The following is a 224,355-nucleotide window of genomic DNA, read 5'->3' on the forward strand; positions in this document are numbered from 1 at the left end:
TGCGGTGAGGCGGGTTTCTAAAGGCCCCGCCCCCTCCTGTCAAGCACCTGTTTCACACCAATATCAAAGAAGCCCTTTCGCCCGGAGCCCCCGATGAGCCGATGGACATGACGCACCGGACCGCGCTTCCCTCCAGACTTCTCTCTGCCGCCCTCGTCGCCGGGCTGTGCGCGGCGCTCGCCGGGCTGTTCCCCCTGCCCGCCCAGGCGCAGCGCTGGCAATTGGATTACCGCGTCCATGTCGGCGGCGTGGCCGTGCTCGACGCGCGGGCGGAGCTGACCCTGACCGAGGGCCGATACAGCGTCCAGGTCAACGCCGCGACGGACGGCTTTCTGGGGCGTCTGTTCCCCTGGGAAACGCAATCGCTCAGCGTCGGCACGGTCCGTCCCGATGGCGTCGCCCCGGTCCGCCACACCCAGTCCGGCGTCCTGCGCGGTTCTCCGCGGACCGTCACGTTGGACTACGCCCCGGACGGCAGCGTCCGCACTCAGGTCTCCCCACCCCCGGAGGAGGAGGACCGCGACCCTGTTCCCGAGGACCTCACCCGGCGGACCCGCGATCCGCTGAGCGGGGTTCTGGAGATGCTGCTGGCCGGCCTGCACGGCGAGGGATGCCAGCGCACGGTGCCCATCTATGACGGGCGGCGCCGTTACGACATGATCTTCACGGATCGGGGAATGACCATGGTCGGGGCGTCGCGCCATTCGGTCTTCTCGGGCACGGCGCGGCAATGCCGGGTGTCGCACAAGCCGATCGCCGGTTACGAGCGCACGCCGCGCCAAGCCTTCTGGCAGCGCGGCGGGGGTCGGGAGGAACGTCCGCCCGTCGATTTGTGGATCGCCCCCGTGGAGGGCGCCGGCCCGCCCCTGCCCGTCCGGCTGGAGACCGACAGCGGATTCGGCGGGGTGGTCATCCATCTCACCGCCGCCCGCAAGACCGACCGGACGGCGGAGCGTCCCGTCGAGCCGGCGCCGTCACCGTTTCGTTAAAGGATCAGGCCCGCCCGACGCTGCCGCTGCCGGCGGTGGGATGGTACAGCAGTTCGGCCATCGGCCGCTCGGCCAGCGCCTGCTCGCACAGGCGGTTGAATTCGGCCATCTTGCGCTGAAGGTCGCTGTGGTGGGCCATCATGCGGTCGAAGTCGGCGGTGGCCGAATCGATCTGGCTGTTGGCCGGAGTGCGGGCCGCGTTGTGGCCCTCGATGGACAGAGCGTCGGCGGAGAGGGTGTTGCCGGTCTGGGTCTTACCGGGGAAGGCAAGGATCTGGGCCATCGGGTGTCTCCTTCGCTCACCACCATTCGATGCACCCATCCAACAACATTTACCTTTCGTTAGCCACCGTTAATCTCTCGTTAACCATGACAAGAAGGAGACCTACGGCGAAGCCCTCGCCGGAGCCGGCAGCGCGGCCGGCCGCTCAGGCGCCCAGCCGCCGCAGGGCGTCCGGCAGGTCGGCGAAGCGGTCGAGCAGGATGTCGGCGCCCAGCTCCTGTACCGGCATGCGGGGATAACCGTAGGTCATCGCCACCACCGGCACCCCGGCGGCGCGGGCGGCCGTCACGTCGTTGCGGTTGTCCCCCACCATCGCGGCGCTGCCGCCGCCCAGCGCCTCGACCACCCAGGACAGATGGCGCCCGTCCGGCTTCTTCACCGGCAGCGTGTCGCCGCCGGCCAGCGCGCCGAACAGGGCCGACAGGCCCAGCCCATCCAGCAGCTTCCGGGTGATCCGCTCCGGCTTGTTGGTGCACAGCCCCAGCCTGACGCCGCCGTCCGCCAGCGCCGCCAGGGTTTCCGGCACGCCGGGATAGAGCACCGGGGGTTCGTCGTCCTGGAAATAGGCGTCGAGATAGTCGGCCAGGGCCGCCTTCAGAGCATCCTCGGTCAGGGCGTCGCCGGTCGCCGCGAAGGCCTGCCGGACGAGGGCGGCCGACCCGTCACCCACCATGCCGCGCACCTGCTCCTCCGTCAGGGAGGGGCGCGCGAAACGGGACAGGGTGCGGTTCAGGACCCGGGTCATGTCCCGCGCGCTGTCGATCAGCGTGCCGTCCAGGTCGAAGACGACCGCGGAGAAGGGAATGGCGGCGGACATGGCAGACATCGGCGGGTGTCCCATGGTGAAGCGAAGACGGGCGGATACCCCTTTCGATAGCACGGCCTTCCCCTGGCGGCGAGCCCCTGTTCCGGCAATCCACCCCCGCATAGGCCTTTCGGTGCCGCTGGCGCGGGATGCGTACACCCTCGGGCCGCGTTTTGTGTATGTCAGATTGACACAAAAGTTGACTTGGGGTCTTGGCGCCGGATGTGGCACTCAATGCTTGAGGACAGACCGATTGCCCGGATTTTGATGCGCACGTTTTTCCACCCGTTTGCCATAACCCGTTTCCAATACTGCAGGGATATCCGATGACTCCGCACCGCCCGCTCGCCTGCGTCATTCTCGCCGCCGGCAAAGGCACCCGCATGAAGTCGGACCTGCCGAAGGTCCTGCACCGCGTCGCCGGCCAGCCGATGGTCGGCCATGTGCTGTCCGCGGTGAGGGCGCTCGACCCCGACCATGTCGTCGTGGTGGTCGGCCCCGGCATGGACAATGTGGCCGACGCCGTCGCCCCCTACCCCACCGCCGTCCAGCACGAGCAGCGCGGCACCGCCGACGCCGTGCGCGCCGCCTTCGGCCTGCTGGAGGGCTTCGACGGCGATGTGGTGGTGCTCTACGGCGACACGCCGCTGGTCACGCCCGACACGCTGCGCGCCATGGTCGCCGCGCGGCGCCAGCCAAGCGACCCGGCGGTCGTCGTGCTGGGCATGCGCCCCGACGATCCCGGCGCCTACGGCCGCCTGATCCTGAACGCCCGCGGCGGTCTTGAGAAGATCGTCGAGTATCTGGACGCCTCGGAGGAGGAACGGCAGGTCACCCTGTGCAACGCCGGGCTGATGGCCTTCGACGGCGCGCGGATGTTCGACCTGATCAGCCGCATCGGCAACAGCAACGCCAAGAGCGAATACTACCTCACCGACGTGGTGCAGATCGCCCGCAGCAACGGCATGGCCTGCGCGGTGGTCGAGGCCGCCCCGGCGGAGGTCGTCGGCGTCAACTCCCGCGCCGAGCTGTCGGAGGTGGAGAAGCTGATCCAGCGCCGCCTGCGCAAGGCCGCCATGGACAACGGCGCCACCCTGACCGACCCGGACAGCGTCACCTTCTGCGTGGACACCCGCCTCGGCCGCGACGTGATCGTCGGCCCGCATGTGGTGTTCGGCCCCGGCGTGGTCGTCGCCGACCGGGTGGAGATCAAGGCCTTCAGCCATCTGGAGCAGGTGCGGGTGGACAGCGGCGCCCAGGTCGGCCCCTATGCCCGCCTGCGCCCGGGGGCGGAGATCGGCCCGGACGCCCACATCGGCAACTTCGTCGAGATCAAGAACGCGAAGATCGAGGCCGGCGCCAAGGTCAACCACCTGACCTACATCGGCGACGCGCGGGTGGGGGCGAAGGCCAACATCGGCGCCGGGACCATCACCTGCAACTACGACGGCTACGCCAAGAGCCACACCGACATCGGCGCCGGGGCCTTCATCGGCTCCAACACCGCGCTGGTGGCTCCGGTCAGGGTGGGCGACGGCGCGATCGTCGGGGCGGGCAGCGTGGTCACCACCGACGTGGAGGGCGACGCGCTGGTCGTGGCGCGCGGGCGCCAGCAGGCTTACACCGGCTGGGCCAAGCGTTTCCGCGAACGGAAGCAAAACGAGAAAGCGAAAAAGGCGTAAGATTGCCCCGGTTGACCGTTCACCCGGCCCCGGCCATCATTCAGGAGTTGCAGGTTCATGTGTGGCATCATCGGCATCATCGGCACGCATGACGCGGCCCCCCGTCTCGTCGAGGGTCTCCGCCGCCTCGAATACCGTGGTTACGACAGCGCCGGCGTCGCCACGCTGGTCAAGGGCGGCATCGAGCGCCGCCGCGCCGAGGGCAAGCTGATCAACCTCGACGCCAAGCTGCGCGAGGCGCCGCTGCCGGGCGTGATCGGCATCGGCCACACCCGCTGGGCCACCCACGGCGGCCCGACCGAGAACAACGCCCACCCGCACGCCACCCACCGGGTGGCCGTGGTGCACAACGGCATCATCGAGAACTACCAGGAGCTGAAGACCGAGCTGATCGAGCACGGCTACGTCTTCGAAAGCGCCACCGACACCGAGGTGATCGCCCACCTCGTCACCTATTACATGGAGAAGGAAGGGCTGGGGCCGGTCGAGGCCGCCTCGGCCTCCTTCAAGCGCTTCACCGGCGCCTTCTCGCTGGTGCTGCTGTTCTCCGGCCAGGAGGACATGCTGATCGGCGCCCGCCACGGCACGCCGCTGGCCGTCGGCTACGGCGAGGGGGAGATGTATTTCGCCTCCGACGCCTTCGCGCTGGCGCCGCTGACCAACCGCATCTGCTATCTGGAGGACGGCGACTGGGTGGAACTGACCCGCAGCGCCGCCGTGATCCACGACGCCACCGACGCGGTGGTGGAGCGTCCGGTCAAGACCACCGCCCTGTCCGGCGCGCTGATCGGCAAGGACGGCTACCGGCACTACATGCTCAAGGAGATCTATGAGCAGCCGCAGGTCATCGGCGACACGCTGAACGCCTACATCAACCCGGAGACCGGCCGCGTCACCCTGCCGGAGACCAGCTTCGACATCGCCAAGGCGACGAAGCTGACCATCGTCGCCTGCGGCACCGCCTATTACGCTGGCGTGGTGGCGAAGTACTGGTTCGAGACGCTGGCCCGCCTGCCGGTCGAGGTCGACATCGCCTCGGAGTTCCGCTACCGCGAGGCGCCGATGCCCGAGGGCGGCGTGGCGCTGTTCATCAGCCAGTCGGGCGAGACGCTGGATACGCTGGAGGCGCTGCGCTACTGCAAGCGCCAGGGCCAGAAGATCCTGTCCATCGTCAACGTGCCGGAAAGCACCATCGCGCGCGAATCCGACGCGGTGCTCTACACCATGGCCGGCCCGGAGATCGGCGTCGCCTCGACCAAGGCCTTCACGACCCAGCTGACCACGCTGGCCTGTCTGGCGGTCACGGTCGGCCACGCCCGCGGCGTGATCCCGGCGGAGCGGATGCAGCAGATCGCCCAGGCCCTGCGCGAGGTGCCGGCCCGCGCCGCCGACGTGCTGGCCCACGACGAGCGCCTGCACGAGCTGGCGCAGGAGGTCGCGGAAGCCCGCGACGTGCTGTATCTGGGCCGCGGCGCGATGTACCCGCTGGCTCTGGAAGGCGCGCTGAAACTGAAGGAAATCAGCTACATCCACGCCGAAGGTTACGCGGCGGGTGAACTGAAGCACGGCCCCATCGCGCTGATCGACGAGAGCGTGCCGGTGATCGTCCTGGTGCCGTCGGACAACCTGTTCGAAAAGACCGTGTCCAACGTCCAGGAGGTCTGCGCGCGGTCGGGCAAGGTGCTGTTGATCGCCGACAAGAAGGGCATCGACAAGCTGTCCGACAAGGTCCGTTGGTCGCTGGAGCTTCCGGCCTGCGACCCGCTGGTCGCCCCGCTGCTCTACGCCATCCCGGTCCAGCTGCTGGCCTATCACGTCGCCGTGCTCAAGGGCACCGACGTCGACCAGCCGCGCAACCTCGCCAAGTCGGTCACCGTCGAGTAAGGCGGTCCGGTCAAGGAAGGTCCCGCCAAAGAAAAAGCCCCCGTCCGACCGGCGGGGGCTTTTTCGTTTCCTCACGGGAGGCCGGTCAGGATGCCCACTGGCGCTTCGGACCGACGTCCACATGGACGAAATTGCTCTCTGGGTAATAGCCCACCCCGCCCCCGCGCAGGCTGAGCGCCGCGCGTTGCAGGGTGCGCAACGGCAGGCCGGGCACCCGCAGGTCGATGGCCTTGCCCTGCATGTGGAAGCTGTTCTGAGCGACGCCGCTGCCGTCCTGCTCGCGCAGCCAGGCGTTGGATTCGGGCGACCGGTAGCCGGAGATGATGTGAACCGGCGTCTTGCTGCCGACCTTGCGGGTCAGGGCGTGCAGCAGATCCAGCAGCTTCGGATCGATGGGATGCACCGCACCGGTGCGGTGGTCGCGCAGGAGGTGGTTGATCTCGCGCAAGCCGTCGCGCTGGTAGCGGCCCTTGGACCAATACTCCGCCCGCACCCGCTCGCCGGTGTGAAGGTTGAGGAGGACCAATTGCCGCGGCGGCGCGCGCAACGCCGCCTCCGACACCTCCGGGGCCATCACCATCCCGGCGGCGGCAGTCGCCAGACCGATGCGCAACAGTTCCCTCCGGCCGAGCTTGGCTGCTGGGGTCGGTTGGAATTTCGCCTCGGTCATCATGCCTCCATGGGGTCCCGAACGGGGCTGCGCGCAGAGCACCCCCTTTTTGTCCGATGACTTTTGGCGGCAGAGCCCCCGCTTCTGTCAAGAAACCAATGGTTAATGTGTTTAAAAGGCCCGTGTTTCCTGGGCTTGCCAGGGCGGCCGTGCGATGGCCGGCAAGGCGACGGGTGCGTTACAGCGCTGAAACACAGCGGACCGCGCTTCCGATTCGCCCGAGTCCCACGCCGGAGCCGATCGTGACAAGGTCAGGGCAAAAAACGGCAACCATAAGGGGTACTGCCGAGACCTTTACCGTTTAGCCTTCGGTAAGGAATCTACCCCCATAGTTTGGATAGCGAAAACAACCCCCGTCAGATTCCTGCCCGTGCCCTCCGTCGCCACAGCCCCCGCGCCGGCTCCCTCTTATCTTCGGCCCGATCAACTGGCCGAGGTTCTGGACCGGCACGCCCGCTGGATCAAGGGCCAGCCGGGCGGCGCGCGCGCCAATCTGGCGCTGGCGGACCTGGAGGGCGCCGATCTGTCGCAGCGCGACCTGCGCGGCGCGCGGCTGGTCGGGGCGAAGCTGGCGCGCTGCCGGCTCAGCGGCACCAACCTCGCCGGCGCCGACCTCTTCGGCGTGGACCTGCGCGACGCGGACATCACCCGCGCCAACCTGATGCAGACGGATCTGCGCGGCGCCCGGCTGCGCTCCGCCGACTTCTCCAACGCCAACCTGCGCGACGCCGACCTGCGCGCCGGCACGTTGGAACCGGGGGGGTCCGCCCGCCGCGGCTCCGGCCCGGACGCCCAGGACGCCGAGACCACCCGGCAGACCCACCGGACCGCCCTGGCCCGCCTTCAGGGCGGCGTCACGGCGGAGGGTGGAATCCCGACCGATCTGACCGGCGCCGTGCTGGCCGGCGCCAATCTGACCGAAGCCGACCTCTGCGGGGCGGTGCTTCAGAACGCCGACCTGACCGGCGCGGTGCTGACCGACGCGAACCTGTCCGGGGCACGGCTGAACGGGGCCAACCTGACCGGCGCCCTGCTGGATGGTGCCACCTTCGACAACGCCGATCTGGTGGGCACGCGGATGGTCGATTGCGACCTTTCGCAGGCCAAGCTCGGCTCCGCCTGCCTGACCCGGCCGATCGACAGCATGGGGTCGGAAATCCAGCGGGCGATCTTCGACCACGAGCGCTGGATCGACAGCGTCGGCCAGCGCGGGGAGCGCGCCGACCTGGACGGCACCGACCTCAGCCGCGCCGACCTGCGCGGCGTCAACCTCAGCGCGGCCTCGCTGCGCGGCGCCAATCTGGCCGACGCGGCACTGACCGGCGCCCGGCTGATGATGGCCGACCTGTCCGGCGCCAATCTGGAGCGCGCCAACCTGATGGGCGCCGACCTGTCCGGTGCCAACCTCAGCTTCGCCCGGCTGGCCGGTGCCGATCTGACGCGGGTCAACCTCGGGCCGGCGGAGATCAAGGACCCCAGCGGACGGCCCACCGGCCGCTCCTGGGCCGCCAATCTGATGGGCGCCGACCTGCGGCAGGCCATGCTGACCGATTCCCGCATGGTTCAGGCGAACCTGACCGACGCCGATCTGGAGAACGCCGACCTGGACGGAGCGGATCTGGCCGGCGCGAAGCTCCAGCGCGCGCATCTCAAGGGCAAGGCGCCGCGGCGGCGCTGACCCGACCCTCCTTTCGCTCCACCACCGTCATCATCCCGCAAAGATACGCGGCGCATAGTGCGGCACCTCCATCCGCCGGACGCTTCGCCATGCCCACCCTTCCCCGCCGCGGCACCCTGCGCCTCGTCCTCGCTCTCCTCATCGCGCCGTTCGTCCGCCCCGCCCGGGCCGAGGACCCGCGCCTGTCCGAAATCTGGCGGTGCGGCGGGGGCGACTGCCCCGGCTACGAGTACCACCCCCGCGACGGCGACCCGGAACACGGCGCGCCGGCGGGCACCGCCTTCCAGGACTTGCCGGCGGATTGGTTCTGCCCGCGCTGCGGCGCCGGCAAGCCGGATTTCCGCCGGATGGGTGACTGACCAGGAAATCATCTTGTCATTCGCTGCATAATCGGCAATTATTGCTGTCATGGACGACACAGACCGTAAGATCATCGCGCACATCCAACATGACGGACGCGCTTCCTACGCCGACATCGGGGCGGCGGCCGGACTCTCGGTGTCCGCCGTGAACGAGCGGCTGAAGAAGCTGCAGGCCAACGGCGTGATCCAGGGTTGGGGCGCGCGATTGTCGCCCAAGGCCGCCGGGCTGGACGTTCTGGCCTTCGTCGAGGTGCTGCTCGACCGTCCGGAGCATGACGCGCCCTTTCGCGACGCCATGCGCGCCACGCCGGCGGTTCAGGAATGCCACCACGTCACCGGGGACTGGTCCTATCTGCTCAAGGTGCGCGTGGCGAACACGGAGGCCTTGGAACGCTTCCTCTCCGATCAGCTCAAGGCCCTGCCCGGCGTCGTGCGCTCCCACACCGTGATCGCGCTGTCCTCGGTCAAGGAAACGCCGATCCTTCCCATCGGGTCAGACTGACCCAGCCGGAGCATCCGTCATGGACGCACTGCCCGCCCTGCTGAAGGGCCTGATCATCGGATTCAGCATTGCCGCCCCGGTCGGGCCGATCGGGCTTCTGTGCATCCGGCGCACCCTGGCCAACGGGCCGGCCCACGGCTTCGTCAGCGGGCTGGGTGCTGCCAGCGCGGACGCGGTCTATGGCGCCATCGCCGGCTTCGGGGTGGCCCTGGTCACCGACGCGCTGCTGGGCGCGCAGGTGGCGCTGAAGCTGGTCGGCGGGCTGATGCTGCTGTGGCTGGGCTGGAGCACGCTGCGCGCCCGCCCGGCGGAGCGCGCCGCGGACGCCCGCGGCGGCGGCGGTCTGGCCGGGGCCTACGCCTCCACCTTCGCGCTGACGCTGGCCAACCCGGCGACGATCCTCAGCTTCGCCGCGGTGTTCGGCGGGCTGGGCGTGTCGGCGGGGGATGGGGGCAGCACCGGCGTGGCCGCCCTGCTGGTGGCGGGCGTCTTCACCGGGTCGGCGATGTGGTGGTTGGGGCTCAGCGCCTCGGTCGGGGCGTTCCGGCGCCGGGTCACGCCCGCCGCCATGCTGTGGATCAACCGCGCCTCGGGCGCTGTGCTGGGAGGGTTCGGGATCGCGGCCCTCGCCTCCTTGCTATGAGGAGACGGGATGCGCCGGTCACCCGGGCGGTATCAGAACAGAATGGTCACCGGACCGCCCAGCGCGACCGCGGCGACGATCAGGATGGCCACCGCCGTCAGCTTCTCCGCCGCCGACCAGCGCTGCCAATCCTTCTTGAAACTCTTGAGATCCTGGGCCATGGCAACCTCCGCCATCCCTGACTGTCCGTGTTGAGAGCGACAATGGACGTTTCCAGTTGATGTTTGGTTAACGTCGCCCGGAAACTCTTTCATCCATCGCAATGCCACAGGTAATCGGAAGAAAAACTGATACAAGTCAAATAGAGGGCAAAAGCGGGTACAATTTTCGGCATCCCCCATGCGGAGGCCCCCGGGCGCGTCCCGCGTCCCCCGGATGGAAGGGTTTCCGCCGAGGGTCCGATGCCCCAAATCCCTTTGGACACCCATCGACGCGTCGGCGCCGGACAAGCCTGACCAAGCCCACAAGACACGAGGTGCTGGCGGTGAGCGGACTGAAGATCGGACTGGCCCTGGGCAGCGGGGCGGCGCGCGGCTGGGCGCACATCGGCGTCCTGCGCGCGCTGGAGGAGATCGGGGTCGAGCCCGACGTGATCTGCGGAACCTCCATCGGCGCCGTCGTCGGCGCGGCCTACCTGACGGACCAGCTCGACGAGTTGCAGGCCTGGGCGCAGAGCATGGGCTGGCTCGGCATGCTGGGCATCATCGACCTGACCTTCCGCCGCGGCGGGCTGCTGGCCGCCGACCGCACCTTCGACCGCTTCCGCAACCATCGCACCGAAGTCACCATCGATCAGCTGCGCAAGCCCTTCGCCGCGGTCGCCACCGACCTCAGCACCGGGCGGGAGATCTGGCTGCGCGAGGGGCCGATGCTCAGCGCCGTGCAGGCCTCGGCCGCCATGCCCGGCCTGTTCCCGGCGGTGCGGCGCGACGACCATTGGCTGGTGGACGGCGCGCTGGTCAACCCGGTGCCGGTGTCGCTCTGCCGCGCGCTGGGCGCGGATGTGGTGATCGCGGTCAACCTGAACAGCGAATTGTCGCCGCTGAGCCGCCCATCGGGTCGCGGCGCCGCCAAGCTGCGCAAGGCGGCGGAGGCCAAGCCGGCCCAGATGCAGGCGTCCCAGATGCAGCAGGCCCGGATGCAGGAGACCCAGCCCGTGCCGGAGGTGGCGATGGCCCCGGCGGGGGACGCAACCTCGCCGGTCTTCTCCACCCTGACGTCGCAGATCGCCTCCTGGATGGGGCGGCGGCCGGCGGCGCGCACGCGCTTCCTCGCCGACCAGCTGACGCGCGCGCCGGCCTCCGACGTCCCGCCCAACGTGATGGACGTGATGGCCGGGTCCATCGACATCATGCAGGACCGCATCACCCGCTCCCGCCTCGCCGGCGAGCCGCCGGACGTGCTGATCGCCCCCCGCCTCGCCCACATCGGCATCCTGGAGTTCGACCGCGCGGAGGAGGTGGTGGAGATCGGCTACGGCGCCGCCTCGATCCTCAAGCCGGCGCTGGAGCTGGCCCTGCGCCGGGCGTAACGAGGCTCAGACGGGAGCCGCCGGCCACATCCAGGTCAGTTCGTGCTTGTTGTGGTGGAGGTGCAGCACCCGCCCGCCGGGGATCGCGGCAAAGGCGCGGGCCGTCTCGTGGTCGGTCTCGGCCTGGAACTTCAGCGTGCAGATGAAGCGCTTGGCCAGCCCGCTCTCCATCCACTGGTTCACCAGACGCAGCAGGCGCGTGGGGTAGCAGATCACGTCGCAGCACAGCCAATCCACCGGCCCGACGTCCTGCGGCTTCAGACCGAAGGCGCTCTCCTGGCGGAACTCGATGCGCGGGAGGGCGGCGATGGCCGGATCGAGCGGCGCCTTGTCGACGCTGACCACGCTGGCGCCCAACTCATGCAGCACCCAGCTCCAGCCGCCGGGGCAGGCGCCGAGGTCGATGCAGCGGTCGCCCGGCCCCGGCTGCTCGCCGAACAGGGTCAGCGCTTCCCACAGCTTCAGATAGGCGCGGTTGGGCGGCACCGTCCGGTTCTCGACGAAGGCGACCTCGCCGTGGCGGTAGGGGCTGGAACAGCGCGCCGCCGCGACGATGGTGGTCTCGTCCAGCAGCGTCCAGGAGCCCAGCGGCGCCGTCGGCAGCGGCGACGGGAAGACCACCGGCTTGGCCGAGACATGCGGCAGGTTCTCCTGGATCAGGCTGGCCCGCCGGTGGTGGCGCAGCGTCCAGAGCGCCCAGTTGCGCTGGATGGAGCGCAGAGCCCGTGCGCCCTCCTTGATCGAGGCGAATTCGATCCGCACCGGGTCGTGCCAGATGTTCTGCGCCCAGGCGGCCGGACGCGCCGGTCCGTCGGCGAAGACCAGCCGGTCCTCCACCGCCGCCACGTCGCCCAGCTCGGCCACGAGATCCTGCACGAAGCCTTCGGGCGCCAGATAGATGGTCTGGCCCAGGGGGGTGTACGCCGGGGCCGGACGGGCGGACGAAGTGTCGGATGTGTCGCTCATGCCGAGGGGCTAGCGCCCCTGACGCCCGATTGCAAGAGCGCGGTCGAAGAAATCGGCGATCTCCGTGTTGAGCCGCTCATGAAAGGCCGCACGGTCGAAGCCCGGCGGGTCCTGAGCGGGTGGCCCGACCTCCGCCGCGATGGCGGCCGGCACCGGCATCAGGAAGGAAAAGTGACCGGCATCGCGCACCACCTCATACTCGGGCGGCGTCGGCAGACGGTCGCGCACCCCTTCGACCTGGGTGGCGGCGATCTGCTCGTCCCGCTCCGCCCGGTAGAGGCGGATGGGGATCGTCACCCCGGCGAGGCCATCCTTGGAAAAAGGGACGCCGACCGGCGCCGTCAGGACGGCGGCACGGATGCGCGGGTCGCGGGTCGCGACGCGGGCCTGCGTCTCCTCGTTCCCGAGATGGCAGAAGCGCTCGCCGGCCGGCGGGGTCCGGCAATGGTCGGCGATGCGCCCCAGCTCCGCCACGCCGCCGGCGGCCACCAGAACCGTGTAACCGCCGGCCGAGAAGCCAAGCGCGCCGATGCGGTCGCCGTCGACCCGGCCGGCCAGATCCGGGTCCGCCAGAACGTGATCGAGCGCTGCGGAAAGCTGGGCCGGGCGCTTCCGCCACATCCGTTCCGTACCGGCGTCCCGGTCGTCGTCGAAGGCGTTGCCGCGGTGATGGACCGCCGCGACCACATAGCCCCGCCGGGCCAGCGCCATGGCGGTGTCCGCGTGGCCGAAGGCGCTTCCCCCGGACCCGTGGGACAGGATCACCAGCGCGTGGCGCCCCTCGGCCACCGGCGCGCCCTCCGCCACCTGGAACGTGAAGGGGCCGCGCCGCACCGGCGTTTCCGGCGCGTCCGTGGGATACCAGACCACCGCGCGTGCGGTGCCGCCATCCGCCGGATCGGTGAAGGCCAGCGCGCGCATGCCCACCTCCGCCGCCGCCGCACCAGCCCAAAGGACCGTGACCCCGCCGATCAACAGCCACCCCGTTCGCAGCACCGCATCCTCCCAACGCTCGAAGAAAGGCGTCGACCACGGAGGTAGCCGCATCCCCCATTCGCTGGGGCTGTGACATTCCGCCGCAATCCGCTCAAATTTGGCCGTCATGATTCAGATCAATTGACAATCATTCTCAGTCGCAGCACATTGGCCCCAGCACGACCGCACAACACGCACCGCTGCCGGGGGCCCATGTACGTCTGCATCTGCCACGCGCTGAACGACAAGCAGGTTACCAAGGCGCTGGAGAACGGCGCCCGCACCCCGGCCTCCGTCTTCCGGCATTATGAGCGTCAGGTCCAGTGCGGCAAATGCGTGCCGATGATGCGGGACATGGTGCAAAGCCACTGCGCCAACCAGTGCCAAGCCTGCCCCGGCCAAGCCGCCGCCAACCATGGCGCTGCGCATCGCCCCGTTCCGCTGCCGGAACCGGCCAACGCCGACAGCTTCCCCTACGGCGTCGCGGCGGAGTGACGAGCCGCACCCTTCCCGTTTCCATCAAGTTCCTGCTGAAAAGCCGCACAGTCCCGCACGGCGTAAAAACAGCAACTGTCGCCCGGTTACCGTCAAGCGCCGTTTTAATCCCGAAAGCGCGCGCGTTAATTTGGAAATGAGCCGCCTTTTCGCGCCGCTTTCCTTCACTTTCCGCCAAACGAACCATCCCTTTCGGCTGCGACAAATCGCCATAGACTTATCCCCCTGACCAGCTTGACGGGGGAGAGCCGATCGTGCAGAAAGAGTCCAACCGGATTCAAGAAATCCGAAGCATTCAGAGCGGCGCGGAACGCTCCTGTCTGAACGGGACACACAAAAAATCAAGTCCACAGGAACTGGAATTGCTTTTCATGTGTCTATGAAAGGCAACCAGGTGGCTGTCTTATTTTGGCGATGCAGCAATGAATTTTTGCAACGCACATGCATTTGAAAACAGGACTCCGGTGCGCGGAGCCAATCTGGAACGCCGGCCGTACAGCCGGCCGAAGAACGCCGGGCGATCCAAAGGGAGGAGCAAGAGATGAGCCGCCGCAACCGGCACGCCCATGACGCAAAATGCCGTACCATACTCCAGGCGACCGCCGACCGGCTGGACCGGTTGCGGTCGCAGGTGGAGCGGTTCGGCCTTGAGGGTCACGAAGGCATGAGTCGGGACGTGTTGGAGCGCACGCTGGATGCCCTGCGCGGCCAGCACAACCGTCTGTCCGCCCGCGTCGAGGCGGCGCGCATCGCGACGGATGACGCCTGGCCCTTCGCCCGGGCGATCGCCGACCAGACGGCGGCGGAGTTGATCGACGGCCTCGACGGCATGGAAGCCCGCCTGAAGCGCGTGGCGGCCTGACCGACGGCCGCCGCCCCGGGCCGGGTTACTCCGCCTTCAGCAACGAAGCGGCACTTGGCTCGGTCGCCGGGGCGGCCGGCGGCGCACCGGGAAGGATGATGCGTACCACCGTGCCTTCCCCAGGGGCGCTGCACAGATCCAGCCGCCCGCCATGGGCCTCCACGAACCGCTTGGCGAGCGGCAGACCCAGCCCGGTGCCGGAATGGGCCTTGGTCATGTAGCCGTTCACCTGACGGAAAGGCTCCAACGCGATCTGGATGTCCTCCGGCGACATGCCGATGCCGGAATCGGCGACGGTCATCACCACACAGCCCGACTCGTCGCGCGCCGCGTCCGCTCGCACGCGTCCCCCCGCCGGCGTGAACTTGATGGCGTTGGACAGCAGATTCAGAACGGCCTGCCTCAACCGGAGGGCGTCGGCCATCACCGTGAGACCGGGCTCGACGGGCGCCGTCTCGACCAGCACCCCCTTCTGATCGGCCAGCGCCTCCATCAGCTCCAGGCATTCCCCGAGCAGAACAGCGACCGACACCGGTTCCGGATAGAGTTCCAGCCGCCCCGCCTCGACCTTCGCCATGTCCAGCACATCGTTGACCAGCGTCAGCAGATGCTGGCCGGAGGCGTGGATGCTGGCGATGTAATCCTGGTGCTTCGGCGGGCTTGGGCCGAACAGGCCGGACAGCAGAGCCTCACTGAAGCCGATGATCGCGTTCAGCGGGGTGCGCAGTTCGTGACTCATGTTGGCCAGGAAATCGGATTTGGCCAGGTTGGCCGCCTCGGCGTGCTCCTTCTCGGCCTCAAGCCGGCGGCGCTGCTCCGCCAGCATGGCCTCGCGGGCGATGCGGGCCTCGCGTTCCGCGTGGCGGCGGCGGCGGACATGGCGCGTCACCACCAGCGACAGCACCAGCGTGGCCAGACCGGCGCCCGCCGCGCCGGCCAGAATCGTGGTGCGCGTCCGGTTCAACTGGCTGCTGATCTGTTCGAACGGGACGGCCACGATGATCGACCAGCCGGTCTGCTGCGACCGGTGAACGAGAACCAGCGCCGCGTGCCCCTCGCGCGTCGTTCCCGAGAACAACCCCGGATTCTGCCCCGTCAGCCGGGGCACCATCGAATCCCTGACCCTTTGGCCGACATGCCGGTCCGGGTCGTGGGACCGCGCGGCGATGACCATGGCGGGGTCGACGACCGACACCGTCCAGGCTGCGGGGATTCCGGACCCGCGCAGCACGGCGTCGAGCCCGTCCAGCCCGACCGCCAGTGACAGCACATGGCGGATCGGCGTTCCCTCCGGGTCATCCGGGTCCAGGACCGGCGCGCGGACGATCAGCGCCGGGCGCCCCGGCGGCCCGCCGGGAGGGAGGACACCGCCGACCACCGTCCTCCGTGTGGCGGCCACCTGCCGGGTGACGTCGTCCAGGCGCGGCGGCGGCAGGGATGCGCCCAGCGTGTACTGCGTGTGGAACAGGAAGGACATGTCCTCCACCGTCACCAGCCCCATCGCCAGCCAGCCCGGCTGGCTGCGCACGGCCTCCGCCGCCTCGGACTTCAACAAAGCGAGGTCGTTCACCGTTTTGCGGCTCAAGGAGGCGAGCAGCTCCAGAGGCCGGGCCTTGCTTTCCAGTTCCCGGTCGATGGCGACCATGACGGTGCGTGCCTGCGCCGCCAGTTCAGCCGCCAGCACGTCCTGCTGCCGGAGGTCCAGAATCCAGACCACCACCGCCAGGAACAGCAGCAGAGGGGCGATGGCGGCGAGCCCAAGACCAAGCGTCGATGAGGGCAGTCGCAAGGCACTCTCCGACCGTTTGCGGAAACGGTATGGCGTCGGGACTGGAACGGGAAAGGCGGCGCGCCTCCCACCCCAATGGGTCGCGCGCATCCGCCCTCCTGTCAAGCCCTGCGGTTGTCCGTCCCCCTGCGCTCAGCCCACCGCCGCGAGAATGCGGGCGAGTTCCACCGCCGTCTTGACCCCCATCTTCTCGAAGACATGGGCGCGGTGAACCTCGACGGTCCGCATGCTGATACCCAGCTCGTCGGCGATGACCTTGTTCAGTTTGCCGGCCACCACCAGCCCCATCACCTGCCGTTCGCGCTGGGTCAGGGTCGCCAGCCGGGCGGCCACCCCGGCCTGCCCGGCCTGCCGCGCCCGCTCCCCGGCGTCGAAGGCCAGCGCCTCGATCACCCGGTCGACGAGGTCGTTGTCGTTGAAGGGCTTCTCCACGAAGTCGCGGGCGCCCTTCTTCAAGGCCGACACCGCGATGGGCACGTCGCCATGGCCGGTCAGGAACAGCACGGGCATCCGGCAGCCCATGGCGGTCAGGCGGTCGAACAGCTCCAGCCCGCTCATCCCCTCCATGCGGATGTCCAGCAGAAGGCACCCGGCCATGGCGGGGTCATAGTCGGCGAGGAACGCCTCCGCCGACGGCCAGGAGGCCACCGGCACGTTGCGCGACTGGAAGAGCCAGCCCATGGCGTCGCGGATCGCCTCGTCGTCGTCGACGATGTGCAGCTTCGGCTCACACATCTTGCGGTCTCTCGTCCTGGGACACCACCGCGCCGGTCAAGGACGGGGCGGACAGGACCGGCAGGGAGAAGAGGAACACGGTGCCGCCGTCCGGCGCGGGCTCGAACCACAGGCGTCCCTGGTGGTGCTCGATGATGGACCGGCAGATGTTCAGGCCCATGCCCATGCCCTCGGTCTTGGTGGTGAAGAAGGGAGAAAACAGTTTTTCCGCATTTTCGGGCGAAATGCCACAACCGCGGTCCTGGATGCGCGTCAGGACGGCCCCGTCCTGCGCCTGCACCGTCACGCTCAGCCGGCGGCGGTCGCGCCGCGTCGCCGCCATCGCCTCGATGCCGTTGCGCATGAGGTTCACCACCACCTGCTGCAGCAGGATGCGGTCGGCCATCACCGCCGGCAGGCCGTTCCCCACCTCCAGCACCAGCTTCACCCCCTGCTGGCGGGCATCGGCCTCCATCAGCGCCACGCAATCCTCCAGCATCTCCGACAGGCAGCAGGGGGCGACGTTCGGTTCGCTCTTGCGCACGAAGTCGTGGATCCGGCGGATGATCTGGCCGGCCCGCTTGGCCTGCCCGGACAGCTTCTCCAGCGCCGTCGCCAGCTCGTCCGGCCGGATGCTGCCGGCCTGAAGGCGGTTGAGACAGCCCGTGCAGTAGCTGGCGATGGCCGACAGCGGCTGGTTCAGCTCATGCGCCAGGGTCGAGGCCATCTTGCCCATGGTGATGAGCCGCGCCGTCTGCTGCAGCCGCTCCTGCTGCTGGCGGGCCAGCTCCTCCGCCCGCTTGCGCTCGGTGATGTCGAGGACGGACCCCATCCAGCCGGTGTGCCGCCCCTTGGCGTCGATCAGCGGGGCCTCGTAGATCAGCGCGTCGAACCGCTCGCCGTTGGCCCGGCGGAAGCGCAGCTCGAAGCCGTTGGCCGGCGCGTTGCCGGCCAGGACGGCGCGGAAGACCTCCTCGGTGTGGGCGAGATCCTCGGGCAGCCAATAGGGCATGATCGGCCCGGCCCCCACCAGCTCCTCCGCCGACCAGCCGACCATGCGGCAGAAGGCCGGATTCACATAGATGATGCGCCCGTCCAGGTCGCGGGCGCGCATGCCCACCGTCAGGCTGTCCTCCATCGCCTTGCGGAAGGCGTGCTCGGCGCGCAGGGCCTCCTCCGCCCGGATGCGCCGCGCGATGTGGCGGCGCACCGCCCACAGGCTCCACAGGGCCGAAACGGTCAGCGCGAAGATGGCGGCGATCAGGATGTTGCGCCCGAGGTTGCCGGACAGCTGGTGCAGCGTGGCAACCAGGGTCAACCCATGCCCCGGCGGATCGAAGGGGACGACGTGGCTGCGCCGCGGCTCCGGCATGGCGATGCGCGACTTGGTCCCCAGCACCGCGCCGTAGGGGTCGAGAACCTCCAGCTGGTAGCGCTGGGCGAACCACCAGGGCACGTGATGGGTCAGCAGGGCGTCGATCGACAGCACGCCAGCGAGCGCGCCGGCGAACTGGTCCCCGCGGAAGATGGGGATGACGATCTCGAAAGCGGTGTCCGCGGCCCCCAGCCGGTAGGGCGCCGAATAGGCCCGGCGGCCCGAGGAGCGGGCGATCAGGAAGGCGTCGGCGCGCGGGCTGGGGCCGAAGGCGTCGTCCAGCGCCGGCCCATCGTCCACCGGCGGTTCCGACCGCATAGGGCGGCCCTGCGCGTCCAGCCGCACCACCCGCTGGATCGCCGGATTCACCGTCACGATGTGGCGCGCCATCACCGGGTAGTTCACCGGTGTGGTGTCCTCGCGCCCCAGCGATTCGGCGAGATACTGCAGCTTCTCCTCGTCGGAGGTGAGCTGGAAATGCAGGTTCTGCTCCACCCACAGCACGTCCTTGATGAGGGTGAGAGTCTCCTCCTCCCGCTCGCTGCGGTGGAGCACCCATAGGAAGACGCCGAACAGAAGAACGACCAGCGCCATCGCCACGATGGGCATGGCCTGAACCGGACCGCGCTGGCCGAGGCCATGGGCGGCGCTGGCCGCACCGCCGGTCATGGGGGGGAGAGGTGTTGGCACGGCAACCAATATGTCACGTTCACAGCTACGGATTTCCACAATAGCGTTGAGGGGGAAATTATCGAACAATGAAAGAATATCAAAGGCCGGACCATCAGTCCGACCAACAACAAGTGGAGGATGACCCCTATGAAGTTCGTTTCGCTGCTGTGCGCCACCGTCGCCGCCGGCTGCCTGATGGCCGCCACCGCCGCCACCGCGCAGGAGCCGATCGTCATCAAGTTCAGCCACGTCGTCGCTCCGGAGACCCCGAAGGGCAAGGGCGCCGAGAAGTTCAAGCAGCTGGCCGAGCAGCGCACCGGCGGCAAGGTGAAGGTCGAGGTCTATCCGAACAGCCAGCTCTACAAGGATAAGGAGGAGCTGGAGGCCCTGCAGCTCGGCGCTGTGCAGATGCTGGCCCCGTCGCTGGCCAAGTTCGGGCCGCTGGGCGCCAAGGAATTCGAGATCTTCGACCTGCCCTACATCTTCCCCTGCAAGACCGCCCTGGTGAAGGTCACCACCGGCCCGATCGGCAAGCAGCTGTTCCAGAAGCTGGAGAACAAGGGCATCACCGGTCTGGCCTATTGGGACAACGGCTTCAAGATCATGAGCGCCAACAAGCCGCTGCACGCCACGGCGGACTTCAAGGGCCTCAAGATGCGCATCCAGTCGTCGAAGGTGCTGGACGCGCAGATGCGCGCGCTCGGCGCCCTGCCGCAGGTGATGGCCTTCTCCGAGGTCTATCAGGCCCTGCAGACCGGCGTCGTCGACGGCACCGAGAACCCGCCGTCCAACATGTACACCCAGAAGATGCACGAGGTGCAGAGCCACGCCACGCTCTCCGACCACGGCTATCTGGGTTACGCGGTCATCGTGAACAAGAAGTTCTGGGACGGGCTGCCGGGCGACGTCCGCACCCAGCTCGACGGCGCGATGAAGGAGGCGACCGAGTACGCCAACAACATCGCCCAGGAAGAGAATGACAAGGCGCTGGAGGCGATGAAGGCCGCCGGCAAGACCAAGTTCTACGAGCTGACCAAGGAAGAGCGCGCGTCGTGGCGCCAGGCCATGCTGCCGGTCCACGAGGACATGGCGTCGCGCGTCGGCAAGGAACTGCTGGCGAGCATCAAGACCGAGACCGACGCCGCCAAGTGCGAGTGATCACGAGCGTCTGACCGGGCGGCACTGCCGCCCGGTCCAATCAAGCAAGACCAACGCACAGCCTTCGGCAAGCGCCCGCTCACTCGACGCGGGCGCTTCCTCCTGCGCGCGGAGCCACCATGCCCATGAAAATCCTAGACCATCTGGAGGAGATTCTTATCGCCTTCCTGATGGCCGCGGCAACGACGATCATCTTCGTTGCCGTCGTCCACCGTTATGCGTCCGGCATCCCCGTCATCCAGGACTACATCCTGCATTGGAATCTGGCCTGGGCGCAGGAGCTGTGCATCTACATGTTCGTCTGGATGGCGAAGTTCGGCGCCGCCTACGGCGTCCGCACGGGCATCCATGTGGGTGTGGACGTGCTCATCAACAAGCTGTCCGTCCCGATGCGGTCGAAATTCATCGTGTTCGGCCTGCTGGCGGGCGCCCTGTTCACCGGCGTGGTCGGCACGATGGGCTCCACCTTCGTCTGGCACATGTCGGACACCGAGCAGGTGTCGGCCGACTTGGAATGGCCGATGTGGATCATCTATCTGGCGATCCCGATCGGCTCCTACCTGATGTGCTTCCGCTTCCTTCAGGTGATGGTCAACTTCCTGCGCACCGGCGAGCTGCCGCACCACGACCACGGCCATGTCGAGGGTCTGGAAGAGGACACCACCGACCCGCAACGCGCCGCGCAGGACGTCAACTGGTACGAGATGGACGACAACCTGCACCCGCACGACATCGCCCATCACGAGGGCCGCCAGCCCGGCAACGGCCCGGCTGGCCCGGCTGCCGGTAAGGGACCGAAGGAGAACGACCGATGAACGCCGCCATCATCTTCGGCCTTCTGCTGGTTCTGATGCTCACCGGCATGCCGATCTCGATCTCGCTCGGCCTGACTGTTCTGACCTTCCTCTTCACCATGACCAACGTGCCGATCGAGGCCGTGGCGCTGAAGCTGTTCACCGGCATCGAGAAGTTCGAGATCATGGCGATCCCGTTCTTCATCCTGGCCGGCAACTTCCTGACGCACGGCGGCGTGGCCCGGCGCATGATCAACTTCGCCACCGCGATGGTCGGCCACTGGCACGGCGGCCTCGGCCTCGCCGGCGTGATGGGCTGCGCCCTGTTCGCGGCAGTGTCCGGCTCCAGCCCGGCGACGGTGGTGGCCATCGGCTCCATCGTGCTTCCGGCGATGGTCGCCCAGGGCTTCCCGAAGCAGTTCGGCGCCGGCGTCATCACCACCTCGGGCGCGCTGGGCATCCTGATCCCGCCGTCCATCGTGATGGTGATGTACTCGGTCGCCACCAGCGGCAGCCCGCACGCCGCGTCGGTCGGCCAGCTCTTCATGGCGGGGGTCATCCCCGGCCTGATGCTGGCCTTCGTGCTGGGCGGCGTCACCTGGTACCGCGCCCGCAAGTTCGGCTATCCACGCCTGCCGAAGGCCAGCCTCGCCCAGCGGCTCAAGGCTCTGCGTGAAGCGATCTGGGGCCTTCTGCTGATCGTCATCGTCATCGGCGGCATCTATTCCGGCATCTTCACGCCGACCGAGGCCGCGGCGATGAGCGCCGTCTACGCCTTCATCATCGCCGTCTTCGTCTACAAGGACATGCCGTTGCGCGGCGTGCCGAAGGTGCTGCTGTCCTCGGCCAGCATGTCGGCCATGCTGCTCTACATCATCACGAACGCGGTGCTGTTCTCGTTCGTGCTGACCTCGGAGAACATCCCGCAGGCCATCGCCGACTGGATCGTCGGCCAGGGACTGGGCGTGATCGCCTTCCTGCTGGTGACGAACATCCTTCTGCTGATGGCCGGCAACTTCATGGAGCCGTCTTCCATCGTGCTGATCATGGCGCCGATCCTGTTCCCGGTCGCCATCAAGCTGGGCATCGATCCCGTGCATTTCGGCATCATGATGGTCGTGAACATGGAGGTCGGCATGTGCCACCCCCCGGTGGGCCTGAACCTCTACGTCGCGTCGGGCATCACCAAGATGGGCATCACCGAGCTGACCGTGGCCGTCTGGCCGTGGCTGCTGGCGATGCTGGGCTTCCTGGTGCTGATCACCTACGTGCCGATCATCTCCACCTGGCTGCCGCGCGCGCTGGGGATGATGTAATCCTCTGCCCGCGGGCGAAGGCCCATAAGGAAAACCCCTCGCCGGATCGCTCCGGCGAGGGGTTTTCTCTTTTCGGGGACGCCGGATGGCATCACGCCTTCTTGACGAATTCCGACTTCAGGTTCATCGCGCCGATGCCGTCGATCTTGCAGGCGATGTTGTGGCCGTCGGCCCCGTCGACCAAGCGGATGTTCTTCACCTTGGTGCCGCCCTTGACGACCAGGGACGAGCCTTTGACCTTCAGATCCTTGATGACCGTCACCGCGTCGCCGTCGCTCAGCGCGTTCCCGTTGGCGTCCCGCACTCCCTGATCCGCCGCCTCCGTGCCCGCGCCACCTTCGGCCTGCGGGTTCCATTCATGGGCGCATTCGGGGCAGATCCACAGCATGCCGTCCTGATAGACATGCTCGGAGTTGCATTTCGGGCACTTCAATCCGTCGTCCATATCATCCTCGCCGTTCGGGAGCGGCATCCTAGTGCGGTGACGCGAAATCCGGAAACGCAACGTGCCCGCGGCGGGCATTTCCTCCCGCCGCAGGCACGTTGCGTGTCATCGCAAGGCCGTTTATGCCGCCTTGATCGAGGCCAGGAACTTCTGCACCTCGTCGCGCAGATCGACGAAGCGCGCCTGGAGGGTCTGGGCGACCTCCACCGACTCGCGGGCCGCCGTCGCCACCTCCGACGAGGCGCCGGAGGCGACCGCGATGCTGCGGGTCACCGTGTCGGCCTCGCCGGCCACGGTGCGGACCTTCTCGGCGATCTCGCCGGTCGCCGCCAGTTGCTCCTGGACCGAGGCGGCGATCTCCGCGGAGCGCTGGCTGAGCTGGCCGATGGTCTCGGTGATGGCGCCGATGGCGGACACCGTCTCCTGGGTGACCGACTGGATGGCGCCGATCTGGGTGGCGATCTCCTCCGTCGCCTTGGCGGTCTGGCTGGCCAGATTCTTCACCTCACTCGCCACCACGGCGAAGCCCTTGCCGGCCTCCCCGGCCCGCGCCGCCTCGATGGTCGCGTTGAGCGCCAGCAGGTTCGTCTGGCCGGCGATGGAGGTGATGAGGCTGGTGATCTCGCCGATCTTGGCGGCGCCGGCGGCCAGAGCCTCCACCGTCTTGCGGCTGGCGTCGGCACGGTCGATGGCCTGGGCCGACATGGCGACCGACTGCTTCACGCTTTCGGCGATGCTGCGGATCGACTGGGTGAGCTGCTCCGCCGCCGCGCTGGCGGTCTGGACGGTGCGGCTGGTCTCGTCGGCGGCGCCGGCCACCGAGGCGTTGCACTGGTCGGCGCGCAGCGCGCTCTCCAGCATGCTGCCGGCGCTGCCCTTCATCTGCGAGGCGGCGGTGGAGGCCTCGCCGACCGTCGCCTGGACCGAGCGGTCGAAGGCGGCGGCGAGGCGGGTCAGACGCTCGCCCCGCTGCGCCTCCTCGGCCTGCCGGGCCAGCTTCTCGGCTTCGAGCTGCTGGCGGTGCTGGGCGTTCTGGCGGAGCATGTCGATGGTGCGGGCCATCGCCCCCATCTCGTCGCGGCGGTCCAGCGCCGGCACGGCGACCGCGTAGTCGCCCTGGGCCAGCCGCCCGACCATCGCGGTGATCTGCATCAGCGGGCGCGTGATGGCCGAGACGACGAGGTAGAGCGCCGCCATGATGGCGAGGAAGGCGACCGCCCCCACGGCGATCTGGGTCGCCGCGTCGGCGGTCACCCGCGCCTCCACCCGGTCCGTGCGCAGACGCAGGACGAACTCGCCGATGGTCTTGCGCTGCCCGGCCTGCCCGCCGACGATCGGCTTCACCACCTCGATGAAGCCCTTCGCGGCCTTGGTGTCGCCGACCTCGGCGACCACCTTGGCCTTGTCGTCACGCACCTGGGCGCCGAGGAAGTCGGGGTCGGAAGACGGCGCCTTGGCGACCTCGCGCACCTGCTCGGTGTCGAAGTCGAAGAGCGGAATCGCCGCCGCGCGGGCCTGCAGCGAGGCCACCATGTCGGCGCGCGCCGCCAGCGTCTCCTTGGCCTGGTTGGCCGAGCTGTGCACGCCCCAGGCGATGGCCAGCACCTGATAGACCAGCAGCACGCCGCCGATCAGCAACAGCGCCCGCAGGCGCAGCCCCAAACCACCGCCTTGATCTCCGCGGTCCTGAAACCCGCCTACCGCGCCGCTGACCGTCATGATCCGCCCTTTTCTCTTGCTGAACAATCGGTTGCCGAACGGTCGGCGCCCGCCTCGGCGCTATTGGGTCGCCTTGAACCCGGCTTCGAGCTTCGCCAGAACCGCCGCGGCGTCCGGGGTCTTCTTCGACACGACGATGTAGACGTCCAGGCTCTGGACCGGCGTCGCCTTCAGCTCGGCAAGCGTCTTCCCGCCCAGCGCCTGCTGCATCGGCAACGAATATTGCAGCAGCGTCGGCGCCCGCCCGGCCTGGAGGAGCTGAAGCGCCTGATCGGCGGTGCGCGCGTCGACCATCTGCACCTTGTTGGCCGGGTCCTCCATCCAGGCGCGCCAGCCGCCGTAGGAATAGCCGTTCAACGCGATGACCGCCTTGCCCGACAGATCCTCCTTCGCCTTGACCGCCGGGGCTTCGCCGATGCCGTAGGCGTTCAGCTCGATCCGGGCGATCGGGGCGGCGCTGATCAGCGTGGTGCCGTCGAACTCCTTGACCGTGCGGATGCCCAGGAAGATGTTGAAATCGCCGTCCGCGACGCCCGAGAAGAGACGGCGGGCCGGGGCCGATTCGGCGGTGTAGGCGATTCCGGCCGCCTTGGCCGCCTTGTCGAACGCCTCGATCAGGCTGCCCTTCGCCGCTCCGCCGTCGGTCTGGGTGTAGGGCGGGAATTCCACATAGCCGAGCTTGACGCCATCCGCCCGCGCCGTGGCGATTCCCGGAGCGGCCATGCCGGCGATGGCGCCGACCATGGCTCCGATCAGGCTGGCGAACACCCCGGCCCGCAGCGTCCGCCGGGCGCCTCCGGCAACATTCGCGATCATACGGATTCCCCTTGCTGTGTCGCTCCGCGCTCACCGCGGCCCTTTTGCCGCCTTATGCGCGTATTTTTCGGAAAACATACATCTTTCCGCGACGCGTCTCCACAAGGATAGGGCTGCAATATTGAAATCTGATGGCAGTCCTTAAACAATCCTGACCGGTTGCGGAATGCCGGACACCGGACATAAGCTGACCACCGCTTTTTCCCCGCCGAGGCGTCCTTCCGTGAACTCCGTCTTCCTGCCGACCGCCTGCCCGCACGATTGCCCCAGCACCTGCGCCCTCGAAGTGGAACGGGTCGCGCCGGACCGCATCGGCAAGGTCCGTGGGGCCGCCGCCAACAGCTACACGGCGGGCGTGATCTGCGCGAAGGTCAGCCGCTACGCGGAGCGCGTCCATTCCCCCGACCGGCTGAAGACCCCCTTGCGGCGCACCGGCCCCAAGGGCTCCGGCCAGTGGGCGGAAATCGGCTGGGACGAGGCGCTGGATCGCATCGCCGACGCTTTCCTGGACGCCGAGCAGCGCCTGGGTGCGGAAGCGGTCTGGCCCTATTTCTACGCCGGCACCATGGGGCTGGTGCAGCGCGGCGGCATCCAGCGGCTGCGCCACGCCAAGGGCTATTCCCGGCAGATCAGCACGGTGTGCGACACGCCGGCCAACATGGGCTGGCTGGCCGGCCACGGCGACATCCGCGGCGCCGACCCGCGCGAGATGGCCGACAGCGACCTGATCGTGAACTGGGGCGGCAACCCGGTGGCGACCCAGGTCAACGTGATGACCCACGTCAGCCGCGCCCGCAAGGGCCGCGGGGCGAAGCTGGTCACCATCGACCCCTACCGCACCGGCACGGCGGAGGTGTCGGACCTGCACCTGATGCTGCGCCCCGGCACCGACGGCGCGCTGGCCTGCGCGGTGATGCATGTGCTGTTCCGCGAAGGGCTGGCCGACCGCGCCTATCTCGACCGCTACGCCGCCGGGGCGGACCGGCTCGAGGCCCATCTCGCCACCCGCACGCCCGAATGGGCGGCGGCGATCACCGGACTGACGGCGGAGGAGATCGTCGGCTTCGCCCGCCTCTACGGCACGACCAAGCGCAGCTACCTGCGGCTGGGCTACGGGCTGACGCGCGCCCACAACGGGGCGGCGCAGATGCACGCGGTGTCCTGCCTGCCGGTGGTCACCGGCGCCTGGGCGCACAAGGGCGGTGGGGCGCTTTACTGTTCCTCGGGCATCTACAGCATCGACCGCACCCTGTCGGAGGGGCTGGACCGGTTGGACACCTCGGTGCGCGGCTTCGACCAGTCGCGCATCGGCGCGGTGCTGACCGGCGAGGACATCGCCGGCGGTCCGCCCGTCACCGCCATGCTGATCCAGAACACCAACCCGGCGGCGATCTGTCCCGACAGCGCCCGCGTGCGCCGCGGCTTCCTGCGCGACGACCTGTTCGTGGCGGTGCACGAGCAGTTCATGACCGACACGGCGCAGCTGGCCGACATCGTCATCCCCGCCACCACCTTCCTGGAGCATGACGACCTCTACCGCGGCGGCGGGCAGATGCACATCCTGATCGGCCGCAAGGTGATCGAACCGCAGTTCGAGGCGCGCGAAAACCACTGGGTGATTTCCGAGCTGGCCCGCCGCGTCGGCGCCGAGCATCCCGGCTTCGGCATGAGCGCGCTGGAGATCATCGACTCCATGCTGAAGACCTCCGGCCTGACCGACGCCGCCACCCTGACGGAACAGCGCTGGATCGACGCCCAGCCGGATTTCGAGACCTCGCATTTCCTGAACGGCTTCGCCTTCCCGGACGGGCGCTTCCGCTTCGCGCCGGACTGGGCGGCGCTCGGCCCCTACGGCGCCGGCCAGTTGCCGGACCTGCCGGACCACATGACGCCGGGCCGCCCGGCCGACGCGGAGCACCCCTTCCGCCTCGTCACCGCCCCGGCGCGGCAGTTCCTGAACTCCAGCTTCACCGAGACGGTGACCGCCCAGCGCCGCGAAGGCCGCCCCACCGCGCTGATCCATCCGGAGGACGCGGCTGACCTCACCCTGGCCGACGGCGACGCCGTGCGGCTCGGCAACGGGCTGGGCAGCGTCGTCGTCCACGCCAAGCCCTTCGCCGGGGTGCCGCGCGGGGTGGTGATCGTGGAGGGCATCTGGCCGAACAGCGCCTTCCTGGAGGGGATCGGGATCAACACACTGACCTCGCCCGAGCCGATCCCGCCGGCCGGCGGTGCGGCTTTCCACGACACGGCGGTGTGGCTGCGCGCCGCCTGAACGGATCCCGCAACCCATCACCGGACGTGATCCGTCCCATCTGAACAATTCGTTTTTCACGATGACCGGACTGCCCTAGCCTCCCTCCGCGGATCACCGAAAGCGGAGGGCGGCACGATGCCGGTTCACACCACACTGACCCAGCGCCTGGGCCTGTCCCACCCCATCGTCCAGGCCCCGATGGCCGGGGGCGCCGACACGGCGGACCTCGTCGCCGCGGTGGGCGAGGCGGGCGGCATCGGCTTCATCGGGGCGGCCTATCTGTCCCCCGACCAGATCGCCGAACGGGCGCGGGCAATCCGCGCCCGGACTTCCCGCCCCTTCGGGATCAATCTGTTCGCCCCCCTGCCCGCGCCCGACGCGCCGGACGCCGGCCGGATCGACGCGGCGGTCGCGGCCATCGCGCGCTACCACGCCGACCTCGGCCTGCCCGCTCCTGGCAGGCCGGCCTTGGCGGCGGACGGCTTCGCCGCCCAACTGGCCGCCGCGCTGGACTGCGGGGCGTCGGCCTTCAGCTTCACCTTCGGCATCCCGCCCGCCGACGCGCTGGCCGCCATCAAGGCGCGGGGCATGCTCCTGATGGGCACGGCGACCAGCGTCGAGGAGGCGGTGGCGCTGGAGCGGGCCGGCATGGATGCCGTGATCGCCCAGGGGGCGGAGGCCGGCGGACACCGCGGCAGCTTCGCCACCGGTCCCGGGGAGGTGGATTTCGCCGCCGGACTGGTCGGCACCATGGCGCTGGTTCCGCAGGTGGTGGACGCGGTGACCCTACCGGTGCTGGCCTCCGGCGGCATCATGGACGGGCGCGGCATTGCGGCGGCTCTGGCTCTGGGCGCCGCCGGCGCTCAGATGGGCACCGCCTTCCTGACCTGCGCGGAAGCCGGCATCCCCGAGGCGCACAAGCAAGCGATCCTCGACGCCCGCGAGACCGAGACGCGGGTGACCCGCGCCTTCTCGGGCCGCCCGGCGCGCGGGATCGTCAACCGGGTCATGGAGGACATCGCGGACGGCGACGCCCTGCCCTTCCCCCTTCAGAACGCGCTGACCCGCCCGATGCGCACCGCCGCCGCCCAGCAGGGCCGGGCGGAGTTCCTGTCGCTGTGGGCCGGACAGGGCGTTCGCCTCGCGCGGCGGCGGACGGCGGCGGAATTGATGGCGCGGCTGGTGGACGAAACCGACGCCGCGGTCCGGCGCCTGACGGGAGCCACCTGACGGGCGGCGCTCAGCCCTCCACCGTGGCCTCGGCGCAGACGCGGTTGCGCCCGCCGCGCTTGGCGGTGTAGAGCGCCTCGTCGGCGCGGCGGAGAAGGGCCAGCAGATCCTCGCCGGGCCGGTATTCCGCCGCGCCGACCGACAGGGACACCGATCCGTAATTGGCGTTGCGCGTCCGGTTGATGATCTGCCGCGACCCCACGGAGGCGCGGAGTTGCTCGGCCACCTTGATCGCGTTGGCAAGCGCGGTGTGGGGCAGGATGACGCTGAACTCCTCCCCGCCGTAGCGGGCGACGGTGTCGCGGCCCTTCACCCCCTCGGTCAGCACCTTGGCGACCAGCTTCAGCACATGGTCGCCGACGAGATGGCCATGGACGTCGTTGAAGCGCTTGAAATGGTCGATGTCCACCATCAGCAGGGTCATCGGCATGCCGGTCTGCATCGCCTCCTCCGCGGCGGAGGCCAGAGCCACATCGAAGCCCCGCCGGTTGACGATGCCGGTCAACCCATCGGTCATCGCCTCGCGGCGCGCCGAATCCAGAACCACGCGCAACTCGGCCAATTGCTGGCTGGATTCCATGAGCTGGCTTTGCAGGCGGGTCTGGCGATCCACGATGGCGGTCGTCTCCGCCGCGATGGCCGCCACCATCGCACGCAGTTCGGCCAGGCTCATCGGCTGGTCCAGCTCCCCGCGGAAGCCGGCCAGCGTCTGCCCATAGCGATCGGTTTCCGACCCGACGCTGCCCAACTGGTCGAGGATGCGTCCCAAGGCGACGCGCGCCCGCTCCGACGTTTCGCGGATGGCCTGGGCCTCGGCGTCGAGCGTGAAGAAGCGTTTGTACAGCTCGTCGCAATGGCCTTGCGACAAGGTGGCGCCATCGCGCTGGGCCAACTCGATGGCGCGCGTCAGGTCGGGATTCTGCCCGCCGAAATAGGCGTACCAGAGGGTGAAGTTCTCTGGATTCGGCAACAGCCCATGGACGGCGATCCGATCCATGGCGCGGCTCGCGAGAATCCGCGCCGTCTCGAAATCCTGATCGCCCGCCATCCTGTCCGCCTTTCCACTGCGCTTTGAAAAAAGGCTACCGCAGCGGGAAAGAGGCGGGCAAGCGACTTTCCCCAATGGTCATTATATTACACTTGAAAGGAAATTTACTGGCGAATTCCTCAGTTGCACTGACCCACGGATTTCTCGGCGCAGACGGTCGTACCGTCGATCCAGGTGGCGCCCGACAGATCGGCGTGCCGCAGGTCGGCCCCGCCCAGCCGCGCCCCGGTGAAGTCGGCCTTTTGAAGAATGGCGTTCACCAGCTTCGCGTTGCGCAGGTCGGTTTCCTTCAGGGAAGCCCCCGTCAGGTCGGCCCGTGTGAAGTCGGCTTCGATCAGGCGGGCGCCGTCCAGCTTCACCCCCGGCATGGTGGCGCTGAAAAATTTCGCGCGGTAACCGTCAGTCTCCGACAGGTCGGCGTCCTTCAGCGTGGCCCTCTGGAAGGTGGCGTCGCGCAGCATCGCCCCCGCCAGTTTCGCAGACGACAGATCGCGCCCGTCAAAATAACAGCGGCGCCAATTCACCTTCGGCTGCGCCGGGTCGGTGCATTCGGCCAGTGCGGCGGAGGGGACCAGGGCCGTGCCCAGGAAGGTGGAAAGTACCGCGAAGGCGGCGAAAATTGTCGTCTTCATGCGCCAACAGATAGTGTCGCAGCGGCCGAATGACAAAGGGTCCGGCGCAACAAAAGGCGGTGGCGGGCAGCGACTTACCGTCACGCCCCCTTGGGCTTCCGCAGCCCGACCGAGCGCCCGGCCTGCGGCGGAACCGGCAGCGCGGCGTGCTCCGCGGCGGTGCGGGCCAGCCGTTCCGCGGCGTCCGGAGCCAGCGGCACCGACCGGCGCTCCGCCAGATCGACGTGGAGCAGCATGAATTCGGCCGTGGCGGCGAGGAAGCCGTCCTCCTCATGGCGCATTTCGTGGAACAGATGCAGCCGCTTGGCGTCCGCGCCCAGGACAAACGAGGTGAAGGTCAAACCGTCCCCCTCCGTCACCTCGCGGGCGTAGGTCAGGTGCGCCTCCACCGCGAACATCGACCGTCCCTCGCCCTCCGCGTACGCCTTGCCGATCTCGAAATGGTCGAGCACGGCGTCGGTCGCGTGGTCGAAGGCGAGCAGATAGTAGGCCACGTTCATATGGCCGTTGTAGTCGATCCACTCCGGGCGGACGGTTTCCCGGTGCAGGTGAAGCGGGGTGGGCGAATGGTTCATGCCCTCAAGGATAAGCGATGCCGCCGCGCTTTGGGAACCGGCTTGCGGCCTTGCGGACCCTCGAAACACGGCCTGCGCACTAGCCGTTTTCGGCCCCGCCATCCCCGGAAGCCCCCTCCGTACCCCCGCCGGCTGTCCCTTTTCCCGCGGCCCCATCACCCTCCCCCGGTGAGGCGAAGGTGAAGGCGGTCGGCAACCGGCAGTAACCGCGGACGCTGCCGCCACGGTCGGCGAGCATGAAAAGGACTTCAAATTCCGCGCGTCCCTCGCGACCGACCCGACCAGACCAGAAGAATTGATTCACTTTCTGGAATTCCGGCTTTTCCAGAGCTTGCGGATCGGGCAGCGGCGAATGAACGGACAGGTTCTTCACCTTGCGGAAGGCCAGCGCCTTCTGCTTCTTGCCCAGCGGATTGATGGCATAGGGAAGAACATACTCCTGCCCATAACCACCCAGGCCGACCATGCGAAGCCGCAGTTCGGCACCGGCCTCGCACGTCAGGCGCAACCCAGCGGTGGAGCGCGTCGGGTCGCCGTGACGTTTCCGGACGATGGTGAAGGTCAGGCCGGGCTCGACCACCATGGGGTTCTCCAGGGTGGTGTCCTGCTTCGACACCCGCTCCAGCAAAGCATCCGTATCCACCACGAGGAGGACGTCGATGGGTGAAGGCAATGCGGTCATGGCCGTTTTCTTCGTTTGGGGCATGGCGCGTCCGGCGTCCAACCTCTCCGGGCTCCCGCAGGAACCCGGAGAGACGCGTCAGACGCTCAGTTGGAAATGGTGATGTACGGGTCCCACTTGCAGTAGCCCTTCACCTGCCCGTAACGGTCGGTGATCATGAAATGGAAATGATAGGTGACCCGGCCGGTGTCGAGAGCGATCGAGTTCCAGAAGAAGTCCTTGATGGTCTCGAAGTTCGGCGTGGTCAGATTGCTGGGGTTGGGCACCGGCACCGTCACGGTGGACAGCAGCGCCTGAGGCGGGGAAATCAGGTTCGCCCCGCCGGTCGGCACGAAGGCGTACATCAGCGCCGAGTCATCCGAACTCAGCGTCAGCGTCGCCTCGCGCCAGCGGATGACGTCGTTCACCGAGGCCTTCAGATTCAGCTCGCCGCCGGCCTGGCCGGAAATGGCGTTGGCGCCGTTGGTGACCATGTAAATGTATTTCGCCGAAATCGGCGTCGGGTTCTTCGGATCACGGGAAAGATTCTTATAATCATTCAGAATGCTTTCCGTATCGAAGGTGATAAGAACATTGGTAATCCGCGCGCCCATGTGATTCTCCAAATCTTTGATTTTTGCGATGGCGATAATCACTGAATGCACACATCTGCATTACCCTTTGTATTTTCTATTGATTATCGCTGAAAAAGATATGCCACTTATAACCAAATTGAGTCTAGAGGGAATCTTGTTTCAAGACTCTGTTTTTTGATTTCATATTCATAATTCATACGCCTGAATTCTTATATGATTCATTGATAGTGCACCAAAGAAAAAGCCCGCCCCAACGAGGGACGGGCTTGTCTTTGCCGCATCAACAGCTCCACCAGGGTGGTGGAGGAAGCTGGACTCACACCGAGAAGTATTTGGCGCGCGGGTGGTGCAGGACGATGGCCGACGTGCTCTGCTCCGGGTGGAGCTGGTGCTCGTCGGACATCTCCACGCCGATCCGCCCGGCGTCGAGGAGCGTCAGAAGCTGCTCCTGGTCGGCGAGGTTCGGGCAGGCCGGATAGCCGAAGCTGTAGCGGCTGCCGCGGTAGGCCTGCTGCAACAGCTTCTCCTTGTCGCGGCTGTCCTCGGCGCCGTAGCCCAGCTCGGCGCGGATGCGGGCGTGGACATACTCCGCCATCGCCTCGGTCATCTCCACCGACAGGCCGTGCAGGTAGAGGTAGTCCTGGTAGCGGTTCTCGGCGAACCACTCCCGCGCCACCTCGGCGCAATGCTGGCCCATGGTGACGATCTGGAGGCCCAGAACGTCGCGTTCACCGTCGTTCACGTCACGCAGGAAGTCGGCGATGCACTCGCCGTCCTCCTTGGCCTGACGCGGCAGGGTGAAGCGGGCGACCTCGCTGGTCCCATCCTCGGCGAACAGGATGACGTCGTTGCCGTCGGCCGCCGCCTTCCAGTAGCCGTAGACCGCCTGGGGCCGCAGAATCTCCTCCTTCGCAGCGATCCGGAGGATGCGGTCGAGCACCGGGCGAAGCTCCTTCTTCGCCCACTCCTTGAACTCCTCGAAGGACTTGCCATCCTTCCGGTAGCCCCACTGGAGCTGGTAGAGCATGCGCTCGTTCAGGTAGGTCACCAGCGTCTTCAGCGGCACATGCTCGATGACCTTCGCCCCCCAGAAGGGCGGCGTCGGCACCGGCACGCCCTCCGCCAGACGGGCACGGCGGGCGCGGGCGGCGTCCTTGTCCACCGGACCGACGGTGGCGCTGGTCGCCTGACCGAGCACCCGGCGGCGGTTGACCGCCCGGCCCGCCCGCTTGGCCTGCTGGATGGCGAGCTGCTGGTCGAAGCTGCCGCCCACCACCTGATCCATCAGGGTCAACCCGTCGAAGGCGTCGCCGGCGTAGGCCACGCGGCCCGAGCCATAGGAGGCCACGCAGTCGGTCTCGACATAGGCGCGGGTCAGGGCGGCGCCGCCGAGCAGGACGGGAACCTCCAGCCCCTCGCGGGTCATCTCCTCCAGATTCTCGCGCATGACGACGGTGGACTTCACCAGCAGGCCGGACATGCCGACGGCGTCGGCCTTGTGCTCCTTCGCCGCCTGGATGATCGCGCCGACCGGCTGCTTGATGCCGAGGTTGACGACCTTGTAGCCGTTGTTGGTCAGGATGATGTCGACGAGGTTCTTGCCGATGTCGTGGACGTCGCCCTTCACGGTGGCCAGCACCATGGTGCCCTTCTGCTGGCCGTCCAGCTTCTCCATGTGCGGCTCCAGCCACGCCACGGCGGCCTTCATGGTCTCCGCGGACTGGAGCACGAAGGGAAGCTGCATCTTGCCGGCGCCGAACAGCTCGCCCACCACCTTCATGCCGTCGAGCAGATAGGTGTTGATGATCTCCAGCGGCGGGTGGGTCTTCATCGCCTCGGCGAGATCATCCTCCAGCCCGGTGCGGTCGCCATCGACGATGCGCTCCTTCAGCCGCTCCTCGACCGTCTCGGCGCGGGCCTTCTTCTTGGCGTCCGCCGCCTTGCGGCCCTCGAACAGGGCGATGAAGGCCTGGAGCGGGTCATACCCCTCCGCGCGGCGGTCGAAGATCAGGTCCTCGGCGGTCTTGACCTCCGTCTCGGGGATCTGGTGCAGCGGCATGATCTTCGACACATGCACGATGGCGCCGGTCATGCCGCGCTTCACCGCATGGTCGAGGAAGACCGAGTTCAGGACGTGGCGGGCCGCCGCGTTCAGGCCGAAGGAGACGTTGGACAGGCCGAGGATGATCTGGCAGCCGGGCATCTCGCGGCTGATCGCCTCGATGCCCTCCAGCGTCCAGATGGCCAGCTTGCGGTCGTCCTCGTTGCCGGTGGCGATGGTGAAGGTCAGCGGGTCGAACAGCAGGTCGTGGGCCGGCAGGCCGAACTCGTTGACCGCGAGGTCATAGAGGCGCTTGGCGACGGCGAGCTTGCGCTCCGGCGTCTTCGCCATGCCCTCCTCGTCGATGGTCAGCGCGATCACCGCCGCGCCGAACTTCTTGGCGAGCGCGAGGCGCTTGCGGGCCGGCTCCTCGCCGTCCTCGAAGTTGATGGAGTTGATGATCGCCTTGCCGCCGTAGAGCGCCAGCGCCTTCTCCAGCACGATGTATTCGGTGGAGTCGATGACCAGCGGGGCGGTGACCGAGCCGGCGAAGCGCTGCACGACGGCCTGCATCTCCGCCACCTCGTCGCGGCCTACGAAGGCGGTGCAGACGTCGAGCGTGTGCGAGCCTTCCTTCACCTGCTCGCGCGCCATCTCGACGCAGCCGTCCCAGTCGTTCTTCTCCTGAAGCTCGCGCCACTTCTTGGAGCCGTTGGCGTTGCAGCGCTCGCCGATGGCGAAGAAGGCGTTCTCCTGGCGCAGCGTGACCTGGGAGTAGAGCGAGGCGACCGCGGGCACCCAATGGACCGTGCGGCCCTTCGGGTTCGGGCGGTGGGAGCCGGCCGGGGCCAGCTTGCGCAGCATCTGGTTCGCCGCCGCGATGTGCGGGACGTTGGTGCCGCAGCAGCCGCCGACGAGGTTCACCCCGTCCTCGGTCACGAAGCGCTCCAGCCAATGGGCGAAGTCGTCGGCGCGCAGCGGGTAGTGCGTCTTGCCGTCAACCAGCTCCGGCAGGCCGGCGTTCGGCTGCACGGAGACGAGGCCCGGCCAGTTCTGGGTCAGCCACTTCACATGCTCGCTCATCTCCAGCGGGCCGGTGGCGCAGTTCAGCCCCATCAGCGGCACGTCGAGCGCCTGGATGACCGTGGCCGCCGCGGCGATGTCGGTGCCGACCAGCAGCGTGCCCGTGGTCTCCACCGTCACCTGGACGAAGACCGGCGTGTCGGTCCCGGCCTCGGCGCGGGCGCGCTTGATGCCGTTGACGGCGGCCTTGATCTGCAGCGGGTCCTGGCAGGTCTCGACCAGGATGGCGTCGGCGCCGCCGGCGATCAGGCCGGCCGCCTGGACGAAGAAGCTGTCCTCAAGCTCCTGATAGGGGATGTGGCCCAGGCTGGGCAGCTTGGTGCCCGGCCCGACCGAGCCGATGACGAAACGCGGCTGCCCGTCCGTGAAGGTCTCCGCCGCCTCGCGCGCCAGTTCGACCGCGCGCTGGTTGATCTCGAACGCCTTCTCGGAGATGCCGAACTCGCCTAGCGTCACCGGGGAGGCGCCGAAGGTGTCCGTCTCCACCATGTCCGCGCCGGCCTCGAAATAGCCGCGGTGGATCTCCCGCACGATGTCCGGGCGCGAGAGCGGCAGGATGTCGGTGCAGTTCTCGTGCCCCCAGTAGTCCTTCTCCACGTCGAGGTCGAGCGCCTGGATGCGGCTGCCGAACCCGCCGTCGCAGAGCAGGACGCGGTCGCGGAGAGTGTCGAGAATGTGCGGCATGGGAAGGGTCTGGTCCGTTTCGGAAGGAAGGTCGGGCGGAAAGTCAGGGAATCGGCGTCTCAGTCGAGATCGTGGCGGTTCACCGGCCACCAGTCTTCGTCAAGAAGCTGTTCAAGTCCGTAAGGGCATTCGGAAGGAAGGGCATGTTCATCGATGCGATCCTGTCCAAGCCCGTCGGTGGCAAAGCCGCGTCCACGGCGGAACGCGGACGGAAGATCGACATGCCCCTTCAGGCTGGGACTGTCGGCCAGCGCATCGACGGCCGCCGCACGCTGTTCGCGTACGGACTTCCGCCAACCGCTGCGCGGGTCGGAAGCCGGAGAGAACTCCAGTTTCAGAAGATGCTCGATGATACGGGCAAGATGGCTGTTGATCGCGCGCCGGTCGTTCCTGCCCATGTCCTCGATTTCCTCCGCCACATGCTCCCAATCGATGGGCGTGTTCAGGCGTTCGCGGGCGGCTTCGCGGAGAAGGCGGGCCTGTTCCTGGGTCCAGGCGTAGAAGTCGTCCTCATAACCGATCCGGCTGTCCATGGCCCTTTCTCCGCGACCGCGATCATCCGCGACACCCTAGCACAGGGGGGCGGTCACGACACCGCCGGCTGCTTCGCCTTGACGCCCAGCATGCGGCAGATGGCCACCGTCAGGTCGGAGCGGTTCAGCGTGTAGAAATGGAAGTCCTTGATGCCCTGTGCCTGGAGGGCCTGGCACTGCTCCGCCGCCATGGTCGCGGCGACGAGCTGCCGGGTCTCCGGATCGGCGTCCAGCCCTTCGAAGGTCTCGGCGAAGCGCTGGGGCATCGCCGCCCCGCATTTGCCGGCGAACTCGACCGCGCGGGCGAAGTTGGTGATCGGCAGGATGCCGGGCACGATCGGCACGGTGATGCCGGCGGCCGCACAGCGGTCGAGGAAGCGGAAATAGGCGTCGTTGTCGAAGAAGAACTGGGTGATCGCCCGCGTCGCCCCGGCGTCCACCTTGCGCTTCAGGTTGTCCAGGTCGAACTGCGCGCTCGGCGCCTCCGGGTGGGACTCCGGATAGGCGGCGACGGAGATCTCGAAGTCGGCGACCTTCTTCATCCCGGCCACCAGATCGGCGGCGTAGGCGTAGCCGCCGGGGTGCGGCACGTAGCGGCCGCCCACCCCGCCCTCGGTCTCCGGCGGATCGCCGCGCAGGGCCACGAGATGGCGGATGCCGGCGTCCCAGTAGGTCCGGGCGATGGCGTCGATCTCCTCGCGCGTCGCGCCCACGCAGGTGAAGTGGGCGGCGGCGGGGATGCCCGTCTCCTTCTGGATGCGCGTCACCGTGTTGTGCGTGCGCTCGCGCGTCGAGCCGCCGGCCCCGTAGGTCACCGAGACGAAGGAGGGGCTGAGCGGGGCAAGGCGCTGGATCGCCTGCCACAGGCTCTGTTCCATCTTCTCCGTCTTGGGCGGGAAGAATTCGAAGCTGACCGACGGGATGCCGGACGTCATGACTGGGCTCCGCTGATGGAGAGGATGGAGGGGTCGGCCTGGGATGCGCCCTTCGCGGCGCGCACCGCCGGCCAGATGGATACGGTAAGCGGTTCGCCCGGCAGATGCACCACGGCACCGCAGTCCAGACCACAATGGCGGCACCAGGCGGCGACCTCGGCGTCGGAGAAGCCCAGCCGTCGGTGCGCGTGCTCCGCCCGCAGGGATTCCAACGCGTGGGGAGCGAAGTCGACCACCAGCAGCAGGCCGCCGGGCCGCAGCACGCGCGCCGCCTCGGCGAGCAGATCGGCCGGCGCCTCCGCGAAATGCAGCACCTGATGGACGACTGCCGCGTCGAAGGACCCCGATGGGAAGGGAAGCTGGTACATGTCCGCCTGCCGCACGTGGCAATGGCGGAGCGCCGTGTCCTCCAGCTTGGTGCGGGCGATCGACAGCATCTCGCGCGACTGATCGACGCCCACGGCGCGCCGGGCGCGCGGCCCCAGCACCTCCAGCATGCGGCCCGTGCCGGTGCCGATGTCCAGGAGATCCCCGATCCCGTCGGCGGGGATCAGGCGCAGCAGCGCCTCCTCCACCTCGCGTTCCGGGACGTGGAGGGAGCGGATCTCGTGCCAGCGGGCGGCGTTCTCGCGGAAGTAGCTGGCTGCCGCCTCGGAGCGGGCGCGCTTGATCGCCTCCAGCCGCTCCAGGTCCAGCGTCAGCGTCGGGTCGTCGGACGGGATCGCGTCCACCAGCACGCGCGCCAGTTCCGCCGAGGCGCCGCGCTCCGTCAGCCGGTAGAAGGCGAAGGTGCCCTCCCGGAAACGATCCAGAAGACCGGCGTCGCACAGCAGCTTCAGATGGCGGGACACCCGCGGCTGGCTCTGCCCAAGGATCTGGGTCAGCTCGGTCACCGTCAGCTCGCCATGAGCGCACAGCGCCAGCAGCCGAAGCCGCGTGGTCTCCGCCGCCGCCTTCAATGTCGCAAGCAGTTCGTCCATGACCGCCGGCACCGTCCCGAATCGCCCCGAAGGGCCGGCCGGCCACCGCGGCCCGCCATGCGGGATACAGATATAAAGATATCTTTATGCAGCGTAAACACGTTTTCGCCGCCACCCCTTTCAATCGGGCGGGGGCGGCGGACGGGACGACCGGTCGGCGCGCGAAGGGCGCGGCAATCCTACCACATAGGGCGGTATCCGTATGGTGACCTCGCGTGGCACGCTGGTCAAAAGGCGGCGCCTGTGTTAGGCACGGAACAAAGGGATCGCACGGATTTTCCGGGCGATGTCCTGTCCGGCAGCGCCTGTTGCCGCCCGGCGAGGGGTCGACACCTTCCGACGTGGCGCGACGGGGCCGCGGAATCGGATGCCCCGCCCAAAGTCGTGTCCCAGAAAGAGCCGTCGCCGATGAAGCTGGCCAACCTCTCCCGCTCCCTTCTTCGCTCGGCCGCCGTGGCCGTCGTCGCCCTCGGCATGGCGGGCTGCGCTACCGCGCCCGGCAGCAACGAAGCCGACGTCACGGTCAGCGATCCGCTGGAGATTCCCAACCGATTCGTCTTCGCCGTCAACGAGACCGCGGACATCCTGCTGATCCGTCCGGCGACGGAGGTCTATGTGGGAGTCGTCCCCGACCCGCTGCGCCAGGCGGTGCACAACTTCGTCCAGAACCTGCTCGGCCCGCTCTACATCGCCAACAACCTGCTGCAGGGTGATTTCGAAGGCGCCCAGGTCGCCACCGGCCGGTTCATGACCAACACCATCCTCGGCCTCGGCGGTCTCGCCGACGTGGCGACGGAAGCCGGAATCGGCGACCGTCCGGAGGATTTCGGCCAGACGCTGGGCGTCTGGGGCGTCGGCCCCGGCCCCTATGTGGTGCTGCCGTTCCTCGGCCCGTCGAACGTCCGCGACACGCTCGGCTACGGCGTCGACACGCTGGCCGACCCGTTCCGCATCGGCACCAACGCCGCCGGGGCGGACAACGCGATGTACGGGCGGACCGCCGCCGCCGGTCTGGACCGGCGCTCCCAGCTCCTGCGCGAGATCGACGACCTGCGCAAGAACTCGCTGGATTTCTACGCGACGGCCCGCAGCCTCTACGCGCAGCAGCGCCGCGCCGCGATCGCCAACGACATCGCACCGGCGACGCCGGAGTTCCCCGATTTCGACGAACCCGCCAAGAAATAAGGAGGAGGCCTGCCGCGATGCGACCGTCCGCGCCCGGTCCTTTAACCGATTGAGTGTTGACAAAGCCCCCGCGGCAGCCACTTTTGCCTTGCCATGCTGACACGTCGCCTGTTTCTCGTGTGCGCGGCCCTGCTCGCGGTGAGCAGCTGGGCCGCCCGTCCCGCCGCCGCGCAATCGGCCGATCCGGGCGCGACCGCGTTCATCCAGTCCCTGGGGAACGAGGCCGTCGCCACCTTCTCGAACAAGAGCCTGTCGCGCGATCAGGCGGTGCAGCGCTTCCGCACCCTGCTCTATCAGGGCTTCGACGTGGCCTACATCGGTCGCTGGGTCCTGGGGCGCTACTGGAATTCCGCCACGCCGCAGCAGCACGACGAATACCAGAAGCTGTTCGAGCGGCTGATCGTCAACACCTACGCCGACCGCTTCGTCGAGTATTCGGGCGAGACCTTCCGGATCACCGGGTCCCGCGTGGAAGGCGAAGCGGACACCATGGTCTCCACCCAGATCGTCCGTCCCAACGGCCCGCCGGTGAATGTGGACTGGCGCGTGCGCAAGCGCGACACCTCCTACAAGATCATCGACGTGGTGGTCGAGGGCGTCAGCATGGGTGTGACGCAGCGCCAGGAATTCGCCTCGGTCATCGGCCAGAACGGCGGACGGGTCGAAGGGCTGCTCCAGGCGCTCCGCCAGAAGGTGGGCAGCGCCGGCTGATCCTTCGCTCCGCACGCCCGGAACGACCGGACCATCTAAAGGGCCGCCTTCGGGCGGCCCTTTTTCATGGCCTCTTTTTCATGGCCCCTTTTTTCATGAAGGTCCGAACGGCGATTCCGTGACGAACCCCGTCGGAAGGGGTATGGTCGCGCCCGAAGCCTCTCTTGTGTGTTGCAGCAGCGGGCGCCCTATCCGATGGCCGACCGGACTCCGAACGAGATCGACGAGATCAAGGCGATCATCCTCGCCCATCAGACGTGGCTGACGCGCCGCGGCGGGCGGCGGGCCGACCTCAGCTTCCGCGATCTTTCGAATCTCAACCTGGACCGGGTGAACCTGAACGGGGCGAAACTGGCCGGGGCCAATCTGGTCGGCGCCCGCCTCGTCCGGGCCGACCTCTCGCAGGCGGACCTGTTCGGCGCCGACATGGAAGGGGCGAACCTGACCGCCTCGACGCTGATCGGGGCGGATCTGCGCGGCGCCAACCTGCACCGGGCCATCCTGACCGACGCCAACCTGCGCGGCGCCGACTTCCGCGCCGGGTCGCTGATGAACGGAACCGACGACAAGCCGCGCAGCGATGGCGTCACCCGCCTGACCGAGGCGAAGATGGAGCGCTCCATCCTGGCCGGCGCGAACTTCACGGGCTGCGACCTCAGCGGCGCCGACCTGAACGACGCCGACCTGACGGGCGCCGACATGACCGCGGCCGTCCTGGTCGGCGCCGATTTCTGGGGCGCCACGCTGGACGGCGTGACCTTCGACGGCACCACCATCGACGAGGCGACGCTCGACCGCAACTACCTGCCCGCCTCCCTTCCCCAGAACGCCATCGTCAGGCCGGCCTACAAGCCGATGCCGTCGGGCGCGTTCCTGGAGGCCGTCGCCGAGCATGAGCGGTGGGTGAACAGCCACGGCGCGGAGGGCCGCCATCTCGATCTCGACCTCGTGTCGGTGATCGGGGCCGACCTGACCGGGCGCGTGCTCGCCGCCGCCCGGCTGCGCCGCTGCCGTCTGATGGGGGTGCGGCTGCGCAAGGCCAGCCTGGAGATGGCCGACCTCTCCTACACCGAGATGATCGGGGCCGACCTGACGGAGGCCTGCCTGAACGGCACCAACCTCCGCCGCGCCGGGCTGTCCCGTGCCGTGCTGGCGCGCGCCGACGCCCGCCCCGCCCGTCTGTCCGGCGACCGTCCCTGGCCCGCCAACTTCGACGGCGCGAACCTGACCGGCGCCGACCTGCGCGACGCCCGGATGGAGGACGCGGTGCTGCGTTCCGCCAAGCTGGGCGGGGCGAAGCTCGACGGCACGGGGATCACGGTGGCGGTGCATACCGCGCCGCCGCCGCCCCCGGCACCGGTGGAGCGGCGATCACAGAAACGCTACGCCCAGCCCTGTCTGGTGATCCGGACCGAGCGCGGCGCCCATTCCTCCCGCAACTGGTCGATCGGCGGGGTGTGCCTCTACGCGCCGGACAATCTGTTCGAGGAGGGCGAGACGATCGAGGGCCGCCTGTCCATGGCCGGGCGGGAGGACGTCTTCGCCACCGCGCGGATGGTGGTGGTGCACAAGGGCGTCGGGAAGGGGCAGGTGTCCGTGCGCTTCCACCAGTACGGCGACGATCTCAAGCAGCTCCTGAAGACCGCCTTCCTGGAGCATCAGAAGCTGGAAGGGTGACCGGAAGCCCCCCTCTCCCGCGGCGGGAGAGGGGGGTCGCCGGGGCCGCCGTTACGAACGGACGAGCGGCTTGTACTTGATGCGATGCGGATTCACCGCATCCTCGCCCAGACGGCGCTTCTTGTCGGCCTCGTAGGCTTCGAAGTTGCCCTCGAACCACTCCACATGGCTGTCGCCCTCGAAGGCCAGGATGTGGGTGGCGAGGCGGTCGAGGAACCAGCGGTCGTGGCTGATGACCACGGCGCAGCCGGCGAAGCTCTCCAGCGCCTCTTCCAGCGCCCGCAGCGTGTCGACGTCCAGGTCGTTGGTCGGCTCGTCGAGCAGCAGCACGTTGGCGCCGGACTTCAGCATCTTGGCGAGGTGGACGCGGTTGCGCTCACCACCGGAGAGCTGGCCGACCTTCTTCTGCTGGTCCGGACCGCGGAAGTTGAAGGACGAGACGTAGGCGCGGCTGGGCATCGACTTCTTGCCGAGGTCGATGATGTCCAGCCCGTCGGAGATCTCCTCCCACACGGTCTTGTTCGGGTTCAGCGAATCACGACTCTGGTCGACATAGCCCAGCTTCACCGTCTCGCCGACGCGGAAGGTGCCGGCGTCCGGCCCGTCCTGCTCGGTGATCATGCGGAACAGGGTGGTCTTGCCGGCGCCGTTCGGGCCGATCACGCCGACGATGCCGCCCGGCGGCAGGCGGAAGGACAGGCCGTCGATCAGCAGGCGGTCGCCGAAGCCCTTGTTGATGCTCTCGGCCTCGATGACGACGTTGCCCAGGCGCGGCGGCGTCGGAATGACGATGCGGGCCTCGCCCGTCGTCTCCTTGCCGCTCTCGGCCAGCAAGGTCTCGTAGGCGGAGATGCGGGCCTTGCTCTTGGCCTGACGGGCGCGCGGGGACTGCCGGATCCATTCCAGCTCGGTGGCGAGCTGCTTCTGGCGGGCCTCCTCGGCGCGGCCTTCCTGCTCCAGGCGCTTCTGCTTCTGCTCCAGCCAGGAGGAGTAGTTGCCCTCGTAGGGGATGCCCGACCCACGGTCGAGTTCGAGAATCCAGCCGGTCACGTTGTCGAGGAAGTAGCGGTCGTGGGTGACCAGGACGACGGTGCCCTTGTAGTCCTCCAGGTGCTTCTGCAGCCATGCCACGGACTCGGCGTCCAGATGGTTGGTCGGCTCGTCGAGCAGCAGAAGGTCGGGCTTCTCCAGGAGCAGCTTGCACAGGGCGACGCGGCGCCGCTCACCGCCGGACAGCTTGGTCACGTCGGAATCACCCGGCGGGCAGCGCAGCGCGTCCATGGCGATTTCGACCGTGCGGTCGATGTCCCAGGCGTCGGCGGCGTCGATCTTCTCCTGAAGCTCGGCCTGCTCGGCCATCAGCGCGTCGAAGTCGGCGTCCGGGTCGCCCATCGCCTCCGACACGGCGTTGAAGCGGTCCAGCAGGCCCTTGGTCTCGGCCAGGGCCTCCAGGACGTTCTCCTGAACCGTCTTCGTCGGGTCGAGCTGCGGCTCCTGCGACAGGTAGCCGACCTTGGCGCCCTGCGCGGCCCAGGCCTCGCCCGAATAGTCCTTGTCCAGGCCGGCCATGATCTTCATCAGGGTCGACTTACCGGCGCCGTTGACGCCGAGGACGCCGATCTTCACGCCGGGCAGGAAGGACAGCCAGATGTTGTCCAGAACCTTCTTGCCGCCGGGGTAGACCTTGGACAGGCCCTTCATCACATAGACATATTGATAGGACGCCATGCGCCGCTCCGACCCTTCTGCACAAAAAGGAAAAATCCAGGACGCCATCCGCGGCGCCACTTCGCTCGCTCAGGGTTTTAGCGCATAAGGACGCGGCATGAAACGGCGAAGGAGGGAAGCCGGGTGGTCGAGATTTATGTGGATGCCGATGCCTGCCCGGTAAAGTCGGAAATTTACCGGGTGGCCGGGCGCAACGGAATCAAGGTGTGGATCGTCAGCAACGGCCCGCTCCGCCTGCCCAACGAATGCCTGTCGGAACTGGTCGTCGTCGGGTCGGAGTTCGACGCCGCCGACAACTGGATCGCCGAGCACGCGACTGAGGCCGACATCGTGGTCACCGCCGACATCCAGCTGGCCGACCGCTGCGTCAAGAAGCGCGCCGTGGTGATCGGCCCGACCGGCCGCCCCTTCACCGACGACAGCATCGGCTCGGCCATCGCCACCCGCGCGCTGATGCAGGATCTGCGCGACATGGGCGTGGTCAGCGGCGGCAACAAGCCGATGAGCCAGCAAGACAAGTCGAAGTTCCTGCAGACGCTCGATCAGGCGGTGCAGGCGCTGAAGGCCGGGCGGCGCCCGAAATGGCGGTAAGGAGCCACTCCGGCAAGGGTCACTCCGGCAGCGCGCCGGCCTGACCGGCGGCGAACGCCCGCGCCTGCCCGTGCGTGGCGATCCCCCGCCGGTCAAGCTGCTTCAGCAGGACGGCCGCCAGTTCAGCCTCGACCAGCGCGGGGGCGAAGGGCCCCATGCGGCGATCGGTGGCGATGCCGAAGGCGGCGGCCAGCCGCTCCAGCGAGGCCCCTTCGAGCGCCGGATCAAGGGCCGCGGCCAGCCGGGCGAGGTCGAGCGTTGGCGGCGCCTCCGGTTCCGGCTGGCCGGCGTCGCGGCAGGCGCGGGCCAGCGTGGCGAGCGACGCCTCCACCCCCACGCCGACCACCGCGCAGCCGCGCAGGGCGTCGGCGATCACCGGCCAGGCCGCGGCGAAGGGGCGCGCGCCTTCCACCATCGCCGCGGTCACGCCGTGGACCGCGGTGCCCTCCGCCGGGATCGGCGCGCCGGGATCGATGAACAGCTCCAGCGACAGGCTGCGGAAGACGCGCGGCCCGACCATCCGCACCGTGCCCACCGCGACGACGGGCCCCTCCTCCGCCCGCCCGGTGACGGGTGCGGCGGCGGTGGCGGTGGCGACCCACAGGCTGACCATCGGCAGGGCCATCAGCGGGTCCTCGTCGCCGAGATGGACGGGACGGGCGTTGGGGCGCAGGAGCAGCCGCTCGCCGGACAGCAGCGGCGGCGCCTCCCCCGCCTTCGCCGGGAAGACCAGGGCGATCCCCGACTGGAGTCCCAGATCCTTGATCCGCACCGGCACCTCTCCTCCCTGGGCGCGGCGCAGCAGGGCGGAGACCATCTGGCCGTCCTCGCGCGCCCGCTCGATGGCCCGGAACAACTCGGGGCGCGACAGGTGATCGTAGATGTCGGCCCCCGCCTCCAGCCCCAGATGAGCCGAGGCCGCGGGGTTCAGCGTGTCGATCCGCCCGAAGTCGTCGAGCACCACCACCGGTTCCTCCAGCGCGGCGATCACGCCGGCCAGCCGCTCGCCCGGACGGTTCTCGCCGTGGCGGCCATGGCGCAGCGCCTCCGCCGCCGCCCGCGCTAGGTCGCCGGCCTCGTCCTCCTTGGCGTCGGCGGCGAGGGAAGCGGCGCTGCGCCCGCGCCACGCCGACAAGGTCTCGCGCAGCCGGCCCAGATCGCGGAAATGGCGGTTCAGCCGGGCGAAGGCCATCCACAGCGCCAGCACGCCGAGCCCGACCGCCCCCATGTCCAGCAGGGAACGCTCCGGGTCGGCGACGGCCAGCCGCCCGATCTCCACCCCCAGGAAGGCAAGCGCCAAGCCCGCCACCGCAAAGCCCAGCACCGCCGAACGCCACGCCCCGCCCCGCATCGGGCCGCCTCCACACACCGTACGAATGGCGCGACTGTAACGCTCCCGGATGCCGGCGGAAAGGGAGCGGGCGGGTCAGCCCTCCCGCTCCTGCCCCGCTAATCCGCCGCGAAGCAGTAGAGCAGCCCCGCGCCGCCCGTGCTCTTCAAGGCATCCTGGCTGCATCCGCCCCGCGTCAGGTGGGAGCTGTTCCAGGATTTGGCCGGCGGGTCGTCGCCGAGCCCCATGCGGTCGTGATGGCCGACCATGGCGGCGCCCTCCGCCCCGCTGCGGGTCCAGTTGCCGCAGGTGCGGTCCTCCGCGCCGGCAAAGGCCGTGCCGTCGGGCTGGCTGCCGGTCAGGATATCGTGGGTGTTGGGGGTATCGCCGCGGCCCTTGACCGTCTCGCCGGTTTCGGTGAGCCCGGTCTGCTTGGTCAGGCCATTGGTGGCGTGCAGATCCTCCACGCTGCGGGCGATCACCTGCCCCTTGGCGTTCTGCCAGGGGCCGGCGCCGATTCGGTCGCGGGCGTTCACCGCGGGCCGGCCGTCCGCCGCCTGGGTGGACAGATAGGCCTTCCAGTCGCGGCCCCCTGCCCCGACGGCCTGCGCCAATTGCCGGCAGTGGCGGTCCGCTCCCTCCAGGCCACCGAGATCGGCGCCTTTCCCCGGCCCGGCGCTGGTGATGAAAAAGCTCATGCCCGCGGAACCGGCGGATGTCTGCGCCGGTGCCGGGGATGCCGACAGCAGCACAGCCACCGAAATCGCAGCGCCGACACCTGCCCCGAAGATGGTGCGGACCATGGACGCCCTCCCCCTGCCTTGTTGTTCAGACGATGGTGGCTCCTGGACGCTGGGGCGGACGGCTTTATTCCCGTATCCTTTCGGCGCATCACCCAGCCGCATGGCCGATCCTTCTTTTTTCCCCTTCCGGTGCAGCGCGAAATCCTTATCGTCCCTGGCGGCTCCCTCACGCTGGCGCAGCCACAAGATTTAATACGAATTTCGAACCATTTTATTCCCATAACGATAAAAAGGTTTACGCAACTCAAAATAATAATGAGAGAAACCGCGAACGAACACACGCTGTCGTTATCGCGCTTTTAAACATTCAAAGACTTATTCGAACGCTGTTAATCGCTCATTAAGGCAAATTCGGCAGATTTGATCTTGCGTTCTCCTTCACATTTTTTTGGGTCCGGCGATGGTGATGGTCTACCACCCTTACGCGCTCCAGCATCGGCAGGAACGGCGGTCCGGGCGCAGGCTTGCGCTGGCGTTGATCGTCGCCCTCGGCCTCCCCCTGGCGGTGGGCGCCGGCTACACCTTGGAGACGGTGCGCGGCTATGCGGTGCAGGCCCGTCTGGCGCAGGCGGTGGACGCGGCGGCCCTGGCCGGCGGGCGGGTGATGTTCGACGACCAGCGCGACGGCCACATCCGCACCTTCTTCGACAACGCCTTTTCCAAGAGCTTCCTGGGCGCCCACGCCGCGGCGCTGAGGATCGAGGACGATACGAACAGCGGCGTGCTGACGGTGCACGGCCGGGCAACCGTCAAGGCGCTGTTCACCCGCGTCCTCGGCGGCAGCGACCTGATCGTGGAGGCGCAGTCGGTCGTCCGCCGCAATGTCCGTGGCCGCAAGGGGTCTTAAACCCTTCGAAGCGCGTCACCCGGCGCCGTCGGACGGACAGCCACCACGGCGCCATGACCCCTGACCGATTTTTTTAAGGCATCGGGAAGGTTTGCGCTGATACCATGCGGGTCGAGGCTCAACCCCAACCCGCCCTGCCCCCCGTGTCCAGCATCCTGTCCCTATCATCGGCGTCGAACGCTCAACCCCTTTCCGGGATGAGCAAGATTCGACAGATGCTGGCCAGCGAGGCCATCGCGGTGCAGCCGATCCGGCGTGTGCCGGGGGAGCAGGAACGCCGGCGGTCCGACGATGTCTCGGCGGCCGACGATGCGCTGAAAAGCGGACAGCGGACGGAACTGGGCGGAGCGGACGGCAACCGCGCCGGCCGTGCCGGTTCCTCCGCGACATTCGCGCTGGGCGACGCGGAGGCCGGTGACCGGCCGGTGACCGGCGCGTCGCCGCGCCTGAGCGCCATGCCCAACGCCGGCTTCATCGCGCAGAGCATCCATCAGGACGCCATGGGCAGCGGCCTGCACATCGAACCCTGGTCCGCCGCCATCACCGCCTACCGCAAGGCCGACGCCGCGGCCTATGCGGCCGGGACGTCGGCTGGGGTGTCCGTCTAGGCGACGGACAGCTCCCCATCGCTTAAGACGAGGAATCCTCGCCGTAGATCTGCTCCTGCTGGTAGGCGGTCAGGCCCACGCGCTGGATCAGGTCGAGCTGGGTCTCCAGCCAGTCGATGTGCTCCTCGGTGTCCTCCAGGATCTCCCGGAAGATTTCGCGGCTCTGATAGTCGCGCACCGCGTCGCAATCGGCGATGGCCTCCAACAGGTTGCCGCGGTTGTGGCTTTCGATGCCGAGGTCGGCGGTGAACATCTCCGGCAGATCCTCGCCGATCTTCAGCTTGTGCAGGTCCTGAAGGTTGGGAAGACCTTCCAGGAACAGGATGCGCTCGATCAGCTTGTCGGCGTGCTTCATCTCGCCGATGGATTCCTCGTAGACCTTGCCCGCCAGCCGGTGCAGGCCCCAGTTCTTCAACATGCGGGCGTGCAGGAAATACTGGTTGATGGCCGTCAGCTCGTTCGTCAGAATCGTGTTGAGGTGCCGGATAACCTTCGGATCACCTTTCATCTACCCCTCCGTCTTGATCGGCCGCGCGGCATGGCGCGCGGCGCGCTGTTCTTTTGCCCGACGACTGCCTCCAAGTGTAAGCCAATAGCGCAGGATCGCAATCGGCTTCCGGTTCGGCTGGCTTCAGGGCCGCTCGCCGCGCACCGCCTCGGCCAGCCGGCGCAGCCCTTCATCCTCGGCCATCGCCTCCACCGGCACGCCCAGGCGGCGGCGCCAGTTGGGGTGCTGGTCAACGGTGCCCGGCAGGTTCGGCTGCTCCACCTCGCCCAGCGCGTCCTCGATCTGCACCATGGCGATGCGGCCCGGGGAGCGGGACAGGTAGCGGTGCACCGCCTCCATCAGCTCGCGCGAGAAGGGCTGCGATCCCTCGTTGTTCGGATAGCGGGCCGGGCGAAGCCCTTCCCGCTCCAGCGCCTGGAGCATCCACCAGCGGTCAACGCCGCGGTCCCAGACATCCTTGTTCCGCGCCGCCTCGTCGGGATAGAGGTCGAGCCGGGCGCGCCAGTCGAGGTCGCGGTTGGTCCAGAAGCCCTTGAAGGTGGCGAGGTCGTGGGTGGTCACCGTGACCATGGCCCCGGCCGGATACTCCTGCGGCGCCTTGAAGCCGCCGTCGGCGCTGCGCTCGAAATACAGCACGCGGTAGCTGAGGATGCCCGCCCGCTCCAGCGCCGGGCGGAAGCCCTCCGGCACGGTGCCGAGATCCTCGCCGATGACGATGCAGCGATTGCGCCGGCTTTCCAGCGCGATGATCCGCAGCAGATCCTCGAACGGGTACTCGACATAGGCGCCGTCGCTGCCGTCCGCCGGAATCCAGAACAGGTGCTGCAGCGCCATCACGTGGTCGATGCGCAGCGCCCCGGCGTGGCGCATGTTGGCGCGCAGCATGGCGATGAAGCTGCCATAGGCTGATTCGCGCAGGCCCACCGGCGACAGCGGGGCGAGGCCCCAGTTCTGCCCCTTCATGTTGAACTGGTCCGGCGGCGCGCCGACATTGGCCCCCTGCACCAGGATGTCCGACTCCCCCCAGGCCGCCGCCCCGCCGGGATGCGCCGCCACGGCGAGGTCGCGGTAGAAGCCGATGGGCAGCCCGGCCCGGCGCCCGCGCTCCGCAGCCGTGCCCAGCTGGCGGTCGGCTTCCCATTGCAGATACTCGAAGAACTCCACCCGCTCGGCCTGCTCCGCGGCGAAGGCCTGGACCTCCGGGCTGTCCGGGTGCTGGAAGGCCGGCGGCCAGCTCCGCCACATCCACTGGGAGGGGTCGCGGCGGTAGAAATGTTCGTGCAGCGCCTCGAACACGGCGTGGCGGCGCAGCGGCTCGCCCATCTCGCGCCGGAACGTCTCGAACGCCTCGCGCCGCGCGTCGCTCCCGCCGAGCGCGCGGAAAGTCGTGTGCAGCGCCTCCAGCACCGGCATCTTCAGGGCGGAGACGGCGGGATAGTCCACCAGCTCCGTCGCCCGCGCGGCGGCCAGCCGCTGCCGGAACTCCTCCGAGGCGATGAGAGCCTGCGCCTGCGGCGTGGCCGCCAGCTCCGGCACCCTCTCCACGTCGATGTAAAGGATGTTGAGGAAGGTCCGGCTGCTCGGCGAATAAGGGCCGATGTGGTTGGGGTCGGCCGGGAACAGCGCGTGCAGCGGATTGAGCCCGACCAGCCCGGCCCCGAGCCCCGCCGCCGTCTCGGCGAAGCGCCCGAGGTCGTCGAAGTCGCCGATGCCCCAGTCGTCGCCGCTCTTCAGCGCGTAGAGCTGGAGACCGATGCCCCAGGTGCGTCCGCCGGGGACCACGTCCTCCACGGTCAGGCAGCGCTGCGGGGCGACGATCAGCACCGTGCCGCCCTCCAGCGCGCCGCCCACGCCCTGGGGCCGGATCACCACCGACAGCCGGTGATAGCCGAGCGGCAGGGTCGGCGGCAGGCGGGTCGAGACCGTCCGCCGCTCGTAGGCCACGCCGTCGAGCACGCGCTGGTCGGCCAGCGGCAGGTTGCCGACGCGCAGCGACGCGCGGTGGGCGAGCCCGCCCTCCTCGGTCAGCGTCCAGGTCAGCTCGGCGTCCTCCAGCCCGGCCGGAACGGCCAGGGCGAGGCTGAGCGGCGCGCCCTCGTCGATCACCAGGACGGGGGGAAGCATGCGCCGCCACGCCCGGTCCTCCACCGCGTGCAGGCTCGCCGCCAACTCCTCGCCGCTGCCGGCGGGATAGCCCATGGCGGCGGACAGCGCCCGCTTCGTCGCGTCGGAGGTCTCGCGCCGGTTGCCCCAGATGTCATGGTAGAAGGGCTCGATGCCAAGCCGTTCGGCAAGCCGGTCGAGATCGCTCATTCAGGGGTCCCCGCGGTTATCGGTCGTGGCGTCTTGGTGGCGTCATTCTGGCCAAAACGGCCTGCGCGCGAGCATTGCGCGTCGGGCCGATTCCGTCCAGCCCCGAACATTCGAATTTCCATATTGACCGCAACGCTTTCGCGCGCGGCGACGGGGCAAGGGTGACAACGCGCCGCAACTCTGGATGATCCGGGTTAGGCCTTGGAGCACGACTTTCAGGGCTTCTTCGCGTCCTCAATAGACAGCGCCATCACACGAAAAGCGTCCAGTTTCGAACGCCCGTCTTCAAGCCAACCTTTCAATGCGTCCAGTGGCACGTTCTGAAGCACATCGGACGCCCTCGTGGTGTCCAAAATATAAACAAATGCGAATGCTGTATCGATATCAAACACCCTTCCGATTAGAAATTCGCTCGTCCCTCCACGTGATATTTGGCAATACTCGCTCCAGTCAGCCGTCATATATGCAGGAAATTTTCCAGAATTATTATCCACGAAAAACAGAGGCTCTGTTACACAAAACTCCTTCATAGCACCGGCTTGGAATTTAAAAAAATCTTGGAAGTTACTAACTCCATCTATCTTTGGCACAATACGAAAAACTGCATTTTCCCTTGAATGCCTACCCCCAATAATCCCTTTGAAATAATTGGCTGTTTCTAATTTCCTCCGATCCCCTTCCTTTTCCCATTCCCGCGAAACGCTCAGAGAAATCAGCTTGGCATTTACGCCAGCCTTATTCTTGAGAACCATCTCGTAAGAATTGAACAAAATATTGCTTGACGATGCTTCGCCGACAACAGACCGAATCGATTCATCACACCCTGACAACGCTACCATCGCAAGAACTGAAAAAAATGCCAGAGGCCTATTCATCTGACAAAAAAATCCGCCCATTGTTTCCATCCACTATTTTGCACAGAGAGACACTGAAGCGCTTCAAATACATCAGCTCACGATCGATGCATCATCTCTCACACCCGAAACCTGTGCATTTTGCACACCAGTCGCCGCGGCCTTCGCGGCCTCCGCCTTGGCCTGCGCCATCTGCTCCAGGCGGGTACGGTAGCCGGTCACGGCGGCGGCGACCTCGGCCATCATCGCTTCCAGAGAACGGTTCGAATCCACCGCCTGCATCAGGTCGCGGGCGAGCGAGCGTGCGCTCTCCAGTTCCTCCGCCGCGACGGCGCCCGATTCGGCGTGGAGCCGCAGCCGCTCGGCCATCATCTTCAGGGACTTGGCGACGGATTCCGCCGGCCCAGGCTCGCTCAGGTCGTCGAGGCGGCGCAGCAGGTCGTCGAGGAAGGCCGGGACGCGGGCCACATGCTCCACCGCCATGCGCTCCGGTGGACGGGCGGTCAGGCCGGTGGCGGCGAACTCGATCAGGAAAGCGACCTGGACGCTGATGCGCAGCAGTTTCTGTTCGTTGACGAAGTGGTTGGCCTCGGCCATGAGCTGGCGGGCGTTGATGTGGGCCCAGCGGTTGGTCGCCTTCAGCCGCAGCGTGTTCGGCGCGTCGAGCAGCGGCACCTGGGCGCCCTCGCGCGGCGACTTGCGCCGGTCGGGGCCGGTGTAGTCGGCGGTCACCACGAACTTCTTGCGCGATTCGATCAGGGCGGCCAGCCGGTCCTGCACCTTCTTGGGCGAGACCGGCTTCACCAGCAGGTCGTCCGCCCCGGCGTTGGTGACCCGCATGACCAGAAGCGGCGTCGGCTGCCACGTCGTGGCGACGATGCAGGCGTAGGGGTTGCGGGTGTCCGGCTCGTTGCGCAGGCGGCGGATGAGGCGCAGCGCCTCCGGCTCTTCACCATCGATGTCGAGCAGGATCAGGTCCGGCGTGGCCGCGGTCAGCGCTTCTCCGGCCTCCTGGGCCGAGCCATGCACCGCCGTCCGCTTCATCCCCAGCCGCGCCAACACCTCGCGCAGGACGCGCTGGCTGTTGGACTGCGTGTCGATGATGGCCGCATCAACCAGGGAGAAGTCGTAGTCGGGCATGCGTCGGTTCCGCGAAAACCGGAGGTGGAGGACCCACCCCCGGTCCCGACGTTAGCACAGGCGGAAAATGCCGCCTATTGACCCGCATCAACGACCGGGCGATTCGACCTGCACGAACACCAGCGCGGTCCGCCCGTCCACCGGCATCGTCCGCCCGGCGAGCTGCATCCGCCCGTCACCGGCCCCGTCCGCCACGCGGGTGTCGAGCACGCAGCGCCAGCCGCGCGCGTCGGGAACCTCCGGCAGGGTGACGTTGACCGTGTCGGTGTGGGCGTTCAGCACGATCAGCAGCACCCCATCGTCCTGCGGCGCCCCGTCCACCCCCGTGTAGGTTCCGGCATGGCCGTTCAGCAGCAGCATGATGCAGCGCGCGTGGCCGTTGCGCCAATCCTCCGCCGACTTCTCCACCCCCTGCGGCGTGTACCAGACGATGTCCTTCAGCCCGTCCGCGGAGGTGCGGCGGCCGTGCAGGAACACCGGGCGGCGCAGCACCGGATGGGCCTTGCGAAGTGTGATCAGCCGCTTGACGAAGGCCAGCATCGGCCCGCCCTCGCCCTTGAGCCGCGCCCAGTCGAGCCAGGAGGTCTCGTTGTCCTGGCAATAGGCGTTGTTGTTGCCCTTCTGGCTGTGGCCGATCTCGTCGCCGGCCAGCATCATCGGCGTGCCCTGCGACAGGAACAGGGTGGCCAGCAGGTTGCGCTTCTGCTTGGCGCGGGCCTCGCGGATCGCCGGGTCGTCGGTGTCGCCCTCCACCCCGTGGTTCCAGGAGTGATTGGCGGAATGGCCGTCGCGGTTGTCCTCGCCGTTGGCCCAGTTGTGCTTGTCGTTGTACGAGACGAGGTCGTGCAGGGTGAAGCCGTCGTGCGCCGTGACGAAGTTCACCGACGACCAGGGCCGCCGCCCGCGCTTCTCGAACAGGTCCGACGAGCCGGCGATGCGCCCCGCCAGCTCCGGCAGCATGCCGTCGTCGCCGCGCCAGTAGCGGCGGACGGTGTCGCGGTAGCGGTCGTTCCACTCCGCCCAGCCCGGCGGGAAATTGCCGACCTGATAGCCGCCGGGACCGACGTCCCACGGCTCGGCGATCAGCTTCACGTCGGCCAGCGCCGGGTCCTGCCGCACGGCATCCAGGAAGCCCGAACCGGGGTCGAAGCCATAGGGCTCCCGCGCCAGCACGGTGGCGAGGTCGAAACGGAAGCCGTCGACGTGCATCTCCGTCACCCAGTAGCGCAGGCTGTCCATGACCATCTGGAGGACGCGCGGGTGGCTGAGATTCAGGGTGTTTCCGGTGCCGGTGTCGTTGATGTAGAAGCGCGGGCTGTCGGGAAGAAGCCGGTAGTAGCTGAGGTTGTCGATGCCCTTGAAGGACAGGGTGGGGCCGAGATGGTTGCCCTCGCCCGTGTGGTTGTAGACCACGTCGAGGATGACCTCGATCCCCGCCTCGTGCAGGCGGGCGACCATGGTCTTGAACTCCGACAGCACGCCGGTGGTCATGTAGCGCGGCTCGGGCGCGAAGAAGCCGACGCTGTTGTAGCCCCAGTAGTTGCGCAGGCCCTGCCCGACCAGATGCCGGTCGTCGGCGAAGGACTGCACCGGCAGGAACTCCACCGAGGTGATGCCCAGCGCCTTCAGATAGTCGATCACCGCGTGGGTGGACATGCCGGCGAAGGTGCCGCGCAACGGGGCCGGCACCTCCGGATGGCGCATGGTGAAGCCGCCGACATGCGTCTCGTAGATGACCGTGTCCGACCAGGGAACCGCCGGGTGCCGGTCGTGTCCCCAGGTGAAGGCGCGGTCGACCACCCGGCACTTCGGCATGCCACGGGCGTTGTCGCGCCGGTCGAAGGACAAATCCTCGCGCGTCGAGCCGACGCGGTAGCCGTAATGGGCGTCCGACCAGCGGAACGGCCCGAACAGCGCCTTGGCGTAGGGGTCGAGCAGCAGCTTGTTCGGGTTGAAGCGGTGCCCCGCCAGCGGCTCGTACGGCCCGTGGACGCGGTAGCCGTAGAGCAGGCCGGGCCGCGCGTCGGGCAGATAGCCGTGCCAGACCTCGTCGGTGTGCTCCGGCAGGACGACCCGCTCGACCTCGCGCTGACCAGTCTGGTCGAACAGGCACAGCTCGACCTTTTCGGCGTGGGCGGAAAAGAGGGCGAAGTTGACCCCGAAGCCGTCCCAGTTCGCCCCGAGGGGATAGGGCTTGCCGGGCCAGACGGCGGTGCGCGTGGCGGTGGAGATGGACATCAGGGCAGACTCACCACGGGCACTGGAGATCGGGCGGAACCGCAAGCGGCTTGCATCGGCGCAGCGGCTGACCTAGCCGAAGCGGATAGCCACCTCTTGCAATAAAGGAGCGGCACGCCGGTCACGTCAAGTGCGGAACGCCGCTCCTCCCTTCTCCCTTTGATCGAAACGCTGCCCCTACCCGGCCTTGCGCTCCAGCACCAGAGTGCCCAGCGGGGGCAGGGTCAGGCTGATGGAGTGCGGACGGCCGTGCCATTCCGTCTCCTCGCTCGCCACGCCGCCGGCGTTGCCGACACCACTGCCGCCATACTCGGGGGCGTCGGTGTTCAGCACCTCCTCGTAGCGGCCCGGCAGTGTGACGCCGACGCGATAGCCGTCGCGCGGCAGCGGGGTGAAGTTACAGACCACCACCACATGGTGCTCCGGATCCTCCCCGCTCTTGCGCAGGAAGGCGAGGATCGAGTTGTCGCTGTCGTTGGCCTCGATCCATTCGAAGCCCGCCGGGTCGCAGTCGGTCTGGTGCAGCGGCTTCAGGCCGCGGTACATCCGGTTCAGGTCGCGCACCAGCGCGTGCAGCCCCTGGTGCAGCGGCTCCTCCAGAAGGTGCCAGTCCAGGCTGCGCGCCTCGCTCCATTCGCGCCACTGGCCGAATTCGCCGCCCATGAACAGCAGCTTCTTGCCGGGATGGGCGAACATGAAGCCGTAATAGGCGCGCAGGTTAGCGAACTTCTGCCAGTCGTCGCCGGGCATCTTGTTGATGAGCGAGCCCTTGCCGTGCACCACCTCGTCGTGGCTGAGCGGCAGGACGAAGTTTTCCGAGAACTGGTAGATCAGGCCGAAGGTGAGCTGGTGGTGGTGGTAGCGGCGGTGGATGGGGTCCTTCGCCATATACTCCAGCGTGTCGTGCATCCAGCCCATGTTCCACTTGTAGCCGAAGCCCAAGCCCCCGAGATAGACGGGCCGCGACACCGCCGGCCAGGCCGTGGACTCCTCGGCCACCGTCATGATCCCCTGGTTCTGGCCGTAGGTCAGCTCGTTCATCCGCTTCAGGAAAGCGATGGATTCCAGGTTCTCGCGCCCGCCGAAGCGGTTCGGGACCCACTCGCCGGCCTTGCGGCTGTAGTCGAGGTAGAGCATGGAGGCCACGGCGTCGACCCGCAGCCCGTCCAGCCGGTAATGCTCCAGCCAGAACAGCGCGTTGCCGAGCAGGAAGTTCTGCACCTCCGTCCGGCCGAAATTGTAGATCAGCGTGTTCCAGTCCTGGTGATAGCCCTGGCGCGGGTCGGCGTGCTCGTAGAGGTGCGTGCCGTCGAACCAGCCCAGCCCGTGCGGGTCGGTCGGGAAGTGGCCGGGCACCCAGTCGAGCAGCAGCCCGATCCCCGCCGCGTGGCAGGCGTCCACGAAATACTTGAAGTCCTCCGGCGTGCCGTGGCGGCTGGTCGGCGCGTACATGCCGATCGGCTGGTAGCCCCAGGAGCCGTCGAAGGGATGCTCGGTGATCGGCAGCAGCTCGATGTGGGTGAAGCCCAGGTCCTTCACATAGGGCACCAGCCGGTCGGCCAGTTCCCGGTAGGTGAGGAAGCGGTCGCCCTCTTCCGGCACCCGCGCCCAGGAACCGAGATGGACCTCATAGATGGAAATCGGCGCGGTCAGGTCGGCGCTGGCGGAGCGGGTCCGCTGCCACTCGGCGTCCTGCCAGTCGTAGGACGGCAGCCCGTGCACGACCGAGGCGGTCTGGGGGCGGAACTCCGCCTGGAAGGCGTAGGGGTCGGATTTCAGCGGCAGCAGGTCGCCGCCCGCCCCCTTGATCTCGAACTTGTAGCGCTGGCCGACGGTGGCGTGGGGAACGAAGATCTCCCACACGCCGGCTTCCATCCGCTTGCGCATCGGCAGGCGCCGCCCGTCCCACTCGCAGAAATCGCCGACGACGCTAACCCGCCGGGCGTTGGGCGCCCAGACGGCGAAGGCCACGCCGGCCACGCCGTCGATCTCCCGCGGGTGGGCGCCCAGCCGCTCGAAGCTTTTAAGGTGAGTGCCCTCGGCCAGCAGATGGATGTCCAGTTCGCCCAGGACGGACCAGAAGCGATAGGCGTCCTCGAACTCCACCGTCGCCAGTGGGAACTGGACGCGCAGGCGGTAGCGGAAGCGTTCCTTGCGGTCGGGCAGGACGGCGACGAAGAAGCCCTCGTCGTGGACCTTGTCGGCCTCGCCCACCGGGTCGCCGGACGCGCTGTCGACCACCCAGAGCTTTTCCGCACCGGGGATGAAGGCGCGGACCTCGACGGGCTGGTCCTTGCCGGTCTGGTGCATGCCCAGGATCGCGAAGGGATCGCCGTGGTCGGCGCGGACGATGGCCTCGATGCCGCCGCTCAACGGCGACACGGCCTTCGGCGACGCCTCCTGCGCCTTGGCACGGTTTCCCGTTCGGATGTCGTTCGGCATCGGCTGACCTTCCCCTACCCTTGCTCGTTCTTGGGGTGTGAACATAGCGCCGGGGCGTTTGTCACACCACGCCCGCGGCGTCCTATGTCCCGTTTCGGGTTTCGCCTCAGGACTCGCCGTCCAGAAGCCCCAGCACGCCCTTCACCGGAATGCCGATCCAGTTGGGCCGGTTGGCGGCCTCGTAGGCGATCTCGTAGAGCGCCTTCTCCATAAGGAACAGCGCGAGGAGACGGCGGTCCGTTGCGGTTCCGTCCGGCACGTCCGGGCAGGCCCCCATGGCGGCGCGGTAAGCCTCCAGGAAGTTCTGCATGCTGCGCCGCTCCCAATCGAGCGCCGCCTCCATCACCGCCCCGGCCTCCTCCAGAACGCCGGTTTCGTCGATCCGGAACAGCGCCGCCCAGGTGGCGTAGTTGAAGGAACGCAGCATCCCCGCCACGTCGCGCAGCGGGCTGTGCTTGGCCCGGCGCTCCTCCAGCGACTTCGCCGGTTCGCCCTCGAAGTCGATGATGTACCAGTCGTTCTGGGCGCGCAGCACCTGCCCCAGATGGTAGTCACCGTGGATGCGGGTCTTGTCGCCCTGCGGCGGGGTGTCGGCCAGCTCGGCCAGCCGATTCATCACGTCGGCGCGGCGGGCCAGCAGCGATTCCGCCTGCTCGCGCACGGCGGGGGCCAGACGGTCCAGGGCGCCGGGCAGCGCGGCGAAGGCGGCCTCGGCCTGACGGCGGGCGGCCTCGCCCCAGCCCTTCAGGTCGTCGGCGGTGACCGGCTCCGGGTCGAAGGCCGGGTCGCCGGTCCGCTTGGCCAGCGCGCAATGGAGTTCCGCCGTGCGCTGGCCGAGCGTCGCCATCATGGCGGCGTGCATGCCGAAGGGTTCACCCTCGGTCGGCTCCTCCGGATCGTGGGTGAGGCCGAGACGAATGTCGTCCAGATCGCGCACCAGCGAATCGACGGTGCTGCTCCAGCCGTCGCCCTGGTTGCGGACATAGCCCTGGAGCACGAACAGCGCGGTCGGCGTGCCGTCCTCCGCCACATGTTCGACGGAGCCGAGCAGCGGCGGCGTGTTCTGGAAGCCCGCCACCTCGGTCAGGAACCGTCCGACCTCCAGTTCCGGATGGGCGCCGGGGGTCAGGCGGCGGAACGCCTTCAGCACGGCTTGGCTGCCCACCAGGATGGAGCTGTTGCTCTGCTCCACGCCGAGGCGGCGGATCTCGGTCTCGTCATCCACCGCAAGGTCGGCCATGCAGGCCGTGGGCGAGAAGCGCAGGTGCCCGCTCGATGCCGGAACCTCCCGGCCCTCGCGAAGGGCGGCCAGCAGGCTGCGGGTGAAGGCGTCGGCCTGCATGGCGTCGTAGATGGCGCCGGTCCGCGGGCCGCGCCGGGCCTTGGCGAGCGTGAAGGGCAGCAGCGGCCAGCCGGTGTTGCCGGCGTTCTCCTCCCAGCTCATGGCGAGCGGCAGGAAGTAGGACTGCGGCTTGGCGCCGCTCAGGGAGACGTCGGCCCGCACCATCATGAAGCCGTCGCCCGGCCCGTTGAGCCGCGCGAACATCGGGATGTGCGCGCTCTCGATGCGGCGGTCCTTGGCGGCGAACCAGCGCTGCTGCGGCAGGTAGGCCTGCAGGATGTCGCGCGCCAGCTCCTCGCCGGCGCGGCCGCTGATCAGGCTCTGCCAGCCGTCGCGCACGACGATGGTCAGCAGGTCGGGCACCGGCTCCGGCATCGTCTCGTGCCAGGAGGGCAGCGCCGCCTCGGCGGCCAGCGCGAACCAGTAGAAGCCGTAGGCGGGGATGGTCAGCAGGTAGGGCAGATCGCCGACCGGTGGGAAGACCGTCCGGCCCAGCATCTCCACCGGAACGCGGCCGCGGAACTGTTTCAGGTCCAACTCCACCGCCTGGGCGGAGCGGGACAGGTTGGCCACGCAGAGGATGACCTCGTCGCCCTCCTCCGTCGAATGGCAGCGCAGATAGGCCAGGACCTTGCGGTTGCCAGGATAGAGGAGCTGGAAGCTGCCGCGCCCGAAGGCCTTGTGCTGCTGGCGCACCGCGATCAGCCGCTTCATCCAGTTCAGCAGAGACGACGGGCTGCGCTGCTGCGCCTCGACGTTGATGGCCTGGAAGCCGTAGATCGGGTCCTGGATCGCCGGCAGATACAGCCGCGCCGGGTCGGCGCGGGAGAAGCCGCCGTTGCGGTCGGGCGACCACTGCATCGGCGTGCGCACGCCGTCGCGGTCGCCGAGATAGATGTTGTCGCCCATGCCGATCTCGTCGCCGTAATAGAGCACCGGCGTGCCCGGCATCGACAGCAGCAGGCTCTTCAGCAGCTCGATCTTGCGGCGGTCGTTCTGGAGCAGCGGGGCGAGGCGCCGCCGGATGCCCAGGTTGATGCGCATGCGCCGGTCGGCGGCGTAGAAGTCCCAGAGATAGTCCCGCTCCCGGTCGGTGACCATCTCCAGCGTCAGCTCGTCATGGTTGCGCAGGAAGATGGCCCACTGGCATTCGTCCGGGATGTCCGGGGTCTGGCGCATGATGTCGGCGATGGGGTGCCGGTCCTCCATGGCGACGGCCATGTAGATTCGCGGCATCAGCGGGAAGTGGAAGGCCATGTGGCATTCGTCCCCGCCCTTCTCCAGGTCGCCGAAATAGGGCAGCACGTCCTCCGGCCACTGGTTCGCCTCAGCCAGCAGCATGCGGTCGCCGTAACCCTTGTCGATCTCCGTGCGGATCGCCTTCAGGACGTCGTGGGTTTCCGGCAGGTTCTCGTTGTTGGTGCCCTCGCGCTCCTTCAGGTAGGGCACGGCGTCGAGCCGCAGCCCGTCCACCCCCATGTCCAGCCAGAAGCGCATGACGTTCAGCACCTCCTGAAGGACCTTCGGATTGTCGAAGTTCAGGTCGGGCTGGTGCGAGTAGAAGCGGTGCCAGAAATAGGCCTGCGCCTCGGAATCCCAGGTCCAGTTGGACTTTTCCGTGTCGCAGAAGATGATGCGGGTGCCCTGGTACTTCTGGTCGGTGTCGGACCAGACGTAGAAGTTCCGATGGTTCGATCCCGGCTTGGCCTGACGGGCGCGCTGGAACCACGGGTGCTGGTCGGAGGTGTGGTTGATGACCAGTTCCGTGATCACGCGCAGGCCGCGGTCGTGGCATTCGCGCAGGAAGCGCTTGAAATCCTGGAGATTGCCGTAGGACGGGTTGACCGCCTTGTAGTCGGCGATGTCGTAGCCGTCGTCGCGCAGCGGCGAGGGATAGAAGGGCAGCAACCACAGCGTGGTGACGCCAAGCTCCTGGATGTAGTCGAGCTTCTGCGTCAGTCCGGCGATGTCGCCGATGCCGTCGTTGTCGGCGTCGAAGAACGCCTTGACGTGAAGCTGATAGATGACCGCGTCCTTGTACCAGAGCGTGTCGTTCCGATCGATCCGGCCATTGTCCGAGTTCTTCATACCGCCGCCGTCGCTCCGCTGGTCTGGTGGAGCGGGGCCGTCGGACGGGCAGGAAATCCCGCGCCCATCCGGCAGCCGCGCCACATCATAAACCAGTTAGAGTTGGGTCCGTTCCACGGCAAAGGCAACGTTGGACGCGAAACCTGCGATGGCGGACCACCATCGGAGGCAGTGCCGGCGTCAGGCGGAGGTCCGCTTCCGTTTGGCGCCTTGGGTCAGGTTCCGGTAGACCCCCTGATCCTCTTCGATGAAATGGGCGATCAGGCGGTGTTCGACCCAGTTGGTCAATTCGTTGGGCGTGCAGAAGACGACCCCGTACGGCCCTTCGAACCTCAGGGCCAGCAGCTCTTCGGTGATCTCCCGGTGCAGCCGCTTGTGCTTCTCGACAGCGCCGCTCTTGGCGTCGATCCAGAACTGTTCCTCGTCGGAGAAGTGCTCCCCCGTGTACTTGACCAGGGCGGCGAAGGCGTTCTGGATGATCTTGTAGCCCTGCCCCGCCGCCACCGCCATGTGCAGCAGCCCGGCCAATTCCAGAAGGGTCCGGTGCTGTTCGTCGATGGACTCGTTTCCGACCGTGTATTCGGACTTCCACGGGAAGCGGGCGGATGGCTGCATGGGAGGCCTGCCGATAACGGCTGTGCTGAAGGTAGGGGAGCGCCGCAAGATAGCATCCCGAACCGCCCGCCGGGGTCGGACAACTTGCCGCAAATCGAGTCCCTGCCCACCACGATAGATGCAATTTTCGACAAATTACATCAACCGCGCAGCATCAGCCTTCCACCGGTCTCGTCATATAGGTCATCCCGCCGCCGTAGGAGGCGAGCTTGGCCGCCAGCCCATCCCCACCGTCATGGGGCAGGAATCCCTGCGCATCCCAGAAGGCCCGCGCGCCGGGGGTGGAGGTCAGGGCCAGCCAGCGAAACCCCTGCCGCGCCGCCAGCGCGTTCATGCGCTCCAGGGCGGCTACTCCCAACCCCAGTCCTCGCGCCTCGGGCAGCAGGGCGACGTCGTGCAGATAGAGGCAGTCCGGCGCCTCCGGCAGCGCGCCGAGCGGTGAATCGAGCGGCGGCGGAACGCCCAGCCGACCCGGATGCGTGACGACGTAGCCGATGCAGCTTCCGGCCGCCTCCGCCCCATGAACTTCCGCCATCGCGCAGCCCTCCGGATAAAGGGCCAGACGTTCGGCGAAGACGGCGCGATCCTCCGGGTAGTCGGGGTGCACGACCTCGGCGATGGCCATCACGCGGTCCAAGTCCGCCGTTTCCATGGCGCGCCAGCCCGCCTTCATCCGCATTCTCCCATCCTTCCCGCCCTTTCCAGCCTTCCAGCCCACCATCCGGGCGCGCTATGGTGACCGTTCGCACACCAGCCGACCGGAGGACCACCCATGACCGACACCGCCGCGGCGAGCCTGCTGCCCAAGGTGCGGACCATCGCCCACGAAGCGGGTCAGGTGATCCTGCGCTTCTACAACGACGGCATCGACGCCGCCACAAAGGTCGACGGCAGTCCGGTCACCCAGGCCGATCTGGCCGCCGAGCATGTCATCACCCCGGCCCTGCACCACATCGCCCCCGGCATTCCGGTGGTGGCCGAGGAGGCCGTGGCCGCCGGGCACCGGCCGGACATTTCCGGCGGGCGGTTCTGGCTGGTCGACCCGCTCGACGGCACCAAGGAGTTCATCAGCCGCAACGGCGAATTCACCGTCAACATCGCCCTCATCGACGGCGGTCGCCCGATTCTGGGCGTCGTCTACGCGCCGGCCACCGGCGACCTCTACGCCGCCTGCGGGGCTGGCACCGCGGTTCATTGGGTGGAAGGCCGCCACGACTACCCGATCCAGGTGCGCAAGCCGCCGCCCGACGGGCTGACGGTGGTCGCCAGCCGTTCCCACGGCAGCGGCAGCGAACTGGACAGCTTCCTGGCTGGCTACACGGTGAAGAACCGGGTGACCTGCGGCAGCTCCCTGAAATTCTGCACGGTGGCGTCGGGCAAGGCCGACCTCTACCCCCGCTTCGGCCCGACCAGCGAATGGGACACCGCCGCCGGCCACGCCATCCTCGCCGCCGCCGGCGGCCGGGTGGAGCAGCCCGACGGCTCGCCCTTCCTCTACGGCAAGGCCGACATCGTGAACCCCCATTTCGTTGCGTATGGATGGTGACGACGCTGTGTGACGCGGCCGTCGCGGTGCTGACCACCGCGGCGCCGCTGGAGAAGGTGCGCCTGACGCGGGACTACGCCGCGGCGTGGCGCGATGGACGCATCACTGCGTTCGGCGCGCTGGTCCCGCCGGAGCGCCCCGCCCGTCCGGAGCGCCCGCCGCTGATGCTGCCCCGCGACATGCCCAAGCGCGGGCGCGGCGGCAGCGCGCAGAACCGCCTCGCCCTGCTCCACGCGCTGGCCCACATCGAGCTGAACGCCATCGACCTCGCCTGGGACATCGTGTGCCGCTTCGTCGGCGAGGGGATGCCCAAGGGCTTCACCGACGACTGGGTGCAGGTCGCCGACGACGAGGCCCGGCATTTCCAGATGCTGGAGGAGCGGCTGAACCAGCTTGGCTCCGGCTATGGCGAGTTGCCGGCCCATGACGGGCTGTGGCAGGCCGCGACCACCACCGCCCACGACCTCGCCGCCCGGCTGGCCGTGGTGCCGATGGTGCTGGAGGCGCGCGGGCTCGACGTCACCCCGGAGACCGTCCGCCGCCTGCGCGAGTTCGGCGATGCGGAAAGCGCCGCTCTGCTCCAGACCATCCATGACGAGGAGATCACCCACGTCGCCGCCGGGCGCCGCTGGTTCGGCCATCTCTGCGCCAAGCGCGGCGTGGACCCGGTGGAGACGTGGCAGGATCTGGTGAAGCGGTATTTCCGCGGCGGCCTGAAGAAACCCTTCAATGTGACCAGCCGCCAAGCCGCCGACTTCGGCCCGGAATTCTACGAGCCGATCGCGGAGTGACGCCCACATCCTTCGTTCCCCTCTCCCGTCCCGGGAGAGGGAGGGGCCCACGCGTGAGCGTGGGAGGGTGAGGGTACCAGCAAGGATCGGCGCCTTGATCCTCGCTCGACCCTCACCCGCCCGCTTCGCGGGCACCCTCTCCCGGGACGGGAGAGGGGAACACTTTTTACCCCCGCAACAGCTTCGGGTTGGCGATGCCCAGCCGGGCCTGGACGATCTCCTCCAGGCACTCCATCAGCACATCCTGACCGTCGTGGTCGAAGTCGCCCGCGGCGATCTCGATGCACAGCCGGTGCTGAAGGGCCTCCACCCGCTGGCGCAGGTCGGCGCCCGACAGGCTGTCGTCGGCGTCCTCGCCGTAGAGCAGGGCCAGCGCCGCCAGCATGGCGTGGCCGGCCTCGTCCGCGCCGGCCAGCTCGCGCTGCACGATGCCGAGCGCGTTGGCGATCATCAGCGCCGTGTAGCGCTGGGCCGGCGGGATGTGGGGAAGCAGGTCCGTCCGGAAGGTTTCCGCGGTGATGCCCAGAAGTTCCTGGGCGTTCGGGCTGGTGCGCATCAGGCGACCCTCTCTTCGTCGGCATCGCCGGACGGCGCGGCGCCCATCGTCGCCGGGGCGGACGCCGTCAGCCCCAGCCCGTGGATGTGGCGCAAAAGGTCCAATTCGATCTCCGGCAGCATCCGCCCGGTCAGCGCCAGTTCCAGCGAAGGCTCCTCGCCCGAGGTGTGGCGGCGCCCCTGGAGGACCGCGATGGCCGCCCAGCGCATGTAGGCGGCGGTTTCCCAATAGGCGACCGCCCGCGGGTCCACCCGGCGGCCCGAGGTCTCCTCGTACCCGGCGTAGAAATCCTCCCGCGCGGCCAGCCCGCCCGCCTCGCGGTCGTGGCGCCCGAACCGCCAGGAGCGGGCGCAGAACCAGCCGAGATCCTCCATGGGGTCGCTGAATCCCGCGAACTCCCAATCCAGGATGGCGGTCAGCCCGCCGTCCTTCACCAGATAGTTCCCGGTGCGGTAGTCGCGGTGGCAGAGCACCAGCTCGCCCGGCGGCGGCGCGTGGATTTCCAGCCACCGCAGGCCCCAGGCCAGCACGGCGTCGCGCAGCGCCAGATCACCCAGCCAGTCGCGATAGGCGTGGACGCAGTCGAGCGCCGGCGACGCGGCCGGCACCGGCAGACCCTCCAGCCCCGGCGTGTCCGGCCCGGCTTGGTGCAGTCGGCCGAGCTGCCGGCCAAGCTCGCGGGCGAGGCCGCGCTGCGGCTGGTCGGCCTTCACCACCTTGTGCCCGGCGCCGATGCCCTCGGCGCGGCGCATGATGTAGAAGTCGGCGCCGAGAACCGCCGGGTCGCCGCAGGCGGCGATGGGTTCGGGTGCCGCCACCCCGGCGCCGAAGGCGGCGCGCAGCACGGCGAACTCCTGCGCCTTGGAGATGCTGGCCTTCATGCCGGACGACGCCGCGCCGCCGCCCGGCTGGGCGCGCAGCACGCAGGCGTGCCGCCCGGCTTGCGGCCCGTCGTCGATGTCCAGAGTCACCGCGAGGTTGAGCGAGATGGCTCCCCCGCCCAGGGTGCCTTCGTCGGCCACCGACACGCGCGTCGCGCCGGTCGCCCCGGCCAGCCACGATTCCAGCCGCGGCCGGCTTTCCCCGTCGATCAGTGCGCCCATCCCATCACCCCCAGGCCCAGAAGCCGTCGCCCTCGTCCATGTAGAATCGCGCCAGGACCATCTTGTGGACCTCCGACGCCCCGTCCACCAGCCGGGCCTGCCGGGCGTAGCGGTACATCCACTCCAGCGCCGTGTCCTTCGAATAGCCCCTGGCCCCGCAGAGCTGGATGGCCGTGTCCACCGCCTTGTGCAGCGTGTCGGCGACATGGACCTTGGCCATCGACACCTCCTTGCGGGCGAAGTCGCCGCGGTCGAGCTGCCACGCCGCCTTCATGACCAGCAGCCGCCCGATCTCGATCTGCATGGCGACGTCGCCCATCATCCACTGCACGCCCTCGTGACCGGCGAGCGTGGTGCCGAAGCTCTCGCGCTCGCGCACATAGGCGGCGGCGATCTCCATGGCCCGCTTGGACAGGCCGGTCCAGCGCATGCAATGGGTCAGCCGTGCCGGGCCGAGACGGATCTGCGTGGCCTTCAGCCCGTCGCCGACCGTCATCAGGACATTCTCGTCGGAGACTTCCAGCCCGTCGAAGCGCAGCTCGCAATGGCCGCCATGCTCCTCCGGCCCCATGATCGGGATGCGGCGGACGATCTCCCAGCCGGGCTGGTCCTTGTCGAACAGGAAGGCGGTCAGCCCCTTGCGCTTGTCGTCGGAGGTGCGGGCGATCAGGATGAAATGCTGCGCCTCGCCCGCCCCGGTGATGAACCATTTGTGGCCGGAGATCACCCAGCGGTCGCCCTTGCGCTCCGCCCGGGTCTTCATCATCGAGGGGTCGGAACCGCCGCCGGGATGCGGCTCGGTCATCGCGAAGGCGGAGCGCACCTTGCCGTCGACGATGGGCTGGAGCCAGCGCTCCTTCTGCGCCTCGGTCGCCACCTTGTTGAGAAGCTGCATGTTGCCGTCGTCGGGTGCGGCACAATTGAAGCAGACCGGCCCGAAGATGGAGCGGTTCATCTCCTCGTAGGCGGCGGCCATGCCGACGATGCCCAGCCCCTGCCCGCCGCGATCCTTCGGCATCTGCGGTGCCCACAGCCCCGCGGCCTTCACCTCCCCGCGCAGGCGCTCCAGCAGGGCGGGCGCGATGTTCTCATGCGCGTCGTAGGAGGCCGGGTCGGCTTCCAGCGGCAGGATGCGCTCCTCCACGAAGGCGCGCACGCGGCGGCGGAACTCCTCGATCGGCGGGGGCAGGCTGAAATCCATCGGTTCGGGTCCTCTCCGTCGTTTTTTCTTGATTACAGGCTGCTGACCAAGTGACCGCCGTCCACCGGCACGACCGCCCCGGTCATGTAGGCCGACGCGTCGGAGCAGAGCAGCAGCAGCGGCCCGTCGAGGTCCGCCAGCCGCCCCAGCCGCCGCTGCGGCACCCGCCGGATCAGCGCCTGCCCGGCGTCGGTCGCCAGGAAATCGCGGTTCAGGTCGGTTTCCATGTAACCAGGGGCCAGCGCGTTGACGCGGATGCCGTAACGCGCCCATTCCAGGGCCAGCGCCTGGGTCATCTGCACCAGCCCGGCCTTCGACGCCGTGTAGGCCACGACATGGCCGGCCACCCGCAGCCCGAGGATGGAGGCGATGTTGACGATCGACCCGCCCCGCCCCTGCTCCCTCATCACGCGCGCCGTCTCCTGCGCGGTGAGAAAGGCGCCCTTCAGATTGGTGTCGATGACGCGGTCCCACTCCTCCTCGGCGTAATCGAGCGCTGGCTTGGCGACGGTGGCCCCGGCGTTGTTGACGAGGATGTCCAGCCCGCCGAGCGCGCCCGCCGCCTCGCGGACGCCGTTGCGGACGGAGGCGGCGTCGGTGACGTCGAGCGGCACGGCGATGGCCTGCCCGCCCGCCGCTTCGATCTCCGCGACGGCGGCGTCCAGGCTCTCGCGCCGCCTTGCCGCCAGCGCGACGCGGGCGCCCGCCGCGGCCAGCACGCCCGCGAAGTGACGGCCCAGGCCGGAAGAGGCCCCGGTGACCAGGGCGGTACGGTTGGTGAGGGTGAGGGTCATGGAGGTCCTGAGTCTGTGAAGATGAGGTTCATGCGTCGGGCCCCCTCCCTAACCCTCCCCCGCTTCGCAGGGGAGGGAACAAGCTCCTCCCCCTGCGGAAGCGGGGGGAGGTTTGGGAGGGGGGCTCCGATGCGACCACTCCCCTCTCACAACCCCCTCGCCTGCTCGCGCAGCACGAACTTCTGGATCTTCCCAGTCGAGGTTTTCGGAAGGGCCCCGAACACCACCGTCCGGGGCGCCTTGAAATGGGCGAGATGGTCGCGGCACCAGCCGATCACCTCGGCCTCGGTCACCCGCCCCTCCGATCCCGGCTTCAGCGTGACGAAAGCGCAGGGAGTCTCGCCCCATTTCGCATCGGGACGGGCGACGACGGCGGCCTCCATGACGTGGGGGTGTTTGTAGAGAACCTCCTCGACCTCCAGCGAGGCGATGTTCTCGCCGCCGGAGATGATGATGTCCTTGGCGCGGTCCTTGATCTCGACGTAGCGGTCGGGGTGCAGCACGGCGAGGTCGCCGGTGTGCAGCCAACCGTCGCGCAGCGCTTCGTCGGTCGCCGCCGGGTTCTTCAGGTAACCCTTCATCACCGTGTTGCCGCGCAGCGCCAGTTCGCCCAGCGTCTCGCCGTCGGCGGGCACTTCGCGGCCCGTGTCGGGGTCGAGCACGGTCTGCTCGGACATGGTGACGTTGGGCACGCCCTGGCGGGCCATCTTCACCGCCCGTTCCTCCAGCGGCAGCTCCGCCCAGCCCTCCTGCCACGCGCAGCCGGTGGAGGGGCCGTAGCATTCCGTCATGCCGTAGAGGTGGGTCAGGCGGAAGCCCATCCGCTCCATCCCCGCGATCACCGCGCTGGGCGGCGCCGCCCCGCCGGTCGCCACCTGGACCGGCCCGTGGTCGAAGGCGCGCTTCACCGCGTCCGGCGCGTGGATCAGCATGGTCAGCACGACCGGCGCGCCGCAGAGGTGGGTGACCTTCTCTTCGGCGATCAGACGGAAGATCGCCGCCGGGTCGACGGCGCGCAGGCAGACATGGGTCGCCCCGACCGCCGTCACCGCCCAGGGGTAGGTCCAGCCGTTGCAGTGGAACATGGGCAGCGTCCACAGATAGACGCTGTCGGGGCGCAGCCCGAAGGTGATGACGTTGCCGAGCGCGTTCAGATGGGCGCCGCGGTGATGGTACAGAACGCCCTTGGGGTTGCCGGTGGTGCCGGAGGTGTAGTTGAGCGCGATGGACTCCCACTCGTCCTCGGGCATGCGCCAGGGCGCCTCGGGATCACCGGTCTTGAGGAAGTCCTCATACTCCAGATCGCCCACCGGGTCGGCGTCCTGCGCCGCCGGATCGTCGATCCACACCACCCGCGGCGGGGCCGCCATGCGCTCCAGCGCGGCGCGGGCCACCGCGGACAGGCCGCGGTCCACCAGGAACAGGCGGCTTTCCGCGTGCTCCAGGATGAAGGCGACGGCGGGCGCGTCGAGCCGCGTGTTGATGGCGTTCAGCACCGCCCCGGCGCCGGGAATGCCGAAATGCGCCTCCAGCATCGCCGGGGTGTTGAAGGCCAGGACCGACACCACCTCCCCCGGCCGGACGCCGGCCCGGCTCACCGCGGAGGCCAGCGCGCGGGCGCGGCGCTCGACCTCCGACCAGCTCCGCCGCAGGGGGCCGTAGACCACGGCGGTCTTGTCCGGATAGACCATCGCGGAGCGGCGCAGGAAGTCCAGCGGCGTCAGCGGCACATGGTTGGCCGTGCGCCTGGACAGACCTGCGGACGGAGTGGTGGCGTCCACGCTCGTCTCCTTCCCTGTTCTGCGGTCCCTGAGTCAGGGCCGGCGCCTCATGCCGGACGCCTTGCTGATGATGGTAGTCACGAACCATTGGGCAGAACAAGATTCACCTTTGGTCGGTCCTTCCCCCTATGCCCGCAAGAACGTGGCAGGGGCGGGCGAGCGCGTTACCGCCTCTGGCGCCGCGGTTGCGGGCCGTCCGCCCGCTACACTGTCCGGCATCGAGCCGTATGGGGGCGACCATGACGACGGTGCGGATCGCGTTCGACAAGGAACTGGTGCTGTCCGGGCATTTCCTGCTGAAGCATCTGGAGAAGCCGGAGTTGCAACGCCTCGCCGCCAGCGCCCGGCTGGCCTATTTCCGGCCCGGCGCGGTCATCTTCCAGAAGGGCGACCCCGGCGACAGCATGATGGCGGTCATCCGCGGGCGGGTGAAGATCTGCTCCCACTCCACCGACGGCAAGGAGCTGGTGCTGAACATCATCAACAAGGGCGGCCTGTTCGGCGAGATCGCCCTGCTCGACGGCGAGCCGCGGACCGCCGACGCCGTGGCGCTGGAGGAGACCGACCTGCTGGTGCTCGACCGCTCCAAGTTCGTGCCGCTGCTCAACGAGCGCCCGGCGGTGGCGCTGCAACTCATCACGGTGCTGTGCAAGCGCCTGCGCCAGACCAGCGAGCATCTGGAGGACACGCTGTTCCTGGAGGCGTCGTCGCGCTTCGCCCGCGCGCTGATGCGTCTCGCCGACGTGTTCGGCAAGCCGGCGCCGGGCGGGCTGAAGCTGGACATCAAGCTGTCGCAGCAACAGCTTGGATGCTTGGTTGGCGTCTCGCGGGAAAGCATCAACAAGCTGCTTGGCGAATGGCAGCGCAACGGCGTGATCGCCGTGGAATCCGGGCGGATCACCCTGCTCGACCGTAACGCGCTGGAGGAGATCGCCGAGGCGAATGGGTAGGGTGTCGCGTGGTGCCCCCACCCCGGCCCTCCCCCGCTGCGCAGGGGAGGGAGATTTTGGCGAGGCGGCGGCAGTCCCCTCCCCTGCGTCAGCGGGGGAGGGTTAAGGTGGGGGCCCGACGCAACCACTCCCCCTCAATTTAACTCCCGCAGCACCCTCATCCCGTTGTTCAGATACCGCACGTCGGGATCGTAGAACAGGCGCGCCGTGTCGGTGATGTCAGCCAAACCGCCCCGCCAGGACCCGCCGCGCAACACGCGCTCCCGGCAGTTGGCGGACGTCCAGGCGCTGCCGTCCGTCGGCGCGCCCGCATAGTCCGCGTGCCAGCAGTCGGCGACCCACTCCGCCACGCCGCCGTTCATGTCGTGCAGCCCGAAGGGATTCGGCTTGTAACTGCCGACCGAGGCCGGGGTCAGCCGTTCCTGCGCGCCGCCGCAGTCCTTGCAGTTGGCGAGCGTCCCCGTCTGCCCGTCCCACCAGTAGCGGCCGGTCGTGCCGCCGCGCGCCGCGTATTCCCACTCCGCCTCGGACGGCAGGCGGTAGCGCTGGCCGGTCTTCTGGCTCAACCACTTCGCGTAGGCCTGGGCTTCCAGCCAGGAGATGTTGTGGATCGGGGTGTTGTCGGTGGGCTTGGTCATGCGCGGCATGCCGCCGGTGCAGCCGCCGCCCTCGACGCAGGCGCGCCACTCGGCCACCGTCACCTCGTAGGCGCCGAGCGCGAAGGGCTTGACGATGGTCACCTTGTGCACCGGACGCTCCGAGCGGTCGCCCTGGTCGCTGCCCATGCTAAAGCTGCCGGGCGCGATGCGCACCATCACCGGGCAGTCCGGGCAATCCTGGAAGCTGGCCGACTTGCTGTGGTTGCGCACCGCGCTGTTCCCGTTGCCGCTCGGGGGCGCCGCGGCCACCTGTTCCGGCGCCGGGGCCGGCTGCGGCGGTGCCGGTGGAGTCGGTGCCGGTGGAGTCGGTGCCGCAGCCTCGACGACCGGAGCGGGGGCCGGGGGCGAAGCCGGAGGAGGAGCCGGTTGGGTCGGTGGCGGCGGCCGAGCCGACGCGACCTCCGGCGGCTTGGCGGCAGGGGCCAGCGCGCCCAGCTTCTCCCGTGCCGGCTTGGCGTAGGCACCGTTGCCGAACAGCCGCAGGAAGGCCTCGAAGTCGGCGGGCTCGCGGCTGCCCTTGACCATCTGCCACAGCGATTCCTCCAGCACCGGCGCCGCCGGGGTGGCGCCCGGCGGGGCGATTTCCAGCGCCACGGTGCCGGTCGCCTTGCCGCCCTTGCCGTCCTCCACCTGATAGGTGAAGGCGCCGGCGGCCCCGGCCCGCTCCTGCTCCGGGTCGAAGGTCAGCCGGGTCAGCCCCTCGGCCGGCAGGCGGTCGCCGGGACGGACCAGGGTGGCGCCGTCGCGCACCTTGCCGCGGTCGGGCACGGCGGTGACGGTGATGGTCAGCGGGTCGCCGTCGGGGTCCGCCGGCGGCTCGATGGCCAGGAGGTTCGGCAGGGCGCGGACGGTGCGCGCCCCGGCGACGACCGGCGGGCGGTTGCTGGGCTTGATGGTGATCGCCACCCCGCCCCGCACCACGCCGCCGCGCCCGTCCATGATCGCGAAGTCCAAGCGCCCGGCGTCCCCCACCATCGTCGCGTCCGGCTTGAAGCTGGTGGCGGCGAGTTGCTCGACGGTCAGGTAGTCGCCGATCAGCACGGTACGGTCGCCGATGCGCACGCTGCCGCCGCGCGGCAGGCCGGAGATCTGGGCGAAGAGCTGGTCGTCGTCCGGATCGGTCGGGCGCCCGATGCGCAGCGGCTCGGCGTCGGCGCGGTCGGACAGCTCCAGCGGACGGATCTCGCCGAGCACCGGCGGGCGGTTGGGCGGGCGCGGGTTGAAGTAGAAGGGTGCAGCCCCCAGCGAGCCGAAGATGTAGGGCTCCTGCCGCCCGTTGGTCGCCTGCCGCACGGTGTCGCGCACGTTGCGGAAGAACAGGCTCAACTCCAGCCCTGGCGTCTGGAGATGCTGGAGCAGCGCGTCCGTGTAGGGGCTGTGGTCGCTCTGCCCGTCCTCGGCCAGCTGGTCGGCGCGGGTGGCCATGGCGACCAGCGTGTCGCTCGGCGTATCGTCGACGCGGGCGAAGCCGTAATTGACCTGGATGCGGTTCTGCCCGGCCTGCTTCAGCCGGTCCACGAAGGGGTTGTTGCGGCAGGAATCGAGCATCAGGATGCCCAGCTTGCGCGCCTGCGACAGCTCGCCCAGCATCAGGTTCAGCGGCATCGCCTCGTAGACGAGGTCGCGCTCGCGCTCCAGCCTGGCGTCGGCCGGGACGATGTAGTTGTTGCCGCCCACCTGGATGCCGTGCCCGGCGTAGAAGATCACCGCCACGTCGGCCTGCGAGGCGCGGATGCCAAAGTCGCGCAACGCCCGCTCGAAGCCGCGGTTGTCCATGTCGAACTTCTCGTCCACGTCGAACTGCAGCTTGCGCAGGGCCTCGGCGATGGCCTTGGCGTCGTTGACAGGGTTCTGGAGTTCGGGCGCGAACTCGTACTTGCCGATGCCGACGACCAGCGCGATGCGCTTCTCCGGTGATTGGGAGGCCTGGGGCGGCGGAGATTGAGGGGGAGCGGATTGGGCTGACGCCCCTGGTGCCCAGCCGAGAAGGCCCAGCAACAGCAGGACGAAGGCGAGCGACCAGAGGTCCCTGCCCAAACGATGCTGCGTCGAGGGTCCGTCGAACATCGGCCGGCTCCATGGTGGGAAGGCGGTTGCGCACCCCATACCCGGCACCCATCGGCATAAAATTGCCGCTCTCCCCAGGTTAATATTTCGATTCCTGCGTACCAAGCGTTCATTCAGCCTAATCCCGAATACGGAGAAGCCCGGTCACTCCCCGGCCTCCGCCGCGGGCCGCACCTCCTCCCCCTCCCGGTCGAGGACCAGCCAGGCGCGGACCGCCTTGCGCTTGCCCTTCAGCGCCATCTCGCCGACCGGCAGCCCGGCCACCGTGCCCTGCACCGCCGTCCAGGTGGGTTCCCCGATGACGATCCGGCAATGGGGGGAGGAGCGCATGCTCACCGTCTTGCCCAGCGCCTCCAGCCGGGCCGCCGTGTTGGCGGTGTCGCCGAGCAGCGAATATTCCATGTGCCGCAACCCGCCCAGGCTGCCCGCCACCAGCGGCCCCGTGTGGATGCCGACGCGGATGCCGATGGCCGGCAACCCCTCCGCCTGCCAGCGCTTGTTCAGCTCCCGAAGCTCCCGCCCCATCTGGATGGCGCAGCGCACGGCGCGCTCGGCGTCGGCGTCGATCTCCGCCTGGGTGGTGCGGGCGACGGGGGCGCCGAAGACCGCCAGGATGGCGTCGCCGATGAAGCGCAGAACGATCCCGTCATGCGCGGCCACCACCCGCACCATGGCGTCGAGATAACCCTCCAGCCAGAGGATCAGCGGTTCCGGCTCCAGCGCTTCGCAGACGGTGGTGAAGCCCTCGATGTCGGAGAAGAAGACGGTGGCGGTCAGCTCCTGGGGGCGGGGGCGTCCGCCGGCCAGGAAGGTCGCGCGCTCCCGCCAGATCTCGTCGGCGACGGGCTGGGAGACGTGGTTGGCGAACAGCTGCATCAGGCTGCGGCGGTCGGCGCGCTCCTTCAGCGACAGATGCGCGGTCATCGCCGCGATGCCACCCAGCCACGCCGCCGAGGGCGCCATCATCGCCACCAGCGGCCCGCCCTGGGCGAACAGCGCCAGCGCCGCCGCCCACAGCCCCAGCAGCCCGAGCAGGCTGGCCGGCACCAGCAACCACACCGGCCAGCCGGCCAAGGCCAGCGCCACCCCCGCGGCGCTCAGCGCCAGAACCAGCGCGACGACCCAGGCGTCGGACAGGTCGCGGCTGGTCCGTCCGTCGAGGATCTGGGCCAGCGCGTGGGCCTGGATCTCGACCCCCGGCGTGGACAGACCGGCGACCGACAGCGGCGTGCGGTGCTGGTCCACCCCGACCAGGACGGTGCCGACCACGGCGATCCGCCCGGCCAGCCAGCCGCGCGGCAGCATCCCCACCATGTCCGCCGGATAGGTCGGGAAGGGCGGCGCATCCGGCGACGGGCGGGCGTGCCAGTCGATGCGGAAGGGCTCCGCCGGGACCTCCCCCCTTGCCGTCCCTCCGGCGACCTGGGCCATCCGCGCCGGGAAGCTGGGCAGCCCGTCCGGACCGCGCGGCACATGCCAGCGCACCGTGCCGTCCAGCCGGTCCTTGGCGAGGTTGGCGTGGCCGTGCGGGATGCCGTCGAGGAACCGCCCGAGGTAGCGCCGCTGCTCCTCGGTCAGCGGCGTGTCGCCGAGCGCCGTGATGGCGACCACCGGCACCGTGGCGCGCTGGATGCGCTGGCGCAGCCGCTCGTCGAGCGCCGGCAGGGTCGGCTGGTCGAACAGGATGTCCAGCCCGATCGCCCGCACCCCGGCCGCCTCCAGCGTCCCCACCAGATCGGCGAGGAAGCCGCGGTCGACCGGCGACCGGCAGGCCAGCGTGGCGAACAGGTCCTCCCCCAGCGTGACCAGCACGATGCCGGGATGCTGCGGGGCGGACGGCGTGAAGTAGGCGATGGCGAGGTCGCGGAAGCTCTCGTCGGCGGAGCGCAGGGGCGGCACCAGCCGGGTCAGCCCCAGCGCCGCCGCCGACACGCCGACCACCGCGGCCAACCCCACGAATCCTCTGGCGAACTCTCTGGCGAGCCATGGGGCTTTCACCCAATCCAGCCTGCCCCCCGATGTCCCCAACGGCGGCGCCCTCACTCCACGCGCAGGATCACCTGCGCCATCACCAGATCGGTCTGCTTCAGCGAGGCGAGCGTCCGCTCCAGCCGGGCCGCCGCCTCGTCGGTCAGCGGCCGGAAGGCGTCCTGCCGACCCGGCAGGTCGGCGCCGAGATCGCGCCCGGCGGCGAAGCAGCGCACCTCCTGGTCGGCGGACAGGCTCCCCGACCGCTCCGCCGCGCGCAGCGGCACCGGCATGCGGTCGCCGGCCAGCGTCAGGGTATGGTGCCCCTCCAGCAGCGAGCTGGCCGACGGCCCCGGCGGGTAGATCGGCGTCAACTGGCCGCGCGTGTTGCGCAGGTAGCAGTAGAGATGCGCGTCCCGGTTCGTCTGGAGCACCAGCGTCACCGCCTCCCCGGACCGGTAGGTCGGGTAGAGGCCGCGGTCGGTGGCGAGATAAAGGTTCAGCGGCGCCACGCTGTCCCGCACCGGGTCGAGCAGGGCCGCCGCCTGCGCGGCGCAGCCGGCGCCGGCCAGCCGGACGGCCAGCTCCGCGCCCTGCCCTGCCCCGACGCCTTCGGCGGCGATCACGCGCAGGGTCAGGCTGTGGCGCACCCGCCCGTCCGGCCCGGCGACGGAGACGGCGGTGCCGTCGGTCATCGGCAACTCGCGCGGCCAGGGCACCGCGGCTCCCTTGTCCCAGCGCAGCGTGGAGGTGGCCTCGCGCCCCTCCGCGCGCAGGGTGGCCGGGATGAGCGCCGGGTCGGCGGGCTTGCGCAGCAGAACCGTGCCGCCGGACTTCACGCATTGGGTTCCGGGGCGGCCGGGATCAAGGGTGAAGACCTGCTCCTCCCCCTTCTGCATCGGGGTACCGACCGCGCGGGCGGCGCCCAGGTCGGTCTGGAAGAAGCGCTCCCCGCCGACGAGGCTGCCGACGCCGGTCCAGCCCGAGGCGTCGGGCATACGGTCCAGCGGCCCGTCAAACGGCCCCTTGACCCGCAGCATGCGCCCGTTGGCGAACAGGAACATGGCGTTGGCGCCGTCCGGCACGCTGACCGCCGCGCCGTCGGGGACCAGTTGCCCCTGGGCGTAGCCGGGGGCTGTGGAGGCGACGACCACAGCGGGCTCCGCCGCCGCGCGGCCGGTGGTGAGACCGACCGCCGCGACGGCGGCCAGGGTCAGGGCCGCCGCCACGAGTCCGCTCAGGGTCCTGTGCGCCATGCTGGCCTCCACCGGCGGGGATCGCGGAATCATTGGCGTTTCGCGGACGCCTGTCCAGGCGGCGAAGGGGGAAGGGCGGGGCTGCGGACCCGGCCCAAAGAAGGGCTGGCGCCGTGAACGGACGGGCATGGTCGGACCTCCGAAATGATGCGCGCCGGCCAAAGCGCCGGCCCGTCGAGGCTAGACGGCGGAAGACAGCGGCCGCTGTGAGGCGCAGCACAAAGTTGCGCAGGAGTTGGCCCCCTCCGACGTAATGAGTGTGGCGGGCGCCACAGCGCGGCCCGGTCCAGACCCCTAGAGTGCCGGGCAGGACCGGCGCCCCGTTGGTCCGCCCCTACGCCCGAGGAGACCGACCATGACCGCCCGCCGTCCCAAAGCCGAAGACGTTGCCGACGGTTTCGACGACCGCTTCGCCCGTCATGGAATCCTGGAGGTCGCCTATCTCCGGTCGGTGGAGATCGACGGCCTGCCCGCCTACGCCGTGTACGCCGCGAACGGCACCTGCCTGTGGCTGGACACCGACCGCGCGTCGGCGGGGGCGACGTTGCAGGAGCACGGCATGGAACTGGTCAGCGTGCATTGAGAGCGGAGTTGATGGGGGCATTGCCCCCACCCTCCCCGCTTCGCGGGTCCCCTCCCTCCCCCGCTTCGCAGGGGAGGGATTTTTGTACATGCAGCACCAATTCCCTCCCCTGCGAAGCGGGGGAGGGTCAGGGTGGGGGCAATACTCCCATCATTCCTTCGGGCTCAACAGGCACGACGTCCGGTTCCGCGTCACGATGGCCAGGCTGTTCTCCGGCTCGCCCGCCCGGCGGAAACGCAGCGCGTTCAACTGGCTGGCGACGCTGAGCGACAGGACGTTCAGATCGCTCTCGTCGATGATCTTCTCGCCGTCCTGCCAGCACTGGATGCGCACGCGGCCCTTGGGAACCCCGACGTCGAGGCCGCCGGGCTGCACGCCCGCGTCGCTGCTCCTCTTGCGGACCACCGTCGCGTCGGCGGCGCCCCCGACGAGGGGGAGCGCCGCGATCGCCACCAGGAGCAGGAGTTTCCGGATCATGGCGCGCTCTCCCTTCCCCCTGGGTCACTGGATGGGCCGGAACTCGACGCGCCGGTTGCGGCTGTCGGTCGGGTCGGGGGTCAGCGGCTGGCTCTTGCCCAGGCCGGCGATGGCGATGCGCTGCGGCTCGATGTGATGGACGCGCACCAGATACTCGCCCACCGACACGGCCCGGCGCTCGGAGAGGGCGAGGTTGTATTGATCGCTTCCCACGGCGTCGGTGTGCCCCTCGATGACGAGGCGGAGCTGCGGGTCCTGCGACATCAGCCCACCGACCGCGTCGACGTAGGAATAGAACTCCTTCGGCACGTCGGCGGAGTTGAAGGCGAAGTTTATGCGGAAGCCGAAACCGTTGGTCGGGCGGGTCTCCGCCGCAGTCTCCGGCGCGGACAGCGTGGCCGGCTGCACGCCGTTGGAACGGCGCGGCGCGGCCGGCGGCGGGGCGACGGGCGGGGCCGCGGCCTCCTGCACGGGCGCGCGCTTGGGCTTGGGCTGGGGCGCGGGGTCCGGCTGCGCCACGGGGGTGGTCGGCGGGCTGTAGCTCTGTTGCGGGGTCGCCTGCTGCTGGGCGGGCGTGCCGTAGTTGACGCTGTCGGTCGGGCGCGGGCGGTTGGCGCTGTTCATGCCGCCGCCGATGATCTCGATGCTGCGGGTGCGGATCTTCGGCTGCTCGGTTCCGTCCGTCGGCGCCGGGCCGGGCTTCACCGCTTCGCGCAGTTCGTCCACGGTCGGCGGGCGCTCGAACATCATGACCCGGTTGCCGCCGGAGCCCTCGACGGTCTGCGCCCGCGCGGGAACCGCCATGCAGGCCAGGGCGATCATCGGCAGGGCCAGAGCGGGAAGCGCCACGCCGTTCAGCCGTCGGGCGATGGTCTTGGAGGTCGGTCGCGGCATCGCTGGTCTCCCATGATTCGGCGCCATGATCTGGCGTGATGTTCGGCTGCCCCCTTCTCTACCCCATCCCCCATCCCCGCGCTGTGAGCCGGCCCACAATCCCTATCGTTGAGCCGACACGGCGGGCAGCACCTGCACGGCCATCTGCCGGCTGCGCACGTTGGTCCCTTGGATGCTGCCGTAGGCGCCCACCACGTCCGCCAGCGTCGCGCCGGGGATGGGCTGAAGGTCCTCGGTCTTGTAGCGGTCGGCGATGCGCGTCCCGAGTTCGTCGGGCGAGACGACGCAGGCGATGGTCTCGGAGGCGCCGGGACGGTCCATGCGCAGGTTGAAGGGCTTCTGCGCCCCCGGCGGGACCTCGACCTGCTGGTTGGCCTGGACGAAGCTGTCGGGCTGGAAGCGGTTGGGGAAGATGCGGGCCACCGACCCGGCGGCGTCCTGGTAGTAGCAGTAGACGAAGCCGTTGGCCGTCGGCTGCACCTTGACCACCAGCGCCTCCCCGGCGCGGTAGCGCGGCTGCGGCCCGCGGTCGGAGCTGAGGACGAGATCGGGCGGTGCCCCGGCCGGCGCCGGCGTGGCGCGCGGCAGCCCCTCCCCGCCCGCGTTCGACACGGATTGCAGGCGCGGCGCCCCAGGCCCCTTCTGGCCGCTGGGCTGGGCGAGCATGCGCTGGTAGAGGTCGAAGTCGATGCGCCCCGTGGCGATCAGGTCGTTGTCCGCCTGATAGCGGGAAATCGCGTCGCGGGTGCGCTCGTCGAGCTGGCCGCTGTCCGGACCGTCGTAATAGCCTTCGGCCAGCAGGACGCGCTGGACGTAGGCGACGCGCTGCGACGGCGCCATGCCGTCGAACCAGTCGCGCGCCTGCCCGGCGAAGGCCGGGTTGGTCTGGTCGATGCCCAGGCACTGCCAGTAGGGGGTGCGGGTCATCTTGCCCAGCACCTCGATCGTGCTGAGCTCGATCAGCGTGCGCACCGCCTGATGCAGCCCCTCGGACTTGTTGAGCGAGACGTTGAAGGAAAGGCCGGCCTTGCCGATCACCGCCCCGGCGTCCGCCCCCTTGCCCGACGAGATGATGGCGAGCGAGTTGCTGGCCGACAGGCCGGGGATGATCTGGCGGGTCGCCAGTTCCCCGATGTTCAGGTCGACCGAGATCACCGACATCACCTGATCGGCGGAGATGCCCAAGTCGAAGGTCGGCAGCGAGATGCCGGCGCTGGCCGCCTCGCTCACCACATTGTCGTCGAGCTGGGTGATGGCGCCGCGGACATAATAGGACGGCGCGCGGAAGTTGGGCTGCACCCCGATCATCCAGTAGAGCGCGTTCACGTCGTCCAGCGTCGGCTCGAAATCGACGAAGCGGAAGGCGTTCGACCGCTCCGACATGCGCGACACGGCGGTGATCAGCATCTCCTTGGTGCCGCCGGCCACCCGGCCCGTGGCGTCGGGGATCCCGTTGGAGGTGATGAAGATGTCGCGCTTGCCATGGTTCCACATCAGCGTGTCCATGCAGCGCAGCGCCTCGCTGAAGTTGGACACCGTGCGCACGGGCGGGGTCTTCGGCTTCTGGACCACGGTCGCCTGTTCGCCCGAGGTCACGCAGGCTCCGAGAAGCAGGAGCGCCGCGACAGCCGCCACCCTCGCGAAACCGGTGCGCCCGACAATTCCCATGGCCTCACTCCCTGGACGTTTACCCGGCTGGATCAGCGGGCCAGATCAACGCACTGACACGCGCGTGCTGTCGCCGCCCGGACGCACGGTGATGGTGATTTTCTTGGACAGGATCGGCGGGTCGTGCGGGATGTGCTCCGCATCGCCCATCAGAAGCTGGAGCGTGTGCCGCCCCGGCGGCAGCTCCAGGTAGGTTTCCGTCTGGCCCTTGCCGAAATGGATGTAGTTGCGGTTGTTGGGGATCGGCTCGTCCATCGGCGGCAGGTCGGTGTCCACCAGCAGGTGATGGTGGCCGGTGTTGTCCTTTCGCACGCCCGCCGGCGCCACGCCGAAGTTGCGCAGGCCGAACCACACCTTGAAGCGGCCTCTCACCGCCTCGCCGTCGTTGGGCCAGCCGATATAGATATAGGCGTCCTTCGGCGCCGCCGTCCGCCCGGACTTCGCGGCGTCGGGGGTGGAGGGGGTGCTTTCATGCTCGTGCCCCGGGCTGGCCGGCTGCGGCGTGTTGGTGGTGTCGGACAGCGGCTTGTCGAGCGGGTCGGCCTCCGGCGACGATTGCGCGGCCAGCGGCCCGGCGGCGAGCAGGACGGCCAGAAGGACCGGGACGGCGGCGGTGCGCATCATGACTTCCTCCCTGTCGCGCTCCCGTTGAGGGACGATGCCCTTAAGGGACGATGATGGTGACCTTCTGCGACATGATCGGCGGGTCGTGCGGCACATGATCCGCGTCGCCCAGGATCATCTGGAGCGTGTGCCGGCCCGGCGGCAGTTCCAGCCGCACCTCCGTCTGGCCGCCGCCGAAATGCAGCGACTGCTTGGTGTTCGGGATCGGCTCGTCGTAGGTGGCGAGATCGGAGTCCACCAGCAGGTGGTGGTGCCCGGTGTCCTCCTTGCGGATGCCGGCCGGGGCGATGCCCATGTTCTGCAAGCCCATGCGGACCCACAGCTTTCCGCCGGAGATGGTGGTGCCGTTGGACGGCCACATGATGTAGGCGCGCGCCCCTTCCGGCGCCTTCACCCGTCCATTCGTGCTTTGAGCGTTCGCGCTTTGGGCCGACGCCGCGCCCGGCAACAGGAGCAGCGCGGCCGCCACGATCATGGCGGCATGAGGCATGGACACCTCGCTCTTCTGGCTCTTCTCTTTGGGAATTTCAATCTTATGCTTGGTGGGCGGACAATGTTCGCGGTTTTTCGGACCTCATCCTTTCTCTCTCCACCCTCCGAATATTAAGGAGCGATGGCATTCCCCAACCACCCCATTTTGCGCGAAGACCGGGGCCGCTTCGCCTATTCCTATTTTGGGCTTGACGGTTCCGCTCGCGGTGCGAAGGTCACGGGGCAGGAGGTTGCCGGTCCCGCATGCCCGATTCATCCCGCCTCGCCCCGCTTCCCGTCGGCCCCACCGGGGCGCCGCCGCGCCTCGGCTTGCGCCATCTTCTGGCCCCGGCGCTGCTGACCCTCGGGGCGGCCGGTCTGGCGGGGCAGCGCCCCTGGCTGTCCGGCCACATCACCCCTGTCGCGGGCGTCATGGTGGCGGACGCGCTGGCCTCGCTGCTCGCCGCGGTGGCGTGGCTGGGAGCGGCGTGGCTGGGGTCGCGGGTCGTCGACCTCGTGGTGGCGCGCAACGCCCGCGCCACGCCGATGCCGCGCCTGCTGACCGACCTGCTGCGCGCGCTGCTCTACGGGCTGGCGGTGCTGGGCATCCTGGCCTTCGTGCTGGGCCAGCCGGTGACCGGTCTGGTCGCCACCTCCGGCGTGGTGATCGCGGTGCTGGGCTTCGCGCTGCGCAACATGATCGCCGACATCTTCTCCGGCATCGCGCTGAACGTCGAGCATCCCTACCGCATCGGCGACTGGGTGGAGCTGACACCCGGCGTCACCGGGCGGGTGGACGAGATCAACTGGCGGGCCACCCGTCTGGTGACGCTGGACGGCACGGCGCTGGTGGTGCCGAACGGGCTGGCCGCGGGCAACCGCATCACCAACTTCAGCCAGCCCGGCAGCGGCTTCCGCGCCGGGGTGCCGGTGACCCTCGACGCCGAGGTGCCGGTGGCCCGCGCCAAGCGGATCATCCTGTCGGCCATCGTCTGCTGCGACACCGTCCCCACCGAGCCGCGGCCCGACGTGGTCGTGGAGAGCATCACCCTGAACGGCGTCACCTATCAGGCGCGTTTCTGGGTGGCGGACTATTCCCGGCTGGCCGCCACCCGCGACGCCGTGGCGACCACCATCCTGGAGCATCTCGCCCGCGCCGGGTTGGAGCCGGCCAGCCCCAAGCAGGAGATGCGCCGCCGCAGCAACCGCCCGCCGCCCTGTTCGGCGCTGGGGCTGGGGCGGGACCTGCTGTCCCATGTGGACCTGTTCGCCGCCTTCCGCCCGGAGGAGATCGACGAGCTGGCCTCCGGCATGCATCTGCGCCACGTCGCCGCCGGGGAGGCGGTGGTCCGCCAGGACGAAACCGGGACCTCCCTCTTCCTGGTGGCCGAGGGCGCGCTGGACGTGCGCGGGGCCTTCGGGGGGCGGACGCTCCTGCTCGACCACATGGGACCGGGCGACGTGTTCGGGGAAATGTCGCTGCTGACCGGCCAGCCGCGCAGCGCGTCGGTGATCGCCAACACCGACGCCGTGGTCTACGAGTTGGACAAGGAGGCGCTCGACCCCGTCCTGCGCCGCCGTCCGGAGCTGGCCGCCCGGCTGGCCGACCTGATGGGCCTGCGCCAGCGCCGCAACGACGCCCACCGCCGCGCCACCGCCCCCACCGCCGTGCCCCAGACGACGACCGAGCATGACCTGCTGGCCCGCCTGAAGACCTTCTTCAGCCTGTGACTCAGCTGTTCAACGGAGAGAAGGGCATCCCCGCCTGCTCCAGCGCCTTTTCGATCACCTCCGCCGAGGTCTGGTCGAACAGTTGCAGCAGCAGGTCGTCGATCTCGCGGTCCTGGCTGTTGCCGCAGGCGTCGAACAGGGTGGCGATGGCCTCCGTCTGGAAGCGCTCACGGCCCTCGTCGCCGCCCCGGTAGTCCATCGCCTTCGCCACCGCGATGGCGACGCGGAAGGGTTTCAGCAGGGTGAAGGACAGGCCCGCCTTGGCGAACAGCCCCTTCAGCGCGTGCGGCCCGCCGTCCCAGGCGAGTTGACGGGCGTTCTCCGGCGGCAGGTTGGCGCGCACCGCGATCCCGGCGTCGAACAGCGCGATCTCCCCGGCGCACAGCGCACGGAAGAGCAGCGGCGCCGACAGCCGCCCGCGGATCAGCAGATGGCGGGCGAGAAGTTCCACGTCCGCCTCCCGCGGGGTCAGCGGCTTGAGCAGGAGCAGGGTCGCCGCCTCCCGCGCCCGCTCCACCAGGATGCCGATCAGGCGGGGGTTGAGCCGGTGGGTGCGGATCAGCCGGTTGCGGATCTCCTCCGACACGAAGAGGATCAGCTTCTCCACCACCGCCGCCGACAGGTCGGGCCGCGCCGCCATCGCCTCGTTCACCGTGGCGACGCCGCCCCAGCGGTCCAGCACGCTGTGCAGGGACGGTTCCGGGATGACGGCGCCGCGGTTGCGCAGAAGCTCGGTGATGACGATGACGTTGCCGTTGCGCACCAGCGCGTCGGACACCGCGGGCGGGACGGAGCGGCGCCCGGCGATGGCCAGTTCCTTCGCCGGGCGCCGTTCGCGCAGGATGTCCAGGAGCAAGCCCTCGCTCAGCTTCTCCGCGTGGCGCAGGATGGGGAAGGCCACCCGGTCCACGTCGCGGGCCAGCTTTTCCGCCAGCCCCTCGGTCAGCAGGGAGGAGTTGTGGATCTGCCACGCCACCGCCTCGCGCACGGCGGTCACCGCGTCGGCGGCGAAGCGTTGCAGGATGTCCATGGCCAGCGCCCGTTCCGCCTCGGCGAGGTCCCCCGCCTCCAGGTCGCGCACCAGATGGGTCATGGTGTCGATGCGCGCCTGGGCATCTGGGGCAGCCAGCAGGCGTTCGACATCCTTCTGGCTCAGGGACCGCTGTGACATGCGCTGGGTCTTCCGGAACGGACGCTCGGGATCAATACTCCGGCGTATCGTAGCGGATCAGATCGCTCCACGCCCGCTCCAAACGGCGCAACGTGCGGTATGTCGTCTCCAGATCGGCGGCTTCCTCGTCGCTGCGGATCAGCGCCTCGCCCCGCACCGCCTCTAGCCCGCGCAGCGCCTCGCACAGCTTCAGGCCGCGCTCCGACAGACGGAGCCGCGCCGTGCGCCGGTCACGCTGCGAGGCGGAGCGGTCGACATAGCCCGCCTCGACCAGATGCTTCAGGTTGTAGGAGGCGTTGGAGCCGAGATAGTAGCCGCGCTCCAGCAGATCGCGCACCGACAGCTCCTCGCCGCCGATGTTGATCAGCATCAGGGCCTGACCGGGGCTGAGGTCGTCGATCCCGATCCGCGCCAGCTCCATCCGCAGCACGTCCAGGAAACGCCGGGTCATGCTCTCGATGATGCGGCCCAGGTCGGTGTAGACGGCGGGCAGGGACGCGCCCGCCGGAACGGCGTTGTCGGGCGCGGCTGGGGTCGGCTGCTGCTTGGCGGCGGCGCTCATCGCGATACTCCCGCTTTGGAAAAAAGCTTCATGGTATGGCGTCGATCCAATTCCGAACGATGGACGGTTCTCCCGTCCTTGTGTCCGCAGAATGATAAGATTTTAGTTTAATTTGTGGAAACAATGTTGAGACATGGCGGCCCTGCGCACCGGAACCGCCCCACCCACCTCCTGTTGCACCCCTGTCCCGCAACACGGAGGAGGCCAGCCATGCCGCATCCCACACGCTGTTCCGTCGCACCGCAAGCGTGCACTCGGAGGGTCCGCTGATGCGCAGCGGCTTGGCTCTCGCCGCCGGTCTGCTGGCCGGCCTGTGGCTGGACACCCGCCGCCGCACCAGCCGGGCGGAGCGGGAACACCCGCCGTTCGGGCATTTCATGAGTGTCGGCGGCACCCGCCTGCACTATCTCGACCATGGGCCGAAGGACGGCACGGCGCCCCCCGTGGTGTTCCTGCACGGCAACGGCACCACCGCCGACGACTGGGCGCTGAGCGTTCTGGACGAGGCGGCCCGGCACCGGCGCTGCGTCTGCTTCGACCGGCCCGGCCATGGCTACAGTGAGGCGACGCCGCGGCGCGACGCCGCCCCCGCCGCCCAGGCCGCGCTGCTGCGCGCCGCCACCCGCAAGCTGGGGCTGGAGCGTCCCATCGTCGTCGGCCATTCGCTGGCCGGGGCGGTGGCGCTGGCCTGGGCGCTGGATTTCCCGGAGGAGATCGGCGGTCTGGTCATCCTGTCGGCCTTCACCCACCCAACCCCGCGGCTCGACTTCCTCCCCATGATGGGACCAGCCATTCCAGTGGCCGGTCCGCTGCTCAGCCACACCGTCCTGCCGCCGCTGGACCGGCTGATCCTGCCGGCGATGATGCGCCGCATCTTCGAACCGAACCCCGTGCCGCCCCGCTACAACGAGTTGCCTCCCGACCTTCTGCTGCGCCCGACGCAGCTGGAGGCGGCGGCCGCCCAGCTCGCCGCGCTGATTCCCGGCGTGGCGGCGATGGCGCCGCACTATTCCGAGATCCGCTGCCCGATGTCGATCGTCGCGGGACGGGAGGACCGCATCGTCGATCCCCACGCCCACGCGGTGCAGCTGCACAACGCGGTGAAGGGATCGACGCTGCACCTGCTGGCGGAGACCGGGCACATGCCGCAGCACGCCCGCCCGGACGCGGTGATGGCCGCCATCGAGCGGGTGGAGCGGGCCATGACCACCAAGTCGATTCACGCGGAGGCATGAGTCGACTCTCCTGATTCGGCGACCGGGGATTGCGACTCGAAAAAAGCGACTCGTGGCGACTCGGGTGAGGGATGGTTAACAGTTTGGTTACGATCCGAGCGCTAACCTTTGGCCATATCGCACACTTTCAGCGCCTCAAGGATTACGCCGATGTCCATGGCCGCCGACGTTGACACCATCGAACGCACGTCCATCGTCGCCTACACCCTCCTCAACGAGCTGCACGACGTGCTGGCTCTGCCCAAGGCGCCCGATGACGTGACGCTCGGCATTCTGATGGGGCTGTCCATGTTCATGGACGACAAGGTCGGCCCGATGCGCTCCAAGCGCCTGATGTCGGAAGCGCCGACCATCGTCCTGAAGACCGACGCCCACGTCACGTCGGACCAGATGCAGCGGATCATGCCGGTCCTGCGCGCCTTCGGCGACCACCTGAAGGACATGCGCGCCAAGGCCGCCCGCCCGGTCGACGACACCGTCGCCTGACCGCAGAGCGCAGCAATCGCCTCACGAAAGGCCCGGCCGGCAACGGCCGGGCCTTTTCCGTTCCGGCGCCCGGCTTGACCCACTCGACATTTCATTGGATGCTGAAACCCTTCGTCCACCGGACGGTCGTTCCCGATGGTCCGGACGCAACGCAGGGGCGGCTTCGGCCATGGAACTGCCATCGGGGGATTGGGTCTGGGCTCTGGCCATCGCCGCCCTACTGACGGGTGCGACGGTCAGCGTGATCGTGCTCGCCGCCGTCGGTTCGATCCGCCGCAGCGTCAACGAGGGCGGCGCCCGCCAAGCCCAGCAGATGCGCCGACTGGCCGAGAACGTCGCCGCCCTGAACGCCCAGCAGCAGGCCGCCGAGGGGCGCGTCCAAGCCCTGACCGAGGCGAACCGCAAGCTGGCGGAGGAGGTCGCGGCGCTGAACGAGCGGCTGCGCGACGCCGATTCCGCCCCCCGCATCACCGGCACCGCAAGGCTCCTTCACTGACCATGCACGACTTGTCCGACCGCCCCATCGACGGCGACGCCGAGCGCGCCCGCTGGACCGCCAGCGCCGACGCCTGGGACCGCTGGGCCGACCCGATGGCCGATCTGGCCGACAAGCTGAACCAGCCCCTGCTGGACGCCGCCGGGGTGACGGCGGGCGACCGGGTGCTGGACCTCGCCTCCGGCGCCGGCGAACCGGCGCTGAGCGCCGCGCTGCGGACAGGTCCGGACGGGCTGGTGGTGGGCAGCGACCTCGTGCCCGGCATGATGGCCGGCGCCCGGCGCCGCGCCGCGGGCATCGCCGACGGGCTGCGCCCGGCCTTCGCCGCCGCCGACATGACCGCCCTGCCCTTCGCCGCGGCGAGCTTCGACCGGGTGACCTGCCGCTTCGGCATCATGTTCGTTCCCGACGTGACGGCGGCCCTGGCCGAGTTGCGGCGCGTTCTGCGCCCCGGCGGGCGGGCGGCCTTCATGGTCTGGGGGCCGCGCGCCGGCAACGCCCTGTTCGACACGGTGGGCGACGCCGTCGCCGCCCAACTGGGCGAGGACCGCAGCCTGGACCCGCTGTTCCGCTTCGCCGCCCCCGGCCTTCTGGCGGAGGCGATGCGCGCCGCCGGCTTCGCCACGGTGAGCGAGACCGACATCACCCCGGTCCGCAAGGTCCCCCAGGGCCAGCCCTTCTGGCGCGCCACGCTGGAGATGAGCTTCGGCCACCGTCTGCACGACCTCACCGCCGGGCAGCGCGCCGCCCTGGACGCCGAGGTAACCCGCCGCTTCGACGCGCAGGCGAAAGGCGGCACGATCCTCCTACCCATCCACGTCCGCATCGTGACCGGCGCTTAATTCCCTCCCCTGCGAAGCTCTCGCGCAAACCAAAGGTTTGCGCTGACGCGGCAGGCGGACCTTCGGTCCGCCGAGAGCGGGGGAGGGTCAGGGAGGGGGCAAAACCTCCCCACCTCAACAACGCGCCCAAGTGCCGCGGCCACTCCACCGAGCCATATCCCCGGTTGACCGCGCCCACGCATTCCTTCGGATGTTGCGTGCCGACGGGCCCTACCCGTCCGGCATCCGAGAGGAGGTGAAGCGCTTGAAAAAGTACCTGAAGTGGCTCCGACGCTTCTGGTTCCGGATGAAGTTCGAGTTCGAAGCCGGCTTCAACCAGGACCACGATCGCTAAGGAACCAATGGGCGGGGTCGGGAAACCGGCTCCGCCTCCAGGAGACCGAAGGCGCATCACCTCCTTGCCTCCCAAAATACCACAGCCTCGAAAGCCGTCAACGGGACGCAAAAGCGCTGCCGTTCTTGCTCCGTTCGATTCGCGACACTATTCTTTCCGGTCTCAGCGAATCACCCGGTCCTTCATGCCCGACCTCCCCTCCCCCCTCCTCCCCCCCAACGTCCAGGGCTGGTTCCGGTCGCGGGGCTGGGCGCCGCACCCGCATCAGCTCGCCATGGTCGAGGCGGCGGTCGCCGGGGACAGCGCCCTGTTGATCGCGCCGACCGGCGGCGGCAAGACGCTGGCCGGCTTCCTGCCCTCGCTGATCAATCTGGCGGAGCGCCCGCGCGAGGGGCTGCACACGCTCTACATCTCGCCGCTGAAGGCGCTCGCGGTGGACATCCAGCGCAATCTGGAAGAGCCCGTCGCCGAGATGCGGCTGCCCATCCGCACCGAGACCCGCACGGGCGACACGCCCGAATCCAAGCGGCGGCGACAGCGGGCCAACCCGCCGCACATCCTGATGACCACGCCGGAAAGCCTGGCGCTGATGATCGCCTACGCCGACGCGGCAACGATCTTCCGGCACCTGCGCTGCGTCATCGTGGATGAGTTGCACGCGCTCGCTGGAACCAAGCGCGGCGACCTGCTGGCCTTGGGGCTGGCGCGGCTCGCCCGGCTGGCGCCGCAGGCCCGGCGGGTCGGGCTGTCGGCCACGGTGGCTGAGCCGGCGCAGCTGCTCGGCTGGCTGTCCAAGACCGGGCACGCGGATGGCGGCGATGTGCGGCTGGTCACCGGGCGGGCCGGCGCCTCCGCCGAGGTGGACATCCTGACGACGCGCGAGCGGCTGCCCTGGTCCGGCCGCATGGCCATGCACGCGCTGAAGGAGGTGTACCAGCGCATCCGCGCCCACCGCACCACGCTGGTCTTCGTCAACACCCGCGCCCAGGCGGAGCTGGTCTTCCAGGAACTCTGGCGCCTCAACGACGACACCCTGCCCATCGCGCTCCACCACGGCTCGCTGGCGGCGGAGCAGCGGCGCAAGGTCGAGGCCGCCATGGCGACGGGCAAGCTGCGGGCGGTGGTGGCAACCTCCTCGCTCGACCTCGGCATCGACTGGGCGGCGGTCGATCTGGTGGTGCAGATCGGCGCGCCGAAAGGGGCGAGCCGGCTGGTCCAGCGCATTGGCCGCGCCAACCACCGGCTCGACGAGCCGAGCCGCGCCCTGCTCGTCCCCGCCAACCGGTTCGAGGTGCTGGAATGCCGCGCCGCGCTCGACGCCGTGGCGGCCATGAGCCTGGACGGCGAGCGGCCCCGCCCCGGCGGGCTGGACGTGCTGGCTCAGCACATGCTCGGCATGGCCTGCGCGGAGCCGTTCCGGCCCGACGACCTGTACGACGAGGTGGTCCGCGCCGCCCCCTACGCCGGGCTGGCGCGGGACGAGTTCGACGACGTGCTGGACTTCGTGGCGACCGGCGGCTACGCGCTCGGCAATTACGAGCGTTTCCACCGGCTGAAACTGCGCGAGGACGGGCGCATGGCGGTGGCCGGGCCGGCGGTGGCGCGGCAGTACCGCATGAACGTCGGGACCATCACGCAGGAGGCCATGCTGCGCGTGCGCCTGAGCCGCGGCCCGGTTCTGGGCGAGGTGGAGGAGCATTTCATCCAGGGCCTCACCCCCGGCGACACCTTCGTCTTCGCCGGGCAGCTGCTGAAGTTCCTCGGCATCCGCGAAATGGAGGCGCAGGTCGCCAAGGGCGGCACCGGGGAGCCGAAGGTGCCGGCCTACGCCGGCGGGCGGCTGCCGCTGACCACGGCGCTGGCCGACCGGGTGCGCGCCATGCTGGCCGACCCGGCGCAGTGGCCCGGCTTGCCGGAGGACGTGCAGGAATGGCTGCGGCTCCAGCGCTGGCGCTCCGTCCTGCCGGCGCGCGACGGGCTGCTGGTGGAGAGCTTCCCCAAGGCGGGCAAGCGCTTCCTCGTTGTCTACGCCTTCGAGGGGCGGAACGCGCACCAGACCCTGGGGATGCTGCTGACCCGCCGCATGGAGCGGATGGGCTGCGGCCCGCTCGGCTTCGTCGCAACCGACTATGTGCTGGCGGTGTGGTCGCTGCGCACACCGAAGGACATGGACGGGCTGTTCGACCAGGACATGCTGGGCGACGATCTGGAAGCCTGGATGGACGAGTCTTCCATGCTGCGCCGGACCTTCCGCAACGTGGCGCTGATCACCGGAGTCATCGACCGCCGCCATCCCGGGCAGGAGAAGTCGGGGCGGCAGGTGACCTTCTCCTCCGACCTGATCTACGACGTGCTGCGCAAGCACGATCCCGGCCATGTGCTGCTGCGCGCCACCCGCGCCGACGCGGCGGGCGGGCTGACCGACGTGCGGCGCCTGTCGGATTTCCTGGTCCGGGTGAAGGGCCGCATCACCCACAAGGACCTCGACCGAATCTCCCCCCTCGCCGTGCCGGTCATCCTGGAGATCGGGCGGGAACGGGTGGACGGCTCCGCCACCGACGAGCTTCTGGAGCAGGCCGCCGCCGATCTGGTGGCGGAAGCGATGCCGGAGCTGGATTCGCCCCGTGATGAGCCCCGTGATGCACAGGGCCGGCTGACGTTGTGAGGGACATGGACACGACGATGACCCTGCGGGGCGCGGCACTCGCCCCCGATGCCTCCGGCGCGCTGGTCTGGCCGGCGGAACGGACGCTGGTGGTCGCCGACCTGCATCTGGAGAAGGGCTCCGCCTTCGCGGCGCGCGGGCGGATGCTGCCGCCCTACGACACGCGGGCGACGCTCGGCCGGCTGGCGGATCTGGTGGAGCGGCTGGCCCCGGAGCGGGTGATCTGCCTGGGCGACAGCTTCCACGACCGCCGGGCGGCGAGCCGCATGGAGGCGGGGGACGTGGCGCGGCTGCGCGACCTGACCGGGCGGGTGGCGGACTGGCTGTGGGTCACCGGCAACCACGATCCGGAACCGCCGGAGGGGTTCGGCGGGCGCATCCTGGACGAGCTGACGCTCGGCCCTCTGACCTTCCGGCACGAGGCGTTGCCGGGCGCGGTGGGCGAATTGTCGGGGCATCTGCACCCGGTGGCCGCCGTCGTCGTGCCGGGCCGGCGGGTGCGGGAGCGCTGCTTCGCCTTCGACGGGGGCAAGCTGATCCTGCCGGCCTTCGGCGCCTTCGCGGGCGGGCTGAACGTGCTGGACCCGGCGGTGTCCGGCCTGCTGGCGGCGCGGTTCGAGGTGCATCTGCTGGCCCGCGGCAAGGTCCATCGCTTCCCGCGCAGCCGCCTGTCTCCGGATAAGGCTCTCCCGGATAAGGCGTAAAAAGAAAAAGCCCGGAGAGTCGGGGGAACTCTCCGGGCGAGTGGTCCTGCCGGAACCGGCGGTGAAACGTCCGGCAGGAGGGACCTCAATGAAAAAGCAGAACGTCAGTTCGGCATCATGACCGTATCGATCACGTGGATGACGCCGTTGGACGCCATGATGTCGGGCTTCACGACCTTCGCGTTGTCCACCATCACGCCGCCTTTCGTCGCGTCGATGTCCACGGTGGTGCCCTGCACGGTCTTCGGCGATGCCGTCTTGCCGGCGATATCGGCCGAAGTCACCTTGCCCGACACCACATGATAGGTGAGTACGGAGCGGAGCTTCTCGCGGTTCTCCGGCTTCAAAAGATTTTCGACGGTGCCGGCGGGCAGCTTGGCGAAGGCCTCGTCGGTCGGGGCGAAGACGGTGAAGGGACCGCTGCCCTTCAGCGTGTCCGCCAGCCCGGCGGCCTGGACGGCCTGGACCAGCGTCTTGAACTGGCCCGCCGTGACGGCGGTGTCCACGATGTCCGCCGCCTTCGCGGCGACGGTGGCGAAGGACAGCGGCAGGGCGACGGTGGCGGCGGTCAGCAGCCGCGACAGGCGGGACATGTCATTTCCTCCATTGGATGGCGTCTCGTTCCTCCCCCGACCGTGGAACCGGCGCCGTCGGCCGCCGTGCCTCGGCTCCACGTCGTGGCAGCGAAAGCGGAAATAGCGGCGCGAAAATCGCGGTCAATAGGATTTTCCCAGGAAAAATTTTTGCCGTCGCGGTGATCCGGAGCAATCGGCACCGCGTAGCAAGAGCCATTGTCCGTGGTCATTGGCTGCGGCGTTTTGGCATGCCCGTTCTTCTGTCCATTTCCTTAAAGTTGGCCGATGACGACCGATCAATCCCCCATCCTCGTCTGGTTCCGCAACGATCTTCGCCTTGCCGACAACCCGGCGCTCAGCGCCGCGGCGGAGGATGGGGCGCCGGTCATCCCGGTCTACATCCGTGAGACGGACGCCCACGACCCCTGGCTTCCCGGCGCCGCCTCCCGCTGGTGGCTGCACGGCAGTCTGGAGCGGCTGGGCAAGGCGCTGGACAAGCTCGGCTCGCCGCTGGTGCTGCGCAGCGGCGACCCCGCCGCCGTGCTGGCGGCGCTGGCGGAAGAGACCGGCGCCGACACCGTGCTGTGCAACCGCCGCGCCGGCCCGACCGCCATCGCCCGCGACCGCCGGGTCGGCGAGCGGCTGAGCGCCCGCGGCGTGACGGTGCACCCCCACAACGCCGCTCTGCTCTACGAGCCGGGGACCATCCGCACCAAGTCTGACACGCCTTTCCGGGTGTTCACGCCCTTCTGGAAGGCGCTGCTGTCGATGCCGGAGCCGCCGCGCCCCACCCGCGCGCCGGGCAAGCTGACGCCGCCGGCCAAGCCGGTGTCCAGCGAGTCGCTGAAGGACTGGGGCCTGCTGCCCAGCGCGCCCGACTGGGCCGGCGGCCTGCGCGAGCGCTGGGAGCCCGGCGAGGAGGCGGCGCGGGAGCGGTTGGCCGACTTCCTGGACGGGCCGGTCGCCGCCTACCCGACCGAGCGCGACCGCCCCGACCATGACGGGACCTCCGCGATGTCGCCGCACCTCGCCTTCGGGGAGATCGGGCCGCGGCAAATCTGGCACGCCACGCGCCACGCCGCCGACCAGCGGCATGAGTTGGCCGCGGGTGCCGAGGCCTTCCTGCGGGAACTCGGCTGGCGGGAGTTCAACCACCATCTGCTGCGGGAGGAGCCGGGCATTCCGGACACGCCGCTGGACACCCGCTTCGCCCGCTTCCCTTGGAAGACGGACAGGGCGGGCATGCGCGCGTGGCAGCGCGGGCGCACCGGCTATCCCATCGTGGACGCCGGCATGCGGCAGCTCTGGCAGACCGGCTGGATGCACAACCGCGTGCGCATGATCGTCGGCTCCTTCCTCATCAAGGATCTGCTGATCCCCTGGCAGGAGGGCGAGGCGTGGTTCTGGGACACGCTGGTCGACGCCGACATCGCCAACAACGCGGGCAACTGGCAGTGGGTGGCCGGCTGCGGCGCCGACGCGGCCCCCTTCTTCCGCGTCTTCAACCCGATCCTTCAGGGGGAGAAGTTCGACCCGGAGGGCGCCTATGTCCGGCGCTATGTGCCGGAACTGGCAAAGCTGCCCAACCGCTGGATCCACAAGCCGTGGGAGGCCCCGGACGAGGCGCTGCGGCAGGCGAATGTGAAGATCGGCAAGGATTACCCGCGGCCGATCGTCGACCACGGCACGGCCCGCGACCGCGCGCTGGCCGCCTTCAACGAGATCAAGAAGGCCGGCGATTGATCGTTGCGGGATCGTAAACCCGACCATGCGTTTTCATTCCGCCTTCATGGGAGTGCAAAGAAACCGTCACAGGCCCCCGGTAAGGTGCGCCCGCCCAACCCCAAATAAATTTGCGGAAAGAGACGAGGCACACCGATGGACACGCATGACCTGCCCCAGAAGGGCACCAAGTATCTGACCTTCGAGGGCCGCGAGGACATCGGCTCCAACCCGTCCGAAAACCCGACCATGGGCGACGTCATCAACGCCCGCCTCGGCCGCCGCGACATGATGCGCGGCATGCTGAGCGGTGCGGCGGTCAGCGCCCTGATCGGCCCGGCCGCCCTGCTCTCCCCGACCCGCGAGGCCGGGGCTGCCGTGACCGGCGCCCCGCGCCCGGCCAAGGCCAGCTTCTCCTTCCAGGAGGTGGCGCACGGCGTGGACGCCGACCATCACGTGGCATCCGGCTACAACGCCGACATCCTGATCCGCTGGGGCGATCCCGTGGTCCCAGGCGCGCCGGCCTTCGACCCGATGAACCAGACCGCCGAGGCGCAGTCGAAGCAGTTCGGCTACAACAACGACTTCGTCGGCTACGCCCCGCTGCCGCTCGGCTCCCAGTCGCCGGACCGCGCCCTGCTGTGCGTGAACCACGAGTACACCGACGAGGAGGTCATGTTCCCCGGCGTCGGCGTGGAGCAGCAGAAGGACAAGTTCGCCCGCATGACCAAGACGCTGGTGGACATCGAGATGGCCGCCCACGGCGGCACCGTCGTCGAGATCCGCAAGGTCAGGGGCAAGTGGGTGACGGTGGCGGACTCCCGCTACAACCGCCGCATCACCGGCGAGACGCCCTGCGCCATCACCGGCCCGGCTGCCGGCCACGCCCTGATGAAGACCAGCTACGACCCGACCGGCACGATGGTCCGCGGCATGCTGAACAACTGTTCCGGCGGCATGACGCCCTGGGGCACCTGGCTGTCGGCGGAGGAGAACTTCAACGGCTACTTCTGGGGCAAGGTCGAGGACACCAACCCGAACGCCAAGGCGCTGAAGCGCTACGGCTTCCCCGGCGAATGGTACAACTGGGGCGTCCATCACGACCGCTTCGACATCGCCAAGGAGCCGAACGAGTCCAACCGCTTCGGCTGGATCGTCGAGATCGACCCCTACGACCCGACCGCGACCCCGAAGAAGCGCACGGCGCTCGGCCGCTTCAAGCATGAGGCCTGCCAGATCGCGCTCGGCAAGGACGGCACCGTGGTCGCCTACACCGGCGACGACGAGCGCTTCGACTATGTCTACAAGTTCGTCGCGGCCAAGAAGTTCGACCCGAGGAACCGCGCCGCCAACATGGACATCCTGGAGACCGGGACGCTCTATGTGGCGAAGTTCAAGGCCGATGCCTCGGTCGAATGGCTGCCGCTGGTCCACGGCCAGGGCCCGCTGACGGCCGAGAAGGGCTTCCCCGACCAGGCCACCGTCCTGATCAACGCCCGCCTCGCCGCCGATGCGCTGGGCGCCACCAAGATGGACCGCCCGGAGGACATCGAGGTCAACCCGGTGACCGGCAAGGTCTACGTCATCCTGACCAACAACTCCCGCCGCAAGCCGGAGCAGGTGGACGCGACCAACCCGCGCGCCGAGAACAACTGGGGCCACATCGTCGAGATCCTGCCGGACAACGGCAACCACGCCTCGACCAAGGCGGAGTGGACGATCCTGGTCCGCGGCGGCAACCCGGCGGACGAGAAGGTCGGCGCGCAGTTCCACGCCGACACCTCGGCCAACGGCTGGTTTTCCTGCCCCGACAACGCGGCGGTGGACCACCGCGGCCGCCTGTGGATCACCACCGACCAGGGCGAGAACTGGAAGAAGGCGTCCGGCACCGCTGACGGTGTCTGGGCCGTGGAGACTGAGGGCGACCTGCGCGGCCTGTCCAAGATGTTCTACCGCGTGCCGGTGGGTGCCGAGATGTGCGGCCCCTGCTTCACCACCGACGACAGGACCCTGTTCGTCGCCGTGCAGCACCCGGCCACCGACGGCGTCGATCAGTGGGAAGGCTTCAAGGGCAAGCTCTCCTCCTTCGAGGACCCGGCGACCCGCTGGCCGGACTTCAAGCCGAACATGCCGCCGCGCCCGTCGGTGGTCGCCATCACCAAGAAGGACGGCGGCGTGATCGGTCTCTGACCGGACGCATGACCGTCCCTTAATCCAGCGACACGCCTTGAAAGGGCGGCCCCCGCGTCCGGGGCCGCCCTTCTTCTTTGTCCGGTTTGTCTGGTGTCGGCGTCCGGCGATGTAATAAGATAACGCCATGACCGCCAACCCGCATCCCACCGACGGCCCGGCCACCGCCCATGGGCACGACCACGCGCATTGCATCGCCGACGCGCTGACGCGCGCCGACGCCCTGTGCGCGGAGCGCGGCGCCCGGCTGACCGCGCTCCGCCGGCAGGTCCTGGAACTGGTCTGGAACAGCCACAAGCCGCGCGGCGCCTACGCCATCCTGGAGGACCTCAGCCAGCGCGAGGGCAAGGCCACCGCCCCGCTGACCGTCTACCGCGCGCTGGAGTTCCTGGTGGAGCACGGGCTGGTCCACCGCATCGAGTCGCTGAACGCCTACATCGGCTGCGCCGCGCCGGGGGCCGTCCATTCCGGGCAGTTCCTGGTGTGCGAGACCTGCGGCAACGCCGTGGAAATCGACGACCCGCGCATCCGCGCCGCCATCGGCACCATCGCCGCCGAGCATGGTTTCCAGGTCAGCCGTCCCACCGTCGAGGTGCGCGGCACATGCACCGACTGCCAGGAGAAGACCCCGTGACCGCCGCACCCAACCCCACCGCCACGCCGGCGCCCCGCCTCCCCGTCTCGGTGCTGACCGGCTTCCTCGGCAGCGGCAAGACCACGCTGCTGCAACGGCTCCTGCACCATCCCGGCATGGCCCGCACCGCCGTGGTCATCAACGAGTTCGGCGAAGTCGGGCTCGACCATCTGCTGGTCGCCAAGGCGTCGGAGAACATGGTGCTGATGGACAGCGGCTGCCTGTGCTGCACCATCCGCGGCGACCTCGTCGACACGCTGCGCGACCTGTTCCTGAAGCGGGTGCGCGGCGACATCCCGGAGTTCGACCGGGTGGTGGTGGAGACCACCGGCCTCGCCGACCCGGCCCCGATCATCCACACGCTGATGAGCGACCCGCTGCTGGCCGCCCGCTTCCGCCTGGACGGCGTCATCAGCACGGTGGACGCGGTGCATGGCGCCAGTCAGCTCGACCGCCAGCCGGAGAGCGTGAAGCAGGCCGCCGTCGCCGACCGCATCGTGCTGACCAAGACCGACCTCGCCACGCCGCACACGACGCTCGCTTTGTGTCAGCGTCTGACAGCGATCAACCCGGCGGCCCCGCAGATCCCCGCGGCCTTCGGCGAGGTGGACCCGAAGCAGCTGTTCGACGCCGGCCTCTACAACCCCGACACCAAGAGCCCCGACGTGGCGCGCTGGCTCCGCGAGGAGGCGTACCGCGACGAGCAGGCCAAGCATCACCATGACCACGATCACGGGCATGACCATGATCACGGTCACGACCATCATCACCACGACCACGAGCATGGCGACGCCTGCGGTCCCGACTGCGGGCACGAGCACCATCACCACGACGCCAACCGGCACGACGACCACATCCGCGCCTTCTGCATGGTGGTGGACGAGCCGATCCCGTGGAACAACTTCGTGGACTTCATGGAGGCCCTGATCGCCACCGGCGGGGAGAACCTGCTGCGCATCAAGGGGCTGCTGAACGTCAAGGAAAGCCCGCTGCCGGTCGTCGTCCACGGCGTGCAGCACATGTTCCACCCGCCGGTCCAGCTCCAGGAATGGCCGGGCGAGGATCACCGCTCCAAGATCGTCTTCATCACCCGCGACATCGGCGAGACGGTGATCCAGCCGATGTTCGATCAGTTCGTTTGGGGAGCGGAAGGGGCGGCCTGAGGGACGTCATTGCCCACCCCGGCCCTCCCCCGCTTTGCGGGAGAGGGTGCCTTCCGCGAAGCGGCGGCAGTTCCCTCCCCTGCGTAGCGGGGGAGGGTTAGGTGTGATGTTTCAGGAGGTTGTCCATTCGGCCGGAACCGAGGAAGCTGAAGTTGCGACGCTCAAGCTTTTTCGGAGGGCCGAATGGACATTCACAAGAATGCCGCACTGACCCCGCGCGGTCGAGAGATTGCGGTGCGGCGGGTGCTGGAGGGCGGCGAGACCCGCAGTTCGGTGGCCACCGAGCTGCGGGTTTCGCCGGGCACGATCAGCAAATGGTGCCGGCGCTACAAGGCCGAGGGCGTGGCCGGCCTGCACGACCGCTCCTCGCGGCCAAAGCGCTCGCCCCGCCAGACCGCCGCGGCAACCGCCGAGCGGGTCATCGCGCTGCGCCGGCAGCGCTTCACCTATGGCCGCATCACCGCCGAGCTTGGCGTCTCGGCCGCCACCGTCTCACGCATCCTGCGTACAGCCGGGCTCAACCGCCTCAAGGCGCTCGACCCACCCGAGCCGGTGCGCCGCTACGAGCGCGAGCGCCCAGGCGAGATGCTGCACATCGACATCAAGAAGCTCGGGCGTATCGGCACCATCGGCCACCGCATCACCGGCGATGCCTCCCGGCGCGCCCGCGGGGTGGGCTGGGAGTACGTGCACGTGTGCATCGACGACGCCTCGCGCGTGGCGTTCTGTCAGATCCACGCCGACGAGCGCCAGCACACGGCCGTGCTGTTCCTGGAGGTGGCGCTGGCCTATTACGCCTCGCTGGGCATCACGGTGGAGCGCGTCATGACCGACAACGGCGGCTGCTACCGCTCCAAGGCATTCCGGACCGCCTGCAAGCGCCTGGGCGTCAAGCACATCTTCACCAAGCCCTACACACCCCAGACCAACGGCAAAGCTGAGCGCTTCATCCAGACCGCTCTGCGGGAATGGGCCTACGCCCACACTTACGAGCACTCAGATCAGCGTGGCGCCAAGCTGCCGCTATGGTTGCACGCCTACAACTGGCATCGACCTCATGCTAGCCTCGGCAAAAAGACCCCCATCAGCCGAATCGGCCTGCCGATGAACAACCTCCTGACACTCCACAGTTAGGGAGGGGGCAACCGCACCCGCTCACTTCACCTTGTAGAGCTGGAAGTACCGCCCCTCCTGCACCAGAGTCAGATGCTCCGGCACCGGGTTGGCGCGGCCCGGCTCGCTGAACAGCACGTAGACGTAGCCGAAGCGCCGGGGCCAGTCCGCCCAGTAATGGTTGTCGCGCAAGCCGGGCTGGCGCACCGCGTCGGCGACGTAGCCGATGCGCGGCATGTAGGTGAAATCACCGTCCAGGTCGGCGTAGTCCGGCTTCAGCAGCAGCACCTGCTTGCCCGGATGGGTGAAGGCGATGGGCACGAGGCTGGAGCGCTCCATCAGCGCCAGAACCGGTGCGTGGTGCAGGCCGAAGGACAGGGCGCGGTCGTCGGTGAACTGGGTGGCGCGGAAGATCGACTTGTGCAGGGTCTCGTCGGCGTAGGTGGCGAGCACGGTGCTGCCCGGCTCGATCCGCTGCAGGGACTGGCGCACTTCCTCCAGCAGCGGGTCCACCTTGGCAAGCCCCACCCCGGCGTCGGCGCTGCGCAGCAGCGACAGCGCGACCACCACCGAGAGGAAGGCCGCCCGCATGGCCGATGTCGCCAGTTCCCAGCGCACGAAGCCCAACGCGACGAAGGCGATGCCGATGGGCAGGCGGCTGTCGGCGAACCAGGAGCCGAACAGGACCAGCGGCATCGCCGCGTAGACCACCAGCCCGAGCGCGATGGTGATGGCGCCGACCGGATGGACGCGCAACGCCCCGCTCCACAGCCCCCAGGCGATGCCCAGCCCGACCGCGATCCCCGTCACATAGCCGACCGTGTCGGCGTAGCCGCCGAACAGGAAGTCGAAGCCCATCAGCTTGGCCGTGCCGACCCACAGCACCGCGTCGGCGAAGCCGGACGACGGGCTCATCATCAACAGCGGCGGCACGATCAGGAAGGGCAGTCCGAAAGCCAGCGCGTCCGGCAGCGCCCGCCGCGGCTCACGCCAGCCGCCGCTCCGCCACAGCCGCCAGCCCTCAGAGGACAGCAGCGTCAGGCCATAGAGCCCGAGGGCGAACAGATGCGAGATGAACAGCAGCAGCACGATGCCGAGCGAGGCCAGCCCGCGCTGCCAGGGCGCGCGCTCCCGCATCACGATCCAGCCGGCGATTCCCCACAGGGCCAGCCCCAGCCCGAACAGGTAGTTGAACAGGCCCATGTAGGTGGACAGCGTATAGAGGAACAGCCCGGCGGCCAGCGGCCCCAGTTCCACCCGCCCCCAGACGGCGCGGTAGAGCGCGATGGAGCCGGTCACCAGCACCAGATAGCTGGCGGTGACGAACAGCCGGCTCGCCGTGTGCACGCCGATCAGCTTGGCCAGCGGCGGCACGACGATGTCCATCACCAGATTGGGGATGATCGCCCAGCGCACCATGTAGAATTGCGCCAGCGCCGGGTCCTGGTCCAGATGGGCCAGGGCGTACATGCGGGTGACGTGGTTGACGTAGTCGCCCAGCGCCGGAATCTCGAACATCCAGACGGGGATCGAGGCCGCCACCAGGATCAGCAGGGCGGCGGGCCAGACATACGCGGCCTCGGCGCGCGACGCCGCCCGACCGTCGAGGGTGTAATCCCTGAACATGCGGCCCCCCTCAGACGCTTTTCGGGAAAGACTGGGGCGGAGCGGCGGGGGCGGCCGCCGTGGGCGACGCCTGCAGGTCCTGCGGATAGCGGTTATGCAGGCCGGCCCGGTAATGGGTCCAGAAGCCGCGCAGCCCCTTCACGTCGGCGCGCCGGTGCAGCAGATAGTAGAGCGTGTATTTGACCATCATGCGGGCGATGGACTTGCGCTCATAGGTGGCGTGGATGTAGCCCATGTTGCGGAAGAAATAGGGGGCGCGGTTCTCCGGCATCTCCTCCACTGTGCCCAGGAAACCGCCGGCCAGCGGGCGCTGGGTGCGGCGGTTGCGCGGGTGGACGTGCAGGGCGTGCACCGCCGTCCCGTCGCGCAGCCCGGCCCGGCGGGCGCGCAGCGTGAACTCCCACTCGTCGCCCCAGATGAACATCTCGCGCTTGATGTTGCCGATCCGCTCGAACACGCGGCGGCGCAGCAGGGTCCCGTTGAACAGAGCGATGGTGCCCGGCACGATGCCGTCCTGCGCTGCGGCGGTGAAGGCGTCGGCCTTGGTGAAGCCCTGCATGGTGAAGGCGAGATCGCCGCGGTCCTCCGCCGCGACCACGGTCGGCCCGACGAGGTCGAGGTCGTGCCGCTCGCCCTGGCGCAGCAGTTCGGCCAGCGCGCCGGGCGCCGGGATGCCGTCGTCGTCGGTGCTCCAGATCCAGCGGGCGCCCAGTTCCAGCGCCGTGGCGAAGGCGGTGTGGTAGGCGCCGGCGGAGCCGATGTTGGCCTGCCGGACCACCAGAAGCTCCGGCATCACCGCCCGCTGCTCGGCCAGCCATTCAGCGGTGCCGTCGCTGGAGCCGTTGTCCACCACGACGATGCGGTCGGGCCGCGGCTCCTGCGCGTGGATGGCCGCCAGACAGGTCTTCAGCAGGGCCAGACGGTTGTGGGTGACCACCACCGCGACGACCGGCGTCTCCCAGGGCGTTTCCCGAGGCCGTTCCTGGGCTCCGGTGTCCAGCGTCCGGGGCGTCTGGGCTTCTGACATACGGTTTCCGTCCTTCGTCTTTTGGGCGTCTGTGCCTTGGGGCTGCACCTCGAAGAGGCCACCCCAAGTTTTTTGCTTTGCGAAGAGAGGGCAATGCCCCGGACGGAGAGGGGCGGCACCATTCGCATAGCCCATAAGGAGAAAAATCAGCTCAGACGCATCCAGCCGGTGCCCCACAACCACAGAACGGCGAATCCCATCGACAAAAGGGTCATCGGGATGCCGCAACGGGCGTGCTCCAGAAAGCCGAGCCGGACGCCGGAGGCCGCCGCCCGCTCCACCACGATAATGTTGGCGAGGCTGCCGGGGATCAGCAGGTTGCCGGCCAGCGTGGACAGGATCGCCAGCCCGTAGAGCGCGCCCTCCGGCGGCGATGGCCAGGCGGCGAGCAGCAGGATCACCGCCGGCACGTTGCCGATGCTGTTGCTGGCCGCAAGCGCGAGCGGCGTCATCACCGCCAGCCGGTCGGGCAGCCAGCCGGCGGCCTCCAGCCCCGACACGAATTCGGCGGGCAGGCCGGTCAGCTTCAGCGCGTGGTTGATGGCGAACAGCGCAGCGAAGAGGACCAGCAGGTGCCAGTCGACCATGCCCAGCATGCCGCGGGAGGCCAGCCGCCGGCTGATCAGCATCGCCCCGGCGACCAGCAGCACGCCGATCTCGTGCGGCAGGTCGGTGGTGAACAGGCCGAGAAGCACGAGGGTCGCCACCACCGCCTTGCCGAGCTGCGCCCGGTCGAGCGTCACCGGCTCGGCCCCGCCCTGCCCGGCCGCGCCATCGTCCGGCTCGCCGAAGCGGCCCCGCCAGGCGAGCCACACCACGGCGTAGACCACCAGGAGGCCGACCAGCGCCGGCACCCCGCAGACCGCCAGGAAGCGCCAGAAATCCAGATGGCCTATCTGGCCGATCAGGATGTTCTGCGGGTTGCCGATCACCGTCGCCGCCGACCCGGCGTTCGCCGCCCCGGCCAGACCGATCAGATAGGGCCGCGGGTCGAGCCGGCGGGCCAGCAGACCGACGCAGAGCATCGGCGTCATGGCGAAGACCACCACGTCGTTGGCGAGGATCGCCGACAGGCCGCCGCCCACCGCCACCGTCACCGCCAGCAGCCGCGCCGGGGAGCGCGCCGCCTGCGCCACCCGCAGGGCGCACCAGTCGTAGAAGCCGCTGGCCGCGTACTGGGCCGACAGCACCATCAGCCCGAACAGGATGAACAGGGTCGGGAAGTCGATCGCCTCCGTCACCTGCCCCGATTCCAGAGCCCCGACGGCAAGCAGCAGGATCGCCGCGACCAGGGCAATGCCGGTGCGGTCGATGCGCAGGCCGGGAAAGCGCCCCAGCGCCATGCCCACATAGGTGACGACGAACAGCGCGACGACCGTCAGCGTCATGGGCGGGACGGCCAGGAAGGGAATGGGCATGGATGGGGGTTCGCTGCGGGGTGGTGGAAGCCCCTCTATAACGGCCCGACACCGGGTCAGACCATAGGCGCCAAGCCGAGGTCAGGCCAGCGTGACCGTCATCCCTTCCCGCGCGGCGAAGCAGTCCGGGAACACCGCCTGGGCCGCCGCCTCGATGGCGGTCATGGCGGCGTCGTCATGGTCGGGGTCGTGGTGGAACAGCACCAGCCGCTTCACCCTGGCCGCCTGGGCCAGCCGGACGCCCTCGGTCCAGGTGGAATGGCCCCAGCCGATGCGGTTCTGCCATTCCTCGTCGGTGTAGGTGCTGTCGTAGAGCACGAGGTCGGCGCCGTCGATCAGGTCCAGGATGTTGCGGTCGGGGTGGCCCGGCACATGCTCGGTGTCGGTCACATAGGCGAAGGACTTTCCCAGATGCTCGATGCGGTAGCCGGTGGCGCCGTCCGGATGGTTCAGCCGTGCCGTGCGGACCTGAACCCCTTCGCCCAGCGCGAACTGGTCGCCCGCCGTGATCTCGTCGAAGACGATGTTGCTTCCCATGGTGCGCATCGGCACCGGGAACAGCGGGCGCTCCATCTGCCGGGCCATGGCCGCTTCGATGCCGGGGGTGCCGTTCAGATGGCCGGAGACGATGCGCAGGTGGAAGCCCTTGCTGTAGGCCGGGGCGAAGAAGGGAAAGCCGCAGATGTGGTCGAGGTGGGTGTGGCTCATCAGCAGGGTCGCCTCGCTGGCCCCCTCCTTCAGCAGGCGCTTTCCGAGCATGCGGATGCCGGTGCCGGCGTCGATGACGATGCGCTGGTCGCCCGCCTGGACCTCCACGCAACTCGTGTTGCCGCCGAAGCCCATATGGGACGGCAGAGGGCAGGAAACCGTGCCCCGCACCCCCCAGAAGGTCACCGAAAAGCCCATACCGCCCTCAAGACAACCGATCTCCGGACCACCGCACCGCATCGAGTGGGCTGGCGGGGACCGTTAAGACGGCATTTTAGCATGGTTTTCGGCTTACGCGGTGATCACCGTCACAGCCCCGCCGGTTCCAAAGAGGGAGCCCGCCCCCTTCCGGATTGGACCTGACCGATGGCCTGGGGTCCGTCGGCGTAGGGTCAGCTGGTCCACAGGATGCTTTCGATGAACCGCTCGCAGGATCGGCGATGGAAACACCCGGCGCATCCGGCGTCCGAGCAGGGAAGTCCGGCCTTCAGAACGGTCAGCCCGTCCACCAAACGATCCTTCGTGGCCTGATCGATGACGTCCGCCACCAGCACGTCGCGGATCGCCTCCGCGACGAGGTCGTCTTCCTGTTCCGGTACGGTCACGATCTGCCTGAGAGCCTGCATGCGAAACACCTTTCCGTGGCTCAACTGCACCACGGCGGTGTTTCGCTAACATTTCAGACGCGACCTTCAAAAGATTCGAATTGCTGCAATCCGACACGCTTACTCGCAATGACTGACGGAGTCCTGGACGATCACTCCAAACCAGCCGAGTCCCTTGTAGGTTTCATAGCCCGGCGTCACGGCGAAGCCGACCACGCGCCCCTGGTCATCGGCATAGCTCCCCTGCCCCTGGGCACCGGTGCGCAATGGGAAGCTCTCCGTCAGGACGCCCCGGCGGTCGGACGCGGCGATCACGCGGTGACGGCTGTCCAGCAGGAGGCAGCGGGTCCGCGAACGCTCCTCGTCGGTCAGCCGGACGGAGTCGAGCACGCCCTGCGACTGGGGCTGCCAGTCGAAGAAGACGCCCAGGACGCCGATGACGGCGCCGCCCTCCTCCCCGCCGGCCCGGATGGCCGTGGCGTAGGTGGCGACGGTGGCGCGGTCCAGAAGCTCGTTGGTGCCGATGTCGGCCACCGCGAATTCGGCGCCGCTGCGGGTCGCCATCGCCTCGCGGAACCAGGATTCCGACGCGACCGACGCACCCACCGGACGGCGGTAGCGGTCGGGCCGCCCGTTCGCCAGGACCACGCCTTTGGCGTCGACGACCCAAAGGTCGAGATAGACCGTGTAGGCGCCCAGGATCACGCCCAGCCGCTGCGCGGCATGACGGCGCCCGGCCTCGGACGGATCGGCGGCGCAGTCGACCACGGCGCGGTCCGTGGCCCACCAGCGCACATCGCAGGACCGCTCGTACAAATTGCGGTCGATGATGTCGATCATGTTGAGCGCCAGATCGGCGAGCCGCCCGCCGCGCAGCTGAGAGACCAGCCGGTTGCCCAGCGTGTTCAACTCGTCGGTCTGCACCGCCATCTGGGCACGCAGTTCCCCGCCGATGCCGGTGATCCGCTCCGAGATCGCCTTGACCTCCTGGGCCACCACGGCGAAGCCGCGTCCGGCCTCCCCCGCGCGCGTCGCCTCGATCAGCGCGTTGAGCGCCAGGATCTTGGTCGTGTTCGTAACGGCCTGGATCTCATCCATCTTGCGCGTGGCGAGATCGGACACGGCACGCGACAAAGCCACGATTCGCTCGGGCATGAACATCACCTCCCAGGATCATCAGTGATGACGCCCGTGGATGACCGAACGACCATGTTTGTCCGGTTCAGCCGACCATCCGCAACCCACCCCGGCCGCATTCAATGGATGCAATCGTGAAACCGCAACACTCAATGGTACCCAATTCAAAACTGTTCAGGCGGCGGCGCCATCGGCCTCACGGCACGCCCCGGACGGCGGGCGTGCCGCCGCTCAGACCTTGTAGGCCAGACGCAGCCCGCCCCAATGGCGGCCGCGCACGGTGATCGGCGCCGACACGTCCTTCATCAGGGTGTATTTCCCGCCGCCCATGTCGCGCCGGTAGGTCTGGAGCAGGAACGGCTTCATGCTGCGCCCCGCGGCGAGGCCGACCCGGTCGTTGAAGATGCGCCGATTGCGGCAATTGGCCGCGTTCCAGGTGGGGTCGCTCCCCTGGGGCTGGCTGAACTTACGGTTGTGGGTCGGCAGATAGCCGTTCGAATCGACCGCCACGCAGAAGACGATGCGCTCGCTCTGCCCCAGCAGCGAATCGAGCACCCTCGGCAGCACGCGGTCGCAGAACTCGGTGAAGCGGGTCATGTGCTGCTGCGGATTGGAGCCGGGAATGGGCTGGTAATTGCTGTCGAACAGGTCGCCTTCACGCACCTCGCCGCGCGACAGCGCGTCCTCGAAATCGGCGGAAATGCGCGACGCGGCGTCGGTGACCATGCGGATGAAGGGGGTGTCGACCGTCTCCACGTCCAACTCGGCGGTGATGCCGATCAGCCGCTCGCTCATCCCGACCAGCGTGTTCACGCGGTCGCGCGCCTGGGCCAGATTGTCGCTGGACAGCTGCACGCCGACCGCGAGGTCGTCGATCTCGTGCTGAAGCTCGTCGCAATTGGCGCCGATCTCGGAGGAGGCCGCGTCGATCTTGTCGGTCTCGCCGTTCAGTTCCGACATGGCCCGGCCGACGGTCTCGATGACGGCGCCGATGGCGGTGGTGCCCTCGCTCACCGCCCGGGCCTTGCCGGCGCTGGACGCGCTTTCAGCCATCAGGCGCTGCGCCTGGTCGTTCAGGTATTTCAGCGTGGCGTCGATCTCCGTCGTCGCCTCGCTGGTCTTCTTCGAGAGGGCCTTGACCTCGTTCGCCACCACAGCGAAGCCGCGCCCGGCCTCCCCGGCGCGGGCCGCCTCGATGGTGGCGTTGAGCGCCAGCAGGTTGGTCTGCTTGGCGATGACGAAGATTTCCTTGGCAACCCGCCCGACGCGGTCGAGCGCCTCCTGGAGGCCGGCGATCTGGCCTTCGATGCCCCCCACCGCGGCGACGAGGGCATGGATGTCATCCATGGAGCGCTGCACCCGGTCGTGGGAAGATTCGACCTCCTGCCGGGCCTGCTCGGTCACGGAACGCGCCACGGTCGCGGCGGCGGAGATGCGCTGCGTGCTCTCCGACATCTTGTTTCCGGTGCCGCGCAACTGCGCGAAAACGTTGGCCTGATGGCCGAGGCGGCCGTTGACCTCCTCCACATGGCCCGCGATGTCCGCGATCTCGATGCCGAGATTGCCCGCTTCGGTGGCAATGTCCGCGATCAAATGAGAGCGGCCGCCGAACGCACTGTCCATTTTTCCGCCATCCGTTTCACAAGAATGCGCAGAGCGCTAAAATCCAATGCAATTATTACCGAACCCTTACAAATGCGCAACGAAGGAAGGGTCATTCTAAAAGGCAATATGCTCAATTATTGCGCTTCGGTAACCCGCTCGCAACCGAAGGCGGAGAAAGCGTCAGCCGGCACCGCCCTCGGTGCCCTGGCCCTCGGCAATACGGTGGTCCAGCCGATCGTCCTGAAGACCGGCGGGCTCCTGGTGGATCAGGACCTCGGCGCCGGGGAAGACGTCCTTCAGGCGGTTTTCCACCCGGTCGGTGATGTCGTGCGCCTTGGCGACCGACAGCGATGGGTCGAGTTCCAGATGCAGTTCGATGAAGGCGCCGACGCCGGAACTGCGCGTGCGCAGGTCGTGCATCCCCACGACGTCCGGCTGTGCCGTCACCAATGCCGCGATGCGCTCCCGCTCCTCCGCCGGAAGCTCCCGGTCCATCAGGACGTTCAGCGCCTCCCTCGCGACCTTGCGGGCGCCGTAGAGCAGGAAGGCGGCGATGCCCAGACCGAACAGCGGATCGAAGGCGCTGATGCCCGTCCATCCCGTCAGCAGGATCGCCAGGATGACCGCCGCGTTCATCAGCAGGTCGCCGGAATAATGCAGCCGGTCCGCCCCCACCGCGACCGAGCCGGTGGCCGTCACCACATGGCGCTGGAAGGTGATCAGGCCGGCGGTCAGCAGGATGGACAGCAGCATCACGGCGATGCCAACCGCCCCCTCGCCCACCGGCTGCGGGGTGATGAGGCGGCGCACCGCCTCGATGGTCAGGAACAACGCGGAACCGCCGATGAAGGCGGCCTGCGCCAGCGCGGCCAGCGCCTCCGCCTTGCCGTGGCCGAAGCGGTGCGCCTCGTCCGGCGGGCGCAGCGCCGTCCGCACCCCCAACAGGGTCACCACCGAGGCCATCATGTCGGTGCTGGAATCGATCAGCGACGACAGGATGCTGACCGAGTCGGTCGCCAGATAGGCCGCCAGCTTCGCCAGGATCAGCGTGAGGGACACCGACACGCTGGCGTAGGTGGCGTACCGGCGCAGCCGGTGCGAACGCGATTCGCTCATAAGCGTCTTCTTATGCGGTGACCCTCCGGTCCTTTACGGGAAAAGACGCTCCGTCGTCCAGCGCGCCGGCTCCGCCGCCGCCGGGTCGCCCTCGCGCAGGTACAGAATCCGCTCATGCAGGCGGAAGGGCCGGTCCTGCCAGAACTCGATTCGCCGCGGCAGGATGCGGAAGCCGGTCCAGTGCGGCGGGCGGGGCACGGCGCCCAGGCCGAACTTGGCGGCGAACTGGGCGACCCGCTTCTCCAGCTCCCACCGGCCCTCCAGGGGGCGCGACTGCTGCGAGGCCCAGGCGCCGATGCGGCTTTCCCGCGGACGGCTTTCGAAATAGGCGTCGGCTTCGGCGTCGGACACCTGCTCCACCGCGCCCTCGACGCGGATCTGGCGCTTCAGCGTCTTCCAGTGGAAGCACAGGGCGGCGTTGGCGTTGGCCAGAAGCTGCTCGCCCTTGCGGCTCTCCGTGTTGGTGTAGAAGACGAATCCGCGCGGGTCGATGCCCTTCAGAAGCACCATGCGCAGCGACGGCGCCCCCTGCGCGTCGGCGGTGGCCAGGGCCATGGCGTTGGGATCGTTGATCTCGCTGCGGGTGGCCTCGTCCATCCAGTCCTGGAACAGGGCGTACGGGTCCCGGTCGTTGGATTCGCTCATTGTCCCCTCGTAGCGCGGCCGTCGGCCCATGGTTTCAACGTTGGGTTTCGGCGCCGGTCACAGCGTCTTCCCAGTTCACAAATATGCCCAATTCACAGATAGGATAGCCTCGCATATATGAGTGTCCACCGGTGCGCCAGTAGCAAGGCATGCCGGCTCCCAACCTTTCGAGGCAGCATCGATGTTCGTGAAGAAGCTCGTCCCGGCGGCGATGGCGATCGCCCTGCTTGCGGGTTGCGTCAGCACCTCCAAGGAAGCCACCAAGAACGCGGAGACCGTCGGCGGCCGGATCTCGTCGACCTATGGCAGCGCGTCGGGCAAGGTCGCCTCCTCGGGCACCGGCCCGCTGCTGGGCGCCTTCATCGGCGGTGCGGCGATCGAGCCGTCGGACGCCGCCGCCGCCGAGACCGCGGCCAAGCGCGCCTACGCCGCCCCGGTCGGCGAGAAGATCGGTTGGACCAACCCGGCGACGGGCCATTACGGCTCGCTGACCACGACGCGCGAGGGCTACAACAACGCCGGTCAGTATTGCCGGGAGTTCCACCAAACGGTAACCACAAAGAGCCAGACCGAATTGGCCTACGGAACCGCTTGCAAACAGGCCGACGGTACGTGGAAGATTGTCGCCAATTCGTAATGCCGTATCCCCGGGCTTCGGGGTGGAATAACTCTGTCCGTGGAAAGCATGCGTGACCCTTATCAAATCCTCGGCCTCACCCGCTCCGCGAGCGCCGACGACATCAAGAAGGCGTACCGCAAGCTCGCCAAGGAGTTCCACCCCGACCTGAAGCCCGGCAACGCCGCGAACGAGGAGCGCTTCAAGGAAATCTCGGCGGCCTACACGCTGCTGTCCGATTCCGACAAGCGCGCCCGCTTCGACCGCGGCGAGATCGACGCCTCGGGCCAGGAGCGGCATCACGGCTTCGGCGGCCGCTCCCGCGCCAACGCCGGGCGCAGCCGCGCCTACAGCGGGGCCGGCGGCGCCGGGGACGATTCCTTCTTCGGCGGCGAGGATTGGTTCTCCGACCTGTTCGGCGGCGGGCGCAAGCGCGGGGGGCCCGGTGGCGGCGCCGCGGGCGGGGCTGCCGGCGGCGGCTCGCGGTCGCGCGGCAGCGACATCAACTATTCGGTCTCCGTGCCCTTCGTCGAGGCGGCCCAGGGCACCAAGCGGCGCATCAGTCTGTCCAACGGCAAGAGCATCGACGTCGCCGTTCCGCCGGGGACCGAGGATCAGGCGAAGCTGCGGCTGAAGGGCCAGGGGCTTCCCGGCGCCGGCGGCTTCGGGGCCGGCGACGCCATCGTCGAGGTCCATGTCGAGGCGCACCCCTTCTTCACCCGCCAGGGCGCCGACATCCATGTCGAGGTGCCGATCACCCTGAACGAGGCGGTTCTCGGCGCCACCATCCGTGTGCCCACCGTCAGCGGTCCGGTCGCGCTGAAGATCCAGCCGGGGGCCAACACCGGCTCCACCCTGCGGCTGCGCGGCAAGGGCGTGATGAACCAGGCGACCAAGCAGGCCGGCGACCAGTATGTGAAGCTGAAGGTCGTCCTCCCCGACCCGCCCGACGCGGAGTTGGTCAAGTTCATGGAGGAATGGTCGCGGACGCGCAGCTACGACGTGCGCAAGAAGGCCGGGCTGGAGTGACTCCGGGCCATTAACCCTCTCGTTACTTTTGGGTCAAAGAAAAGTCCTGGACCGAATGCGGTTGATGCGGGGCGGTGGCGCCTTCATCAATGATGGCGATGTGCCGGAAACGGTTTTCGCTGCTTTCGTAGGACGCCATGCCGCCGATCCCGAAAAAGTACCTGACCGCCCTCGCCGTTGTTGCTGCGCTTCTGCTTGGATGGTTCGCCTTCGCGGCCTGGACCGACTACACGCGCGACGGCGCCGAGGAGATCGCGACCTACAGCGACTTGGTGGCGGCGGCCGAACGGGGGGACATCGCCTCGGTCACCTTCCGCGGCGACGGGGCGCACGCCGTCACGCCGGACGGCCAGCGGCTGCGCGCCGTCGTTCCGGTCACCGACGACCTGCTGAAGGAGCTGCGCGGGCGCAAGATCGCCATCGCCTTCGAGGAGGAGGCCGGCGGGCTGGTCTCCGGCACCGTTTCGGTCCTGGAGAAGCTGGCCCCCTTCCTGGTGATCGGCCTGCTGATCGGCGCGCTGCTGCTCAGCGGCGGGCAGTTCCTCGGCGGCAACCGGGCCACCCGCGTCCGCCCGCGCGACACCGGCACCGTCTTCGCCGACGTCGCCGGGGTGGACGAGGCCAAGGACGAGCTTCGCGAGACCGTGGAGTTCCTGCGCGACCCGCGGCGCTTCGCCATGGCCGGCGCCCGCGTGCCCAAGGGCATCCTGCTGGTCGGCCCGCCGGGCACCGGCAAGACGATGCTGGCGAAGGCCGCGGCCGGCGAGGCCGGGGTGCCCTTCTTCACCGTCTCCGGCTCCGACTTTGTCGAGATGTTCGTCGGGCTGGGTGCCGCGCGGGTGCGCAGCGTCTTCAAGACGGCGCGGGCCGCCGCCCCCTGTCTGCTGTTCATCGACGAGGTCGACGCCCTGGCCGGCAAGCGCGGCGAATCCAACTCCCATTCGGAGCGGGAGCAGACCCTGAACCAGCTCCTGGTCGAGATGGACGGCATCGTGAACGGCGGCGAGGTGGTGGTGATCGCCGCGACCAACCGCGCGGAGATGCTGGACCCCGCCGTGACCCGGCCGGGCCGCTTCGACCGCCACATCCACGTCGCGCTGCCCGACGTGGCGGGGCGCGAGGCCATCCTGGGCGTCCACACCGGCCGGCTGCACCTCGCCCCTGACGTCTGCGTCCGCACGGTGGCGCGGGGCACGCCCGGCTTCTCCGGAGCCGAGTTGGCCAACCTGACCAACGAGGCCGCCCTGTCCGCCGCGCGCAACGGGCGCGTCATCGTCGGCATGGCCGATTTCGAGGCGGCGAAGGACCGCGTCCTCATGGGCAACGAGCGGCGCAGCCTCGCCCTCTCCAGCCACGAGCGGCGCCTGACCGCCTATCACGAGGCCGGTCACGCGCTGGTCTCCATCCGCTGCCCGGAGGCCGATCCCATCCACAAGGCCACGATCATCCCGCGCGGCCGCGCGCTGGGCATGGTGGTGCGGCTGCCGGAAGGCGACCGCGTGTCGGTGTCGCGCGCCAAGCTGCTGGCCGACATCGCCGTCGCCATGGCCGGGCGTGCGGCGGAGGATCTGGTCTTCGGCCCGGACGCCGTCACCACCGGGGCGGAGGCCGATTTCCGCGCCGCCACAGATCTCGCCCGCCGCATGGTCACCGCCTGGGGGATGAGCGACGCCATCGGCTATGTCGCCCACGCCGGCAACGACCCCGCCGTCGTGCGCTCGGAACGCACCGCCTGGCGCATCGATGAGGAGGTCCGCCGCATCACCGACGAGGGGATGGAGCGCGCCCGCCGCATTCTCGCCGCCGACCGCGCGGCGCTGGAGCGGATCACCGCCGCCCTGCTGGAGCGCGAGACGCTGAGCGGTGACGAGATCGGCGCGCTGGCCGAGGAAGAACGGGAAACGGAAGCGGCCTGATGGTAAAATTATTCTTTCACATTCAATGACAAAGATTGCTGCATACGCGCATACATTGGTAAAATGCCGTGGATTTTTCGCACAGCCGTGCGAACAGCATCGGGGCTGAGGATGGCAGAAGCGGTTGCCCGCCGGACGATACTGGCCTTGGCGCTCGCCGGACTAACGGCGGGCGGCCTTCCGTCGTCCGGCCTTGCGGCAACCGCCGACTCCGCGACCGCTCCGGTGACCGTCAAGGTCGGCGGCTACGAGTTCCCCCCCTACGTCACCGAGTCCGGCGGCGGCGTCACCCAGGCCCTGCTCGACCTTCTGAACGCGGAGCAGAGCGACTTCCGATTCGAACTGGTCCGCACCTCTCCCCAGCGGCGTTACGAGGACATGGAGCGGGGCCGCTTCGATATGATCGCCTTCGAAAGCCTCGCCTGGGGCTGGAAGGGGCGCCCCGTGGAGGCTTCGCGGGTGTTCCTGCGCGACGCGGAGGTGTTCGTCGCCAAGGCCGGTCCCGGCATGGACCAGAGCTACTTCGACCGGCTGGACGACAAGACGATCCTCGGTCGGCTCGGCTACCATTACGCCTTCGCCGGCATGACCGCCGACCCGGAGGTGCTGGAGAAGCGCTTCAACACCCGGCTGACCGTCACGCATGAGGGCAACGTGCGCAGCGTCGCCGCCGGGCGCGCCGCGCTGGCCATCGTCACGCGCTCCTTCCTGGCGCAGTTCCTGAAGGCCAACCCCGATATGGCCCCGCTGCTTCTGGTGTCCGACCGCACCGATCAGATCTACGAGCACACCATTCTGGTCCGCCGCGACGGTCCGGTCGGCATCGCCTGGATCAACGGCACGCTCGACCGGCTGGAGCGCAGCGGCGCCCTGCCGGCGCTGTGGGCGCGGCAGGGAATCAGCCCGTGACCGAGCTGCGCTCCCTCGCCGTTGGACGGCACGACCGTTCGCTGCTGACCCGCATCGGCAGCGTCATCCTGGTCACCGCCGCCGCCGTGGGGATGGTCGCCGTGGCCGTGTCGGCCAACATCGTGGAACACCAGCAGGTCTCGGCTCTGACCAAGCGGGCGCAGCTGGTCGCCGCCATGCAAACGGACGCGCTGGCCAACCCGATCTGGGAGATCGACGACCGCGCCGTCCGCAACATCATCGATTCGCTGCGCGAGCGCGACCCGGCCATCCTCGCCGTCTCCGTCTTCGAGCCGGGGCGCAGCGAACCGATGGCGGTGTCCGGCGACCCCAGGACCTCCGCCGATTCCACCACCGTCGAGAAGGTCATCGATCTGCGGGGGCGCGACGGGGTGACCCGGCAGGTGGGAACGCTGCGCCTGCTCTATTCGACGGAGGAGGTCCACCGCAACACGCTGGAGGCGCTGCTGCCGGTGGGCGGGCTGCTTCTGCTGTCCCTGATCACCGCCATCGCCATCATCAGCGTCATGCTGAACCGCGTCGTGCTCCGCCCGCTGCGGCGGCTGACCCAGGCGACCCAGGCGGTGTCCCGGGGCGACTACGGCGCCCGCCTCGCCACCGAGCGGGAGGATGAGATCGGCGTCCTGACCAAGACCTTCAACCGCATGGCCGAGACCGTCCAGGACTACACCCAGACGCTGGAGTTCCGCGTCCAGGAGCGGACGGAGGCGCTGGCCGACATCAACCGCCGCATCATGGACAGCATCAACTACGCCCAGCTGATCCAGTCCTCCATCCTGCCGAAGCCGGAGGTTCTGGAGGGCGGGCTGGCCCAGCACTTCGTCCTGTGGCGTCCGCGCGACGTGGTCAGCGGCGACTTCTACTATTACCGCGAGGTAGAGGACGGCTTCCTCATCGGCGTGGCCGACTGCACGGGCCACGGCGTCCCCGGCGCCTTCATGACCATGACGGCCAGCGCGGTGCTGAACAACGTGGTGGACGGCATGGGCGCCGCCGATCCCGCGGCGCTGCTCGGCATGGTGGACGGCAAGGTGCGGGCGGCGCTGCATCAGGACGGCGACGCGGCAAGCTGGGAGGGCGGCTTCGACAACGGGCTGGATCTGGCGCTGTGCTACGTCCAGCCGGCGCGGCGGCGGCTCGTCTATGCCGGCGCCCGCCTGCCCCTGGCCATCGCCGGGCCGGGCGGGTTGACCGAGATCCGCGCCGAGCGCCGCAGCCTGGGCTACCGCGCGTCCGGCCCCACCCCGGCCTTCACGAATCACAGCCTGGACCTGCTGCCCGACCAGACCTTCTACATCTGCACCGACGGGCTGACCGACCAGTGCGGCGGGGAACGGGGGCGGAGCTTCGGCAAACGCCGGCTGCACGGCGTGGTGGAGGAGTGCAGCGCCCTGCCGCTCGACCTGCAGAAGGAGCGCATCGAGGCCTGCCTGTCCGGCTTCCAGGGCGACCGCCCGCAGCGCGACGACATCACCATGATCGGCTTCCGGGTCCGGCTGGCCGACGATCCGGCGGCCCCGACGCGGAACACCCTGTGGGAAATCGCGTAACTACCCTTCGAAAGATTGCGTAATAGTGCAGCAGGGGGCCGTTGCGGGCCGAAGTCACTCGATTTACCATTCGACTTCATATAGTTTCCGCGCCGGCCCTATGAACAATAAGCACCGGTAACGGGGGAGCAGAGGGGATGGCGGCCGTTACGATCGTTGTCGTCGAGGACGAGGCGTCTCTGCGACGTGACATGATCGAGTACCTGCGCAGTTGCGGCTTCGACGCGATCGGAGCGAAGAATGGACGCGAACTGGACGAGCAGATCGCGTCACGCCCGGTATCCTTGGTTGTTCTGGACGTCAACCTTCCGGGCGAAGACGGGTTCAAGATCGCCACGCGGCTGCGCGAGAATCCCGCCATCGGAATCATCATGGTGACCGCCCGCGGCTCCACCGTGGACCGGGTGGTCGGGCTGGAACTGGGGGCCGACGCCTATCTGGTGAAGCCCGTCGAGATGCGCGAGTTGGAAGCCCAGGCCAAAGCCCTGCTTCGCCGTCTGGAGACCAGCAACGGCACCACCGCACCGCTGTCTCCGCAGTCCTCCGGCCCGCCCGCAACGGACGAGGCCAGCTGGATCCTGGACGCCACGGCCTGGGCGTTGACCAGCCCGGCGGGCGTTCGCGTCAGCCTGACGAGCATGGAGATGAAGCTGGTCTCGCTGCTGGCCGGGCAGGCCCGCCAGCCGGCGACCCGCGACCAGATCTCCGTGGCGCTCTACAACCGCCGCTGGAACCCCGACGACCGTTCGATCGACACGGTGGTCGGGCGTCTGCGCCATAAGGTGGAAAACGCCATCGGCGAAACCGCCCCGGTCAAATCGGTCCACGGCGTCGGCTATGTGTTCTCCGCCCCAGTCCGGGTGGTCTGAAGTCCGGGTGGTTTGAAATCCGGGTGGTCTGAAATCGGGGCGATCCGGCGCCGCTCAGGCGGGCGCGTCGTCCGGAGGAGTGCTTCTCGGAAAGGTCAGGACGAAGCGCGTTCCCTGCCCCGGCGCGCTGTCCACCGAAATCGTCCCCTTCAGCGCACCGACCGCCAGATTGTGCACGATGTGCAGGCCGAGTCCGCTGCCTCCCTCGCCGCGCCGGGTGGTGAAGAAGGGGTCGAAGATGCGGGGCAGGTGGTCGGCTGGAATGCCCCGGCCATCGTCGGTGTAGACCAGCCGCACGGTGCCGGGCTCCGGCTCCTGCACAGTGATCGACAGGGCGCCGCCCTGCCCCTCCGCGCCCTGCGCGTCGACGAAGGCGTGGGTGACCGAATTCATCACAAGGTTGGTCAGGATCTGCGACAGCGCACCCGGATAGCTGTCCACCACCAGCCCGTCCGGGCAGGAGACGGAAATGCCGTGCCGGCCTTGGCGGAGCTTCGGTTCCAGACTGACCAGAGTCTCCTGGATATAACGGTTGAGGTTCACCGCCCGCCGCTCGGCGCTGGCGCGGTCCACCGCCACCTGCTTGAAGCTGGCGATCAGCTTGGCCGCCCGCTCGCAGTTGGTGAGGATCAGCGCCGTGGTGTCGGTGGCGGTGGCGAGATAGCGGGAGAAGTCCGCCTTGCTCAGCTCGCCGGACTGGGCGCGCCGGCGCAGCCCGGCGGTGGCGTCGGACAGGTGCGACGCGCAGGACACCGCGATGCCCACAGGGGTGTTGATCTCATGCGCCACCCCGGCCACCAGGGCGCCCAGGGAGGCCAGCTTCTCGGCGCGGACCATCGCTTCCTGCGCCTCGCGCAGATCGGCCAGCGCGGTTTCCGCTTCCTGCCGGCGGCGTTCCAGCTCCTGGTTGGCGGAGCCGAGCTGCGCCTGCAGCCGGTCGCTGACCCGGACCAGCCGGCGTTGCTCGCGCGTGCTGCGCTGGAACGCCTCCACCAGAGCCTCGAAGTCGGCGCGCAGTTCGGGCGCGGCGGCGCCCAGCCTCTCACCCAGAAGGCGGGCCTGCTCGATGGCCAGCTCCTCAGCGGCGAAGAGGTTGAAGGTCATGGCGCCCCGTCTGCGGGAATCTGTTTCAGGGTGAAGGCGACGTGGTGCAGATCCTCGGCGAAATCCTCGCCCAGCTCCTGCATCGAATCGTCGTTCTCCTCGTAGCACCAGGTGACGGCGATGCTGCGCCCGTTGCCGGCCGCCGTCTCCAGCATCTGGAAGATGTTCATCAGGGCCTTGGCGCTGGAGCTGTTGAAGTACAGCAGTTCCATGTCGAAGCGGATCGGGTGGCCGCCCGCCTCGGCGAGGAAGGCGCGGAGAGCGGCGAAGATCGGGCCGAAGAAGGTCGCGACGTCGTCGGGATAGGACTCGCCGCTGAGGCGGAGCACGCCCTGGGCGAAGTCGAAATCGACTTCGGGCGTCCGGCCCGTCGCGGGCAATTTCAGGGATTCCATGGTCGTCCGGATGTCCACAGCCGCTTTCAGATCCGAGCCTTGAGACAGAAGAAGCTTTTGCCTTCGTCCATTTCGAGGAAATCATACTCGATGGGTTCGCTGGCGCGGCGTGCGATCTCGATCAGCCCGATGTTGGCGCCCCGCGCGCCCTCTTCCGGGGTTTCGCGCAGCTGCTCCCGGTAATAGGTCTTGATGGCGTCCTTGTCCAAGCCCTTCAGATATTCGAGCCGGTCGCGCAGGCGCGGCACATCGGCGTTGTACACGGTGTTGCCGCAGACGATGAAGACCTTCCCGCCTTCCATGCCGATGGTGACCATCCCGGCGCTCAGCTCGACCGGCTTCTCGCGCGCGCCGGTCATCTTCTCGGCCGAGTAACGGATGATGTTCTGCATCTGCTCGACAAAGACGGCGAAGACCCGGCGGACCGTCGGGCCGTCGGTTTCCTCCAGGGTCATCTTTTCCCGCAACGCCTCTCCCAGGGAATAGAGTATCCCCTCGGACAGATAGCCGCTGAACGAGAAGATGATGCCTTTTTCGTCGAGGTCCCGTTTGATCCCGGCATATTGCTGAGCGAGCATAATGGAGTCCACGGTTCTTCCGTTGGAGTGCGAAAAGGCCGCCCGCCGCGTCAGAAGGGTCCGGAGCGGTTTCCGGCAATCGCGTCGGCCTTGTTATGAGCACGTTACATTTCCGTCCGCCGCGCTGGAAGGATTATCAAGGGAAGGCGGCGGCCGACCGGACGCGGTCAGCTTTTCAGCGGGAGACGGACACGGAAGACGCTGCCCTGCCCGACCGTGCTTTCGACGCTGATCGAGCCGCCGTGCAGCAGGATGATCTGCCGCACCGTGTGCAGCCCTATGCCCGTCCCCGGCACGCCGGCCGAACCGGTCCCCCGGTAATGCCGCTCGAACAGCAGGGGCAATTCGTGCTGCGGGATGCCGCGCCCCTGGTCGGCCACCTCGACCACCGCCATGCTGCCGTCCATCCGACCGCGCACGGCGATCCGGCAGTCGCTGTCCGAATATTTGAAGGCGTTGTTCAGCAGGTTGCTGAACAGCATGCCCAGCAGATGCCCGTCGGCCATCACCACGGGCGGCAGCGGATCGAGATCCAGGTGGAAGTCGCAGCCGGAATAGGCGGTGCGGAAGGGTTCGGTCACCGAGCGCAGCAGCGCCCTCAGATCGACCTCGGCCCGCTGCACCCTCAGCGTCCCGGCCTGAAGGCGCTCGTCAGTCAGATGGGTGTCGATCAACCCGGTCAGGCGCTGGACGCTGCTGCGGATGACGCGCAGCCGTTCCAGCGAGTCCGGGGTCTCCCGCTCCGCCCGCAGCGTCAGCATCTGGGCGGCGCTGTCGATGATGGCCAGCGGCGTGCGGAATTCGTGGCTGACCATGGTGACGAACTGGCGCTGCTGCTCGCGGGCGACCAGTTCGGCCTCCAGCGCCCGCTCCACCCGCTCCTTGGCGGCGACCAGGGCGGCCTGGTTGGCGGCCAGCTCGGCCGTCCGCTCGCCGACGCGCCGCTCCAGCGACTGGTTCAGCGCCACCAGATCCTCATAGAGGCACACATTGTCGAAACCGATGATGACGCGGGCGCAGAACAGCTCCAGCAGACGGTGATCGTCTTCGCGGTAGGGCTCGCTGCGCTCCAGGGCGAAGACCGTCGTCCCGTGCTCCCGCGTGCGGAAGGCGAGGACGCAGCGGGCCGACCCGAAACTGCTCTGCTGCGTCTCGAAGGCGGCGACCACCTGGGCGGTCAGATCGGGCTCCAGGGCGTCGGAGGCGGGCCGCCCGACGAACCGCGCGAAGCGGCCGGAACCGGCGACCAGGGCGGCCCGCGTCTTGCCGTCGCCGCGGTCCACCATGCGGCAGGCCAGAATGGCGCCGCCGCTGTGGTCCACGACCTTGCTGAGCTGGTCCACCAGCTCTTCCACCAGCGTTCGCATGGAGCGGGTTTCGAACAGCGGGGCGGAGGCGGCGAGGATGCGCTCCAGCCCCTGGCGGTGCCGCTCGATGGTGACGATGTCGCGCCACGCCCGCAGGCCGCTGACCAGCGTGGTGAACAGGCGCTGGGCGGTGAGTTCGCTCTTGGCCTTGTAGTCGTTGATGTCGTAGGCGACGACCACGTCCCGTTCCGGCGCCTGTCCGGGCTGGCCGGTGCGCAGGATGATGCGCATGCGATGGTTGTTCAGATCCTCGCGGATGAAGCGGACCAGACGCAGGCCGGCGTCGTCCGTCTCCATCACCACGTCGAGCAGCGCCACCGGAATGTCCGGGCGGGTCAGCAGGAGCGACCGGGCGGCCGCGGCCGACAGGGCGCTGACCACCTCGAACGGCCGGTCTTCGAACTCGAAATCGCGCAGCAGCACCTCGGTCATGGTATGGACCTGGGGATCGTCGTCGACCACCAGAACGGGCCACGGGTCCGCCGGCCGGGCGTTGGCCGTGGAGTCGTCGGCAAAGCCGTCGTCGGGTCCGAACAACGGTTCGTCGTCCAGACCTTCGTCCATATCCTGGCCCATGCTCTCCTCCACGCATGACCTACCCAAATGGTTCCGCATCGACGGACAAGGAAGGCACCAAAGCGGTACGAGACCTAAGCCGACCCGTCCAGGGGTGTAGCAAATTGTCACAAAACGTCATGCATTAGAGGAACCCAGCACGAATTTGGGCCGATTCTGCCCTTTGATGCATACCCAAGTATTACTGTAATCTTTTATACTCTCCGAAAACGAGGGAGTTTGCCCGCGTATGGACATGGACACCAAGGGCGGGGACCTCAAAAATGGGGATTCCAATGGCAGGAGCTTGGACGGCATGACCCCGAGCACCACGACCCTGGACGGCACGAGCCGGGACGGCGCACCCGCCGGACGGTACGCGGCGTTCCGCCGGTTCCTGTCGCGCTTCGACCACCGCCCCGGTGCGTCGCGGGCTGCGGACCGGCCGGCCGGGCTGCCGGTGCGCGCCATGCTCCTTGGCCTGCTGTCCAGCCGGCGGCAGGCGCACACGCGCCGGCTCTGGGCGCGTTGGCTGGAGCCGGTGATGCTGCGCGACCCGGTCCTGCTGTCGGTCGCGGAGCCGTTGCCCGGCTGCATCCGCGTCCTCGACACCGCCGGCTGGTGGCCGGCCCTGTCGCGGCGCATGGATGACCTGCCGGCCACCGTGCAGAACCGTCTGGACAACCGGCTGCGCGACGGCGCCCTCGACCGGGTGCTGACCTCGCCGGAGATGGTGGACTGGGCGGACGTTCTGCGCGACCGCTCGCTGGCCGTCCTGGACGCGCTGCGCACCGACCCCGCCGCGCTCGCCCTGTTCCTGGAGGAGGCCAACAGCCACCGCATGCGCGCCGCCAGCACCCTGGCGATTCCCGGCGGAGTGTCCATGCTCCGGCCGCTGGACGGCATGGACGTGGACACGCTGGCCGCCGCGCTGCGCCTGTCCGACGGATGGCGGACGCTGGGCCGGCGGGCGCCGGACATGGAGATCGACGAACTGCTGGCCTGCGTGCGCGGCGCGCTGGCCAACGACAGCGTCCCGCCGGAAGCGATGGCCCTGTTCGCGGTGGCCGGACTCTACACCCGCCGCGACCCGCTGCTCGGCGCGGCGCTTCGCGCGCTGCTGCCCCTGCCTCTGGTCGATGCCGCCGCCGCGTGGTTGACCGCGCACAGCGAGGAGACGGACGGCGGCGTCTTGGGCCGTCCCGCGCCTGGCGGCGGTCCGGCGCGCGGTTCCGACCGCGGCCTGCGGGAGCTGTTCGAAGCCGCGCGGCGGACCGGACAATCCCGCAACCCGGCGCCCGCCGAACGGCTGGGGCTTCCCATGGCCGGGTCGGCTGGCGTTCCCGGCGCTCCGGGGGTGCGCTGATGGTCGGGATGGTGATGCGATGAACATGGACACCTTCGCCCTCGCCGTTCTGGTCCTGTGCATCGGCGCGCTCGGCCTGTCCGTGGTCTACGAGGCCTCGCGCCTGACCACCACCGGCAGCCGCAAGGCGCTGGTGCGGCGGAAGCTGGAGGCCCAGGCCGCCGATCTCGCCGCCCTCAACCGCCGGATCGAGGACGCCCAGGCCGAAAGCGCTTCCCGGCAGGAGTCGCTCGACCGCCTGATCGCCGAGCGCGGGCGCCTGACCGGCCTGATCGCGTCGGTCAAGGCGTCCAAGATCGCCCTGGTGCATGAGATCGGCGACGCGCAGAGCGGTGCCCAGCGCTATGAGAGCGAATTGCGCACCGTCCCGGATTTCGCCCGGCTCGATCCCCGGCGCATGCTGTTCGCGCGGGCGATCTGGGACCGCCGGAACATCGCCCGCGTCTGGGCCGACACGCCGGACGCGGCGGCGGCGATGCTCCAGCGCGCCTTCAGCGCGCGCAACGGCGTCCTGTCCTCGCGGCCCGAGACGATCCCACTGATCCCGGCGGGAAGCGGGGCCAACGACAGCGGGCGGCCGGTGTCCCCATGACGGCGATCATCCTCTACGGGGCGCTGCTGCTGCTGGCGGCCAGCGTCCTGGTGAACCGGATGGGCGAACGCCGCGTCCGCGCGGCGCGCGACGAGATCGCCACCGTCGAAAAGGACATCCGGACCATGGAGCAGCGCCTCCAGGAGGCCAGGAAGACGCTGGAGACGACACGCGGAGCGCTGGGCGGCCTGGAGGAGGCGCTGGCGGACGCCAAGCGGCAGGCCGAGGTCCTGGAACGGCAGCTCGACGCGGTCCAGCAGGCGCCGATGGAACTCTTCCACGTCTTCGACCGGCTGGAGGCTCGGCCCGGAACCATCTGGGAGGTGGCGGTCCGCCGCGCCCCCGACGCGCTCTTCACCAGCGGCGCCATGGCCGCCTCCTGGCGCGACGGGCGGGCCTATCTGGTCGTCGCCGCCAACCAGAAGGAGGCGCTGGACCGCATCGCCCAGCGCTTCCCGCGCGTCAACGGCTACGAGATCGGGCCGGTCCTGACCTGCCGCCTGTTCCTGCCCAAGGACGCGGCGGAGCGCAAGCGGGCCTGAGCCATCCTGTGAGGCCCGCCACAGCGCGGGCGGAACACCACGGCTAGAGTGGAGCGAACCACCCTTCCAACCCTGGTGACCGCCATGCCCCGCCGCACCGCAACGCCCTCCCAGCCTTCCTCCCCGTCGCAGCCGGCCACCCGCGAGCGCCCCGCGTCCGGCTTCACCGTCCTGCCGCTGGACGACCGCCGCTGCCCGCGCCGCGAGGTCGCCATGCTGTGCGAGACCGACAGCGGCCATCGCTGGGACGGCGCCTGACCAAGGGCGTTGACCAGGAGCCTTGACTACGGGCCTTGACCGGACCGCCCGCATCCCTATATCCCGGTCGCCCTCCCGTGAGGACGACCTCATCACGGCACGCCCCGCCATGTCACATCCATGTCGGGCGTGGGGAGTTCGGCGGGGACGACCCTGCCTCCAATCCATCGGAGGTGTTCCGTGTCCTGGGTCATCCTGTTTTTCGCCGGCCTTTTCGAAATCGGCTGGGCCGTCGGCCTGAAGCAGACGGAGGGGTTCACCCGTCCCATTCCCACCGCCCTGACCGTGGCGTCGATGGTCATCAGCCTCGCCCTGCTTGGGATGGCGCTGAAGTCCCTGCCGCTCGGCACCGCCTACGCCGTGTGGACCGGCATCGGAACGGTCGGCACGGTCATTCTGGGCATCCTGCTTTACGGGGAATCCGCCGACATCCTGCGGCTCGGCTGCATCGCGCTGATCGTGGCCGGCATCCTCGGGCTGAAGCTGATCACGCCCTGACCCATCGCCGCCATCAGGCGCGTTCCTTCCGCAGGGCCGCGCGCGCGGCGTAGCCGATCCCTCCGGCCACCACGAGGCCGGCGAGGAAAGCGAAACCGCGGGCGGCGGTTCCGGTGGTGCTGAGCGACAGGCGCTCCTCCTGCCCGGTGAAGCGCCCGTGCGTGCGGTGCAGGCCCGGCACCGGCTCGAACAGGTTGTCGGGCCGGCCGGGCGCTTCCGCCTCCTCCGTCTCCTGCCCCTCGAAGGCGGTGAAGGCCACCCGGTAATCGGCGTAGGCGGGCAGCGCCTGCGTGCCGAGGATCGCCTCGGCGGTGGTGAAGCCCAGCCAGTGCTCCCGCTTGGGGTCCGCCGCGGCCCGGACGATGGCCCGGCCGATGTCGTCCGGGTCGAAGATGGCGCCGACCGGCCGCGCCCGGCGCGGCATGTGGCTGCGCGCCCAGTCGAACTGCGGCGTGTTGACGGCGGGCAGATGGACCATGGTCACTTGCAGGCGGCTGCCGTCGTGGATGAGTTCGGAGCGCAGGCTGTCGATGAAGCCGCGGATGGCGCTCTTGGCCCCGCAATAGGCGGCCTGGAGCGGGATGGAGCGGTAGGCCAGCGCCGACCCGACCTGCAGGATGAGGCCGCGGTCGCGCGGCAGCATGCGGCGCAGCGCCGCCAGCGTGCCGTGGACGGAGCCGAGGTAGGTCACCTCGGTCACCCGCCGGACTTCCTCCGGCGTCAGGTCGCGGATGCGCCCGAACACCGTCACCATGGCGTTGTTCACCCAGACGTCGATGGGGCCGAGCGTGCGTTCGGCCTGCTCGGCGGCGGCCTCCACCGCCTCGGCGTCGGCGACGTCGGCGGGCAGCACCAGCGCCGTGCCACCGAGCCGCTCGACCTCCGCCGCCACCGCCTCCAGCGCCACGCGGGAACGGGCGATCAGCCCGACCGCCGCGCCCCATTCCCGCGCGAAGGCGAGCGCCGTCGCCCGCCCGACCCCGGCGGACGCTCCGGTGACGACGACGACGGGCCGGGTCCGGCCGGCAACGGGATCGGTGGACATGGCGGCAGGGCTCCATGGACGGACATCGACGCTGTCCCAACCCGTCCGAAGCCCGCCGGTTCCGCTAACGCCTAAAGCGAACTTCCGTTCGCTTTAGACTCACATCGCCTCATTCTTAGACTCACATCGCCTTATTGGCTGGCGGGCTCCGGTCGCATGTGCGACCGGGACCGCCGTCGCGGTCCAAAGCGGATTGCAATCCGCTTTAAGGCGCCTCGACAATCTCGAAATCGTGGGTGATTGCGGCCGTGGCGCCCAGCATGATCGAGGCGGAGCAGTATTTCTCTGCCGACAGGGCGATGGCGCGCTCCACCTTCGCCGGGTCCAGGCCGCGCCCGGTGACCACGAAATGGACGTGGATCTTCGTGAAGACCTTGGGGTCGGTCTCGGCACGCTCGGCCTCGATCTCGGCCACGCAGTCGGTGATGGCCTGACGGCCCTTCTCCAGGATCATCACCACGTCGAAGCCGGTGCAGCCGCCCATGCCGATCAGCAGCATTTCCATGGGACGGATGCCCAGGTTGCGCCCGCCCGCCTCCGGCGCGCCGTCCATGACCACGGCGTGGCCGCTGCCGGACTCGCCGACGAACATCCGCCCATCAACCCACTTCACCCGCGCCTTCATGGCGGTCTCCCGGTTATTGTTCGTCTTCCAATGGATGGCAGGGCTTGCAGCCGGTGGGCCAGGGTTCGCCCAGATCCTCCACGAAGCAGGTCCAGGACGGGCTTTCCAGCCGGACGCAGGCGCCGCCGGCAAAATTCAGGACCAGGGCGCCGTCGGCCGCCTCGACGGAGAGCAGTTCCAGGATCTGCGCACGGTTCCTCACGTCGAGGCCGCGCAGCTTCACGGCCCTCACCCCCTCGATCCGCACGCCGCAATTGACGCGCTCGAAGGGGGTCAGATGGTCGTCGTCGGCGGTGGGGCCGGGGCGGCGCTTGTCGGCCGTCTCCCACTTGAAGCGGTTGGCCACCAGCACGAAGCGCGCCTCTTCGGGCAGGAAGCACATGTCGCCGATCGGCAGGATGGCGTCCTGCAGACAGGCGGAGACGACTTTCAGATCCTCGGCATCCTGGGCGCGCAGGCGGATCGGCGTGGCGGACATGAGCTTCCCTTCGCTGTGGACGGCTGAGCGGGCGCAGGACGCCGTCAGTCGTCCTCCGCCCGGATGCGTTCGATGTCCGCGCCGCAAGCCGCCAGCTTGTCCTCCAGCCGCTCGTAGCCGCGGTCGAGGTGGTAGACGCGGTTGACCGTCGTCTCCCCTTCCGCCGCAAGACCGGCCAGGACCAGCGACACCGACGCGCGGAGATCCGTCGCCATAACGGGCGCGCCGGTCAAACGCTCCACACCCCGGACGAGGGCGGAGGAACCGTGCACCGTGATGCGGGCTCCCATGCGGGTCAGCTCGGGCGCGTGCATGAACCGATTCTCAAATATGGTCTCGGTGATCATGCCTGCACCCCTCGCCGTGCACATCAGGGCCATCATCTGGGCCTGAAGGTCGGTGGGGAAGCCGGGATAGGGCTCGGTCATCACGTCCACGCCGACCAGTTCGCCGTTGGCGCGGGAGACACGAATGCCCGTCTGGCCGTTGGTCTCGATCTCGGTGAACTCGACGCCCGCCGGGACCAGGGCGGTCACCGCCGCCTTGATCAGGTCCATGCGGGTGTTCAGGATGTCCAGCGTGCCGCCGGTCATCGCCGCCGCCATGGCGTAGGTGCCGGTCTCGATGCGGTCCGGCACCACCATGTGGCGGGCGCCGTTCAGCCGATCGACGCCGACGATGGTCAGCCGGTCGGTTCCGATGCCGGTGATCTTCGCGCCCATCTTGACGAGGCATTCGGCGAGGTCGGTGACCTCCGGCTCGCGGGCGGCGTTGACCAGCACCGTGGTGCCGCGGGCCAGCGTGGCGGCCATCAGCAGGTTCTCGGTGGCGCCCACCGACACCTTGGGGAAGACATACTCGGCACCGCGCAGGCCGCCCGGCGGCGCCTTGGCGACGATGTAGCCGCCCTCGATGCGGATGTCCGCCCCCATGGCCTCCAGGCCCTTGATGTGCAGGTCCACCGGGCGCGCGCCGATGGCGCAGCCGCCGGGCAGCGACACCTTGGCCTCGCCGCAGCGGGCGAGCAGCGGGCCGAGCACCAGGACGCTCGCCCGCATCTTGCGGACGAGGTCGTAGGGGGCCGTGGTGTTGGTGATGTCGCGCGCGGTGAACTCCACCACGCGGCCGGCGCAATCCCCGCCCGCCCCGGCCATGTGGATCGCGACGCCGTGCTGGAGCAGCAGGTTGCACAGCGTGTTGATGTCCGCGAGGATCGGCAGGTTGGTGAGCGTCAGCGTCCCGTCGGTGAGGAGCGCCGCGGTCATCAGGGGCAGCGCCGCGTTCTTGGCGCCCCCGACCGTGATCGACCCGTGAAGGGGCTTGCCGCCGCGGATGCGGATCTTGTCCATGAAGCTGTCTTGTCCGGTCAGATGCTGTCGAAAAGGCCGAAGCCCGGCGGATTAGGCCATCTTGCGGGTCCGAGGGTCCGCGTGATGCCCATCATCGTCGGACTCCTCCGGTCTTACGGGGATTGAATCTGTCAGGCGTTGTAGCGGAGCATGCGGGCGCGCTCAAGGGATGGAATTGAGGCTTTTTCTCATGGAAGCCCTTCTTCCGCCGCAATTGAAAGGACGGACCGCGTGACACAGGACAGCGCCCGGCACAGTGCCCGGGACGATTTGATGGCCGGGCTGACCCTCTCCCTCTCCGGGCGGCTCGACCCGGACGAGGTGAAGCAGATCCACGGCGAACTGCGCGCCTTCAACGAGCGCTTCACCGCCCCCTACGACCTGCGGGACCTCCTGGTGACCGTCCGCGATGCGGATGGGGCGCTGATGGCCGGGCTGACCGGATACACGAACTGGGAATGGCTGTATGTGGATTACCTGTGGGTCCACGACGGCCGGCGCGGCGGCGGCCTGGGCGCCCGCCTGCTCGCCGCCGCGGAAGAGGAAGCGGTGAAACGCGGCTGCCGCTGGTCGCGCCTCTACACCTACGATTTCCAGGCGCCGGGCTTCTACCGCAAGCAGGGCTACGCGGTGTGGGCGGAGATGGAGGGCTACCCGCCGGGGCACACGCAGATCTGGCTCAGGAAGGCTCTGCGGCAGGACGGGGAATAGCCTGCACGGCGGACTCGTTGCGCTTCAGGAAGACGATCACCGCGCAGACCACCGCCATTCCGACCAGTTGCGGCGGCTCGAAGCTCTCGCCCAGCAGCAGGAAGGCCGTCACCCCGGCGAAGACGGGATCGAGCATGCCGATCACCGTCGCCGGGAACGGTTCGATCGTCTTCAACCCTTCCAGATAGAGCCAGTAGGGCGCCACCGTGCCGAAGACACCGATGAACAGGACGAAACCGACCGTCTCCCAGGTCACCTCGACCGCCGCATAATCGATCGCTGGAGTGGTGAGCAGCCAGAACAGCGCCGACAGGAAGAAGGGCCAGAAGGTCATCGACCAACTGTCCAGCCCCCGCCGGTGGCCGTGGGCGCAGCGGACGTTGTAGGCGGCGAAGCACACGGCGCAGAGCATGCCCACCGCCGCCCCCAGCGCGTTGCCTGACCACAGGGCCGGGTCGTAGGCGCCGACCAGCAGGAAACAGCCGGCGGCGTTGCCCGCCAGGATCAGCGCCACCGCCCGGTTCATCCGGTGGGTGCCGAGCAGCAGCCCGGCGGCCACGATCAGCATGGGCGCGGTGTATTCCAGCATCAGCGCCAGCGCCACGTTGGTCAGGGCGATGGCGTAGAAGAAGGTCAGGTTGACCAGCGTCAGCCAGACCGCCAGCTCCCCCAGGAACGGCAGGTCCGCCCGCCGCACCCGGATCGGCCGGCCGAGCGCCAGCATGATCAGGGCCAGCACGGCGGCGGACACCATGGCGCGCACCGCGATCATGACCAGCGGCGGCATGGAAGCGACGAACATCATCTTGGCCGCCGTCCCGGCCACGCCGAACAGCAGGGCGGAGGCGACGATGCAGCCATACCCCCACAGGCGCGCCCGCGCCGAGTCAACCACCATGGCCCTGCCCCGCCGTTTCGCTTTTGCCGTTTTGAAGGACAGCCGACGATAGCGCGGGTGCCGGAGCGAACCCAATGCGGCAAATCGGTCGCCGCGAAACGGTCAGGTTGTAAGGGCTGCCCGCAATCGGCGGGCTGCCCGCCGCAGAAACGACGGCGGTGGAACGGGAGCCGAGGCGTTCCCGGGGCTCGCTGCCGCTGCCGGCGGCGGCTCGGCCAAGGCGGCGCAAGACTGGGCGATCTGCGGCTGCATGGCCCGCGCCGTCCGGCCATAAATTCCTGCCCCGACCAACCGGTCGGCCATGCCCCGCAAGGTCTCGAAGATCACACGCGCCCGCGGGATATCTCCATCGTGCATTTGCGCGACCAGCCCCGCCGCGCAGAAGAGTCCGAGCGGATCGATGGGGATCTCACGCCCGAACCTTCGCCCCCCGGCCTGGACATAGTCGGCGACGGCTTCGACGCTCGTCCCTCGCGGCCCATACTTGCTTTCCAGCCGCCGCTCCAATTCGGAAAAGGACGCCTTGGCTTCCGCCAGACGCCCACCGATCAAGGCATCGTTGACGAGGGCGAGCAACATGCTCTCCGTCGGGCGGTCATGCGCGATCAGGTGAGGACCGACGCTCCGCACCGGCACCCCCATCGCCTCGAAAACCGGATTGGCCCGCGCGCACCACTCCGCGTAATCAGCCCGTGTGAAGATGCGATCGATTCCGCGTGATCCGCAGGATTCGCAAAGCGCACTATCCCGGCGGCGCTGGTTCACCTCCGCCACCGCCAGACCGTCGAAGGCTGGGGCGACGTTGAACTGACGGTCGTAGCTTGAGCAACACAGCTTCAACGCACCGTCCACATCGATGTCGATCCGCTCTTCGATGAGCGAGCAGGAACCGCCGGCCGGCGCTGCCGCGGCAATCCGAAGCTGCTCCTCGACCGGCACCACAAGCCGGCTCAGGATCGGGGCGTCGTTGGGGAAGACGCGCCCGCTCGCCATTTCCACAAGCTTCTCGACCGGAGCAAAGAAGGCCAGGGACGGCACGAACTCGAATCGAAGCTCTTCGCAATAGGCGGCCATGGCGGAGAATTCGTCCGAGCCGGCATTGTGTCGGTACGTGATGTAATGCACGAGGACACGGGCCGCGCTGCCCGTCCGGTCGATCGCCTCGGACAGCGCCGCCATGTTGCGCTTGACCGTCTCGATATCCCCGCCGGTATGGCCCTGTTCGTAAACTGGCTGGGAAAAGCCCGACAGGCTGACGACGATCTCGTCCACCCCGGCCTGAAGAACCGCGTCGAGGTTGCGGACATGGTTGAGATTGCTGGAAATCCCGGCGACATAGCCGCGCCGTTTCACCTCGGCGATCAGATCCGGCAAGGCCGTGTGGATGAAAGGTTCGCCCCAGCTGTAAAGGCAGACCATAACCTCGGCCGGGTCGCGTTCGATCCAGCCGTCCACCCAGTCGAGGGTCTGCCGGAACCGGTCGAGCGGCATCGTGCCGCCAATGCTGCCGGTCCGCCGCCCACCGTCAGCGTTGCCGACCGCGCAGGAAGGGCACCGGAGGTTGCAGGTTCCCACCACCTCGATCTGAACTGCGTACATGATGGATCAGGCCTGCTGTCCGTCTTTTTCGCGCCCGCGCGCCTGTTCCTTGCGCTTGCGCAGGTTCTCGCGCAAGCGGGCGGCGAGCCGGTCCTGCTTGTCGTCCTTTTTCGGTGGGGTGGCGGCGGGAGTCTTGGTCGTCTCGTCGGTCGTCATGCGGCGCTCGCGGCAAGCGGGGCCGGGGCGGCGGCGCTGCCCCAGCGGCGGTTCCAGCCCTGGAACATCAGAACGTTCCAGAGCCGGTGCTGGTTGTTGCGGGTCCCGGCCAGATGCTCCGCCCAGCAGGCGCGGATCGGCACGGGGTCGAAGAAGCCTTCCCGGCGCAGCCGCCCCTCGTCCAGCAAATCCTCCGCCCAGTCGCGCAGCGGGCCGCGCAGCCAGCCGTCCAGCGGGATGGCGAAGCCGGCCTTCGGCCGCTCCACCAGGGCCGGCGGCACATGGCGGTAGAGCACCTGGCGCAGCAGCCACTTGCCCTTGCCGTCGCGCAGCTTCTGCGCTTGCGGCACGCGCCAGGCGAACTCCACCACCCGATGGTCGAGCAGCGGCACGCGCGCCTCCAGCGACACGCCCATGCTGGCGCGGTCCACCTTCGCCAGGATGTCGTCCGGCAGATAGGTCACGCTGTCGAGATGCTGCATCCGTTCGACGAAATCGGGGATGCCCGCCGCCAGCCCATCGTCCCAGGCCGGACCATGCGGCTCCCGCCCGCCGCGGACCAGCGCGTCGGGGGCCTGCCACTGGCTGACCAGACGGCGGTAGATGGCGTCCGGCCCGGCGGCGTCCAGCACGCCGGCCAGCTTGTGCAGCTTGTCGCCGGTCTGGCGCGGGCGCCGCCCCTCGGGGATCAGTCCGGCCAGCGCGTCCCAGCCCGCAGGCCGGACGGCGCGGATCAGCCCGGCGGCGCCCCGGCGCAGCCCGGCGGGCAGCGGCGCCATGCGCCGCCACAAGGCGGGCGCCGTGAGATAGCGGTTGTAGCCGGCGAACAGCTCGTCCCCGCCGTCGCCGGACAGGGCCACGGTGACGGAGCGCCGGGTCATCTCCGACACCAGCAGCGTCGGGATCTGGGAGCTGTCGGCGAACGGCTCGTCGTACCAGTCGGCCAGCTTGGGGATGACCTCCAGCGCGTGGCTGGCCTCCACCCGAAGCTCGGTGTGCTCGGTGCCGAGATGGGCGGCGACGGCGCGGGCGTGCACCGCCTCGTCGTAGCCGTCCTCGCCAAACCCGATGGTGAAGGTGCGCACCGGCCGCGCGCTCTGCGCCTGCATCAGAGCGACGACGGTGGAGCTGTCGATCCCGCCGGACAGGAAGGCGCCCAGCGGCACGTCGGCCATCATCTGCCGCCCGACCGCGTCCTTGAGCAGGGACTCCAGTGCGTCCGTCGCCTCGGCGTCGGACAGCGACAGCCGGTCGGCGATGCCGGCCCGCGCCGCGTCGCCGGCGTCCCAATAGACGGTGCGCTCGGGTTCGCGCCCCGGACGGACGGTCAGGATGCTGCCCGGCTCCAGCTTGTGGACGCCCTGGTAAATGCTGTGCGGCGCCGGGACGTAGCTGAAACGGAGATAGGCGGACAAGGCATCGCGGTCGATCTCCGCCGCGAAGGCCGGATGGGCGCGCAGCGCCTTGGGCTGGGAGCCGAACAGCAGCGCCCCGCCCATCCGCGCCCAATAGAGCGGCTTCACCCCCAGATGGTCGCGCACCAGAAAGAGCGTGCGCTCGCGGCGGTCCCACAGGGCGAAGGCGAAGATGCCGACCAGACGTCGCACAGTGCGCTCGACACCCCAGGCGGCGCAGCCCTCCAGCAGCACCTCGGTGTCCGAATGGCCGCGGAATTGGTGGCCGGCGGATTCGAGTTCCGCCCGCAGGTCCTGGAAGTTGTAGATTTCGCCGTTGTAGGCGATGACCCAGCGCCCGTCCGCCGACTCCATCGGCTGGCGGCCCAGCGGCGACAGCTCCACGATGGCGAGCCGCCGGTGGCCGAGCGCGACCCCGGCCTCCCCATCGGCCCACACGCCGTCCCCGTCGGGGCCGCGGTGGGCGATGGTGTCGGCCATGCGCCGTGCTGTGGCCTCGAGCCCGGACTCGGAGCCCGGGCCTGAGCTGGAACCGGCCAGAAAGCCGCAGATGCCGCACACGGCGCGCGCCCTCGCCCTTAGTGGTCGGACCGGTGCAGGATGCTGTCGCGCAGGCCGGTGTCATAGGCCATGCCCTCGGCGGTCACGACGCCGTAGCCGGCATCGCGGCGCAGCATGCCCTTGCGTTCGAGGATGGTCCAGACGGCCTCGTTGGTCAGGCCAGTGGCGTCGCGGGAGGCGACGACCGCGCTGCCCAGGTGGAAGTGGTTGCCATGGGCGTGCGGCAGATTGGTGACCTGGAAGGCCCCCTCCTCGCCCTCGACCGGCTTCTGCTCCAGACGGGCAAGCTCCTGAAGAAGGGTCAGCGTCTTGAGCTGCAGCGGGTTGAGGTTCGCGGGATTCTTTTTCGGCGGCATGGATGTCCGGCTCGGCAACGTGATTAAGGTTGCGGCAGTAGATCGGGTGCGCCCGGCGGCTGTCAAGCGGCGGAGGATGTTTGCGGACTGGCGTCCGATCCCCGGGTCGGGCATAAGACGGGCTGTTGACGCGCGTTACGTTTGAGGCAAGCGCCAGGCCGGCGCGGGCCGGTCAAGGATGGTGGATATGACGATCGTGGTCACCGGCGCGGCCGGTTTCATCGGCTCGCACGTCGCGGCGGCCTTGCTGGATCGCGGCGAGACGGTTTTGGGGATCGACAACCTCAACGACTACTATTCCGTGGCGTTGAAAGAGGCGCGGCTGGCCCGCCTCGCCGCCCGCCCCGGCTTCCGCTTCGTCAAGGCCGACGTGTCCGACCGCACCGCCATCGAGGCGCTGGCCCCCGATTTCGCCGAGGCCACCGGCGTCGTGCATCTGGCCGCCCAGGCCGGCGTGCGCTATTCGCTGGAGAACCCCTACGCCTATGTGGACGCCAACGTCACCGGGCAGGTGGCGATGCTGGAAGCCGCGCGGCGCATGCCGAAGCTGAAGCATTTCGTCTACGCCTCCACCTCCTCCGTCTACGGCGCCAACAAGAAGATGCCCTTCTCGGTGGAGGACCGCGTCGACTCCCCCATGTCCATCTACGCCGCGACGAAGAAGGCGGCGGAGATGATGACCTACGCCTACTGCCACCTCTACAAGTTCCCGGCGACGGGCCTGCGCTTCTTCACCGTCTACGGCCCCTGGGGACGTCCGGACATGGCCGCCTACCTGTTCGCCGACGCGATCATGGCGGGCCGCCCGATCCGCGTCTTCAACGAGGGCCGGATGAAGCGCGACTTCACCTTCGTCGAGGACATCGCGGCGGGCGTTCTGGCGGCGCTGGACCGCCCGGCGGCGGCCGACGCCAACGGCGCGCCGCACACCGTCTACAACCTCGGCAACAACCGGACCGAGGATCTGATGCGCTTCATCGGCATCATCGAGGAGTCGCTGGGCCGCGAGGCGGTGAAGGTCATGGAGCCGCTGCAGATGGGCGACGTGCCGGAAACCACCGCCGACATCGAGGCGAGCCGCCGCGACCTGGGCTATGAGCCGAAGACGCCGATCGACGTCGGCCTGCCCCGCTTCATCGCGTGGTACAAGGACTATCACGGCATTGCCTGAGGCCCGCCCCGTGAGCAGCAGACCCGCAAACGCCGGCCGCAAGCTGATCTATCTGGTGACGGAGGACTGGTATTTCTGGTCCCACCGCCTGCCCATGGCCCGCGCCGCCCGCGAGGCCGGGTTCGAGGTCGCCGTCGCCACCCGCGTCGACAAGCACGGCCCCCGCATCGAGGCGGAGGGTTTCCGCGTGCTGCCGCTGTCCTGGCAGCGCCGCAGCATCAACCCGGCGGGCGCCCTGTCCGCCGTGGCGGAGATCGCCGCGCTGTATCGGCGGGAAGCCCCGGATCTGGTCCACCATGTCGCCATGAAGCCGGTGCTGCTGGGCGGGCTGGCCGCCGGGCTGGCCGGGGTGCCGGCGGTGGTGAACGCGCTGACCGGGCTGGGCTCCGCCTTCCTCGGCACCGGCGGGCTGAAGTCCCGCGTCGCCGGGGCCGCCGCCCGCCCACTGCTGCGCACCGTGCTGAAGCGCCCGAACAGCCTGACCATCCTGCAGAACGAGGACGACCGCCAGACTCTGGTGGCCGCCGGGCTGCTGCCCGACGAGCGCGCCTGGATCATCCGCGGCTCGGGCGTCGACACCGCCCATTATCAGGTGCTTCCCGAGCCGCCGGAGCCGCCGGTGACGGTGGGCTGCGTCGCCCGCCTGCTGGCCGACAAGGGGGTCGGTCCGCTGGTCGAGGCGCAGCAGACCCTGCGGGCCAAGGGGCTGGACGTCCGGCTGCTGCTGGCCGGCACGCCCGATCCGGAAAACCCGACTTCCGTGACCCAGGCCGAACTGGACCGCTGGGCCGCCCTGCCCGGCGTCGAGCTGCCCGGCCACAGCGCCGACGTGCGGCAGGTCTGGGCGCGCTGCCACATCGCCGTGCTGGCTTCCCGCCGCGAAGGGCTGCCGAAGAGTCTGCTGGAGGCCGCGGCCTGCGGACGGGCCATCGTCGCCACCGACGTGCCGGGCTGCCGCGAGGTGGCGCACGCCGGCGAGAACGCCCTGCTGGTCCCGCCGGACGACGCCGCGGCCCTGGCGGACGCGCTGGAGGTGCTGGTGCGCGACTCCGCCCTGCGCCGGCGCTTCGGCGCCGCCAGCCGGCGTCTGGTCGAATCCGACATGGCGTCCGACCGGGTGGGCGCGAAGACGGTCGAGCTGTACCATCGGCTGTTGGCGTCCACCCAGCCCGGCACCGCCCCGGTCGCGGAGGCATCATGAGCGGCCCCCTGGCCCTGTTCCTCGCCTTGGCCGGCAGCTTCGCGCTGTCCTGGCTGTTCACCGGGCGCGTGCTCGCCTACCTGCGGCGCAAGGCGATCCTCGACCACCCGAACGACCGCTCCAGCCATTCCATCCCGACGCCGCGCGGCGGCGGCTGGGGCGTCATGCTGACGCTTCTGCCCGTCTGGACGCTCATCGCAATGACGGCGGACCATCCGCTGCGGGCGCTGCCGATTCTGGCCGGAACGGTGGCGCTGATGGCGGTGTCCTGGATGGACGACCGGCGCGGGCTGGGTCCGGCGCCGCGGTTCCTCGCACAGATCGCCGCGGTGGTCGCGGGGCTGACCGCGCTTCCCGGGGGCGCCCTTCCCGGCGGCCCTCTTCCCGGAGACGGTCTGGTTTTCCAGGGACTGCTGCCCTTCTGGGCGGACCGGCTGGTGGCCGCGATCGGCTGGCTGTGGTTCGTGAACCTGTTCAACTTCATGGACGGCATCGACGGTCTGGCCGGCAGCGAGGCGGCGTCCATCGGCGCGGGACTGGCGCTGGTTGCGGCGCTCGGCGCGCTCGACCCGGCGCTGGCCCTCTACGGGCTGGCCGCGGCGGGGGCGGCGCTGGGCTTCCTGGTGTGGAACTGGCACCCCGCCAAGCTCTTCATGGGCGATGTCGGCAGCGTGCCGCTGGGCTTCACGCTGGGATGGCTGCTGCTGGTCCTGGCGGCGTCGGGGCTGTGGGTCGCGGCGCTGCTCATCCCCGCCTATTTCCTGGCCGACGCCACCATCACCCTGCTGCGCCGTCTGGCCGAGGGCAAGAAGGTCTGGCAGGCCCACCGCGAGCATTTCTATCAGAAGGCCACCCAGCGCGGGCGCAACCACGCCCAGGTGGTTCGGCTGGTCCTGGCGCTGAACGCCACGCTGCTTCTGCTGGCCGTGGCGTCGCTGGCGCTCGGCTGGACGGTGCTGCCGGCGGGAGGTGCCGCGGTCGTGCTGCTGCTGGCTGTGCTGGCGCGGCCTGTGCGGGCGGCGGCGTGATGCGCGTCTTGGTCACCGGGGCCACCGGTTTCGTCGCGCGGACGGTCATCCCCCTGCTGGTGGAGCGCGGGCACAGCGTGCGCGCCGTCGTGCGCCGCCCTGACATTCAGGTTCCGCACGCCGCGGACACCGTCACCATCGGCGACATCGGTCCCGCCACCGCCTGGGGCAACGCGCTCCAGGGCATGGACGCGGTGGTCCATCTGGCCGCCCGCGTCCATGTCATGCGCGACCGCGAATCCGATCCGCTGGCCGCCTTCCGCCGCGTCAACACCGCCGGGACCCGCGTGCTGGCCGAGGCCGCCGCCGCCGCGGGCGTCAAGCGGATGGTCTATCTCAGCAGCGTCAAGGCGCTGGCCGACGAGAGCCGCCCCGACGAGCTGAGCGAGGAGACGGAGCCCGATCCGCATTCCCCCTACGGCATCTCCAAGCTGGAGGCCGAACGGGCGCTGGCCGAGATCTCGGCCCGCACCGGGCTGGAAGCCGTGGTGATCCGTCCGCCGCTGGTCTACGGCCCCGGCGTGGGCGGCAACTTCCTGCGGCTGATGCAGGCGGTGGACCGCGGCATCCCCCTGCCGTTGGGCGCCCTGGAGAACCGGCGCAGCCTGATCTTCGTGGGCAATCTCGCCGACGCCATCCAGGAGTGCCTGACCCACCCGCAGGCGGCGGGCGGGCGGTTCCTGGTCCATGACGGGCGCCCGATGTCCACGGCGGAGCTGGTGCGGGCCATCGCGGAGGCGTTGGACAAACCCGCGCGCCTTCTGCCCGTGCCGCCGTCCCTGCTGGCGCTCGCCGCGCGGCTGGCCCGGCGGGAGGCCATGCTGGACCGCGTCGCCGGCTCGCTGGTGATCGACGACGGGGCCATCCGCCGCGCGCTGAACTGGCGCCCGCCCTGCTACCCCGCGTACGGCTTGCGCCTGACCGCCGAATGGTTCAAAGCTGTGCGCGGCTGAACGGCCAGGATGGGGCTGGGATTTCCCGAAAGGGAACGGCCCCGGCGAAGCGATAGTCTAAGGTAAAGCGCATGCGTATCCCGTCTCCGCGGGCGTCCCTCGTCTACCTGCACGATCTGACGATGACGGCCGTCGCCCTGGTCGTGGCCCTGTATCTGCGCGTGGGCGAGCAGGCATTCCAGGAATACAGAGACCCGCTGCTGACGGGGCTGCCCATCCTGGTGCTGATCGCGGCGGTGGTGTTCCGCTTCTCGGGCCTGTACCGCGGCATCTGGCGCTACGCCTCCGTCCCCGATCTGGCGCAGCTCCTGCGCGCGGTCACGACGGTCGTGCTCTGCTTCCTGGCGGTCATGTTCCTGCTGACCCGGCTGGAGGCCTTGCCGCGTTCCCTGCCGGTGATCCTGTGGTTCGTGCAGCTCGTCCTGCTGGGCGGTCCGCGCTTCGCCTACCGCCTTTTGAAAGACCGCCGTCTCGGCCTCCACGATCGGGACGCGGGAGGCGTGCCGCGCATTCCGGTGCTCCTGCTGGGGGTCAGCGACGCGGCGGAGCTGTTCATCCGGTCGCTGGACCAGAACGCCGGCGCCGCCTACCGCGTGGTCGGCCTGCTGGATGACAAGAACCGGCGCATCGGCCACGCCATCCGCGGCGTGCCCGTGCTGGGCGGCCCCGACGACCTGCCCCGCGTGGTCGAGGATCTGGCGCAACGCGGCGACCGCCCGCAGCGCCTGATCGTCGCCAAGGGTCAGGCCGACGTGCCCGGCACCGTGCTGCGCGACCTGCTGGAGCAGGCGGAATCGCTGGGCCTGTCCATGGCCCGCCTGCCCAGCCTGACCGAGTTCAAGTCGGCTCTGGGCGAAGGCAAGATCGAGGTGCGCCCGATCGCGCTGGAGGATCTCCTGGGCCGCCCCCAGGCGGTTCTCGACCGTGGCGCCATCGCCAGCCTCGTCACCGGACGGCGCGTCGTCGTCACCGGTGCGGGCGGCACCATCGGCAGCGAGCTGGTCCGCCAGATCGCCGCCCTCGAGCCGGAGACGCTGACCCTCGTCGACGCCGGGGAGTTCAACCTCTACAGCATCGAGATGGAGGTGCGGGAGCGCTTCCCCGCCCTGGCGCTCCAGGCGGTGATCGCCGACGTGCGCGACCGCGACCGCATCTTCCGCCTGTTCCAGACGCAGCGCCCGCACATGGTCTTCCACGCCGCGGCGCTGAAGCATGTGCCGCTGGTCGAGGCCAACCCGGCGGAAGGCGCGCTGACCAACGTCATCGGCACCCGCAACGTCGCCGACGCGGCGCGGGCCAACGGCTGTCAGGCGATGGTCCTGGTGTCCACCGACAAGGCGATCCGCCCGACCAGCGTGATGGGCGCCACCAAGCGCTTCGCCGAGTGCTACTGCCAGGCGCTCGACATGCTGCCGCCGCGCGACGGCGGCGAGACGGCGACCCGCTACATGACGGTGCGCTTCGGCAACGTGCTGGGCTCCAGCGGGTCGGTGGTGCCGCTGTTCACCCGCCAACTCGCCAAGGGCGGCCCGCTGACCGTCACCCACCCCGACATGCGCCGCTACTTCATGACGGTGCGCGAGGCGGTGGAGCTGGTGCTCCAGGCCTCGGCCCACGGCGTGGCCCGCCTGGAGGATCGCGGCAAGGTGCTGGTGCTCGACATGGGCGAGCCGGTGAAGATCGTCGACCTCGCCCGGCAGATGATCCGGCTGGCCGGCTACCGGCCCGGCCACGACATCAAGATCGAGTTCACCGGGCTGCGCCCCGGCGAGAAGCTGTTCGAGGAAATCCTGACCTCGACCGAGGCGCCGACGCGCACGGAGGCCGACGGCGTGTTCCTCGCCTCGCCCCGCGTGATCGACTACGCCCTCATCAACCGCGCGCTGGGCGAGCTGGAAACGGCCGCGCGGGCCGGCGACGCCGAGCGGGTGATGACGATCCTCACGAACATCGTCCCCGACTTCCGCGCGGAGGCCGTCCTGCCGCCGCCGAGCGCCTTCGGCACCCCCGCGGCGGGCGGCGGGGCCGGGGCCCTGAACCAGGGCGGCACCGACTGATGGACGGGGCGGCGGAAGTGATCATGGGCGGGGATTTTCCCGCCCATTTTTCTTTGCCGCGAAGGCACTTCACCGCTTGCATCGCGGCAAAGCCTGTGGCATAAACCGCGCCACTTCGACGGTTGGCCGCAAGTTCTTCCCCGCAAGTTCTTCCAGGCCAGCATCACCGTCCCGGCGCTGCCGTAGCTCAGTGGTAGAGCACTCCCTTGGTAAGGGAGAGGTCGAGAGTTCAATCCTCTCTGGCAGCACCATCCTCCCCCCTTCTAATTTCTTTGAGAATGCTGAAGCGCAGCCGCAGGCCGGCTTGCGTGGCTTTTTGCGTTCTGCATTCAGCGTCAGCGATGGATCCGGGCCTTGCCCCGTCCGCGACCCTCCCCCGCTTCGCATAAGGCACCCTCTCCCGCGCGGGGGAAAGCCGAGGTGGGGGCAAAACATCCCTCCCCTCCCAACATCCCCAAAGGAAAACGCCGCCCCGGATCGCTCCGGAGCGGCGTTTTCCTTGGAACCCGGACGGGCGCCGTCGTTAGTCGACGACGGTCACGCCACGGCGGTTCTGCGCCCAGGAGGCCTCGTTCGAGCCGAGGACCGCCGGCTTCTCCTTGCCGTAGGAGATGACCTTGACGCGCGAGGCGTTGATGCCGCCGGCGACGAGGTAGTTCTTCACCGAGTTGGCGCGACGCTCACCCAGGGCGAGGTTGTACTCGCGGGTGCCGCGCTCGTCAGCGTGGCCTTCGACGGTCACGGTGACGTTCGGGTACTGCTTCAGCCAGGAAGCCTGACGGTCCAGGGTGGCGCGAGCCTCCGGAGCCAGGTCGTAGCGGTCGAGACCGAAGAACACGCGGTCGCCGACGTTGACGACCAGGTCTTCCTGCGAGCCCGGACGGATGCTGGACTGGGTGGCGGCGCCATTGCCCGAAGCGTTGCCGGCATCCTTCGGAGCGGTTTCGCAAGCGGCAACGAGAGCGACGGCGGCGATCAGGCTCAGATACTTGATACGCATGCTAAATGACCCCCTAAGCGACACGATGTGTTTTGACCGGATTGTGGAGGAAGAACGCCGCCGACTTCCGCCAGACCCCGACGGAAGTACCGACCTCCGGCCTTCGTCTTGAGCGTCGTTCTTGCGCGCGCAAAATAGGGCTACTCCACTAGGGAATCAAGGGCGACCATGCGGGATCGGAGCCGTCGAGCGGAGTGATCACACGGCGTTCGTTTGCACCCGTCACGTCGATGGTGTAGAGCTTCGCGCTTCGCCCGCGGCCGTCGCCGGCCGGAACATCGCGGAAGAAGCTCAGCACGCGGCCGTTCGGCGCCCAGGTCGGGCCTTCCACGTGGAACGACTCGGTCAGGATGCGCTCGCCGGTGCCGTCCGGACGGATCACGCCGAGCGCGAAGTTGCTGCCCCGCTGGCGGGTGAAGGCGATTAGGTCGCCGCGCGGCGACCACACCGGCGTGCCGTAGCGGCCCTCGCCGAAGGTCAGGCGCTTCGGTCCCGAGCCGTCCGCGTTCATGATGTAGAGCTGCTGGCTGCCGCCGCGGTCCGACTCGAAGACGATGCGCTGGCCGTCCGGCGAGTAGCTGGGACCGGTGTCGATGCCCGGCGAATCGGTGAGCTGGGTCTGGCGGCGGGTGCGCAGGTCCAGGGCGTAGATGTCGGTGTTGCCGTTCTGCGCCATGCTCATGATGACCTTGTTGCCGTCCGGCGAGAAGCGCGGGGCGAAGGTCATGCCGACGAAGTCGCCGAGGACTTCCTGGCGGCCGCTGTCGATGTTGAACAGGTACACGCGCGGCTTCTTGTTGAAGTACGACATGTACGTGATTTCCTGGGTCGCCGGCGAGAAGCGCGGCGTCAGGACGAGGTTCTTGCCGTCGGTCAGGAACTGATGGTTCTCACCGTCCTGGTCCATGATGGCGAGCTGCTTCTTGCGCGCGTTGGCCGGGCCGGATTCGGCCACATAGACGATGCGCGTGTCGAAGTAGCCCTCTTCGCCGGTCAGCCGCTTGTAGATGGCGTCGGCGACGATGTGGGCGATGCGGCGCCAGCTGTCGGCGGTCGCGGTGTAGCTCAGACCCTGCATGTACTGGCCGGCGGCGACGTCCCACAGGCGGAAGTCGACCTTCATGCGGCCGTCGCCCATGGCGGTGGTGTTGCCGGCGACCAGCGCCTGGGCGCCGACGGCGCGCCAGTCCTGGTAGCGCGGTTCGCCGGAGCGGAGCTGGTCGGGGGTCTGCAGGAAGCCCTTGGGGTCGAGCGGACGGAACAGGCCCGACCGCTCCAGGTCGGCGGCGACCACCTTGGAGATGTCCGAGCCGACCTGCGCCTCGCGCCCGCCGGCACCGGCGAAGCTGGTGATGGCGATCGGCAGCGGCTCGACCACGCCCTTGGTGATGTCGATTCGCACCTCGGCGCGGGCCGGGGCGGGCGCCGCGACGCCGAGGGCGAGCAGCAGGGCGCCGGCGCAACCGGCGGCCTTCAGCAGGAGCCTCGTCTTCTTCGTCATCGTCAGAACATGTCCCTCGGGTCGAAATTGAACACGAAGTAACGCCACTCTTCATACCGGGCGGGCGTGAAGTCGCCGGAGAACTCGCTGATGGGCAGGGGGCTGGCCCGCTTCACCGCGCGCAGCGCGGCGTCGGCCGATGCCCGGAAGGCCGCGTCCGACATGTAGCGGGAGCGGTACCTCTCGTTGATCGTCGCGTTGAGGACCGAACCGTCGCGGCCCAGCTCAACGATGATCTCCACCTGCATGTTCCCGGCGTCCTTGCGGCCCGGGTCGAAGTTCCAGTTCTTGCTCACCGCACCGCGGATGCCGTCGATGGCGCGCCCGGACGGCTTGAACGGCTTGTCCGGACCGTTCACCGCCTTCGCCGCCCCCGACGGCGCCGACGAGGCGGCGGCCTGCTGGGTCGGCTTGGCGTCGGCCTTGCTCTCCGAGGCCGCCGGCTTGGCCGGGGCGTTCTTCTGAACGTTCTTCAGAAGGTCGGCCAGCGCGTCGGTCTTCTCCGGCGGCTTCTCCGGCTTCTTCGGCTCGGCCTTCGGCGTCTCCGGCTTGGCCGGCTCGGGCTTCTTCGGCTCGGGCTTGGGCGGTTCCGGTTTGGCCGGTTCCGGCTTCGGCGGCTCGGGCTTCTTCGGCTCCGGCTTCGGGGGCTCGGGCTTGGGAGGCTCAGGCTTCGGCGGTTCCGGTTTGGGCGGCTCCGGCTTCGGAGGCTGCGGCTTCGGCTCCGGCTTGGGCTCGGGCGGCTTGACCACCGGCGCCGGCTCCGGATCGGGCGGCGGCGGGGGCGGTGCCGGCTTGGGCGGCGGCGGTGGTTCGCGCGCCGGGGGCGGCGGCACCTGGGCGACCTTGGGCGGCTCCGGAACCTTCGGCTCGGGCCGGGGCGGCGGCGGGGGCGGCTCGCTGGCCGGTTCCGGCGGCGCGGGGGCCGGCGGGCTCGGCTTGGCCTCGGGCACCGGCGGCTTGGGCGCCGATGGCTTGGGCTCGCCCTTGTCGACGCGCGCGGCCTGGGTCACCTCGCCCATGTCCACGATCTCGATCGGGATGGACTCGGGGATGTCCAGCTTGCGATCGCTGGGCGGCATGCCGAGCACGAACAGCGCGACCAGCGCGACGTGCAGCGTTGCCGAGGCGATCAGGGGTTTGCGCATGGGTCAGCCTTCAACTCGCCGTGGCGTCTCAGCGCTGCGCCGAGCCGCCGACGCGCGGCCCGGTGGCGCCCGGCCCGCTGGGCATCTCGGCGACCAGCCCGACCTTCTTGAAGCCGGCGGCGCTCATGGTGCCCATCACCTCCAGCATCTTGCCGTAGGCGATCTTCGCGTCGCCGCGCACCAGGATGCGGGCGTCTGGGTTGTTGTTGGTGACGGCGATCAGCAGCGGCACCATGTTGGCCGTCTCCACCGCCGTCTCCTGCACATAGACCCGGCCGTCGGACTGGACGGTCACGAACAGCGGGTCCTTCTGCGCCTCCAGCGGGGCGGCGTTGGTCTTCGGCAGATCGACCGGCACGCCGACGGTCAGCAGCGGCGCCGCGACCATGAAGACGATCAGCAGCACCAGCATGACGTCGATGAAGGGCGTCATGTTGATGTCGGCCATCGCGCGGTATCCGCGGCGGCGGCCCCGACCGTGGCCGCCCTTTCCTGCGAGCTGGGCTCCCATGTCAGGCGGCTCCCCGCTCCTCGAGGTGGCGCGACAGGATCGCCGAGAACTCGCCCGAGAAGGTCTCCAGCCGGTCGGCGTAGCGGCCGAGGTCGGTGGTGAACTTGTTGTACGAGATCACGGCGGGAATGGCGGCCACGAGACCCAGCGCCGTGGCGAACAGCGCCTCGGCGATGCCGGGGGCGACGACGGCGAGGCTGGTGTTGCCCGAGGCGGCGATGGAGGTGAAGGAGTTCATGATGCCCCACACCGTGCCGAACAGGCCGATGAAGGGAGCCGTCGAACCGACCGACGCCAGGAAGGTCATGTAGCGTTCGGCGCGCAGCATCTCGCGCCCGATGGTCACCGACATGACGCGCTCGACCCGCTGCTGCAGCGAGCCCTTCATGGAACCGATGCCGCGGTCGGCGGCGTGGCGCCACTCGCGCATGCCGGCGGCGAAGGTCGCCGACATCGGATCGCTCGGGTTCTGCCCGATGCGGTCGTACAGCGCGTCCAGCGAGCCGCCGGACCAGAAGCTCTCCTCGAAGGCGTCCGCCTGCGCGTTCAGGCGGCGGATGCGCATCAGCTTCTCGATGATGATGGCCCAGCACCACACCGAGGCAACCAGCAGCATCAGCATCACGACCTTGACGATCAGGTCGGCCTGCCAGAACAGGCCCCACATCGTGATGTCGTGAGCCTTCGCCGCGGCCCCGACCACCTGGGCGGAATTCAGATCCATCGCAGTCAGTCTCGCTTCTGCCTTTTGTACAAATCGATGAGCGCCTCGCGGACCGGCGCCGGAAGGCGCGCGGGACGTCCGGCCCGGTTACCGGCCAAATTGATCATCGCCAGCTGAATCACCGCCCGCGCGAGGTCACGGCCGTCGCGACGGACAAGTTGTGCAACTGCGAAGGAGGCACCGCCGGTATCGGTGATTCGCGTCACCACTTCAAGCGTATCCTCGAGCTTTGCGGGAGCGACAAAATCGATCTCCGCCCGTCGTACCGCAAATGACACACCGTCGCTTTCGGCAAGCCCGGCGTTGGTGAATCCGGTCAGCCGCAGCATCTCGGTGCGCGCCCGCTCGAAGAAGCGCAGGTAGTTGGCGTGATAGACCAGACCCCCGGCGTCCGTGTCCTCGTAGTAGACCCGCAAGCGCAGCCTGTGCTGCGCGTTCTCGTCAAACCAGCCCGAAAGATTCGCCATCCCGGTACGGTCAGACATCGCCGTCCTCCGGGTCCGGGTTGGCCTCCGACAGCCGGTCCAGCAGGTCGAACTGACGGGTCGGCGCCGACGGCGGGTTGAGGCCCAGATAGCGGAAGCCCTGGTCGGTCAGCATGCGCCCGCGCGGGGTGCGCTGCAGGAAGCCCTGCTGGATCAGGTAGGGTTCCACCACCTCCTCCAGCACGTCGCGCTGCTCGCCGAGTGCCGCGCCCAGCGTGTCCACGCCCACCGGGCCGCCGCCGTAATTGTTGGCGATGATGCCCAGATAGCGCCGGTCCATGCTGTCGAGGCCGAGCCGGTCGACCTCCAGCCGGGTCAGGGCGGCGTCGGCGATCCGGGCGTCCACCTCCGGCACGCCGGCCACCGCGGCGAAATCGCGCACCCGGCGCAGCAGGCGCCCCGACACGCGCGGCGTTCCGCGCGAGCGGTTGGCGATCTCCCGCGCCCCTTCCGGGGTGATGAGCATGTTGAGCACGCCCGCGGCGCGGCGGACGATCAGCTCCAACTCGTCCGGCTCGTAGAACTGCAGCCGCACGGGAATGCCGAACCGTTCGCGCAGCGGGCGCGTGATCAGGCCGGACCGGGTGGTGGCGCCGACCAGCGTGAAGGGCGGCAGGTCGATCCGGATGGACCGCGCCGACGGGCCTTCGCCGATGATGAGGTCGAGCTGGAAATCCTCCATGGCGGGATAGAGCACCTCTTCCACGGCGGGATTAAGGCGATGGATCTCGTCGATGAAGAGGACGTCGTGCGGCTGCAGGTTGGTCAGCAGCGCGGCGAGGTCGCCGGCCCGCGCAATGACCGGGCCGGAGGTCGCGCGGAAGCCCACCCCCAGCTCGCGCGAAACGATCTGGGCCAGCGTCGTCTTGCCCAGGCCGGGCGGGCCGAACAGCAGCACATGGTCCAGCGCCTCCCCGCGCGCGCGGGCGGCCTGGATGAAGATCGACAGGTTCTCGCGCGCCTGCCGCTGGCCGATGAACTCGGCGAGCGAGAGCGGGCGGATCGAGGCTTCGCCGGAGTCGCCGGCACCCCGCCCCGGCTGCACCAGCCGGTCGGGATCGGAGCCGTTCTGGTCGGCGGTCATTGGCTGAGTTCCTTAAGGCCATGGCGGATCAGCTCCGACACGCCGGCCCCGTCGCCCAGCTTGCGCCCGGCGGCCACGACGGCGCCGAACGCCTCCGACCGCCCGTAGCCGAGGTTGACGAGGGCCGAGACGGCGTCCGCCATGACCATGTTGTCGGGGCCGCCCGCCGCCGGCGCCGCCTTGCCGCCCGCCGCCGGAGCGGCGGAGGCCGAGGCGCCGAGGGTGAGGTTGCCCACCTTGTCCTTCAACTCGTTGACGATGCGCGCGGCCACCTTCGGCCCCACGCCGTCGGCGCGGGTGAGCGCCGTCTTGTCCTGCGCGGCGATGGCGCGGGTGAGCTGGTCGGGATCGAGCACGCCGAGAATCGACAGGGCGAGGCGCGAGCCGACGCCCTGAATGGTGGTCAGCAGCCGGAACCAATCGCGCTCGCCGGCATCGGCGAAGCCGTAGAGGGTGATCCGGTCGTCGCGAATGAAGGTCTCGACGACCAGCGCCCGCCGCTCCCCCACCGCCATGCGCGACAGCGTGCGGTTGGAGCAGGCGACCTGATAGCCGACCCCGTTGACGTCCACCACCACCCAGTCGGTCCCGACCGAATCCACGACACCGGTGAGTTTGGCGATCATGGAAGTGACTCCCTGCCGGACGGCTGGCGCCGCAGAATGGTTGTTTCGTCGAGGCGGGCCTTGATCGTTTCAAGGACCCCGTCCAGGTTCTCGTTCAATTCGTTGTTCCAGAAGCGCAGCACGCGGAAACCCGCCTGCTCCAGCATGCGGGTCCGGCGCTGGTCCTGTTCGACGCGATCCGCATGCTGTCCACCGTCCAGTTCGATGACCAGACGGTGGTCGTGGGCCACGAAGTCCACCGTAAAACCCAATATCGGTTCCTGACGGCGGAATTTCGCCCCCATCTGGGCGTTCCGCAGCCGCTGCCACAGCAACTTTTCGACGTCCGTGGAATCACGCCGCAACTGACGTGCCCGAACGGTCTGAACCTCGGACGACTTCTTTTGCGCCAGGACTCCCCACTCCCCCTCTCCCCCCAGGGGAGAGGGTTGGGGTGAGGGGGTAACGCCGCCCATTTTGCCGCGCGCCAGGAGTTGCGCCCCCTCACCCTTCCCTCTCCCCGGGGGGAGAGGGAAGACGCCGGTGTCCAGGACAGAAGGGACTGTCGGTGATGCGCGTGGCAGATCGCCACGGCGAGCGCGTCCGCGGCGTCCGGGGTGGTGATGGCGCAGCCGGGAAGCAGCAGGCGCACCATGGCCTGCACCTGAGTCTTGTCGGCCCGGCCCTGCCCCACCACGGCCTTCTTCACCATGTTGTTGGCGTACTCGGCCACCGACAGCCCGGCCAACGCCGGAACCAGCAGGGCCACCGCCCGCGCCTGCCCCAGCTTCAGCGTGGAGACCGCGTTGCTGTTGACGAAGGTCTCCTCCACCGCCGCCTCGTCGGGGCGGTAGCGCTCCAGCACTTCGGTCAGCGCCTCGTGAAGCTGGCAGAGCCGCTCGGCGAGCGGACGGCCGTCGTCGGAATGGACGGCGCCGTCCGCCACATGGGTCAGCCGGTTGCCGGACACGTCGATGACGCCCCAGCCGGTGTGGCGGAGGCCGGGGTCCAGCCCCAACAGGCGTACGGGCGGCTGTTGCGCCGCCCCGCTCCTTCCGGCCTGCCCAAGCACCCCGGTTCCCTCCGCTCCGCGGCCTGAGATCAGGCCGTCAGCTTCTGCATCAGCTCGTCGGAGATGTCGAAGTTGCCTTCGACGGTCTGGACGTCGTCGTTGTCCTCCAGCACGTCCAGCAGCTTCAGCAGGCTGGCGGCGGCGTCCTCGGACGGGGCCACGGTGTTCAGCGGCTTCCAGGTCAGGCGCGCGCTCTCCGCACCGCCGAACTTGGCCTCCAGCGCGTCGCGCACGACCGCGAAGTTCTCCACCGTCGTGGTGACTTCATGGCCGTTCTCGTCGGACGCCACGTCCTCGGCGCCGGCTTCCAGAGCCACCTCGAACACGGCATCCGCCGCCGCCGCCGCGGCCGGGTAGTAGATGGCGCCGACGCGGCTGAACATGAAGCTGACCGAGTTCGTCTCACCCAGCGAGCCGCCGTACTTGGTGAAGGCGGAGCGCACTTCCGAAGCGGTGCGGTTGCGGTTGTCGGTCAGCGCGTCGACGATCAGCGCGACGCCGCCGGGGCCGTAGCCCTCGTACCGCACCTCTTCGTAGTTCGCGTCATCGCCGCCACCCGGCGTGCCCTGCTTGATCGCGCGGTCGATGCGGTCGCGCGGCATGTTCTGCGTGCGGGCCGCGGTGATCGCGGCGCGCAGGCGCGGGTTGGCCGCCGGGTCCGGCAGGCCGCCCTTGGCCGCCACGGTGATCTCGCGGGCGAGCTTGTTGAAGATCTTCGACCGCTTGGCGTCCTGCGCGCCCTTGCGGTGCATGATGTTCTTGAATTGGCTATGACCGGCCATGCGTCGAACGAGCCCCAGATGGATTCAAAGATACAAGGTCTTGTGAAACAGCTTAATAAGCGGTGGGACACATGTACCAGCCTTTGTGCGCCACCGCACGCCTTCGGCGCCGGAGACGACACCTACCCATATAGAAAGTCAATATGGCAGTATTGGGGCGCCCCTTTTGCGCCGCGCGGGGGCCCGACCGGCGCCGCCGCTCAGCCCCGGACCGGCATGGACTGGCTCAGCCGCCCGCCGAGACGCACCGGCTGGATGCTGGTGGCGAGACCGGTGCGGTCGTCCGTCTCGACATAGCAGCCGCAGACGGTGGCCTCACCTTCCGCCGGGCTCAGCCGCTCGGTGGGCAGCTTGCGGATCAGCTTGGCCATGGCGACTTCCTTCTTCATGCCGATGGCGCTGTCGTAGTCGCCGCACATGCCGGCGTCGGTCAGATAGGCGGTGCCACCCTTCATCACCACATGGTCCGCCGTCGGGACATGGCTGTGCGTGCCGACCACCAGCGAGGCGCGGCCGTCGCAGAAATGGCCCATGATCATCTTCTCGCTGGTCGCCTCGCCATGGACGTCGACCAGGATGGCGTCGGCGCCGTTGGGACCCAGCCGGTGGGCGCGCAGCACCCGGTCCACCGCGGCGAAGGGGTCGTCCAGCGGGTCCATGAACAGGCGCAGCATCACGTTCATGACCAGCACCTTGCGTCCGCCCCGCGCCTGCAGCAGCACGAAGCCGCGCCCCGGCGTGCCTTCCGGGTAGTTCAGCGGGCGGATGATGCGCGGCTGCTGGTCGATCGCCGCCACCAGCTCCTTCTGGTCCCAGCTGTGGTTGCCCAGCGTCACCACGTCCACGCCGGCGGCAAAGAACTCCTCGGCGATCTTCACGGTGATGCCGAAGCCGCCGGCGGCGTTCTCGCCGTTGACCACGGTCAGGTCGGGGTCCAGCCGGTCGCGCAGCATCGGCATGTGCGCGATCACCGCGTCGCGTCCCGTCCGCCCCACCACGTCACCGAGAAACAAAAGCCGCATCGTCCCCAACCTTCAGTGCGTAAAGCGGAGCGTCTCGCGCTCCGTCAGAATCCAATCCAGCCGCTCGTCGTGCGCCCCATGGGGCACCGCGTCCATCTCCTGCACGGCGAAGGCCATGCCGACCGCCAGGACGGGACGGATCGCACGCAAAGCGTCCAGCGTCCGGTCGTAATAGCCGGCGCCGTAGCCCAGCCGGTGCCCGCTGCGGTCGAAGGCCAGCATCGGCACCAGCAGCACCGCCGGAACCACCTCGGGCCGGTCGGCGCCCGGCTCCTGGATGCCGTAGCGGCCGGCGGCCAGCGGCAGCACGGGGTCCCAGTCGCGGAAGGTCAACGCCTGCCCGCGCGGCCCGGACACCGGAAGCGCGATGGAGCGCCCGCCCGTCTTAAGATGGAGCAGCAGAGGCCGCGCGTCGAGTTCCGAACCGAGCGGCCAGTAACCGGCGATCGGGCCATCGGGGACGAGCCCCGGCCGGACCAGCTCCTCCAGGAAGCGCTCGCGCAGGGCATCCGCGGCAAAAGCGCGCATCTGGTCGTCGCTGAGGGAGTCGCGCCGGGCGCGCGCCTGGGCTCGGGCGGCGTCCTTGGCCGCGCGCGGGTCGGTCATCGTCGCTTGGGAACGTCGCGGAAAATCAGGGGAGAGGCGGAAGGTGCCGCCTTGGCCGTTGGCATTGCTTATCCTCCATGACCTGCAGAGCAGGTGGGCGCCGTGTAACCGGACCAGGGTCCGGACAGGGACAGCTCCCGAGAGTCTAAGATTATCGGCCCTGGGGATTATTGCGACCTGACGAACCAGGCAGCGACCTTCCAAGAGCTAACTTAGGCGCGCTCGAGCCGCGCGGCAACCTCTTCGATGCGCAAAGCGACATTGTCCACGGCGGCGGCCACCTCGGCCTCGTTGACCGTGGACAGCGGGGCAAGGCCGCGGCCGGCCATCACGTCCTGCATCTCGTCGGCCATGACGATGGCGGTGAGGACGAGCATCTGCGCCTCCGACCCGGACTTCCCGCCGCCGGTCACCTGCTTCAGCTTGGCGTCCACGAAACCGGCCAGCTCACGCAGGCGGGCCTCCTGGCCGTCCTGGCAGAAGACGCGATAGGCGCGCCCGTTCACCTCGATGTCCACCTGGGCCATGGCTCAATTCTCCAGAACCGCTTCGAGACGGCCGATGGCCGCCTCCAGACGCTTCGACACGGTTTCCGCGTTCTCCTGGGCGCGCGCCTGCTCGATGCGGGCCTCGCGCAGGGACTCGCTCAGCTCCTGCTCGCGCTTGGCCACCCGTTCCTCGCGGGCACACGCGGCATGCTCCAGACGATCCACGGCCTTGGAGAGGCGGTCGAGCGCGGCTTTCAGGGAATCCATGGGCGGGGAACCTTGACGGACGGATGGACGGCTAACGGGTCAGCAGTTCGCACATGCATAAAATGCCGAGCGCTACAGTTGGGCCGACCACGCCGCCCCGTCAACCGGAATTACGCCGCAGATTGCGCTGGAAACGGCGCCGCCAAAATGCGCGGAAAGCCGGGCCGCCATCCCCATTCCCGTGTTGACCTGCGGACACGGGTTCTGCATGGTGCGCGCGTCCTGCGGGAACCCCTGGTTTCCCGCCCAATCGGTGTTGCCCGACCCCGTTCGGCCCAACCCCGCTCGACTTGCCCGCCTGCCCACGGGAACATTCTTCAGGAACCCTGCCCGATGTCCGCTGCTTCCGCCGCCACCCCGCCCGCCCCCATCACCACCATGGCGAACGCCATCCGCGCGCTGTCCATGGACGCGGTGGAGGCCGCGAAGTCCGGTCACCCCGGCATGCCGATGGGCATGGCCGACGTGGCCACGGTGCTGTTCACGCGCTTCCTGAAGTTCAACCCGAAGCAGCCGGCCTGGGCCGACCGCGACCGTTTCATCCTGTCGGCCGGCCACGGTTCGATGCTGATCTACTCGCTGGGCTACCTGACCGGCTATGAGCGGATGACCATCGACGAGCTGAAGCGCTTCCGCCAGCTCGGCAGCCTGACGCCGGGCCATCCGGAGGTCGATCCGTCGCTCGGCATCGAGATGACCACCGGGCCGCTCGGCCAGGGCGTCTCCACCGCCGTCGGCTTCGCCCTGGCGGAGCGCATCACCAACGCCCGCTTCGGCGACGACCTGATCAACCACTACACCTACGTCATCGCCTCGGACGGCGACCTGATGGAGGGCGTCAGCCACGAGGCCTGCTCGCTGGCCGGCCATCTCGGGCTGAACCGCCTGATCGTGCTGTGGGACGACAACCACATCTCCATCGACGGCTCGACCGACCTCAGCTTCACCGACGACACGCCGGCCCGCTTCCGCTCCTACGGCTGGAACACGGCGACCGTCGACGGCCACGATCCGGAAGCCGTCGCCAAGGCCATCGAGGCCGCGCAGACCTCCGACAAGCCGACGCTGATCGCCTGCCGCACCATCATCGGCAAGGGCGCCCCGAACAAGGCCAACACCCACGGCTGCCACGGCTCGCCGCTGGGCGCCGACGAGGTGGCCGCCACCCGTGAGAATCTCGGCTGGCCGCACGAGCCCTTCGTCGTCCCGCAGGATGTGCTGGACGCCTGGCGCGCCGCCGGCACCCGCGCCGACGCCGCCTACGCCGACTGGGCGCAGCGCGTCGCGGCGATGGACCCCTCCGCCCGCAAGGCCTTCGAGGCGGCCATGGACCGCGGCGTTCCGGCCGGCCTGGACGAGCTGATCGCCGCCTTCAAGAAGAAGGTGTCGGAGGACAAGCCGAGCTGGGCGACCCGCGTCGCCTCGGGCAACGTGCTCGACGTTCTGGTCCCGGCGGTGCCGGAGATGATCGGCGGCTCCGCCGACCTGACCCCGTCGAACAACACCAAGGCGAAGAACACCGCCGACGTGAAGGGCCGCGGCGAGTTCAACGGCCGCTACGTCCGCTACGGCGTGCGCGAGCACGGCATGGCCACCGTCATGAACGGCATGGCGCTGCACGGCGGCGTCATCCCCTACGGCGGCACCTTCATGCAGTTCGCCGACTACTGCCGCCCGTCGATCCGTCTGGCCGCGCTGATGAAGCAGCGCTCGATCTTCGTGATGACCCACGACTCGATCGGCCTCGGCGAGGACGGCCCGACCCACCAGCCGGTGGAGCATCTGGCCGCTCTGCGCGCCATCCCGAACCTGCTGACCCTGCGCCCGGCCGACGCCGTGGAGACCGCGGAGTGCTGGCAGATCGCCCTGGAGCGCGTCAACGGCCCGTCCGTCCTGGCGCTGACCCGCCAGAACGTGCCGACCCTGCGCACCGAGCACGCGGCGGAGAACCGCTCCGCCCGCGGCGGCTACGTGATTCTCGAGGCCGAGGGCGAGCGCAAGGTGACGCTGCTCGCCACCGGCTCGGAGGTCTCGCTGGCCGCCGAGGCCCGCAAGGCGCTCCAGGCCGAGGGCATCGGCGCCGCCGTGGTGTCGATCCCGAGCTTCGAGCTGTTCGAGGCGCAGGACGACGCCTACAAGGCCTCCGTGCTCGGCAGCGGCGTCCGCGTCGCGGTCGAGGCGGCCATCCGCCAGGGCTGGGACCGCTGGCTCGGCTATCCGGGCGCCACGGCCACCGCCTTCGTCGGCATGAGCGGCTTCGGCGAGTCGGCTCCCTATCAGGAACTCTACAAGCACTTCGGCATTACCGCCGAGGCCGTGGTCGCCGCGGCCAAGGCGCGCCTGTAAAAGAGCGAGCGTTCGCGGGATCGGGCTCCGGGCCGACGGTCCGGGGCTGACAATCACCGCCCCGGACCACACATCCGGGGCCGGGAGTTACCGCCCCAGGCCGGATGGTTGGGGTCGGGGAATGCCAGACTGGAGGAAAAACAATGGCTGTTCGGGTAGCGATCAACGGTTTTGGCCGCATCGGCCGTCTGGTTCTGCGGGCCATCTACGAGAGCGGCCGCAACGACGTTGAGGTCGTGGCGATCAACGACCTGGCCGACCTCAAGGCCAACGCCCACCTGCTGAAGTACGACAGCGTCCACGGCCGCTTCCCCGGCACCATCGAGACCCGCGACGGCGAGCTGATCGTCAACGGCCACTCGATCAAGGTCGTGCAGGAGCGTGACCCGGCCAAGCTGCCGTGGAAGGATCTGGGCATCCAGATCGCCATGGAATGCTCGGGCATCTTCACCAAGCGCGCCGACGCCGCCAAGCATCTGGAGGCGGGTGCGGAGAAGGTGCTGATCTCCGCTCCGGCCACCGACGAGGACATCACGGTGGTCTACGGCGTCAACCACGACCAGCTCAAGGCCGAGCACCGCATCGTCTCCAACGCGTCGTGCACGACGAACTGCCTGGCCCCGGTGGCCTTCGTGCTGAACAAGCTGATCGGCATCGAGAAGGGCTTCATGACGACGATCCACTCCTACACGGGGGATCAGCGCATCGTCGACACCAACCACAAGGACCTGCACCGCGCCCGCGCCGCGGCGCTGAACATGATCCCGACCTCGACCGGCGCCGCCAAGGCGGTGGGCAAGGTGCTGCCCGAGCTGAAGGGCAAGCTGGACGGCACCGCCATGCGCGTGCCGACCCCGAACGTCTCGGTCGTGGACTTCAAGTTCACCGCCAAGCGCGCCACCTCGGTGGAGGAGATCACCAAGGCGATCAGCGAGGCCGCCAACGGCCCGCTCAAGGGCATCCTGGGCGCCTACACCGAGGATCTGGTCTCCACCGACTTCAACCACGACCCGCACAGCTCGATCTTCGCGCTGAACGAGACCAAGGTCATCGACGGCAACTTCGTCCGCATCATGACCTGGTACGACAACGAGTGGGGCTTCTCCAACCGCATGAGCGACACCGCCGTCGCCATGGCCAACGCGAAGTAAGCCTTCCACGGCTTGCTGCCAAAGGAAAAGGGCGCCCCGTTCCGGGCGCCCTTTTTCATGACCACGCCGCCACGACGGGTGCGCGGTCACCCTGCCTTGACGGCGTTGATTCCCGTGGCGTGCGTCAGTTGATCGGCGACCCACGCGGCGACGCTCTTGCCCTCGCGCTCGGCGCAGGTGGCGATGGCGCGGTGGAGCATCGGGTTGACGCGGATGGCAAGCTTGCCGGAATAGGGCTGCTCGGTGTTGCCGGCCATGTCGCAGGCCATCGCCAGATAGTCGTCCACGGCTTCGCGGAAGGCCCGGCGCAGCTCATCGACCGAGCGGCCGGTGAAGGTGATGCCGTCGCGCGTGTTGATGACGGCGCCGACGAAGATGCCGGCGTCGTTGTCGAAATCGATCTGGGCCTTGTAGCCCTTATAGTCCATCATCGGCGGCGACCCCAGGAGTGCGTGGGATGGAAGGATAGCCCCGCCTCCGTCCCCGCGGTTTGACCTGCCTCAATTCCCGGAATCGGGTTGAGGGAATGCCTGCCCTGTTTTTCCCGTCATGACCGCCCCGGCCCCACATCCCCGCCCCATCCGCATCCACAGCCTGACCGACGCCGCCGCCGCCTGCGCCGCGGCGGCGGATCTCGACGTTCCGCTTCTTCTGGTCAGCGCGCCCGGTGCGGCGGCCTTCGCCGGGGCCGGCTGGTTCGGCGCGGTCATCGCCCGCGCCGCCGCCCGGCACCCGTCGGTTGCGATGACGGCAGTGCTCGACTGCGCCGACCGCCCCGGCGACGCCCTGGCCGCGCTGACCTCCGGCATCGACACGGTCCTGTTCACGGGACGGGCGGACGTCGCCGAACGGCTGGCGGACATTGCCGCGCAGCACGGCGCCCGCCTGCTAAAGGCGCTTCCCGAAGCGCTCGACCTGCGCAATGCCCGCGATCCCCGGCGCGCCTGCCAGAGTTGGCTAAGCGGGCGAGACGATGGCCATGTCACGGAATAGTCCCAAGGCGATACCGCTTTTTCCCCGAATCCGCACGATCAAAAGTGGTGTATGGTGATTTCGTCATCACGATGCGGTACCACCCCCATGACCACGACCACGCCTTTGCGGCCCCAGGCGGACGCCACACCGCTGAAGGGTGAGGACTCCGCCCTGCTCCATCCGGAGAGGCCGGACGGGCTCCCCCGCGGCTCGCGCTTCCCCGCGCCGCAGGTGGACAAGATCCGCGGCGCCCGCCTGCTCGTCGTCTGGGCCGGCTTGGCCGCCGGTGCCTGGGCCGTGGCGCTGGGCGCCGGATACGGCCTCTACGTCATCGTGCAGTCTGTTCTGTGACATAAATCGGCTGAGGGACGCCCTTCGGCGAGGCCCCTACCTGCCCTCCCGGGTTGGCCCTTTTGGCGCCGCGGATGAGGGCCTTACACCCCTGCCAGCGTTGCAAAGAGTCCCGCGCTGGGCTATGAGGGCCGCATTTCCGACAGAAACCCCAAGGGGAAGAGCCAGATGAAGCTCACTCGTCGTGTTAAGGAAATTCTTGCGAACTACGAAAGCGACACCCCGGGCGTCAAGGCCAACCTTGCGCGCATTCTTATGGAAGGCAAGCTGGGCGGCACCGGCAAGCTGGTGATCCTCCCCGTCGACCAGGGCTTCGAGCACGGCCCGGCGCGCAGCTTCGCGCCGAACGAGCCGGGCTACGACCCGCATTACCATTACCAGCTCGCCATCGACGCCGGCTGCAACGCCTACGCCGCCCCGCTGGGGTCGCTGGAGGCCGGCGCCTCGACCTTCGCCGGCTCGATTCCGCTGATCCTCAAGATGAACAGCGCCAACAGCCTGTCGCGCCAGAAGGAGGACGCCGATCAGGCGGTGACCGCCTCGGTGCAGGACGCGCTGCGCCTGGGCTGCTCGGCCATCGGCTTCACGATCTACCCCGGCTCGGACGCCATGTACGACCAGTACGAGGAGATCCGCGAGCTGTCGAAGGAGGCCAAGTCGGTCGGCCTGCCCACCGTTCTGTGGTCCTACCCGCGCGGCGGCACCGTCTCCAAGGAGGGCGAGCTGGCCATCGACGTGATCGGCTACGCCGCCCACATGGCCGCGCTGCTCGGCGCCCACATCATCAAGGTGAAGCTGCCGTCGGCCCATCTGGAGCAGGCGGAGGCCAAGAAGGTCTACGAGTCCAAGAACATCCCGATCGCCACCCAGGCCGACCGCGTCCGCCACATCATGCAGTGCGCCTTCAACGGCCGCCGCATCGTGGTCTTCTCGGGCGGCGCCACCAAGGGCGAGGACGCGGTGTTCGAGGACGCCCGCGCGATCCGCGACGGCGGCGGCAACGGTTCGATCATCGGCCGCAACGCCTTCCAGCGCCCGCGCGAGGATGCTTTGAAGCTGCTCGACCGGATCATGAAGATCTACCAGGGCAAAGAGTAAGGATCGCCTCGGGTGACCGAAACCGCCTGCCGGCTCTACCTCGTGACGCCGCCGGCCCTGGAGCCGGCGGCGTTCGCGCCGAAACTGACCGAAGCGCTGGACGCGGGCGATGTCGCCTGCGTCCAGTTGCGTTTGAAGGACTGCTCCGACGACGCCGTGCGCCGGGCCTGCGACGCCCTGCGCCCGATCGCCCAGGACCGCGGGGTGGCCTTCATCCTGAACGACCACCCCGAACTGGCCCGCGAAACCGGCTGCGACGGCGTGCATGTCGGGCAGAAGGACACGCCCTACGCCCAGGCGCGGCGGATCGTCGGCAACGACGCCATCGTCGGCGTGACCTGCCACGACAGCCGCCATCTCGCCATGGAAGCGGGCGAGGCCGGGGCCGATTACGTCGCCTTCGGCGCCTTCTTCCCCACCACCACCAAGGACGCCGAATTCAAGGCGGAGCCGGAGCTGCTTCGGTGGTGGTCGGAGCTGATGGAGGTCCCCTGCGTCGCCATCGGCGGGATCACCCAGGAGAATTGCGGGCCGCTGGTGAGCGCCGGGGCCGACTTCCTGGCCGTGGTCGGCGCCGTGTGGAACCACCCCGACGGGCCGGGGGCCGCCGTGAAGGCGCTCAACGCCGCCATCGCCGCGGCCGAAGGGTGACGAAGGCCGCCGCCGGATCATGGACCTCCTTTCCATCGAGACGCTGTCCGCGCTGTTCGCGGTCGGCCTTGTCGCGGGCTTCGTCGACGCCATAGCCGGGGGCGGCGGGCTTCTGACCCTCCCCGCCCTGCTCTGGGCCGGCCTGTCGCCGGCGCAGGCGCTGGCGACGAACAAGCTGCAATCCAGCTTCGGCTCCTTCTCCGCCGCGGTGAAGTTCACCCGCGGCGGCGAGGTGAAGCCGCGCGACATGGCGGTGATGATCGGCTGCACCTTCGTCGGCTCCGCGGCGGGCGCCGTCATCGTCCAGATGATCGATCCGGGATTCCTGCGCAACGTCATCCCGGTGCTGCTGATCGGCATCGCCATCTGGCTGCTCGTCTCGCCGAAGGCCGGCGAGATCGACGCGCAGCAGCGCATCGGGGAGCGCGGATTCGCCCTGCTCGCCGGGACGGGGATCGGCTTCTACGATGGCTTCTTCGGGCCGGGCACCGGCACCTTCTTCGCCATCGCCTTCGTCTCGCTGCTCGGCTTCAACCTGCGCAAGGCGACCGCCCACACCAAGGTGCTGAACTTCACCAGCAACATCGCCGCTCTGCTGTTCTTCCTGGCCGGCGGGCAGATCGCCTGGGTGGCCGGGCTGCTGATGGGGCTGGGCCAGATGATCGGCGCGCAGATCGGCGCCCACATGGTCATCCGCAACGGCGCCGCCATCGTGCGGCCCATGCTGGTCGTCGCCTCCATCGCCATCACGGCGAAGCTGATCTGGACCGACGCCCAGGGCGTGATCGGTGCCGGCATGGCCATGGTCGCCGGCTGGCTGGGCTGAACGCCCCTTAGAAACCCTCCGTTTCGGCCCCGCGGCGAATCGACCGCCGCGGGCATTTCCCTCCCCCACGCACACCATCGGGCGCACAATTTGTTGGCCCAACATTTTTTCAGCGGGACCACTTTACGTTAACGTCAATCTGTGTATCATTGCGTCAAATAACGAAATTGGGGAGAAACGCATGTCCAAAGGGTCTCTGAAGGGGAATCTGCTCGCCGCTGCCGCCGCCGTCGCCATCGCGGCACCGCTGCCGGCCGGTGCGGCCGGCTATCTGCTGAAGGAGCAGAGCGCTTCGGGCCAGGGCACCTCCTTCGCGGGCGCCACCGCCAACGGCATGGGCGACGCCACCGGCCTGTTCTTCAACCCCGCGGCCCTGGGAACCATCGAGGGGAATCAGGCGGTCGGCGTGCTGAGCGGCGTGTTCCCGACCTCGAAGACCAGCAACGCCCGCGGCACCCGCGCCACGCGGCTGGGCGGCAGCGCCATCCGGGGCACCTCCGACCCGGGCGACATCGGCATGGACGCGGTGATCCCGTCGGGCTATCTGGCCTACACGGTGTCGCCCGACGTGAAGCTGGGACTCGCCATCACCGCGCCCTGGGGCCTGTCCACCGACTATCCGGAAAGCTGGACCGGCCGCTACCACGGCATCCATTCCAGCCTGCTGACGATCAACATCTCCCCGACCGTGTCCTACCGGCTGATGCCGGACCTGACCATCGCCGGCGGCCTGCAGTTCCAGTACGCCAAGGCGCGGCTGAGCCAAGCTGTGGACTTCGGCTCCATCCTGGCCGCCACCGGGGTTCCCATCGCGCCGGGCTCGCGCGACGGCGTGGGCGAGGTGAAGGGCGACGACTGGGGCGTCGGCTTCACCGCCGGCATGCTATACGAGCCGGCCAAGGGCACCCGCTTCGGCGTCTCCTACCGCTCCTCCGTCTTCCACGAGCTGGACGGCGATTCGAAGTTCGAGGCCGTGCCGGCCGTGCCGGCGCTCCAGGCCAGCTTCGCCGGGTCGCCGGTGCGGGCGAAGGTCGCCACGCCGGACATCATCTCCTTCGGCGCCTACCACGAGCTGACCAGTTCCATCGCCGTGATGGCCGACGCGCAGTGGACCAACTGGTCGCGCTTCAAGGAGTTGCGCATCCGCTACCGCAACCCGCTGCGCACCGACACGGTGACCGACGAGAACTGGGACGACTCCTGGTTCTTCGCGCTGGGCGCCGCCTACAAGTGGAACGAGAAGCTGACCCTGCGTTTCGGCGTGGCCTATGACCAGACCCCGGTCAGCGACCAGTACCGCACGCCGCGCATCCCGGACGAGGACCGCTACTGGGTGTCGATCGGCGCCGGCTACCAGTTCACGGACAGCATCCGGACCGACATCGGCTACAGCCACATCTTCGCCAACAAGGCCAAGATCGACCTGCGCGACAACCTGACGGGCAGCGACGCCTTCCGCGGCAATCTGTCCGCCGACTACAAGGCCCATGTGGATGTGATCGCGCTCCAGACCAAAATCACCTTCTGATCCGCACCCCGGTGGAGCGCGCGGGCGCCGCCCGTTCGCTCCACCGTCCCCGCCTCTTGCCCGTCGCCGCGTCCGTGCTAGGCTTTCCCCCAATCAAGAACCCGTCCCGGGAGAGGAATCCGCATGGCCGACACCTTCACCGCCTTCGTCATCGAGGACGCCGACGGCAAGCCCAAAGGGGGCTTCAAGCCGCTGAGCCTGACCGACCTGCCCGACCATGACGTGCTGGTCGAAGTCGCCTTCTCCACCCTGAACTACAAGGACGGCCTCGCCGTGTCCGGCAAGGGCCGGATCGCCCGCAAGCTGCCGATGGTCGCCGGCATCGACCTCGCCGGCACGGTCGTGGAATCGCGCTCCGCCGACTGGAAGCCCGGCGACAAGGTGATCGTCAACGGCTGGGGCCTGTCGGAAACCCAGTGGGGCGGCTACAGCCGGTTCCAGCGCGTGAAGCCGGAATGGCTGACCCGCCTGCCCGACGTCTTCTCGCCGGAAGAGGCGATGGGCATCGGCACCGCCGGCTACACCGCGGCGCTCTGCGTCGACGCGCTGGAGGATTGGGGCACGATCCAGCCCGGCGGCAAGGAGGTTCTGGTCACCGGAGCGGCCGGCGGTGTCGGTTCCGTCGCGGTCGCCCTGCTCGCCAAGGCCGGTTATCCGGTCACCGCCTCCACCGGACGGCCCGAGACCCACGAATATCTGTCCGGCCTCGGCGCCACCGGCTTCATCGACCGCGCCGCCCTTCAGGAGAAAGGCCCGCCGCTCCAGAAGGAGCGCTGGGCCGGCGGCGTCGATTCGGTGGGCGGCATCACGCTGGTCAACGCCCTGTCGCAGACCGTCTGGGGCGGCGCCATCGCCGCCTGCGGGCTGGCGGGCAGCGCCGACCTGCCCGGAACGGTGCTGCCGCACATCCTGCGCAGCGTCACGCTGATCGGCGTCGATTCGGTCGCCGCCCCGGCGTCGCGGCGCGAGCGCGCCTGGGCGCGGCTGGCCCGCGACCTCGACAAGTCCCACCTGAAGGCGATGTACACGGTGGAGCCGATGTCGAAGCTGCCGGAACTGGCCGGCCAGATACTCGCCGGTCAGGTGCGCGGCCGCGTGGTGATCGACGTCACCGCCTGATGATGGTGCCGCCGGTGGCGTGCGGGGTCAGCCCCCCGCCACCGGCAGCCACAGCACCTCGTCGATGCGCTCCGCCCCGCTGCACAGCATGACCAGCCGGTCGAAGCCCAGCGCGATGCCGCTGCACTCCGGCATGCCGTGCTCCAGCGCGGCGAGGAAATCCTCGTCCACCGGGAAGCGGTCGCCGTAAATCCGCTCCTTCAGGTCCATATCCGCCTCGAAGCGGGCGCGCTGGGCACGGGCGTCGGTCAGTTCGCCGAAGGCGTTGGCGAGTTCCAGGCCGCAGGCGTACAGTTCGAACCGCTCGGCCAGCCGCGGGTCCTCCGGCTTGGGGCGCGACAGGGCGGCCATGCAGACGGGATAGTCGGTCAGCACGCAGGGCACGCCCGCGCCCAGATGCGGCTCGATCCGCTCGAACATGATGCGGAAGACGATGTCCTCCCAGCGGTCCCCGTCGTGCGGAGCGATGCCGATGGCCCGCGCCATGGCGGCCAGTGGGGCCGGGTCGGGGTCGTGGCTGCCGTCGAAGGTCTCCAGCAGGTCGATCCCGGCGTATTCCCGGAAAGCGTCCTGCACGGTCAGCACCCGCCACTCCTTGAAGGGGTCGCAGGTCATGCCGCGGAAGTCGAATCGCGTCCGCCCCGCGGCGACGGCGGCCTCGCGCACCAGATCCTCGCAGTCGCGGATCAGCGTCCGGTAGCCCTCCCCCGCCCGGTACCACTCGAGCATGGAGAATTCCGGGGCGTGGGTGGCCGACCGCTCGCCGTTCCGGAAGACGTGGGCGATCTGGTAGATGCGCGGCAGCCCGGCCACCAGCAGCTTCTTCATGGCGAATTCGGGGCTGGTGTGCAGGTGCAGCCGCAGCCGGTCGTCGGGGTGCGGCCCCACCAGCTCCGTCGCGAAGGCCTGGAGATGCGGCTCCATCCCCGGCGAGACCTGGAGCGCCGGGGTGTCCACCTCCAGGAAGGCGTTCTCCTCGAAGAAGCGGCGGACGGCGCCCAGCACGCGGCCGCGCACGGCCAGATGAGGGCGGCGGCGGGCGAAGGTCTCGGGAGCCCAGGACGGCGTGACGGGGGACATGATGGCCTTCACTGACGGGGTAATGGTGCTGCTTAGCAGAGTGGCAACGGCGGCGAAAATGGACAAAGAAGGCACGGAACGCGGATTGAGCCCCGCCCGGCGTTGCCACCGGCCCGGCAAGCTGCTAGGTTCCGCGCCGCCTGTCTCCTGGAAATCACGAGTATGTCATGAAGGTCAACGCCAACACGATGCGTCCCGGCCATGTGCTGGAGCATAACGGGAAGCTCTGGGTCATCACGAAGACCGCCATCGTCCAGCCCGGCAAGGGCGGCGCCTTCATCCAGCTTGAAATGAAGGATGTGCGCACCGGCAACAAGTCGATCGAGCGCTTCCGCACCCAGGAGACGGTCGAGCGCGCCCGCCTGGACGAGCACGAGATGACCTTCCTGTTTGCCGAAGGCGACAGCTACACCTTCATGGACAAGGAAAGCTACGAGCAGACCGCCATCCCCGGCGAGATCATCGGCGACCAGAAGGTCTTCCTGCAGGACGGCATGGAAGTCACCGTGCAGTCCTTCGAAGGCGCGCCGCTCGGCGTCGAGATCCCCGGCAAGGTCACCCTGCAGATCACCGAGGCCGACCCGGTGGTGAAGGGCCAGACGGCCTCCTCCTCCTACAAGCCGGCGAAGCTGGAGAACGGCGTGTCGATCCTGGTGCCGCCGCACATCGAGTCGGGCACCCGCGTCGTCGTCGACACCCAGACCGGCGAGTATGTCGAGCGCGCCAAGGACTGACCGTCCTGGCTGATTTTCTGCGCACCGGCTCTCGCTTAAGGCGGGAGCCGGTGTATTCTTTTTCCGGTTCCGCACGAGATAAAGCACGCCCATGGCCACCCGCTCCGCCCTTATCAACGTGATGGTCCGCGCCGCCGAAAAGGCGGCCCGCGGCCTTGTCCGCGACTTCGGCGAGGTCGAGCACCTCCAGGTGTCGCGCAAGGGCCCGGCGGACTTCGTGTCCGCCGCCGACATGAAGGCGGAAAAGCTGCTGCGCGAAGAGTTGCAGAAGGCCCGCCCGGACTTCGGCTTCCTCATGGAGGAGACGGGCGCCAGCAAGGGCAGCGACCCGACCGCCCGCTGGATCGTCGATCCGCTGGACGGCACCACCAACTTCCTGCACGGCATCCCGCACTGGGCGATCTCCATCGCCGCGGAGAAGAACGGCGAGATCGTCGCCGGCGTCGTGTACGAGCCGGTGCACGACCAGATGTTCTGGGCCGAGAAGGGCCAGGGCGCCTTCCTGAACCACCAGCGCCTGCGCGTGTCGGAGCGCCGCAACCTCGCCGACGCGGTGATCGCCACCGGCATCCCCTTCAAGGGCCGCGGCGACCATGCCGGTTTCCTGGTGGAGGCCGAGGCCCTGATGAAGGAGGTCGCGGGCATCCGCCGCTTCGGCGCCGCCTCGCTCGACCTCGCCTACGTCGCGGCGGGCCGCTACGACGGCTATTGGGAGCGCGGGCTCGCCCCCTGGGACGCCGCGGCCGGCCAGCTTCTGGTCACCGAGGCCGGCGGCTTCGTCGGTGAGATCGGCGGCGGGCGCAACCCGGTGTTCGGCGGCACGATTCTGGCGGCCAACGCCCACTTCCATCTGCCGATCGCCAAGATCCTGCGCGGTGCTGCGGAACGCAAGGTGCGCTCCGCTCCCGCCGGAGCGGCCGGGGCGGCGGACGCCGGTCAGGGCTGACCTCTGGCCGAGCCATAAGCCCTTCATGACGTTGGGGTAGCAAGGGCCGCGCTTTGGTGGGGAAACGCGCCGCGCGGCCCAAAGGGCGTTGTCCCTACGCCGATCGAAGGGCTATGGTACCAACGCTTTTCCGTGTCACTGGGAACAACGCGCTGGTCACCATGAGGATTGTCGGACGCATGAGCCGTTCTCCGAACGCGCCCGCCGGGCGGTCGGTACCCCTGCGCGTCCTCCCCGCCGCCGCGGCCGTGGCGCTGTCCCTGGCCGCGACCGCCTGCTCCTCCCCCGGCGGCGCGCCGCCCCAGACCAGCGCCGCCCCGCCCCAGACCGCCGCCGCCAACACGGGCGGGCTGACGTTGGAGAACGCGCAGCCGCTGCCGATCCCGCCGCGGCCCGACATCTTCCCGCCGCCGGCCCCGCCGCCGCCGCCCGTCTTCCGGGCGCCGACCCTGATGACGGCGCCGGACCTGCCGCAGATTTCGATCGGTCCCACGCCACCGCCGCCGGCCCTGCCGGAAGGCGCGCCTCCGGTCCCGGCCGCGAACCGGCCGGCGGCATCGCCGCCGCCCGACCGGACCCAGACCGCCGCCTTGCCGCCGCCGACTCCGAAGGCGCCCGCAGCACCCGCCCAGCCCCGCATGGAGCCGCTGACCGTTCTGTTCGACGGCACCGCCACCGCTTTGCCCGAACCGGCCCAGACGCGTCTGAACGCCATCGCGGAGCGCATGAACGCCAACCCGCAGCTTCGCCTGCAGATCCGTTCCTACGCCAGCGGCACGCCGGAGACGGCGCGCGAGGCGCGGCAGCTGTCGCTCGCCCGCGCGCTGGCCGTGCGCGAACGGCTGGGGACCGCCGGCATCGCCAGCACGCGCGTCGACATCCGCGCCCTGGGTATGGAGGCGGCGGGCGGCGCGCCGGATCGGCTGGACGTGGAGTTCCTGAACCAGTGAGCCGCTCTCTGTAACCTGTACCGACGCCTGCCCCTTCCCCTGGACGAGAGTGCCCATGGCCGCCATCGCCCCGTCGTCCCACCCTCTTGAGGAGCCTTCCCCGATGACGCGCCCGGAGCGCTTCCTGACACGGATGATCCTCTTCCTGGTGGTCGTGGGAAGCGTGACGGCCCTGCTGTTCCCGGCCCTGCGCGCCGCCTTCATGAACAACCCGGCGCTGAACGGGCTGATCCTCGGCACGCTGCTCGCCGGCATCCTGTTCATCTTCCGCCAGGTTCTGATGCTGCGGCCCGAGGTGGCGTGGCTGGAGCATTTCCAGTCCGGCAACCCCGCCGTCGCCGCGCCGGAGCCGGTGCTGCTCGCCCCGATGGCGCGCATGCTCCGGGAGCGGCGCGGCCGGCTGACCCTGTCGGCGCTGTCGATGCGCTCGCTGCTCGACGGCATCGCCTCGCGGCTCGACGAGTCGCGGGAGCTGTCGCGCTACCTGATCGGTCTGCTGATCTTCCTCGGCCTGCTCGGCACCTTCTGGGGCCTGCTGCACACGGTGCAGTCGGTCGGCTCGGTGATCGGCGGGCTGTCGGTGCAGGGCGGCGACGTCGGGGCGATGTTCAGCAACCTCCAGCACGGGCTGGAGGCGCCGCTGACCGGCATGGGCACGGCCTTCAGCTCCTCGCTGTTCGGTCTGGCGGGCTCGCTGGTTCTGGGCTTCCTGGAGCTTCAGGCCAGCCAGGCGCACAACCGCTTCTTCCAGGACGTCGAGGACTGGCTGTCCGGCGCCACCCGCCTCTCCAGCGGGGCCGGCGGCAGCCTGGAGACCGGCGACCAGTCGATGCCCGCCTATCTGACGGCGCTCCTGGAACAGACGGCGGAAAACCTCGACTCGCTCCAGCGCACCGTCGCCACCGCCGAGGAAGGCCGCCGCTCGGCCAACGCCAACCTGATGGCGCTGACCGAACGGCTCACCACGCTGACCGACCAGATGCGCGCCGAACAGCAGCTCCTCCTGCGCCTCGGCGAGAGCCAGCTGGAGATGAAGGGGCTGCTCGACCGGCTGTCCGACGCGGCCATCGGCGGCTTCGACGACGCCTCGCGCCAGCATCTGCGCAACATGGACATCTACCTCGCCCGCATGGTCGAGGAGTCGTCCACGGGCCGGGTCCAGGCGGTGCAGGAGATCCGCAGCGAGATCAAGCTGCTGGCCCGCACCATCGCCGCCCTGGCCGAAGAATCGGAACAGCGCTGACCTGTCTCCCCTCTCCCGTCCCGGGAGAGGGTGGCCGCAAAGCGGCCGGGTGAGGGTACAGGCAAGGATCAGCGCGTCCTCCGTGCCGCACCCTCACCCTCCCGCCGCATTGCGGCGGGCCCCTCCCTCTCCCGAGGCGGGAGAGGGGTTCCAATCGCCGGAGGGACACCCCGCCATGCCCAGCATCAGCCGCCGCAACGGCCACCGCGAGGCCAGCGCATGGCCCGGATGGGTGGACGCGCTGTCGTCCCTCGTCATGGTGGTCATCTTCCTGCTGATGATCTTCGTCGTCGCCCAGTTCTACATGGCGACCGCCCTGACCGGGCGTGACGAGCAGCTCGGCAGCCTGAACCGCAAGGTGGCGGAGCTGAACGACCTGCTGGCGCTGGAGCGGGACGCCAACGCCGACCTGCGCATCAACGTCGCCCAGCTTTCGGCGGAGCTTCAGGGGTCCGTCGCGGCGCGGGACACCATGACCGGCCGCATCGCCACGCTCCAGGGCGACCTCGACCACGCCACCCGCGCGGCGGAGGAGTTGCAGCGCACGATCCGCGCCGACAAGGAAACCATCGAGCTGAAACTGGCCGAGGCCGCCAGCCTCCAGGCGGACCTGAAGGCGCTGCGCGAGGCCCGGACCAAGTTGGAAGGCGAACTGGCCGCCGCCGCCGCGCAACAGCACCTGACCGAGGAGCAGCGCCAAGCCCTGCTGGCCGAGCTGGGCGGGGAGCGCGACCGTTCCAAGGCGCTGGAAACGCGGCTCGCCAGCGCCGACGAGAAGACGATGCTCGCGCAGAAGGACATCGAGAAGCGCGACATCCGAATCACCGAACTGATGGCCTCCCTGTCCACCGAGCAGGGCGCGACCGGCAAGGCGAACGAGCAGGTCGACCTGCTGAACCGGCAGATGGCCGCCCTGCGCGACCAGCTCGCCCGCATCGGCGCCGCGCTGGAGATCTCGGAGAAGAAGTCGGAGGAGCAGCAGGTCCAGATCGCCGAACTCGGCTCGCGGCTCAATCAGGCGCTGGCCGCCAAGGTGCAGGACCTCGCCCGCTACCGCTCGGAGTTCTTCGGGCGGGTGCGCGAGGCGCTGGGCAACCGCCCCGACGTGCGCATCGTCGGCGACCGCTTCGTTTTCCAGTCGGAACTTCTGTTCCCCTCCGGCTCGGCGACTTTGGAGGAGGCCGGCAAGCAACGGCTGGCGGAGCTGGCGCGCACGCTGATCGCGATCGGCCGGACGATCCCGCCGGACATCAACTGGGTGCTTCGCGTGGACGGCCACACCGACTCGCGCCCGGTGCGCATCCAGTTCGCCTCGAACTGGGAGCTGTCGGCGGCGCGCGCGATCTCGGTCGTCAAGTTCCTGATCGACCAGGGCATTCCGGCGGACCGTCTGGCCGCCGCCGGTTTTGGCGAGTATCAGCCGCTCGACCCCGGCACCAGCGACGAAGCGCTCGCCCGGAACCGGCGCATCGAGGTGAAGCTGGATCAGCGGTGAGGGGCTTGCCCCCACCGCGCTTGCCTGTTGCCCCCACCCTTCCCATGCTTCGCATGGGCCCCTTCCCTCCCCCGCTTCGCAGGAGAGGGAGTTTGTCCCCTCCCCTGCGAAGCGGGGGAGGGTTAGGGAGGGGGCAAGACCTTACTCCGCCGCGACCTTCTCCGGCTCCACCGCAGGCGTCCACCGCAGCACCGGCTTGCGCGCCGCGGCGGTCTCGTCGAGGCGGCGGCGCGGGGTCAGTCGCGGGGCGCCCTGGAAATACGCCACGTCGCCGGACTTGGCCCGCTCCGCCAGGGCGCGCAGGGCGGTGACGAACTGGTCCAGGCTGGCCTTCGACTCGGTCTCGGTCGGCTCGATCAGCAGGGCGCCGTGCACGACCAGCGGGAAGTACATGGTCATCGGGTGGAAGCCCTCGTCGATCAGCGCCTTGGCGATGTCGAGCGTGGTCACCCCCGTCCCCTTCAGGAAGCGGTCGTCGAACAGGCATTCGTGCATGCACGGCCCGTCGAAGGAGGGCGTCATCACGTCCTGCAGGCGGGCCAGCAGGTAGTTCGCGTTGAGCACCGCGTCGTTCGCCACCTGCCGCAGGCCATCGGCGCCATGGCTCATCATGTAGGCGAGCGCGCGGACGAACATGCCCATCTGGCCGTGGAACGCCTTCATCCGCCCGAAGGCCGGGCCGTCGCCGGCCTGCTCCACCAGACGGAAGGCGCCGCCCTTGTCCTGCACCACGTAGGGCACCGGAACGTAGGGGGCCAGCGACTCCGCGAAGACCACCGGGCCGGAGCCCGGACCACCGCCGCCGTGCGGGGTGGAGAAGGTCTTGTGCAGGTTGATGTGCATCACGTCGATGCCGAGGTCGGCCGGGCGCACCCGCCCGACGATGGCGTTGAAGTTGGCGCCGTCGCAGTAGAAATAGGCGCCCGCCGCGTGCACCGCCTCGGCGATGGTGATGATGTCGCGCTCGAACAGGCCGCAGGTGTTCGGGTTGGTCAGCATCAGGCCGGCCACGTCGGGACCGAGCTTGGCCTTCAGCGCCTCCAGATCGACGCGCCCGTCCTCGGTCGCCGGAATTGCCTCGACGGCGTAGCCGCAGGCGGCGGCGGTCGCCGGGTTGGTGCCGTGGGCGCTTTCCGGGACGAGGATCTTGGTGCGGCCGCCCCCATTTCCAGAATGGTCGCCCTTGGCGTCATGGGCGGAGCGGATCGCCATGATGCCGCACATCTCGCCGTGCGCGCCCGCCGCCGGGGCCAGCGTCACCGCCGCCATGCCGGTCAGCGTGGCGAGCCAGCGGCCAAGCTCCGCCATCAGCTCCAGCGCCCCCTGCACCGTGCTTTCGGGCTGGAGCGGGTGCACGTCGGCGAAGCCCGGCAGCCGCGCCATCTTCTCGTTGAGGCGCGGGTTGTGCTTCATCGTGCAGGAGCCGAGCGGGTACAGGCCGCTGTCGATGGCGTAGTTCTTCTGCGACAGGCGGGTGTAGTGGCGGACCACCTGTGGCTCGGCGAGGCCCGGCAGGCCGATCCGGCCGCGCGGCTTGACGGCGCCCAGACGCGAGTCCACCGCGGGGACCTCCGGCAGGTCGACGCCGCAACGCCCGGCGCTGTCCTGTTCGAAGATCAGCGGCTCCTCGATCTGAAGGCCGCGGTTGCCGGTGACGGTCTGCGGAACGGCGCTGTCCGAATTCTGGATGCCCCCGGAGATATGAGTTGGGCGACCCTGGTTGTTCATGCTCATCACAGAACCTCGGCGAGGGCGGTGGCGAAGGCGTCCATGTCGGACTCGGTGTTGGTCTCGGTGGCGGCCACGATCAGCAGGTCGTCGAGCCCGCCGCCAAACAGGCGGGAGGCCGGAACGCCGCCCAGGATGCCGCGTTGCGCCAGCGCCTCCACGACCTCCGCGGCCGGCTTCGGCAGCTTGACCGTGAATTCGTTGAAGAAGCTGCCGTTGACGATCTCGACACCCGTCACCGCCGCCAGCTTGTCAGCCAGTTGAACGGCCTTGGCGTGGTTGATCTCGGCGAGCCGGGTGAAGCCCTCCTCCCCGAGCAGGCTGAGGTGGATGGAGAAGGCCAGCGCGCACAGGCCGGAGTTGGTGCAGATGTTCGAGGTCGCCTTCTCGCGGCGGATGTGCTGCTCGCGGGTGGACAGCGTCAGCACGAAGCCGCGCCGCCCGTCGGCGTCCACCGTCTGGCCGCAGAGGCGACCCGGCATCTGGCGGACCAGCTTCTCCTTCACCGCGAACAGCCCGACATAGGGGCCGCCGAAGTTCAGCGCGTTGCCCAGCGACTGGCCCTCCGCCGCCACGATGTCGGCGCCCATCTCCCCCGGCGGGGTCAGCAGGCCGAGCGACACGGCCTCCGTCACCACGACGATCAGCAGGGCGCCCTTGGCCTGGCAGGCCTTGCCCAGCTCCGTGTAGTCGCGGACATGGCCGAACACATCGGGGTTCTGCACGACGACGCAGGAGGTGTCGCCATCGACCGCGGCCAGCAGGTCCTCGCCGCCCGTCGGGGCCGGCGGCATCACCACCGTCTCGAAGCCGATGAAGCGGGCGTCGGTCGTCGTGGTGTCGCGGTAATGCGGGTGCAGGCCGCCGGACAGCACCGCCTTCTTCCGGCGGGTGACGCGGTTGGCCATCATCACGGCTTCCGCGCAGGCGGTGGCGCCGTCGTACATGGAGGCGTTGGCGACGTCCATGCCGGTCAGCAGCGAGACCTGGGTCTGGAACTCGAACAGGACCTGCAGCGTGCCCTGGCTCACCTCCGGCTGGTACGGGGTGTAGGCGGTCAGGAACTCGCCGCGCTGCACCAGATGGTCCACCGTCGCCGGGATGTGGTGGCGGTAGGCACCGGCGCCGAGGAAGCTCGGCACGCTGCCGGCGGGCAGGTTCTTCCCCGCCATCGCCGACAGGGCGCGATCGACCTCAAGCTCGCCCATATGGTTGGACAGCCCCTCGATCGGGCCGGAGAGGCGGGCCGCCTCGGGCACGTCGCGGAACAGCTCGTCCACCGACGGCACGCCGATGGCCTCCAGCATGGAGCGCCGGTCGGCCTCGGTCAGGGGCAGGTAGCGCATCTCAGGCTTGCCCTTCCACGAAGGCCTTGTAGGCCGCTTCGTCCATCAGCCCGTCCAGCTCCGCCGGGTTGCTGAGGCGCAGCTTGAAGAACCAACCCGTGGTCTCGGCCCCGGCGTTGACCAGCGACGGGTCGTTCTCCAGATCGGCGTTGGCCTCGATCACCTCGCCGGAGACCGGGGCGAACACGTCGCTGGCGGCCTTCACCGACTCCACGACGGCGGCTTCCTTGCCCTGGGCGAGCTGGCGGCCGACGTCCGGCAGTTCCACGAACACGACGTCGCCGAGCTGGTGCTGGGCGTGGTCGCTGACGCCGACGGTGCCGACATCGCCCTCGACGCGGACCCACTCATGGTCCTTGGTGTACTTGATGGTCATGGTTGTCCCCTGTTCGCTCAGTGTTTGTTTGGTCAGCCGCGGTAGTAGCGCTGCGGCACGAAGGGCATGGCGGCGACCTTGGCGGCCAGCGGCTTGCCGCGGACCATGAGCTGCACCGGCGTGCCCACGGCGGCGTGCGCGCGGTCCACATAGCCCATGGCGACCGGGGCCGAGGCGGTGGGGCCGAAGCCGCCGCTGGTCACCTCGCCGATCTTTTGTCCGTCCGCGTCGCAGACGTCGGTGTGCTCGCGGGCCGGCTGGCGGCCTTCCGGCTGCAGGCCGACACGGCGGCGCGGGGCGCCGTTGGCGAGCTGGTCCTTGATGATGGCGTAGCCGGGAAAGCCGCCCTCCTCCCGGCGGCGCTTGGACAGCGCCCATTCCAGCCCGGCTTCGACCGGCGTCGTCGTCTCGTCGATGTCGTGGCCGTAGAGGCAGAGGCCGGCCTCCAGCCGCAGCGAATCGCGGGCACCCAGCCCGATGGCCTCGACCTCGCCCTCGGCCAGCAGGGCGCGGGCAATGGTCTCGGCGTCGGACTTGTCGCAGGAGATTTCGTAGCCGTCCTCGCCCGTGTAGCCGGAGCGGGTGACGATGACCGGGATGCCGTCGAAGGTGGCCGGCAGGTAGCTCATGAATTTCATGGTGGCCGCTTCGGGGATGAAGCGCCCGAGCACCGCCGCGGCCTCCGGCCCCTGCAGGGCCATCAAAGCGAGGTCGTCCAGCAGTTCCACCTCGGCCTTGCCCTTCAGCCGCTCGCGCATGTGGGCGACGTCATGGTCCTTGCGGGCGGCGTTGACGACCAGGAACAGGTGATCCCCGGCGTTGGTGACCATAAGGTCATCCAGGATGCCGCCCTGCTCGTTCAGGAACAGCGTGTAGCGCATGCGCCCACGGGCCAGCCCTTTGATGTCGCCGGGAACCAGCGTCTCCAGGGCGGCGGCCGGGTCCTCGCCGGTCAGGCGCACCTGCCCCATGTGCGACACGTCGAACAGCCCGGCCTTGGCGCGGGTGTGCTGGTGTTCCTTGAGGATGCCGAGCGGGTACTGCACCGGCATGTCGTAGCCGGCGAAGGGCACCATCTTGCCCTTCAGCTCCAGATGGAGGCTGTGCAGCGGCGTTGTCTTGAGGGACTCAGAAGCCTCGGTCACGCGGGTCCTCCGACATAGGGTCGCACAACCCGCGCCGGGATTGGCGCGAGTCCTGCCCCCTCTGTCCTGGACCTGAGAGATTCACCGGCGGGGTCCAACCCTCGACAACCGGTTTACTCCTTCGGTGAGCCGTCATCCGCTGTGCGCGGACCGGGCTGCTTTCCAGAGTTGCCTTATCCCCCTTGCGGTCCTTTTGCCTGAGAGTTTCCGGGGCGGTTGCTCCTTCGGCGCCACTGTCCGGTGAACCGGCCAGTGATCTCTCCCGCGAGGGATCGTCGGCTTGTGCCGCTTAACCTACCGGGACCTTTGCGAATGTCAATCGGGGTTCGCTGGGGTCCCGGCGACGCTCACTTCAGGTCCAGATGGCTGCCGTCGCAGAAAGGCGGTTTCTTGGTCGCCTTGCAGCCGCAGAAGCGCGCCTTCATGGAGGTGGCGGGGGCGAACTTCATCGGCTCCAGCCCGGTGCCGGCGTGGCTGCCGTCGCACAGCGGCTGCTTGGCGCTGCGCCCGCAGCGGCACCACCAATAGGTCTTGCCGGCTTCCAGCTCGATGATGATGGGTTCCTTGGTCGCGGCGACCGGTGCGCTGGCCATGAGTCCTGTCCTTTGTTTGATCGCTGAATCCAGTGCGGACCATCGAAGGCTAACCGACCCGGACATTAAGGCAAGCGTCCTACGAACGGCATCGTTTCCGCCGCTTTCCAGCCCGTTTCCAAGCGAATCGGACGGGGGAAGTCGCAGCGACAGGCGTGGTGTGTCAAGGATTTTAATCTATAAATGTGAGTATTGCAGCATTTAAAATCTTACGAGAGGATGATAGTCCTAATTTCGCCCGCCGCGAAGCCATTTGCCCAGCGGTTCCTCACTGAACCGCCAATCTTTCAAGGAGCGTTCCATGTCCGTCCAAACCTTCAACCCGACCGATCTGTCGCAGAGCGCCGCTAATTGGGCCGTCGCCCAGCGCATCGTCGGCCCCTTCGCCCCGCACGCCCAGGTGTCACCTGATCTAACCATCGCCCTCGACCCCGGCTATCTGCTGAACGGCACCACCCTGACCGAAGTGAAGGCGCAGGTCGTCGGCCCCTTCGCACCGCCGGTCTCTGGCTTCCGCATCGACCGCGTGGTGGTGGACCGTACGACAGGGGTTGCTTCCGTCGTCACCGGTTCGATGAGCAATTTAACTCCGCCAGCCATTCCTATGGGAAAACTGCCGGTCGCTCGGGTGTTACTACAGACCACCACCGATGCCATCACCAACACCGTCATCGTGGATGAGCGAGCGTTGTTCGACCAGACACCGCCGACGGCATCCCAGGTGATGTGCCGAGCAAGTCTGAATGGGGTGAATCAAACAGGCGTCCCAATGCATCCCACCGTTGTGAAAGTGATGCTATCGCATGCATCCATCGACATTGGGAACAGCTTCGACGCAGCCAACAACTGCTTCAGGCCGAATTTCCCCGGCTATTATCTCATTTATGCTCAAATCGCCATGACCATGACCAACGATACATGGCTGGGTGTGCTACTCAAACTAAATGGTGCCAGCGCGGGCTTCGCATATGGAGGCATCAGTTGTTCGGGCGGCAATCGCATTCACAGCACTGTCGAGGACATTGTATATCTTAACGGCACTACCGATTACATTGAAATGTGCGGCGCTCAAAATGTGAGTTCCAATGGAACCTTCCTAGGCGCCCCATCGCTAACTTACTTCTTTGCTCAGAAAATCGGTTAGCAAGACAGAAGAAACGCCCCACGCTCGGAAAACAATTTGCCTCCCAACAAGCCCCGCCGATTTCGGCGGGGCTTACTATCCACAGAGAAGACAGGAGAGCGAATATTTTACGAATACAGGAAAGCCCATGGAACAGACTGCACAGCAGAAGCCACAGCATTATATTCAAGAACCAAGCTATCAGCGCCTTGCATTCCAGGCGGCAATGCTCGGAATGCACTGACACGCGACGTATAGAGTTTTACGGACTCCGTAACACTTCAGAGAACGGCTCAGCACCCGTCCCTTATCCGCTTACTGCTTCATCTGCGCCCGATTGAAGGCCAATTGCTCTGGCGTCAGCTGGAAGCCCAGGAAAATCTTCCAGTCCTTGCCGTTGGCGTCCTTGGGCAGCGGAATCTTCGGGGCCAGTTCCTCGCGGCTGCCGGAGCGGAGCTTGCCGGCGTCGAAGGTCACGGAGGTGTCGAACTCCGACTTGGTGGTCGGCGTCTCCTCGCCCGGCTTGGCGACGGCGACGAAATAGCGGTAATTCGCCGTGTTGCCCTGCATGGCCGGCCCGCGCTCCGCGATCAGGAAGACGTTCACGTTCACCGTGACGCCGTCGCTGGTGTAGTCGCAGTTGCCGGAATAGTCGGCCAGAGCCGCGCGGGAGGTCACGTCCGTCAGGTCACGCCCGCCGCCGTTGCGGAACTGGGTGACCTCCGCCAAATCGCGGACGATGGACACCTTCGGACAGGCCAGGGCCGCATCCGCCGGCGCGTTGGTGCCGCCCCCGAGTCCGGAGCAGCCGGTGAGCGCCAGAACACCCAGACTCGCAAATGCAAGCGCCCGCGGGCTTTTCCGGGCGGGGGTTCCTATATTACGGTCGCGGCGGCGGTCCATCGGTCTGGCCTAACGGTTGGAAGGGTGTGTTCTGCCACGACTTTAGAGAAGCGGTGGGGCCGGCACAAGGCCACGCCGCCGCTGCGACGAACGAACCCCTACACCCCTTTTTCGAGACACCGGAACGACGCGCATGACCCAGACGCCCCTGACCATCCTGCTCGCGGCCCCCCGTGGCTTCTGCGCCGGCGTGGACCGCGCGATCCAGATCGTGGAGGTGGCGCTGGAGCGGTTCGGCGCCCCCGTCTATGTCCGACACGAGATCGTCCACAACCGATTCGTGGTGCAGAGCCTGGAGGCCAAGGGCGCCATCTTCGTGGACGAGCTGGATCAGGTGCCCGACGGGGTGCCGGTGGTCTTCTCCGCCCACGGCGTGCCGAAGTCGGTCCCGGCGGCGGCGGAGCAGCGCGGCCTGTTCTACCTCGACGCCACCTGCCCGCTGGTCAGCAAGGTGCACCGCGAGGCCGAGCGCCACTTCAACGAGGGCCGCCAGATCGTGCTGATCGGCCACGCCGGCCACCCGGAGGTGATCGGCACCATGGGCCAGTTGCCCAAGGGCGCCGTGGTTCTGGTTGAGACGGTGGAGGACGTGGCGACGGTCCAGGTGGACGACCCGGAGAACCTCGCCTACGCCACCCAGACCACCCTGTCGGTGGACGAGACGGCCAGCATCGTCGCCGCCCTCCAGGCCCGCTTCCCGTCCATCGGCGGACCGAAGAAGGAGGACATCTGCTACGCCACCACCAACCGCCAGCAGGCGGTGAAGGCCATCGCGCCGAAGGTGGACGCCCTGCTGGTGCTGGGGGCGCCGAACTCCTCCAACTCCAAGCGGCTGGTCGAGGTGGCGAAGATCCACGGCTGCCAGCGCGCCCAACTCGTCCAGCGCGCGGCGGACATCGACTGGTCGGCTCTGGACGGGGTCGCCACGCTGGGCATCACCGCCGGCGCGTCGGCCCCCGAAGTGCTGGTGGAGGAGGTCATCGAGGCCGCCCGCGCCCGCTACGCCGTGACGGTGGAGGAGCTGCGCACCGCCTTCGAGGACATCACCTTCAAGCTGCCGAAGTCGCTGCTGGACGGCGGCGCCCCTTCCCGTCCGGTCCCGGCGGACGCATAATCCGGGGACCGGCCTTCGCGAAGGAGACGTTCATGGGCGCGCCCGCCATCCGGAAGCCGGCCATCCAGACAATGGACATCGACGACATGCAGATCCTCTCCGTGCAGGAGGGGCTTCCGGTGGACAGCCGTGCCGTCCGGGCGCAGCCCTGGCGCCGCGACGGACGGCGCTGGATCGTCGAGGATTTCACGGAGGACGCCACGCTGCCGCTGGCCTCCGTCGGGGCGGAGCTTCCGCTGACGGCGCTTTACGACGGCATAGCGCTGTGAGCGGCCCTGGGGTGAACGGTTGCGGCAGCATTGACCGGCGCCCCGAATCCCGGTAAGGCGCTGGCATGGCCGTATACACCGAAGTCACCGACGACGAGCTGAACGCTTTCATCGCCCAGTACGATCTGGGCGCCGTCCTGTCCTGCAAGGGCATCGCGGAGGGGGTGGAGAATTCCAACTTCCTCCTGGTGACGGAGCGCGGCCCCTACATCCTGACGCTCTATGAGAAGCGCACCCGGCGGGAGGATCTGCCCTTCTTCCTGGGCCTGATGGAGCATCTGGCGGACAAGGGCATCGCCTGCCCGCTGCCGGTCCAGGGGACGGACGGCCTGGCCCTGCGCGAGCTGGCCGGGCGCCCGGCGGTGATCGTCACTTTCCTGGCCGGCATGTGGCCGCGCCGCATCACGCCGCATCACTGCGCGGAGCTGGGGACGGCGTTGGCCCGCCTGCATCTGGCCGTCGCCGATTTCCGGATGGAGCGTCCCAACGCCCTGTCGCTGGACGGCTGGAAGGACCTCGCCGGGAAATGCGCGCCGCGCGCCGACGAGGTGGCCCGCGACCTGCGCGCCACGCTGGAGGCGGAGCTTGCGGCGCTGGAGGCCAACTGGCCCGCCGGCCTGCCGTCCGGGGTCATCCACGCCGACCTGTTCCCAGACAATGTGTTCTTCCGCGGCGACGGACTGTCCGGCCTGATCGACTTCTACTTCGCCTGCAACGATTTCCTGGCCTACGACATCGCGATCTGCATGAACGCCTGGTGCTTCGAGGTCGACGGGTCGTTCAACGCCACCAAGGCGCGGATGCTGCTGACCAGCTACCAGAAGGTCCGCCCCCTGTCGCCGGCGGAGCTGGCCGCCCTGCCCTGGCTGTGCCGCGGCAGCGCCCTGCGCTTCCTGCTGACGCGCCTCTACGACTGGCTGAACCATCCGCCGGGGGCCTTCGTGCGCCCGAAGGACCCGCTGGAATATCTGCGCAAGCTGCGCTTCCACCAGACCGTCCGCGGGCTCGGCGACTACGCGCTCGACGACGGCGGCAGCTATCAGGTCTGACGCCATGACGGACACGACGGACACCGGCACCGGCGGCGACAAGGGCGCGCCGAAGGTCGTCGACATCTTCACCGACGGCGCCTGCAGCGGCAACCCCGGCCCCGGCGGCTGGGGGGCCATCCTGCGCTACAACGGGGTGGAGAAGGAGCTGTACGGCGGCGAGCCGGCCACCACCAACAACCGCATGGAGCTGATGGCCGCCATCCAGGCGCTGGAGGCGCTGAAGCGGCCGATGGAGGTGCGGCTCTACACCGACAGCGAATATGTGAAGAACGGCATCACCCAGTGGATTCACGGCTGGAAGGCCCGTGGCTGGAAGACCGCCGACAAGAAGCCGGTGAAGAACGAGGATTTGTGGCGCCGCCTGGACGAGGCGAAGCGGCAGCATCGGATCGAGTTCCACTGGGTCCGTGGCCATGCCGGCCATCCGGAGAACGAGCGGGCCGACGCGCTGGCCCGCCAGGGCGTCGCCGAGGTCCGGCAGTCCGGGCGGGGCTGACCCGTCCGGCGAATGGCCGCCATCCTCAAGGGTTTGTGGACGGCGGCCCCACCGCCCCGCTAGGCTCCCTCCCATAACGAACGACGAAAGATCGTTGGGAGGAGACCGAGATGTATCCGCATTTGCGGAACGAAGCCCGCTGGGTGCTGCCCGAGGTGCTGGCCCATCAGGCCGCTGAACGCGGCGGCAAGACCTTCGTCACGATGATCGCCGGCAAAGAGAACAACGGCGAGTCCCTGACCTACGCCGAGGCGCAGGAGCAGGCGGGCCGTGTGGCCGGCTTCTTCGCGGGGCTGGGCGTGAAGCCGGGTGACACGGTGGCGGTGATGCTGCCGAACGGGCTGGACTTCGTGCGCGTGTGGCTGGGGCTGGGGCGGCTGGGCGCCGTCATGGTCGCGCTGAACACCGAGCTGAAGGGCGGCTTCCTGGAGCACCAGCTTGAAAACGCCGGGGCGGCCCTGGCGGTGGTCGACGCTTCCCTGGCCGACCGGATCACCGACATCGCACCCCGCCTGACCGCGCTGCGCGGGCTTGTGGTGCCCGGTGCCGCCCAAGGATCGCCGCACACCGCGTTGGAAGGCTGGCGCGACGCCGCCCCCTACGACGGCCCCCTGCCCCGCGCCGGCGACGACGCCTGCATCATGTACACGTCGGGCACCACCGGCCTGTCGAAGGGCGTGCTGATGCCGCACGGTCACGGCTTCCTGTTTGGGCTGGGCTCCATCGACAATTTCGCGCTGACCGACGAAGACCGCTTCTACATCTGCCTGCCACTGTTCCACGCCAACGGGCTCTACATGCAGCTCTACGCCGCGATGATCTCCGGCGGGTCGGCGGTGCTGCGCGAGCGGTTCAGCGCGTCCTCCTGGCTCGACGACATCCGGCGCCACGGCTGCACGGTGACCAACTCGCTGGGCGCCGTCACCGCCTTCGTGGTGGCCCAGCCGCCGCGCCCGGACGACCGCGACCACCCGCTGCGCCTCGTCGGCGCCGCCCCCAACCCGGCGGACACCGAGCGGGTGCTGCGCGAGCGCTTCGGCGTCCGCGACGTCATCAGCCTCTATGGCATGACCGAGGTGAACATCCCCCTCTACGCCGAGATGGGCAAGCCGCGCCCCGGCACCTGCGGCAAGGTCTACGACCGTTACTTCGAGGTGGAGATCCGCGATCCGCAGACCGACATCCCGGTGCCGCGCGGTCAGGTCGGCGAGGTCATGGTGCGCCCGAAGGCCGCCTTCGGCTTCCTGTCCGGCTATCACCGGATGCCCGAGAAGACGGTGGAGGCGTGGCGGAACCTGTGGTTCCACACCGGCGACGCCGCGGTGATGGACGCGGAGGGCTACGTCACCTTCGTCGACCGCATCAAGGACTGCATCCGCCGACGCGGCGAGAACGTCTCGTCCTACGAGGTGGAGACGGTGCTGTCGCGGCTGGAGGGTGTGGCGGAGGTCGCCGCCTACGCCGTGCCGGCGGGCATTCCGGGGGCGGAGGACGAAATCATGGTCGCGCTGGTCGCCGCGCCGGGCGCCACCCTGACGCCGGAGGCCGTGGCCGCCTACGCCGAGCGCGAGTTGCCGCGCTACGCCCAGCCCCGCTACATCGACATCGTGGACGCCTTCCCCAAGACGCCGACCGCCAAGGTGCAGAAGGCGAAGCTGCGCGAGCGCGGCGTGGCCGACACCACCTGGGACCGCACGACGGCGGGATGACGCCGCAAACACGCCCTCTCCCGCCCCGGGAGAGGGAGGGACCCGCCGCAGAGCGGCGGGAGGGTGAGGGTGCGGCCAAGAATCAATTATCGATCCTCGCACGACCCTCACCCGCCCGCTGCGCGGGCCCCCTCTCCCGGGACGGGAGAGGGATTTCAGGCCCTCTTACAGGGCGCCCAGCACGGCCTCGGCCGAGGACACCTCGAACTGGCCCGGCTTCTCCACGGCGAGATGGGTCACCTTGCCGTCCTTGGCGACCAGGGCGAAGCGCTGGCCGCGCAGGCCGAGGCCGTAGCCTGTGCCGTCCATCGTCAGGCCCAGCGCCTGGGTCAAAGCGGCGTTGCCGTCCGGCAGCATGGTGACCTTGCCGCCGACGCCGTTCTTCTCACCCCAGGCGCGCATCACGAAGGGGTCGTTGACGGCGAGGCAGACGATGTCGTCCACGCCCTTGGCCTTCAGATCCTCGGCCTTCTGGACGAAGCCCGGCAGATGCTTGGCGGAGCAGGTCGGGGTGAAGGCGCCCGGCACCGAGAACAGCACCACCGTCTTGCCCTTGAACAGCGCGTCGGTGGTGACGTCCTGCATCCCGTTGTCGGTCAGATGCTTCAGCGTGACGGACGGGATGGCGTCGCCCACTTGAATGGTCATGTCTCCTGAACTCCCAATTTTTTGTGTTTCAGCTCTTGATCTTGCCGGACGCCCGGTCGAGCGCGTCGAGGACGGCGCCTTCGGTCAGCAGTTCCGGAAGGGCGATGCCCTCCGGAGCCCCCGGACCATAGACGATGTTGAAGGGAATGCCATAGCGTCCGTGTCGGGCAAGGTAGCGGGCGATGGCCTCGTCCGGGCGGGTCCAGTCGGCGCGCATGGCGGTCACCGTCCCGGCGTCCTCCAGCCGTTGCGCGACGGTGCCGCGGTTCAGCACCAGCTTCTTGTTCGCCTGGCAGGTGATGCACCAGTCGGCGGTGACGTCCACGAAGACGATCCGCCCGGCGGCCACCTGCCCGCGGATCGCCGCCTCGTCGAAGACGGTCCAGCGCGCCGCCGTGCTCTCGGCCACCGGGGCCGCCCCGGCGGAGGGGCCGAAGACAGCGGGAACCGCGAAAGCCACCAGGGCGAGCAGCCCGGCCAGCGCCGCCCCGGCCCAGCGCGCCGTTTCCGCCATCCGACGGCCCAGCCACAACGAGGCGACCAGCCCGCCCATCAGCACGGCGACGGCCAGCGCCGGCACCTCGCCCACCTGGACGACCAGCACCGACAGCAGCCACAGCGCGGTCAGGGCCAGCGCCCCGCCCAGCACCTGGCGCAGCGCCACCATCCAGCGCCCCGGGCGCGGCAGCAGGCGCGCGGCCCGCGGGAAGGCGGCGATCATCAGGTAGGGCAATGCCAGCCCGACGCCGAGCGCGGCGAAGATGGCGAACACCTCCAGCGCCCCGCGGGCCAGCGCGAAGCCCACCGCCGTCCCCAGGAAGGGCGCGGAGCAGGGCGTGGCGAGCAGCGTGGCGAAGGCACCCGTCGCGAATTGCCCTCCCAGCCCCTGCCCCTCCGGCCCACCCAGCCGGTCGGCCACGGCGCGCGGCAGCGGAAGCTCGAACAGGCCCCACAGATTGGCGGCGAACAGCGTCACCAGCACGACCATGAAGACGAGGAACAGCGGCTGCTGGAACTGGATGCCCCAGCCCACGGCACCGCCCGCCGCCTTCACCGCGACCAGCGCCCCGGCGAGGATCAGGAAAGAGGTCAGGATGCCCGCCGCCGAGGCCAGGAAGCCGGCGCGCACCGCCGCGGGCGCCCGCCCGCCATGCTGAACAATGGACAGCAGCTTCAGCGACAGCACCGGCAGCACGCAGGGCATCAGGTTCAGGATCAGCCCGCCCAGCAGGGCGACGCCCAGCATGGCCAGCAGCCCCGCCGGAGCCGCCCCGGCGCCCCCCAGCCCAGCCGCGGCGGTCGCCGGAGCCTCGACCGACCGGTTGCCGTCCACCACGGTCAGCGTCATCGCCCGCCCGGCGAGGTCAAGGCCGGGCGGCGGGTCGGTCGCGTCCATCCGCAGGATCGCGCGCCGGTCGCCGTCGAGGAACTGGCTCTTGGGAGCGGCGAAGGTCACCGGCGGGTCGGTCTCCACGAACACGTCGGGTGCGACCATCGGCTCGCGGGCGGTGACCTCGACCTCCAGCGCGGCACCCTGGCCGCGCACCGCCGTGACGGTCAGGCCGGACGCCCGCCCGTCGCCGGGCACCAGGGACTGGGCGCGGGCGATGTCGTTGGCCGACGGCCCCGGCGTCGCCGGCCCCTCGGGGATGGACAGCGACAGCGCCACCATCTCCGGCACGCAGATGGTCGAGCAGACCAGCAGCTCCGCCTTCAGCGCGAGGTCGAGCGGCCTGCCGGGCTCCGCCGGGGTGGCGGCGACGGGGAACAGCACCTCCGCGTCGTAGCCCGCCGTCTCGAAGCCCAGGACGGTGAAGCGGTGCGGCGCGGGGTAGACCAGCTCCGTCGCCTTGAGGTTCCGCGACTCCGACCAGTCCAGCCGCGGCGCGAAGCCGGCGTCGCCCGGGGTGCGCCAATAGGTCTTCCAGCCCGGCTCCAGCCGGACCTCCAGCCCCAGGGGGATTTTGGCGAGATCGCCCACCCCCTGCACCGACGCGACGAGCCGCGCCTCCACCGGGCCGGACTTGACCCAGGCGCCGGTCTCCGCCCTCCCCATTCCGGGTGCGGCCAAGGCCAGGATGGCGAGCAGGAACGGAACAAACCTTTTCATCGCACCGACTGTTCTCATATCAAGACGCAGCGGGCCGCCCATCGGCCGCGGCTGTATATGGATGACAAAGCTTGGCCCGTGCTGTCACACTCGGGCGAAGACGGCTTCGGGCGGGCCGCCCAACGGTCCGCCCGTCCCCCGACACAAGGATAGCGCCCATGCCGCACCTGACCAAGTCCTCGGACTATCTGACCGGCCAGTTGCTGATCGCCATGCCGGGCATGACGGACCCGCGTTTTCAGCGGACCGTGATCTATATGTGCGCCCACAACGAAGACGGCGCCATGGGCCTCGTCGTCAATCGCCTGTTCGGGTCGGTCACCTTCGAGGATTTGCTGGAGCAGCTCGAGATCGAAATCCAGGAGCCGGTCGCCAACATGCCCGTCCATTATGGCGGGCCCGTGGAGTCCGGGCGCGGATTCGTCCTGCATTCGACCGATTACGTGCGGGACGGCACGCTGGTGGTGGACGACGAGGTGGCGCTGACCGCGACCATCGACATCCTGCGCGCGATTTCCGAGGACCGCGGGCCGCGCCGCAACATCCTGCTGCTCGGCTACGCCGGCTGGGGGCCGGGGCAGTTGGACGCGGAAATCCAGGCGAACGGCTGGCTGAACGTGCCCTGCGACGAGTCGCTGCTGTTCGATCCCGAACTGGACACCAAGTGGGAACGCTCGATCGCCAAGCTCGGCGTCAGCCTGTCCATGCTGTCGGCGGAGGCCGGGCACGCCTGACGGCGTCCGCTCCCGGTCACGGGCACGACCCGCCGCACGGCACGCGGCGGGGCCTCTCATCAAAGTTTGGTTACGGACCCTTGCTGGCGATCGCCAGGGCGAGGCCGCGCGCCTGCATCAGTTCGCTGCACCGCTCGACCAGCTCGTTGTCGGCGTAGACCGCCCAGCCGCTCTGGAAACCCGACGCCTCATAGCGCAGATCGACGCGGCGCCCGTCCAACTCGACGGTGTAAGTCAGGGAATTTTCTTTCGTCCAGGTGGGGTTCGACGACATATCCGCCTCATGAGATGCGAAGGACATGCCGTCAGCCTGCGCCGGCTCCCTTAACCGCGGGTTAAGCCGGCCGGGACAAAGCCTTGGGAATTGGGGTCGGGGCACCCCGACCGGACGGGCTAGCCCCGCCATTCCTCGCGCAGGATGGCGTAGAGGACATGGTCCCGCCACACCCCGTCGATGCGCAGGTAGCCGCGCGCGTAGCCTTCGTGGGTGAAGCCGACCTTTTCCAGCAGGCCGCGGCTGGGCGCGTTGGTCGGCAGGCAGGCGGCCTCGACCCGGTGCAGCCCCAATTGCCCGAAGGCGAAATCCAGCACCAGCCGCGTAGCACCGGACATGTAGCCGTTGCGCGCGTAAGGCTGTCCGACCCAGTAGCCGAGCGTCGCCATCTGGGCCACGCCGCGCCGCAGGTTGGTCAGCCCCAGCCCGCCGACCAGCCGGTCGGTCGCACGGTCGTAGACGAGGAAGCTGTAGCCCTGATCGTCGCGCCATTCCTGGGCCTGCCGCCGCAGCCGGCGCCCGAAGGCGGCGCGGGTCAGGGCGTCGGCCGGCCAGGTCGGCTCCCAGGGGGTGAGGAAGGCGCGGGAGTCCGCCCGCAGGTCGGCCCATTCGCGCCAGTCCCGCGGCAGCGGCGGGCGGATGTAGCAGATCGGCCCGTCGAGCCGGACCGCCGGCGGGCTGATGAGACCACTGCCGAGCAGGCGGATCATGCTGCCCCTCCCACCCTGGCGCGTCCCTTACCGGAACCGCGCGGCGATGCGGTCATACTCCTCCAGCCGTCCGATCGGGCCGAGCGCGGCGACGGTGGGGCGGCTCTCGCGCAGGCGCCGGGCGACGCGGACGATGGACTCGCGGTCGACCGCCCCGATCTTCTCGACGATCTCCTCCACCGGCACGGGACGCCCATAGACCAGCAGCTGCTGACCAAGCTGCTCGCAGCGCGACATGGAGCTTTCCAGCGCCATCAGCGTCCCGGCGCGGAGCTGGGCCGCGGCGCGGGCCACCTCCTCCTCGGTCACGTCCTCGGTCACCCGCATCAGCTCGTCGCAGACGACGGGGACCAGTTCCGCCACCTCGTCCTCGCCCGTGCCGGCGTAGACGCCGAACAGCCCGCCGTCGCGGTAGGCCCCGGAGAAGGTGTAGATGGAATAGACCAGCCCGCGCTTCTCCCGCACCTCCTGGAAGAGGCGGGAGGACATGCCGCCGCCGAGCAGCGTCGACATCACCGAATGGGCGTAATAGTCCGGGTCGTGCACCCCCACCCCGTCGAAGCCGAGGACGAGGTGCATCTGCTCCAGGTCCCGCGCCTCACGGAAGTCGCCGCCGGAGTAGCGCGCGTCCTCGGACTCCGGCGCCGGGCGGGAGGACAGCCCGTCGAAGGCCGACAGCGCCATGTCGACGAGCCGGTCATGCTCCAGCCGCCCGGCCGCGGCCAGGACGATGCCCGGCGCGCCATAATGACCGTCGATGTAGTCGACCAGCGCCGGCCGCGACAGGGCGCCGACGATCTCCGCCGACCCCAGCACGGGGCGGCCCAGCGCCTGCCCCGGATAGGCGGTGGACTGGAAATGGTCGAAGATGATGTCGTCGGGGGTGTCGGCGGACTGGCCGATCTCCTGAAGCACCACCGTGCGCTCCCGCACCAGTTCCTCGCTGTCGAGGACCGAGTTCTGGAGCATGTCGGCGATGAGGTCGAGCGCCAGCGCCGTGTCCTCGTGCAGGACCTTGGCGTAATAGGCCGTCTGCTCGCGCGTCGTGTAGGCGTTGAGCTGGCCGCCGACATTCTCGATCTCCTCTGAGATGCGGAAGGCGGAGCGCCGCTCGGTGCCCTTGAACAGCATGTGCTCGACGAGATGCGCCACGCCGTTGACGCTCGCGGACTCGTTGCGCGTGCCGACGCCGACCCAGCAGCCGAGCGAGACCGACTGCACGCCGGGCATCGTGTCGGTGGCGACGCGCAGCCCGTTCGGCAGCGTGGTCACGCGGATGCTCATGCGGCCTCCTTGGCGGCGCGGGCGCGGGCGACGACGAACTCCTGGACCGCCGCCACGTCGTTGGGCAGCTCCGACAGCCGCTCCTCCCGCTCGTAGAGGTCGGACAGGCGCGGCGGCAGGACCGGGCGCCGGCCGGTGGCCGTCTCCACCGCGTCGGGGAACTTGGCGGGGTGGGCGGTCGCCATCACCACCACCGGCACCGACGGATCGACCGGGGCGGTCGCCGCGGAATGGATGCCGACGGCGGTGTGCGGATCGACCTGATAGCCGCCGGTCTTCTCCCAGACCTCCTTGATGACGTCCATGGTCCGGGCGTCGTCGGCGCGGCCCGCGGCGAAGATCGCGTGCGCCTCGGCCAGCTGCGCGTCGGTGACGGCGAATTTGCCCGCCGCGCGGAAGCCGTCCATGGCGGCCTGCACGGCGGCGCCGTCGCGGCCCAGCAGGTCGAACAGCAGCCGCTCGAAGTTGGAGGAGATCTGGATGTCCATGCTGGGACTCAATGTGGGCACGACCGGAGCCGCCGACATGGTGCCGCTGGCAAAAAAGCGGGCCAGGATGTCGTTGGCGTTGGACCCCACGATCAGCCGCTCCACCGGCAGGCCCATCGCCCGCGCGCCGTAGGCGGCGTAGACGTTGCCGAAATTGCCGGTGGGCACGGTGAAGGCCACCTTGCGGTCGGGCGCGCCCAGCGCCACCGCGGCGGCGAAGTAATAGACGATCTGGGCCATGATGCGCGCCCAGTTGATCGAGTTCACCGCCGACAGGCCCATCTTGTCGCGGAAGGCCATGTCGTTGAACAGCGCCTTCACCAGATCCTGGCAGTCGTCGAAGGTGCCGTGCAGCGCGATGTTGTGCACGTTGTCCGACAGGACGCTGGTCATCTGGCGGCGCTGCACCTCCGACGTGCGGCCCTTCGGGTGCAGGATGAAGATGTCCACATTCTGGCGGTCGCGGCACGCCTCGATGGCGGCGGAACCGGTGTCGCCCGAGGTGGCCCCGACGATGGTCACCCGCTCCCCGCGCTTGGCCAGCACATGGTCGAACAGGCGGCCGAGCAGTTGCAGCGCCACGTCCTTGAAGGCCAGCGTCGGGCCGTGGAACAGCTCCATCACCCAGGTGCGCTGGTCGAGCTGCACCAGCGGCACCACCGCGGCGTGGTCGAAGCTGGCGTAGGCGTCCGTCACGATGGCCCGGAAATCGTCCTCGGCGATGGCGCCGCCCAGGAAGGGCAGCATGACGCGCACGGCGATCTCGCTGTAGGGAAGGCCGCGCATCGCGCGGATCTCGTCGGCCGAGAACTGCGGCCAGCTTTCCGGGACATAGAGGCCGCCGTCACGCGCGAGACCGGCCAGAAGGACTTCCTCGAAACCCAGGACCGGGGCCTGGCCCCGCGTGCTGACGTACTTCAACGCACACTCTCCGACGCCTGAAGGTGGCCGACGCTGTGGCGGGCCGGCGACTCTTGTGGAACGGGCATAGTTAGCGCCCTCCCACACGCGGCGCAAGCGGCGGGTTCCCTCTTATGCAAGACGCTTGCGCAATACACTCTCGCGGCCATCCCTGCCGTCATTCCCTCTCCCCTCTGGGGAGAGGGTTAGGGTGCGGGGGCATCAGCCCATGCTGCCCCCGCACCCTCCCCACGCCTGCGGCGCGGGTCCCCTCCCTCTCCCCGCTATCGGCGGACCAAAGGTCCGCCTGTCGCGTCAGCGCAAACTTCGTTTGCGCGTGAGCGGAGGGGCGAGGGCAATCGCTCCGCCCGCCGGTCAGGCGCCGGTGTGGACGTCCAGCGGGTCGTGGTGCAGCGCCGACGGATCGTGCGCGGCATCGACCGGCGGAAGCTCCACCGTCTGGGCGGCGAGCGCGGCGTCCACCGACGCGGCGGTGCTGTGATCCACCGCCTGCGGCTGGGTCACCGTGTGGGACAGGACGTTGATGTCACCCTCACCCAGAGCTTGCGCCTTCGCCGGAGCCCAGGCGGCCTTGGCCGGGCTGCCGCCGCCGTCGAACAGGCCTTCCTTGATGGCGTTGTACTTGGTCTGGTCGACCGTCTGCCAATCGTCCTTCAGGATGCCGCCGGTGTCGCCCGAGTTCGGGTTCCACGACCAGTAGGTCCAGCTCGCCCCTTCCTTGCCGGCGCCGAGATCGTTGGTGCCGTTGCCGTCCAGGTCGCCGTTCATGTAGTCGATCAGCTTGGCCATGTAGGCCTTGTCCTGGTCGGTCTCCAGCTTGCCGCCGAACTCGCCGACCAGTACCGGGGCCTTGTCTTCCTTCAGCAGCCAGCCCCAATTGTCGGTGTACTGGCCCGGCAGGTTGTTCGGGTAGTCGCTGGCCTTGAACCACTCCATCTCATGGATGGACGGGCCGTAGGAGTGGACCGAGTAGACCAGCTTGCCCGGATTGTCGAACTCGATCGGGCGGTCCTTGGCGCCGCGCAGGTTGCCGCCCCACCACTCCCACTGGTTCTCGTGGATCTCGACGCCCTCGACCAGCAGCAGCCAATCCTTGTTGACCGACTGGATCTCGTTGCCGATGCGCTCCGCGGCCCAAGCCCAGTCGGTGGCCTTGTCGCCGCCCCCCCAGGTCGCCTGACCGTGCGGCTCGTTGTGCAGGTCGGCGCCGATGACCGTGTCGTTGCCCTTGTAGCGCTCGGCCAGCATCTTCCAGTTTTCGATCATCTTCGACTCCGGGTACTTGTCGTCGTACCACAGGCCGTTCTCGTTGGCCGACGCACCGTCGCTGGAGCGATGGTGGTCGAGGATGACCTTCATGCCGATGCGCCCGGCGTAATCGATCACCTTGTCCATGACCTCAAGCGGGGACTTGTTCGCGAGGTCGGGATTCTTGGAGGTGTCGATGCCCGTCGCCCGGTCGGCGTCCAGAGCCGCGTCGCTCCACGGCAGGCGGATGGTGTTGAAGCCCAGCTCCTTCATCTGCTCCATCATCCCCCAGTACCCGCGCATGTCCATGCCGTTGGGGTTGAAGACGAAGCCCTCGCCGCCAAACCAGTTGACGCCCGTCAGCTTGACGTTCTGACCCGACGAATCGACGATCTGGTTGCCGTCCGTGTGCAGGAAGCCCTTGGCGATGCCCATTGTGCTCAGCCCTCGTTGCCATTCGCGTTGGGCCGGAGGCTGGCGGTTTATGGTTAACGAAATATTGCCAGGAATGTTGCTTAATTCCGGCAATCCAAGGCATGTGTGACCATGTCCGGAAGAACGGATTTTGAAGACATTTGAGACAATGAAGGCGCGTCGAGTGCTTGCGCTGTTTTGAGGCTGTTTTTCCGATTTTTCGCTTGATTGCACGGAGCAGCGTGCAGGAACGAAGGAGGGTTACGGGTCAGCCTTTTGCGTTCCGCAGACTTTGCGGTTTCCTTCGGCGCGGAGGCCACGCATCGGCGACGTTCTTGCCCCCACCCCGGCCCTCCCCCGCTGCGCAGGGGAGGGAGAAAAAGTCCCCTCCCCTGCGTTACCGGGTAAGGGTTAGGTGTGATGTTTCAGGAGGTTGTCCATTCGGCCGGAACCGAGGAAGCTGAAGTTGCGACGCTCAAGCTTTTTCGGAGGGCCGAATGGACATTCACAAGAATGCCGCACTGACCCCGCGCGGTCGAGAGATTGCGGTGCGGCGGGTGCTGGAGGGCGGCGAGACCCGCAGTTCGGTGGCCACCGAGCTGCGGGTTTCGCCGGGCACGATCAGCAAATGGTGCCGGCGCTACAAGGCCGAGGGCGTGGCCGGCCTGCACGACCGCTCCTCGCGGCCAAAGCGCTCGCCCCGCCAGACCGCCGCGGCAACCGCCGAGCGGGTCATCGCGCTGCGCCGGCAGCGCTTCACCTATGGCCGCATCACCGCCGAGCTTGGCGTCTCGGCCGCCACCGTCTCACGCATCCTGCGTACAGCCGGGCTCAACCGCCTCAAGGCGCTCGACCCACCCGAGCCGGTGCGCCGCTACGAGCGCGAGCGCCCAGGCGAGATGCTGCACATCGACATCAAGAAGCTCGGGCGTATCGGCACCATCGGCCACCGCATCACCGGCGATGCCTCCCGGCGCGCCCGCGGGGTGGGCTGGGAGTACGTGCACGTGTGCATCGACGACGCCTCGCGCGTGGCGTTCTGTCAGATCCACGCCGACGAGCGCCAGCACACGGCCGTGCTGTTCCTGGAGGCGGCGCTGGCCTATTACGCCTCGCTGGGCATCACGGTGGAGCGCGTCATGACCGACAACGGCGGCTGCTACCGCTCCAAGGCATTCCGGACCGCCTGCAAGCGCCTGGGCGTCAAGCACATCTTCACCAAGCCCTACACACCCCAGACCAACGGCAAAGCTGAGCGCTTCATCCAGACCGCTCTGCGGGAGTGGGCCTACGCCCACACTTACGAGCACTCAGATCAGCGTGGCGCCAAGCTGCCTCTATGGTTGCACGCCTACAACTGGCATCGACCTCATGCTAGCCTCGGCAAAAAGACCCCCATCAGCCGAATCCGCCTGCCGATGAACAACCTCCTGACACTCCACAGTTAGGGAGGGGGCAAGACTCCGCTCAAGCGCCCAGATACCGGCGTTCCAGATGCCGCCGGAACACCGCCGCATCCAACGGCCGCCCCGTGGCCGCGGTCAGCAGCTCGTCTCCGGACGCGTACAGGCACCCCTTGCCGTGCACGTTCACGCCCAGCCACGCCACCAGCGGCCCGAGGTCACCGCGCACCAGCGCCGGACGGATGTCCGGATCGGCCGTCGCCGCGGCCTCGAACAGCTGGGCGGCGGTCATGGCGCCCAGCGTGTAGCTGGGGAAGTAGCCGCAGGCGCCGGACGGCCAGTGGATGTCCTGAAGGCAGCCCAGCCGGTCGTCCGGCGGCACCACCCCGACCAGTTCCCTCATGCCGTCGTTCCAGGCCCCCGGCAGGTCGGCCAGCGCCAGATCGCCGGCAATCAGCGCCTTCTCCAGCCGGTAGCGCAGGATGATGTGCGCCGGGTAGGTCACCTCGTCGGCGTCCACGCGGATGAAGCCGCGCTCCACCCGGCTGTAGAGGCGGCGCAGGTTGTCCGGCTCCCAGGCCGGGCCGGAGCCGCCGAACGCCTCCTGCGCGACCGGGGCCAGCCAGCACAGGAACTCCGGCGAGCGGCAGGCCTGCATCTCGACGATCAGCGACTGGCTCTCATGCACCGCCATGCCGCGGGCGAGCCCCACCGGCTGGCTCAGCCAATCGCGCGGGCGGCCCTGCTCGTAGAGGGCGTGCCCCGTCTCGTGCATCACCCCCATCAGGGCCTTGGTGAAGTCGTCCTCGTCGTAGCGGGTGGTGATGCGCACGTCGCCCGTGGCGCCGCCGCAGAAGGGATGCAGCGACACGTCCAGCCGCCCGCGGGTGAAGTCGAACCCGGCCGCCCGCATCAGCCGCTCGCCCAGCGCCTTCTGGTTGGCGACGGCGAAGGGCCCCACGGGCCGCAGCGGCGCCGGCTCGGCAGCCTGCCGGTCGAGCACGCGCCCGATCAGCTCCGGCAGGAAGCCGGCCAGCCCGGCGAACAGGGCGTCGATGCGCTCCGACCGGGCGCCGGGATCGTGCTCGTCCAGCATGGCGTCGTAGGGCGACAGACCCATGGCCGCCGCCTTGGCCTCCCCACACTCGCGCACGCGGCGCAGCACCTCCGACAGGCTGGGCAGCAGCTTGGCGAAGTCGCTCTCCGCCCGCGCGCTGCGCCACGTCATCTCGCAGGCCGAGATCGCCTTGCTGGTCGCTTCGATCAGGTCGCCGGGCACAGCGGTGGCGTGGCGGTGGGTGCGCCGCATCTCCCGCAGGTTGGCCGCCTGCCAATCGTCCAGCCCGCCCGCGCCCTCGGCCTCCGCCAGCCAGTCGGCCACGCGGGGGTCGGTTTGCAGCTCGTGCGCCAGCACGGTCAGGGTAGCGGTCTGCTCCGCCCGCCCGTCGCTGGAGCCGTCGGGCATCATCGTCTGGCTGTCCCAACTCAGGATGCCCAGGGCGTCGCCGATGGCGGCGATGCGGGCGAAACGGCGTTCCAACTCCCGATAGGCGGCTGTCATAAGGCGCAACTCCTAGGATGCCGGACCGGTCCTCCGGCGTTGGGACAGCACATAGACGACGATCAGCGTCGCGGCGAGGCTATACCAGGTGAAGGCGTATTGCCTATGGTTGTTGGGCAGCTCGACCAAGGGCTGAATCCCGTTCAGCGGCGCGTTGCCGCGCGCGGGGTCGGGAGTCATCTCGACCGCCAGCGGGGCGACCCTCTCCAGCCCGGCGGAGGCCGCCATGGCCGGCGGGTCCAGCCGCATCCAGGACTCCGCGCCCGGCCGGTTGCCCGGCTGGAGCCAGCCGGCGGGCTGCGGCAGGCGGACCAGACCGGTGATGGTCACCGGTCCCTCCACCCGACTCTCCGGACGGCTGGCGGGGGCGCGCTTGTCCATGGGCAGGAAGCCGCGGTTGACCAGCACCACGCCGCCGCCGTCCTCGGCCGGGCGCTGCAAGGGTGTCAGCAGTTCGTAGCCCGCCTGCCCCTGCCGGGGCCGGGCCACCAGCAGCAGCTCCTTATCGTTCAGGAAGTGCCCGGTGACGGTCACCGGACGGAACTCCAGCGCCTCCGGATCGGCGATGGCGGCGGGCAGCGGGATGGGGGCGGCGTGCAGCCGCTGCTCCACCCGGTGGACCAGATCCTCCTTCCACGCCAGCCGCTGCATCTGCCACGTGCCCAGCCCCAGCATGACCAGCACGGCGGGCACGGTGATCAGCGTCGCCCACAGCGAGGGGCGGAAGCGGCGGGGTTCGGCGGCGGCGGTCATGGTCACTCGTCCGGATCCTCCAGCTCGTTGCGGCGGTGGCGGTACTGCAGCGCCACCACATAGGCCTTGGCCGGGCGCAGCATGCCGAGCGCCAGCCCGAGCACGACGATGCTCCAGACGATGGCGTGCAGCCACAGCGGCCAGTCCACCGACATCGACACCCAGAGCGCCACCGGCACGACCAGGAAGCCCAGGATGAAGATCAGGAAGACCGCCGGCCCGTCGCCGCTGTCCTGCCGGGCGAGGTTCAAATTGCACACCGAACAGCGCTCGTTGACCGTCAGGTAGCCGTCGAACAGCTTGCCCCGTCCGCAGCGCGGGCAGGCACAGCGCAGGCCGGCGGTCAGCGGCGACGGGCTGGTGTAGTGGGTGCTCAAATGACTCGCCTCCCTTCGGGAACGGGAAGCCCCTCTCCCCCGGTGGAGGAGAAGGGCTTCGCAAGGCGACAGGGATGGGATCAGTGGCCGCTGGCGGCGCCCAGCGACCCCCACCAGTAGATCGACACGAACAGGAACAGCCACACCACGTCCACGAAGTGCCAGTACCAGGCCGCCGCCTCGAAGCCGAAATGGCTCCGCGGGGTGAAATGGCCCTTCATGGTGCGGAACCAGCAGACCGCCAGGAAGATGGTGCCGATGATGACGTGGAAGCCGTGGAAGCCGGTCGCCATGTAGAAGGTCGACGGGTAGATGCCCTGCTTGAAGCCGAAGGCGGCGTGGGCGTATTCCCAGCCCTGGAAGAAGGTGAACATCACCCCCAGCAGGACGGTCAGGCCCAGCGCGCGCGACGCCTCCTTGTTGTTGCCCTCAAGGATCGCGTGGTGCGCCCAGGTCACGGTGACGCCCGACAGCAGCAGGATCAGCGTCATCATCAGCGGCAGGTGGAACGTCTCCAGCACCGTGATGTTCGGCGGCGGCCAGACGCCGTGCGGGTTCTCGGCGAACACCTTCGGGTAGAGCGCCGCGTCGTAGAAGGCCCAGAAGAAGGCGGCAAAGAACATCACCTCCGAGGCGATGAACAGCGCCATGCCGTAACGCAGGCCGATCTTCACCACCGGGGTGTGCGCCTTCTCGCGCACCGCCTCCTTGATGACGTCGCGCCACCAGCCGAACATCACGCCCAGGATGGACACGAAGCCGAGGGCCGCCAGAAGCCAGCCGCCGCCGTGCATGTAGATGACCATGCCCGTCGCGAACAGTCCGGCCGCGAAGGCGCCCAGAAGAGGCCACGGGCTCGGCTTCACCAGATGGTAGGGATGCGGGATGCCGGCGCCCTCGCCCGCGCCGTGCGCGGAGGCTGGGGGATGCGGCATGTGCGCGTGCGTGATGTCGGCCATCGTCTCTTTCCAACCCCGGTTTGTTTCGCCCGATTTCTTCGTTCAGACTGTCTCTTTTTTAGATCTGTCCTCAGTTCGCCGCGGTCCCGGTGCCTTTCGCACCCGCGGCCTGCGTCGCGTGCTGCGCCAGCACCTGGGTCTCGTCCTTGGCGCGGAAGAAGGTGTAGGACAGGGTGATGGTGGTCACGTCCTCCATCGCCGGATCGTCGGCCAGAGCCGGATCGACGAAGAAGGCCACCGGCATGTCCACCGACTGACCGGGCTCCAGCACCTGCTCGGTGAAGCAGAAGCACTCGATCTTGTTGAAGTACTTGCCGACCTTGTCCGGCGTGACGTTGTAGAGCGCGGTGCCCACGGTGGCCCGGTCGGTCCGGTTGGCGGCCTGATAGGCGGCCAGCCCCGTCTCGCCCAGTTTCACCGTCAGCTCCTTCTGCTCCGGCTTGAAGCGCCAGGGCAGCGACTGGTTCACGTCGGCGTTGAAGCGGACCTTGATGACGCGGTCGACCTGCCGCGCGGGCGCGGCATCGGCCCGCTGGGTGGTGCCACCGAAGCCGGTCACCTGACAGAACAGCGCGTAGAGCGGCACCGAGGCGTAGGCCAGCCCGACCATCCCGAAGACGAGGCCGAACAGCCCGGCCATGAACAGGCGGTTCTTCCGCCGGAGCCCTTTGTCGCCTTCTCGCCGGTCGTTCATGGCGCCGCTTCCTCCCCTGCCGTTTGTCCGCTCAACGTCCCGTGGTCAGTGCCCGCCCATCCGAACCAGCGTGATGACGTAGAACATCACCACCAGCCCGATCAGCGCGGCCAGCACCGCGTAGTTGCGGCCGCGCAGCCGCTTGCGGCGTTCCTCGTGGGATTCATCCATGATCGTCATGCCCCGCCTCCGGTCGTCAGGAATCCGCTCACCAGATGCTCGCCCATCAGCAGGGCGAACAGCAGGAACAGGTAGAGGATCGAGAAGCCGAACATCTGCTTGGCCGGCTTGTCGTCGGTGGCGCGCAGCACGCGGACCGCGCACAGCACGAAGAAGGCGCCCAGCAGGCTCGACCCGATCAGATAGGCAAGGCCGCCGGTGCCCAGGAAATACGGCGCCACGGCGACCGGCAGCAGGACCAGCGTGTAGGCCAGCATTTGCCGCTTGGTGGCGTCCGGACCGGCGATCACCGGCATCATCGGCACCCCGGCGCGGGTGTAGTCGCTGTTGCGGAACAGCGCCAGCGCCCAGAAATGCGGCGGCGTCCACAGGAAGATCAGCAGGAACAGCAGGATGGAAGGCAGTTCCACACCGCCCGTCACCGCCGCCCAGCCGATCATCGGCGGGAAGGCGCCGGCGGCCCCGCCGATCACGATGTTCTGCGGCGTCCGCCGCTTCAGCCACATGGTGTAGATGAAGACGTAGAAGCCGATGGTCATCGCCAGCAGCGCCGACGCCGCCCAGTTGACCGCCAGCCCCATCACCACGACCGACGCCGCGGCCAGGATCACCCCGAAGGCCAGCGCGTTCTCCGGCTCCACCCGCCCCGACGGGATCGGGCGGCGGATGGTGCGCGACATCACCGCGTCGATGTCGCGGTCGTACCACATGTTGATGGCGCCCGAGGCCCCGGCCCCGACCGCGATGCACAGCACCGCCACCGCCGCCAGCACGGGGTGGATGTGCCCGGGCGCCAGCACGATGCCGGCCAGCCCGGTGAACACCACGAGCGACATCACCCGCGGCTTGAGCAGTTCGATGTAGTCACCCGGCGTCGATCCGGAGACCGGACCTGTCGAGACCCGTTCAATGCTCAGGTCCGTCATACTTCACTATCCTCCGGCCGGAGGGAGCATCCCGGCTCCCCCGGCGTCATGGTCACAACCGATGGTCACTTCACCTGCGGCAGCGTCTCGAAGGCGTGGAACGGCGGGGGCGAACTCACGGTCCACTCCAGCGTGCCGGCCTGCGGCCCCCAATAGGCGGCGTCCACCTTCTCGCCGCTGCGCAGGGTCTTGTACGCGATCCACACGAAGAGAAGCGTGGACGCAAAGGAGAGATAGGCGCCGAACGAGGAGATCATGTTCCAGCCCCAGTAGGCGTCCGGGTAATCCGGGATGCGGCGCGGCATGCCGGCCAGACCCAGGAAATGCTGCGGGAAGAAGACCAGGTTCACGCCGATGAAGGTCGTCCAGAAGTGAACCTTGCCCCAGAACTCCGGATACTGGCGCCCCGACATCTTGCCGATCCAGTAGTACCAGCCGGCGAAGATCGAGAAGACCGCGCCCAGCGACAGCACGTAGTGGAAGTGCGCGACGACGTAATAGGTGTCGTGCAGCACGATGTCCATGCCGCCGTTGGCCAGCACCACGCCGGTCACGCCGCCGACCGTGAACAGGAAGATGAAGCCGAGCGCCCACAGCATCGGCACCCGGAATTCGATCGACCCGCCCCACATGGTGGCGATCCAGGAGAAGATCTTCACGCCCGTCGGCACCGCGATGATCATCGTGGCGGCGGTGAAGTAGGCCTTGGTGTCGACGTCCAGGCCGACCGTGTACATGTGGTGCGCCCACACCACGAAGCCGACCACGCCGATGGCGACCATCGCGTAGGCCATGCCCAGATAGCCGAAGACGGGCTTGTGCGAGAAGGTCGAGACGATGTGGCTGATGATGCCGAAGGCCGGCAGGATCATGATGTAGACTTCGGGGTGGCCGAAGAACCAGAACAGGTGCTGGAACAGGATCGGGTCGCCGCCGCCCTCCGGGTTGAAGAAGCTGGTGCCGAAGTTGCGGTCGGTCAGCAGCATGGTGATGGCGCCGCCCAGCACCGGCACGGCCAGCAGCAGCAGGAAGGCCGTCACCAGCATCGCCCAGACGAACAGCGGCATCTTGTGCAGCGTCATGCCCGGCGCGCGCATGTTGAAGATGGTGGTGATGAAGTTCACCGCACCCAGGATCGACGAGGCGCCGGCGAGGTGAAGCGCGAAGATCGCCATGTCCACCGACGGCCCGTTGTGGCCCAGCGGCGAGGACAGCGGCGGGTAGATCGTCCAGCCGGTGCCGGCCCCCTGCCCCACGAAGGCGGAGCCCAGAAGCAGCAGGAAGGCCGGGACGATCAGCCAGAAGCTGATGTTGTTCAGCCGCGGGAAGGCCATGTCGGGCGCGCCGATCATCAGCGGCACGAACCAGTTGCCGAAGCCGCCGATCAGCGCCGGCATCACCACGAAGAACACCATGATCAGGCCGTGCGCGGTGATCAGCACGTTCCAGACCTGCCCGTCCCCGACGAACTGCAAGCCCGGCGCCTGGAGTTCCATCCGCATGATGACCGAGAACAACCCGCCGATCAGCCCGGCGATCACCGAGAAGATCAGGTAGAGCGTCCCGATGTCCTTGTGGTTCGTGGAGAAGAACCAACGCTCGACGAAGCCCGGCATGTGGTGGTCATGGTCATGCCCGTGGCCGTGTCCCTGCGCTTCCCCCGGATTGGCGTTTGCCATGTCTCTAACCCTCGCGTCGGCGGAATGATTTTTCTTTGAGGTGCCGCTGCATCCAAAGCGTGAGGCTTACTGGACGGCCCCGGCGGACGGCATCTGGGCCACGTCGCGCTTGGTGTCGGGGGTCCCGTAAGCGGTCTTGGCCTTCTCGACCCACTGGTTGAAGGCCTCCTTCGAGACGGCCTCGACCGCGATCGGCATGAAGGCGTGGTTCACGCCGCAGATCTCGGAACACTGGCCGTAATAGACGCCTTCCTTCTCGATCCGCACCCAGGTCTCGTTGGCGCGGCCCGGCACGGCGTCCTTCTTCACGCCGAAGCTCGGCACCGCCCAGGAATGGATGACGTCGCCCGCGGTGACCAGCACGCGCACGGTCGTGCCGACCGGCAGGATCACGCGGTTGTCGACCTCCAGCAGGCGCTTCTGGCCGGGCTTCAGCTCCGATTCCTGGATCATGTAGCTGGAGAAGGCGATGTTGCCGTGGTCGGGGTACTCGTAGTCCCAATACCACTGCCGCCCGGTGACCTTGATGGTCATCTCCGCCTCCGGCACCCGCTCCGCCTGGTAGAGCAGCTTGAAGGACGGAACCGCGATGACGATCAGGATGATGACCGGAATGACCGTCCAGGCGATCTCCAGCACCGTGTGGTGCGAGGTGGTGGACGGAACGGCGTTCTTCTTGGCGTTGAAGCGCAGCGCCACCCAGGCCAGCAGCCCCGCCACGAAAATGACGATGGCGACGATGATCACCGTCAGCAGGTCGTGGAACGAGTCCATGGCGTGCTTGACCGGGGTGGCCGCCTCCTGAAGCCCCAATTGCCAGGGGTGGGGTTCGGCGGCGGAACCGGTCGCGGCAAATCCACACAAAGATGTCAGCGCCGCCAGAACGGCAGCGTTCAGGGTCTGCGTCTTCATCCCCACCCTCTTCGTTGCCCGCCGCCCACAGTCGCGGACGGCGGTCGTCCCTTCCCGCCGGACCCGCCTTCGCCCCTGTTTCCCTGGTGCGTTCCGCCTCTGTCAGACGGTTGCGCAGCCGGGCGTTGCGGCGGTGCCGGTCTATGCAGGGAGCGTGCCGTTTGAGGGCGACACGGTCCCGGCAGCGCGAGCTTAACCCTCCATTGCGCTTGGGTACAAGTCAGGCGTCCCTACACGAAGGACATAGGCGCAATGCCGGTTTCAAGCCCGCATCAGAACAGAAGTTGAGTTTCCGTATCGGCTTCGCACTGCGACAAGCTGTCGCAGTTTGATGGTATAGCGAATTGTCTCGGAAAATCAAGTTTTTAGGCTTGCACGTCCCTGGTGTGGGACGCAAGCGACCTTGCGCGGACGGCGCCGTCCGGTCGCCGTTTGCGCTGCGGTAACATGCCACCGTGTTAAATCGGAAAGCCCTGGCGCGGTCAGTGCCCGCTGGTGATGACCTTGCGGATTCGGCGCACGCCGGACCAGACGAAGGCGATGACGATGGGAATCATCAGCCCGACGAGCAGGTCGGGATCGACCTTCATCCCGAGTCCCTTCACGCCCTTCGCGGCGTAGCCGACGATGCCGACGAGGTAGTAGCTGATCGCCACCACCGACAGCCCCTCCACCGTCTCCTGCAGGCGGAGCTGGAGCTGCGCCCGCTTGTCCATGGAGAGGAGAAGCTCGGCGTTCTGCCCTTCCACGGCGATCTCCACGCGGGTGCGCAGCAGGTCGCTGGCGCGGGCCACGCGCTGGGACAAGGCCTGCAGGCGGGACTCCACCGCCTCGCAGGTGCGGATCGCCGGCGCGAGGCGGCGGTCCATGAACTCGCCCACCGTGGGCAGGCCCTCGATGCGGATCTCGCGCAGCTCGACGATGCGCTTTTCCACGAGGTTGTAGTAGGCCCGCGCCGCGCCGAAGCGGTAGGCGGTCTCCGCGGCGATCTGCTCGGTCTGCGCGGCCAGCAGGGTCAGCCGGTCGAGCAGCTCCCGCTCGTCGTCCAGGCCGCGCAGGGTGGCGATGCGGGCGGTCAGGTCGGCCAGATCGGCCTCGATCGGGCCGATGCGCGGCAGCACGCCGCGCGCCACCGGCAGCGCCAGCAGCGCCATCACGCGGTAGGTCTCGATCTCCAGCAGGCGCTGCACGACGCGGCCCGCCTGGTTGGGCGTCATCGCATGGTCGGCGATCAGGATGCGCGAGAAGCCGTCGCCGTGGATGCGGAAGTCGGTCCAGGCCGTCGCCGCCCGCCCGGAGATCCGCGTCCCGATGTAGCTCGGCGAGCCGAACATCGCCGCCAGCATGTTGGCGGAAGGCTCCGGCGATTCGGCGTCGAGCACGGCGACATGGACGCCGACCATCAGCTCGCCCGGCAGTCCGGCCAGCCACTCCTTGGGCACCGCGTTCAGCGCCGGCTCCAGGAAGGGATCGACCAGCACGCCCGCCGGGGCGGCGGCGTTGGGGCGGAAGATGGTCCAGGTGGAGAATTCGGTGTGCCGCTCCCACTTCAGGCGGAAGCTGCCGAAGGAGCCGCTGTAATGGGTGGCCCCGGCGGGCGGGCGCGGCACGCCGGCCCAGTCGCACAGCTTCTCCAGATGCAGCCGGTCGGCCTCCGACGCGCCCTCCCCCGACAGCATCGCCAGCATGGTGGCGCGGACCGGTGTGGACAGGACCTCCGGCGGGCGGGTGTGCACCTCGTTGGTCAGGGTGACGCGCAGGGCGTGGTTCTTCAGGGGGTGGGCCAGGGAGCGCGCGTCTCCGTTGCCGGTGCGGCCCATCGCCAGCGCGTCGTCGGTCATCGCGGCCATTCCCCTTCAAGCCCCCTTTGCCCACGGACGACGAGCCTTGCCGGACGGGCCGCACGTCGCCACACTATAAGTCTGATCTTAGACCACATCGCGGGTGCGGGTGCGAGAGCGCCGGTGCCGCATCGTTGTCCTACGATAGACCGATACCCCGGAGTCCCCATGAGCGCGCTTGCCGTCACCGACGATCTGTTCTTCAACCGCGCCGGCCTGGACCGTTCCCGTGTCGAGGGGGTGGTGGCCGACGCGCTGCGGGGGGCGGACGACGGCGAACTGTATCTGGAATATTCGCAGAGCGAATCGCTGGGCTGGGATGACGGCAAGCTGAAGGCGGCGAGCTTCGACACCACCCAGGGCTTCGGCCTGCGCGCCATCGCCGACGAGGCGACCGGCTTCGCCCACGCCTCCAGCCTGTCCGAGGACGCCATCCGCCGCGCCGCCGCGACGGTGCGCGCCGTCCAGGCCGGGCACGCCGGCACCATCGCCGAACCGCCCGCCGGCACCAACCGCGCGCTCTACATCCCCGACAACCCCCTGCCCCTGGTCCCCTTCGAGGCCAAGGTGAAGCTTCTGGCGGAGATCGACGCCTACGCCCGCGCCAAGGACCCGCGGGTGCGGCAGGTCTCCTGCTCGATCAGCGGCGAGTGGCAGGCGGTGCAGATCATCCGCGCCGACGGCGTGCGGGTGGCCGACCTGCGCCCGCTGGTCCGGCTGAACGTCTCCGTCGTGGTGGCCGAGGGCGACCGCATGGAGACGGGCGGCCACGGCGGCGGCGGGCGCGTCACCTATGAACACTACATGCAGCCGGAGACGTGGCGCGCCTTCGTGGACGAGGCGCTGCGCTCGGCGCTCGTCAACCTGTCCTCGGTTCCCGCCCCGGCGGGTGAGATGACCGTGGTTCTCGGCAACGGCTGGCCGGGCATCCTGCTGCACGAGGCCATCGGCCACGGGCTGGAGGGCGACTTCAACCGCAAGAAGACGTCGGCCTTCGCCGGACTGATGGGCCAGCGCATCGCCGCGCCCGGCGTGACCATCGTGGACGACGGCACCATCGAGAACAGCCGCGGCTCGATCACCGTGGACGACGAGGGCACCCCCGGCCAGTGCACGACGCTGATCGAGGACGGCATCCTGGTCGGCTACATGCAGGACCGCATGAACGCCCGGCTGATGGGGATGCGCCCGACCGGCAACGGACGGCGCCAGAGCTTCGCCTGCCACCCCATGCCGCGCATGACCAACACCGTGATGCGCCCCGGCGCCTACGAGCCGGAGGAGATCATCAAGTCGGTCAAGAAGGGCCTCTACGCCAAGAACTTCGGCGGCGGGCAGGTGGACATCACCAGCGGCAAGTTCGTCTTCTCCGCCAACGAGGCCTATCTGATCGAGGACGGCAAGCTCGGCCCGGCGGTGAAGGGCGCGACGCTGATCGGCAACGGCCCGGACAGCCTGACCCGCGTGTCGATGATCGGCAACGACACGAAGCTCGACCCCGGCGTCGGCACCTGCGGCAAGGACGGCCAGGGCGTTCCCGTGGGCGTCGGCCAGCCGACCCTGCGCCTGGACGGCCTGACCGTGGGCGGCACGGCGGCCTGATGTTTCCCTTCTCCCCCCTGGGGAGAAGGTCAGGATGAGGGGGGCGCCGAAGGCGCGCCACGCCGACTCATCCGGCGTCTTTCTTCGCCCTGCCGGGCGCATCGCCCCGCTCACCCAACCCTCTCCCCAAGGGGGAGAGGGCTTCAGCATCGGAGGTTTCGCCCGTGTCGTCCCTCGCGCTGGTTTCGACCTTCTGCCCCGACCGCGTCGGTCTCGTCTCCGCGGTCACCGGTCATCTCTTCGGGCTGGGGGCCAACCTGCGCGACGCGACCTTTGCGGTGATGGGCTCCGGGGCGGAGTTCTCGGCGGTCTGCGAACTCCCCGACGGTGTCCCGGTCGGGGAGGTGCAGGAGGGGCTGGCCAGCCTGCCCGAGCTGGCCGGCGCGCAGATCAAGGTCACGCCCTTCGACTTCGATCCCAACCCCGGCCCGCTCGCCCGCATCACCCATCGCGTGGAGGTGTCGGGAGGCGACCAGCCCGGCCTGATCGCCCGCCTGTCGGAGATCTTCACCCAGTTCGAGGCGAACATCGTCCGGCTCGACGCCCAAACCCTGCCGGAGCGGGAGGGTGGTCATTACACCATCCGCTTCGCCGTCTCGATCCCGCCGGAGCGCTCCGGCACCTGCCTGTCGGCGGTCGCCAACACCGCGGAGACGATGGGCCTGACCTGCGTCGCCGAGGCGCTCTGACCCCTCTCCCCAGGGCGGGAGACGGTTTCTGGTTGCATTCATACGCATGAAAATGCCATGGATCGGGAATCTCTCCCGACAATCTCCACCATGGCGTGAATCGTGTTCTCCTCGTCCTGGCGCTGACCTTCGCCGCCCTGCCCGCACGGGCGGAGGGGCTTGAGCCCAGCCTGTCGGACTGGGGAGCCGCCGGACTGCTTCAGACACCAACGGCGCGCGGCCTGCCGGACGGCACCGTCACCGCCGGGCTGACCGCTCTCGGTGGCCTGCACCGTCACGTCTTCGCCGGGGCGCAGCTTCTGCCGGGCCTGGAGGCGACGCTGCGCGACAGCGCCTACCCGAGCTGGCACGGCCTCAGCGAGCCGGGGGTGGACGCCAAGCTGCGCCTGCTGCGCGAGGGGCCGTGGTGGCCGGCGCTGGCTGTCGGCGGACGCGACGTCACCGGCACCGGACTGGACCTGCCGGGGAAGGGCCGTTTCGCAGGGGAATATCTGGTCGCTTCGCGGCGCTGGTGGGAGGTCGATCTCAGCCTGGGCATCGGCTGGGGCGGGCTCGGCGATTACGGGCATCTCCGCAACCCGTTGCGCTTTCTCGGCGGGCGCTTCAAACGCGACCGCGATCCCCTCAACGCGTCCTCGCGCGGGCCGGAGGCGTGGTTCACCGGGGACCGTGCGGCCCTGTTCGGCGGCGTCGAATGGCACACGCCGCTGGAGGGGCTCAGCGTCAAGCTGGAATACAGCGCCGACAGCTTCCGCGCCCAACAGCAGGACGACCCCGCCTTCAAGCCCGGCCTGCCGCTGAACGCCGGTCTGGCCTACCGTCCCTGGAACTGGCTGGAGGTGGGGGCCGGGATCGAACAGGGATCGCGGGCCATGCTGCGCCTCGCCGCCCGCTTCGACCCGCGGAAGGACCCGGACTCCACCCTGCGCACGCCGCCGCCGGCGGTCGGCGCCCGCCCGGCCGCACCGGACGCCGCCCTGCCCGCCCCGGACGTCGCGGCCCTGGCCCGGCTTCACCGGCTGCCCGCACGCTCCGCACGGATCGACGGCGAGCGCGCCACCCTGTGGTTGGACCCGGCGGGCGCCGGCACCGCCCCGCTGGCGCGGGAGGTGGGGCGCGCCGCCCGCCTGCTGGCCGATGGCGCGCCGCCGGAGGTCGAATGGCTGACCGTCGCCACCGGCAGCGCCGGGCTGGACGGCACCGCCATCACGCTGTCGCGCCGCGCCGTCGAGCAGGCGGCCGGCCGGCGCGGCAGCCCCGAGGAGATCTGGCGCACCGCCCGCGTCGAGCGCTCCGCCGGCCCGCCGCCGGACTGGCCGGCACGGCTCGCCCTGACCGTCGTCCCAACGGTGGAAGCCAGCCTGTTCGAGCAGAGCGCCCCGCTGGTGCAGCGGACCTACGGCGACGCGGTCCTGACGGCGGAACCGTTGCGCGGGCTGGTTCTCAGCGGTGGGCTGCGGGTGAACGTCAGCCACAACCTCCACTTCCTCGACACCAACGCCATCCCGGCGGCGGAACCGGTGCGCAGCGACCTGCCGCGCTACGCCGACCGCCTCGCCGCGGTGGAGCGTCTGTACGCCGCATGGCTTGCCGCACCCTCCGAACGCTGGAGCACGCGCCTGTCCGTCGGCCATTTCGAGGAGATGTTTGGTGGCGTGGGAGCCGAAGCGCTGTACCGGCCCCTGACGGCGCGCTGGGCGCTCGGGCTCGACCTCAACCGCGTCTGGAAGCGCCCGCCCGACGACGTGCTGCGCCTCGCCCCGGAAAGCGGCCGGAACACCGGCCACGCCAGCCTCTATTGGGAGGCGCCGGGAGCCGCCACCACGGGGGTTCTGCGGCTGGGCCGCTATCTCGGCGGGGATTGGGGCGGCACGGTCGAACTGATGCGCGCCTTCGACGGCGGCGTCCGCCTGTCCGCCCAGGTCACCTGGACCGAGGGTCCGGAAGGCGCGCAGAGCCGCTACGGCGGGCGGCTGGAACAGGGAATCGCGCTGACCGTGCCGTTCAGCCCCGGCGGCCCCTGGCCACCGGACGGACGGCTGGCGACCGCGGTGCGCACCCTTGGACGCGACGCGGGGCAACGGCTGCGCCAGCCATTGCCCCTGTACGACGCGTCGGTCACGGCGGGTTACGGCCGCCTGACCGGATCATGGCCGCAGCTGATGGAGTGAGCCGCGGCGGACCGGGGATCAGCGGATTTCTGAGATCGTGCCGGTGTTGGCGTCGAGCAGCACGGTGCTCCAGGTGCCGTTGGCCGACTGGGCCTCCGCCACATAGTTCTCACCCTGCTTGCGGAAGTCACGGACCGAGGTGAAGCCGGCGGCGCTGAAGTAGTTCAGCAGCGAGGTCTGCATCAGCTCCTTGCGGTTCTGGCCGCGCTCGGCGCGCCGGGCGGTGTTCGGGTCGACGTTCATGATGACCTGTCGATTTCCCTGCATGGTACCGGTGGCCGACCCGGTGGTCCCCATCGCGCCGCTGTTCGGCATGCTGTTGTTCATGTTCCCGGTCGAACCGTAGGTGCCGGGCGCCCCGTAGGTACCGGTGCTGCCGTAGGTGCCCGCGGTGCCGGCGCCGACGGTGGATTCGGCGCTGCCGCTGGTCACGCGGTCGGGCATGCGGCCGTCCGGCATCCGGTTCCGGGTCTGATCGTTCCACGGCTCGGCCCGCTCGTTGGGCAGGCTTTCCACCTGCGGGCTGGTGGTCGGCAGGCCCGACGGGCTGGAGCGCTCGTAGGGCACCTGAGGCGCGTTGTTCTGGTAGGTCTGGGCCATCGCGGCGGGGGCGGCGGCCAGGGTCGCGGCGAGAACGGCGAGGGACAGTTTGGCGTTCATGGCATCCTCTTCTCTCGATAGGGCGTCTCGCACCGGCAAGGCGGTGCTGCGCCTTTTCGCCCGCCCGGCCGGAACCAAGCAGGCTGGCGACCCCGACAACAGCGCTCATCGCCGGTTGTTGCGGTCAAGCCAGCGTTATCGGGATGAGCCTCCCCCTTTTGGAACCGACCCTACCCAAAAAAAGCTCTTTACCGAGGCGGGGTCCGGGAACCTTTCCGAGCGGTGCCGTGTTCTGCACAATACTGACACGCTCTTCACAGAGTAGGACCTTCAACAGACTGCGCGCCGGACGAGCCGTAACGCGCTTCGGACCGAGCGAGGGAGGTTAGGATGCTCTACTGGGCACTTGTTTTCTTCGTGATCGCGCTGATCGCCGGCGCACTCGGCTTTGGCGGGATTGCTTCAGCCTCTTCGGGCATTGCGCAAATCCTGTTCTTCCTTTTCCTGATCCTGTTCGCGGCGAGTTTGATTCTGGGCCTGGTCAGGCGCCGCTAGACCCAGCACCCGCCCGGAACCGTCCGGGCGGGCGTTTCCCGCAGCGCGCCCGTGCCTGGCCTTCCACGTCACGGATGGCCGGGCTCGCGAGTACCCCGAAAGCCTCTCGATGTTAGCCTCGCACCTGACCGGCAACGCCCCATACGGAGCGTTGCCGGTTTCTCTGTGCGTCCGGCGTGGGAGGAGACGAAACGAGGACCGGTCAGTCCTCGTCGGTCGGGCTGTGCCCTTCCATAAGCTGGCGCAGGGCGCGGCGTCCGCGCGACAGGCGCGACTTCACGGTGCCGATCGAGATGCCGAGGATGTCGGCAGCCTCACCGTAGGAGATGCCCTCCAGCCCGATCAGCAGGACCACCTCCCGCTGTTCGGTCGGCAACAGCCCGAGCGCGCGCTTCAGGTCGCGCAGCTCCAGCCGGACGAACTGCCCGCCATGGGCGGCGCCAATCGCCGCCTGCCCTTCCCCGTCGATGTCGACGACGGCCTGCCGGCGGCGGATGCCGTTGATGTGCAGGTTGCGCAGGATGGTGAAGAGCCAAGCGCGCAGATTGCTGCCGGGCCGCCAGAGATGCAGGCGCGACAAGGCGCGCTCCAGGCACTCCTGGACGAGATCGTCCGCCAGCGTGGCGTCGCGCACCATGGCGCGGGCGAAACGGCGCAGGCGGGGAATCTCCGCCTCGATCTGCGCGATGATCGCCGGATCGGGGGGCGTCAGCGGCGCCGCGGACGCTTCCACCGCCTCATCGGCGGCCGGATCGTCGGCTTCGACGCCCTCCTCGGCTTCGACCGCAACGTTCAACTCGTCCTCGTCCGCACGGCGGCTTCCCATCACCGGCTTGAGGGCGACGGGGTCAAGCGGCGCGGGGCTGCTTGCCGGACGGCGCAAGGAACTCGCGACGTGATTCGCCATCGGTGGAACGCTGCCTCCCTGTGTACCGAAAGATGTCCCGATCATTCCGGGCGCGTCTGAGAACGCCCGAACCATCGCTCCGGCCCCCGCCTTCCGCCAAATGCGCGCGGGGCATAACCGGATTCTCCAACGACAATCGTCGGTCCATCAGTACGTAATGGCGCGCCACAGGGGCTGCCAGTTGGGAAAAAGGCTAAGCCCCTTAACAATTTGGCGAGATTACCCCTAAATGCCATGAATCGTCCGATTGCTCCCGTAGCATTCGATCGGGGATGAGGTATCGTCTCCGGACATACGGGAGGCTTCATGACTTTGCTCAAAAGGAAAAGGCCGGCTGGCTTTCACCAACCGACCTCAAATCTCCTTTGCGGGATAGCCATGTCTATGGCCAACGATGAATTCGCTCATTCATCCATCCGCAGATCCGCTGCCAGCGGTTCTTCTTCTCTGTATAGGCGGCGTTTCCGTCCCTTAGCGGAAGTCTTATTTCATTGTGTTCCGCTTCCTCTCTGGGCCGGAACCATATCGCATTACGTCTTTCGCGGACAGCCGGACGTTGGCGCTAAGGCAGCGATCTTCCCGCATACGCCGAAAGACCGGCCGGCCTCACCAATCGGCGGAAAGCGCGTCGAAGCGGCGAAACGAGCGGCGGCCCTCGCCGCCGGCGGGCTGATCGCGTCCTTTCTGACGGCCTCGCCGGCCATGGCCCAGGACGCATCCGCCCAACCGGCTGTGCAGACGGCCGCGGCCCAGCCCCCCGTCTTCCAGAACACCGGCGAGCGCACGATCCGCGCGCTGGAGGCGCTCGCCAGCAAGGGCAGCGCCCGCGCCCAGTACGAGCTGGCCATGCGCTACGAGGTCGGCAAAGGCGTGAACCGGGACGAGCGGATGGCCCTCTCCCTCTATTGCCGGGCCGCCCGCCAGGACTACGCGGAGGCGGCCTACCGCGCCGGGCGGATGCATCTGGCCGGGCGTGGCGCGGTGTCGAAGGACGAGGAGCTTGGCCGCTCCTGGCTGCGCCGCGCCGCCCTGCTGGGCAACGAGGACGCCGCGCAGATGGTCAAGCCGGCCAGCGCCTCAGGCAAGAGCGCGGCGGGCAAGGCGCCCGACCGCTGCGAACCGCCGAGCGTGCGCTGGGGCGTGATCCGCATGCCGCCCAAGGAAATCCGCGCCATGGTCACCAAGATGGCCCCCAGCTACGGACTCGACCCCGATCTGGTGCTGGCGGTGATCGCCGTGGAGTCCGGCTATCGCGTGGATGTGGTGTCGGAAAAGAACGCCATGGGGCTGATGCAGCTCATCCCCGAAACGGCGGAGCGATTCGGCGTGACCAAGCCCTTCGACCCCGAGCAGAACCTGCGCGGCGGCATGAAGTACCTGCGCTGGCTGCTGGCCTACTTCGACGGCAACGTGACGCTGGCGCTGGCCGGCTACAACGCGGGCGAAGGGGCGGTGGTCCAGTACAAGGGCGTCCCGCCCTACCGCGAGACGCAGGACTATGTGGTCAAGGTCCACAGCGTCTACCCGCGCCGCGTCCACCCCCACGATTCCAGCGTGGTGCGCTCCGCCGGCCTGCCCGCCGCCAAGCAGGAGGAGGTCGCCGAGCTGAGCGTCTCCCGCTCCGGCGGCGCTTCGAAACGCTGACGCCGCCCGCCTCTTCCGCGCTCAATTCGGCGGCCCCGCCCGGCGATTTCCCGTATGATCGGGCATCGCCGACAGCGGGGACCACCGATGAGCAGCGCGGACGGAACGAACTCCGACAAGCATTACTGGCACCAGTACGTCGACACCTACCGTCAGGCCTTCCAGACGCTGGGGCCGGTGCGGATCATCCTGGAATACGGGGTGTTCCGGGGCGATTCGATCCGCTGGCTGCGCTCCCAGTTCTCGGACGCCTTCATCATCGGCGCCGACATCCTGGAGCCGCAGCCGGACTGGCCGCAGGACGAGCGCATCCAGTATGTGCGGTTCGACCAGAACGATCCCGACCACATCGGGCGCAGCCTGCGGGCCAACGGCATCAAATTCGATCTCATCATCGAGGACGGCAGCCACATCCCCCAGCATCAGGCCTGGTGCCTGACCCAGTCCCTGCCCCACCTGCGCAGCGGCGGTCTGTACATTCTGGAGGACATCCACACCTCCCACCCGGAGCACAGCCTGTACCGGGCCTATTGCGCCGATTACCCCCGGCCGCCGGCCACCAGCCTTCAGGTGCTCCTCGCCCTCCAGCACATCCGGTCGACGGGGCAGCCGCTGAGCGACGCCATGGCGGCGAATCTGGCCTCCCAGGATTTCTTCACGGCGGACGAGGTGAAGGCGCTGCACGCGGACATCGCCGGGATCGAGCTGTACCGGCGCACCCGCCTGCCCCTGCGCTGCTACAAATGCGGCGGCAGCGATTACGACTACGCGGCGCTGGCCTGCCGCTGCGGCGTTCCGCTTTACGAGACCGCGGACTCCATGTCCTTCCTGATCCGCAAGACCTGACGGGAGGGCGTACCGGAACGGCGCCGGTGCAAGGCGCCAAAACGACGCAAGGCCCCAAAACGACGACGGCCCGCCGAAAGGCGGGCCGTGGATCGTTGATGCCGGAAAGGATGGCGTCCCCTAGGGGATTCGAACCCCTGTTACCGCCGTGAGAGGGCGGTGTCCTAGGCCTCTAGACGAAGGGGACCTTCATCGGGCGATGCTCGGTTGCCAGCCGAACGAAAGTGGCGTCCCCTAGGGGATTCGAACCCCTGTTACCGCCGTGAGAGGGCGGTGTCCTAGGCCTCTAGACGAAGGGGACAGTCTTTCGTCGTCTGACGACGTGGCGTCGTCGGCGTGGCGGGTTTTTAGCGAACCCACCCTGCCCGATCAAGCCTTTTCTGACAGATCTTTGGCGATTTTCAGAAAAGAGTTCACGACGGCCTGCGGCGTGTCGAAGGCGGTGACCAGACGCAGCAGCCCCCCCTCCCAGCGGTAGAAGCGGTAGCCCGCCGCCTCCAACCCGTCGGCCAGCGCGGCGGGGAGACGCACGAAGATCTCGTTGGCCTCCACCGGATAAGCCAGCTCCGCCCCCGGCAGGGCGGCGAGGCCCTGCGACAGCCGGTCGGCCATGGCGTTGGCGTGGCGGGCCAGCCGCAGCCACAGATCGTCGGCCAGCCAGGCGTCGAGCTGCGCCGACAGGAAGCGGCCCTTGGACACCAGATGCCCGGCCCGCTTGCGCAGAAACCCGAAATCCTCGGCCAGCGCCGGGTTGAAGAACACCACGGCCTCCGCGGCGAGGCAGCCGCCCTTGGTGCCGCCCAGCGACAGCACGTCCACCCCGGCCTTCCAGGTCACCTCCGCCGGGGCGCAGCCCAGCCGGGCCACCGCGTTGGCGAAGCGGGCACCGTCCATGTGCACCGCCATGCCGTGGGCGTGGGCGACGTCGGACAGGGCCGCCACCTCCTGCGGCCGGTAGACCGTCCCGGCCTCGGTCGCCTGCGTCAGGCTGAGGGCGGCGGGCTGCACCCGGTGCACCACGCCGATGCCCGCCCCGGCCAGCGCCGCGGTCAGGGCCGTGGGGGTCAGCTTGCCGCCCTCCCCCGCCAGCGGCACCAGCTTGGCCCCGCCGGTGGCCATCTCCGGAGCGCCGCACTCGTCGACGTGGATGTGGCTCTCCTGGTGGCAGTAGACCGCGCCGTAGGGTGGCACCAGCGCCGACAGGGCCAGCGCGTTGGCCGCCGTCCCGGTGGCGACCGGGAACACCGTCACCTCGGCCTCGAAGAGGGCCGACAGGCGGCGGGTCACGCTGGCGGTCCAGGGGTCCTGCCCATAGGGGTCGGCGGACCCGACTGCGGCCGCGGCCAGGGCGTTGACCACCTCCGGCGCGGCGCCGGCCACATTGTCGCTGCGGAAATCGTGCACAAAGGCGTTGGTCATGGCGCGGCGGCTCCGGCGGTGACGGTCACGGCGATGGCGCCGGTGCGCGGGTCCATCACATAAAGACGGTCCGCGGCGTCCGGTATGGTGACGCGGAAGACGACGCGGTTGCCCACCGCCACCGGGTCGCCCAGGCGCGCGCCCGCCGGCAGGCCCAGCGTGATCTCCTCCGTCCGGCCCGCCGGGGGAGCGGCCCGTTCGGTCTCCGCGGCGGCCCGGCGCTCCGGATCGCTGATGCGCTTGTAGAGTTCGACGCCGAGGATCGCGAAGCCGGCGATGATCATCACGCCCATGATGACGACGAGTGCCTTGAGGAACTGCACGGTTTGGGGTCCACTCTCGCGCGAATGTGAGGAGTTTTGCCGAACGATGCCCGAACGCACCGAATTCGACGACGATGAGGACGAATACACCGGAACGGAGGACGGCGAAACCGGCGAAGGCACGCGGCAGCGCTGGACCGTTCCGGAGGAGGCCGGCGGCCAGCGGCTCGACAAGGCCCTGGCCACCGGGCTTCCCGGCCTGTCGCGGTCGCGCGTGCAGGCTCTGCTGGAGAAGGGCTGCGTGCAGGACGGCGGCGGGCGGACGGTCACCGACCCGTCGATGAAGGTCAAGCCCGGACAAACTTTCGACGTTTTCATCCCCGAAGCTGAACCTGCACAGCCCGAGGCCCAGGACATTCCCCTGGACGTGGTCTATGAGGATGAGGACGTGTTGGTGATCGACAAGCCCGCGGGCATGGTGGTCCACCCCGCCGCCGGCAATCCGGACGGCACGCTGGTCAACGCGCTGCTCGCCCATTGCGGCGACAGCCTGTCGGGCATCGGCGGCGTGCGGCGTCCGGGGATCGTCCATCGCCTCGACAAGGACACCAGCGGCCTGATGGTCGTCGCCAAGAACGACCGCGCGCACCACGCGCTGACGGAGCAGTTCTCCGGCCGTACGCTCAGCCGCACCTACCAGGCGCTGGTCTGGGGGGTCCCCTCCCCGCGCGAGGGCCGGATCGAGGGCAACATCGGGCGCAGCAGCAGCGACCGCAAGAAGATGGCTGTGGTCACCGGCGGCGGCAAGCACGCGGCCACCCGCTACCGCGTCGTCCGCTCCTTCGGCACCGCGCTGGCGCTGGTCGAATGCACGCTGGAGACCGGGCGCACCCACCAGATCCGCGTGCACATGGCCCACATCGGCCACCCCATCGTGGGCGACCCGCTCTACGGCAAGGGGCGTGCCGGCCGCGCCGGCGGCAAGCACGCCTCTGCCCTGCCGGAACCCGATCGCGAGCGGTTTGTTGGCTTTCCACGGCAGGCGTTGCACGCCGTGGGATTGACCTTCCGCCATCCCGCAACAGGGGAGACGGTGCGCTTCCAGGCGCCGCTACCCACGGATATTAAAGATTTGTCAGATTTCTTAGAATCGCTGTAATCCACTATACCCGCGCGCAGAAGTCGGTTATTCTTCGCGTCAACAGCCGCCCACGCTCACGCTTGCATCCGGGACCATCCCCGGCGGATCGAACGGGCAAGCGGACGGCGAGGCGGCGCAGAACAGTGAACGGCCGTGTGCCCGTGAGAAGGCACGAACAACAGCCGTCGGAGAGGGTCCAACATGGCGACGATATCCAGCGTTCCGGTCATCAGTTCCGAAAGCAACCTCTCGCGCTACCTCCAGGAAATCCGCAAGTTCCCCATGCTCGCGGCGGAGGAGGAGTACATGCTGGCCAAGCGCTGGCAGGAGATCGAGGATTCGGACGCCGCGCACAAGCTGGTGACCAGCCATCTGCGGCTCGTGGCGAAGATCGCCATGGGCTACCGCGGCTACGGCCTGCCGCTGTCGGAGCTGATCTCCGAGGGCAACGTGGGCATGATGCAGGCGGTGAAGCGGTTCGACCCCGACCGCGGCTTCCGGCTGGCGACCTACGCCATGTGGTGGATTCGCGCCGCCATCCAGGAATACATCCTGCACAGCTGGTCGCTGGTGAAGATGGGCACCACGGCGGCCCAGAAGAAGCTGTTCTTCAACCTGCGCCGCCTCAAGGGCCAGATGCAGGCCATCGAGGAAGGCGACATGTCGCCCGAGCAGGTGCGCCACATCGCCACGACGCTCGACGTGCCGGAGCAGGACGTCGTCAACATGAACCGCCGCCTGGGCGCCCCCGACCATTCGCTGAACGCGCCGCTGCGCGCCGACAGCGAGGGCGAGTGGCAGGACTGGCTGGTCGACGAGACGGCGAACCAGGAAATCTCCCTGGCCGAGAATGAGGAGCTGGGCAAGCGGCGCAAGCTGCTGACCGCCGCCATGGAGAACCTGAACGAGCGCGAGCGCGACATCCTGGTGGAGCGCCGCCTGCGCGACAACCCGACCACGCTGGAGGACCTCTCGCAGAAGTACGGCATCAGCCGCGAGCGCGTCCGCCAGATCGAGGTGCGCGCCTTCGAGAAGCTCCAGAAGGCCATCCGCAACGCCGCGGTGGAGCAGAAGCTGGCCGGGTGACGGTCTCCTCTTAACCCTCTCCCCTCCGGGGAGAGGGGATATCGGAAGCGATCGGGTGGTACCCTCACGCCCCGGCGGGCTCGGCCAGCTGGTCGTGCTCGTCCGGCGACAGGCCGCCCGCCTCGTCGAACAGGTCGCCGGCGACCTCCGGCCCCCATTCCTGGACGAGCCCGACCTTCACGTCCTTCAGCGCGCTCACCCGCTTCTCGGCGCGCATCACCTCGAAATTCGCCACCATCGGCGGAATCCCGAAATAGAGCGCCCAGCCGATCGCCGCGGCGCCGTACATCACCAGCCAGGCCAGCGGGTCCATGAAGATCTTGCCGGCGGCGCCGATCGTGTGGTTGTGCTTCCACAGCTCGATGGCGTAGGGCATGCAGCCGCAGAAATTCAGCCCGCCGACGGTGATCGGCGCCGACTTCTCCGGATCCCGGTCGGTGACGTAGGCGACGATGGTCGGGATCATGCCGATGCCGAACAGGATGGAGGTGGGCAGCACCACCAGACCCGCCGGGATGATCAGCAGGATCAGCGTCAGCATGCTGCCCTTGCGCTTCTTCTTCTTTCCGCCGCTCTTGCCGCCGCGCGCCATGGGTGCCACCCGATCCTTGGTTTGAAGGCCGCCGTCAGAAGGCGAAGAAGAGGATGATGCCGCCGACCAGGATGGTCGACAGCAGGCTCGACACGATGGCCGCCACCTGCCGCCCGGACGATTCGATGATGCTGTTCCGGTCGCCGATGCTCTGCCGCAGCTTGTTGATCTCGGCGTCGGCCTCGCGGTAGGCGATCTGGGCGGCCTCGAACTCCAGCTTGTCGCGGCGCAGCGCCTCCGGATCGTCGACGATCTTCAGCAGATCGCCGAGGCGCCCGTTGTGGGCCGCGGAGTCGGCCTGCTTGCGCACGTTGTCCTGGTGCGGCCGGCTGTGGAAGCGGCGGAAGGCCGGATCGAGCAGTGACACCACCCAGGCGGCGAGGTGCGACAGCCCGTCGGTGCCGGTCCGCGCCTGCACGTCGGCCAGGATGGTCAGCATGGCGATCACCCGGCGCATCGGCTCGATGCTGGAGCCGAGCTGGGTGTAGAGCATCTCGTCGGTCCGCCGGTGCCGCACCGCCAGAAAGGCGGCGATGTGGCGGTCGATGGGATCTTTGTGCCGCTCGCTCCCCGCCCCCATCCAGTCGAGCGCGCGCAGCAGCTCCGCCGGGTTGGTCGGCATCTGCTTGGCAACCAGCGGACTGATGCAGGGCATGGTCGGGTTCATCTCGTAGAGCACGCGCTCCACCCCCAGCCCGTGGCCCGTGCGGTCCAGCAGCCCGCGGACCTGATCGAAGTTCTGCACCATCGGCACGAACTCCGGCCGGAAGTCGCTCTGCACGCTCACCCAGAACATGGGAAGCTGGTTGGCCAGCACCTCGGCGGAGGGCTGGGGCGACTCGCCGCGCAGGAAGGCGTCGGCCAGCATGGTGCCGATGCCGTCGGGCATCATCGCCTTGCCGCGGTAGCGGATGGGCGCCGCGGGGTCCAGCGCCATGCAGACCCGCGACACCAGCCGTTCGGCCATGCTGCCGCCCTTGCCGGTGGTCGAGGCGGTCTGCACCGCGTTCGCCACCGCCTCGGCCCGCGCGTCGTCGCCCATGGAGCGGCGCAGCCACTTGTCCAGCTCGCCGCCCTCGATGACCGTGGCGGCGGGCGCCACATGGCGCGCGAAGGCGCGGGCCAGCGTCCGGCAATGCCAGTAATCCTGCCCCTGGAACTCCAGCGGCCGCGCGGCGCGGCGCGGCACCTGCGGCTGCTTCGGGCTGAGGCGGCGGCCGGCGACCCAGAGGTCGAGGTCCTGGAGCGTCCAGCGCTGCTTGGGATCGTCCACCAGCAGGCCGCGGATCACCTCGCTGATGGCCAGCGGCAGGCGCATCTGGCCGACCAGCGCCGGGTAGGACCCGCGCTCGATCTTGGCCTGGAGGATCGCCTCGTCCTCAAGGGTCGCCACCGGGTTGCGGCCCAGCAGCAGGAGCAGCAGCGTGACGCCGAGCGAATAGAGGTCGTCGGCCATGGTGCCGGAGCCGCGCCCGGCCGGGGAGGCCATGCCCCGCTCCACCGTTTCCAGCAGGACCGGCTGGCCGTAGCCCGGCGGGGTGGACAGGCATTCGCCCAGCATCAGGCTGCTGGAGGCCAGATCGCGGTAGTAGAGGTTGGTCGGCCGGATCGCGCCATGGACCACGCCGCGGCTCGACAGCTCCTTCAGCGCCGCGACCAGCGGGTGGATGATCTGGCGGGTCAGATGGTCTTCGGGGATCGGGTCCGTGGCCTCGGTCAGGCTGTTCATCAGCCGCTTGCCCGCCGGACGCTCGAAGATCATGCAGAGGCGGCGCCCCTGGCTCGCCGGCCAGTCCACCATGCCCCAGTCGAGCAGGCGCATGTGGGCCTGGTTGTCGAGACTGGCAATGGTGGCGGCGATGTCGGTGCGGGCCAGCGTGGCGCCGTGGCCAATGATGGCGAAGGCTTCGGACCGCTTGTCACGCAGCGGCTTGGCCGTGTAGGCGTTGCCGCCGATGGTGTTGAGGGCGGCGAGCGGCGCGTTGGGGTGGATTTCGTACCGCTCGGCCAGCTTGACCGGCTCGGCGTTCGCCATCATCCGATCCGCGGCGGCTGCGGTCATGGCATCGGATGGCATGGCGTTCGAATCCCCGGAGCCTGCGAGCGTGTGCCAGCCTTAGTCGCTCGAAAAGGGCAAACAAATTGTTAACGCGGGGGAAGTGGTCGCATCGGGCCCCCTCCCCGGCCCTCCCCCGCTGACGCGGGAGAGGGAGATCAGTCCCCTCCCTCACCGAAGGTGGGGGAGGGTCAGGGAGGGGGCCTGAGGCCTAGACCGTCACCTCAATCCTGGAACGGGTCGTTCATCAGGATGGTGTCGTCGCGCTCCGGGCTGGTGGACAGCAGGGCCACCGGAGCCTGGATCAGCTCTTCCACATGACGGACGTACTTCACCGCCTGGGCCGGCAGCTCCGCCCAGGAGCGGGCGCCCTGGGTGCTGTCCTTCCAACCCTCGAAGGTCTCGTAGATCGGCTCGACGCGGGCCTGGGCGCCGGCGTTGGCCGGGAAGTAATCCAGCTCCTGCCCGTCCAGACGGTAGCCGACGCACACCTTGATCTCGTCGAAGCCGTCCAGCACGTCCAGCTTGGTCATGGCGATGCCGTCGATGCCGCCGGTCTTCACCGCCTGGCGCACCATCACGGCGTCGAACCAGCCGCAACGGCGCTTGCGGCCGGTGACCACGCCGAACTCCTTGCCGCGCTGGCCGATCAGCTCGCCGACGTCGTCGAACAGCTCGGTCGGGAACGGGCCGGAGCCGACGCGCGTCGTGTAGGCCTTGCAGATGCCCAGCACATAGCCGACGGCGCGCGGGCCCATGCCGCTGCCGGCGGCGGCGTTGCCGGCCACCGTGTTGGAGGAGGTGACGAAGGGATAGGTGCCGTGGTCGATGTCGAGCATCTGGCCCTGGGCGCCTTCGAACAGGATGCGCTTGCCGGCGCGGCGCAGCTCGTCCAGTGTCTTCCAGACGACCGAGGCGTAGGGCAGCACCTGCGGGGTGATCTCGCGCAGCGGGTCCAGCAGGTCCGCCGGCTTCATCTCCGCCGCACCCAGGCCGCGGAGCAGCAGGTTGTGGTGGGCCAGAAGGGCGTCCACCTTCTCCTTCAGGACCGCCTCGTCGCCGAGGTCGCACAGGCGGATGGCCCGGCGGGCCACCTTGTCCTCATAGGCCGGGCCGATGCCGCGGCCGGTCGTGCCGATCTTGCCGGCGCCGCGGGCCTCCTCGCGCGCCTTGTCGAGCGCGCTGTGGACCGGAAGGATCAGCGGAACGTTCTCGGCGACCTGGAGCGTGGCGGGGGACACGTCCACGCCCTGGCTCTTGATCGCCGTCACTTCGCGGATGAAGGCCCAGGGGTCGAAGACGACGCCGTTGCCGATGATCGACAGCTTGTTCGGCCGAACCACGCCCGAAGGCAGCAGGCTCAGCTTGTAGGTCACGCCGTTGATCACCAGCGTGTGGCCGGCGTTGTGACCGCCCTGGAAGCGCACCACCACGTCGGCCCGGCTGGACAGCCAGTCGACGATCTTGCCCTTGCCCTCGTCGCCCCACTGGGCGCCGACCACCGCCACGTTGGCCATGTGTGTCTCCGCAAAAAAAGAAGGCAGAAAGAAAACGTTGCCCATGCAAAGGCGCCCCCGCGGCGCGGGGGTCGCCACTCGTGAAGTCTCAAGTCAGCGGCGTGACCGTGCCGCCGTCCAGCCGGTGGCCGCAGTCCAGCCGCCGGGCCTCCGCCGCCGCGTCCGCCACGGGGGCCAGCCCCGCCACGGTGACCCAGCCCTCGGCGCGCAGCTTGCCCGCCGCGGCCCAGGAGGTGCCATGCGGCACATAAACGCGCTTGGCCGGCTCCGGTGCCGGAACGGCGCGCAGGAGCGTGTCCATGTAGAGGGTGAAACCGGTTCCCGGCTCGCCCTCCTCCTCCACGCCCGGACGCACACCGGCGCGGTAGCGGCCCCCCGCCCCCAGCTCGCCGCGCACATCGCGCGCGAACAGGGTGAAGCTCAGGCCGGTCTGGTACTCGAAGCCGCGGTGCTCCACCAGATCGATGGTGATCGTCAGATCCGGGCGCGCGGCGCGCAGCAGGCCCAGGGCGTCGGTCAGGCGGCGCCGGTCCTTCTCCGCCGTTTCCGGCAGCGGCAGCGCCGACAGCACCTCCATGGCGCGCTCCGCCGGGCCGGAGGCGGCCATCAGCGCGTGCAGCAGCGAGGCCGCCGGACCGCCGACCGCGGTCACCGCCGCCGCGTCCTTCTTGTCCAACGCTTCGCGCAGGCGGGCGGTTTCCTCCTCGCCCAGACCCAGGCCGCGGCAGACCCGCGCCACCATGGTCGGAACGCAGAGGTCCACCGACAGATGCCGCACCCCGACCCCTTCCAGGGCGTGGGCGGCGAGCAGGATCACCTCGGCGTCCGCCTCGGCCTCCAGCGGGCCGATCAGCTCGACGCCGACCTGGGTGATCTGCCGCTCGGGGCGGAGCTGCGAGCCCTTCACGCGCAGCACCGGCCCGGCGTAGCACAGCCGCACCGGGCGGGCGCCGTTCCTCAGGCGCGTCGTCGCGATGCGCACGATCTGCGGGGTGATGTCCGCGCGCACCGCCATCATGCGCTGCGACAGCGGGTCCATCAGCCGGAAGGTCTGCTTCGCCATGGCGGCGCCGGAGCCGGACAGCAGATTGTCCTCGAACTCGACCAGCGGCGGCTCGACGCGCTCATAGCCGTGGGCGGTGAAGTCCGCCAGCAGGCGCGCCACCGCCGCCGCTTCGTGCGCCGCTTCGGGCGGCAGCACGTCGTGCAGGCCGGCGGGCAACAGGGCGGAGCTCAGGGAATCAGCGGGCATGGCCTGCGTCGTCTCGTCGAATGGGTGGCAAACCGTCGGCATGGCGAGAGCCCGCACGTCCGGTGGGCATGCGGTGCTCGGGCATACGGAGCGGGTCAATACCCCACCCCGCCTTCCTCATGCAAACGGAAAAGCCCCGCAGCCCATGCCCGTCTCCCCTGCGCCGACCACAGGCGCCCACCCGGAAAGGTTCGAAACAGAATTGTATTCCAGCCGAATCTTTGTTGAGTTTGATGCGAAACCTCCGGCATCCTGTGTACGAACCGTGCCAGCAGCAGCGGGGAATGGCGCCATGGCACGCCCGTCCGCCAGTTACGAAGTGCAGATCTACCAGCAGGACCACTGGGTCCTCGAAGGCCGCTTCGACAGCGAGGCGGAGGCGCTGGCCTTCGGCCGCAAGGCGCTGTCCGGCGGCCGGATCGAGGGCATGCGGGTGGTGCGCGACTGGCGGCGCCCGGACGGACGCCATGTCGAGACGGAAGTCCATGTGGAGTTCCGTCAGGTCTCGCGGACCGTGGCCGCCGCCGCGATCGACGAGGCGCCGGGACTCTGCCTGACGCTCGACCATTGCTACGGCGTGCAGAGCCGGATGACGATGAACCGCGTCCTGCGCAACTACGTGGAGCGCGCGGTGGTCACCCCGACCGAGGTGCTGCACAACCACGCGGAGCTGGCGCGGCTTCTCAACACGGACAACCTCGTGCCCACCGCGGTCGGGCGGGTCGCGGCACTCCAGGCGGAGAAGGCCGGGACCGACGGGCGCGGGCGGCGCGACGCGCTGAACCTGCTTATGCACGAACTGACCGACCGGGCGCGCGCCGCCGCCGCGCGCAAGGACCTGCCGGCCATCGCCGCCACCGGCTTCCGCCCCATGTTCGACCGTCTGGATTCGAGCCTGCCGGCGGCGGAGCGCGACTTCCTCGCCCGCGTGGTGCTGTCGCGCGAGCTGGTGCAAATGCGCAACTGGCTGGCCAAGCTTGATTTTCTCGGCGAATTGGCGCGCGAGGACGGGGCCGCGGCGGACCGCCCGTTGGGGCTGCTCGACGGCGTGATCGCCGACGTCCTGGGTGCCCCCTCGGTCGCGCAGGAGCTTCTCGGCGTCCAGGGCAGCCTCGCGGAGGCGCTGTGCAACCTGATCGACCTGTCGCGGGGCCGCCTGTCCCCGGCCAAGCGGGCGGAGGACGACCGCGCCGTCCAGTTGAACGAGCTTCTCGCCTTCCATGACCTGGACCAGACGCGGCTGGTCATCCTGGATCTGGTGCGCCGGCAGTTGAAGGGCACGCAGCCCCTTTATCGCTCCGACCCGTCGCTGGAGATGGAGGCCTTCCAGGAGATCCTGAAGCGCACGCTCGGCCCCGACGGGCCGGTCGGTGGCGGGCCGATGGCCGAGGCGCTGGTCCTGCGCTACCTGCGCTTCCTGGAGGGCGGCGGGGCGCCGGGCCGCAAGCAGGCCATCGCGGAGGTGGCCGGCCGCATCCCCGACGCGCGGGATCGGGTGCGCTTCCTGCTGGCGCTCGCCGACTCCGACCTCGGCCATGGGCACGCCGGGGACATCGCCCGGCTGCTTCACGGGCTGACCGGCACCCCGGCGGGTTATGGCCGCTTCATCCACCCCCGCCTGCCGCCCCGCGACAATCTGGAAGCGCTGACCCTGCTCTACTGCCAGGCCGCCGAGTCGGCGCTGCCGGAGGAGGCGCGGACCCGCCTGACCGGCGACCTCGACGCGCTTCTGGTGGCCTACATCACCGAGGAGCGGGTGGTGGAGCGGCTGGACGATCCCGGCGACGCGCTGCGGCTGCGCGCGAACCGTCTGCTGCAGGTCTGCGCGCCGGGCATCCTGCGCAGCCGGCGTGCGCTGGAGATGGTCCGGCGCCGCGTGGTCGAGCATCTCCGCCAGCCGCAGTTCGACCGGAAATATGTGGAGGATCTGCCCGACGCGGCGGCGCAGCAGCGCGCCCTGCGGGAATTCTACCGCATGTTGGGAGAAGCCGGATTCGTCTGATCCGCCGCTTGGATGCGGATGGACAGCACCCGCCCCTTTGGATAATCAGCGCATCACATCGGGAAAAGACGGGGCGCCGCATCCGGCCCCCGCGGCGACGAAGGGCACAGCCTTGGGCAATGGCGTCGGCAATGGAATTGCGCTGGGACCGGTATTCCACATCATCGGCATCCTTCTGACCATCCTCGGGCTGGGCATGCTGGCACCGGCGCTGGCCGACGCCGCGGCGGGCAACAGCGACTGGACGGCCTTCGTCGGCTCCAGCGCGGCGACGCTGGCGGTCAGCGGCGGTATGGTGCTGGCGACGTCGAGCAAGGAGCACACGCGCTTCACCGTGAAGCAGCATTTCCTGCTGACCACGCTGTCCTGGTGCGTCCTGGCGGCCTTCGGCGCCCTGCCCTTCATGATCTCCGCCGCCCGCCTGTCCTTCACCGACGCCTATTACGAGGCGATGTCGGGCCTGTCCACCACCGGAGGCACGGTGATCGTCGGGCTGGACGACGCCCCGCCGGGGGTCCTGCTGTGGCGCTCGCTGCTGAACTGGTTCGGCGGCGTCGGCATCATCGTCATGGCGATCGCGGTGCTGCCCATCCTGCGGGTCGGCGGCATGCAGCTGTTCCGCACCGAATCCTCCGACAAGGGCGACAAGCCCTTCGCCACGGTGCAGGACACCGCCGGCGCCATCGCCATGACCTATCTGGCGCTGACCGTTCTGTCGGCGGTGGCCTACCACTTGGCGGGCATGACATGGTTCGACGCGATCAACCACGCCATGGCCTCCATCGCCACGGGCGGCTTCTCGACCAAGGACGCCTCGCTCGGCTGGTTCGACTCCCACGCGGTGCTGTGGGTGGCGACGTTCTCGATGATCTCCGGGGCCTTGCCGCTGACCTGGTACATCCGCCTTCTGCGCGGCCAGCGCAACGCGCCGGTCTTCGGTGACAGCCAGGTGAACGCGCTGCTGGCGATCCTCCTGGTGGCCGGCGTCGCCATGACGGTGTGGGCCTTCACCGTGGTCGGCCTGCCTTTCTGGGACGCGCTCAGCCATTCGGCGGTGAACGTCACCTCGATCATCACCGGGACCGGCTTCGTCTCCACCGACTATTCGACCTGGGGCAGCTTCGCCGTCGTCGCCTTTTTCTTCTTCTACTTCATCGGCGGCTGCACCGGATCGACGGCGGGGTCGATCAAGGTCTTCCGCTGGCAGGTGCTGGCCCTGTCGATGCTGAACCAGATGCAGCGGATGCTGAAGCCGAACCGCGTGCTGGTCCCGCTCTACCAGGGCAAGGTGCTGGACGAGGATGTGGTCGGCTCCGTCATCAACCTCGCCTTCGCCTTCATGGCGGCCTTCGGCATCCTGTCGCTGCTGGTCGCCGCGATGGGCGTGGACTATCTGAGCGCGGCCAGCGCCGTCGCCTCCGCGCTCGCCAACGCCGGGCCGGGGCTGGGGCCGGTGGTCGGCCCGTCGGGCACCATGGCCCCCCTGCCCGACGCCGCGAAATGGGTGCTGAGCTTCGCCATGCTGCTGGGCCGGCTGGAGGTCTTCACGGTGCTGGTGCTGATCCTGCCGAGCTTCTGGCGGGATTGAGCGGGCCATGAAAATGGCCGCGCCTGCGTGGCGCGGCCTTCCTTTTCGGCCCTGTACGACTCAGCGCCCGAAAGTCTCCGCCTTGACCGTGGCGAAGGCCCAGTCGAGCCAGGGCAGGACCGCCTCCATGTCCTCGTTCTCCACCGTGGCACCGCCCCACAGGCGCAGGCCCGGAGGGGCGTCGCGGTAGGAGCCGGCGTCGAAGGCGGCCTCCTCCTTCTCCAGAAGGGCGGCGAGCTTCTTGGCGAAGTCCGCCTGGGCCTCCGGCGTCAGGGCGGTCACCTCGGGGTCGATGAAACGCAGGCAGATCGAGGTGCAGGAGCGCGTCGCCGGATCGTCCGCCAGGAAGCCGGCCCAGGTCGAGGCCGCCACCCATTCCGAGACGATGCGCAGGTTCTGCTCCGACCGGCGGATGAGCTGGGTCAGGCCGCCGACGGACAGCGACCAGCGCAGCCCGTCGATGGCGTCCTCCACGCAGAGCATGGACGGCGTGTTGATGGTATCGCCGACAAAGATGCCCTCGATCAGCTTCCCGCCACTGGTCAGGCGGAAGATCTTGGGCAGCGGGCGGTCGGGCTGGAAGCTCTCCAGCCGGGCCACGGCGCGCGGGCTGAGCACCAGCATGCCGTGCGCGGCCTCGCCGCCCAGCACCTTCTGCCAGGACCAGGTGGCGACGTCGATCTTGCTCCACGGAATGTCCATGGCGAAGGCGGCGGAGGTCGCGTCGCAGATCGACAGACCCTGGCGGTCCGCCGGAATCCAGTCGCCGTCCGGCACCCGCACGCCCGACGTCGTGCCGTTCCAGGTGAACACCACGTCGCGGCTGAAATCGGCCTGCGACAGGTCCGGCAGTTCGCCGTAGGGGGCCTGGATGGTCCGCACGTCGGACATGCGGAGCTGCTTGGTGACGTCGGTCACCCACTCCTTGCCGAAGCTCTCCCAGGCCACCATCTCGACGCCGCGCTCACCCAGCAGGTTCCACAGCGCCATCTCCACCGCGCCGGTGTCGGAGGCCGGAACGATGCCGATGCGGTAGTCGCCGGGGATCGCCAGCACGGCGCGGGTCAGGTCGATGACCTCCTTCAGCTTCGCCTTGCCCGGCTTCGAGCGGTGGGAGCGGCCGAGCAGCGCGCCGTCCAGGGCGTCCAGCGACCAGCCGGGCCGCTTGGCGCAGGGGCCGGAGGAAAACAGCGGGTTCGACGGCCGGCGGGCGGGCTTCATGGACACTCTACTCCCCAAACCATGGGATTGCGGTATGGCCGGGGACGATAGGAGGTGCGCGAAGGCCCGTCAATCAGCCGCTCACGCGCAGCAGCGTCGCCTGGATGTGCCGGATGCCCGCCGCGTCGCAGATGTAGTAGCAGACCGCCACCCGCCCGTCCGCCAGAACGGTCGCCCAGGGATAGCCGACGTCGGGCGATGGCGCGTCGGCGCGGATCACGATCTCCGGTGCGGCCTCCAGCGTCTCCCGCCGGCAATCCCAGACGCGGGCGCGCACGCCGTAGGGCCGGTGGCGGTAACCGTAGACGACGAGCAGCCGCCCGTCCGGCAGCGGACAGGCGTCGTAGGGATGCCCGATGACCGCGTTTTCGATCCAGGGCGCCCAGCTTTCCCCGAGGTCGTGGGAGACGGAGGTGGCGAGGCGGTCGCCCAGCCCGGTGGTGCGGTGGAAGGCGACCAGCTGCCCGTCCGCGGTCAGGTGCAGGGCGGTCTCGCAGAAGCCGGCCCGTCCCGCCGGATCGCGCGCGATGGTGCTGCGCAGAGCCCAGCTTTCCCCCCGGTCGCGGGAGGCGAACAGATAGCTGGTGTAGGGGCCGCCGGTGTAGGTCGCCATCAGCAGCGTGCCGTCCGGCGCCTCCACCGCCCGCCCGCGCACCGCACCGCCCAGCATCGGGCGCAGGCCGGGCAGGATCGGCCCCTGGTCCGGCAGCTCCGGCAGGTAGCGGTGCGCCGACCAGTGCCGCCCGCCGTCGTCGCTGAGCCGGGTGCTGCCGCCCCAGAACAGGAAGAAGGTGCCCGACGTCCCGGCGTCGCCCAGCAGGTGGACGCCCTTCTCGCGCAGCCGCAGGCCGTGGCGCGCCGACATCGGGTACCAGCCGAAGCTGCCCAGGACGATCCGCCCCGAGCGCAGGACCAGCAGGCTGGGGTCCTGGTCGCCGGCCTCCGGGTCGGTGGGCAGCGGCTGCGGCGCGCCCTCCGGCTCGAAATCCGGGGTGAAGCGCTGGATCACGAGGTGGGAGCGCGAGTCCACATGGTCGACGCTGCTGAAGTCGCCGCTGCCCTCGGCAGGCTCCCCGTGCAGCCAGCGGTGATCGCGGGCGCGCCGGAAGGCCACCAGAACCCGCCCATCGGCCAGAGTCGCCGCGGAGGGAAAGGACGCGTAGAAGCGGCGGTCGCTGTAGACGACGCGATGCGAAAGACTGTCGAGCATACCCCTGGAATCCACCTTGCGCCCGCGGCATTGGGGGCGCGCGGCCAATGTCCGGTTGCCGGAATGAAGGATTCCTTTACGGTACGCGTGATCCCTTGCTAGTCACACCGCTTTCCGCAGCCCTGCCCGGCGAAGGTCATGACCGAAGTGAGCACCGAAGCGGCCGCCCCCGCGAACATTCCCTACGGCCGCCACCGCGACCGCAACGACCTGTCGCAGGTGCTCCCGCTGACCACACCCTTCTCGCTGCTGATCGACCCGTCGAACGGCTGCAACTTCCGCTGCGTCTTCTGCGCCACCGGCAACCCCGACCTGCTGAAGGAGGTCGGCCGGCCGCGCGGCGCCATGAAGTTCGACCTGTTCCGCAAGATCGCCGACGACATCGCCGCGTTCGACGCGCCGATCAAATCCGTCCACCTCTACAAGGACGGCGAGCCGCTGGTGAACACGCGGATCGAACACATGGTGCATCGTCTGAAGTCGCAGGGCCTCGCCCGCCATGTCGAGATGACCAGCAACGGCTCCCTGCTGACGCCGGAGCGGGCGGACGCCCTGCTGGCCGCCGGGCTGGACGCCATGCGCGTCTCCGTCTACGGGGCCAGCGACGCCATGTACAAGCGCATCACCCGGCGCTTCGACCGCTTCCAGACCATCGTCGACAACGTGGCCTATCTCTACCGCCGCAAGACCGAGCTGGGCCGCGACTTCCACCTCCACTGCAAGATCATCAACGTGGAACTGACGGAGGAGGAGCGGCAGAGCTTCATCGACACCTTCACGCCGATCGTCGACAGCCTGTTCGTCCACCCCCTGCACGGCGAAGCGCTGGCCGAGGAGAGCGCCTTCGCCGCCGCCCCGGACACCGCCCGCAAGGTCTGCTCCGAGCCCTTCCTGAAGCTGGCCATCAACTTCAACGGCGAGGTGTCGGTCTGCTGCGCCGACTGGCGCATGGGAACCATCGTCGGCAACGTCGCGGAGGAGTCGCTGCGCGACATCTGGAACGGCGAGCGGCTGCGCGATTTCCGGCTGAAGCATCTGGAGGGCCGGCGCGACGAGATCGAGGCCTGCCGCGGCTGCTCCTACGTCCAGACCCTGCCCGCCGACAACAACCTGGACGGCTTCGCGGCGGACCTCATCGCCAAGTACCGGGTTTAAGCGCCCAAAATACCGGCGTTTAGGGCCAGCGCTTCGCGCGCAGCGGCACCGCGCCGGAGCCCTCCCCCGCCGCCGTCCCGGACTCCTGCGGGTCCGGCTCCCGCGGCTCCGATTCGAGCGGCTCCGCCTCCAGCGGCCGGTCGGACAGCAGGTCCTTGATCGGCACGCCGAGGATCTCCTCCTGGTCGCGCTCCGCCTGCTCCAGCAGCTGGGCCGTGCGGTCCTGCCAGGGCAGCTCCAGCCCGCCCAGCCCGCGGACGGAGCCGCGCAGGCCGATGCCCAGCGCCTTCATCAGGTCGAACAGCGTGGCCTCGCTCAGGTCGCGGGTGACGACCCAGGCGTTGTGCGTGGTGTGGGCCACCCAATGGGCGTCGCGAAGCTGCTCCAGGATGCCGTCGATCAGCACCGTGCCGACCGGCACGCGCCCGACCAGCGTCCGCCGCCGCAGGCCGACGCCGAGCCGCGTGCCCTCCATAAGCTCGTGCAGGACGGCCAGCGCCAGCCCCAGCCGCTGGGCGGGCAGAAGCCCCTCCGGCCCGCCGCGGGTGATCTTGCCGGCCCGCCATTCGGGCAGCGAGGCGGTGATGACCGCGCCGAACAGCACGGTAGACCAGGCGATGTACAGCCAGAACAGGAAGATCGGCACGGTCGCCAGCGCGCCATAGATGGTCTGGTAGGCCGGGAACTCCTTCATGTACATGGCGAAGCCGGCCTTGGACGTCTCCAGCAGCAGCGAGGCCACCGCCCCGCCGCAGGCCGCGTCCATCCAGCCGACGTCCCGGTTCGGGATGATGACGTAGAGCAGCGTGCAGCCGACGAGCTGCAGCATAAAGGGCAGGATCGCCCCGATCCCCACCAACGGGTCGGCGAAGCCCTCCAGATGGGCGAACTGGAGCACCGCCCACAGGGTGCTGGACAGCGACAGGCTGGCGCCGGCGAACAGCGGGCTCAACGACACCACCGCCCAGAAGGACAGGATGCGGGTGACGTAGGAGCGCGGTTCGCGCACCCGCCAGA

208 protein-coding genes, 3 tRNA genes, 1 other RNA gene, 2 pseudogenes and 1 riboswitch (1 of these 215 running past the window's edge) are annotated in these 224,355 nt (G+C 68.9%); of the genes and pseudogenes, 88 read left to right on the top strand and 126 right to left on the bottom strand.

Features of this window, described 5'->3' with window-relative positions:
• Window positions 1-107 precede the first annotated feature (107 nt).
• Complete coding sequence (locus D3869_RS02085) at window positions 108-989, top strand: DUF3108 domain-containing protein (RefSeq protein WP_247895688.1); 882 nt, start codon at window positions 108-110, stop codon at window positions 987-989.
• Between the two features lie 4 nt (window positions 990-993).
• On the opposite strand, the gene D3869_RS02090 is transcribed toward D3869_RS02085, so the two are convergent.
• Window positions 994-1,272 carry a hypothetical protein gene (locus D3869_RS02090; protein WP_137138754.1) on the bottom strand — a complete coding sequence of 93 codons (279 nt, stop codon included), beginning with the start codon at window positions 1,270-1,272 and terminating at the stop codon, window positions 994-996.
• Window positions 1,273-1,417: 145 nt separating this feature from the next.
• Entirely contained in the window at window positions 1,418-2,098 is a 681-nt protein-coding gene (locus tag D3869_RS02095; RefSeq protein WP_137138755.1) for an HAD-IA family hydrolase, read from the bottom strand.
• A gap of 305 nt (window positions 2,099-2,403) precedes the next feature.
• Here D3869_RS02095 and glmU point away from each other — a divergent pair, with 305 nt between their 5' ends.
• Entirely contained in the window at window positions 2,404-3,759 is a 1,356-nt protein-coding gene (gene glmU / locus D3869_RS02100) for a bifunctional UDP-N-acetylglucosamine diphosphorylase/glucosamine-1-phosphate N-acetyltransferase GlmU (protein ID WP_137138756.1), read from the top strand.
• A gap of 57 nt (window positions 3,760-3,816) precedes the next feature.
• A complete protein-coding gene (gene glmS, locus D3869_RS02105) occupies window positions 3,817-5,643 on the top strand; it encodes a glutamine--fructose-6-phosphate transaminase (isomerizing) (protein ID WP_137138757.1) in 1,827 nt (608 codons plus the stop codon).
• A gap of 85 nt (window positions 5,644-5,728) precedes the next feature.
• Here the strand turns inward: glmS and D3869_RS02110 are convergent, their stop codons facing one another.
• Complete coding sequence (locus D3869_RS02110) at window positions 5,729-6,256, bottom strand: DUF882 domain-containing protein (protein ID WP_244439297.1); 528 nt, start codon at window positions 6,254-6,256, stop codon at window positions 5,729-5,731.
• 427 nt (window positions 6,257-6,683) lie between these two features.
• Here D3869_RS02110 and D3869_RS02115 point away from each other — a divergent pair, with 427 nt between their 5' ends.
• The 4 genes from D3869_RS02115 to D3869_RS02130 all read left to right on the top strand — a co-directional run bounded on the left by D3869_RS02115 (window position 6,684) and on the right by D3869_RS02130 (window position 9,498).
• Window positions 6,684-7,991 carry a pentapeptide repeat-containing protein gene (locus D3869_RS02115; protein ID WP_137138758.1) on the top strand — a complete coding sequence of 436 codons (1,308 nt, stop codon included), beginning with the start codon at window positions 6,684-6,686 and terminating at the stop codon, window positions 7,989-7,991.
• Window positions 7,992-8,080: 89 nt separating this feature from the next.
• Complete coding sequence (locus tag D3869_RS34615; RefSeq protein WP_137138759.1) at window positions 8,081-8,350, top strand: rubredoxin; 270 nt, start codon at window positions 8,081-8,083, stop codon at window positions 8,348-8,350.
• A gap of 49 nt (window positions 8,351-8,399) precedes the next feature.
• On the top strand, window positions 8,400-8,855 hold the full coding sequence (locus D3869_RS02125; protein WP_137138760.1) for an Lrp/AsnC family transcriptional regulator: 456 nt from the start codon (window positions 8,400-8,402) through the stop codon (window positions 8,853-8,855).
• Window positions 8,856-8,874: 19 nt separating this feature from the next.
• Window positions 8,875-9,498, top strand: coding sequence for a LysE family translocator (locus D3869_RS02130; protein WP_137138761.1), 624 nt, complete (start codon window positions 8,875-8,877; stop codon window positions 9,496-9,498).
• A gap of 32 nt (window positions 9,499-9,530) precedes the next feature.
• On the opposite strand, the gene D3869_RS34375 is transcribed toward D3869_RS02130, so the two are convergent.
• Window positions 9,531-9,659: a hypothetical protein gene (locus D3869_RS34375; RefSeq protein ID WP_256380053.1), complete on the bottom strand. Its 129-nt coding sequence runs from the start codon at window positions 9,657-9,659 to the stop codon at window positions 9,531-9,533.
• A gap of 314 nt (window positions 9,660-9,973) precedes the next feature.
• Here D3869_RS34375 and D3869_RS02135 point away from each other — a divergent pair, with 314 nt between their 5' ends.
• The gene (locus tag D3869_RS02135; RefSeq protein WP_137138762.1) at window positions 9,974-11,029 is read left to right on the top strand and encodes a patatin-like phospholipase family protein; all 1,056 of its coding nucleotides are present in this window, start codon (window positions 9,974-9,976) and stop codon (window positions 11,027-11,029) included.
• 6 nt (window positions 11,030-11,035) lie between these two features.
• Here D3869_RS02135 and D3869_RS02140 read toward each other — a convergent pair whose 3' ends face one another.
• Both D3869_RS02140 and D3869_RS02145 read right to left on the bottom strand, forming a co-directional pair.
• Window positions 11,036-11,995 (bottom strand): SAM-dependent methyltransferase, encoded by a 960-nt coding sequence (locus D3869_RS02140; RefSeq protein WP_137138763.1) that lies wholly within the window; start codon window positions 11,993-11,995, stop codon window positions 11,036-11,038.
• Between the two features lie 9 nt (window positions 11,996-12,004).
• Window positions 12,005-12,991: an alpha/beta hydrolase family protein gene (locus tag D3869_RS02145; protein ID WP_175426382.1), complete on the bottom strand. Its 987-nt coding sequence runs from the start codon at window positions 12,989-12,991 to the stop codon at window positions 12,005-12,007.
• 192 nt (window positions 12,992-13,183) lie between these two features.
• On the opposite strand from D3869_RS02145, the gene D3869_RS02150 reads away from it, so the two are divergent.
• On the top strand, window positions 13,184-13,465 hold the full coding sequence (locus D3869_RS02150; RefSeq protein WP_137138765.1) for a (2Fe-2S)-binding protein: 282 nt from the start codon (window positions 13,184-13,186) through the stop codon (window positions 13,463-13,465).
• 541 nt (window positions 13,466-14,006) lie between these two features.
• Window positions 14,007-14,327 (top strand): hypothetical protein, encoded by a 321-nt coding sequence (locus D3869_RS02155; RefSeq protein WP_137138766.1) that lies wholly within the window; start codon window positions 14,007-14,009, stop codon window positions 14,325-14,327.
• Between the two features lie 25 nt (window positions 14,328-14,352).
• Here the strand turns inward: D3869_RS02155 and D3869_RS02160 are convergent, their stop codons facing one another.
• The 3 genes from D3869_RS02160 to D3869_RS02170 all read right to left on the bottom strand — a co-directional run bounded on the left by D3869_RS02160 (window position 14,353) and on the right by D3869_RS02170 (window position 18,874).
• On the bottom strand, window positions 14,353-16,116 hold the full coding sequence (locus tag D3869_RS02160; RefSeq protein WP_137138767.1) for a sensor histidine kinase: 1,764 nt from the start codon (window positions 16,114-16,116) through the stop codon (window positions 14,353-14,355).
• Window positions 16,117-16,248: 132 nt separating this feature from the next.
• A complete protein-coding gene (locus D3869_RS02165; protein WP_137138768.1) occupies window positions 16,249-16,851 on the bottom strand; it encodes a response regulator transcription factor in 603 nt (200 codons plus the stop codon).
• Window positions 16,844-18,874: a sensor histidine kinase gene (locus D3869_RS02170; RefSeq protein WP_137138769.1), complete on the bottom strand. Its 2,031-nt coding sequence runs from the start codon at window positions 18,872-18,874 to the stop codon at window positions 16,844-16,846. The genes D3869_RS02165 and D3869_RS02170 overlap by 8 nt, the downstream gene beginning before the upstream one ends.
• Before the next feature lie 150 nt (window positions 18,875-19,024).
• On the opposite strand from D3869_RS02170, the gene D3869_RS02175 reads away from it, so the two are divergent.
• The 3 genes from D3869_RS02175 (at window position 19,025) to D3869_RS02185 (ending at window position 22,145) form a co-directional block, all read left to right on the top strand.
• Window positions 19,025-20,035, top strand: a complete 1,011-nt coding sequence (locus tag D3869_RS02175) for a TRAP transporter substrate-binding protein (protein WP_137138770.1) — start codon at window positions 19,025-19,027, stop codon at window positions 20,033-20,035.
• Between the two features lie 119 nt (window positions 20,036-20,154).
• The gene (locus tag D3869_RS02180; protein WP_137138771.1) at window positions 20,155-20,850 is read left to right on the top strand and encodes a TRAP transporter small permease; all 696 of its coding nucleotides are present in this window, start codon (window positions 20,155-20,157) and stop codon (window positions 20,848-20,850) included.
• Window positions 20,847-22,145, top strand: coding sequence for a TRAP transporter large permease (locus D3869_RS02185; protein ID WP_137138772.1), 1,299 nt, complete (start codon window positions 20,847-20,849; stop codon window positions 22,143-22,145). Before D3869_RS02180 ends, D3869_RS02185 begins: the two co-directional genes overlap by 4 nt.
• Window positions 22,146-22,236: 91 nt before the next feature.
• Here D3869_RS02185 and D3869_RS02190 read toward each other — a convergent pair whose 3' ends face one another.
• The 4 genes and pseudogenes from D3869_RS02190 to D3869_RS02200 form a co-directional block, all read right to left on the bottom strand.
• Window positions 22,237-22,590: a zinc ribbon domain-containing protein YjdM gene (locus D3869_RS02190; RefSeq protein ID WP_137138773.1), complete on the bottom strand. Its 354-nt coding sequence runs from the start codon at window positions 22,588-22,590 to the stop codon at window positions 22,237-22,239.
• Between the two features lie 120 nt (window positions 22,591-22,710).
• Window positions 22,711-23,652, bottom strand: coding sequence for a methyl-accepting chemotaxis protein (locus D3869_RS34715; protein ID WP_432613410.1), 942 nt, complete (start codon window positions 23,650-23,652; stop codon window positions 22,711-22,713).
• A pseudogene (locus D3869_RS34720) lies at window positions 23,626-24,309 on the bottom strand (HAMP domain-containing protein); the annotation flags it as partial. The pseudogene D3869_RS34720 and the gene D3869_RS34715, both read right to left, overlap by 27 nt.
• A gap of 60 nt (window positions 24,310-24,369) precedes the next feature.
• Window positions 24,370-25,125 (bottom strand): transporter substrate-binding domain-containing protein, encoded by a 756-nt coding sequence (locus tag D3869_RS02200; RefSeq protein ID WP_137138774.1) that lies wholly within the window; start codon window positions 25,123-25,125, stop codon window positions 24,370-24,372.
• A 223-nt stretch (window positions 25,126-25,348) separates the two neighbouring features.
• Here D3869_RS02200 and D3869_RS02205 point away from each other — a divergent pair, with 223 nt between their 5' ends.
• Window positions 25,349-27,400 (top strand): molybdopterin oxidoreductase family protein, encoded by a 2,052-nt coding sequence (locus D3869_RS02205; protein WP_137138775.1) that lies wholly within the window; start codon window positions 25,349-25,351, stop codon window positions 27,398-27,400.
• A 117-nt stretch (window positions 27,401-27,517) separates the two neighbouring features.
• Entirely contained in the window at window positions 27,518-28,612 is a 1,095-nt protein-coding gene (locus tag D3869_RS02210; protein WP_137138776.1) for an NAD(P)H-dependent flavin oxidoreductase, read from the top strand.
• 10 nt (window positions 28,613-28,622) lie between these two features.
• On the opposite strand, the gene D3869_RS02215 is transcribed toward D3869_RS02210, so the two are convergent.
• The 9 genes from D3869_RS02215 to D3869_RS02255 all read right to left on the bottom strand — a co-directional run bounded on the left by D3869_RS02215 (window position 28,623) and on the right by D3869_RS02255 (window position 38,380).
• A complete protein-coding gene (locus D3869_RS02215) occupies window positions 28,623-29,660 on the bottom strand; it encodes a GGDEF domain-containing protein (protein ID WP_137138777.1) in 1,038 nt (345 codons plus the stop codon).
• 119 nt (window positions 29,661-29,779) lie between these two features.
• Entirely contained in the window at window positions 29,780-30,292 is a 513-nt protein-coding gene (locus tag D3869_RS02220) for a pentapeptide repeat-containing protein (RefSeq protein WP_137138778.1), read from the bottom strand.
• A gap of 80 nt (window positions 30,293-30,372) precedes the next feature.
• A complete protein-coding gene (locus D3869_RS02225) occupies window positions 30,373-30,867 on the bottom strand; it encodes a thioesterase family protein (protein WP_137138779.1) in 495 nt (164 codons plus the stop codon).
• A 79-nt stretch (window positions 30,868-30,946) separates the two neighbouring features.
• Complete coding sequence (locus tag D3869_RS02230; protein WP_137138780.1) at window positions 30,947-31,573, bottom strand: AidA/PixA family protein; 627 nt, start codon at window positions 31,571-31,573, stop codon at window positions 30,947-30,949.
• 62 nt (window positions 31,574-31,635) lie between these two features.
• Window positions 31,636-32,184 (bottom strand): inclusion body family protein, encoded by a 549-nt coding sequence (locus D3869_RS02235; protein ID WP_211114952.1) that lies wholly within the window; start codon window positions 32,182-32,184, stop codon window positions 31,636-31,638.
• Between the two features lie 256 nt (window positions 32,185-32,440).
• Entirely contained in the window at window positions 32,441-35,932 is a 3,492-nt protein-coding gene (gene metH, locus D3869_RS02240) for a methionine synthase (RefSeq protein ID WP_137138781.1), read from the bottom strand.
• Between the two features lie 59 nt (window positions 35,933-35,991).
• Window positions 35,992-36,465, bottom strand: a complete 474-nt coding sequence (locus tag D3869_RS02245) for a DUF29 domain-containing protein (RefSeq protein ID WP_137138782.1) — start codon at window positions 36,463-36,465, stop codon at window positions 35,992-35,994.
• Window positions 36,466-36,518: 53 nt separating this feature from the next.
• Window positions 36,519-37,400 carry a methylenetetrahydrofolate reductase [NAD(P)H] gene (metF, locus tag D3869_RS02250; protein WP_137138783.1) on the bottom strand — a complete coding sequence of 294 codons (882 nt, stop codon included), beginning with the start codon at window positions 37,398-37,400 and terminating at the stop codon, window positions 36,519-36,521.
• The gene (locus D3869_RS02255) at window positions 37,397-38,380 is read right to left on the bottom strand and encodes an ArsR/SmtB family transcription factor (protein ID WP_137138784.1); all 984 of its coding nucleotides are present in this window, start codon (window positions 38,378-38,380) and stop codon (window positions 37,397-37,399) included. The genes metF and D3869_RS02255 overlap by 4 nt, the downstream gene beginning before the upstream one ends.
• 408 nt (window positions 38,381-38,788) lie before the next feature.
• Here D3869_RS02255 and D3869_RS02260 point away from each other — a divergent pair, with 408 nt between their 5' ends.
• The 3 genes from D3869_RS02260 to D3869_RS02270 all read left to right on the top strand — a co-directional run bounded on the left by D3869_RS02260 (window position 38,789) and on the right by D3869_RS02270 (window position 41,953).
• Window positions 38,789-39,565, top strand: coding sequence for an MlaA family lipoprotein (locus D3869_RS02260; RefSeq protein ID WP_137138785.1), 777 nt, complete (start codon window positions 38,789-38,791; stop codon window positions 39,563-39,565).
• A 93-nt stretch (window positions 39,566-39,658) separates the two neighbouring features.
• A complete protein-coding gene (locus tag D3869_RS02265; protein ID WP_137138786.1) occupies window positions 39,659-40,276 on the top strand; it encodes an MlaC/ttg2D family ABC transporter substrate-binding protein in 618 nt (205 codons plus the stop codon).
• A 195-nt stretch (window positions 40,277-40,471) separates the two neighbouring features.
• Window positions 40,472-41,953 carry a pentapeptide repeat-containing protein gene (locus tag D3869_RS02270; protein WP_137138787.1) on the top strand — a complete coding sequence of 494 codons (1,482 nt, stop codon included), beginning with the start codon at window positions 40,472-40,474 and terminating at the stop codon, window positions 41,951-41,953.
• Between the two features lie 51 nt (window positions 41,954-42,004).
• On the opposite strand, the gene ettA is transcribed toward D3869_RS02270, so the two are convergent.
• Window positions 42,005-43,681 carry an energy-dependent translational throttle protein EttA gene (gene ettA / locus D3869_RS02275; RefSeq protein WP_137138788.1) on the bottom strand — a complete coding sequence of 559 codons (1,677 nt, stop codon included), beginning with the start codon at window positions 43,679-43,681 and terminating at the stop codon, window positions 42,005-42,007.
• 123 nt (window positions 43,682-43,804) lie between these two features.
• Here ettA and D3869_RS02280 point away from each other — a divergent pair, with 123 nt between their 5' ends.
• Window positions 43,805-44,272: a YaiI/YqxD family protein gene (locus tag D3869_RS02280; RefSeq protein WP_035674278.1), complete on the top strand. Its 468-nt coding sequence runs from the start codon at window positions 43,805-43,807 to the stop codon at window positions 44,270-44,272.
• A gap of 19 nt (window positions 44,273-44,291) precedes the next feature.
• Here the strand turns inward: D3869_RS02280 and D3869_RS02285 are convergent, their stop codons facing one another.
• On the bottom strand, window positions 44,292-45,623 hold the full coding sequence (locus tag D3869_RS02285; RefSeq protein ID WP_137138789.1) for an exonuclease domain-containing protein: 1,332 nt from the start codon (window positions 45,621-45,623) through the stop codon (window positions 44,292-44,294).
• Between the two features lie 98 nt (window positions 45,624-45,721).
• The gene (locus tag D3869_RS02290; RefSeq protein WP_137138790.1) at window positions 45,722-46,405 is read right to left on the bottom strand and encodes a hypothetical protein; all 684 of its coding nucleotides are present in this window, start codon (window positions 46,403-46,405) and stop codon (window positions 45,722-45,724) included.
• Between the two features lie 406 nt (window positions 46,406-46,811).
• On the opposite strand from D3869_RS02290, the gene D3869_RS02295 reads away from it, so the two are divergent.
• Both D3869_RS02295 and D3869_RS02300 read left to right on the top strand, forming a co-directional pair.
• The gene (locus D3869_RS02295; RefSeq protein ID WP_247895689.1) at window positions 46,812-47,252 is read left to right on the top strand and encodes a hypothetical protein; all 441 of its coding nucleotides are present in this window, start codon (window positions 46,812-46,814) and stop codon (window positions 47,250-47,252) included.
• A 197-nt stretch (window positions 47,253-47,449) separates the two neighbouring features.
• Window positions 47,450-47,860 (top strand): hypothetical protein, encoded by a 411-nt coding sequence (locus D3869_RS02300; protein WP_247895690.1) that lies wholly within the window; start codon window positions 47,450-47,452, stop codon window positions 47,858-47,860.
• 22 nt (window positions 47,861-47,882) lie between these two features.
• Here D3869_RS02300 and bfr read toward each other — a convergent pair whose 3' ends face one another.
• The 9 genes from bfr to D3869_RS02345 all read right to left on the bottom strand — a co-directional run bounded on the left by bfr (window position 47,883) and on the right by D3869_RS02345 (window position 62,079).
• Window positions 47,883-48,368: a bacterioferritin gene (bfr, locus tag D3869_RS02305; protein WP_014240606.1), complete on the bottom strand. Its 486-nt coding sequence runs from the start codon at window positions 48,366-48,368 to the stop codon at window positions 47,883-47,885.
• Between the two features lie 123 nt (window positions 48,369-48,491).
• Window positions 48,492-50,681, bottom strand: coding sequence for a 4-alpha-glucanotransferase (gene malQ, locus D3869_RS02310; RefSeq protein ID WP_137138792.1), 2,190 nt, complete (start codon window positions 50,679-50,681; stop codon window positions 48,492-48,494).
• Between the two features lie 215 nt (window positions 50,682-50,896).
• Complete coding sequence (locus D3869_RS02315) at window positions 50,897-51,556, bottom strand: hypothetical protein (protein ID WP_137138793.1); 660 nt, start codon at window positions 51,554-51,556, stop codon at window positions 50,897-50,899.
• A gap of 72 nt (window positions 51,557-51,628) precedes the next feature.
• Entirely contained in the window at window positions 51,629-52,675 is a 1,047-nt protein-coding gene (locus tag D3869_RS02320) for a response regulator (RefSeq protein ID WP_247895691.1), read from the bottom strand.
• Between the two features lie 87 nt (window positions 52,676-52,762).
• The gene (glgX, locus tag D3869_RS02325) at window positions 52,763-54,913 is read right to left on the bottom strand and encodes a glycogen debranching protein GlgX (RefSeq protein WP_137138794.1); all 2,151 of its coding nucleotides are present in this window, start codon (window positions 54,911-54,913) and stop codon (window positions 52,763-52,765) included.
• A 177-nt stretch (window positions 54,914-55,090) separates the two neighbouring features.
• Window positions 55,091-57,355, bottom strand: coding sequence for a 1,4-alpha-glucan branching protein GlgB (gene glgB, locus D3869_RS02330; protein WP_137138795.1), 2,265 nt, complete (start codon window positions 57,353-57,355; stop codon window positions 55,091-55,093).
• Window positions 57,356-57,461: 106 nt separating this feature from the next.
• Window positions 57,462-60,785 (bottom strand): maltose alpha-D-glucosyltransferase, encoded by a 3,324-nt coding sequence (gene treS / locus D3869_RS02335; RefSeq protein WP_137138796.1) that lies wholly within the window; start codon window positions 60,783-60,785, stop codon window positions 57,462-57,464.
• A 180-nt stretch (window positions 60,786-60,965) separates the two neighbouring features.
• A complete protein-coding gene (locus tag D3869_RS02340) occupies window positions 60,966-61,400 on the bottom strand; it encodes a bacteriohemerythrin (RefSeq protein WP_137138797.1) in 435 nt (144 codons plus the stop codon).
• A gap of 154 nt (window positions 61,401-61,554) precedes the next feature.
• Complete coding sequence (locus D3869_RS02345) at window positions 61,555-62,079, bottom strand: GNAT family N-acetyltransferase (RefSeq protein WP_247895692.1); 525 nt, start codon at window positions 62,077-62,079, stop codon at window positions 61,555-61,557.
• A gap of 93 nt (window positions 62,080-62,172) precedes the next feature.
• Here D3869_RS02345 and cysQ point away from each other — a divergent pair, with 93 nt between their 5' ends.
• Together cysQ and D3869_RS02355 are read left to right on the top strand one after the other, a co-directional pair.
• Entirely contained in the window at window positions 62,173-62,946 is a 774-nt protein-coding gene (cysQ, locus tag D3869_RS02350; RefSeq protein ID WP_137138798.1) for a 3'(2'),5'-bisphosphate nucleotidase CysQ, read from the top strand.
• Complete coding sequence (locus D3869_RS02355) at window positions 62,940-63,737, top strand: ferritin-like domain-containing protein (RefSeq protein WP_137138799.1); 798 nt, start codon at window positions 62,940-62,942, stop codon at window positions 63,735-63,737. Before cysQ ends, D3869_RS02355 begins: the two co-directional genes overlap by 7 nt.
• Before the next feature lie 166 nt (window positions 63,738-63,903).
• Here the strand turns inward: D3869_RS02355 and D3869_RS02360 are convergent, their stop codons facing one another.
• The 5 genes from D3869_RS02360 to D3869_RS02380 all read right to left on the bottom strand — a co-directional run bounded on the left by D3869_RS02360 (window position 63,904) and on the right by D3869_RS02380 (window position 69,172).
• Entirely contained in the window at window positions 63,904-64,293 is a 390-nt protein-coding gene (locus tag D3869_RS02360) for a DUF6285 domain-containing protein (RefSeq protein WP_137138800.1), read from the bottom strand.
• On the bottom strand, window positions 64,293-65,396 hold the full coding sequence (locus D3869_RS02365; RefSeq protein ID WP_137138801.1) for a phosphotransferase family protein: 1,104 nt from the start codon (window positions 65,394-65,396) through the stop codon (window positions 64,293-64,295). Before D3869_RS02365 ends, D3869_RS02360 begins: the two co-directional genes overlap by 1 nt.
• Window positions 65,397-65,400: 4 nt before the next feature.
• Window positions 65,401-66,597, bottom strand: a complete 1,197-nt coding sequence (locus D3869_RS02370) for an acyl-CoA dehydrogenase family protein (RefSeq protein ID WP_137138802.1) — start codon at window positions 66,595-66,597, stop codon at window positions 65,401-65,403.
• 32 nt (window positions 66,598-66,629) lie between these two features.
• Window positions 66,630-67,391: an SDR family NAD(P)-dependent oxidoreductase gene (locus tag D3869_RS02375; RefSeq protein WP_137138803.1), complete on the bottom strand. Its 762-nt coding sequence runs from the start codon at window positions 67,389-67,391 to the stop codon at window positions 66,630-66,632.
• 146 nt (window positions 67,392-67,537) lie between these two features.
• Window positions 67,538-69,172, bottom strand: a complete 1,635-nt coding sequence (locus D3869_RS02380) for an acyl-CoA synthetase (protein WP_137138804.1) — start codon at window positions 69,170-69,172, stop codon at window positions 67,538-67,540.
• Between the two features lie 239 nt (window positions 69,173-69,411).
• On the opposite strand from D3869_RS02380, the gene D3869_RS02385 reads away from it, so the two are divergent.
• On the top strand, window positions 69,412-70,122 hold the full coding sequence (locus tag D3869_RS02385) for a Crp/Fnr family transcriptional regulator (RefSeq protein ID WP_175426384.1): 711 nt from the start codon (window positions 69,412-69,414) through the stop codon (window positions 70,120-70,122).
• Between the two features lie 134 nt (window positions 70,123-70,256).
• Here D3869_RS02385 and D3869_RS02390 read toward each other — a convergent pair whose 3' ends face one another.
• From D3869_RS02390 to D3869_RS02405, 3 genes are all read right to left on the bottom strand, one after another.
• Window positions 70,257-72,848, bottom strand: a complete 2,592-nt coding sequence (locus tag D3869_RS02390) for an SUMF1/EgtB/PvdO family nonheme iron enzyme (RefSeq protein WP_175426385.1) — start codon at window positions 72,846-72,848, stop codon at window positions 70,257-70,259.
• Between the two features lie 144 nt (window positions 72,849-72,992).
• Complete coding sequence (locus D3869_RS32965; RefSeq protein ID WP_175426386.1) at window positions 72,993-74,804, bottom strand: adenylate/guanylate cyclase domain-containing protein; 1,812 nt, start codon at window positions 74,802-74,804, stop codon at window positions 72,993-72,995.
• Between the two features lie 83 nt (window positions 74,805-74,887).
• Complete coding sequence (locus D3869_RS02405) at window positions 74,888-76,072, bottom strand: DUF4384 domain-containing protein (protein ID WP_137138807.1); 1,185 nt, start codon at window positions 76,070-76,072, stop codon at window positions 74,888-74,890.
• 355 nt (window positions 76,073-76,427) lie between these two features.
• Between D3869_RS02405 and D3869_RS02410 the strand changes: the two genes are divergently transcribed.
• Window positions 76,428-76,655, top strand: a complete 228-nt coding sequence (locus tag D3869_RS02410; RefSeq protein WP_137138808.1) for a DUF1150 family protein — start codon at window positions 76,428-76,430, stop codon at window positions 76,653-76,655.
• A gap of 150 nt (window positions 76,656-76,805) precedes the next feature.
• Here the strand turns inward: D3869_RS02410 and D3869_RS02415 are convergent, their stop codons facing one another.
• The 5 genes from D3869_RS02415 to D3869_RS02435 form a co-directional block, all read right to left on the bottom strand.
• The gene (locus D3869_RS02415; RefSeq protein ID WP_137138809.1) at window positions 76,806-77,132 is read right to left on the bottom strand and encodes a hypothetical protein; all 327 of its coding nucleotides are present in this window, start codon (window positions 77,130-77,132) and stop codon (window positions 76,806-76,808) included.
• A 24-nt stretch (window positions 77,133-77,156) separates the two neighbouring features.
• A complete protein-coding gene (locus tag D3869_RS02420; RefSeq protein ID WP_175426387.1) occupies window positions 77,157-78,026 on the bottom strand; it encodes an OmpA family protein in 870 nt (289 codons plus the stop codon).
• A 102-nt stretch (window positions 78,027-78,128) separates the two neighbouring features.
• Complete coding sequence (locus D3869_RS02425) at window positions 78,129-79,694, bottom strand: DUF4384 domain-containing protein (RefSeq protein ID WP_137138811.1); 1,566 nt, start codon at window positions 79,692-79,694, stop codon at window positions 78,129-78,131.
• A 45-nt stretch (window positions 79,695-79,739) separates the two neighbouring features.
• Entirely contained in the window at window positions 79,740-80,318 is a 579-nt protein-coding gene (locus D3869_RS02430; protein ID WP_247874814.1) for a DUF4399 domain-containing protein, read from the bottom strand.
• A 40-nt stretch (window positions 80,319-80,358) separates the two neighbouring features.
• On the bottom strand, window positions 80,359-80,808 hold the full coding sequence (locus D3869_RS02435) for a DUF4399 domain-containing protein (RefSeq protein WP_014240576.1): 450 nt from the start codon (window positions 80,806-80,808) through the stop codon (window positions 80,359-80,361).
• Between the two features lie 245 nt (window positions 80,809-81,053).
• Between D3869_RS02435 and D3869_RS02440 the strand changes: the two genes are divergently transcribed.
• The gene (locus D3869_RS02440; RefSeq protein ID WP_247895693.1) at window positions 81,054-82,520 is read left to right on the top strand and encodes a mechanosensitive ion channel family protein; all 1,467 of its coding nucleotides are present in this window, start codon (window positions 81,054-81,056) and stop codon (window positions 82,518-82,520) included.
• A gap of 1 nt (window position 82,521) precedes the next feature.
• Here the strand turns inward: D3869_RS02440 and D3869_RS02445 are convergent, their stop codons facing one another.
• Window positions 82,522-83,691, bottom strand: coding sequence for a DUF2336 domain-containing protein (locus D3869_RS02445; protein WP_137138812.1), 1,170 nt, complete (start codon window positions 83,689-83,691; stop codon window positions 82,522-82,524).
• A gap of 31 nt (window positions 83,692-83,722) precedes the next feature.
• On the bottom strand, window positions 83,723-84,253 hold the full coding sequence (locus D3869_RS02450; RefSeq protein ID WP_137138813.1) for a MarR family winged helix-turn-helix transcriptional regulator: 531 nt from the start codon (window positions 84,251-84,253) through the stop codon (window positions 83,723-83,725).
• A gap of 269 nt (window positions 84,254-84,522) precedes the next feature.
• On the opposite strand from D3869_RS02450, the gene D3869_RS02455 reads away from it, so the two are divergent.
• From D3869_RS02455 to pdeM, 6 genes are all read left to right on the top strand, one after another.
• Complete coding sequence (locus tag D3869_RS02455) at window positions 84,523-85,488, top strand: alpha/beta fold hydrolase (RefSeq protein WP_137138814.1); 966 nt, start codon at window positions 84,523-84,525, stop codon at window positions 85,486-85,488.
• Window positions 85,489-85,644: 156 nt separating this feature from the next.
• Window positions 85,645-85,974, top strand: coding sequence for a hypothetical protein (locus D3869_RS02460; RefSeq protein WP_237903362.1), 330 nt, complete (start codon window positions 85,645-85,647; stop codon window positions 85,972-85,974).
• Between the two features lie 169 nt (window positions 85,975-86,143).
• Window positions 86,144-86,470: a hypothetical protein gene (locus D3869_RS02465; RefSeq protein ID WP_137138815.1), complete on the top strand. Its 327-nt coding sequence runs from the start codon at window positions 86,144-86,146 to the stop codon at window positions 86,468-86,470.
• A gap of 2 nt (window positions 86,471-86,472) precedes the next feature.
• On the top strand, window positions 86,473-87,312 hold the full coding sequence (locus D3869_RS02470; RefSeq protein WP_137138816.1) for a class I SAM-dependent methyltransferase: 840 nt from the start codon (window positions 86,473-86,475) through the stop codon (window positions 87,310-87,312).
• Window positions 87,313-87,830: 518 nt separating this feature from the next.
• A complete protein-coding gene (locus D3869_RS02475; RefSeq protein WP_137138817.1) occupies window positions 87,831-90,311 on the top strand; it encodes a ligase-associated DNA damage response DEXH box helicase in 2,481 nt (826 codons plus the stop codon).
• 5 nt (window positions 90,312-90,316) lie between these two features.
• The gene (gene pdeM, locus D3869_RS02480; protein WP_137138818.1) at window positions 90,317-91,015 is read left to right on the top strand and encodes a ligase-associated DNA damage response endonuclease PdeM; all 699 of its coding nucleotides are present in this window, start codon (window positions 90,317-90,319) and stop codon (window positions 91,013-91,015) included.
• A gap of 104 nt (window positions 91,016-91,119) precedes the next feature.
• On the opposite strand, the gene D3869_RS02485 is transcribed toward pdeM, so the two are convergent.
• On the bottom strand, window positions 91,120-91,608 hold the full coding sequence (locus D3869_RS02485) for a fasciclin domain-containing protein (RefSeq protein ID WP_137138819.1): 489 nt from the start codon (window positions 91,606-91,608) through the stop codon (window positions 91,120-91,122).
• 267 nt (window positions 91,609-91,875) lie between these two features.
• On the opposite strand from D3869_RS02485, the gene D3869_RS02490 reads away from it, so the two are divergent.
• The 5 genes from D3869_RS02490 (at window position 91,876) to D3869_RS02510 (ending at window position 98,433) form a co-directional block, all read left to right on the top strand.
• A complete protein-coding gene (locus D3869_RS02490) occupies window positions 91,876-93,333 on the top strand; it encodes a cryptochrome/photolyase family protein (protein WP_137138820.1) in 1,458 nt (485 codons plus the stop codon).
• Window positions 93,334-93,468: 135 nt separating this feature from the next.
• Window positions 93,469-95,502: a PhoX family protein gene (locus D3869_RS02495; RefSeq protein ID WP_137138821.1), complete on the top strand. Its 2,034-nt coding sequence runs from the start codon at window positions 93,469-93,471 to the stop codon at window positions 95,500-95,502.
• 127 nt (window positions 95,503-95,629) lie between these two features.
• Window positions 95,630-96,136, top strand: coding sequence for a Fur family transcriptional regulator (locus D3869_RS02500; RefSeq protein ID WP_137138822.1), 507 nt, complete (start codon window positions 95,630-95,632; stop codon window positions 96,134-96,136).
• Window positions 96,106-97,299, top strand: coding sequence for a CobW family GTP-binding protein (locus D3869_RS02505; protein WP_137138823.1), 1,194 nt, complete (start codon window positions 96,106-96,108; stop codon window positions 97,297-97,299). The genes D3869_RS02500 and D3869_RS02505 overlap by 31 nt, the downstream gene beginning before the upstream one ends.
• A 183-nt stretch (window positions 97,300-97,482) precedes the next feature.
• The gene (locus D3869_RS02510) at window positions 97,483-98,433 is read left to right on the top strand and encodes an IS481 family transposase (RefSeq protein ID WP_137138824.1); all 951 of its coding nucleotides are present in this window, start codon (window positions 97,483-97,485) and stop codon (window positions 98,431-98,433) included.
• 21 nt (window positions 98,434-98,454) lie between these two features.
• On the opposite strand, the gene D3869_RS02515 is transcribed toward D3869_RS02510, so the two are convergent.
• The 9 genes from D3869_RS02515 to pdxH form a co-directional block, all read right to left on the bottom strand.
• Window positions 98,455-100,038 (bottom strand): hypothetical protein, encoded by a 1,584-nt coding sequence (locus tag D3869_RS02515; RefSeq protein ID WP_137138825.1) that lies wholly within the window; start codon window positions 100,036-100,038, stop codon window positions 98,455-98,457.
• Between the two features lie 10 nt (window positions 100,039-100,048).
• On the bottom strand, window positions 100,049-101,065 hold the full coding sequence (locus D3869_RS02520) for a glycosyltransferase (protein WP_137138826.1): 1,017 nt from the start codon (window positions 101,063-101,065) through the stop codon (window positions 100,049-100,051).
• Window positions 101,066-101,211: 146 nt separating this feature from the next.
• The gene (locus tag D3869_RS02525) at window positions 101,212-102,483 is read right to left on the bottom strand and encodes an SLC13 family permease (RefSeq protein WP_137138827.1); all 1,272 of its coding nucleotides are present in this window, start codon (window positions 102,481-102,483) and stop codon (window positions 101,212-101,214) included.
• Window positions 102,484-102,564: 81 nt separating this feature from the next.
• Entirely contained in the window at window positions 102,565-103,389 is an 825-nt protein-coding gene (locus tag D3869_RS02530; protein WP_137138828.1) for an MBL fold metallo-hydrolase, read from the bottom strand.
• A gap of 194 nt (window positions 103,390-103,583) precedes the next feature.
• Window positions 103,584-103,817, bottom strand: a complete 234-nt coding sequence (locus D3869_RS02535) for a hypothetical protein (RefSeq protein ID WP_137138829.1) — start codon at window positions 103,815-103,817, stop codon at window positions 103,584-103,586.
• 99 nt (window positions 103,818-103,916) lie between these two features.
• Window positions 103,917-104,951: a methyl-accepting chemotaxis protein gene (locus D3869_RS34380; protein ID WP_137138830.1), complete on the bottom strand. Its 1,035-nt coding sequence runs from the start codon at window positions 104,949-104,951 to the stop codon at window positions 103,917-103,919.
• A 213-nt stretch (window positions 104,952-105,164) separates the two neighbouring features.
• Window positions 105,165-106,556 carry a methyl-accepting chemotaxis protein gene (locus D3869_RS02545; RefSeq protein WP_137138831.1) on the bottom strand — a complete coding sequence of 464 codons (1,392 nt, stop codon included), beginning with the start codon at window positions 106,554-106,556 and terminating at the stop codon, window positions 105,165-105,167.
• 162 nt (window positions 106,557-106,718) lie between these two features.
• Entirely contained in the window at window positions 106,719-107,654 is a 936-nt protein-coding gene (locus D3869_RS02550; RefSeq protein WP_137138832.1) for a cation diffusion facilitator family transporter, read from the bottom strand.
• A 33-nt stretch (window positions 107,655-107,687) separates the two neighbouring features.
• The gene (gene pdxH / locus D3869_RS02555; protein WP_137138833.1) at window positions 107,688-108,299 is read right to left on the bottom strand and encodes a pyridoxamine 5'-phosphate oxidase; all 612 of its coding nucleotides are present in this window, start codon (window positions 108,297-108,299) and stop codon (window positions 107,688-107,690) included.
• A gap of 181 nt (window positions 108,300-108,480) precedes the next feature.
• On the opposite strand from pdxH, the gene D3869_RS02560 reads away from it, so the two are divergent.
• The 6 genes from D3869_RS02560 (at window position 108,481) to D3869_RS02585 (ending at window position 115,209) form a co-directional block, all read left to right on the top strand.
• The gene (locus D3869_RS02560) at window positions 108,481-108,936 is read left to right on the top strand and encodes an RT0821/Lpp0805 family surface protein (protein WP_137138834.1); all 456 of its coding nucleotides are present in this window, start codon (window positions 108,481-108,483) and stop codon (window positions 108,934-108,936) included.
• Window positions 108,937-108,984: 48 nt separating this feature from the next.
• Entirely contained in the window at window positions 108,985-109,944 is a 960-nt protein-coding gene (locus tag D3869_RS02565) for a DnaJ C-terminal domain-containing protein (RefSeq protein ID WP_137138835.1), read from the top strand.
• A 137-nt stretch (window positions 109,945-110,081) separates the two neighbouring features.
• Entirely contained in the window at window positions 110,082-111,860 is a 1,779-nt protein-coding gene (gene ftsH, locus D3869_RS02570; protein WP_137138836.1) for an ATP-dependent zinc metalloprotease FtsH, read from the top strand.
• Between the two features lie 111 nt (window positions 111,861-111,971).
• Window positions 111,972-112,769 (top strand): substrate-binding periplasmic protein, encoded by a 798-nt coding sequence (locus D3869_RS02575; protein WP_137138837.1) that lies wholly within the window; start codon window positions 111,972-111,974, stop codon window positions 112,767-112,769.
• Window positions 112,766-114,340: a SpoIIE family protein phosphatase gene (locus D3869_RS02580; RefSeq protein WP_137138838.1), complete on the top strand. Its 1,575-nt coding sequence runs from the start codon at window positions 112,766-112,768 to the stop codon at window positions 114,338-114,340. Before D3869_RS02575 ends, D3869_RS02580 begins: the two co-directional genes overlap by 4 nt.
• Before the next feature lie 137 nt (window positions 114,341-114,477).
• Window positions 114,478-115,209: a response regulator transcription factor gene (locus tag D3869_RS02585; protein ID WP_137138839.1), complete on the top strand. Its 732-nt coding sequence runs from the start codon at window positions 114,478-114,480 to the stop codon at window positions 115,207-115,209.
• 54 nt (window positions 115,210-115,263) lie between these two features.
• Here the strand turns inward: D3869_RS02585 and D3869_RS02590 are convergent, their stop codons facing one another.
• The 4 genes from D3869_RS02590 to D3869_RS02605 all read right to left on the bottom strand — a co-directional run bounded on the left by D3869_RS02590 (window position 115,264) and on the right by D3869_RS02605 (window position 119,229).
• Window positions 115,264-116,313: a sensor histidine kinase gene (locus tag D3869_RS02590; RefSeq protein ID WP_137138840.1), complete on the bottom strand. Its 1,050-nt coding sequence runs from the start codon at window positions 116,311-116,313 to the stop codon at window positions 115,264-115,266.
• The gene (locus D3869_RS02595) at window positions 116,310-116,708 is read right to left on the bottom strand and encodes a DUF1987 domain-containing protein (protein ID WP_137138841.1); all 399 of its coding nucleotides are present in this window, start codon (window positions 116,706-116,708) and stop codon (window positions 116,310-116,312) included. Before D3869_RS02595 ends, D3869_RS02590 begins: the two co-directional genes overlap by 4 nt.
• Window positions 116,709-116,734: 26 nt before the next feature.
• Complete coding sequence (locus D3869_RS02600) at window positions 116,735-117,298, bottom strand: SiaB family protein kinase (RefSeq protein ID WP_247877333.1); 564 nt, start codon at window positions 117,296-117,298, stop codon at window positions 116,735-116,737.
• 155 nt (window positions 117,299-117,453) lie between these two features.
• On the bottom strand, window positions 117,454-119,229 hold the full coding sequence (locus D3869_RS02605; protein WP_137138842.1) for an ATP-binding response regulator: 1,776 nt from the start codon (window positions 119,227-119,229) through the stop codon (window positions 117,454-117,456).
• Window positions 119,230-119,524: 295 nt separating this feature from the next.
• On the opposite strand from D3869_RS02605, the gene D3869_RS02610 reads away from it, so the two are divergent.
• The 5 genes from D3869_RS02610 (at window position 119,525) to sugE (ending at window position 122,464) form a co-directional block, all read left to right on the top strand.
• A complete protein-coding gene (locus D3869_RS02610) occupies window positions 119,525-120,574 on the top strand; it encodes a hypothetical protein (RefSeq protein WP_137138843.1) in 1,050 nt (349 codons plus the stop codon).
• A 19-nt stretch (window positions 120,575-120,593) separates the two neighbouring features.
• Window positions 120,594-121,166 (top strand): hypothetical protein, encoded by a 573-nt coding sequence (locus D3869_RS02615; protein ID WP_137138844.1) that lies wholly within the window; start codon window positions 120,594-120,596, stop codon window positions 121,164-121,166.
• Window positions 121,163-121,708 carry a hypothetical protein gene (locus tag D3869_RS02620; RefSeq protein ID WP_137138845.1) on the top strand — a complete coding sequence of 182 codons (546 nt, stop codon included), beginning with the start codon at window positions 121,163-121,165 and terminating at the stop codon, window positions 121,706-121,708. The genes D3869_RS02615 and D3869_RS02620 overlap by 4 nt, the downstream gene beginning before the upstream one ends.
• Before the next feature lie 84 nt (window positions 121,709-121,792).
• A complete protein-coding gene (locus D3869_RS32970) occupies window positions 121,793-121,966 on the top strand; it encodes a hypothetical protein (protein WP_175426388.1) in 174 nt (57 codons plus the stop codon).
• A gap of 180 nt (window positions 121,967-122,146) precedes the next feature.
• Window positions 122,147-122,464 (top strand): quaternary ammonium compound efflux SMR transporter SugE, encoded by a 318-nt coding sequence (gene sugE, locus D3869_RS02625; protein WP_014240532.1) that lies wholly within the window; start codon window positions 122,147-122,149, stop codon window positions 122,462-122,464.
• A gap of 13 nt (window positions 122,465-122,477) precedes the next feature.
• Here the strand turns inward: sugE and D3869_RS02630 are convergent, their stop codons facing one another.
• From D3869_RS02630 to murA, 4 genes are all read right to left on the bottom strand, one after another.
• Window positions 122,478-123,509, bottom strand: coding sequence for an SDR family oxidoreductase (locus tag D3869_RS02630; RefSeq protein WP_137138846.1), 1,032 nt, complete (start codon window positions 123,507-123,509; stop codon window positions 122,478-122,480).
• 205 nt (window positions 123,510-123,714) lie between these two features.
• On the bottom strand, window positions 123,715-124,134 hold the full coding sequence (locus tag D3869_RS02635; protein ID WP_035674032.1) for an OsmC family protein: 420 nt from the start codon (window positions 124,132-124,134) through the stop codon (window positions 123,715-123,717).
• A 13-nt stretch (window positions 124,135-124,147) separates the two neighbouring features.
• A complete protein-coding gene (locus D3869_RS02640) occupies window positions 124,148-124,612 on the bottom strand; it encodes a DUF2948 family protein (RefSeq protein ID WP_137138847.1) in 465 nt (154 codons plus the stop codon).
• Between the two features lie 44 nt (window positions 124,613-124,656).
• Window positions 124,657-125,961: a UDP-N-acetylglucosamine 1-carboxyvinyltransferase gene (gene murA / locus D3869_RS02645; protein WP_137138848.1), complete on the bottom strand. Its 1,305-nt coding sequence runs from the start codon at window positions 125,959-125,961 to the stop codon at window positions 124,657-124,659.
• A 273-nt stretch (window positions 125,962-126,234) separates the two neighbouring features.
• On the opposite strand from murA, the gene D3869_RS02650 reads away from it, so the two are divergent.
• A complete protein-coding gene (locus tag D3869_RS02650) occupies window positions 126,235-126,672 on the top strand; it encodes a GNAT family N-acetyltransferase (protein WP_247895694.1) in 438 nt (145 codons plus the stop codon).
• Here D3869_RS02650 and D3869_RS02655 read toward each other — a convergent pair.
• The 5 genes from D3869_RS02655 to D3869_RS02670 form a co-directional block, all read right to left on the bottom strand.
• Entirely contained in the window at window positions 126,641-127,570 is a 930-nt protein-coding gene (locus D3869_RS02655) for an EamA family transporter (RefSeq protein ID WP_137138849.1), read from the bottom strand. The genes D3869_RS02650 and D3869_RS02655 overlap by 32 nt on opposite strands.
• Window positions 127,571-127,672: 102 nt before the next feature.
• The gene (locus tag D3869_RS02660) at window positions 127,673-129,169 is read right to left on the bottom strand and encodes a radical SAM protein (protein ID WP_137138850.1); all 1,497 of its coding nucleotides are present in this window, start codon (window positions 129,167-129,169) and stop codon (window positions 127,673-127,675) included.
• 6 nt (window positions 129,170-129,175) lie between these two features.
• A complete protein-coding gene (locus D3869_RS32975) occupies window positions 129,176-129,325 on the bottom strand; it encodes a hypothetical protein (protein ID WP_175426389.1) in 150 nt (49 codons plus the stop codon).
• Window positions 129,322-131,301 (bottom strand): asparagine synthase (glutamine-hydrolyzing), encoded by a 1,980-nt coding sequence (gene asnB / locus D3869_RS02665; RefSeq protein ID WP_137138851.1) that lies wholly within the window; start codon window positions 131,299-131,301, stop codon window positions 129,322-129,324. Before asnB ends, D3869_RS32975 begins: the two co-directional genes overlap by 4 nt.
• A 17-nt stretch (window positions 131,302-131,318) precedes the next feature.
• Window positions 131,319-131,657: a hypothetical protein gene (locus D3869_RS02670; RefSeq protein ID WP_137103161.1), complete on the bottom strand. Its 339-nt coding sequence runs from the start codon at window positions 131,655-131,657 to the stop codon at window positions 131,319-131,321.
• Between the two features lie 187 nt (window positions 131,658-131,844).
• Here D3869_RS02670 and D3869_RS02675 point away from each other — a divergent pair, with 187 nt between their 5' ends.
• The 6 genes from D3869_RS02675 to D3869_RS02700 all read left to right on the top strand — a co-directional run bounded on the left by D3869_RS02675 (window position 131,845) and on the right by D3869_RS02700 (window position 138,318).
• Complete coding sequence (locus tag D3869_RS02675; RefSeq protein ID WP_137138852.1) at window positions 131,845-132,828, top strand: SDR family NAD(P)-dependent oxidoreductase; 984 nt, start codon at window positions 131,845-131,847, stop codon at window positions 132,826-132,828.
• A 10-nt stretch (window positions 132,829-132,838) separates the two neighbouring features.
• Window positions 132,839-134,029 (top strand): glycosyltransferase family 4 protein, encoded by a 1,191-nt coding sequence (locus D3869_RS02680; RefSeq protein ID WP_247895695.1) that lies wholly within the window; start codon window positions 132,839-132,841, stop codon window positions 134,027-134,029.
• The gene (locus D3869_RS02685) at window positions 134,026-135,057 is read left to right on the top strand and encodes an MraY family glycosyltransferase (protein ID WP_137138853.1); all 1,032 of its coding nucleotides are present in this window, start codon (window positions 134,026-134,028) and stop codon (window positions 135,055-135,057) included. Before D3869_RS02680 ends, D3869_RS02685 begins: the two co-directional genes overlap by 4 nt.
• Window positions 135,057-136,010 carry an NAD-dependent epimerase/dehydratase family protein gene (locus tag D3869_RS02690; RefSeq protein ID WP_137138854.1) on the top strand — a complete coding sequence of 318 codons (954 nt, stop codon included), beginning with the start codon at window positions 135,057-135,059 and terminating at the stop codon, window positions 136,008-136,010. The genes D3869_RS02685 and D3869_RS02690 overlap by 1 nt, the downstream gene beginning before the upstream one ends.
• Window positions 136,011-136,081: 71 nt before the next feature.
• On the top strand, window positions 136,082-138,067 hold the full coding sequence (locus tag D3869_RS02695; RefSeq protein WP_137138855.1) for a polysaccharide biosynthesis protein: 1,986 nt from the start codon (window positions 136,082-136,084) through the stop codon (window positions 138,065-138,067).
• Window positions 138,068-138,243: 176 nt separating this feature from the next.
• Window positions 138,244-138,318 (top strand) — tRNA-Thr (locus D3869_RS02700).
• A 272-nt stretch (window positions 138,319-138,590) separates the two neighbouring features.
• Here the strand turns inward: D3869_RS02700 and pal are convergent.
• The 16 genes and pseudogenes from pal to D3869_RS02775 form a co-directional block, all read right to left on the bottom strand.
• Window positions 138,591-139,067 carry a peptidoglycan-associated lipoprotein Pal gene (pal, locus tag D3869_RS02705; RefSeq protein ID WP_137138856.1) on the bottom strand — a complete coding sequence of 159 codons (477 nt, stop codon included), beginning with the start codon at window positions 139,065-139,067 and terminating at the stop codon, window positions 138,591-138,593.
• 148 nt (window positions 139,068-139,215) lie between these two features.
• Window positions 139,216-140,568, bottom strand: coding sequence for a Tol-Pal system beta propeller repeat protein TolB (gene tolB, locus D3869_RS02710; RefSeq protein ID WP_094307343.1), 1,353 nt, complete (start codon window positions 140,566-140,568; stop codon window positions 139,216-139,218).
• Between the two features lie 2 nt (window positions 140,569-140,570).
• Complete coding sequence (locus D3869_RS02715) at window positions 140,571-141,713, bottom strand: TonB C-terminal domain-containing protein (protein WP_137138857.1); 1,143 nt, start codon at window positions 141,711-141,713, stop codon at window positions 140,571-140,573.
• A gap of 28 nt (window positions 141,714-141,741) precedes the next feature.
• The gene (gene tolR / locus D3869_RS02720) at window positions 141,742-142,224 is read right to left on the bottom strand and encodes a protein TolR (RefSeq protein ID WP_014240514.1); all 483 of its coding nucleotides are present in this window, start codon (window positions 142,222-142,224) and stop codon (window positions 141,742-141,744) included.
• Window position 142,225: 1 nt separating this feature from the next.
• Window positions 142,226-142,948 carry a protein TolQ gene (tolQ, locus tag D3869_RS02725; protein ID WP_014240513.1) on the bottom strand — a complete coding sequence of 241 codons (723 nt, stop codon included), beginning with the start codon at window positions 142,946-142,948 and terminating at the stop codon, window positions 142,226-142,228.
• Between the two features lie 5 nt (window positions 142,949-142,953).
• Window positions 142,954-143,433, bottom strand: a complete 480-nt coding sequence (gene ybgC / locus D3869_RS02730) for a tol-pal system-associated acyl-CoA thioesterase (RefSeq protein ID WP_247895696.1) — start codon at window positions 143,431-143,433, stop codon at window positions 142,954-142,956.
• Window positions 143,426-144,517 (bottom strand): Holliday junction branch migration DNA helicase RuvB, encoded by a 1,092-nt coding sequence (ruvB, locus tag D3869_RS02735; RefSeq protein WP_137138858.1) that lies wholly within the window; start codon window positions 144,515-144,517, stop codon window positions 143,426-143,428. The genes ybgC and ruvB overlap by 8 nt, the downstream gene beginning before the upstream one ends.
• A complete protein-coding gene (gene ruvA / locus D3869_RS02740) occupies window positions 144,514-145,143 on the bottom strand; it encodes a Holliday junction branch migration protein RuvA (protein ID WP_137138859.1) in 630 nt (209 codons plus the stop codon). The genes ruvB and ruvA overlap by 4 nt, the downstream gene beginning before the upstream one ends.
• Window positions 145,140-145,598 carry an endonuclease domain-containing protein gene (locus D3869_RS33535; protein WP_247895697.1) on the bottom strand — a complete coding sequence of 153 codons (459 nt, stop codon included), beginning with the start codon at window positions 145,596-145,598 and terminating at the stop codon, window positions 145,140-145,142. The genes ruvA and D3869_RS33535 overlap by 4 nt, the downstream gene beginning before the upstream one ends.
• A gap of 32 nt (window positions 145,599-145,630) precedes the next feature.
• Window positions 145,631-146,194: pseudogene (gene ruvC, locus D3869_RS33540) on the bottom strand (crossover junction endodeoxyribonuclease RuvC); the annotation flags it as partial.
• A 29-nt stretch (window positions 146,195-146,223) separates the two neighbouring features.
• A complete protein-coding gene (locus D3869_RS02750) occupies window positions 146,224-146,976 on the bottom strand; it encodes a YebC/PmpR family DNA-binding transcriptional regulator (RefSeq protein ID WP_137138860.1) in 753 nt (250 codons plus the stop codon).
• Window positions 146,977-147,176: 200 nt separating this feature from the next.
• Window positions 147,177-147,998 carry a TIGR00282 family metallophosphoesterase gene (locus tag D3869_RS02755; protein WP_094307525.1) on the bottom strand — a complete coding sequence of 274 codons (822 nt, stop codon included), beginning with the start codon at window positions 147,996-147,998 and terminating at the stop codon, window positions 147,177-147,179.
• Between the two features lie 12 nt (window positions 147,999-148,010).
• The gene (locus D3869_RS02760; RefSeq protein ID WP_137138861.1) at window positions 148,011-148,604 is read right to left on the bottom strand and encodes a 5-formyltetrahydrofolate cyclo-ligase; all 594 of its coding nucleotides are present in this window, start codon (window positions 148,602-148,604) and stop codon (window positions 148,011-148,013) included.
• A 39-nt stretch (window positions 148,605-148,643) separates the two neighbouring features.
• A non-coding RNA gene (gene ssrS, locus D3869_RS02765) (6S RNA) lies at window positions 148,644-148,803 on the bottom strand.
• 13 nt (window positions 148,804-148,816) lie between these two features.
• On the bottom strand, window positions 148,817-149,131 hold the full coding sequence (locus tag D3869_RS02770; RefSeq protein WP_014240504.1) for a cell division protein ZapA: 315 nt from the start codon (window positions 149,129-149,131) through the stop codon (window positions 148,817-148,819).
• A gap of 3 nt (window positions 149,132-149,134) precedes the next feature.
• Complete coding sequence (locus D3869_RS02775) at window positions 149,135-149,359, bottom strand: hypothetical protein (protein WP_038527192.1); 225 nt, start codon at window positions 149,357-149,359, stop codon at window positions 149,135-149,137.
• Between the two features lie 333 nt (window positions 149,360-149,692).
• Here D3869_RS02775 and tkt point away from each other — a divergent pair, with 333 nt between their 5' ends.
• Window positions 149,693-151,705 carry a transketolase gene (gene tkt, locus D3869_RS02780; RefSeq protein ID WP_137138862.1) on the top strand — a complete coding sequence of 671 codons (2,013 nt, stop codon included), beginning with the start codon at window positions 149,693-149,695 and terminating at the stop codon, window positions 151,703-151,705.
• A gap of 143 nt (window positions 151,706-151,848) precedes the next feature.
• A complete protein-coding gene (gene gap, locus D3869_RS02785) occupies window positions 151,849-152,856 on the top strand; it encodes a type I glyceraldehyde-3-phosphate dehydrogenase (protein WP_137138863.1) in 1,008 nt (335 codons plus the stop codon).
• Between the two features lie 86 nt (window positions 152,857-152,942).
• Here the strand turns inward: gap and D3869_RS02790 are convergent, their stop codons facing one another.
• Window positions 152,943-153,287, bottom strand: coding sequence for a type II toxin-antitoxin system HicB family antitoxin (locus tag D3869_RS02790; protein ID WP_137138864.1), 345 nt, complete (start codon window positions 153,285-153,287; stop codon window positions 152,943-152,945).
• A gap of 118 nt (window positions 153,288-153,405) precedes the next feature.
• Between D3869_RS02790 and D3869_RS02795 the strand changes: the two genes are divergently transcribed.
• The 7 genes from D3869_RS02795 (at window position 153,406) to D3869_RS02825 (ending at window position 159,404) form a co-directional block, all read left to right on the top strand.
• Window positions 153,406-153,849 (top strand): hypothetical protein, encoded by a 444-nt coding sequence (locus D3869_RS02795; protein ID WP_175426390.1) that lies wholly within the window; start codon window positions 153,406-153,408, stop codon window positions 153,847-153,849.
• Between the two features lie 87 nt (window positions 153,850-153,936).
• Window positions 153,937-154,182 carry a hypothetical protein gene (locus tag D3869_RS02800; RefSeq protein WP_137138865.1) on the top strand — a complete coding sequence of 82 codons (246 nt, stop codon included), beginning with the start codon at window positions 153,937-153,939 and terminating at the stop codon, window positions 154,180-154,182.
• Between the two features lie 168 nt (window positions 154,183-154,350).
• Window positions 154,351-155,280, top strand: coding sequence for a class I fructose-bisphosphate aldolase (locus tag D3869_RS02805; RefSeq protein WP_137103178.1), 930 nt, complete (start codon window positions 154,351-154,353; stop codon window positions 155,278-155,280).
• Between the two features lie 12 nt (window positions 155,281-155,292).
• Window positions 155,293-155,931: a thiamine phosphate synthase gene (gene thiE / locus D3869_RS02810; protein WP_137138866.1), complete on the top strand. Its 639-nt coding sequence runs from the start codon at window positions 155,293-155,295 to the stop codon at window positions 155,929-155,931.
• Between the two features lie 19 nt (window positions 155,932-155,950).
• The gene (locus tag D3869_RS02815) at window positions 155,951-156,757 is read left to right on the top strand and encodes a TSUP family transporter (RefSeq protein WP_137138867.1); all 807 of its coding nucleotides are present in this window, start codon (window positions 155,951-155,953) and stop codon (window positions 156,755-156,757) included.
• Between the two features lie 181 nt (window positions 156,758-156,938).
• Window positions 156,939-158,285, top strand: coding sequence for an OmpP1/FadL family transporter (locus tag D3869_RS02820; RefSeq protein WP_137138868.1), 1,347 nt, complete (start codon window positions 156,939-156,941; stop codon window positions 158,283-158,285).
• Between the two features lie 123 nt (window positions 158,286-158,408).
• The gene (locus tag D3869_RS02825; protein ID WP_137138869.1) at window positions 158,409-159,404 is read left to right on the top strand and encodes an MDR family oxidoreductase; all 996 of its coding nucleotides are present in this window, start codon (window positions 158,409-158,411) and stop codon (window positions 159,402-159,404) included.
• A 27-nt stretch (window positions 159,405-159,431) separates the two neighbouring features.
• On the opposite strand, the gene epmA is transcribed toward D3869_RS02825, so the two are convergent.
• On the bottom strand, window positions 159,432-160,484 hold the full coding sequence (gene epmA, locus D3869_RS02830; RefSeq protein WP_137138870.1) for an EF-P lysine aminoacylase EpmA: 1,053 nt from the start codon (window positions 160,482-160,484) through the stop codon (window positions 159,432-159,434).
• A gap of 167 nt (window positions 160,485-160,651) precedes the next feature.
• Here epmA and efp point away from each other — a divergent pair, with 167 nt between their 5' ends.
• From efp to D3869_RS02855, 5 genes are all read left to right on the top strand, one after another.
• Entirely contained in the window at window positions 160,652-161,218 is a 567-nt protein-coding gene (efp, locus tag D3869_RS02835) for an elongation factor P (protein WP_014240821.1), read from the top strand.
• Window positions 161,219-161,309: 91 nt separating this feature from the next.
• Entirely contained in the window at window positions 161,310-162,164 is an 855-nt protein-coding gene (locus tag D3869_RS02840) for an inositol monophosphatase family protein (protein ID WP_038527161.1), read from the top strand.
• A gap of 179 nt (window positions 162,165-162,343) precedes the next feature.
• Window positions 162,344-163,114: an OmpA family protein gene (locus D3869_RS02845; RefSeq protein WP_175426391.1), complete on the top strand. Its 771-nt coding sequence runs from the start codon at window positions 162,344-162,346 to the stop codon at window positions 163,112-163,114.
• Window positions 163,115-163,169: 55 nt separating this feature from the next.
• Entirely contained in the window at window positions 163,170-164,357 is a 1,188-nt protein-coding gene (locus D3869_RS02850) for a hypothetical protein (RefSeq protein ID WP_051657798.1), read from the top strand.
• Between the two features lie 175 nt (window positions 164,358-164,532).
• Entirely contained in the window at window positions 164,533-165,852 is a 1,320-nt protein-coding gene (locus D3869_RS02855; protein ID WP_137138871.1) for a peptidoglycan -binding protein, read from the top strand.
• A 141-nt stretch (window positions 165,853-165,993) separates the two neighbouring features.
• On the opposite strand, the gene gcvPB is transcribed toward D3869_RS02855, so the two are convergent.
• From gcvPB to D3869_RS02880, 5 genes are all read right to left on the bottom strand, one after another.
• A complete protein-coding gene (gcvPB, locus tag D3869_RS02860; protein ID WP_137138872.1) occupies window positions 165,994-167,586 on the bottom strand; it encodes an aminomethyl-transferring glycine dehydrogenase subunit GcvPB in 1,593 nt (530 codons plus the stop codon).
• Window positions 167,586-168,926: an aminomethyl-transferring glycine dehydrogenase subunit GcvPA gene (gene gcvPA, locus D3869_RS02865; protein ID WP_137138873.1), complete on the bottom strand. Its 1,341-nt coding sequence runs from the start codon at window positions 168,924-168,926 to the stop codon at window positions 167,586-167,588. The genes gcvPB and gcvPA overlap by 1 nt, the downstream gene beginning before the upstream one ends.
• A gap of 1 nt (window position 168,927) precedes the next feature.
• On the bottom strand, window positions 168,928-169,302 hold the full coding sequence (gene gcvH / locus D3869_RS02870; protein WP_038527146.1) for a glycine cleavage system protein GcvH: 375 nt from the start codon (window positions 169,300-169,302) through the stop codon (window positions 168,928-168,930).
• Between the two features lie 32 nt (window positions 169,303-169,334).
• The gene (gene gcvT / locus D3869_RS02875) at window positions 169,335-170,447 is read right to left on the bottom strand and encodes a glycine cleavage system aminomethyltransferase GcvT (protein WP_137138874.1); all 1,113 of its coding nucleotides are present in this window, start codon (window positions 170,445-170,447) and stop codon (window positions 169,335-169,337) included.
• Between the two features lie 175 nt (window positions 170,448-170,622).
• A riboswitch (glycine riboswitch) is annotated at window positions 170,623-170,722 on the bottom strand.
• A 72-nt stretch (window positions 170,723-170,794) separates the two neighbouring features.
• Complete coding sequence (locus D3869_RS02880) at window positions 170,795-171,040, bottom strand: CDGSH iron-sulfur domain-containing protein (protein WP_035674770.1); 246 nt, start codon at window positions 171,038-171,040, stop codon at window positions 170,795-170,797.
• A gap of 301 nt (window positions 171,041-171,341) precedes the next feature.
• On the opposite strand from D3869_RS02880, the gene D3869_RS02885 reads away from it, so the two are divergent.
• A complete protein-coding gene (locus D3869_RS02885; RefSeq protein WP_137138875.1) occupies window positions 171,342-172,184 on the top strand; it encodes a hypothetical protein in 843 nt (280 codons plus the stop codon).
• Window positions 172,185-172,478: 294 nt separating this feature from the next.
• On the opposite strand, the gene D3869_RS02890 is transcribed toward D3869_RS02885, so the two are convergent.
• Window positions 172,479-173,066 carry a hypothetical protein gene (locus D3869_RS02890; protein WP_137138876.1) on the bottom strand — a complete coding sequence of 196 codons (588 nt, stop codon included), beginning with the start codon at window positions 173,064-173,066 and terminating at the stop codon, window positions 172,479-172,481.
• 133 nt (window positions 173,067-173,199) lie between these two features.
• On the opposite strand from D3869_RS02890, the gene ispH reads away from it, so the two are divergent.
• The 5 genes from ispH to D3869_RS02915 all read left to right on the top strand — a co-directional run bounded on the left by ispH (window position 173,200) and on the right by D3869_RS02915 (window position 177,706).
• Window positions 173,200-174,180 (top strand): 4-hydroxy-3-methylbut-2-enyl diphosphate reductase, encoded by a 981-nt coding sequence (gene ispH, locus D3869_RS02895; protein WP_137138877.1) that lies wholly within the window; start codon window positions 173,200-173,202, stop codon window positions 174,178-174,180.
• A gap of 32 nt (window positions 174,181-174,212) precedes the next feature.
• A complete protein-coding gene (locus D3869_RS02900; protein ID WP_137138878.1) occupies window positions 174,213-174,449 on the top strand; it encodes a hypothetical protein in 237 nt (78 codons plus the stop codon).
• Window positions 174,450-174,514: 65 nt separating this feature from the next.
• A complete protein-coding gene (locus D3869_RS02905) occupies window positions 174,515-175,498 on the top strand; it encodes a homoserine kinase (RefSeq protein WP_103039978.1) in 984 nt (327 codons plus the stop codon).
• Window positions 175,499-175,502: 4 nt separating this feature from the next.
• Window positions 175,503-175,997 (top strand): ribonuclease HI, encoded by a 495-nt coding sequence (rnhA, locus tag D3869_RS02910; protein ID WP_137138879.1) that lies wholly within the window; start codon window positions 175,503-175,505, stop codon window positions 175,995-175,997.
• Between the two features lie 110 nt (window positions 175,998-176,107).
• A complete protein-coding gene (locus D3869_RS02915; RefSeq protein ID WP_137138880.1) occupies window positions 176,108-177,706 on the top strand; it encodes an AMP-binding protein in 1,599 nt (532 codons plus the stop codon).
• A 165-nt stretch (window positions 177,707-177,871) separates the two neighbouring features.
• Here the strand turns inward: D3869_RS02915 and D3869_RS02920 are convergent, their stop codons facing one another.
• Together D3869_RS02920 and D3869_RS02925 are read right to left on the bottom strand one after the other, a co-directional pair.
• Window positions 177,872-178,354: a peroxiredoxin gene (locus D3869_RS02920; RefSeq protein ID WP_038527122.1), complete on the bottom strand. Its 483-nt coding sequence runs from the start codon at window positions 178,352-178,354 to the stop codon at window positions 177,872-177,874.
• Between the two features lie 28 nt (window positions 178,355-178,382).
• Window positions 178,383-180,464, bottom strand: a complete 2,082-nt coding sequence (locus D3869_RS02925) for a protein-disulfide reductase DsbD family protein (RefSeq protein ID WP_137138881.1) — start codon at window positions 180,462-180,464, stop codon at window positions 178,383-178,385.
• Window positions 180,465-180,622: 158 nt separating this feature from the next.
• Here D3869_RS02925 and D3869_RS02930 point away from each other — a divergent pair, with 158 nt between their 5' ends.
• A complete protein-coding gene (locus D3869_RS02930; protein ID WP_094302889.1) occupies window positions 180,623-181,198 on the top strand; it encodes a YqgE/AlgH family protein in 576 nt (191 codons plus the stop codon).
• 70 nt (window positions 181,199-181,268) lie between these two features.
• Here the strand turns inward: D3869_RS02930 and D3869_RS02935 are convergent, their stop codons facing one another.
• The 5 genes from D3869_RS02935 to D3869_RS02955 form a co-directional block, all read right to left on the bottom strand.
• Window positions 181,269-181,472 carry a hypothetical protein gene (locus D3869_RS02935; protein WP_137138882.1) on the bottom strand — a complete coding sequence of 68 codons (204 nt, stop codon included), beginning with the start codon at window positions 181,470-181,472 and terminating at the stop codon, window positions 181,269-181,271.
• 119 nt (window positions 181,473-181,591) lie between these two features.
• A complete protein-coding gene (locus D3869_RS02940; RefSeq protein WP_014240843.1) occupies window positions 181,592-182,182 on the bottom strand; it encodes a GNAT family N-acetyltransferase in 591 nt (196 codons plus the stop codon).
• A 27-nt stretch (window positions 182,183-182,209) separates the two neighbouring features.
• Window positions 182,210-183,466, bottom strand: coding sequence for a M16 family metallopeptidase (locus D3869_RS02945; protein ID WP_137138883.1), 1,257 nt, complete (start codon window positions 183,464-183,466; stop codon window positions 182,210-182,212).
• A complete protein-coding gene (gene thrC / locus D3869_RS02950; RefSeq protein WP_137138884.1) occupies window positions 183,463-184,875 on the bottom strand; it encodes a threonine synthase in 1,413 nt (470 codons plus the stop codon). The genes D3869_RS02945 and thrC overlap by 4 nt, the downstream gene beginning before the upstream one ends.
• Before the next feature lie 354 nt (window positions 184,876-185,229).
• The gene (locus D3869_RS02955) at window positions 185,230-186,558 is read right to left on the bottom strand and encodes a glycoside hydrolase family 5 protein (protein WP_137138885.1); all 1,329 of its coding nucleotides are present in this window, start codon (window positions 186,556-186,558) and stop codon (window positions 185,230-185,232) included.
• Window positions 186,559-187,034: 476 nt separating this feature from the next.
• Here D3869_RS02955 and D3869_RS02960 point away from each other — a divergent pair, with 476 nt between their 5' ends.
• Complete coding sequence (locus D3869_RS02960; RefSeq protein ID WP_137138886.1) at window positions 187,035-187,985, top strand: IS481 family transposase; 951 nt, start codon at window positions 187,035-187,037, stop codon at window positions 187,983-187,985.
• Window positions 187,986-188,004: 19 nt separating this feature from the next.
• On the opposite strand, the gene D3869_RS02965 is transcribed toward D3869_RS02960, so the two are convergent.
• From D3869_RS02965 to D3869_RS03005, 10 genes are all read right to left on the bottom strand, one after another.
• Window positions 188,005-189,501, bottom strand: a complete 1,497-nt coding sequence (locus tag D3869_RS02965) for a carboxypeptidase M32 (RefSeq protein WP_137138887.1) — start codon at window positions 189,499-189,501, stop codon at window positions 188,005-188,007.
• Window positions 189,502-189,513: 12 nt separating this feature from the next.
• Window positions 189,514-190,254, bottom strand: coding sequence for an SURF1 family protein (locus tag D3869_RS02970; protein WP_137140547.1), 741 nt, complete (start codon window positions 190,252-190,254; stop codon window positions 189,514-189,516).
• Window positions 190,255-190,256: 2 nt separating this feature from the next.
• Window positions 190,257-190,631, bottom strand: coding sequence for a DUF983 domain-containing protein (locus D3869_RS02975; RefSeq protein WP_094302896.1), 375 nt, complete (start codon window positions 190,629-190,631; stop codon window positions 190,257-190,259).
• Between the two features lie 80 nt (window positions 190,632-190,711).
• A complete protein-coding gene (locus tag D3869_RS02980; RefSeq protein WP_247895698.1) occupies window positions 190,712-191,590 on the bottom strand; it encodes a cytochrome c oxidase subunit 3 in 879 nt (292 codons plus the stop codon).
• A 70-nt stretch (window positions 191,591-191,660) separates the two neighbouring features.
• Window positions 191,661-192,284, bottom strand: coding sequence for a cytochrome c oxidase assembly protein (locus D3869_RS02985; RefSeq protein ID WP_137138888.1), 624 nt, complete (start codon window positions 192,282-192,284; stop codon window positions 191,661-191,663).
• Between the two features lie 45 nt (window positions 192,285-192,329).
• Window positions 192,330-192,464, bottom strand: coding sequence for a hypothetical protein (locus D3869_RS34385; protein ID WP_256380051.1), 135 nt, complete (start codon window positions 192,462-192,464; stop codon window positions 192,330-192,332).
• The gene (gene cyoE / locus D3869_RS02990) at window positions 192,461-193,390 is read right to left on the bottom strand and encodes a heme o synthase (RefSeq protein ID WP_137138889.1); all 930 of its coding nucleotides are present in this window, start codon (window positions 193,388-193,390) and stop codon (window positions 192,461-192,463) included. The genes D3869_RS34385 and cyoE overlap by 4 nt, the downstream gene beginning before the upstream one ends.
• A 65-nt stretch (window positions 193,391-193,455) precedes the next feature.
• Window positions 193,456-195,069, bottom strand: coding sequence for a cytochrome c oxidase subunit I (ctaD, locus tag D3869_RS02995; protein WP_137138890.1), 1,614 nt, complete (start codon window positions 195,067-195,069; stop codon window positions 193,456-193,458).
• Between the two features lie 66 nt (window positions 195,070-195,135).
• Entirely contained in the window at window positions 195,136-195,981 is an 846-nt protein-coding gene (gene coxB, locus D3869_RS03000; RefSeq protein WP_137138891.1) for a cytochrome c oxidase subunit II, read from the bottom strand.
• Between the two features lie 482 nt (window positions 195,982-196,463).
• The gene (locus tag D3869_RS03005; RefSeq protein WP_137138892.1) at window positions 196,464-197,822 is read right to left on the bottom strand and encodes a DUF3422 family protein; all 1,359 of its coding nucleotides are present in this window, start codon (window positions 197,820-197,822) and stop codon (window positions 196,464-196,466) included.
• Between the two features lie 168 nt (window positions 197,823-197,990).
• On the opposite strand from D3869_RS03005, the gene tldD reads away from it, so the two are divergent.
• The 3 genes from tldD to D3869_RS03020 all read left to right on the top strand — a co-directional run bounded on the left by tldD (window position 197,991) and on the right by D3869_RS03020 (window position 202,284).
• Window positions 197,991-199,424 carry a metalloprotease TldD gene (tldD, locus tag D3869_RS03010; RefSeq protein WP_137138893.1) on the top strand — a complete coding sequence of 478 codons (1,434 nt, stop codon included), beginning with the start codon at window positions 197,991-197,993 and terminating at the stop codon, window positions 199,422-199,424.
• 164 nt (window positions 199,425-199,588) lie between these two features.
• On the top strand, window positions 199,589-200,113 hold the full coding sequence (locus tag D3869_RS03015; protein ID WP_137138894.1) for a glycine cleavage system protein R: 525 nt from the start codon (window positions 199,589-199,591) through the stop codon (window positions 200,111-200,113).
• 95 nt (window positions 200,114-200,208) lie between these two features.
• Window positions 200,209-202,284: a YjbH domain-containing protein gene (locus tag D3869_RS03020; RefSeq protein WP_137138895.1), complete on the top strand. Its 2,076-nt coding sequence runs from the start codon at window positions 200,209-200,211 to the stop codon at window positions 202,282-202,284.
• 18 nt (window positions 202,285-202,302) lie between these two features.
• Here the strand turns inward: D3869_RS03020 and D3869_RS32980 are convergent, their stop codons facing one another.
• Window positions 202,303-202,944 (bottom strand): hypothetical protein, encoded by a 642-nt coding sequence (locus tag D3869_RS32980; protein ID WP_175426392.1) that lies wholly within the window; start codon window positions 202,942-202,944, stop codon window positions 202,303-202,305.
• Between the two features lie 330 nt (window positions 202,945-203,274).
• On the opposite strand from D3869_RS32980, the gene D3869_RS03030 reads away from it, so the two are divergent.
• The gene (locus D3869_RS03030; RefSeq protein ID WP_035674837.1) at window positions 203,275-203,439 is read left to right on the top strand and encodes a DUF1328 domain-containing protein; all 165 of its coding nucleotides are present in this window, start codon (window positions 203,275-203,277) and stop codon (window positions 203,437-203,439) included.
• A gap of 202 nt (window positions 203,440-203,641) precedes the next feature.
• Here D3869_RS03030 and D3869_RS03035 read toward each other — a convergent pair whose 3' ends face one another.
• Window positions 203,642-204,346, bottom strand: coding sequence for a sigma-70 family RNA polymerase sigma factor (locus tag D3869_RS03035; RefSeq protein ID WP_137138896.1), 705 nt, complete (start codon window positions 204,344-204,346; stop codon window positions 203,642-203,644).
• A 702-nt stretch (window positions 204,347-205,048) separates the two neighbouring features.
• Here D3869_RS03035 and D3869_RS03040 point away from each other — a divergent pair.
• Window positions 205,049-205,990, top strand: a complete 942-nt coding sequence (locus D3869_RS03040) for a transglycosylase SLT domain-containing protein (protein WP_137138897.1) — start codon at window positions 205,049-205,051, stop codon at window positions 205,988-205,990.
• 87 nt (window positions 205,991-206,077) lie between these two features.
• Window positions 206,078-206,836 (top strand): class I SAM-dependent methyltransferase, encoded by a 759-nt coding sequence (locus D3869_RS03045; RefSeq protein ID WP_137138898.1) that lies wholly within the window; start codon window positions 206,078-206,080, stop codon window positions 206,834-206,836.
• A gap of 111 nt (window positions 206,837-206,947) precedes the next feature.
• Here D3869_RS03045 and D3869_RS03050 read toward each other — a convergent pair.
• The 4 genes from D3869_RS03050 to D3869_RS03065 form a co-directional block, all read right to left on the bottom strand.
• A tRNA-Glu gene (locus tag D3869_RS03050) sits at window positions 206,948-207,023 on the bottom strand.
• Window positions 207,024-207,061: 38 nt separating this feature from the next.
• Window positions 207,062-207,137 (bottom strand) — tRNA-Glu (locus tag D3869_RS03055).
• A gap of 68 nt (window positions 207,138-207,205) precedes the next feature.
• Window positions 207,206-208,255, bottom strand: a complete 1,050-nt coding sequence (locus tag D3869_RS03060; protein ID WP_137138899.1) for a threonine aldolase family protein — start codon at window positions 208,253-208,255, stop codon at window positions 207,206-207,208.
• Window positions 208,252-208,578 (bottom strand): hypothetical protein, encoded by a 327-nt coding sequence (locus D3869_RS03065; protein WP_137138900.1) that lies wholly within the window; start codon window positions 208,576-208,578, stop codon window positions 208,252-208,254. Before D3869_RS03065 ends, D3869_RS03060 begins: the two co-directional genes overlap by 4 nt.
• A gap of 46 nt (window positions 208,579-208,624) precedes the next feature.
• Here D3869_RS03065 and D3869_RS03070 point away from each other — a divergent pair, with 46 nt between their 5' ends.
• Window positions 208,625-209,677 (top strand): RluA family pseudouridine synthase, encoded by a 1,053-nt coding sequence (locus tag D3869_RS03070; RefSeq protein WP_137138901.1) that lies wholly within the window; start codon window positions 208,625-208,627, stop codon window positions 209,675-209,677.
• A 183-nt stretch (window positions 209,678-209,860) separates the two neighbouring features.
• Window positions 209,861-210,745, top strand: a complete 885-nt coding sequence (gene rpoH, locus D3869_RS03075) for an RNA polymerase sigma factor RpoH (protein ID WP_114860785.1) — start codon at window positions 209,861-209,863, stop codon at window positions 210,743-210,745.
• 64 nt (window positions 210,746-210,809) lie between these two features.
• On the opposite strand, the gene D3869_RS03080 is transcribed toward rpoH, so the two are convergent.
• From D3869_RS03080 to D3869_RS03095, 4 genes are all read right to left on the bottom strand, one after another.
• Window positions 210,810-211,337 carry a hypothetical protein gene (locus D3869_RS03080; RefSeq protein ID WP_137138902.1) on the bottom strand — a complete coding sequence of 176 codons (528 nt, stop codon included), beginning with the start codon at window positions 211,335-211,337 and terminating at the stop codon, window positions 210,810-210,812.
• A gap of 34 nt (window positions 211,338-211,371) precedes the next feature.
• Window positions 211,372-213,414 (bottom strand): serine/threonine protein kinase, encoded by a 2,043-nt coding sequence (locus D3869_RS03085; RefSeq protein ID WP_137138903.1) that lies wholly within the window; start codon window positions 213,412-213,414, stop codon window positions 211,372-211,374.
• Between the two features lie 203 nt (window positions 213,415-213,617).
• Window positions 213,618-214,910: an adenylosuccinate synthase gene (locus D3869_RS03090; RefSeq protein ID WP_094302913.1), complete on the bottom strand. Its 1,293-nt coding sequence runs from the start codon at window positions 214,908-214,910 to the stop codon at window positions 213,618-213,620.
• Window positions 214,911-214,998: 88 nt separating this feature from the next.
• Window positions 214,999-216,162, bottom strand: coding sequence for an ATP phosphoribosyltransferase regulatory subunit (locus tag D3869_RS03095; RefSeq protein ID WP_137138904.1), 1,164 nt, complete (start codon window positions 216,160-216,162; stop codon window positions 214,999-215,001).
• Between the two features lie 292 nt (window positions 216,163-216,454).
• Between D3869_RS03095 and D3869_RS03100 the strand changes: the two genes are divergently transcribed.
• Both D3869_RS03100 and D3869_RS03105 read left to right on the top strand, forming a co-directional pair.
• Window positions 216,455-218,164: a hypothetical protein gene (locus D3869_RS03100; protein ID WP_137138905.1), complete on the top strand. Its 1,710-nt coding sequence runs from the start codon at window positions 216,455-216,457 to the stop codon at window positions 218,162-218,164.
• A gap of 112 nt (window positions 218,165-218,276) precedes the next feature.
• A complete protein-coding gene (locus D3869_RS03105; RefSeq protein ID WP_247895699.1) occupies window positions 218,277-219,752 on the top strand; it encodes a TrkH family potassium uptake protein in 1,476 nt (491 codons plus the stop codon).
• A 60-nt stretch (window positions 219,753-219,812) separates the two neighbouring features.
• Here the strand turns inward: D3869_RS03105 and D3869_RS03110 are convergent, their stop codons facing one another.
• Window positions 219,813-220,973 carry a phosphoserine transaminase gene (locus D3869_RS03110; protein ID WP_137138906.1) on the bottom strand — a complete coding sequence of 387 codons (1,161 nt, stop codon included), beginning with the start codon at window positions 220,971-220,973 and terminating at the stop codon, window positions 219,813-219,815.
• Between the two features lie 73 nt (window positions 220,974-221,046).
• Entirely contained in the window at window positions 221,047-222,183 is a 1,137-nt protein-coding gene (locus D3869_RS03115) for a sialidase family protein (protein ID WP_137138907.1), read from the bottom strand.
• Window positions 222,184-222,321: 138 nt separating this feature from the next.
• On the opposite strand from D3869_RS03115, the gene D3869_RS03120 reads away from it, so the two are divergent.
• Window positions 222,322-223,338 (top strand): radical SAM/SPASM domain-containing protein, encoded by a 1,017-nt coding sequence (locus D3869_RS03120; RefSeq protein ID WP_137138908.1) that lies wholly within the window; start codon window positions 222,322-222,324, stop codon window positions 223,336-223,338.
• A 19-nt stretch (window positions 223,339-223,357) separates the two neighbouring features.
• On the opposite strand, the gene D3869_RS03125 is transcribed toward D3869_RS03120, so the two are convergent.
• Window positions 223,358-224,355, bottom strand: the 3' portion of a protein-coding gene (locus D3869_RS03125) for a YihY family inner membrane protein (protein ID WP_137138909.1). Its footprint extends 349 nt past the window's final position; only the last 998 of its 1,347 coding nucleotides appear in the window; its start codon lies off the right edge, out of view — the gene reads right to left on this strand; the stop codon is at window positions 223,358-223,360.

This window comes from Azospirillum brasilense (assembly GCF_005222205.1).
Taxonomy (GTDB): Bacteria; Pseudomonadota; Alphaproteobacteria; order Azospirillales; family Azospirillaceae; genus Azospirillum; species Azospirillum brasilense_G.

Coding starts and splice junctions, on each gene's coding strand:
- D3869_RS02085 (WP_247895688.1), top strand. CDS start 108: ATGACGCACCGGACCGCGCTTCCCTCCAGACTTCTCTCTGCCGCCCTC.
- D3869_RS02090 (WP_137138754.1), bottom strand. CDS start 1,272: ATGGCCCAGATCCTTGCCTTCCCCGGTAAGACCCAGACCGGCAACACC.
- D3869_RS02095 (WP_137138755.1), bottom strand. CDS start 2,098: ATGTCTGCCATGTCCGCCGCCATTCCCTTCTCCGCGGTCGTCTTCGAC.
- glmU (WP_137138756.1), top strand. CDS start 2,404: ATGACTCCGCACCGCCCGCTCGCCTGCGTCATTCTCGCCGCCGGCAAA.
- glmS (WP_137138757.1), top strand. CDS start 3,817: ATGTGTGGCATCATCGGCATCATCGGCACGCATGACGCGGCCCCCCGT.
- D3869_RS34615 (WP_137138759.1), top strand. CDS start 8,081: ATGCCCACCCTTCCCCGCCGCGGCACCCTGCGCCTCGTCCTCGCTCTC.
- D3869_RS02125 (WP_137138760.1), top strand. CDS start 8,400: ATGGACGACACAGACCGTAAGATCATCGCGCACATCCAACATGACGGA.
- D3869_RS02130 (WP_137138761.1), top strand. CDS start 8,875: ATGGACGCACTGCCCGCCCTGCTGAAGGGCCTGATCATCGGATTCAGC.
- D3869_RS34375 (WP_256380053.1), bottom strand. CDS start 9,659: ATGGCCCAGGATCTCAAGAGTTTCAAGAAGGATTGGCAGCGCTGGTCG.
- D3869_RS02140 (WP_137138763.1), bottom strand. CDS start 11,995: ATGAGCGACACATCCGACACTTCGTCCGCCCGTCCGGCCCCGGCGTAC.
- D3869_RS02150 (WP_137138765.1), top strand. CDS start 13,184: ATGTACGTCTGCATCTGCCACGCGCTGAACGACAAGCAGGTTACCAAG.
- D3869_RS02155 (WP_137138766.1), top strand. CDS start 14,007: ATGAGCCGCCGCAACCGGCACGCCCATGACGCAAAATGCCGTACCATA.
- D3869_RS02165 (WP_137138768.1), bottom strand. CDS start 16,851: ATGTGTGAGCCGAAGCTGCACATCGTCGACGACGACGAGGCGATCCGC.
- D3869_RS02170 (WP_137138769.1), bottom strand. CDS start 18,874: ATGACCGGCGGTGCGGCCAGCGCCGCCCATGGCCTCGGCCAGCGCGGT.
- D3869_RS02175 (WP_137138770.1), top strand. CDS start 19,025: ATGAAGTTCGTTTCGCTGCTGTGCGCCACCGTCGCCGCCGGCTGCCTG.
- D3869_RS02180 (WP_137138771.1), top strand. CDS start 20,155: ATGCCCATGAAAATCCTAGACCATCTGGAGGAGATTCTTATCGCCTTC.
- D3869_RS02185 (WP_137138772.1), top strand. CDS start 20,847: ATGAACGCCGCCATCATCTTCGGCCTTCTGCTGGTTCTGATGCTCACC.
- D3869_RS02190 (WP_137138773.1), bottom strand. CDS start 22,590: ATGGACGACGGATTGAAGTGCCCGAAATGCAACTCCGAGCATGTCTAT.
- D3869_RS34715 (WP_432613410.1), bottom strand. CDS start 23,652: ATGGCCCGCACCATCGACATGCTCCGCCAGAACGCCCAGCACCGCCAG.
- D3869_RS02200 (WP_137138774.1), bottom strand. CDS start 25,125: ATGATCGCGAATGTTGCCGGAGGCGCCCGGCGGACGCTGCGGGCCGGG.
- D3869_RS02210 (WP_137138776.1), top strand. CDS start 27,518: ATGCCGGTTCACACCACACTGACCCAGCGCCTGGGCCTGTCCCACCCC.
- D3869_RS02215 (WP_137138777.1), bottom strand. CDS start 29,660: ATGGCGGGCGATCAGGATTTCGAGACGGCGCGGATTCTCGCGAGCCGC.
- D3869_RS02220 (WP_137138778.1), bottom strand. CDS start 30,292: ATGAAGACGACAATTTTCGCCGCCTTCGCGGTACTTTCCACCTTCCTG.
- D3869_RS02225 (WP_137138779.1), bottom strand. CDS start 30,867: ATGAACCATTCGCCCACCCCGCTTCACCTGCACCGGGAAACCGTCCGC.
- D3869_RS02230 (WP_137138780.1), bottom strand. CDS start 31,573: ATGCCCCAAACGAAGAAAACGGCCATGACCGCATTGCCTTCACCCATC.
- metH (WP_137138781.1), bottom strand. CDS start 35,932: ATGCCGCACATTCTCGACACTCTCCGCGACCGCGTCCTGCTCTGCGAC.
- D3869_RS02245 (WP_137138782.1), bottom strand. CDS start 36,465: ATGGACAGCCGGATCGGTTATGAGGACGACTTCTACGCCTGGACCCAG.
- metF (WP_137138783.1), bottom strand. CDS start 37,400: ATGACGTCCGGCATCCCGTCGGTCAGCTTCGAATTCTTCCCGCCCAAG.
- D3869_RS02255 (WP_137138784.1), bottom strand. CDS start 38,380: ATGGACGAACTGCTTGCGACATTGAAGGCGGCGGCGGAGACCACGCGG.
- D3869_RS02260 (WP_137138785.1), top strand. CDS start 38,789: ATGAAGCTGGCCAACCTCTCCCGCTCCCTTCTTCGCTCGGCCGCCGTG.
- D3869_RS02265 (WP_137138786.1), top strand. CDS start 39,659: ATGCTGACACGTCGCCTGTTTCTCGTGTGCGCGGCCCTGCTCGCGGTG.
- D3869_RS02270 (WP_137138787.1), top strand. CDS start 40,472: ATGGCCGACCGGACTCCGAACGAGATCGACGAGATCAAGGCGATCATC.
- ettA (WP_137138788.1), bottom strand. CDS start 43,681: ATGGCGTCCTATCAATATGTCTATGTGATGAAGGGCCTGTCCAAGGTC.
- D3869_RS02285 (WP_137138789.1), bottom strand. CDS start 45,623: ATGCGGGGCGGGGCGTGGCGTTCGGCGGTGCTGGGCTTTGCGGTGGCG.
- D3869_RS02290 (WP_137138790.1), bottom strand. CDS start 46,405: ATGGTCCGCACCATCTTCGGGGCAGGTGTCGGCGCTGCGATTTCGGTG.
- D3869_RS02295 (WP_247895689.1), top strand. CDS start 46,812: ATGGTCTACCACCCTTACGCGCTCCAGCATCGGCAGGAACGGCGGTCC.
- D3869_RS02300 (WP_247895690.1), top strand. CDS start 47,450: ATGAGCAAGATTCGACAGATGCTGGCCAGCGAGGCCATCGCGGTGCAG.
- bfr (WP_014240606.1), bottom strand. CDS start 48,368: ATGAAAGGTGATCCGAAGGTTATCCGGCACCTCAACACGATTCTGACG.
- malQ (WP_137138792.1), bottom strand. CDS start 50,681: ATGAGCGATCTCGACCGGCTTGCCGAACGGCTTGGCATCGAGCCCTTC.
- D3869_RS02315 (WP_137138793.1), bottom strand. CDS start 51,556: ATGAATAGGCCTCTGGCATTTTTTTCAGTTCTTGCGATGGTAGCGTTG.
- D3869_RS02320 (WP_247895691.1), bottom strand. CDS start 52,675: ATGCCCGACTACGACTTCTCCCTGGTTGATGCGGCCATCATCGACACG.
- glgX (WP_137138794.1), bottom strand. CDS start 54,913: ATGTCCATCTCCACCGCCACGCGCACCGCCGTCTGGCCCGGCAAGCCC.
- glgB (WP_137138795.1), bottom strand. CDS start 57,355: ATGCCGAACGACATCCGAACGGGAAACCGTGCCAAGGCGCAGGAGGCG.
- treS (WP_137138796.1), bottom strand. CDS start 60,785: ATGAAGAACTCGGACAATGGCCGGATCGATCGGAACGACACGCTCTGG.
- D3869_RS02340 (WP_137138797.1), bottom strand. CDS start 61,400: ATGCAGCCATCCGCCCGCTTCCCGTGGAAGTCCGAATACACGGTCGGA.
- D3869_RS02345 (WP_247895692.1), bottom strand. CDS start 62,079: ATGCGGATGAAGGCGGGCTGGCGCGCCATGGAAACGGCGGACTTGGAC.
- cysQ (WP_137138798.1), top strand. CDS start 62,173: ATGACCGACACCGCCGCGGCGAGCCTGCTGCCCAAGGTGCGGACCATC.
- D3869_RS02355 (WP_137138799.1), top strand. CDS start 62,940: ATGGTGACGACGCTGTGTGACGCGGCCGTCGCGGTGCTGACCACCGCG.
- D3869_RS02360 (WP_137138800.1), bottom strand. CDS start 64,293: ATGCGCACCAGCCCGAACGCCCAGGAACTTCTGGGCATCACCGCGGAA.
- D3869_RS02365 (WP_137138801.1), bottom strand. CDS start 65,396: ATGGGCGCACTGATCGACGGGGAAAGCCGGCCGCGGCTGGAATCGTGG.
- D3869_RS02370 (WP_137138802.1), bottom strand. CDS start 66,597: ATGGATTTCAGCCTGCCCCCGCCGATCGAGGAGTTCCGCCGCCGCGTG.
- D3869_RS02375 (WP_137138803.1), bottom strand. CDS start 67,391: ATGACCCTCACCCTCACCAACCGTACCGCCCTGGTCACCGGGGCCTCT.
- D3869_RS02385 (WP_175426384.1), top strand. CDS start 69,412: ATGACGACGGTGCGGATCGCGTTCGACAAGGAACTGGTGCTGTCCGGG.
- D3869_RS02390 (WP_175426385.1), bottom strand. CDS start 72,848: ATGTTCGACGGACCCTCGACGCAGCATCGTTTGGGCAGGGACCTCTGG.
- D3869_RS02405 (WP_137138807.1), bottom strand. CDS start 76,072: ATGGCGCACAGGACCCTGAGCGGACTCGTGGCGGCGGCCCTGACCCTG.
- D3869_RS02410 (WP_137138808.1), top strand. CDS start 76,428: ATGACCGCCCGCCGTCCCAAAGCCGAAGACGTTGCCGACGGTTTCGAC.
- D3869_RS02415 (WP_137138809.1), bottom strand. CDS start 77,132: ATGATCCGGAAACTCCTGCTCCTGGTGGCGATCGCGGCGCTCCCCCTC.
- D3869_RS02420 (WP_175426387.1), bottom strand. CDS start 78,026: ATGCCGCGACCGACCTCCAAGACCATCGCCCGACGGCTGAACGGCGTG.
- D3869_RS02425 (WP_137138811.1), bottom strand. CDS start 79,694: ATGGGAATTGTCGGGCGCACCGGTTTCGCGAGGGTGGCGGCTGTCGCG.
- D3869_RS02430 (WP_247874814.1), bottom strand. CDS start 80,318: ATGATGCGCACCGCCGCCGTCCCGGTCCTTCTGGCCGTCCTGCTCGCC.
- D3869_RS02435 (WP_014240576.1), bottom strand. CDS start 80,808: ATGCCTCATGCCGCCATGATCGTGGCGGCCGCGCTGCTCCTGTTGCCG.
- D3869_RS02440 (WP_247895693.1), top strand. CDS start 81,054: ATGCCCGATTCATCCCGCCTCGCCCCGCTTCCCGTCGGCCCCACCGGG.
- D3869_RS02445 (WP_137138812.1), bottom strand. CDS start 83,691: ATGTCACAGCGGTCCCTGAGCCAGAAGGATGTCGAACGCCTGCTGGCT.
- D3869_RS02450 (WP_137138813.1), bottom strand. CDS start 84,253: ATGAGCGCCGCCGCCAAGCAGCAGCCGACCCCAGCCGCGCCCGACAAC.
- D3869_RS02455 (WP_137138814.1), top strand. CDS start 84,523: ATGCGCAGCGGCTTGGCTCTCGCCGCCGGTCTGCTGGCCGGCCTGTGG.
- D3869_RS02460 (WP_237903362.1), top strand. CDS start 85,645: ATGGCCGCCGACGTTGACACCATCGAACGCACGTCCATCGTCGCCTAC.
- D3869_RS02465 (WP_137138815.1), top strand. CDS start 86,144: ATGGAACTGCCATCGGGGGATTGGGTCTGGGCTCTGGCCATCGCCGCC.
- D3869_RS02470 (WP_137138816.1), top strand. CDS start 86,473: ATGCACGACTTGTCCGACCGCCCCATCGACGGCGACGCCGAGCGCGCC.
- D3869_RS02475 (WP_137138817.1), top strand. CDS start 87,831: ATGCCCGACCTCCCCTCCCCCCTCCTCCCCCCCAACGTCCAGGGCTGG.
- pdeM (WP_137138818.1), top strand. CDS start 90,317: ATGGACACGACGATGACCCTGCGGGGCGCGGCACTCGCCCCCGATGCC.
- D3869_RS02485 (WP_137138819.1), bottom strand. CDS start 91,608: ATGTCCCGCCTGTCGCGGCTGCTGACCGCCGCCACCGTCGCCCTGCCG.
- D3869_RS02490 (WP_137138820.1), top strand. CDS start 91,876: ATGACGACCGATCAATCCCCCATCCTCGTCTGGTTCCGCAACGATCTT.
- D3869_RS02495 (WP_137138821.1), top strand. CDS start 93,469: ATGGACACGCATGACCTGCCCCAGAAGGGCACCAAGTATCTGACCTTC.
- D3869_RS02500 (WP_137138822.1), top strand. CDS start 95,630: ATGACCGCCAACCCGCATCCCACCGACGGCCCGGCCACCGCCCATGGG.
- D3869_RS02505 (WP_137138823.1), top strand. CDS start 96,106: ATGCACCGACTGCCAGGAGAAGACCCCGTGACCGCCGCACCCAACCCC.
- D3869_RS02510 (WP_137138824.1), top strand. CDS start 97,483: ATGGACATTCACAAGAATGCCGCACTGACCCCGCGCGGTCGAGAGATT.
- D3869_RS02515 (WP_137138825.1), bottom strand. CDS start 100,038: ATGTTCAGGGATTACACCCTCGACGGTCGGGCGGCGTCGCGCGCCGAG.
- D3869_RS02520 (WP_137138826.1), bottom strand. CDS start 101,065: ATGTCAGAAGCCCAGACGCCCCGGACGCTGGACACCGGAGCCCAGGAA.
- D3869_RS02525 (WP_137138827.1), bottom strand. CDS start 102,483: ATGCCCATTCCCTTCCTGGCCGTCCCGCCCATGACGCTGACGGTCGTC.
- D3869_RS02530 (WP_137138828.1), bottom strand. CDS start 103,389: ATGGGCTTTTCGGTGACCTTCTGGGGGGTGCGGGGCACGGTTTCCTGC.
- D3869_RS02535 (WP_137138829.1), bottom strand. CDS start 103,817: ATGCAGGCTCTCAGGCAGATCGTGACCGTACCGGAACAGGAAGACGAC.
- D3869_RS34380 (WP_137138830.1), bottom strand. CDS start 104,951: ATGCCCGAGCGAATCGTGGCTTTGTCGCGTGCCGTGTCCGATCTCGCC.
- D3869_RS02545 (WP_137138831.1), bottom strand. CDS start 106,556: ATGGACAGTGCGTTCGGCGGCCGCTCTCATTTGATCGCGGACATTGCC.
- D3869_RS02550 (WP_137138832.1), bottom strand. CDS start 107,654: ATGAGCGAATCGCGTTCGCACCGGCTGCGCCGGTACGCCACCTACGCC.
- pdxH (WP_137138833.1), bottom strand. CDS start 108,299: ATGAGCGAATCCAACGACCGGGACCCGTACGCCCTGTTCCAGGACTGG.
- D3869_RS02560 (WP_137138834.1), top strand. CDS start 108,481: ATGTTCGTGAAGAAGCTCGTCCCGGCGGCGATGGCGATCGCCCTGCTT.
- D3869_RS02565 (WP_137138835.1), top strand. CDS start 108,985: ATGCGTGACCCTTATCAAATCCTCGGCCTCACCCGCTCCGCGAGCGCC.
- ftsH (WP_137138836.1), top strand. CDS start 110,082: ATGCCGCCGATCCCGAAAAAGTACCTGACCGCCCTCGCCGTTGTTGCT.
- D3869_RS02575 (WP_137138837.1), top strand. CDS start 111,972: ATGGCAGAAGCGGTTGCCCGCCGGACGATACTGGCCTTGGCGCTCGCC.
- D3869_RS02585 (WP_137138839.1), top strand. CDS start 114,478: ATGGCGGCCGTTACGATCGTTGTCGTCGAGGACGAGGCGTCTCTGCGA.
- D3869_RS02590 (WP_137138840.1), bottom strand. CDS start 116,313: ATGACCTTCAACCTCTTCGCCGCTGAGGAGCTGGCCATCGAGCAGGCC.
- D3869_RS02595 (WP_137138841.1), bottom strand. CDS start 116,708: ATGGAATCCCTGAAATTGCCCGCGACGGGCCGGACGCCCGAAGTCGAT.
- D3869_RS02605 (WP_137138842.1), bottom strand. CDS start 119,229: ATGGGCCAGGATATGGACGAAGGTCTGGACGACGAACCGTTGTTCGGA.
- D3869_RS02610 (WP_137138843.1), top strand. CDS start 119,525: ATGACCCCGAGCACCACGACCCTGGACGGCACGAGCCGGGACGGCGCA.
- D3869_RS02615 (WP_137138844.1), top strand. CDS start 120,594: ATGAACATGGACACCTTCGCCCTCGCCGTTCTGGTCCTGTGCATCGGC.
- D3869_RS02620 (WP_137138845.1), top strand. CDS start 121,163: ATGACGGCGATCATCCTCTACGGGGCGCTGCTGCTGCTGGCGGCCAGC.
- D3869_RS32970 (WP_175426388.1), top strand. CDS start 121,793: ATGCCCCGCCGCACCGCAACGCCCTCCCAGCCTTCCTCCCCGTCGCAG.
- D3869_RS02630 (WP_137138846.1), bottom strand. CDS start 123,509: ATGTCCACCGATCCCGTTGCCGGCCGGACCCGGCCCGTCGTCGTCGTC.
- D3869_RS02635 (WP_035674032.1), bottom strand. CDS start 124,134: ATGAAGGCGCGGGTGAAGTGGGTTGATGGGCGGATGTTCGTCGGCGAG.
- D3869_RS02640 (WP_137138847.1), bottom strand. CDS start 124,612: ATGTCCGCCACGCCGATCCGCCTGCGCGCCCAGGATGCCGAGGATCTG.
- murA (WP_137138848.1), bottom strand. CDS start 125,961: ATGGACAAGATCCGCATCCGCGGCGGCAAGCCCCTTCACGGGTCGATC.
- D3869_RS02650 (WP_247895694.1), top strand. CDS start 126,235: ATGGCCGGGCTGACCCTCTCCCTCTCCGGGCGGCTCGACCCGGACGAG.
- D3869_RS02655 (WP_137138849.1), bottom strand. CDS start 127,570: ATGGTGGTTGACTCGGCGCGGGCGCGCCTGTGGGGGTATGGCTGCATC.
- D3869_RS02660 (WP_137138850.1), bottom strand. CDS start 129,169: ATGTACGCAGTTCAGATCGAGGTGGTGGGAACCTGCAACCTCCGGTGC.
- D3869_RS32975 (WP_175426389.1), bottom strand. CDS start 129,325: ATGACGACCGACGAGACGACCAAGACTCCCGCCGCCACCCCACCGAAA.
- D3869_RS02670 (WP_137103161.1), bottom strand. CDS start 131,657: ATGCCGCCGAAAAAGAATCCCGCGAACCTCAACCCGCTGCAGCTCAAG.
- D3869_RS02675 (WP_137138852.1), top strand. CDS start 131,845: ATGACGATCGTGGTCACCGGCGCGGCCGGTTTCATCGGCTCGCACGTC.
- D3869_RS02685 (WP_137138853.1), top strand. CDS start 134,026: ATGAGCGGCCCCCTGGCCCTGTTCCTCGCCTTGGCCGGCAGCTTCGCG.
- D3869_RS02690 (WP_137138854.1), top strand. CDS start 135,057: ATGCGCGTCTTGGTCACCGGGGCCACCGGTTTCGTCGCGCGGACGGTC.
- D3869_RS02695 (WP_137138855.1), top strand. CDS start 136,082: ATGCGTATCCCGTCTCCGCGGGCGTCCCTCGTCTACCTGCACGATCTG.
- pal (WP_137138856.1), bottom strand. CDS start 139,067: ATGCGTATCAAGTATCTGAGCCTGATCGCCGCCGTCGCTCTCGTTGCC.
- tolB (WP_094307343.1), bottom strand. CDS start 140,568: ATGACGAAGAAGACGAGGCTCCTGCTGAAGGCCGCCGGTTGCGCCGGC.
- D3869_RS02715 (WP_137138857.1), bottom strand. CDS start 141,713: ATGCGCAAACCCCTGATCGCCTCGGCAACGCTGCACGTCGCGCTGGTC.
- tolR (WP_014240514.1), bottom strand. CDS start 142,224: ATGGGAGCCCAGCTCGCAGGAAAGGGCGGCCACGGTCGGGGCCGCCGC.
- tolQ (WP_014240513.1), bottom strand. CDS start 142,948: ATGGATCTGAATTCCGCCCAGGTGGTCGGGGCCGCGGCGAAGGCTCAC.
- ybgC (WP_247895696.1), bottom strand. CDS start 143,433: ATGTCTGACCGTACCGGGATGGCGAATCTTTCGGGCTGGTTTGACGAG.
- ruvB (WP_137138858.1), bottom strand. CDS start 144,517: ATGACCGCCGACCAGAACGGCTCCGATCCCGACCGGCTGGTGCAGCCG.
- ruvA (WP_137138859.1), bottom strand. CDS start 145,143: ATGATCGCCAAACTCACCGGTGTCGTGGATTCGGTCGGGACCGACTGG.
- D3869_RS33535 (WP_247895697.1), bottom strand. CDS start 145,598: ATGGGCGGCGTTACCCCCTCACCCCAACCCTCTCCCCTGGGGGGAGAG.
- D3869_RS02750 (WP_137138860.1), bottom strand. CDS start 146,976: ATGGCCGGTCATAGCCAATTCAAGAACATCATGCACCGCAAGGGCGCG.
- D3869_RS02755 (WP_094307525.1), bottom strand. CDS start 147,998: ATGCGGCTTTTGTTTCTCGGTGACGTGGTGGGGCGGACGGGACGCGAC.
- D3869_RS02760 (WP_137138861.1), bottom strand. CDS start 148,604: ATGACCGACCCGCGCGCGGCCAAGGACGCCGCCCGAGCCCAGGCGCGC.
- D3869_RS02770 (WP_014240504.1), bottom strand. CDS start 149,131: ATGGCCCAGGTGGACATCGAGGTGAACGGGCGCGCCTATCGCGTCTTC.
- D3869_RS02775 (WP_038527192.1), bottom strand. CDS start 149,359: ATGGATTCCCTGAAAGCCGCGCTCGACCGCCTCTCCAAGGCCGTGGAT.
- tkt (WP_137138862.1), top strand. CDS start 149,693: ATGTCCGCTGCTTCCGCCGCCACCCCGCCCGCCCCCATCACCACCATG.
- gap (WP_137138863.1), top strand. CDS start 151,849: ATGGCTGTTCGGGTAGCGATCAACGGTTTTGGCCGCATCGGCCGTCTG.
- D3869_RS02790 (WP_137138864.1), bottom strand. CDS start 153,287: ATGATGGACTATAAGGGCTACAAGGCCCAGATCGATTTCGACAACGAC.
- D3869_RS02795 (WP_175426390.1), top strand. CDS start 153,406: ATGACCGCCCCGGCCCCACATCCCCGCCCCATCCGCATCCACAGCCTG.
- D3869_RS02800 (WP_137138865.1), top strand. CDS start 153,937: ATGACCACGACCACGCCTTTGCGGCCCCAGGCGGACGCCACACCGCTG.
- D3869_RS02805 (WP_137103178.1), top strand. CDS start 154,351: ATGAAGCTCACTCGTCGTGTTAAGGAAATTCTTGCGAACTACGAAAGC.
- D3869_RS02815 (WP_137138867.1), top strand. CDS start 155,951: ATGGACCTCCTTTCCATCGAGACGCTGTCCGCGCTGTTCGCGGTCGGC.
- D3869_RS02820 (WP_137138868.1), top strand. CDS start 156,939: ATGTCCAAAGGGTCTCTGAAGGGGAATCTGCTCGCCGCTGCCGCCGCC.
- D3869_RS02825 (WP_137138869.1), top strand. CDS start 158,409: ATGGCCGACACCTTCACCGCCTTCGTCATCGAGGACGCCGACGGCAAG.
- epmA (WP_137138870.1), bottom strand. CDS start 160,484: ATGTCCCCCGTCACGCCGTCCTGGGCTCCCGAGACCTTCGCCCGCCGC.
- efp (WP_014240821.1), top strand. CDS start 160,652: ATGAAGGTCAACGCCAACACGATGCGTCCCGGCCATGTGCTGGAGCAT.
- D3869_RS02840 (WP_038527161.1), top strand. CDS start 161,310: ATGGCCACCCGCTCCGCCCTTATCAACGTGATGGTCCGCGCCGCCGAA.
- D3869_RS02845 (WP_175426391.1), top strand. CDS start 162,344: ATGAGCCGTTCTCCGAACGCGCCCGCCGGGCGGTCGGTACCCCTGCGC.
- D3869_RS02850 (WP_051657798.1), top strand. CDS start 163,170: ATGGCCGCCATCGCCCCGTCGTCCCACCCTCTTGAGGAGCCTTCCCCG.
- D3869_RS02855 (WP_137138871.1), top strand. CDS start 164,533: ATGCCCAGCATCAGCCGCCGCAACGGCCACCGCGAGGCCAGCGCATGG.
- gcvPB (WP_137138872.1), bottom strand. CDS start 167,586: ATGAGCATGAACAACCAGGGTCGCCCAACTCATATCTCCGGGGGCATC.
- gcvPA (WP_137138873.1), bottom strand. CDS start 168,926: ATGCGCTACCTGCCCCTGACCGAGGCCGACCGGCGCTCCATGCTGGAG.
- gcvH (WP_038527146.1), bottom strand. CDS start 169,302: ATGACCATCAAGTACACCAAGGACCATGAGTGGGTCCGCGTCGAGGGC.
- D3869_RS02880 (WP_035674770.1), bottom strand. CDS start 171,040: ATGGCCAGCGCACCGGTCGCCGCGACCAAGGAACCCATCATCATCGAG.
- D3869_RS02885 (WP_137138875.1), top strand. CDS start 171,342: ATGTCCGTCCAAACCTTCAACCCGACCGATCTGTCGCAGAGCGCCGCT.
- D3869_RS02890 (WP_137138876.1), bottom strand. CDS start 173,066: ATGGACCGCCGCCGCGACCGTAATATAGGAACCCCCGCCCGGAAAAGC.
- ispH (WP_137138877.1), top strand. CDS start 173,200: ATGACCCAGACGCCCCTGACCATCCTGCTCGCGGCCCCCCGTGGCTTC.
- D3869_RS02900 (WP_137138878.1), top strand. CDS start 174,213: ATGGGCGCGCCCGCCATCCGGAAGCCGGCCATCCAGACAATGGACATC.
- D3869_RS02905 (WP_103039978.1), top strand. CDS start 174,515: ATGGCCGTATACACCGAAGTCACCGACGACGAGCTGAACGCTTTCATC.
- rnhA (WP_137138879.1), top strand. CDS start 175,503: ATGACGGACACGACGGACACCGGCACCGGCGGCGACAAGGGCGCGCCG.
- D3869_RS02915 (WP_137138880.1), top strand. CDS start 176,108: ATGTATCCGCATTTGCGGAACGAAGCCCGCTGGGTGCTGCCCGAGGTG.
- D3869_RS02920 (WP_038527122.1), bottom strand. CDS start 178,354: ATGACCATTCAAGTGGGCGACGCCATCCCGTCCGTCACGCTGAAGCAT.
- D3869_RS02925 (WP_137138881.1), bottom strand. CDS start 180,464: ATGAAAAGGTTTGTTCCGTTCCTGCTCGCCATCCTGGCCTTGGCCGCA.
- D3869_RS02930 (WP_094302889.1), top strand. CDS start 180,623: ATGCCGCACCTGACCAAGTCCTCGGACTATCTGACCGGCCAGTTGCTG.
- D3869_RS02935 (WP_137138882.1), bottom strand. CDS start 181,472: ATGTCGTCGAACCCCACCTGGACGAAAGAAAATTCCCTGACTTACACC.
- D3869_RS02940 (WP_014240843.1), bottom strand. CDS start 182,182: ATGATCCGCCTGCTCGGCAGTGGTCTCATCAGCCCGCCGGCGGTCCGG.
- D3869_RS02945 (WP_137138883.1), bottom strand. CDS start 183,466: ATGAGCATCCGCGTGACCACGCTGCCGAACGGGCTGCGCGTCGCCACC.
- D3869_RS02955 (WP_137138885.1), bottom strand. CDS start 186,558: ATGGGCATCGCCAAGGGCTTCCTGCACACGGACGGCAACCAGATCGTC.
- D3869_RS02960 (WP_137138886.1), top strand. CDS start 187,035: ATGGACATTCACAAGAATGCCGCACTGACCCCGCGCGGTCGAGAGATT.
- D3869_RS02965 (WP_137138887.1), bottom strand. CDS start 189,501: ATGACAGCCGCCTATCGGGAGTTGGAACGCCGTTTCGCCCGCATCGCC.
- D3869_RS02970 (WP_137140547.1), bottom strand. CDS start 190,254: ATGACCGCCGCCGCCGAACCCCGCCGCTTCCGCCCCTCGCTGTGGGCG.
- D3869_RS02980 (WP_247895698.1), bottom strand. CDS start 191,590: ATGGCCGACATCACGCACGCGCACATGCCGCATCCCCCAGCCTCCGCG.
- D3869_RS02985 (WP_137138888.1), bottom strand. CDS start 192,284: ATGAACGACCGGCGAGAAGGCGACAAAGGGCTCCGGCGGAAGAACCGC.
- D3869_RS34385 (WP_256380051.1), bottom strand. CDS start 192,464: ATGACGATCATGGATGAATCCCACGAGGAACGCCGCAAGCGGCTGCGC.
- cyoE (WP_137138889.1), bottom strand. CDS start 193,390: ATGACGGACCTGAGCATTGAACGGGTCTCGACAGGTCCGGTCTCCGGA.
- ctaD (WP_137138890.1), bottom strand. CDS start 195,069: ATGGCAAACGCCAATCCGGGGGAAGCGCAGGGACACGGCCACGGGCAT.
- coxB (WP_137138891.1), bottom strand. CDS start 195,981: ATGAAGACGCAGACCCTGAACGCTGCCGTTCTGGCGGCGCTGACATCT.
- D3869_RS03005 (WP_137138892.1), bottom strand. CDS start 197,822: ATGACCGACGACGCGCTGGCGATGGGCCGCACCGGCAACGGAGACGCG.
- tldD (WP_137138893.1), top strand. CDS start 197,991: ATGAGCGCGCTTGCCGTCACCGACGATCTGTTCTTCAACCGCGCCGGC.
- D3869_RS32980 (WP_175426392.1), bottom strand. CDS start 202,944: ATGAACGCCAAACTGTCCCTCGCCGTTCTCGCCGCGACCCTGGCCGCC.
- D3869_RS03030 (WP_035674837.1), top strand. CDS start 203,275: ATGCTCTACTGGGCACTTGTTTTCTTCGTGATCGCGCTGATCGCCGGC.
- D3869_RS03035 (WP_137138896.1), bottom strand. CDS start 204,346: ATGGCGAATCACGTCGCGAGTTCCTTGCGCCGTCCGGCAAGCAGCCCC.
- D3869_RS03040 (WP_137138897.1), top strand. CDS start 205,049: ATGGCCCAGGACGCATCCGCCCAACCGGCTGTGCAGACGGCCGCGGCC.
- D3869_RS03045 (WP_137138898.1), top strand. CDS start 206,078: ATGAGCAGCGCGGACGGAACGAACTCCGACAAGCATTACTGGCACCAG.
- D3869_RS03060 (WP_137138899.1), bottom strand. CDS start 208,255: ATGACCAACGCCTTTGTGCACGATTTCCGCAGCGACAATGTGGCCGGC.
- D3869_RS03070 (WP_137138901.1), top strand. CDS start 208,625: ATGCCCGAACGCACCGAATTCGACGACGATGAGGACGAATACACCGGA.
- rpoH (WP_114860785.1), top strand. CDS start 209,861: ATGGCGACGATATCCAGCGTTCCGGTCATCAGTTCCGAAAGCAACCTC.
- D3869_RS03080 (WP_137138902.1), bottom strand. CDS start 211,337: ATGGCGCGCGGCGGCAAGAGCGGCGGAAAGAAGAAGAAGCGCAAGGGC.
- D3869_RS03085 (WP_137138903.1), bottom strand. CDS start 213,414: ATGCCATCCGATGCCATGACCGCAGCCGCCGCGGATCGGATGATGGCG.
- D3869_RS03090 (WP_094302913.1), bottom strand. CDS start 214,910: ATGGCCAACGTGGCGGTGGTCGGCGCCCAGTGGGGCGACGAGGGCAAG.
- D3869_RS03095 (WP_137138904.1), bottom strand. CDS start 216,162: ATGCCCGCTGATTCCCTGAGCTCCGCCCTGTTGCCCGCCGGCCTGCAC.
- D3869_RS03100 (WP_137138905.1), top strand. CDS start 216,455: ATGGCACGCCCGTCCGCCAGTTACGAAGTGCAGATCTACCAGCAGGAC.
- D3869_RS03110 (WP_137138906.1), bottom strand. CDS start 220,973: ATGAAGCCCGCCCGCCGGCCGTCGAACCCGCTGTTTTCCTCCGGCCCC.
- D3869_RS03115 (WP_137138907.1), bottom strand. CDS start 222,183: ATGCTCGACAGTCTTTCGCATCGCGTCGTCTACAGCGACCGCCGCTTC.
- D3869_RS03120 (WP_137138908.1), top strand. CDS start 222,322: ATGACCGAAGTGAGCACCGAAGCGGCCGCCCCCGCGAACATTCCCTAC.